Genomic DNA, 230,686 nt, shown 5'->3' on the forward strand with positions numbered 1-230,686 from the left:
TTCGAGTACGGCTACTCCGTCGAGCGGGCGGACTCGCTCGTGCTGTGGGAGGCGCAGTTCGGCGACTTCGCCAACGGCGCCCAGTCCGTCGTGGACGAGTTCATCACCTCGGCCGATCAGAAGTGGGGCCAGCAGTCGAGCGTCGTCCTGCTGCTTCCCCACGGCTACGAGGGACAGGGGCCCGACCACTCGTCCGCCCGCATCGAGCGCTATCTCCAAATGTGCGCGCAGGACAACATGACCGTCGCGCGGCCCTCCACCCCGGCGTCGTACTTCCACCTGCTGCGGCGTCAGGCGTACGCACGCCCGCGTCGCCCGCTGGTGGTCTTCACGCCCAAGGCGATGCTGCGTCTGCGCGGCGCCACGAGCCCGGTCGACGACTTCCTGTCGGGCAAGTTCGAGCCGGTCCTCGACGACGACCGCGGTCTCGACAAGGGCGCGGTCAAGCGCGTGCTGCTTCACGCGGGCAAGATCCACTGGGACCTCCGCGCCGAGCTCGAGAAGAACCCGAACCCCGAGATCGCCCTCGTCCGCCTCGAGCAGTACTACCCGTCACCGGTTGCCGAGCTCAATGCGGTGATCGACGCGTACCCGAACGCCGAGCTGGTGTGGGTGCAGGACGAGCCCGAGAACCAGGGCGCCTGGCCGTTCATCGCGCTCGAGATCAGCAAGCACCTCCACGGCCGCACGGTGCGCCGCATCTCGCGCGCCTCGGCCGCGTCGACGGCGACCGGGTCGCCGAAGGTGCATGCCGCCGAGCAGGCCGAGATCATGAAGAAGGCGCTGACGCTCTAGACGTCGCACCGCCGCATCGGCCCTGGGAGCACCTGCTCCCGGGGCCGATGCGCTGCGGCGAGGCCCCTCAGATCCGCACGGAGTCCCGCGCCACCTCGGCCGCCGGTGCCACCTCGGCCGCCCGTGCCACCTCGGCCGCCGGTGCCACCTCGCTCGCCGGTGCCACCTCGCCCGCCGGTGCCACCTCGGCCGCCGGTGCCGGCTCACCTGCCGGTGCCGGCTCACCGCGGCTCTCACGGGTCGCACCCATGCGCCGACGGCCACGACGCACGAGCGTGACGGCCAGCGCCGCGACCGCGAGAGCTGCCGCCGGCAGCAGCGAGCCGATCGCGAGCACGAGCATGCCTGCGCACAGCACGGCCGCCACCACCGCCATCCACCAGCCGAAGGTGCCGCGGCGGAGCAGGCGAACGGCCGCCACCATGCCGACGGCGTAGATCGCGACCATGCTGCTCGTGTGCACGAGGATGAAGGGCGTCAGTTCGAGCCCGCCCCACAGCATGAGCGAGAAGTAGACGAGCACGACCACGCCGGTCAGGGCGAGGGCGCGACGGGGCACGCCGCCGGACTCGGCGCCGGCGGAGAACCAGGCGGGCAGGTCGCGATTGGCGGCGAGGGATGCCCCGAGCTTCGCGAACGCCGCGAGATATGCGTTCATCACGCCGAGCGCCACGATGGCGGCGATCGTTCCGACCGCGACCGCGCCGAATCCCGTCGAGCCGAGCCGCGCGAGCTCGAGAAGCGGAACCGTGCCGTCGCCCGCGGTACCACCGAGAGCCCCCACGGTCACGATCTGGAGGATGAGATAGCAGGCGCCCGTCACCACGAGCGCGATCGCGGTGCCGACGGGGATGGCGCGACGCGGATCGCGGAACTCGCCGGAGATGTGGGTGCCGACCTCCCAGCCGGCGAATGCCCACACGAAGAGGCTGATCGCGGTGCCCACTCCACCCCATCCGTTCGGAAGGAACGGGGCGAAGTTCGCGGGCTGGACCGCGGGGGCCGCGAGAGCGACCACACCCACGACGACCGTCAGCAGCAGCGCCGTCAGCACGAACTGCACCCATCCCGCGACGCGGACGCCGAAGACGTTGGCGGCGAACGGCGGCACGAGGATCGCGAGCGCGATGACGGGGACCATGCTCCGATCGATCCCGGCCACCGCGGTGACGTACTCCGCACCGAGCACGGCGACCACCGGTGCGCCGGCGCACACGCCGAACATGAACCAGTAGCCGGTCATGCGCGCCGCCGTGCCGCCGAGAGCGCGCCGGACGTAGCTCGCCACGCCACCGGGGTCGGGGTAGCGCGCCGCGAGGACCGCGAAGGTGCCCGCGAGCGGGACCGACAGGCCGATGACGGCCAGCACCGCCACGATGCTCGCCGGCCCGGCGGCCTCGGCCGCGAGTCCGGGAAGCACGAGCAGCCCGGTCCCGAGCACGGAGGCGATGTAGAGGGCGGTGCCCTGGATGACGCCCAAGCCTGGCGTGCGGGAGCGCGGTCGAGCGGCGGGCGAGGTCATGATCCCAGTCTCGCGCGGGGGTCGGACGCGACGCTCGCGGCTATCGGACGTCGTACCGAGGATTCCTGCCAACACTCAGATCGGGTCGACACCCGCCCGCTCGAACGCGGCGGTGGCGGCATCCGTCGACTGCTCCGCGTCGGCCGGGACGAGTCCCAGACGCGCGCGGCGGTCCAGGAGATCGTCGACGCTGAGTGCGCCCTCGACGCGTACGCCCCACTCCAGCTCCTGAGCCGTCACCCCGCGCGCCGCACCCGGACCCGCGGGCAGACCGGCCGCGAACGGCGCCTCGGCTCCGTAGCGGCGCACCAGCCGCGCGGGCGCCGCGATCTCGCCCGTGCGATCTCGCGGCCACGCTCCGACGAGCGGGATCGACCGCGTGCGCGAGGCGAGGGGGGCACCGACGACGCGCCGCGAGATCACGGCATCGACGGCGTCCTCCGCCATACGACGGTAGGTCGTGAGCTTGCCTCCGACCACGCTGAGCACTCCCGACGGCGACTCGATGATCGCGTGGCGCCGCGACAGATCGCTCGTCTCGTCGTCGTCCGATCCCGCCAGGAGCGGACGCAGCCCTGCGAACGTCGCCAGCACGTCCTCACGGCCGAGCGGGCGCGCCAGCACGGTGTTCATCGTCGCGAGCAGCGTCTCGATCTCCGGGTCCGTCGCCTGCGCCACCTCGGGCAGCGGCCCGTCGGCCGGCACATCGGTCAGCCCGATGTACGCACGGCCGTGCGGGGCCGGGACGGTGAAGACGAATCTGCTCGACGAACCCGGGACCGGCACCGTCAGGGACGCGTCCGATCCGCCCAGCCGGTCGGCGGAGACGACCAGGTGCGTGCCGCGGCTCGGCCGCAGCCTCACCTCCGGGTCGATCTCTCCCGCCCAGACGCCGGTCGCGTTCACGACGGCGCGTGCGCGAACGGTGAACTCCGTTCCGGTCAGCCGGTCGCGCAGGACGGCGATGTCGCCGGTTGCCGATACGGCTTCGACACGCGTGAGGACGGATGCCCCGTACCCGGCGGCCGTCCGCGCGATCGCCACGACGAGACGGGCGTCATCGAAGAGCTGCCCGTCCCACCCGCGCACGCCGCCGCGGAGCCCTTCGGGCGCGACGGCCGGCACGAGCCGCAGCGTCTCGGCCGGGCCGATCGGGGAGGGGCGTGCCAGCACCGCGCCAGGCGTGCCGACCACCCGGCGCAGGCCGTCGCCCAGACCGTACCCGAGCCCGACGAACGCTCCGCGCGCCACGTGCCCGGGCTCGTAGAGCGGCACCACCTGCGCGAGCGCCCGCGTGAGGTGCGGCGCGATGCGCGTCATCAGCAGGTGCCGCTCGGCGGCGCTCTCGTGCGCGATCCCCAGCTGTCCGGTCGCGAGGTAGCGCAGCCCGCCGTGCACGAGCTTGGAGCTCCAGCGGCTCGTGCCGTGCGCGAGGTCGTGGCGCTCGACGAGCACCGTGCGCATGCCCCGGCTCGCCGCATCGAGCGCGATCCCGGCTCCGGTGACGCCGCCTCCGATGACGAGCACGTCGACCGGGCGGCCGTCGGCGAGCGCCTCGAGCTCGCGAACCCGCCGGGCGGCGCTCAGGGCGGACGAGTGCGGGGTCGCCCCCACGACGCGCGCCGTCATGACGGATCCGGTCGGAGGTAGCCGTGCAGCGCCGCGCGAAGCTCTGCACGCCATGCCGGCGCCGGGAGCCACTCGGCGACCAGCGGCGCCGACTGCACCGCCGACTGCGTGATCAGGAGTACCATCGCGGCGAGCTGAGCGGGGTCGCCGCCGCGAACGACGCCAGCGCTCTGGCCGCCTTCGAGACGCCGTGCGGTCTCGGCATGGATCGCACGCTGGCTCGTGCCGAGCCGGTCGAGGATGTAGCGGGCGAAGAGCTCCGGGTCGGTGTCACGCAGGCGGTCGACCAGAGGCATGCGGCGGACCCGGTCGGCCGTCTCCACGAGCAGCTCCACGAGGTCGCCCAGCGAGACCGGCTGCGGAGCCGCCGCCGGGAGCACGGCCAGCAGCTCACGAGTGACGAGGGCGGCGAAGATGGACTGCGCGTCGGGCCAGTAGCGGTACAGCGTCTGCCGCGCCATGCCGCCGCGCCGGGCGATGTCGGAGGCGGTCGTTCGCCGGATGCCGTGGTCGAGCACCTCGGCGAGCGCCGCGTCGAGGATCGCGGACTCCGTGTCGGACACCCCGTCAGCCATGTGACAACCATACAGAATGTGTCATACTGTCGCCATGACGGCGACGGCGCATGCGAACGATCCCCGGCGACCGCTCGCCGTTCCCGCGCCTCGAGCCCGCTCCGACTGGGACGCCTGGGGCACCACCGCCGCCTCGCTGCCACCCGGGGCGAAGGCGATCCTGGCCGCCGTGCTGCCCGGCAAGGCCCATCCCATCCCCCGCCGTCCGGCTCCCGTCCTCACCGCATCGCGGCTCGCCGACGACGACATCGCAGCCCTCGCCGCGGTGGTCGGCGCCGGCCAGGTGACGCGCGACGACGCCGTCCGCATGCTGCACCTCGGCGGCAAGAGCACACCCGACCTTCTGCGCCGACGGCTCGACGAGCCGCAAGCCGCGCCCGACGCGGTCGTCTCGCCCGGGAACCACGACGACGTCGCCGCCCTGCTCGGCGTGTGCGCGGCTCGCGGCATCGCCGTCGTGCCGTTCGGCGGCGGCACATCGGTGGTCGGCGGTGTCGACCCGGAGCCGGGCGACCACCGATGCGTGATCGCCCTGGATCTCGCCCGTACCGCTGCGCTCCTCGATCTCGACGAGGTGTCGCTCCTGGCGACCCTTGGCGCTGGAACCACCGGACCGCAGGCGGAGGAGCTGCTGGGGGCACGCGGCTACACGATCGGCCACTTCCCGCAGAGCTTCGAGCACGCCTCGATCGGCGGGTACGCCGCAACCCGATCGAGCGGCCAGGCGTCGCGGGGGTACGGGCGGTTCGACGACCTGGTCCACAGCGTGCGCGCCGCGACGCCGATCGGCGAGCTGGCGACCGGGCGCGCGCCGGCGAGCGCCGCCGGGCCCGACCTGCGCCAGCTCCTGCTCGGATCTGAGGGGGCGTTCGGCGTCCTCACCGAGGTGACCGTGCGGATCCGCCCCCGCCCCGCGGCGACCGCGTACGGATCGTGGTCGTTCGCGGACTTCGCCGCCGGCGCGGCGGCCGTCCGGGAGGCGACGCAGCGAGGCATCCGTCCCACCGTCCTGCGGCTGAGCGACGAGACCGAGACGCGCGTCAACGCGGCGATGGGAGGCCACCTCGCACGCCTGCGCGGGTGCCTGGCGATCGCGACGTTCGAGGGTGCCGACATGGCGGAAGCCGAGGGCGTTCGCGCCGCACTCGACGCGGTGTTCAGGCGGCACGGCGCGAAGTCGCGGGGCGAGGACCCCGCCCGGTCGTGGGAGCGCGGCCGCTTCGCCTCCCCCGCCCTGCGCGACACGCTGATGGGCGCGGGCGTCCTGGCCGAGACGCTCGAGACCGCCACGACGTGGTCGAACCTGGCAGCGCTCAAGGCTGCGGTGACCGGCGCGCTGACACGCACCCTGGGAGCCGGCGGCACGAGGCCCATCGTGATGTGCCACATCTCCCACGTGTACCCCGCGGGCGCCTCGCTGTACTTCACCGTGGTCGCCGCGCTCACCGACGCGCCGCTGCCGCAGTGGGAGGGGGCGAAGGATGCCGCGTCCCGGGCGATCCTCGAAGCCGGCGGCACGATCACCCACCACCACGCCGTCGGACGCGATCACCGCCCCTACCTCGAACGCGAGATCGGCCCGGTCGGGGTGACGGTGCTGCGCGCGGTCAAGGCGGCCCTCGACCCCACCGGAATCATGAACCCCGGCGCCCTCATCGCGATCGCGGATGCCGAGGACCGCGCGTGAGGGTCGCGCTCCTCATCAACCCGGCCGCACGGGCGGGCGTGCACACGGGCGCCGCGACGCACGCGGCGGAGCGCCTGCGATCGCATGGCGTCCAGACGGCGCTCATCAGCGGCGGGAGCGCCGCGGAGTCCGGCGAGCTCCTGCGCGCCGCGATCGCCGCGGGCGTCGATGCGGTGGCGGTGGCCGGGGGCGACGGCACCGTCCGCCTCGCCGTCCAGGAGGTCGCGGGCACGGGCATCCCCCTCGGCATCATCCCCGGTGGCACCGGCAACGACTTCGCGGCGACCCTCGGACTTCGGGAACTGGATGCCTCGGCAGCCGCCGACGCGATCGCGGCGGGGTTCACCCGGCGCGTCGACCTGGCGCGCGTGACCCGCGACGACGGATCCCGCGAATTCTTCACCACGGTGCTCGCGAGCGGCTTCGACTCCAAGGTCAACGACCGCGCCAACGCGATGACGTGGCCGCGGGGAGGGTCGCGCTACAACATCGCGATCCTGCTCGAGTTCCTCACCCTCGCGGGAACGCCCTACGACGTCGAGTACGAGAAGGCCGACGGGTCGGTGGAACGGCGGAGCGGCGAGCTCGTGATGGCCACCGTCGGCAACGGCCGGACGTATGGCGGCGGCATCCCGATCTGCCCGGAGGCCGACCCGGCTGACGGCCTGCTCGACCTCGTCCTCGTGACACCCGCAGGTCGAGCGCGCCTCCTGCGTCTCCTGCCGCGCGTCTACGCCGGCACGCACGGCACCGTGCCCGAGGTGTCGATGCATCGGATTCGCCGGGTACGACTGGTGGCTCCCGGCGTCACGGGTTACGCCGACGGCGACCCCATCGGCGCCCTGCCTCTGGAGATCGACGTCGCGCCGGGCGCTCTGACGGTGTTCGCGCCGGCGGGCTGACCCGTCGGGTCAGTGCGTCGCCTGCACGGCGCGCAGCTTGGCCAGGACCTGGTCGCGCAGCTCCTCGGGAGCGGTCTCCTTGCACGCGCGCGCGACCACCTCGGTGAGGGTCCGCGCGACGAGCGCCTCGTCACGGCAGCCGGCGCAGTTCTCGAGGTGCTCGGCGATGTCGGTGTGCTGCGTCTTGCACACCTCGTTGCGCAAGTACTCCTCGAGGTCGCGTCGCGCCTTCTCACAGCCGCAATCGGTCATTTCGTGCTCCTCGTGGCGGCAGTCTCGATGCCGCGTTCCTTCGCGTAGTCGGCCAGCAGTTCACGAAGCATTCGCCTGCCACGGTGCAGACGGCTCATGACCGTGCCGATGGGGGTCTTCATGATGTCGGCGATCTCCTGGTAGGCGAATCCCTCGACGTCGGCGAGGTACACCGCCAGCCGGAAGTCCTCGGGAATGGACTGCAGGGCGTCCTTCACCGCGGACGCCGGCATGTGGTCGATCGCCTCGGCCTCAGCCGACCGCGTACTCGTCGCTGTCGTCGACTCCGCACCACCGAGCTGCCAGTCCTCGAGGTCGTCGATCGTGCCCTGATAGGGCTCGCGCTGCTTCTTCCGGTACGTGTTGATGTACGTGTTCGTCAGGATGCGGTAGAGCCATGCCTTCAGGTTGGTGCCCTGCGTGAAGGTCTTCCACGACGCGAAGGCCTTCACGAAGGTCTCCTGCACGAGGTCGGCCGCGTCTGCGGGGTTGCGGGTCATGCGCATCGCGGCGGCGTACAGCTGGTCCATGAAGGGCAGCGCCTGCTCTTCGAACTGCGTGCGCGCGTCTTGGACCTGGTCGATCGAGTCGCTCATCACGCGCCAGTCTACGGCGGGCGCCTCTGCTTCATCCGAGAGGTCGTCCAGCGCCGCTTCGTTGTCGATGCGGTCAAGGGTGGCGATCATCCGGCTCCGCTTCCGTGTCAAGTCGCCCGGCCCGTGGGGGCGGGGTTCAGTAGGGTAGAACCCGATGACAGGCAGCGGCTATTCCCTCAGCCCCGCGCCGGACGAGCGCGGCCCCTGGCGCGCGCCCGTCGCCGACGCTCCGTTGCACGCGACCGTGACCGTCCCGGGTTCCAAGTCGCTCACCAACCGCGAGCTCGTCCTCGCCGCCCTGGCAGATGGGCCGAGCCGCCTCATCTCGCCCCTGCACTCCGACGACTCCGCCCGCATGGTCGATGCGCTGCGCACCCTCGGGGTCAAGATCGAGTTCGAGCCGGGGGCCGGAAGGTTCGGCGACGACATCGTCGTCACGCCGGTGTGGCCCCTTCGCGGCGACACCGAGGTCGACTGCGGTCAGGCCGGAACGGTCATGCGCTTCATCGCCGCCCTCGCAGGCTTCGCGCGCGGCGACGTCACCCTCACGGCGCACGAGAGCGCGCTGCACCGCCCGATGGGTGCCATGATCACGGCGCTGCGCGACGTCGGCGTCGACATCGACGACGGCGGCCACTGGTCGCTCCCCTTCATCGTGCGAGGCCACGGTCATGCCCGCGGTGGCGAAGTCACGATCGACGCGAGCGCCTCGAGCCAGTTCGTCTCCGGACTCCTCTTGGCGGCACCGCGCCTCGACGTCGGCCTGCATCTCCACCATGCCGGCGAGCGTCTGCCGAGCATCCCGCACATCGACATGACGATCGAGGCCCTCGCACACCGCGGCGTCCACGTGGAGAGGCCCGGGACGGGCGAGTGGATCGTGCCGGCGGGTCCCCTGCGCGGCAAAGACGTCGCGATCGAGCCCGACCTCTCCAACGCCGCCCCGTTCCTCGCCGCGGCGATGGTCGCCGGCGGCTCCGTCTCGGTCACCGGGTGGCCGGCTCACTCCACTCAGCCGGGCGCCATGCTCACCGACATCCTCGCGCTGATGGGCGCCAAGGTGCAGCGACGCGGTGGGGCGCTGACCGTCACCGCAGGTCCTGGCATCCAGGGCGTCGATCTCGACCTCTCCGCTGCCGGTGAGCTCACCCCCACGATCTTCGCCCTGGCGGCGTTCGCCGACTCGCCGTCGACACTCCACGGCATCGGGCACATCCGCGGGCACGAGACCGATCGCATCGCGGCCCTCGTCGGCGAACTGCGCGCGCTCGGCGGCGAAGCCGACGAGCTCCCCGACGGCATCCGCATCGTGCCCCGCCCGCTTCACGGTGGCACATGGCACGCCCACCACGATCACCGCATGGCAACGACCGGCGCGCTGATCGGCCTCGCGGTTCCGGGGGTCGAGGTGGACGACATCGGCACCACAGCCAAGACCATGCCGCAGTTCCCCGAGCTCTGGCAGGCGATGCTCGAAGACGGCGAGAACCCCGCCGCCCGGCCCGCGGAGACGATGCGGGCATCGTGAGCTGGCTCGACGATCTCGACGAGGACGACGAACCCGAGTTCGACGAGGCCGACGTTCGCGTCCGTCCCAACCCGAAGGCGAATCGGCCCCGCACGAAGCGGCGCCCGGCGCACTCCGACGCCCGAATCGCCCGCGTTCTCGGCGTGGACCGGGGTCGATACACCGTCCTCGTCGACGAAGACGGTGCCGACGAGCGCACGATCCTCGCCGTCCGCGCCCGCGAGCTGCGCAAGACCCCGATCGTCACGGGCGACCGCGCTCGCGTCGTCGGCGACACGACCGGCACGGATGGCACCCTGTCGCGGATCGTGGGCATCGAGGAGCGCACCTCGCTGCTGCGCCGCAGCGCAGATGACACCGATCAGGTGGAGCGCGTCATCGTGGCGAACGCCGACCAGATGCTCGTCGTCGTCGCCGCTGCCGACCCCGAGCCGCGTGCGCGGTTGGTGGACCGATACCTCGTGGCGGCGCTGGATGCGGGCATCCGTCCCCTGCTGGTCGTGACGAAGACCGACCTCGCCGACCCTGCGGAGTTCCTCTCGCACTTCGACGGACTCGACCTCGACGTGTTCACCAGCGGACGCGAGGAGATGCCGCTCGAGCGCATCGGAGCCGCGCTCGTCGGCCACTCGACCGTCTTCGTCGGTCACTCCGGCGTCGGCAAGTCCACCCTCGTCAATGCGCTCGTGCCCGAGGCGAAGCGCGCGACGGGGCACGTCAACGTCGTGACCGGGCGCGGCAGGCACACGTCGAGCTCGACCGTCTCGCTGCGCTATGCGGGAGCGGAGGGCAACGGGTGGGTCATCGACACCCCCGGAGTGCGGTCGTTCGGCCTGGGACACGTCGACCCGGCCAATATCCTGCGGGCCTTCACCGACCTCGATGAGCTCGCGCAGAACTGCCCGCGCGGCTGCACGCACCTGCCCGACGCCCCGGACTGCGCGATCGCGGAAGCGGTCGGCGAGGGCCGGCTCGGACCCGGCGGTGCGGCACGACTCGACTCGCTGCAGCGCCTCCTCGAGACGTTCGCGAAGCGTGATCCGAGTGCGGGCTCCCGAGAGGGCGCCTAGGCTGAGGGAGTGACCACGCGCCTCGAACCCGGAAGCCCCGCCCCCGATTTCACGCTCGTCGACCAGGACGAGCGGACCGTCTCCCTGGCCTCTCTACGCGGCGGCAGGGTCATCCTCTTCTTCTATCCCGAGGCGATGACGCCGGGCTGCACGACCGAGGCGTGCGACTTCCGCGACAGCCTCGCGCCGCTTCAGGCGGCCGGTTACATGGTGCTCGGCATCTCGCGGGACGAGCCCGAGAAGCTGCGCCGATTCCGCGAGCGGGACGCCCTGACCTATGACCTGCTGAGCGATCCCGATCACGCCGTCCATGACGCGTACGGTGCGTGGGGCGAGAAGATGAACTACGGGAAGACGGTGATGGGTGTCATCCGCTCCACATTCGTCATCGACCCCGAAGGACGCATCGAGCACGCGCTGTACAACGTGAAGGCGACCGGCCACGTCGCCCGCGTGCGCGCGCTCGTGGGCCTCGCCGCGTAGCCCTCAGCGGCTCGGAGAGGGGATCAGGCGGATGCCTCGTCCCGCGAGTCGCGTCCGGCTTCGCGCACCGCGAGCACGAGCAGCACCAGGACGACGATCGCGGGCACCGCGAGGATGAGCGCGAGGGAAGGGGCGGCGTAGGATCCGGTCGCCGCGCCGAGCGCCACCGCGAGGATCAGCAGCTGTGCCACGATCGCCCCGGAGCGACCCCACGACCGGCCGCGCCAGATCGCGACCGCGAAGGCGATCACCGCCGCCGCGCCCACCGCCGTCAGCACGATCAACGCGATCGCGCTGTCGATCGAGGCCGTGTCGCCTCCGACGACAGCGAGGACCTGCCACACCGCCAGTGCGACGAGACCGGCGCCCTCGACGCCCACGAGCGCCGACGCGACGCGGCCGACGGGGTTACTGCGCATGCCTGGTCATCTTTCCGGTCGGAGGGGGTCGGATTGTGCGAACCCTCTATGTCACAAAGGGAATACTCAGCAACTTGCACAGAAACCTGCGCCGCATCCCTTGATCTAGGTAAACCGCTATGGGACGATTGGTAAAGCCGTGTGCTCCCACAGCGACGTGGGGCGAGCATCGCTCGCACATCCCACAGGGTACCGGACCCGAATCCGCGTGCCCTTCGTCAACATCACCCCCGCTATCAAGGAGCACCCCCATGGACTGGCGCGACAAGGCCGCCTGCCTGACCGTCGACCCCGAACTGTTCTTCCCCGTGGGGAACACCGGACCGGCCGTCGATCAGATCGAGAAGGCGAAGTCGGTCTGCGCCCGGTGCACCGTCACCGAGATCTGTCTGCAGTACGCCCTCGAGACCGGCCAGGACTCCGGCGTCTGGGGCGGCCTGTCCGAAGACGAGCGTCGCGCCCTGAAGCGCCGCGCCGCTCGCGCCCGCCGCGCATCCTGAGGCGACCCGGGTCGATGCCGCGCAGCGGCGTTGACGCGACTGTCCTCTCCCCTATCCCTTCGTGCGCTCGATGTAGCGCAGCGGGATCTCGATGGTCACCTCGGTGCCACTGCCCATGATGGTGTGCCAGTCGATCGTGCCGCCGAGTTCGCCCTGAATAAGCGTGCGGACGATCTGGGTGCCGAGGCCGCGTCCGACCTGACCCTCCGGCAGACCTGAGCCGGTGTCGCGGACCCGCACGGCGAGTTGCTCATCGGTGCGCTCGGCGATGATCTCGACGTCCCCCTCCTGGCCCGCGAGCCCGTGCTCGACGGCGTTGGTGACCAGTTCGGTGAGCGCGAGGGCGAGGGGGGTGGCGTACTCGCTGGGGAGGGTCCCGAATCGTCCGGTCGAGTGGGTCTTGGCGCGGGTGTTCGGAGCGGCCGCGACTTCGGCGACGAGTTTGAGCACGCGCGCGAACACCTCGTCGAAGTCGACGTTCTGGGCCAGACCTTCCGACAGCGTGTCGTGCACCACGGCGATAGCCGAGACGCGGCGCATCGCCTGGGTCAGCGCCTCGCGGGCTTCCTCGGTGTGGGATCGCCGTGCCTGGATGCGCAGAAGCGACGCGACCGTCTGCAGGTTGTTCTTGACGCGATGGTGGATCTCGCGGATCGTCGCGTCCTTGGTGATGAGCTCCTGCTCCTGGTGACGGATCTCGGTCACGTCGCGGCAGAGGACGATGGCGCCGATGCGCTTCCCGTGGTCCCGCAGGGGGATCGTGCGCAGCGACACCGTCACGCCGCGCGCCTCGATGTCAGCGCGCCACGGCGCGCGCCCGGTGACGACGACCGGCAGGGACTCGTCGAACTGGCGCTTGGTCGGGAGGATCTGCGTCACCACCTCGACGAGCGACTCCCCCTCCAGTTCGTCGTCGAAACCGAGCCGGTTGAAGGCCGACAGCGCGTTCGGGCTCGCGAATGTCGTGATGCCGTCCACATCGAGCCGCACGAGGCCGTCGGATGCGCGGGGAGCCCCGCGTCTGGGCGAGGTGGGCGCCGACATGTCGGGGAAGTCACCGGTCGCGACCATTCCGAAGAGCTCGTCGGCGCAGTCGTTGAACGTGATCTGCTGGCGTGAGGGGGTGCGCGCCTCGCCGAGGTTCGTGTGCCGGGTCAGCACTGCGATCGTCTGCGCCGGCTCGCCGGAGCGCGAGCGGACGACCGGTACCGCGCGCACGCGCGTGGGCGTCTCCTCGAACCAGTCCGGCGACGCCGAGTCCACGATCGTGCCGGCCTGGAAGGCGTCGCGGACCTGGGTTCGCCACTGGGGGCGGACGCGGTCGCCGACGATGTCGCGGTAGAAGAGCGTGGCAGCCCCGCTCGGGCGCGTGTGCGCGACGGCGACGAAGGAATCGTCGGACGTCGGCACCCACAGCACGATGTCGGCGAAAGCCAGGTCGGCGAGGAGCTGGCCGTCGCCCGCGAGGCGGTGGAGCCACTCCACGTCGTCTGCGCTCGAACGGCCCTGGGCGTACACGAGATCGCTGAGGGTCGACACGCTTTCAGCCTAGACGGAGGCCGAGACCGCCTCCGTGCGCGCGGCATGGCGCGACCGCCGTCGTGGGAGATCGGCGATCGGTGCACCGACGACCGCCTCGCCGACGAACCTCCGCAGTGCAGACGTCAGCGGAGACCTCGGCGCCACGGCGGCGATGGGCTGCGCCGCGAGGAGCGCGGCATCGACGGAGCGGGGGTCCTGCGGGAGGAACCACACGTCGCCGATACCGCCGAAGCGGTCGAGCGTGCGCCGCACCTGTCCGCGCGCATCGATACCGAGGGCGCCGGGTCGGAGCCGGTTGGCCAGCACGGCTATCGGCGTCGCGCCGATCGTCGCCCTCAGCTCGGAGTGCGCGCGCAGGAAGCGCGCGACGCCGACCGGGTCGGCGCCCGCGACCGCGACGACCAGATCGGCGGAGCGCAGTGCGCCGATCGTCGCGCCGTTGCGCCGAGGCGCGTCGAGGTCGCTCATGATCTCCTCGTCGCGTTCGAGCGAGGAGGCCACGTCCACCACGACGTAGTCCGCCCATTCCCGGCATGCCGCGAGCGCCCGGTGCACGCGCGTCTCGCTGAGCTCCGGCCATCGGGACGGACGATTCAGCCCGGTGAGCACGTCGACCCCTGTGTGGCCGAGCGGAACGCTCACGCGGGCCAGCTCTCGCGCATCGAGCCCGCCGAGCTCGGCCTGGCGGCACGCGGCCGCGAAGCCCGGTCCCTCATCGGGGAGCCCTAGTGCGAGTGCGATGGACGGCGCGTGCGAGTCGGCGTCGACCAAGCCCACGTGGCGCCCGCCCCGCGCGAGCTCCACCGCGAGCTCGATAGCCACCGTGGACCGTCCGGGGGCCCCGGCCGGTCCCCACACGGCGATGATCCGGGGATCCCGTCTTCCCGGGGAGTCAGCTCCCCTCCGTGGCGCGTGCGGGGGATCCGGCCGTAACGGTGCGGCGGCCAGGACGTCCGACAGCTGCCACGCGTCGACCTCGCCCACCAGGGGCTGTGCGAGGCCGAACGCGGCGGCGAGCCGCACCTCGGCGTCGCCCGAGCACACCGGAACGATGCGTGTTGCTGCGCGATCGCACAGTGCGACGACACCGGCAGTCAGGGTGTCGCGGCGAATGTCGAGGACGGCGGCGTCGGCGTCGGCGACGGCGCGCAGCACGGTCTCCGATTCGGGCAGCGGGAGCACGTCCGACGCCGCGGCGACGAGCGCACCGGCAGCGAACGCACCGACGACGTCGTGCCCCTCTCGGCGCAGGCCTTCGACGAGCTCGGATGCCTCGTCGACCGCGACGAGGATTCTCACGATCCGCCGCCCGCCGTCGGGACGACGGAGAGCGCAGACTCGTCGGCCATTGCGGCGAGCATCGCGGCGACATCGGCGCGCGGGATGACCAGCTCGAGCGAGGCCGCACCCCCGCCCATCATCGAGTCGTCGCGCGCCACCGAGACGACGGTCGCGTCAGGAACGAGGATCCGCGGTTCCCCGTGGTCCCCATCCTCGCCCAGCGGCGCCTCCCACACTTCCACCACCGTTCCCGCGCCGACCGAGGCCGGCACGTCGACGTGACTGTGGACGACCAGGCTCGTGGTCCTGGACGCGGATGCCTCGGCGACGGCGTCGGCGGGGACGAGCTCGCCCGCTTCGATCGTGCGGGTCGCGACGAGACCTTCCTCCCACGAGTCGGGGGCGAGATACGCGGCGCCGACCTGTGCGAGCCCGACCTCGACGGCGCGCAGGTCGTCGGCCGTGATGGCCTGCCCCGGGACGATCGTCTCGGCCGCGGTGAAGGTCGGAGTCGTCTGACGGGCGGATGCCACGACCAGCCAGACGCCGACGATGGATGCGACGATGAGCAGGATGCCGAGGAAGAATCGTGCGTCCCCCCAGAAGGCTCGTCGCGGGCTGCGGGCGGTCTCGACGGCTGTCATGCCACCATGGTGACGCAGGGACGCGAGTCCGCTGATTCTTTATCCACAGCCGGTTCGGCGCCGGTCCCCCCTTCCCGGGGCGGGTCCATAATGGGGGCATGCCCGAGATCCCGACTTCGGACGCGCGTCTGCTCGCGCCTGCCCAGGTGGGCGAGCTGCTCGGCGTGTCGGTCGACGAGGTCATGGCGCTGGTCCTGGAAGGCCGGCTGCGGGGCATGCGAGTCGGGTCGCCTGCGCGATGGCGTGTGGAGGAGTCCAGCGTGTCCACGTACCTCGACGACCAGGCAGAAGAGGCACGCCGCACGGCGTTGTGGCGTCAGGCGCAGAACGCGAGCTTCCCCGAACTGTGGGGAAGCGGACCCGTACGGCACGGCGACTGACTCACAGCACCGATCCGGCACCGTCGACCCGCACCCACGCGACCGCGGTGAAGGGCAGCACCCGGTAGCCGGTCACAGCATCGGTCCGCCGCGCGGCGCCCGCATCGTGCAGCGCGAGGTCGAGGTGATCAGAACCGGCCCGATCGATCGTGCCGGTGAGGGTGCGGCCGTTCAGCAGATGGACGGCGACACCGGCACGACGACGCACCAGATCGCGCAGCACATAGCCGAACGAGAGCCGGTCCGCGAGAGCAGAACGCTGCGCGGCCGGGCGCGCACTGCGGAGCATCTCCTCCGAGGCCAGCCCCAGCCCGGCGATCGCTGAGAACGGCACGACCAATGCCGCGGAAGGCCCCTCGACAGGCCGCACCGCCGCGCAGTCCGCACCGACTCCCGTGACGGCGCCGCGCACCGAGGAGCCATCGCCGAACTCGAGCGCGACGACCGGCCCGCCGTCCTCACGGCCGACGAGATGGATCAATCGCTCGCGGAGCGGCATGCGAGAAAGCCGAAGCCGCTCAGCCTCGGTGTCGAGCGCCGCGCGCTCCGCCTCCCACTCCGAGGCGAGCTGATCCTCGAGGTCATCGAAGAAACGGTCCCAGCGCACCCAGCGAGAGTAGGGCAACCATCACGAGAGCATCACAAGTTATCCACAACGCGCCACCACGGTTCGTTCTTCGCCCCCGTCGTGTGTTCTACTGACGACAAGACATCCCCCACTGTCGAGATAGGCACCCATGGCAACGACGCCCGCGGGCACTGCCCGCGCTTTCCGTGCGCCCGGCGGCGCCCTGGAGCTCTCCGAGTTCTTCGCGCCGCAGCGGACGCCGTCCACCGCACTCCCCGATCCCGAGCCGTTCCTGCGCAACATCACCCGCGGCGTGCTCGAGGTCCTGGCGGGCGTGCGCGAAGTCGACCAGCTCGCCCGCTGGCTGACGGAGGATCCCTACCGCAAGCTCGTGACCCGTTCGAACCTCGCGGCGCGGGCCAGGAGTGCACGCGGCGTGCCCGCACGGCGGCCCGTCCACTCGATCCTCTCGGTCCACCAGTCGTCGCCCGCCGACGGCGTGATCGAGTCCGTCGTCATCGTCAAGGGCCCGGCGCGCACGCGGGCCGTCGCTCTGCGGCTCGAAGGCATGGACGGACGCTGGCGGGCGACATCTCTCGCACTGCTCTGACCGAGTCGGCACACCTCGACCCCGGGCTCAGTTCCCCTCGTCATCGATGAGGTCGAGGAGCGCCTTGCATGCGTCCCGGATCTCGTCGTGGTCGAACTGACCGGCACGACTCTCTGCGGCGATGACGCCGGCGCGGTGGACTCTTCGGAAGTCGCCGATCGGGAACGACCACGCCTGTTTCGTCTCACGGTCGGCCGACCTGTCCACGCCCAGATGCCAATGGGCGTACTCCGTCCAGCCTTCCCGCTCGATGAATGCGTTCTCCTCATCGGCGGTGGGCGCGGCCTCCGACCACGCGTCGCGCTCATCGCGCACGACCTTGCCTTCGCGGATGAGCGCCCGCGCCTGTTGCAGCGCCGGGCGGTTCAGTTCGATCGCCATGCCGCGACGGTACGCCGACGTGCGCGCACATGCGACCCGGTTGACGGATGCCTCGGCATCCCTCTCACTGCGTGTAGGAAGCCAGGAAGTTCCCCAGTCGCTCGATCGCCTCGGTCAGGACGCGCGCCTCGGGCAGCGTCACGATCCTGAGGTGATCGGGGGTCGGCCAGTTGAAGCCGGTCCCCTGCACGAGCAGCACGTGCTCGGCCACGAGGAAGTCGTACACGAGCCTGCCGTCGTCATGGATCTCGTGGACCTCCGGGTCCAGGCGCGGGAAGGCGTAGAGCGCGCCCTGCGGCCGCACGCAGGTGACCCCGGGGATCGCTTCGAGACCCTCCCACGCGGCGTCCCGCTGCTCGTGGAGGCGCCCGGTGGGTGCGATGAGCGCGTCGATCGACTGGACGCCCGAGAGCGCCGCCTGCACCGCGTGCTGCGCGGGGACGTTGGGACACAGGCGCGTCGATGCGAGCAGTGTGATGCCCTCGAGGAAGCCGGAGGCGTGGCCCTTCGGCCCGGTGATGACGAGCCACCCCGACCGGTACCCGGCCACACGGTAGGTCTTCGACAGCCCGTTGAACGTGAGCACCAGCAGGTCGGGGGCGACGGACGCCATCGGGATGTGGGCGGCGTCGTCGAACAGGATGCGATCGTAGATCTCGTCGGAGAGGACGAGGAGGGAGTTCTCCCGGGCGATGTCGGCGATTCCCTCGAGGATCTCCCGCGAGTAGACCGCACCGGTGGGGTTGTTCGGATTGATCACGACGATCGCCTTGGTGCGAGGCGTGACCTTCGCGCGGATGTCGTCGAGATCAGGCTGCCAGCCGTTCTGCTCGTCAGCCAGATAGTGGACCGGGGTACCCCCGCCGAGGCTCGTCATCGCGGTCCACAGCGGGTAGTCCGGAGCCGGGATGAGCACTTCGTCGCCCTCATCGAGGAGCGCCTGCATCACCATCGTGATGAGCTCCGACACACCGTTGCCCAAGTAGACGTCTTCGGGGCCGAAGGAGGGAAAGGCGGGGTCCTCCTCGTAGCGGTACACCACCGCGCGGCGCGCGGACATGATGCCGCGGCTGTCGCTGTAGCCGTGGGCATGGGGCACGGCCTCGATCATGTCGCGCACGATCTGGAACGGCGCTTCGAACCCGAACACAGCGGGGTTGCCGGTGTTCAGCTTCAGGATCGTGTGGCCCTCGTTCTCGAGCCGATCGGCCTCGACCAGTGCCTGCCCGCGGATCTCGTAGAGGACATCCTTGAGCTTGCGGGACTGATCGAGGGGTCGGAGACTCATCGGGCCAGGATATCCGGGCCGGAGCGATGCCAATCGACCGCGCGTGGCCCGGGCGGCGCTGAGCCGCCCGGGGACGCGTCAGCGCTTCTTCTGGTCGGCGGCGCGGCGCTGCGCCCGGTTGAGCGGCGCCTGCTGCGGCGCGGCGGCCGGGGCATCCGTCCGCTGACCGAAGGCCCCGCGCTGGGACTCGGCCGCGGGAGCGGCGGCGGGCTGACCGGATGCTGCGGCCGCGGCAGCGGCCTGACGCAGGCGGTTCGTGGCGGCCTGCTGGACCTGGCCGCGATCGTTGCGCACCTCGACCTCGCCGGCGTCGTTGGCCGCCGAGTACTGGAGGCGCTGACCCTCGACCGGCTGCGCCCCGAGGCCCTTCGCCTCGACTTCGGCCTCGCCCTCGCCCTGACGGCGCACCTCGACCTCGAGGTTGTAGAGGTAGCCGACCGACTCCTCCTTGATCTGCCCCATCATCGCCTGGAACATCTGGTACCCCTCGCGCTGGTACTCGATGAGCGGGTCGCGCTGTGCCATCGCGCGGAGGCCGATGCCGTCCTTGAGGTAGTCCATCTCGTAGAGGTGGTCGCGCCAGCGGCGGTCGAGCACCTGGAGGACGACGCGCCGCTCCAGCTCGCGCGTGGCGGGAGTGCCGAGGGTCTCCTCGCGCTTGTCGTAGGCGATCCGGGCGTCGGAGAGGATCTCGCGCTTCAGGCCCTCGGCCGTGATGCCGCCCTTGCGACCGGCGCCTTCGGCGACGACCTCGTCGATCGTGACACCGACGGGGTAGAGGGTCTTGAGCTCGGTCCAGAGCGCGTCGAAGTCCCAGCTCTCGTTGTGGCCAGAACCGGTGTGGTCGTCGATGACGGCGTTGATGGCGTCCTCGATGAAGTGCTGCACGCGGTCGGCGATGTCGTCACCCTGGAGGATGTGACGGCGATCGGAGTAGATCGCCTCGCGCTGACGATTGAGCACGTCGTCGTACTTCAGGACGTTCTTGCGGATCTCGGCGTTGCGCGCCTCGACCTGGCTCTGAGCCGACTTGATCGCGCGCGTCACCATGCCGGACTCGATCGCGACGTCGTCGGGGAAGTTGGTCCGGGCGAGGATGGCCTCGGCGGCCCCCGACTGGAACAGTCGCATGAGGTCGTCGGTCAGCGAGAGGTAGAAGCGGCTCTCGCCGGGGTCGCCCTGACGGCCCGACCGACCGCGAAGCTGGTTGTCGATGCGGCGCGACTCGTGGCGCTCGGTGCCCAGCACGTAGAGCCCACCGGCCTCGATGACCTTGGAGGCCTCGCCGGCGACACGATCGCGGACGGCCTCGTAGACGGCGTCCCACTCGGCCTCGTACTCGTCCGGCGTCTCGACGGGGTCGAGACCCTTCGCCTTCATCTCCTGGACGGCGAGGAACTCGGCGTTGCCGCCGAGCATGATGTCGGTGCCTCGACCGGCCATGTTGGTCGCGACGGTGACGGCGCCGAGGCGACCGGCGCGGGCGACGATCTCGGCCTCGCGCGCGTGGTTCTTCGCGTTGAGGACCTCGTGCTTGATGCCCTTCTTGGCGAGCAGCCGCGAGAGGTACTCGCTCTTCTCCACGCTCACGGTTCCGACGAGCACCGGCTGGCCCGCCGCGTGCCGCTCGGCGATGTCTTCGACGACCTGCGCGAACTTCGCCTGCTCGTTCTTGTAGACGAGGTCGGGCTGATCCTTGCGGATCATCGGCTTGTTCGTCGGGATGGACACGACTCCCAGCTGGTACGTCGACATGAACTCGGCCGCCTCGGTCTCGGCGGTACCGGTCATGCCGGCGAGCTTCTCGTACAGGCGGAAGTAGTTCTGCAGCGTGACGGTCGCGAGGGTCTGGTTCTCGGCCTTGACCGGAACCGCCTCCTTGGCCTCGATGGCCTGGTGGATGCCCTCGTTGTAGCGACGGCCGACGAGGATTCGGCCCGTGTGCTCGTCGACGATCATGACCTCGTCGTTCATCACGACGTAGTCGGTGTCGCGCTTGAAGAGGGCGAGCGCCTTGATGGAGTTGTTGAGGAACGAGATGAGCGGAGTGTTCGCCGACTCGTAGAGGTTGTCGATGCCGAGGTAGTCCTCGACCTTCTCGATGCCCGGCTCGAGCACGCCGATGGTGCGCTTCTTCTCGTCGACCTCGTAGTCGACACCCGCTTCGAGCGTCTTGGCGATCTTGGCGAACTCGACGAACCAGCGGTTCGCCTCGCCCGACGAGGGGCCCGAGATGATGAGCGGCGTGCGCGCCTCGTCGATGAGGATCGAGTCGACCTCGTCGACGATGGCGAAGAAGTGACCGCGCTGGACGAGGTCCTCCTTGCGCCAGGCCATGTTGTCGCGCAGGTAGTCGAAGCCGAACTCGTTGTTCGTTCCGTAGGTGATGTCGGCGTTGTACTGCTCGCGGCGCACGTCCGGCGTCTGGCCGGCCACGATGATGCCGGTGGTCATCCCCAGGGCGCGGTAGATGCGTCCCATGAGCTCGGCCTGGTAGGACGCGAGGAAGTCGTTGACGGTGACGACGTGGACGCCCTTGCCCGCGATCGCGTTGAGGTAGACGGGGAACGCGGCGGTGAGCGTCTTGCCCTCACCGGTCTTCATCTCGGCGATGTTGCCGAGGTGCAGAGCAGCGCCACCCATGATCTGGACGTCATACGCCCGCTGGCCGAGCGTGCGCTTGCCCGCTTCGCGGACGGCGGCGAACGCCTCGGGCATCAGCTGGTCGAGCGTCGCTCCGGCCTCGAAGCGTGCGCGCAACTCGGCGGTCTCGCCTCGCAGTTCCTCGTCGGTGAGGTGGGCGTAGTCCTCTTCGAGCGCGTTGACGGCCTTGACGACCTGCTGCAGCCGCCGGAGGATGCGACCCTCGCCGGCGCGAAGCAGTTTCTCGAGGGGGTTGGCCACGGAGTGTCTCCATCTGTCGGGTGTGGCGCCAACGGCGCCGCTGCCGCCGGGCCGGAGCCCGGGCATACCTGCCTATGTTATCCACCCGTGACCTTGGTGTGCGCTGGGTGTGAGTGGCGGTGATGCCGGTTTTCCCGGTATCTATATACTCGGCAATCAGATACTCGGCAGAGGAACGACGGGAGATCGCATGTCGGTGCGGCAGGGCCTTCTCGCCATCCTCGACCAGGGCCCGTGCTACGGCTATCAGCTGCGCGCGGAGTTCGACCGCCGCACCGGCTCGACCTGGCCGCTCAACGTCGGGCAGATCTACAACACTCTCGACCGCCTGGAGCGCGACGGCCTGGTCACCAAGGGCGACGCCGACGAGCACGGCCACGTGTACTGGGAGATCACGGATGCCGGAGCCGCCGAGGTTCGCGACTGGCTGTCGTCTCCCGTCGAACGGACCGCGGGGACGCGTGACGAGCTCGCGATCAAGCTCGCCGTCGCGGCCACGCTCCCCGGTGTCGATGTCGGCCTGCTCGTCGAGACGGAGCGTCGCGCATCACGCGGGCGGCTGCAGGCGCTCGCGGCGCGGAAGGAGTCCGGCGCAGATCGCGCGTCCGCGCAGGGGCTCGCGCGTTCGCTCATCGTGGACTCGATGATCTTCGCCGCCGAGTCGGAGCTGCGCTGGCTCGACCACGCCGAGCAGCAGCTCGCGCTGCGTCCGGACCACGCCATGGCGCTCGAGCTCTCGACGGAGCGACCCAAGCGGGGCCGGCCCGCGCGGGCCGAGGCATCCGTCGCCTGAAAGCTGAGACGAACCGGCCCTCCCCCGACACCTACAGATGAACCGTCGGAGAGGACGACCCATGAGCACTGCAGTTCCCGCCATCGACCCCGCGGCCATCCACCTGCCGCCGACCGAGCCGATCGACATCACCGCGCTGATCAACCAGACCGCACCACCCTCCTGAGCGGTCGAGTCAGCGGCGGTGGGCGAGGCATCCTGTCGCCTCCCAGGCGCCGCGCACTACCCTGAAGCGTGACCGAAAGCGATTCCCCGATCGAGGCCGAGGCTCCGAGCGAGCCCACCGAGATGACGTTCTCCGACCTCGGATTGGGCGACGCGGTGCTCAAGGCCCTGCGCGACGTCGGCTACGAGACTCCGTCGGCGATCCAGGCCGCGACCATCCCGACCCTGCTGGCAGGGCGCGACGTCGTCGGACTGGCGCAGACCGGCACGGGCAAGACCGCCGCCTTCGCGTTGCCGATCATCGACCGTCTCGACCTGTCGCAGAAGAGCCCCCAGGCCCTGGTCCTCGCACCGACGCGCGAGCTGGCCCTGCAGGTGTGCGAGGCGTTCGAGAAGTACGCCGGGCATCTCAAGGGCGTCCATGTGCTGCCGGTCTACGGCGGCCAGGGTTACGGCGTGCAGCTGTCCGCGCTGCGCCGCGGCGTCCACATCATCGTGGGCACGCCGGGCCGCATCATGGACCACCTCGACAAGGGCACTCTCGACCTGTCGGAGCTCAAGTACCTCGTCCTGGACGAGGCCGACGAGATGCTCAAGATGGGCTTCGCCGAGGACGTCGAGACGATCCTCGCCGAGACTCCCGACACGAAGCAGGTCGCGCTGTTCTCGGCGACGATGCCCGCCACGATCCGCCGCATGTCGCAGCAGTACCTGCACGACCCCGAAGAGATCACCGTCAAGGGCAAGACGACGACGTCTGCCAACATCGCGCAGCGGTACCTCATCGTGTCGTTCCAGCAGAAGATGGACGCCCTCACCCGCATCCTCGAGGTCGAGAACTTCGACGGCATGATCGTGTTCGGCCGCACCAAGAGCGTCACCGAGGAGATCGCCGAGAAGCTTCGCGCCCGCGGCTATTCCGCCGCCGCGATCAACGGCGACATCGCGCAGGTGCAGCGTGAGCGCACCGTCAACCAGCTCAAGTCGGGCAAGCTCGACATCCTCGTCGCGACGGACGTGGCGGCGCGCGGACTCGACGTCGAGCGCATCTCGCACGTCGTGAACTTCGACATCCCGACCGACACCGAGTCCTACGTGCACCGCATCGGCCGCACCGGCCGGGCAGGTCGCTCCGGTGACGCCATCAGCTTCGTCACCCCGCGTGAGCGCGGGCTCGTGCGCGCGATCGAGCGCGCGACGCGCCAGGAGCTCACCGAGATGCAGCTGCCGAGCGTCGACGAGGTCAACGTCACGCGCCTCTCGCGCTTCGACGACCGCATCACGGCGGCGCTCGCCGAGACCGAGCGCATCGAAGGCTTCCGCGACATCGTGGCCCACTACGTGCGCAATCACGATGTGCCCGAGGTCGACGTGGCGGCGGCGCTCGCCGTCGTCGCGCAGGGCGAGTCGCCGCTGCTGCTCGAGCCCGACCCCGAGCCGTCCAGCCGGCCGTTCCGCGACCGCGACCGCGACGACCGCGGGGGCCGCTTCGACCGGGACGACCGGCCCGGACGCGCCGGCGACGACCGGCCGCCGCGCCGCGACCGCGCACCGCGCGAGGGCATGGCGACGTACCGCATCGCGGTCGGCAAGCGGCACCGGGTCGAACCGCGTCAGATCGTCGGCGCGCTCGCGAACGAGGGCGGCCTGCGCCGCGACGACTTCGGCGCGATCCAGATCCGGCCCGACTTCTCGCTCGTCGAGCTCCCCGCGGACCTTCCCCGCGGGACTCTCGAGAAGCTCTCGGACACGCGGATCTCCGGTCGCCTGATCGAGCTCCGGCTCGACACCGGCGGTCCGGGCCGTCGCCGCGAGGGCGGCCGCGACTTCGACCGCGCAGACAGGAAGCCCCGCCACAACACCCGCGACCGCTGAGGTCGCGCCGGTTGTCGAGGTTCCGGGACGCGAGCACGCGTCGTGACCGGATGCCCCGGCGCCCCGTCGCCGTCCACAGCAGCCGCACGCGCCCGCCGGGTCGGCGCGGCCGACCGTAGGATCGATGCATGGCCGGATTCTGGGGCAAGCGCAAACGCGAACAGGAAGAGCTCGAGGCGCAGGACGCCGACCTCGCCCGACGGGCGCGCTCCGCTCTGGTCTCGGCCGACGAGCGCGTCCGGGTGACGACGGACGAGCTCGCGTTCGCGGAGGCCGAGCTCGGGCCGGGTTCGACCAAGGACCTCCGCGAGGCGCTCGATGCCGTGCGCACGCACCTGGCGGAGGCGTTCCACCTGCACCAGCTGAACCACGACGAGATCCCCGACACACCCGAGGAGCTGCGCACCCGTAACGCCCGCATCGTGCAGCTGTGCGAGTGGGCGGAGGACCTGCTCGACGATCGCACCGAGGCCCTCGCGGCCCCGATCGAGCGCGCCCGCCGGGCACCCGAGATCATCGCCGGCGTGCGCGCGGACGCGCAGCGCCTCCTCGCCCGCGTGCCCCAGGCGCGCGAGACGGTGCAGCGCCTGGGGGCGCGGTACTCCGCCGACGCTCTCGCGCAGGTCGAGGCGAATCCCGCCGAAGCCGAGCAGCTCATCGGCTTCGCCGAGCACAGCGCCGGTGTCGCCGAGCGGCGGCGCGAGGCCGGGCAGCGTGAGCAGGCGAACCTCGCTCTCGAGGCGGCGACCGAGGCGGCGCGCCGCGCGGCGACGCTCATCGACGCCGTCGAGACCTTCGAGGTCGAGGCACTGCGCGCCGAGTCCACGCTCGCCGCGATCGTCGAGGACTCGCGCGAAGACATCGCCGTCGCCCTGCGCGAACCTCACACCCCCGCCGTCAGCACGGCGATCAGCGACCTTCAGGCCGCGCTCGCATCGCTCCCGGCGGCGGGCGTGAACACCGACCCGTTCACTCTCCTGTCCCGTCTGCGCACCGCCAACGCCGCTCTCGACGAGGCCATCGCCAAGGCCCGCGAGCGCGCGGCCCGGCCGATTCCGCCGCTCGAGCACGTGCGCCACGCGATCGACGACGGCGACCGCCAGCTCGCCGTGGCGCGCGATGTGATCGCCGGCCACCGCGGCTGGATCGGCGCCGACGCCCGTACCCGTCTGGCCGAGGCGGAGCGCATCCGCATCGACCTCGACCGCTATCTGGGCACCTCGGCGAGCGCCGCGACGAGCATCGACGAGGACCACCGCGAACAGTCCATGGCGATGGCGCGGCGCGTGGCCTTCCTCGCCGGCGAGGCGCTCCAGCTCGCGCAGCGCGACATCGACTCCTCGCGTCCGCAAGGCGGCCCGGGACAGTGGGGCGGTCCCCAGCAGGGCTGGGGAGGCGGCCGCCGTGGCGGCTCCGACCTCATGGGCGGCATCCTGGGCGGCCTTGTCATCGGGAGCATCCTCGACGGCTTCATCGACATGTGAAGCGCGAACGCACGGATGCCCCGGCCGCGCTGGCCGGGGCATCCGTCGTCCTGGTCTGCTACGAGGCGACCGCCTCGGGTGCGGCCTGCGTGGTCAGCGAGATCACGCCGTAGTCCCATCCCTTGCGGCGGTAGACGACGCTCGGGTGGTCGGTGCGGACGTCCACGAACAGGAAGAAGTCGTGTCCGACCAGCTCCATCCGGTCGACCGCTTCTTCGACCGACATCCACTCCGGCTCGAACTCCTTGGTGCGGATGACGACGGGCGTGTAGTCCTCTTCCTCCTCGTTGCCGGTGATGATGGGGATCTCGCCGGTCGCGACGGCGCGCAGCACGTCGACGGACGCGGGCTGCACGTCGATCCCCTGGATCGACCCGCTCCCCTTGTCGAGCTTGGCCCCGCGCGGATGGTTGCGGGAGTCCACGCGCTTGTCCTTGGCGCGGCGGAGCTGCTCGCACAGCTTGTCGACCGCGAGGTCGAGCGCGGTGAACTTGTCACCGTCAGTGGCCTCGGCCCGAACGATCGGGCCCTTTCCGGTGAGCGTCAGCTCGACGGTGTCGTCTTCCACGCGGCCGTTGTGATAGGCGCGATGTGTGACTTTGATGTCCACGCGCTGCGCGCGCGGAGCGAGGTGTTCGATGCGGGCGGCCTTGTCTTCGACGACCGAGCGGAAGCGATCTGTGATCCCCACTCCCACGCCGACGATGCTGGTTTCCATCCCTGACCTCCTTGTTCCGGTCCTCCCGGCCAAGGGCGGACCTTCAGTCGCCTTGTGCCCCCCACGGTAGCCCGGCGGGGTGCACATGTCACCTGTCAGTTTGGAAAGTGTCCGTCCCCCGCCACGACGTGTTCACCCGCAGCGGCGTGGCCGCCACGGTGGCCGCTCCCACGACCTCCGCACCGGCGTCCCGCAGCGCTCGCACGGCCTCGGCGAGGCTGGCGCCGGTGGTCACGACATCGTCGACGACGATGACGCGGCGGCCAGAGGCATCCGTCGCCCGAAGACTCCCCGCGACGTTCCGTCCGCGCTCCTCGCGGCCGAGGCCTCGCTGATCCCGCGTGCGCCGCGCCGGGCGCAGCAGTCGCGCAACAGGGAGGCCCGCGCGCGTCGCGAGGAGGTCCGGCACCCGGTACCCGCGCCGCCGATAGGACGCGCGCGACGTGGGCAGGGGCACCGAGACCGCGTCGGGTGCGTCGAGGCCTGCGGCCGCGGCGGCGAGCGCGGGAGCCAGAGAACGGGCGAGCGGAGTCCGCCCGTCCTCCTTGAGGGCACGGATGACCCGCGCCGGCACACCCTCGAACGACATGCCGCTCCACAGCTCGACCGGCGCGCCCGCCGTCTGAAGCACCTGCGCACGAGGGGCGGGTCGAAGGGCGGCGACACACTGCGCGCACAGGTCTATGTCGAGGGCGTCGCACCCGGCGCAGGTGATCGGCAGAAGCAGGGTGAGGGCATCGGCGAGCGCCGACCGCACGACGGACGATGCGCGAGGATCCATGGCCGCACTGTGCCAGGCGGAAGCGGTCCGCCCGTCGTCTCAACTGCATCCGGAGGGCTCGCGCACGACCGGCCCGGCTGGGGAGGAACCTACTCCGGGGAACCCTGCTGGGTCGCGAGCACCAGCACCCCGGTCGCGGTCGGCTGCCAGCTGGTGCCCCGCTTCACCGACAGCGTGCCGTCGTCTGCCCGCAGGCGTGCGCTCGACAGCGACGTGCCGCCGGCGATCGCGACCATCCCGGCCGGTGCGCTGCTGGTCGACGACGTCCCGCCCACCACCTGTTCGAGGACGGTGGTGCCTTCGGAGTCGCCCGACAGCACGCCCACGGAGAGGTCGTCGAGCCACGCCGCTCCGCGGCCGGTGCCCGCCACGGGGCTGAGCGCAATCGGGTCGCCCAGCCGGATCGGCACGAGATCCGCATCGCGGATGACGCCCGCCACCCACAGCGCGGTTCGTCCGCCTGCCGTGACCACGGCAGCGACCCGGGTCCCATCGCGCGAGACCGTCAGGGAGCTCACGCTCGTCGCGCCCGGAAAGGCGTTGACGACGTCGATCGGCGCAAGGCCGTCCACGAGGTGCACCTTGACCGCCGACGGCTGGTTCCGGGGCACGGTCCACACCATGCCGAACGGATCGATCGAGGGATCCACCAGGCCCGCCCGGGAGTCGATCACGTCGTAGGTCGCGTCATCCCGGATCCGGGCGACTTCGCCCCCGGCCAGTCGAGCGGCCGCCATCGTGCGATCGGCGCCGAGCTGCACAGCCACCGGCGCCAGCTCCTGAACGCCCTCGGAGATGCCCTGCACCGGCTCCAGCTCATCGCCCACCAGGAAGCCGAAGCCTTCCTCGGTGAGCACCAGAGGCGCCCCCTGGATGCGCGTGGAGCGCACAGCCACCGTGTCGACATCGATGGGCGCCGACTGGACGGTGAGTTCGACGTCCGAGACGCCCGCGGTCGCGAGACTGCTCCGCAGCTGCGTGTACATGCGGTCGAGGGTCGCGGCGTCGGCCGACAGCGCGGCCACCGAGAGGTCGATCTCGTAGCTGTTCCCCGCTTGCGGAACCACCGCGAGCACCTCGACTCCTTCGGGGAACGCGCTGACCACCGACTCGGCCAGCCACTCGCTGCGCGGGTCGTTCACCAGTCTGAACGCGACCTCGCGGACCGCATTGGTCGTCGGGAACCATCGCGTGTCGGGCACGAGGAACTGCCACGACGGATCGAAGTAGGTCAGGGAGTAGTTGTGGAACACGCGGGGGAACTGCTCCCGATCGAGCACCACGCCGTCGAACGCCGCGCTGATGCGCCATTCCCCGTCGACCTGCTCGAGCTCGAACGGCAGCGTCTGCGCAGCGAGCGCGCTCCGCTCGTACATGCCCTTCGCGTCGACGGTCGCCGCCGCGGTGAGCGACAGCGAGACGACGCCTTCACTCGGCTCGGTGTACACGCGATCCTCGAAGACATCGACCGTGACACCCGCGCCGGGATCCCAGACATCGGCGAAGTCGGGCGTGAGGAACTCGCGCGCGCGTTCCCAGCGCGCCCCCAGGCCCGGGCCTGAGCCCGCGCGGATGAATCCCTCGACGATCTGCTCGGGTGTCGCGCCCGGCTGCGGACTGTCCGGCAGCAGGAACGTCACGTCCTCCGAATCGGGCGTATCGGCCGTGCTCAGGCCGTAGTTGACCTTGCCGCTCGTCGGCAGACCCGCGCAGGCGGTGAGGGCGATCGCCAGGACGGCGACGATCAGGGACAGGATGCCGCGCCGCGCCGTCACGTCGCACCGCCGTTCGCCGAGGCATCCGTCGCCACCGCACCGCTCTCGCGCGGAACCGGCAGCGGCTGGGTCAGGCCGAGGGCGTCGACGGGCGCGACCGAGTCGTCGCCCGGATCGAGCGGGATCGGAGAGGGCCCCGTGAGCCGTTCGCCCTTGCGGGGCAGCGTGAGGACGAAGTTGGTGCCGCGACCGGGCGCCGACCAGACGGCCAGCTCGCCGCCGTGCAGTCGCGCGTCGCCGAGGGCGATGGACAGTCCCAGGCCCGTGCCGCCGATCGTGCGCGTCCGCGACGGGTCGGCGCGCCAGAACCGGTCGAACACCCGCTCGACGTCCTCGGGCTTCATGCCGAGGCCGTAGTCGCGTACGCCCAGCGCGACCGACTGCTGGTCGCTGTCGACGGTCACCACGATCGGCCTGCCCTCGCCGTGCTCGATCGCGTTGCCGAGCAGGTTGCGCACGATGCGGCGCACGCGCCGAGGGTCCATGTCCACCGGCGAGTATCCCCCGGGCGCGACGAGCCGAACATCGGTGGAGTGCTGCTCGGCGAGCTGCTCCATCGACGCGATGACGTCCTCGGCGAGGTGCGCCAGGCTCGTGGGCTCCAATTCCAGCTGCACCGACCCGGCGTCGTACCGGCTGATCTCGAGGAGGTCCGTCAGCAGCGTCTCGAAGCGCTGCACCTGGTTGTTGAGGAGCTCGGCGGCGCGCGCGGTGGCCGGATCGAAGTCCTCGCGCTGATCGTTGATCATGTCGGCGGCGAGGCGGATCGTCGTCAACGGCGTCCGGAGCTCATGCGAGACGTCGGAGACGAACCGCTGCTGGACGAGGGAGAGGTCGGCGAGCTCCTTGATCTGCGACTCGATGCTGTCGGCCATGGCATTGAAGGAGCGGCCGAGCGTCGCCAGCTCATCCTCGCCGCGCACCGGGAGCCGGACCCCGAGCTCGCCCGCCGCGAGCTTCGCGCTCGTGTCGGCCGCCTCGCCGATCGGGGTCGTCACCGAACGAAGCACGAACCACGCGATGCCGCTGATGAGCAGCACCAGCCCGATTCCCACGATCCACAGCGTCCCCTGAACGAAGCCGAGGGTCTGCGGCGCGTTCGCCAGGTCATAGGCGAGGTACAGCTCGTAGGGGCCTACGCCCGGGACCGTCAGCTGCTGACCGACGATGATCCCGGGAACCGTCGCGCCGTCGTCGGTCGGCAGTCCCACCGACTGCCACACCTGCCGGTCGTCGTTCGCCCGCACGCTCTCCCGCAGCCCGTCGCTCAGAAGCTCCTCGAAGCCGAGGTCGGACGTGAAGTCCTGCGGGGCGTTGGTCGAGGGCGGTCCGATCCGGAAGACCGCGTACGCGTCGCTCGCCGACTGCTGGCTCAGGGTGTTGTCGACCAGAACGCCCACGTTCTGCAGCTGCACCCCGTCGGACTGCGAGGTGGTGCTGTCGAGCGTCAGCTGGGTGGCCGCCGCGGCGCGCTGCGCGTCGAGGAGGACCTGGTCCTTGCGCGAGACGAACAGATCGTTCTGGATCGCGAGCGCCATCCACACGCACGCGACGATCACCGCGAGGGCCGTGAGGCCCAGGGTCACCATGATCGTGCGGAAGCGCAGCGAACGCCGCCACAGCGCGGCGAGGCTGCCCGGCCAGGCGCGCCAGTCACGCCATCCGGCCAGCGGCGTCCGGGTCGCCGTCACCCCCGTGGTCGGGGCTGCCATCGTGACCTCACACGACGGCACCGGCACGGTAGCCGACGCCGCGCACGGTGGTCACGATCTTGGGATTGTCGGGGTCGAGCTCGACCTTGGCGCGAAGCCGCTGCACGTGCACGTTCACCAGGCGGGTGTCGGCCTTGTAGTGGTAACCCCACACCTGCTCGAGCAGCATCTCGCGCGAGAACACCTGCTGCGGCTTGGACGCGAGCGCGACGAGCAGCTCGAACTCGAGCGGCGTCAGCGCGATCGGCGCGTCCCCGCGTCGGACCTCGTGGGCTGCGACGTCGACCGTCAGGTCACCGATGCGCAGGTGGTCGTTGGCGGGCTGGCTGGCGGGGCGCAGCCGGGTCTTGATGCGCGCCACCAGCTCCTTGGGGTTGAACGGCTTGACGATGTAGTCGTCGGCCCCGGACTCGAGGCCCTTCACCACGTCGGCGGTGTCGGTGCGGGCGGTCAGCATGATGATCGGGACGCCGGATTCGGCGCGCACCCGCGTGCAGATCTCGATCCCGTCCATGCCCGGGAGCATGAGGTCGAGGAGGATGAGGTCCGGGCGCTCGGTGCGCCACGCCTCGACCGCCTGCGCGCCGTCGGAGCAGAAGACGGTGTCGAATCCCTCAGTGCGCAGCACGATGCCGATCATCTCGGCGAGGGCGGTGTCGTCGTCGACCACCAGGATGCGTGAAGTCATCGCGCGGATTCGTCCTTCTCTGAGTTCGCGCGGGCAGGGCGCGGATGGCGCCTTCCCCTTGCGCTCCCCACAGAGTAGTCGACGACGCCTGAGCGCAGGCCTAACACGGGCCGTGATGCCGCCGAGCGGGCGATTCACGCCGTCGGCGCGCGCGTCCGATATGACACGATAGGGACCATCCGGGCATCGCCGTCCCCGAGCCCGCACAAGACCCACGAGGGGAACGCCCGTGACCGCGTATCCGGCCTGGACGCCCGCATCCCGCCCCGGGATCATCCCGCTGCACCCGCTGCCCTTCGGCACCATCCTCGGACGCTCGTTCTCGGCGCTGCGTCAGAACCCGCGCGTGCTCCTGGGGTTCGCGCTGATCGTGCAGACCCTCGCGTATGTGGTCGTGCTCGCCGCCGTCGCCGGGGTCGCGTTCCTGTCGTTCAGCCGGCTCGACACCCTGCGCCCCGGCACCGACGAGTTCGACGCGGTCTTCGCGGGGTCGACAGCCATCACGCTCGTCGTCGGGCTCGTGCTGGGCCTGGCCGCCGGTGCGCTGAGCGTCATCGTCCAGGGCATCGTCGTCACCGAGGTCGCGCACGCCGCGGTCGCCGAGAAGCTGACCCTCGGCGGCCTCTGGCGGCAGGTCAAGCCGGTCGTCTGGCGACTCATCGGCTACGCGCTCCTCGTCATCCTCGCCGTCGTCGCCGCTGTCGCCGTCGTCGCCGTCGCGATCTTCTCGGTCGCGGTGGCAGCGGGCCCCGCCGCGATCGCCCTCACGCTGCTCGTGATCCTCGCGGCGATCCCGCTGACCTGGTGGCTGATGGTGAAGCTCCTGCTCGTGCCGGCCGCCATCATCCTCGAGCACGCCACCATCGGCCGGGCGCTCGCGCGCTCGTGGACGCTCACCCGCCGTCGGTTCTGGCCCACGCTGGGCGTCATCTTCCTGATCTCGGTGGTCTTCGGGTTCGTCGCCCAGGTCATCAGCGTCCCCTTCAGCTTCCTGTCGGGCGGACTGTCCACGATCATCGCCCCGACGGGCGCGACGGAGCCGTCGGCGATCATCGCCTTGATCGTCGCGGGCCTCCTCACGCAGGTGGTGACGCTGCTCATCCAGTCCGTCGCGGTCGTCGTGCAGGCCACCGCGACCGCCATCATCTACATCGACTGCCGCATGCGGCACGAGGGTCTCGACCTCGACCTGCTCGCGTATGTCGAGAGGCGGGATGCCGGCGCCGCCGATCTGCCCGACCCCTACCGCCAGAACGTCGGAAGGGTCATGGCGCCCCGCTTCGTCGGCGGCTACCCGCCGGCGCAGGGATACGCACCCGGATACCCTGCGCCGGGGTACGCCGCACCCGCGTACGCCCCGATGGGAGCACCCGCGTATCCGATGTCGCCGACGTACGCGCAGCCCTCTGCGTACTCGCCGGCCGCCGTCCAGCCGCCGTACGGCCAGGCGCCCGCATATGCACAGCCCCCTTACGGGGCGCCGGCCGGTCAGCCGTCCTACGCGCAGACGCCCTCCGGTCCGCCGGCTCCGCAGCCGCCCTCCGCCGCGTCCGGATCGGGCGGGCCCGCGACGCCTCCCCTGTCGCCGGAGGCGGCAGAGGACGCGCCGGCGGCGACATCCTGGCGCGCACCCGGCGCGCCGGCCGACGGCGTCGACCGAGAGTCGCCGTGGGCCTGACCGTCCCGGGAGCGCTGACGGCCGCCCGTCTCCTGAGCTCCTGGCGCGCCGACGGCGTGCCACCGCTCACCCCGGACGGCGACGAGGCCCGCGAGTGGGCGGAAGAGGAGCTCTCCCGGCCGCAGTACGACATGGCCGAGCCGACCCCCATCGATCTCATCGCCCGCGCCATCGCGGAGTTCTTCGAGAACCTGTTCTCGGCCGAGCTCTCCGGCTCGTTGGGCCCGCTGGTCGCCGTCGTCGCGGCCGTCGTGGTCGTGCTCGTGATCCTCGTCGCGTTCGCCGTGTGGGGGATTCCCCGTTCGACCAGGCGCGCGCCCGCCCCGCGCGGGCATCTCTTCGGAGAGGCCGAGGACCGCTCCGCCGCCGAGCTGCGCTCGGCCGCGGCATCCCATGCCCGCCGCGAGGAATGGGAGGCGGCCATCGTCCTGCACTTCCGCGCGCTGGCACGCGGGTGCGTCGAGCGCGGCGTGGTCGACACTCCCCCGGGCGCCACGGTGCACGCCTTCGCACGGGCGGCCGGCCGCGTCTTCCCCGGCCTCGCGGAACGGCTCGAGGCCGCCGCGAGCGCGTTCGACGATGTGCGCTACCTGCGCCGCCCCGGCACGGCCGAGCTGTACCGACTCGTCGCCGACACCGACGCCGCCGTCGCCGGCGCCCGGCCCGCCGTCACCGCGGAGGCGCTCGCGTGAGCGCGCCGGCGGAGGCGCTGGCCCCGACATCCGCGACCAACGACGATCCGACGCCCCGCGGCCGGCAGGTCGGCGTGTGGGTGCTCATCGGCGTCGTGCTCGTCATCGCCGGCGCGGTCGGCGCCGTGATCACGGCGGCGTCGGCGTGGAGCCAGCGCGGCGCCCTCGATCCGGAGTCCACCGGCCCGGGCGGCACGCGCGCCCTCGTCCAGATCCTCCGTCAGCACGGCGTCGAGGTCGAAGTGGTGCGCGACCGAGACTCCGCCCTGGCCGCGCTGAGCGGGGAGCCGGCGACTCTCGTCCTGCCCGACACGCCCGCGCTCTCCGACGACGGGCTGCGCCTCCTTCTCGACACCGCAACCGATGTCGTCTCGATCGATCCACGATCGCGCACCCTCGACATGCTGATCCCCGGCGCCCGGTTCGCCGCCGGGGCTTCGGAGGGGTCGACCGATCCCGCGTGCGAGCTCGGCGACGCGGTCCGCTCGGGCCCGATCCGGCCGGGAACCCTCTTCTCGGTAGACGGCGAACCACCGGCGGCCGAGTGCTATCCCGTCGGCGACGGATTCGCCCTCCTCGTGGACGAGACGGGCGAGCGACGGCGCGCCGCCGTGGACGGCACGGTGCTGTTCACCAATGAGCACCTCGCCGACGACGGGAACGCCGCCCTCGCGGTGAACCTCATGGGGCGGCATCCGCTGGTCGTCTGGTACCAGCCGGGACCGGGGGACACCGACATCGCCGACGCCGACCCGACGCTCGGCGACCTGACGCCGCCGTGGGTGAGCCCCGTGATCGTGCTGCTCCTCGTCGCGGGCGTCGCCGCGGGCATCTGGCGCGGTCGCCGCTTCGGCCCGCTCGTCGCTGAGAGACTGCCCGTGACCGTCCGTGCCTCCGAGACGACCGAGGGCCGCGCCCGCCTCTACGCGCAGTCCCACGACAGCCTGCACGCCGCCGATCAGCTGCGACTCGGCGCGCTCGAGCGTCTGGGTCGCGCGCTCGCACTCGGCGCCGCCGCCTCCGCACCCGAGATCGCCGACGCCGCGGCCGCCCGCGCGGGCGTCGACGCCGGATACGCCCGCCGGCTCCTGCTCGACGACGTCCCGGGCGGCGACGCGGACCTCGTCGCGCTCAGCCTCCGCCTCCGACAGTTCGAGGACGCCGTCCACGCGGCGACCCGCCCCGAAAGGAAGTCCCGATGACCGACGCTCCCCCGCTCGTGCCGCCTGCCGACGACGCCGCGCTGCGCGAAGCGATGAACCGTGTGCGCCTCGAGGTCGGGAAGGCGGTCGTCGGCCAGGACGGCACCGTCACGGGCCTGCTCATCGCGCTCCTCGCCCGCGGCCACGTGCTGCTCGAGGGGGTTCCGGGCGTCGCGAAGACTCTCCTCGTGCGGGCCTTCAGCGCGGCGCTCGGCCTCGACACCAAGCGCATCCAGTTCACCCCGGACCTGATGCCCGGCGACGTCTCCGGCTCGCTCGTCTACGACGCCAAGACCGGCGAGTTCGAGTTCCGCGAGGGCCCGGTGTTCACCAATATCGTGCTGGCGGACGAGATCAACCGCACGCCGCCGAAGACGCAGGCCGCGCTCCTCGAAGCGATGGAGGAGCGGCAGGTCTCCTCCGACGGCGTGACGCGCGCACTCCCCGAGCCGTTCCTCGTCGCGGCGACGCAGAACCCCGTCGAGCACGAGGGAACATACACGCTCCCGGAGGCGCAGCTCGACCGGTTCCTGCTCAAGCTGGTCGTCGAGGTGCCGGCGCGGGATGCCGAGCTGGCGGTGCTGCGGCGGCACGCGAGCGGCTTCGATCCCCGCGATCTGGCGGCCGCCGGCCTGCGCCCCGCCGCGAGCGCCGACGAGATCCACGCGGCGCAGCGCGCCGCGGCATCCGTCACCGTCTCGGACGACGTGCTCGGCTATGTCGTCGACCTCGCTCAGGCCACCCGGCGGAGCCCGTCCGTCCAGCTGGGCGTCAGCCCCCGCGCGGCGACGGCGCTGCTGGCCGCCGCGAAAGCCTGGGCCTGGCTCGGCGGCTACCCCGCCATCACCCCCGACCACGTGCAGACGATGCTCGTCCCGACATGGCGTCACCGCATCCGGCTTCGCCCCGATGCCGAACTCGAGGGCGTCTCGGTCGACGCCGTCCTCGGCTCGGTCGTGCAGCAGACGCGCGTTCCCATCTGACGCATGTACCTCACCGGCCGCCTCGTCCTCCTCGTCGCCCTCGGCGCCGTGCCCGTCGTCCTGCTCTCGACGGCCGGTGTCGACGCCTGGCTGGCGACGGCGGGCTGGGTGCTCTTCTGCACGATCGCGGCGATCGGCGATGCGGCCGCTGCCCCCGACCCCCGGCGCCTGGAGGTGTCGCGTCGCGTCCCCGGGCGCGTCCTGCTCGGTGAGCACACGGCTGCGGACGTGCGTCTGCGCAACGACGGCAGCCGCACCGTGCACGGCCGGTTCCGGGATGCGTGGCAGCCGACCGCCGGCGCTCCGGATGCGCGCATTCCGCTCGCCGTTCCCCCGGGCGAGAGCCGCACGTTCACGATCCCCCTCCTTCCGCGACGGCGTGGCGAGCTGCGGTCGCGCTTCGTGGTGATCCGGTCGGACGGGCCGCTCCGGCTGGCCGGGCGCCAAGCGCGTCTCGACTCCCCCGGTGCCATCCGCGTGCTGCCGCCCTTCACCGCACGCCGGCACCTGCCCTCGAGGCTCGCGCGGCTGCGGGAGCTCGATGGCAACACCAGCGTTCAGATGCGCGGACAGGGCACCGAGTTCGACAGCCTCCGCGAGTACGTCCGCGGCGACGACGTGCGCTCCATCGACTGGCGCGCCACGGCGAGGGCGAGCACGACGATGCTCCGCACGTGGCGGCCCGAACGCGATCGGCACGTGGTCATCGTGATCGACACCGGGCGGACCTCCGCCGCACGTGTGGGCGACGGCGTGCGGATGGACGCGGCTATGGAGGCCGCGCTCCTGCTGGCGGCGCTCGCCACCCGCGCCGGCGACCACACCCACCTGCTGATGTTCGACAGGGTCACCCGCGCACGCGTCACGCGCGTCGACGGTCCCGCGCTGCTTCCCGCCCTCGTTGATGCGATGGCCCCGATCGAACCGCAGCTCATCGACACGGACTGGGACGCCGCGTTCGCGCAGGTGCGCCGGCTCACGTCGCGCCCATCGCTGGTCGTCCTGTTGACCGCGCAGGACTCCACCGACGCCGCTCGAGGTTTCCTCGGCTCTCTCCCTGCCTTGTCGCAGCGCACCCACGTCCTCGTGGGCACGGTGACCGACGAGCCCGCACCCCGCGAGCAGCGGCCGGACGCGGCATCCGTCTATCGCGAAGCGGCCGCCGAGAAGACGGCTCGGGATGCCGCGGTCGTCGCGGCCGCGATCGGACGCGCCGGAGCCGAGGCGATCGCGGACTCGCCCGACCGGCTTCCTCCGCGCATCGCGGACAGGTACCTCGCGCTCAAAGCCGCCGGAAGGCTCTGACCAGCGGGGTGCCGAGCAGATCCTGGCCCGGGCCCCGACCGGAGCCCGCACCCATCGGCGGACACTCGCGCCCGCTTCCTGGGAGTCCGCTGAAGGTGCCGCTACCCTCGCGTCGAGGAAAGGAGTCCGCCATGTCGGATGCCATCAGAAATCCCACCACCGCGAACAAGCTCGTCGCGGAGGCTCTCGGAACGTTCCTTCTCGTGTTCGGCGGCGTCGGCAGCGCCCTGTTCGCCGCGAACTTCCCCGCGGGATCCGAGACCAACCCGCTCGGCATCGCCTTCGTGGGGGTGTCTCTCGCCTTCGGCCTCACCGTCGTGGCGGGCGCGTACGCGTGGGGCCCGATCTCGGGCGGCCACTTCAACCCCGCCATCACCTTGGGCCTGGCAGCCGCGGGACGCTTCTCATGGCGCAACTCGGGCGGATACATCATCGCCCAGGTCATCGGCGGCGCGCTCGGCACGACCGCGATCTACCTCATCGGCCTGTTCGGTCCCGGTGACTGGCTGGTGTCCGCGCAGGACGCGGGCTTCGCGTCGAACGGCTTCGGCGAGCAGTCCCCCGGCGGGTTCGGGATCGGCGCGGCGATCATCGCGGAGGTGCTGCTGACAGCGATCTTCGTGCTGATCATCCTGGGCGTGACCCATACGACGCGCGGCACCGCCGCCCTGGCCCCGCTGGCGATCGGCCTCACGCTCACCCTCATCCACCTCATCTCCATTCCGATCGACAACACGTCGGTGAACCCGGCGCGATCGATCGCCTCGGCGATCTACGGCGGCGTCGATGCGCTGGCGCAGCTGTGGGTCTTCCTCGTGTTCCCGATCGTCGGCGGCCTGCTCGCAGGCCTGCTCCACCGCGCCCTGTTCGAGCCGAAGGGCTCGCTGCCGTCGGACCAGGCGGAGGCGCGCGTCCGCTGACCTGTCGACGCTCGCCGCGCCGCGTCTGCGCCGCACGGAAGCGGCCCGCCCCTCCGGGGGACGGGCCGCTTCTGCGTATGCGGGGGGATCAGGCCAGGTCGAACCGGTCCAGCTCGGTGACCTTGCCCCACGCCTTCACGAAGTCGCGCACGAACTTCTCCTTCGCGTCGTCCGAGGCGTAGACCTCGGCGACGGCGCGGAGCTCGGAGTTCGAGGCGAACAGCAGGTCGACGCGCGTGCCGACGCCGACGGGCTCGCCCGAGCCGTCCTTCGTGCCCGAGAAGGCGTGCGCACCGGGATCGAGCGGCTTCCACGTGGTGCCGAGGTCGAGCAGGTTCACGAAGAAGTCGTTCGTGAGGACGCCCTTGCGGTCGGTGAAGACGCCGTAGTCGGAGTCATCCCAGTTGGCGCCGAGCACGCGCAGACCGCCCACGAGCACGGTCAGCTCGGGCGCCGACAGCGTCAGCAGGTTGGCGCGATCGATGAGGTGGTGCTCCTCGGGCATGAACGCACGCGGGCCGTAGTAGTTGCGGAAGCCGTCGGTGATCGGCTCGAGGAAGGCGAACGACTCCACGTCGGTCTGCTCCTGCGTGGCGTCGGTGCGACCCGGGTGGAAGGCGACCTCGGCTTCGACACCGGCGTCTGCGGCCGCCTTCTCGACCGCCGCGTTGCCGGCGAGCACGATGAGGTCGGCGAGCGAGACCTGCTTGCCGTCGGTGCGCCCCTCGTTGAAGGAAGTCCGGATCTGCTCCAGCACGTCGAGCACCTTGGCGAGCTGCCCCGGCTTGTTGACCTCCCAGTCCTTCTGCGGAGCCAGGCGGATGCGGGCGCCGTTGACGCCGCCGCGCTTGTCGCTGCCGCGGAACGAGGATGCTGCGGCCCACGTCGTCTCGACGAGCTCCGACACCGTGAGGCCGGACGCGAGCACCCGGTCCTTCAGCGCTGCCGCATCGGCGGCATCGATCAGCTCGTGATCGACGGCCGGGACGCGGTCCTGCCACAGCAGCTCCTCGGCGGGGACCTCGGGTCCGAGGTAGCGCTCGATCGGCCCCATGTCTCGGTGAGTGAGCTTGAACCACGCGCGGGCGAAGGCGTCGGCGAACGCCTCGGGGTCGTCCTTGAAGCGACGCGAGATCTTGTCGTACTCGGGGTCGGTGCGCAGCGCGAGGTCGCTCGTGAGCATGCGGGGCTCGCGGCGGCCGTTGGAGTGCGCGAGCGGGACCATGTCGGCGCCGCCGCCGTTGATCGGACGCCACTGGTGCCCGCCGCCCGGGCTGCGCATGAGCTCCCACTCGTACGCGTAGAGGATGTGGAAGAACTCGTTGTCCCAGCGAGTGGGGTGGTAGGTCCACGTCACCTCGAGGCCTGAGGTGATGGTGTCATCGCCCTTGCCCGTTCCGTGGCCGTTCTTCCAGCCCAGACCCTGCTCCTCGAGGCCCGCGGCCTCGGGGTTGTCGCCGACATTGGTGTCGGGCGCGGCGCCGTGCGTCTTGCCGAACGTGTGACCGCCCGCGATGAGGGCGACGGTCTCCTCGTCGTTCATCGCCATCCGGCCGAACGTCTCGCGGATGTCGCGCGCGGAGGCCATCGGGTCGGGGTTGCCGTTCGGCCCCTCGGGGTTGACGTAGATGAGGCCCATCTGCACGGCGGCGAGGGGTCGCTCGAGGTCGCGGTCGCCCGAGTAGCGCTCGTCGGCGAGCCAGGTGGTCTCAGGGCCCCAGTAGACGTCGGCGTCGGGCTCCCACACGTCGGCACGACCGCCTGCGAAGCCGAACGTCTCGAAGCCCATCGACTCGAGCGCGACGTTACCGGCGAGGATCATCAGGTCGGCCCACGACAGAGCCTGGCCGTACTTCTTCTTGACCGGCCAGAGCAGGCGACGGGCCTTGTCGAGGTTGACGTTGTCGGGCCAGCTGTTGAGCGGGGCGAAGCGCTGCTGTCCCGCGCCGCCGCCGCCACGGCCGTCGGTGATGCGGTAGGTGCCGGCGCTGTGCCAGGCCATGCGGATCATGAGCGGCCCGTAGTTGCCGAAGTCGGCCGGCCACCAGTCCTGCGACGTCGTGAGGGTCTCGGCGATGTCGGCCTTGACGGCCGCGAGGTCGAGCGATTCGAAGGCCGCACGGTAGTCGAAGTCCTCGTCGAGGGGGTTCGCGACCGCCGGATTCTTGGCGAGGATCTTGAGGTTGAGCTGGTTGGGCCACCACACCGAGTTCGCGTTGCCGGTCGTCGGGTGGGGCTGGCCGCCGTGGATGACGGGGCAGCCTTCGGCCTCGTTCGGGCGGGGGCGGGTCTCGCCGTCCTCGCGCTCGTCGACGGGCGTGTCGATCGGGGTGACCGCCTGGTCGGCGTCGGTGGGGTTCTCGCCGATCTCGGGGATCACCGGATTGCTGTCGGTCATGGCCGTTCCTTCCTGCGGGGGCTTTCGGGATGAGATGGGTCTTCAGGCGCCGGCGGATGCCTCGGCGCAGGCGGGGCAGACGCCCCAGAACGTCACTTCGGCGGCGCGCAGGGTGAAACCGCGATTGTCGGCGGGCGTCAGACAGGGTGCGGGGCCGACGGCGCAGTCGACGTCCTCGATGGCGCCGCATTCGGAGCACACGAGGTGATGGTGGTTGTCGTCGACGCGAAGCTCGAAGAGCCCCGGGCGCCCCGCAGGCTCGATGCGGCGCACGATTCCGGCGTCGACGAAGTCGCCGAGCGCGTTGTACACCGACTGCAGACTGGTGTGGGGCACCGAGACCGCCACGAGCGTGTACAGCTCGTCGGCACTCGCATGCGGTCGCTGCTCGAGGGCCTCGACGACGGCGCGACGGGAGTCGGTCACGCGAAGCCCCGCGGCGCGAATGCGCTCGCTCGCGTCGGGCGCGGCGAGCGGGAGCGAGGTCATGCCCTCAGCCTAGTCTCTTTTGAACCGATCAAAAGACGAGCGGATGAATCACCCGGCGACCAGCGTCGGCGTGCCTGCTTCGTACTCTGTGAGATCGCCGGTCTCGCCCCGGCGGTACGCCCGTCCTCCGACGACGATCATGTAGGTGAGGAAGGCCGCCAGCGCCGCAGCGCCGATGCCGATCTTCACCGGCCACGGCCAGGGCTGGGCCGTGACGAACCCCTCGATGAGACCGGCGACCGCCAGCGCGAACACCAGACCGATGGCGATCGTGGCCAGCGAGCGCCCCGCCGAGGCGAGCGCCTCACCGCGGGTGCGGCGACCCGGCGCCACCCACGCCCAGAAGATGCCCAGGCCCGCGGCGGCCGCCACGAAGAGCGATGTCATCTCGAGCAGGCCATGGGGTGCGATGTAGAGCAGGAAGATGTCCCCGCGACCGAACGAGAGCATGACGGCCGCGGCCATGCCGACCCCGACGGCGTTCTGCACGAGCACGAAGATGGGCCAGATGCCCGTGATTCCGAACAGGACGCACTGCATGGCGATCCACGCATTGTTTGTCCAGACAGTGCCCGCGAACGCGGCGGGATGGTTCTCGCTGTAGTAGTCGACGAAGTCGTTCTCGGCGTATTCCTCGAGCTGCATCCGACTGCCCAGCGTGGCGACCAGCGCCGCATCGCCCGACACCCAGAGCGCCACGACCACGCCGACGGCGACGAACCCGACGGCCACCGCGAGCGTCACCCAGCGCACGCGATAGAGCGCGGCCGGCAGCTGAAGCGCGAAGAAACGCGGGATCTGCTTCAGGACGTTCTCGGGAGCGCCGGTCAGGCGCAGCCGCGCTCGCGCCAGCATGGTCGAGATGTGATCGCCCTGCGCACTGCGCCCGACGGAGGTCTTGGCATCGGCGAGGTCGGCCGACGCCGCACGGTATCGGTCGACGAGCTCGTCGACCTCCGGCCCGGTGAGCCGCCGCCGGCGGCTGAGCTCGTCGAGCCGCGCCCATTCCGCGCGCCTGGCCGCGGTGAGCGCATCGAGGTCCATGCGGTTTACTGTACCCATGCCCGAAGCCCGCCCCGTGCTGATCGACATCCATCAGGACGAGGTGCTCACCGGCGAGGCGGTGGCCCTCGACGTTCAGCCCGTCGGATACTTCCTCCGCGCCCTCGGCGTGCTCATCGACATGCTCATCGGCATCGCCCTGCTGTTCATGTTCGTGCTCCTGACGGCGTGGCTGATGAGCATCGGCGCCGTGGACGAGTCCACCGTGACGATCCTCACCATCGGGGTGATCGTCTTGGTGCTCGTGGTGATCCCCACCGTCGTAGAGACCATGTCGCGGGGGCGCAGCGTCGGCAAGCTCGTCGTCGGCGGGCGGATCGTCCGCAGCGACGGCGGTGCGACCGGCTTCCGCCACGCGTTCATCCGCGCGCTCGTGGGGGTCTTCGAGCTGTGGTTCACCTTCGGGGCCGTCGCCGCGCTGGTCGGAGCGTTCACTCCGCGCTCTCAGCGACTCGGGGATCTCCTCGCGGGAACCTACTCCGAGCGCACCCGCACCCCGTCCCTCGAGACCACGGGCTTCGGCGTGCCCCTACCCCTGGTCGAGTGGGCGGCGATCGTCGACATCGCGCGACTGCCCGAGCGGCTGGCGCGGCGGCTGGCGCAGTTCGGCGCCTCCGCGCGCAACATGCAGCCGGCGGCGCGGGCGCGGGTCGCCGCCTCCCTCGCCGCCGAAGCGGCCGAACACGTCGCGCCCGTCCCCGCCGTCGACCCCGAGACCTTCATCATGGGTGTCGTGGCGGTACGTCGCGGTCGCGAACTGCGTGCGCTCCAGCTCGAGACCGCCCGCGTCTCGGCTCTCACCTCGGCGGTCGCCGCAGCTCCGCGGGGTTTCCCCCAGCACTGACCGGCTTCGGCTGCGAAACGTCCCTCGCCGGCGTTCAGTACCGGTAGTGGTCGAGCTTGTAGGGTCCCTCCACCGGCACGCCGATATACGCCGCCTGCTCCTGCGTCAGCGTCGTGAGCTCGACGCCGAGAGCCGCGAGGTGCAGTCGTGCGACCTTCTCGTCGAGGGTCTTGGGCAGCGTGTACACGCCGACGCGATAGTGCTCCCGCTTCGTGTAGAGCTCGATCTGTGCGAGCACCTGGTTGGTGAAGGACGCGCTCATGACGAACGACGGGTGACCCGTGGCATTGCCGAGGTTCATCAGGCGTCCCTCGCTGAGAACCAGCACGCTGCGCCCGTTGGGCAGGCGCCACTCGTGCACCTGAGGCTTGATCTCGACCCGCTCCGCCCCCGGAATCGCCGCGAGGCCGGCCATGTCGATCTCGTCGTCGAAGTGCCCGACGTTCGCCACGATCGCGAGGTGCTTGAGCGCGAGAAGGTGCTCGGCGGTGACGACGCGCGTGTTGCCAGTCCCGGTCACCACGATGTCGACCTGATCGATCACCGACTCGAGTCGCGCGACCTGGAAGCCGTCCATCGCGGCCTGCAGCGCGCAGATGGGATCGACCTCGCCGACGATCACACGGGCCCCCTGCCCGCGGAGCGCCTCCGCGGACCCCTTCCCGACGTCGCCATAGCCGGCGACGAACGCCACCTTGCCGCCGATGAGCACATCCGTGGCGCGGTTGAGCCCGTCGGGCAGGGAGTGACGGATCCCGTAGGTGTTGTCGAACTTCGACTTGGTGACCGAGTCGTTGACGTTGATCGCGGGGAAGAGGAGGCGATCCGCAGCCGCGAGTTCGTACAGTCGGTGAACGCCGGTCGTGGTCTCCTCGGTGACCCCGATGAGCTCGGCGGCCATCCGCGTGAAGCGCTGCGGATCGCGTGCCAGGCTCTCCCGCAGCGTGGCGAGCACGATCCGGTATTCGGCGGAGTCGGCGGGCGAGGCATCCGGAACCGCCCCGGCCTTCTCGAACTCGACGCCCTTGTGGACGAGGAGTGTCGCATCCCCACCGTCATCGAGGATGAGGTTCGGGCCGTCCGCGCCCTCTGCCGACCAGTCGAAGATGCGGTCAGCGAGTCGCCAGTACTCCTCGAGCGTCTCGCCCTTCCAGGCGAAGACCGGCACGCCCGCGGGAGCATCGACGGTGCCGGCGGGCCCGACCACGACAGCGGCAGCCGCTTCGTCCTGCGTGGAGAAGATGTTGCAGCTCGCCCAGCGCACCTGGGCCCCGAGGGCGACCAGCGTCTCGATGAGCACGGCAGTCTGCACCGTCATGTGAAGCGAGCCCGCGATCCGGGCGCCCCGCAGCGGCTGCAGCGGACCGAACTCCTCGCGCAGCGCCATGAGTCCGGGCATCTCGTTCTCGGCAAGGCGGAGCTGATGCCGGCCGGCCTCGGCGAGGGCGAGATCGGCGACCTCGTACTCGAGCGTGCGGACGACGGCGGCGGCGGGCGATTCGGTCGGCATCCGCCCATTCTCGCACTCGTCGGCGAGGGGATGCCTGGCCGCCGACGCGAAAGGTCAGACGCGGAGCGTCTCGTGGCGCACGACCACCCAGCCCTTGGGAACCGAGAGCCGGTCGGTGTGGATCGCGCACAGGTCGTGGGCGTGCGGGTCGCCGCCGCCGCCGAGCGGGCCGAGCGCGGCCATCTGGTCGCCGTAGTCGAAGGTCAGCGTCGTCACGGCCTCGCGGGCGCATCCCACTTTGGAGCAGAGTCTCTCGCGCATCAGTAGGACCCTATCCGCGAGATGAGCCGGGGGCGGGATGCCGCGCCCACCGCCGCGGATCCACCGCGCCGCCTCGGACCGCCGCCGCGAACGCGAGGCGACGTGAGGCCCACCGGCGCCCGCCTTGGCGGACCTAGGATGGACGCATGGCGTGGCGGCGGACCCGGAGCACTGAACAGCCGACGCGGCGCCGGTCCCGGCACGGCCGCCACGGCCGCGAGGACCGCAGCCCGGTCGTGCGACCGCCGCTGCCGCCGCTCGACACGAGGATCGACCGCTTCGACCTCGCCGTCGGGACCGCCGCGGAGTTCCTGCGCTCGGCGTGGTCGGATCTCCGCGACGTGAGCTTCGAGATCGGCGACATGCCGCCGGCCACCGACGAGGACGGCATCCCGCGCTGGACGGTGCTGCGGGAGGCGAAGCGCATCATCCTCTACCGCGTGCCGATCGAGCGCCTCAGCCACCTCCACCGCAACGACGACCTGCACCGCCGGATGATGATCGAGAGCTGCGTGTTCCGCGCGGCTGCCGAGTACCTCGAGCGCGACCCGTGGGATCTCGGTCCGGAGCGCTTCCGCTTCTTCTGACCGCCGGGGCTACGGGTACACGACGATCGCGGGGGACGCGGCATCCGCCGGCCACACCGGAATGCCGGCGAGCGCACCGTCACCCGTCAGCGCCAGCCCCGCGCGGATCTGCCCCTCGCCCGGATCGAGGACATAGACGGTCCGAGGCGAGAGGCGCGCGGTCATGCTGCCGCCCGCGGGCACCGTGACGTCCAGGCGATACGACCCGTCGTCGGAGCTGACCGACACGTCCACGGGCTCGTCAGCCGGGTTGACCAGCGTGACCGCGGGGGGCGGGCCGCTCGGAGTGGCGAACAGGCTCGGCAGGGTGACCAGCGGCGACGGCGTGTACCAGGCGAAGTCGTCGCCCTCGTCGAAGCCCGTCGTCTGCCACACCGCCGCCACCACCGGCGTCTCGCCCTCGACCGTGACGGTGTAGGTGCCCACCCCGAGGCCGCCCAGCGCGATCTCGACGGGTTCACCGGCCACGAGCGGGACCGTCTCCGGGTCCCGGGCCGGCTCCTCGCGTCCGACCGGGGTGACCGTGACCGTCGCGTCGCCGTCTGCGGACGGTGACAGCAGCCGCAGCACGGTGGCAGCGTCCGACGCGCCCTCCTCCCCCGGGGCCCGCGTCACCGCGACGCCGGTGATCGTCAGGGCGGTCTCCGGCTCCGGGATCGCACCGACCTGCTCCACACCGCCCGGCGTGAGCACGCGCGTGATGCTCGCCTGCAGCGACGCGTGAACCGGCGCACCCACCGCCGAGACCCGCACGACGGGGCTCTGCTCTCCGAGGACGAGTCCGGCCAGCGGCACGACCCGCTGCGTCCCCGGGGGGACGACGAGGTCGGATCCGCCGGGCGGCGTCTGCTCGCCCGCGGCACCGTACACCGTCAGCTGAACCGTTGCCGGCACGGAACCGGGATTGGAGATCAGGATGAGATCGGACGCTCCTGTCTCGCCGGAGCCGCCGACGAGCCACGACTCCAGCAGCGGAGGCCGGCAGGCGGACGCGGCGAACCCCGCGAGGTCCGGGTCGCCGGCGATCGAGGATCCCGCAGCGGCGACATCGACCCGCTCCCGGCCCGCCGGAGGCGAGGTGAAGACGGCGGGCCCCTCGCCGGAGGTCAGGCCCGCCACCTCGAGGACCGCCTCCTGCGGCGGCTCGGCGCCGTCGGTCACGCCGGAGGTGAGGCGCTGGGGGGTCGCGACGGCGAACGACTCCGCGTTGGTCAGGTCCCGCCCGACGGACAGCAGTCCCCCGTCACACGCGACGACCGCCGGCGCGGGGGCGGGAACCGCCGAGATGCTCGCCGGCTCCCGCTCGATCGTCGGCCACGGCAGGGCGACGGCGGCGACCACGCCCACGACGGCGGCTGCCGACACCACCGATCCGACCAGAAGCCGCGTGCTGGTCGTCGCCCACCTGAAGACGCGCCGGTCGCTCATCGGCCCTCCTGCCAGTGCGGGCCGACGACGCGCGGCGTCCGCCGCGCCTCCCGCCGCGATGCCGCGGTCGGCAGGGCGAGGAGGAGCCCCGCGATGAGGACCGCGGTCTGGATCGCTCCGAGCGCGGCGGCGGTGGCGTGGACGGATGCCGCGACCGCCGGCCGCTCACCGAGTTCGGTGGTGACCCGCCACAGCGAGCCCTTGGTCGTCTCACCCACGGCGTCGAGGGAATCACGCTGATCGAGCGAGGTGGTCGCCGAGAGGCGCATGGTTCGCGCAGCATCGGACTCGGGCGCAAGCGCCGGGGCGAGCAGCACGAAGGCGACGCCGCGGTCGGCGAGATCAGCGACGACGTTCTCGGCGGAGGACGTCACGAGGTCGGCGGCCAGCTCGGCCATTCCCTGGTCCTCGGGTGCCGGCTCCGTCCTCGTCGACAGGAGGGTCGTCTGGCCGCCCAGCGTCTCGCTTCCGCCCCACACGACCTGCGCGGACACCCCGCCGTTGTTCTGGGGCGTGAGCACGATGGTGCCGACGTCGGGGTCATCCCGGCCCTCGGCGGCGACGTAGGCCGGGAGTGTGCTCTCGGGTCCGTTCGCCAACGGGGTCACGCCGCGAGCCATGGCCGTGAGGGACGGGTAGGCCAGCACGATCGCGGCGGCGATCATGACCGTGGCCAGCAGTCCCCGCAGGACCTGCACCCGTGGCGCGAGTCCCGCATCGAGGGTCACGACGGCGCCTCCGACGGCACCCAGCCACGCGAGGCTGAGACCGGTGCCGGGCCAGATCGAGACCGGCAGCGACTGATCGAACGACACCGCGATACCCACGGCCGCGAAGGCCGTCCCCATTCCGAGCGCGGTGATGCCGAGCAGCACCACCCCGGCGGCCCACCGCTGCGTGAGCGGGGCGGCCAGCGCCAGCACGGCGATCGGGGCCGCCAGCAACGGCACCCACCAGACCGGCCCTTCGGGAAGGATGCCGGTCCACCCGGCCAGGTCGGCGGTCGGGATGCCCGCGGCAAGGAGCGCGCGGCCCGCGGCATCCGCACCCACTTGCGGTCCCGCCCAGGGAACCCCGGGATCCGACAGCAGCCCCCACAGCTCGCCACGACGGATCGCGCTCCAGATCAGCGGCCCGAAGAGGGCCACGGTCGGAATGACCGTCCACACGATTCGGGCGACCCCGCGCCCGCCGCGCAGAACCACCGCCAGCACGATCGAGGCCGCCCACAGCACCACGAGCGCCGGCGCGAGCACCGGGGCTGCAGCGAGGACGGCGGCCAGGAGGAGCGAAGTGGTGCCGGCGCCCGCCCACGAGCGGTGCGCGACCGAGCCGGCCAGGAACAGCCACGGAAGGAGAAGGTGAGCGAGGACCGCCGCAGGGCGTCCGTGCGTCAGGGCGATGAGGAGCGCGGGCGATAGCGTCCACAGGGCGCCGACGGTCAGGCGGAGCACCGACCGCTCGGTCACCCTCGACGCGGCGAACCACCCGCCCAAGGCGGCGAGCGGAAGGGCGAGCACCCACAGCACGACGATCGCGCGCGACGGCTCCCACGGAGACAGCGACCCGAGCACCGCCATCACGGCCGCGAACGGGTCCGCCGGGCCGATCGTGTCCAGTCCGAGCGCGCGCTGTCCGAACACCGCGTCCGCCCACAGCAGCGCGACGGTCGAGCGCAGCGGCTGCAGCGCGCCGCCACCGAGAACCGGCCATGCGAGAAGGGCCGTGAACGCGGCGATCGACAGGAGGAGCGCGGCGAGAACGAGCCATGCTCCCCCACCGGCGAAGAAGCGCAGGTCACCCCGCCGGGACGCGCCGGCGATCGGCTCGACCGGATCCTCCCCGAAGCGTTCCCGGATCTCCGACGACGACACCCGCAGGGGGGCCAGTTGCGCCCAGCCCGTCCGCCTGGTCGCGGCAAGGCGACGGCGGCTGCGCGCGACGGCAGCCGGACGCACCATCGCGACCGCCGCGGCGCCCCACTCGGGAAGGATGCTCCCCGGCTCCTTGCGAACCAGGTCCACCACGGTGCGCCAGAGCGCGAGGGGAAGGATCGCAAGCCAATGCAGCGCCACGGCGATCGCGGGCGCATAGACGAGTCGCCGATGCAGCTGGGCGACCCGCTGCGCGTACGCGATCCGGCGGCGACGCTGCCCGGTGAGGGGGGTGGGGAGCCCGGCGACGCCGTCGCCGGCCGTCGCCACCAGTGCGGACGGCGCCAGTGCGACCCGAGCGCCGGCCAGATGTGCGCGAACGCCGAGATCCAGCCCCTCGTCCGCACCGTGGAGCGCTTCGTCGAGACCGCCGAGCTCGCGCCACGCGTCCGTGCGTACGAGCAGGCCCCTCACGTCCGCGCCGAGCACATCGTCCCGTCCGTCGTGCTGACCCTGATCCAGTTCCCCGTCCGCGAGTCCGACACTGCGACCCAGAGCGGTCATGGTCACGCCCAGCGACACGATCTCGGACCGGTCGTCCCACCGCACGAGCTTGGGGGCGGCCATGGCGGCAGACGGAGACAGTTCGAGCGCCCCCGCCAGGCGCGTCAGCGCCTCGCGCTCCGGCGCGGTGTCCTGGGCCAGCAGCCACACAGCGTCCCCGTCCACACGCGGCGTGACGAGCGACGCCGCGGTCGCGAACCCCGTGGAGGCCGGCGCGGTCACCACCGATTCCGCGGCGGACGATCGGGCCACCTCCGCGAGGGTGTCGTCGCCGCCGCACAGCACGATCGTGAGCACGTCGACCCTCCGGGTCTGCTCCGAAAGCGCCGCCAGGGTGCGCCGCAGGTGGTACGCGGCGGGCGTGCGCCCGTCTGGACGCACGACGAGGATGGCGTGAACTCGGGCGGGCATGACGTCCTCAGCCTAGGCACCGATGCGCGCCTGTCGCGGCGCACGCGCCGGGCGTGGCGGATCGAACGCCCTCAGCCCGTCGGCCCGTCCTCAGCCGGCGCGACGCTTGAGCTTGCGGCGCTCGCGCTCGCTGAGGCCGCCCCAGATGCCGAATCGCTCGTCGTTCTGCAGCGCGTACTCGAGGCACTCGGAACGCACGTCGCACGTGGTGCAGATGCGCTTGGCATCCCGCGTCGAACCGCCCTTCTCAGGGAAGAACGCCTCCGGATCGGTCTGCGAGCACAGGGCATCGGTCTGCCACGCCAGCGGGTTGTCGTCCTCGACATCCGCAGGGCGCCGGACACCCGGAACGCCGAGCTGGACTGGATCGACGAACCAGTTGTCGGGAACGCCAGAACGGTAGTGCGAAGCAGTCATCTCGTTCTCCCCCCGGGGATCCCCCTCCACGCGGTGATGCGTGTACGAGTAATTACACTCGTGTAGTTCCCTGAGGTCAAGTCGCAGATATTAAAGGCTCAAGTCCGTCTTGAACGTTCGCGACGCGCCGGGGCACCGGCGTCGTCCGATAACGGTCCGATGAGAGTTCCGTCAGCGCACAGGATCGGGCTCGGCGCTTTCCCCTCGGGCGGCGACGAAGACCTCCCCGGGCCCCGTCACGCGCACCGTCGTCTCGTCGGCAGCGAGAAGCGCAGCACCCGGTCGCAGGGTCTCCGGTTCGCCCTCGGTCGCGGAGACCGACGGCGAGCCGGAGGTCGCCAGCAGGATCGCCGGGCCGCCGCCGACCGCGATCTCGGCGACGTCGCCCTCCTCGAGAACCACGCGCCGGAGAGAGAAGTCCGGCACCGGGACGTCGTACTGCGCGACGTTCGCCGCCACCCGGCGCGGCTCGGCCGGGGACAGCGAACCGGTCGCGTCGACCAGCACGTCCACCAGCTCGCCGACATCGATGTGCTTGGGAGTCAGACCCCCACGGAGCACGTTGTCGCTGGCCGCCATGATCTCGACACCGAGTCCCTCGAGGTAGGCGTGCAGCACGCCGGCCGGGACGAACAGGCCCTGGCCGCGACGGAGCGTCACCAGGTTCATCAGCAGGGCGACGACGATCCCCGGGTCACCGGGGAAGCCCGCGTGGAGGGTGCGCGCCAGCTCCAGCTCCTGCGCGAACTCCTCCGACCTCGCGGTGAGAGCCGCGGCGATCACTGCGCCCACCTCGTCGCAGGCCTCGGCAGACAGAGCCCAGGCGACGAGAGCGCGAGGCGAGGCATCCGACGCCTCCAGCCGCTCGACGAGCGGGCGCCCACCCGGGCCGAGCGCCGCCGCGAGCCGGCGGCTGTCTGCGAGGTCGCGCATCCCGGCGAGGGCACGGAACTCGTCGCTCACCGCGACGATCAGCTCGGGCTTGTGGTTGGCGTCCCGGTACGTTCGGTCGGCGGCGTCGCGCGCGAGCCCGGATGCCTCCTCCCGGGCGAAGCCCGCCGCCGCCTGACTCTTGGACGGGTGCGCCTGAATCGACAGAGCGGATGCCGCAGCCAGCAGCTTCAGCAGATACGGCAGCGGCTCGTGCCCGGCCTCGGCGAGCCACTCATCGAGCCTCGCGCCCGCCGGGGTCCTCGCCGGCGCAGCGGGGTGGTCGCCGAACCACACCTCCGCCTCGGGGCGATCGGAAGGCACCCGCCCCTCGAGGGCCGGGATCAGGGTCGTCGACCCCCACGAATAGTCGCGTGGCTCATTGGTCAGAGGCACCAGCATGAGTTCAGCCTACGGTTCCCGCGACAGCGCTCCTGGCGCAGAGGACCCGCAGGATGCCGGGGGTAACCTGTGAGCGATGGCCCTCCACTCGAAGCACCCGGCGTCGGCACCGCCGACGCCCCCCGTCCGGGAGAAGACAGGGCACCTCATGCTGCGCGGGTGGTGCATCTTCGTCATGTTCATGGCGCTCTCGGGGACCGCGTGGGTGCACGCCTTCGGCGAGCTGCCCGCCGCCGTCATCACGATCGGCGGCGGCGTGCTGTCGGTCGTCCTGTGGTTCCTCATCCGTCCGCCGGTGCAGTGGCGGCGACTCCCCTGGTTCGTCGTGGCCTTCGTGGCGTGGGCGACCCTGTCGCTGCTGTGGTCGGCGTGGCCCCAGACGACGGCACTGACCCTCCTCCTGCTGTGGATCACCACGATCCAGGCGCTCTTCATCGGGAGCGTGCTCACGTGGCGGGAGCTCGTGCGCGCCGCCGCCTCCGCCCTCAAGTGGGTGCTGGCGCTCTCGATCCTGTTCGAGCTGTGGGTCGCCGTGTTCGTGCAGGCACCGATCCTGCCCGGCTTCATCGTCGGCGAGGCCGACGACCCGATCGAGTACTGGTCTCGAAACAACCTCTTCGACTGGGGCGGACGCCTGCAGGGCATCATGGGCAACGCCAACCTGCTCGCACCGGTCGCGCTGCTGGCCATCGTCGTCTTCGGCATCCGCATCGCCCTCGGCGCACCGCGGCGGGGGCTGCTGTGGGCGTGGATCGGACTCTCGGCCTTCCTCTTCGTGCGCGCGTCGTCGGCGACGGCCTACGTCGCCGCCGCCGGTGTCGGCATCGTCCTGGTGACCGTGCTGCTGATGCGCCGCGCCACGCGGCCCGGTGAGCGGACACGCTACTACCTCGCCTACGCCGTCGTGGGGATCGGCGGCCTCACCGCCCTCTCCCTGCTGCGCGACACCATCTTCACGGCGCTGGGTCGAAGCGCCGACCTCACCGGACGCGAGCGCATCTGGGAGGCAGTACTCGGACGATGGTCGGAACGACCCTGGCTGGGGTGGGGCTACGCGACACCGTGGGCGCCGTGGGACCCGGCTTTCGACGGCTGGATCATCGACCACGGCCAGACGGTCCTGCAGGCGCACAACATGTGGGTCGACATCCTCATGCAGCTGGGCATCGTGGGCGTCGTGCTGCTCGGGCTCCTCTACCTCGCCTTCGTGTGGCGATCGTGGTTCTTCGCGGTCGACCGCCCTCGATGGGACCTGCGCGACGATCGGCCGTACTCCGCGGTGACGCTGCTCCCGACGCTCGTGGGCGCGATCGTGCTCGTCCAGGGGCTCGCCGAGTCCAGCCCGCTCCTGCTGTGGGGCTGGCTGTTCGTCGTCATGCTCGGCGCCAAGATCAAGCAGTCGCCGCACGTCGGCGAGGGACCGGCGGAGCAGAGTGCCGCCATCGAGCGGGGCGAGCCCGCGAAGCAGGCGTCATGACATCGCACGCCTCGCACGCGGCGTCGGGGTGGTTGAAGACGCTGCTGGCCTCGGCAGGGTTCGCGCGCGCCTACACGGTCGCCGTGCTGGGCGCCGTGTTCGGCTCCTTCGCGATCGAGCGGATGAGCGGACGCGTGACCTACGTGACGGTCATCGCCGGCTTGTGCGTGATCGGCGTCGCCGTGCTCGTGGCGCGCCGGGACGAGATCTCGCTGGTCCGACTGGTGCCCACGACGCTCGTCCTGTTCCTCGGGTGGGCGCTGGCCAGCGTCTTCTGGAGCACCGATGCCGCCACATCGTTCTGGAGCTGGGTGACGACGCTCGCACTGGCGTTCCTCGCCGTCGTGATCGGGCACGTCCGCGACACCCTCCAGACCGCGAGGGCGCTGGGCGACGTGCTTCGCGTGCTGCTGGCGGCGTCGCTCGTCGTGGAAGTGCTGTCGGGTGTCCTCCTCGACACCCCCCTGCGCTTTCTGGGGGTTCAGGGGAACCTCGCCCTGCTCGGACCGGTGCAGGGGATCTTCGGCACGCGCAACATGCTCGGGTTCGTCGCGGTCCTCGCGCTGATCACGTTCCTGATCGAGTACCGGACCCAGTCCGTGCGCCCCGGCGTCTCGTTCGCGTCGGTGGTCCTGGCCGGCGGGCTCGCAGCGCTGAGCGACTCCCCCACCGTTCTCGTCCTGGCGGTCGGCGTCGGATTGTCCGTCGCCGTCCTGGCCCTCGTGCGGCACACGAAGCCTCAGCATCGCGGCGCGCTGCAGCTGGGGCTGGGAGCCCTCGTCGTCGTCGGGCTGGTCGTCGGCTATTTCGCCCGCCACCCGATCATCGCGTGGCTCGGCGCGGGCACCGACTTCTCCATGAGGGTCAACCTCTGGAACATGATGGTCGACTTCGTGCGTTTCGAGCCGGTGCAGGGCTGGGGATGGTACGGGGCGTGGAGTCCTCGCGAGCAGCCCTTCAACATCATCAACTACCTGCTCGACTCGACCCATGCCACGGGGCTCAACGCCTACTTCGACGTTCTCCTCCAGCTCGGATGGATCGGGCTGCTCCTGTTCGCAGCGATGGCCGCCATCGCTCTCGTGCGCGCGTGGCTCGCAGCGAGTGAGCGTCGCTCCGTGATCTACGCCTGGACGCCGCTCATCCTGATCGCCCTCCTCATCGACTCGATGTTCGAGAGCTTCACGCTGGTCGGCATCGGCTGGATGATGCTCGTCCTGTGCGCCGTCCGCGCCGGGTTGTCGCGGTCCTGGCGCGAGCGCATCGACGCCCCGGGAACCGACGGCGGCTTGCCGCACGACTTCGAAGACGCCGCACCCCGCGGCTGAGCGCGGTCAGAGCGACGCGACAGTGCGGGCGATGACATCGTCCACGGGCGTCGGCCTGAACCCCGTCGCCTCGATCTTCGCGAGGTCGAGCACGCTGCGAGCCGGCCGGGGCGCCGACGGATGCGACGCTCGCGCCGAGTACTCAGCCGTCGACGTCGCCTCCACACGCCCGGGATCGAATCCTGCGGCCGCGAAGACGGACCGCGCGATCGCGGCCCATGACATCGGCTCGCCCTCGCCCGTGAGGTTGTAGGTACCGAAGGGCGCCTGCACGTCGATCAGGTGGCGGATGCCTCTCGCGATGTCCTCGGCGGAGGTGAGCCGACCGACCTGGTCGTCGACGACGGCCGGATCGACTCCTCGCGCGGCGAGCGATGCCATGGTGCGCACGAAGTTCTTCCCGTCGCCGATGACCCAGGACGTGCGGAGGATGTAATGGCGGGGAACCGCGGCCACCACGGCGTCGCCCGCGGCCTTCGTCTGCCCATAGACGCCGAGGGGCGCGACGGGATCGTCCTCGGTGTACGCCCGCCCGAGCGTGCCGTCGAAGACATAGTCGCTCGACACGTGGATGAGGGTGATGCCGTTCTCGGCGGCGATGCGCGCCACGGCGGCGACGCCGGAGACGTTCGTCCTCCACGCGTCGGCGCGGCCCGCCGGCGTCTCGGCGGCATCCACTGCCGTGAATGCTGCGGCGTTCACGATGACGCCGTAGTCGCGCCAGCGGCGGCGCGTGCCGAGCTGCGGGTCGCTCAGATCGAGATCCTCGCGGGTCGTGTGCTCGATGTGATCCCCCTCCCCCCAGACTCCACGCAGCGCGCGGCCGAGCTGCCCACCGGCCCCGAGCACGAGGATCTTGCGCGGTGGCATCGGGGCGACTTCCTGAAGGCGAGGGTGCGCCCTGTCCTTGGCGGAGATCTCCGCGCGGTCCAGAGGGACGGGCCACGGGATGCGGGCGCTCTCGTCTGCGAGGTTGAGGAAGGTGTACGTCGCCTGCGGCGACCAGTGATCGTTGACCAGGTAGGTGTAGGCGGTTCCGGGCTCGAGCGTCTGGTACGCGTTGCCGACTCCGCGGGGGACGAACACCGCGCGCGACGGATCGAGCTCCGCTGTGTGCACGGCGCCGAAGGTCGGCCCCCGACGCAGATCCACCCAGGCGCCGAAGATGCGTCCGGTGGCCACCGAGACCCACTTGTCCCACGGCTCGGCATGAATGCCCCGCGTCGTTCCCACCGCGCCGTTGAAGGACACGTTGTTCTGCACCGGTCCGAAGTCGGGCAAGCCCGCGGCGGTCATCTTCTCGCGTTGCCAGTTCTCCTTGAACCAGCCCCGGCTGTCGCCGTGGACGGGCAGTTCCCACACCGTCAGGCCCGGGATCTCCGTAGCGGCTGCTTTCAGAGCCTTCTCGAAGACGGGCGAGGCGCTCGCCGCGTCGCCGGCCATCATTGCCCCCGCAGTGCGTACGACGCCTCCGTGGCGTCCTTCGCGGGAGCCCACCACTGCTCGTTCGCGCGGTACCACTCGATGGTCGCCGCCAGCCCGGCTTCGAAGTCCGAGAACTGCGGCTTCCATCCGAGCTCGGCACGCAATCGGGTGGAATCGATCGCGTATCGCAGGTCGTGTCCTGCGCGATCGGTGACGTGATCGTAGGCGTCGGTCGGCCGCCCCATGAGGCGGAGGATCAGCTCCACGACGTCCTTGTTGCTCCGCTCCCCGTCGGCTCCGATGAGATACGTCTCCCCGAGGGCCCCGTCCTCCAGGATGGCGAGCACCGCAGAGGAGTGGTCGTCCGTGTGGATCCAGTCGCGCACATTCGCTCCCGCTCCGTACAGCTTGGGACGGATGCCCCGCAGGATGTTCGTGATCTGACGGGGGATGAACTTCTCCACGTGCTGGCGGGGGCCGTAGTTGTTGGAGCAGTTCGAGATGGTCGCGCGCACTCCGAAGGAGCGCACCCACGCACGCACGAGAAGGTCCGACCCCGCTTTGGTCGCCGAGTACGGCGACGAGGGGTTGTAGGGGGTCGTCTCGGTGAATCGCTGAGGGTCGTCGAGCTCGAGGTCGCCGTACACTTCGTCGGTGGAGATGTGATGGAACCGGAGGTCATGCCGGCGAGCCGCCTCGAGCAGGGTGTACGTGCCGACGATGTTCGTGTCGAGGAAGGGCCGTGGATCGGCCAGCGAGTTGTCGTTGTGGGACTCCGCCGCGAAATGCACGACGGCGTCCGAACCCGCGAACAGCTCATCGACGAGCGCGGCATCGGCGATGTCCCCGCGCACGAATCTCACCCGGCGATCGGGGAGCCCCTCCAGTGACGTCAGATGGCCGGCGTAGGTCAGCTTGTCGAGAACGGTGACGCGGTGGTCGGTGTGCTCGATCACATGATGGACGAAGTTCGACCCGATGAACCCGGCACCGCCGGTCACGAGCAGATGCGCCATCAGCGCCCCCTCTCCAGGGTCTCCAGCAGGTACCGGCCGTACCCGGATTTCACGAGCGTCTCCGCGCAGGAGCGGAGCTGGTCGTCGGTGATGAGGCCCTCGCGCCAGGCGACCTCCTCCGGGACGCCGATCGACAGGCCGGTCCTTCGCTGGATCGTGCGCACGTAATCAGCGGCATCCGTCATCTGATCGAATGTTCCGGTGTCCAGCCACGCGGTTCCGCGCGCGAGGATCTCCACGTGCAGGCTGCCGCGCTCGAGATACGCCCGGTTGATGTCGGTGATCTCGTATTCTCCCCGAGCACTCGGCGCCAGACCCCGGGCGATCTCGACGACGTCGTTGTCGTAGAAGTAGAGACCCGGCACCGCATAGTTGCTGGTCGGATGGGCGGGCTTCTCTTCGAGCGCGACGACGCGACCTTCCGCATCGAACTCGACCACGCCGTAGGCGCTGGGTTCCGCGACCCAGTAGGCGAAGATGGCGCCGCCGATGACATCCCGGAATCGCTTGAGCTTGGTCCCGAGGCCGGGCCCGTAGAGCAGGTTGTCGCCCAGGATCAGGGCGACCTTGTCATCACCGATGAAGTCGGCGCCGATGGTGAATGCCTGCGCGAGTCCGTCTGGGGTCGGCTGCTGCGCGAAGGAGAGGGCCACGCCGAACTGCGAGCCGTCGCCGAGAAGCCGCTCGAAGAACGGCGCGTCATGTGGGGTCGTGATCACGAGGATGTCGCGGATCCCCGCCAGCATCAGCGTCGTGAGCGGGTAGTAGATCATCGGCTTGTCGTAGACCGGGATGAGCTGCTTGGAGACGCCGCGCGTGATCGGATGAAGGCGCGTTCCGGCACCACCGGCGAGAATGATTCCCTTCACGGGTTCAGCGTCCCACACCGCTCGTGCGCCCGCACCAGCCGGGGTCTTCACAGTCAGACCCTGAGCAGGGACGGTAGGCTTCTCTCTCGGCCCGACGCCCCGCGCCCTGCCCGCTCATGGAAGCCCCCACGTGACACACATTCTTCAGAACGTCGTCTTCCCGACCGACCGCGATCCCGATCTTCTTCCCCTCTATGTGGACCCCGAGACGTGGTCGGTCATCGACGAGGAGCCGGTGCGCGTCTCCAGCCGCGCCCAGCTCGGGAACATCCTCGGGCGCACGTCGGCGCGGATCGTCGCCGGGCGGCGCGTGTCCTTCGGCACCTACTTCAACGCCTTCCCCGCCGCCTACTGGCAGCATTGGACGACCGCGCGCGAGGTCCGCCTCACCGTCCGGACCGTGGGCCCTGCGACCATCCTCGTCTACCGTTCGAACGGCTCCGGTGTGCGCCAGCGCATCGAGACTCGCGAGGTCGAGGGTGCGGCGGCGACGACCTTCGATCTCGTCCTCGACCAGTACAGCGACGGCGGCTTCATCTGGTTCGACATCGTCGCGGACGAGAAGAACGCCTTGTTCGAGGGTGCCGAGTGGACGACGGAACAAGACCCGGCCCGCGAGGGCAAGGCGTCGATCGGCATCACGACCTACAACAAGCCGGACTACTGCATCTGGACGCTGATGAATCTCGCCGAGTCCGAGGATGTCCTCGAACTCGTCGACCGGATCTTCCTCATCGATCAGGGCGACCGGCGAGTCGACGCGCAGGCTGAGTTCGCCGAGGTGTCCGCTTCGCTCGGGGACACCCTGCAGATCGTCACTCAGCCGAATCTCGGCGGCTCGGGAGGCTTCGCACGTGTCATGGCCGAAAGTCTCGCGCGACCGGAGACGGAGTTCGTCCAGCTCATGGACGACGATGTGCGACTCGAGCCGGAGTCGGTGCGTCGATCCATCGTGTTCGCGCGCTACGCGAGCGTACCGACGATCGTCGGTGCGCATATGTTCGACCTCCTCGATCGCCCCAAGCTGCACGCCTGGGCCGAGGTCGTGGACGAGGTGCCCTTCATGTGGCGCGCGCTCTACCAGGAGAAGCTCCCCCACGACTTCAGCGTGGCGAACCTCCGCCAGACGCCGATGCTGCACATGCGCCTGGACGCCGATTACAACGGCTGGTGGATGTGCCTCATCCCCATCGCGGCGATCCGCGAGGTCGGATTGCCCCTTCCCGCCTTCATCAAGTGGGATGACGCCGAGTACTGTCTCCGCGCCCGGGAAGCGGGTTATCCCACGGTGTCCCTTCCGGGGGTCGCGCTATGGCACGTGTCGTGGGTCGGCAAGGACGACAGCATCGACTGGCAGGCCTATTTCCATGCCCGCAACCGCATCGTCGCAGGACTCCTTCACTCGCCCATCTCCGGCGGCGGCACACTTCTCCGCCACAGCCGCCGTATGGACCTGAAGCATCTGATGATGATGCAGTACTACCCCGTCGCGCTCCGCCACCGTGCCCTTCGCGACGTCCTGTCCGGCCCCGAGCACATGCGCCGGAACCTGGCGACCGCCATGCCCGAGGCGCGCGCGCTCGCTGCAGACTTCCCCGAAACGGTCATTCACAAGGACTCCGGCGTCCCGCTGCGTTCTCGCCGCGGCCGCGTGGTGTTCAAGCGCCTTTCCGTGCATAAGCTCGACAACCCGACCGGTCTCCGCCTTCGGTGGTTCACACTGAGCACGCTCGTCTCGCATTGGTTCCACGCACCGAGACCGGAGAACATCGCCCAGCCCGAGGTCGAGTTCGGCAAGGGTGACGCCCACTGGTGGCGGCTTCCGATGTACGACAGCGCCCTGGTCAGCGCGGCCGACGGTTCCGGCAAGAACATCTACACACGCGACCGGCGCCAGTTCCGCCGCATGCTTCTCGAAAGCGTCCGGCTTCACCGACGGCTGCGGCAGGAGTGGCCGAAACTCGCCGCGCGCTACCGCGAATCGGCGCCAGAGCTGACCTCGCTCGAAGCGTGGCGGAGTACCTTCGGGAGCGACCGGTGACCGCCGCATCCGGATCCCCCGGGTTCGACCCCGCGACGGCGACCATCGCGATCGTCACCTACAACCGCTCCGGCCTGCTGACGCGGCTGCTGGAGAGCATCGCCGTGATGGACCCGAAGCCCGGGCACGTCGTCGTGATCGACAACGCGTCGTCCGATGACACCGCTGACGTCGTCGAAGGATTCCGAGCTCGGCTGGGTTCCGAGCTCGTGTACCGCCGGATGGAGACCAACACCGGCGGATCCGGCGGCTTCAGCGAAGGCATGCGCGTCGCGCACGAACTCGGTTCCGAGTGGATCTGGCTCATGGACGACGACGTCGAGGTTCTCCCCGACGGCCTCGCGAAGATGGGCGCCTGGGCGCCCCGGTTCAAGAGCATCCAGGGCCGTCGCTACGACTACGACGGCAGCGAGTTCTACTGGCAGTACCGACTGTCGATCCCCTTCGGAATCCCGATCCCCTTCGCCCCCGCCGGTTTCGACGCATCCGGCTATCGCGACATGAATTCCGGATGCTTCGAGGGCATGTTCATCCACCGCGACATCGTCTCCGAGATCGGCCTGCCCGACCCGCGCTTCTTCATCTACTGGGATGACTCGATCTACGGCTGGCTCGCCTCCCGCAAGACGGCCGCGGTGATCGTGGACGAGTTCGTGCTGCGCCGGACACGCGAGATCAGGCAGTGGGACATGGGGATCCGTCACCTCAACGCGTCGAGCGACGCGTACCGCTACTACATCATGCGCAATCGCGGGTACATGAAGCACTACTTCAAGGCTCACGGCGCGTACCGGCCCGTCCGATTCTGGCTCGGGTCCGGATTGACGTTCCTCAAAGAGCTCATCCGGCTGGTTTTCGTCGAGCGCAAGATCCGCGGGACGAGCAACCTCTTCCGAGGCATCCGTGACGGTCGCAAGATCGCGAAGGACAAGACGTGGTCGCCGATGCCGCCGCTGAAGGCGGCCTCGGAGGGTCAGCCCGCCGTGTAGTCGGCGTTGTAGCGATCGAGAACGTCGCCGATCGGTGCGTCCAGCTGCAACCTGCCCTTGTCGAGATACAGACCGCGGGTGCAGAACCGGCGCAGATCGCGCTCGTTGTGACTGACGAAGAACAGCGTGCGTCCGTCGGCGAGAAGCTCGTCGATACGGCGGTAGCACTTCTCACGGAAGGCCTTGTCGCCGACTGCAAGCACTTCGTCGACGAGCAGGATGGGCTCTTCCAACTGGGACACGACAGAGAACGCCAGGCGCACCTTCATTCCGTTGGAGAGGTGTTTGTACGGCGTGTCGATGAACTCCTCGAGCTCGGCGAAATCGATGATCCCGTCGAAGCGTCGTGACACCTCGGCTCGCGGCATCCCGTGCAGACCCGCCGTCAGGCGCACGTTCTCGCGGACCGTGAGATCCCCGACGAACCCGCCCGTGATCTCGATCAGCGGCGCGACCCCGCCGTGGACGGCGACGTCGCCCTCGTCGGGCAGGAGCACCCCGGCCACCAGCTTGAGCAGTGTGCTCTTGCCTTGACCGTTGCGCCCGACCACGCCGATCGACTCTCCGGGCCGGACGGTGAAGGAGACGTCGCGCAGCGCCCAGAACTCCCCCGGCTTGGAGCGGCGGCTGGAGTCTGCGAAGAGATCCTTGATGCTGCGACGGCCGCGGCGATTGCGGCGGAACCGCACCCCCAGGCCGCGCACGTCGATGGCGTGATCGGATGCCGGCATCACAGCTCCTTCAGCAGCGGGCGCTCGAGACGGCGGAACACGTACAGGCCGAGGGCGAGGAAGCCGAAGCTCATGACCGCGCCGATGCCGACGACCCACGGATCCCACTCCTCGGCGAAGAAGCCGACGCGATAGAGCGCGAAGATGCCGGACAGAGGGTTGAACGCGGCGAGGGTCTCGAAGATGCCGGGAAGGTCGGACACGCCGTAGATGATGGGCGAGGCATAGAACAACGCCCGCAGGATCAGCTTGGTCGTCCGCTCGAGGTCCGTCCAGATCACGCAGAGCGGCGCGACGAGGAGACCCAGTCCGACCAGGAGAACGGTCTGCAGCAGCACGGCGACCGGGAACAGCAACAGACCCCAGTTGAGCTGCACGGGGGTGTCTCCGAACGCCGCGATCACGACGAACAGAGCCAGCACCGGGAGCGAGCAGAGGAACTCGATGCCCTTCGAGAGAACGATGCGATTCACCCAGATCGAGCGGGGGATCGCCGTGGAGCGCACCAGGCGCGCGTCCTTGTTGAACGCGCGGGTGAAGTCCGAGACGGACGCGTTGAACCACACCCAGGGCAGCAGCGCCGTGATGAGGAAGACGATGTACGGGTCGTGACCCACAGACCTCTGGAACACCTGGGTGAAGACGAACCAGTAGATCGCGCTCATCACGAGCGGATCGAGGATCGACCACAGGTACCCCAGCGCGCTCGTCGAGTAGCGCACCTTGAGATCGCGGGCCGAGAGCAGCCACAGCGAGTGCGCGTACCGCCTCGGCGATCCGGGCGCGCCGACAGCTGCGGTGGTCACGATGCGAGTCTAGATGCCCGCGCTCAGGCGAGCTGGTTGTTCCACATCGACAGCGCCGAGCCGATGGCCATGTGCATGTCGAGGTACTGGTAGGTGCCCAGTCGGCCCCCGAACAGCACCTCGGGCTCGCCCTTCGCGAGCTCGCGGTATGCCACGAGACCCGTGCGATCCTCGGGGGTGTTGACCGGGTAGTACGGCTCATCCTCGCGCGACGCGAACCGCGAGTACTCGCGCATGATGACGGTCTTGTCACTCGGATAGCGGTCGGCACGCTCCGGGTGGAAGTGCTTGAATTCGTGGATGCGCGTGTACGGCACCTCCGCGTCCGCGTAGTTCATCACCGAGGTGCCCTGGAAGTCGCCGACCTCGAGCACCTCCTCCTCGAAGTCGAGGGTGCGCCACGACAGCGCACCCTCGGCGTAGTCGAAGTAGCGATCCACCGGGCCGGTGTAGACGATCGGAAGCTGACCGACGGTGGCTCTCTTGTTGAGCGGCTGCGCCTCGTCGAAGAAGTCCGTGTCGAGCTTCACCTCGATGTTGGGGTGATCAGCCATCCGCTCCAGCCATGCGGTGTAGCCGTCGGTGGGCAGCCCCTCCCACGTGTCGTTGAAGTACCGGTTGTCGTAGGTGTAGCGCACCGGGAGGCGGCTGATGACCTCAGCCGGGAGGTCCTTGGGGTCGGTCTGCCACTGCTTGGCGGTGTAGTCGCGGATGAACGCCTCGTAGAGCGGGCGGCCGATCAGCGCGATGCCCTTCTCCTCGAGGTTCGCGGCATCCTTCGCATCGAACTCGCCCGCGAGCTCGTGAACGAGCGCCTTCGCCTCATCCGGGCTGTAGGCGGCCTGGAAGAACTGATTGATCGTGCCGAGGTTGATCGGCAGGGGGAAGACGACCCCCTTGTGGTTGGTGTAGACCCGGTGGACGTAGTTCGTGAACGTCGTGAACCGGTTGACGTACTCCCAGACCCCCGGGTTCGACGTGTGGAAGAGGTGGGCCCCATACCGGTGCACCTCGATCCCGGTCGTCGGCTCATTCTCGCTGAACGCATTGCCGCCGATGTGGCGGCGGCGGTCGATGACGGTGACCTTGCGACCGGATGCCGCGGCGCGTTCCGCGATCGTGAGGCCGAAGAAGCCGGAGCCGACGACGAGCAAGTCCATGCGGTGCTGTTCCTTTGCCGAACGGAACGCCGTCGGAAACGGCGATGCGGCGGGCAGAAGGCACCGCCGCACCCACAAGCTTACCGGCCGCACGTGAGCAGATCCTGAGGGAAAGCTCGGGTCGCAGGGCGGTTAACGTAGCTCCTTCATCTGCTAGTCGCATCGCGACACGCCCAAAAAAGTCGAATTCGTCCCCCAAAAAGGGGACACGGGTGGACTTCTTTCACACTAGTCACTCGGCTACCGTGATCCACAAGTGCTTTCCCGAGCGCCCGGGCGTCCCCAAGCCCTTGTCCGTTGTACGAACCCAGCGTGCAAAGGAGGGCCGCCATGCGCGCCCGCATCCTCTCCATCGTCCTGCCCGTCATCCTGATCGTCGGCGCGAGCATCGTCTCCGCCGCACCCGCGCAAGCCGCCACCGGCGACGCTGCCTCCGTGTTCACACAGACGAATGCACAACGAACGAAGGCCGGCCTGCGGCCGCTCATCTCCGATCCGGCTCTCGACAGAGCCGCCCAGGCATGGGCTCAGCAGCTCGCGAGCACCTGCACTTTCGCGCACAGCACGTCGGCGTGGCGGACGGGGCGGGTAGCCAGCTCTGGCTGGTCGGCCACGGGCGAGAACATCGCCGCCGGTTACGCGGCGAACGCTGTGGTGTCGGCGTGGATGGCATCATCCGGGCACCGCGCCAACATCCTGAACTCGCGATACACCGGCGTAGGCATCGGCTTCGCGAAGGGAACGTGCTACTCGTCGTACTGGGTGCAGATCTTCGGGCTCAGCAAGACGGCGACGACTGCCGGGGCGGGTGACCTGAACGGTGATCTCGCCGGTGATGTCGTAGCCACCGACTCGGACGGCCAGCTCGTCGTGTACCGGGGCAGCGGCTCTGCAGGGTGGAAGGGCACGGCGGTCGCCGGCACAGGATGGCAACCGGATGACAAGCTCGTCACGCTCGGTGACTTCAGCGGGGACGGGATCGCCGACGTCGGCCGGATTCGAGCGGACGGGACGCTGGAGCTCCTGCGTGGAACCGGCGGTGGCGGCTTCGCCACTCCGACCGCTATCGGGAGCGGGTGGTCAGCCTTCAGCAAGGTCATCGGCGGAATGGACTTCAATGGTGACCGTCGGACCGATGTGCTGGCCGTGAAGCCATCGGGTGCGCTGATGCTCTATCGGGGATCCGGTTCGGGCTGGTGGTCGGGCGGTCCGACGCAGATCGGAAACGGCTGGCACGTCATGACGTCGATCATGTACGGCGGCGACTTCGACGGCGACACCCACGGGGACCTCATCGCGAGGCGCAGCGACGGCACGCTCTGGCTCTACCGCACGACCGGGGGCGGGGCGTGGAATGGGACGAAGCAAATCGGCAATGGCTGGAACGTCATGACGTCGGTCTTCTCGCCGGGAGACTTCGACGGAAACGGCAAGCCGGACGTCCTCGCGCGCAAGAGCGACGGCTCCCTCCTCCTCTACCGCGGGAACGGCAAGGGCGGATGGGGCACCATCTCAGTGGTAGGCAATGGCTGGAACGTCATGACCCAGATCGGCTGAGTAGCGCGCCTCTGTCAAGATGGACGTGATGTCCATCAGCCCGCGTTCGTCGCGACCACCTCTCGTTCGACGACTTTGGTCGCGCAGCGCCGTCCGATACCTCGTGATGGGTGGCGTCGCGTTCGCGGCCGACTTCGCGCTCCTCTGGCTGCTCCACGAGGTGCTTGGCCTGAATGTGGCGATCGCGGCTCCCATCGGCTTCGTCGCGTCCTTCGCCGTGACCTACACATTGCAGCGCACTGTGGCGTTCGCTTCGGACGCGCGCGTAGTTCCCAGCGTCGCGCGCTACACCGCGCTGGTGGTCGCCAACACGGTGGCGACGGGGGTCATCGTGTGGGGGATCGATACGGCCGGTGGCGGGTGGGTGCTGGGAAAGATCGTCGCGGTCGCCGCCACGACGGTATGGAACTACTTCGCATATCGTTACTGGGTGTTCGCCCGCTCGCCGAAGGATGGTCCCGTCGATGTATAAGGACGCGATCATCGCCGCCGTCGTGCCGGCGTACAAAGAGGAGAAGATGATCGCGCGGGTCATCGAAACCATGCCCGCCTTCGTGGACCACGTGGTGATCGTGGACGACTGCAGTCCCGACGGCACCAGTGACGTGGTCACGTCCCTCGCCGACCCGCGCGTGACGCTGATCCGGCACGAGGTCAATCAGGGTGTCGGCGGTGCGATCATCACCGCGCACCGGGCCGCCATGGCGCTGGGCGCGGACGTCAACGTGGTCATGGCGGGCGACGCGCAGATGGACCCCGCGTATCTCCCCGATCTGCTCGACCGCGTCACCGATGACGGATACGGCTTCGCCAAGGCGAACCGCTTCTATGCCCCGGAGTCGTTCCACGGTATGCCGGGATACCGGGTCTTCGGCAACATCGCGCTGTCATTCCTGACCAAGCTGGCGTCGGGGTACTGGAACCTCTTCGACCCGCAGAACGGCTACACGGCAGTCCGCACCGAGGTCCTGCGCCGAGTGCCGCTGGACCGCGTCGCCAAACGGTACAGCTTCGAGAACGACCTGCTCATCCACCTCAACATCCTGCAAGTGCCCGCCGTCGACGTCCCGATCCCCGCGGTCTACGGCGACGAGGTGTCGAGCATCCGGTTGAGCAGGGTGGTCCCCGAACTGATCGGGCGCCTCACCCGCGGGTTCTGGACCCGCGTGTGGTACCGCTACGTCCTGTGGTCGTTCTCGCCCATCGCGCTCTTGGGCTTCCTCGGACTCGGGCTGTTCGTCTTCGGACTGGCGGTCAGCATCTGGATGGTCTTCCAGATCGCCGCCTCGGTCGTGGCGACCGCCGCCACCGTGATGCTCGCCGCTCTTCCGCTGATGATCGGGACGCAGCTCCTCATCAGCGCGCTCCAACTGGACATTCAGGCGACGCCGTCGACTCCCACGTACCCCGCGTTCCGCGAGCGCGATGCCGCGTCGTGACAACCATCGCGCGTGGCCGAACGGCGACGCCGGGTCGTAACGACCCCTCCGGATTGGGCGCGGTCGCTCGTCAGCCCGCGCCGACGACGATCCGAGGGGTGCCCGCCCAGGCTGCCGCATCCGTCGCGTTTCGGCCGTCGACCATGAGCCGGATGCCGGGAAGCTCCGATGGGGTCAGCGAGCGGTAGTCGGCGTGATCGGTCTGCAGGATCGCCAGGTCGACGTCATCGCCCAGCGCGAACGGCTCGAATCCGAGCGCGCGGAGCTCGTCGTCGGAATACAGCGGATCGTGCACCCGAACCTCGGCGCCACGCGCCTTGAGCGCCGCGACTGTGGGGAAGACCCCCGAGAAGGCGGTCTCCTTGACGCTCCCGCGGTAAGCGGCCCCCAGAACCACGGCACGCGTGCCCTCCAGCGAGCCGAGAATGCCCGCCGCCTGCGCGACCATCCGCTCCGGCATCGAGGCGTTCAGGACGCGCGCGGTGCGGACGATGTCGGCGTCGGGGTCGGTCGAGAGGTAGAGGCGGGGATAGACGGGGATGCAGTGACCGCCGACGGCGATGCCGGGGCGGTGGATGTGGCTGTAGGGCTGCGAGTTGCAGGCCTCGATGACCTGATAGACGTCGATGCCGTGGTCGGCGGCGAACAGCGCGAACTGGTTGGCCAAGCCGATGTTCACGTCGCGGTAGGTGGTCTCGGCGAGCTTCGCCATCTCAGCGGCCTCGGCCGACCCGAGGTCCCAGACACCGTTCTCGCGCGGCAGATCGTCACGCGCGTCGAACTGGAGCACGGCCTCGTAGAACTCCCGAGCGCGCTCGGCGCCGGCGGTGGAGAGTCCGCCGACGAGCTTGGGATACTTGCGCAGGTCCGCGAACACGCGACCGGTCAGAACCCGCTCGGGCGAGAAGACGAGGTGGAAGTCTGTGCCTTCGGTGAGACCCGAGCCCGCCTCGAGCATCGGCTTCCAGCGACCGCGGGTGGTACCGACCGGCAGGGTCGTCTCGTACGAGACCAGGGTGCCGGGGGTCAGGTGCTCGGCGAGCGACCGGGTCGCGGCATCCATCCAGGCGAAGTCGGGCTCCCACGTGGTGTCGTTCACGAACAGCGGCACCACGAGCACCACGGCGTCGGCGCCGGGAATCGCCTCGGCGTAGTCGGTCGTCGCGCGCAGTCGCCCCGTCGGGACCAGGCTGGAGAGCTTCTCCTGAAGGTGCGCCTCGCCGGGGAACGGCTCCACGCCGGAGTTCACGGCGTCGACCGTCCTCTGACTGACGTCGACACCGATCACGTCGTGACCGGAGTCGGCGAACTGGACGGCGAGAGGAAGGCCGATCTTTCCGAGGGCCACGACGGCGATACGCATGACCTCCAGTCTATGGGGCCTCGCGCGCGGTCAGTTCAGGCCGGGCGCGCGAGCGTGACGTGTTAGCGTGAGTCGCCATGCCTGACTCGCGCATCTCCTCCTGGGTCCGCCGACGCTCGGGCGACCTGCTCATGTGGTCCATCGTGGCCGTGACCTTCGCGGTGACGTGCGTCACCTTCGTCCGCGGATACCGACTGTTCTTCCCCGACTCGCGCTACTACCTCGCGATGGCGTACCTCTTCGGCGGCCACGACCCCGAAACCGCGCGCGAACTCACCGTGGCGTTCGCACGGCCATTCGACATCGACATCCCGCCTACCGACGAGCTCTTCGGGTGGGGCCTCGTACAGCCGCGTGTGGTCTACCCGCTCCTCAGCGTCCCGTTCGTGTGGATGTTCGGCCCGTACGGAATGGTTGTGGTCCCGCTGCTCGCGACGATCGCAGTGACCATCCTCCTCACGATCATCGTCGCCCGTCGTTATGGGAACGTCGCCGCGACCGGAACGATGCTGCTCGTGAACGCGAGCATCTTCCTCATGTCCTTCCACGCAGGCATGCTCACGGAGTCGCTGTCTTCGCTGTTCACGATCATCGCCCTGCTGGCGGCTTGGCGCTGGCTCGATCGACCGCAGCCGTGGCTCCTGGTGACGATGGCCGCCGTCACGGCTCTTTCTGCCTTCACGCGGCAGGCGACCCTCATCATGGCAGGCGCGTTCGTGATGGCCTGGGCGCTGGGCTCACTCATCGAACGACGCAACAGTCGCTGGATGCTGCCCGCGATCGCCGTCGCGGCCACGAGTATCGGCTGCCAGGTGCTGCAGAGCCTGGTGTTCCCGTCCTTCTCGCAGCTCGATCAGTTTCTGAAGCAGGCGGGGGTCGACTCGCTCGGGGAGGCGATTCTCCGCATCCCCGCCATGGTCGCGCACATCCTCATCAGCGACGCCGCAGCCATGGCGCGGGCGGACCGCACGCTGCTGTTCGTCATCCTCCTCGCCGTCGCGGGCGCGGTGATCTTCTGGCGTCGCGTCGAAGCGCACCTGCTCGTCGGCGCGATCCTCGCCACCGCGCTCTACAACGTCACCAACGGAACGCCGACACAGTTCCGCTACGCGACTCCCGGCTTGGTGTTCTTCGTCCTCGTCGCCGCTCTGGTCATCCGTTGGACGGCCGTCGCGGGTCGTGCCCGCCTCTCCCGGAGCGCACCCGACGGAGTCCGTCCGCAAGCGCCCGCGACCGCGATCAGAGCAGGCGACGCAGGTACGGCACCCGGCGTGCTCCCAGACTGATCGCGAACGACAGCACCACCACGACGACCCAGATCGCCGTCGTGACGGCCAGCGAGCCCGTCACGGGTGCATCCGCTTGCGCGAACGCCGCGCGCACGACCAGCATGATCACGAAGTGCACCAGGAAGACGCCGAATGCGGCATCCGACAGCATCGCGAGGACGCGCTGCGCGCGCGGACGCAGCACTCGACGGGCGAAGAGCCCGTGGAACGTCGCGAAGACCCCGAGCGCCGCCAGTGCAGGGGCGAGCCCGAGATAGCCCAGCGGCATCACCGTGTTCAGCACGGGGTGATCGGCGCGGGTGCCCGACTGCCACACGATCTCGGCGATCACGGCCGCAGTGACGGCGATCGTTCCGACGAGCCAGATCGCGCGAGGGGCGAAGTCGCGGAGGGCCCAGCCTGCGAGGAAGTAGCCGACGTACGGGATCCACTGAGTGAGCGCGCTCAGGACGATCGAATGCTCCTGGCCTACCGCCGACAGCAGCGAGGCGATCGTGTACGTGAGGACGGTACCGCCGAGCACGCAGGCGGCGAAGATCACGGCGCGGCGCTGGCCGCCTCTGCGGAGGAACGCCTCGAGCACAGGAGCGACGGCGTAGAGACCGACGATGAGGTACAGGAAGTAGAGGTGCGTGTACGGAGTACCCGCAGCGATCGACGCGAGGATCTGTCCCGGGGCGAGGTCGTCACGGCTGATGACGAGACGCACCACGAGGATGTAGAAAAGCTGCCAGAAGACGAACGCCGGCCCGAGTCGGAGCAGCCGCTTCCGGTAGAACGCGCCGGGGCCGTCGCGGTGCGGTCCCGGCGCGAGCAGCAGGGCGCCGCTCACCATGACGAAGACGGGCACGACCCAGATGCTGCCGGCGTTCACGGCGACGGCGACCCACCACGACGCAGTCCCCTGGATGCCGGGATCGACGACCATGGCCGCGTACACGTGGATGGCGACCACCCCCAGGACGGCGACAACCCGCAGCGCGTCCAGGGCGATGACGCGCGTGGGACGCGCGGGCGCCGTGCCGTCGGGCGCGGAGGGGAAGGCGGCGACCACCCGGCGCCCTAGGCAGCCGGGCCCGGGCGCGTGGTCGCGCCCAGATGCGACGCGAGCACCTCGACCACCCGCTCGGCAGCGTGTCCGTCGCCGTACGGCGCAGCATCCGTCGTCGCCGGACGCGGACGGGTCACGCCGGCGGCGATCTCGGCGGCCGTGTTGGCCAGCACGTTCCATCCCAGCTGGACGGTCTCGACCCATTCGGTCTCGGTGCGCACGGTCGTGCAGGGCACGCCGAGCAGGAACGCCTCCTTCTGGAGCCCTCCCGAGTCGGTCACCACACCGGCGCTCGACAGGACCGCCGCGATGAGGTCGGGGTACGCCAGCGGCGCGTGCGCCACGAGCGCACCCTGCGTGAGGCTGATGCCGTGCGCGGCCGCCTTCGCGACCACGCGGGGGTGCGCGAGCAGGACCACCGGCCGATCGAGGCTCGCCAACGCGGCGGCGATCTCGGCGAGCCGGTCGGGGTCGTCGGTGTTCTCCGCGCGGTGGATGGTCGCGACGTAGTAGCCGCCGGCCTGGACCCCAAGACCGGCGATCAGCGGCGAGGGGCGACCAGCGAGCGAGTCGCGCACGTCGAAGAGGACGTCGGTCATCACGTCACCCACGAGAACGGTCCGCTCGGCGAGCCCCTCTCCCGCGAGATGGTCGACGGCGACCTGGGTCGGCGCGAGGAGGAGGTCGGCGGCGTGGTCGGTGAGCACACGATTGTGCTCCTCCGGCATGCGGCGGTTGAAGCTGCGAAGTCCCGCCTCGAGGTGCGCGACCGGAAGATGGAGCTTCACCGCGCTGAGAGCGGCCGCGACCGTCGAGTTGGTGTCGCCGTATACCAGAACCCAATCCGGCTGCTGCGCGTCGAACACGGCGTCGAGCGCGGCGAGCATCGCGCCTGTCTGCACACCGTGCGACCCGCTGCCCACACCCAGATGCACGTCGGGCGCGGCAATGCCCAGGTCCTCGAAGAAGACGTCCGACAGCATCGGGTCGTAGTGCTGGCCGGTGTGCACGATCACGTGATCCACGTCGGCTCCGGCCGCCGCTCGGGCGATGGGGGCGAGCTTGACGAACTGGGGGCGGGCGCCGACGACGCTGACGATCTTCACGGGGACCAAGTCTACGGGCCGACTCTCGGCCTTCATCGCGGGCTTGATAGCCTGGAACAGTGCGCATCCTCGTGGTCACGCCCTGGTTCCCCACCGCGGATGCCCCGGAATCCGGGCTGTTCGTCGCTCGGGAGGCCGCCGCGCTCGGGGACGCGCACGACGTGCGTGTGCTCCACCTCGACTGGTCCGGTCGGAGGGATCGCGAGAGCCGAGCCGCCGGGTCCGCGGCGGTGCGACGCCTGGCGCTGACCCGCGCGAACCCGTTGGACTACCTTCGTGCGCGGCGGGCGGTGCGCCTCGCCGCCGCAGACGCGGATATTCTCCACACCCATGCCCTGACCGGCCTGCTGCCGTGGCTGCGCGGTCGTCCCGCCCCCGTGCCCTGGGTGCATTCCGAGCACTGGTCCGCCCTCACCGCTCCCGACACCCTCGGTCCGTTCGGGCGCCTCGCGCTCGCCGTCCTCGCACCGGCGCTGCGCGGCCCCGACGTGGCCGTCGCAGAGTGCGAGCGGCTCGCCGCAGCGCTGCGCACCAGGCGCAGCGGACCGGTGGCCATCGTCCCGTGCATCGTCCCCCCGCCCGGCACCCTCACCCCCCGACCGCCCGGCGCTCCCGCGCTGATCGGAATCGGCGGTCTCATCGACCGCAAGGATCCGCTTCTCGCCGTTGAGACGCTTGCGGTCTTGCGCGAGCGGGGCCTCGACGCCCGACTGACGTGGGTCGGCGAAGGACCGCTCAGGGCCGCCGTGGCCACGCGCGCACAGGCGCTCGGCCTGAGCGATCTCGTCACGCTGCGCGGCAGCCTGACCTCCGAGGAGGTGGCGCGGGCCATCGACGAGTCGAGCATGCTCGTGCTGCCGACTCGCGCGGACAACTTCTGCGTCGTCGCCGCCGAGTCCCTCACACGTGGTCGACCGATTGTGAGCGGCGACCAGACGGGGGCGGTGGACTACGCGCACCCGAGCGTGAGCCGATTCGTCTCCGAACGCTCCGCGTCGGCCTTCGCCGACGCGGTCGAGTCGGTCCTGCGGGAGTCCTCGAAGCTCACGGCTGAGGAGATCTCGGAGACCGTCCGCGACCGCTTCTCGCCTGCGTCGGTCAGCACCGCGCTCACCGGGATCTACGCACAGGTCCACGCGTGAGTGCCGCCAGGGTCGATCTCGTCATCCCGATCCACGACACCGCCCGTCCGATCCGTCGCGCCGTGGCGTCGGTCCTCGAGGGGACGATCGCCCCGGTGCGCGTGACCGTGGTGGCCCACAACGTCTCGCAGGCCGAGATCGCCCGCGGCCTCGGCGCCTACGCGACCCACCCGCAGGTGCGGCTGCGAGAGCTCCACGACGGCATCCGCAGTCCCGCGGGGCCCTTCAATCTCGGTCTGGACGCGGCGACGGCGCCCTTCACCTCGGTGATGGGGTCCGACGACACGCTGGAGCGAGGCGCCGTCGACGCCTGGCTCCGCGTCGCCGACCGCGAGCGCGCCTCGGTGGTGATCGCACGGCTGCGGCACGCGTCCGGCCGTCCGGTGCCGACGCCGCCCGCGCGGCCACTGCGCACGACGGCCCTCGACGGCGTACGTGACCGGTTGTCCTACCGGTCCGCGCCCCTCGGGCTGGTCTCTACGGCCGCCTTCGGATCTCTCCGGTTCAGCGTCGGAAGATCGGTCGGCGAGGACGTCTCCTATGTCACGCGCCTGTGGTTCTCGCCGGAGCGAATCGCGTACGCCCGCCGCTCCCCCGCCTACCTCCTCCACGACGACGGACCGGGCCGGACGACAGTGACGTCACGACCGATCCGCGACGAGCTCGCCTACTTCGACGATGTCCTCGGCACGGAGTGGTTCGGTCTCCTTTCGGCCGCCCAACGCAGCGCGTTCTGCGTCAAGGCGATCCGGATCCACCTGTTCGGAGCCGTCGCGAATCGTCCTGACCCGACGACATGGACCGCCGGGGAGCGCGCCGACCTGCGCGAACGCGCCACGCTCGTCCTCGCCGCCGGCGGAGGGACCGAGCGCGTGCTCTCACGATCCGACCGCCACCTGCTGGACGCGATCCTGGATCCCGGCGTCCCTGCGGCAATCCTCGTCGAGGCGGCACGGCTTCGCCGGCGGCGCACAGCGCCCTCAGCCCTCGTGCCTCGCCGCCTGAGGTATGTCCTCGACCGGGAGGCGCCGCTGCGCCTCTCGGCGGCGTCCGCGCTTCAGCTGATCTGAGCCGACGCCGCCAGCCGGTCGATCGCGCGCTCCCAGATCAGCACCTGGCTCTCACTCGAGAGCTCCTTCGCATGGGAGTGGGCCGAACGTTTGAACGCCTCCACACCGGTCGGCGTCAAGGCGTCGACAGCCGCCGTGAGCGACTCGGCCCCGAAGTCCTCGGTCACCGTTCCGAGGCCGAAACGCCGCACGTAGTCGGCCATCTCGGGAGATGGCCCCACGATGATGCCCAGGCGCGCCTGGACGTAGTCGAAGACCTTATTGGGCAGCGCCCACCGGTTGTTGAAGTTCACCGGAGGGAGGATATGCACGCCGACGTCGTATCCGCGAAGGGTCGCGGCGAGCTGGTCGTACGGAACAGGATCGTGGACGCGGATCCGGCCTCCCGAAACCGACGCCGCCCGCGCGAGCTCGTCGAGGTAGGCGGCGTCGTTCTTCGTGAGATAGAGGTCCAGTGTGGCGCTGCGCGAAGCGCGGACTCCGGCCAACAGCGTGTCGAGATGACGGTTGCGCAGCGCAGCGCCGGAGTGGACCAGGCGCAGCGGCTCGTGGACGGGGGTCGGCGCGACATCGGCGAACGGCGCGGCGTTCGTCACGACATCCGGCGCGAACCCGAATCGCCGCTCGTACTCGCGGGCGAGACCACCGCTGACGGTAGACCACGACGTCGCGCGTGCGACGAACTTCCGGCACATCCACTCGATGAACGGCTTCACGAAGAGCCGGAACCGCAGCATCTCTTCATGCTGGCGTGGAGAGTACTCGTGCAGGTCCGCATGGACTCCGCCACGCGGCCGGAGCGAGAGCGCGAGGCCGACGGCGTCGACGTCGTCCGCGAGGACGATGTCGAACCGCCTCCCGGCGAGCCCCTCCCGCGCGAAGGCGACGGCGCCATTGCCCCAGTAGGCACGACGGTACTGCCGGGCGATGACGAGAGGCCTCGAGTAGCGCCACACCGCCAGCTCCGAGGGCACTTCGACGTGGGATGCCACTCCCTGCGGGGCGGGGCCGTAGCCGCACGTGGTGACGTCGTACCGATCACGGAACGCGGCGACCTGCTTGAGGACCCGCGCGTCGGACGCGATCGGGGAGAACGACAGGATGAGCAGCTGCTGCTTGGTCATGAGGGCGATCCCACTTCCGCGACGATTTCGGCTGTGAGCCGGGCGTTGGCCTCGGCATCGCAGAGCCGCTCCCACACCGCCATCGGTGTGTAGCGGGGGCGCTGCGCGACGACCTGTGCGATCGCGGCCGCGAGCTGATCGGCAGTGACGTCCGGTGCGACGAGCCGGCCGGAGCCGAGTTCCTCCCCGACGATCTCGCCGGTGCCGCCGACATCCGTGGCGACGACGGGGATGTCGAAGGAGAGTGCCTCCATGATGCTCACCGGCACACCTTCGGACGAACTGGCATTCACGAAGACATGCACCCCCTCGGTCCGGTAGAACTCCATGAGACTCTCGTGATCCGCCTGGCCCTTCAGCTGCACCTCAAGCGATCCCGGAGCACGCTCCGCCGCCGCCGCGACTTGGGCCAGCCGGGGCCCGTCGCCGAAATGCACCCAGCGGACGCGCCGCCCGCTCGCAGCCAGGCTCGCCGCGGCATCCAGGATCAGGTCCACCCGCTTGATGACGGTGACCGACGAGCAGCTGACCAGAACGAGAGGGTCGGACTCTCCGGGTGCCGCACCCCGGCCGCGGCGCGTCGTCCCCAGCCGGGCGATGCGGACACGATCGGACGCGAGCGCCGGATACCGGGAGCGGACGTATTCGGCGCCGTCGTCCGAGATGGCGAGGACGGCATCCGCGCTGCCGTAGACGGCACGACGGATGGGGAGCCCGGGCCCGGGTGGCTCGTAGAGGTCGTAGCGATGCACGCGAACGACCGCGGCCTCGGCGTCCGGACGAAGCCACGGGACGGCAAGACCGGCCCCCATCGCCCAGAAGGCGTAGACCCGCGTCGAGCCTTCCGGGTGCCGGAGCAGCCCGCGCACGCGCCGATCGCCGGCGATCGTCATCCCCACGACGGACGCCTTGACGTCGAGCATGAGGGCCGCGCGTCCACTCCTCCAGCGGATCGCCTTCAGCGCCCGGACGAGCCGCGGCCACGAGAGGAGAGCGCGCAGCTTCGCCGTGCGGGACGCCCCATAGGCGTTGCCGAGATGATGGACGCCCGGCGGCAAGGGCAGGGGCGACTCGGCCCGCGGGCTGAAGTTCAGCACGTGGACCTCGTCGAACTCGGCTCGGAGCGCGTCGATCTCCGACGCGACGAAGACCGCGTCCCCTGCCGGGATCGGGTACTGGTTCGTGATCAGCAGCAGCCGCCGTGGCCCTGCACCTCTGGCGTCGTCACCGCGCATCGCCACCCGCCTCGGCGGCGAGGGCGTCGATCGCCCGCTCCCACACAGGCAGCTGCGACTCGGCGGAGAGCTCGTATGCGTGCGCGTGCGCCGCGGCCTTCCACCCGGCCACCGACTCCGCGTCCAGGGCGTCGAGAGCGGCCGAGAGGTCGTCGGCCGCGAAGCCGTCGGTGACGACGCCGAAGCCCAGCGACTCCACGTAGGCCGCCATCTCGGGGGACGGCCCGACGACGACTCCGAGCCGGGCCTGCGCGTACTCGAACAGTTTGTTCGGCAGCGCCCACGCGTTGTTGAAGTTCGTGGGCGGCAAGACGTGCACGCCCACATCGTAGGTGTTGAGCCGGCCGATCAGCTCCTCATAAGGCACCGGGTCGAGGACGCGCGCGCCGGGAATCTCGGCGGCGCGCTCCTTCAGCTCCGCGAGGAAGTCCGGGTGATTCGGCGTGAGGATGAGGTCGAGGGTGGCATCGGCCGTCGAAGCGGCGAACGCATCCAGCAGGACGTCGAGCCGTCGGTTCCGCAGGCACGCGCCGCTGTGCACAAGCCGGATCGGCGTATCCACGGGAGACGGCGACAGATCGGTGAGCGGCGCGGCGTTGGTCACGAGCTCGGGGACGAACCCGAACTCCTCCTGATATGCCCGGACGATCCCTGGGCTGACCGTGGTCCACGAGGAAGCGCGACGGACGTAGCGACGGCACACCCAGCGATGGAACGGTGCGATCCGGCGCTTCCACGCCGGGAGCTCTTCGTTCAGCCGCGGGGTGAACTCGTGGAGGTCGGCGTGAACCCCGCCGCGCGGCCGCAGCCACAGCGCAACCGGCACGGCCTCCGTCTCGTTCGCCAGGGCGACGTCGTAGGAATCCCGCGGAACGTGCCGCCTGACCCAGGCGACCGCCGAGATCCGCCAGTACGCCGCCTGGTACCAGCGCAACGTGATCAGACGGCCGTTGAGGTCCTGGTAGTCCGCCGAGCGCGGCATCTCGAAGTGCGCCGCCACTCCGTCCGGGGCCGGGCCGTAACCGCAGGTGGTCACCTCGTACCGGTCCGAGAACAGCGCGATCTGCTTCAGCACCCGTGCATCAGTCCGCAATGGGGAGAACGAGAGGATCAGCAGTCGCGGGCGGGTCAGCACCTCACGAGTCTACGAGGCCTCCCGCCCTCAGACGGGCAGGAGGTAGCGAGCGTAGCGCCGCAGGGTCGACTCCCGGTCAAGGGTGCCGCGCATCGATGGAGCGAGCAGAGTGTCGACGCGCCGAGGAGGAGCGGATGCTGCCTCCCGCGCCGCTTCAGGATCGCCGTGGCGGAGCAGTTCCAGGATGCGGGAGTCGTACCGGTTGAACGGGCGCCGCCAGCTCGCCGACGCGCGGTCGAACTCGTCCAGGAGGGTCGTGAACGACGTGCGGTCGGCGTCGTCGAAGCCCGCGCCGGCAATTCGGTTCCGCAGCGCACCGAGGACATGGATGCGCGCGAGCTTGATGACCACAGCCCGCCGCGCCGCGGCATCCAGCTCGTGGAACCACGCCAGGCGCACCAGCCGCCGCGAGGCAGCGAGTTCGCTCTCGACGGGGCGCACGACCAGGGTGGTGCGCTGGACCGCATCGTCGTGGACGACGTACGCCGGCCGGCCGGCGGCGAAGTCGATCCGCCCGCCGCCGAACCACAGCCGGATTCCCAGCTCGAGATCCTCGCCGACCTCGAGCCCAGGCGTGTAAGGGGCCGCGGGGTCCGGGAGTGCGTCACGCCGGATGAGGCCGAAGGGGGCTGTGCGATAGCTCAGCCGATCGCGGACCCCGTCGAGGCGACGGTGGCGGAAGGGCCGGGTGAGTGGCGCGTGGATCGGGCGCCCGTCCTCGGGGCGGAGGGGTGCGACGAGTACGTCGGAGCGGTTCCGGCGGGCCTGCGCGTGCCAGGCGTCGAGCGCCCCCGCTTCGAACGTGTCGTCCGAGTCCAGCCGGGAGACGTACTCTGCCGTCGCCGCGGCGAAGCCGACGTTGGCCGGACCGGCAGCGCTCGGCCGCGGGTCCGCGCACTCCAGGATCCGCACTTCCTGCCGTCCTTCGACGAGAGGGGCGATCGCCGACGCCGGGATGCCGTGGCACACAACCGTGACTCGCACGGTGGCGCTCCGCGCACCGGACAGCGCCGACTCGACGGCGCGCCCCAGCGGCCGGTCCGCCCGGTGCACCGGCACCACGACGTCGATGTCGGGACGCCGGCCAGAAGCGGTCTCGCTCACGCCAATCCCGCGAGTCGCGCCTGTTCCGCGAACTCGGGATGCTCGCCGATCACGCTGTCGAAGGTCCCGCGACCCGCGATCCTGCCGTCTCTCATGAACCAGACCTCGTCGTTGTCGCGAATGGTCGAGAGGCGGTGCGCCACCGAGATGACGGTCACCTCGTCGTGGAGCTCGCGGATTGCCGCACTCACGCCTGCCTCCGTGGCCGTGTCGAGCGAGCTGGTCGCCTCGTCCAGCACCAGCACCAGCGGGTCCGCGTAGAGAGCGCGCGCGATGCCCAGACGCTGACGCTGCCCGCCAGAGAGCTTCATCCCTCGGTCGCCGATGTGACCGTGGATACCGCCGACGCGCGTTTCGACGACGTCGAGGACATGCGCGCGGCGCAGGGCGTCACGGACCTTCTCCTCATCGATCTCGGCATCCCAGGTCAGCGCCACGTTCTGGGCGACTGTCCCGTCGAACAGAGCGACGTCCTGCGGGACGTATCCGACCCGGCCGCGCCACGCGCCGAGCACGTCGGCGAGGCTCTGATCGTCCAGCCGGATCTCCCCATCCGTTGGCTCCAGGAGTCCGAGGAGCAGGTCTATCAGCGTCGACTTGCCCGCGCCCGAGGAGCCGACGATTCCGAGGGACGAGCCCAGCACCACCGTCCCCGACAGTCCGCGCACGGCCGGAGTATCGGACCCGGGGTAGACGAACGACACGTCGTCGAAGACGAGAGCGCGGGGCGTGCCGACGATGGGGTCGTGGCCGACCTGCTCCGCGTGGGCGAGGTACCGTTCGGCGTCGTTGATGTCGCGGATGACCGCGTTCACGTGCGGGATGTTGGCGGTCATCTGGTTGATGAGGGACTGGAAGCCGGTGATCGAGGGAACGAGCCGGAAGCCCGCGACGCCGAAGAGTGCGACCGCCGAGATGGCCCCCGCCATGCCGCCGAAGATGTAGGCGGACCCGCCGACGAGGATGAACCCCCCGACGAGCGACACGTCCAGGACGAAGCGGGGAACCCCGGAGAGGAAGCTGATGTTCGCGCGTGCGCGCGAGGTGAGCACGCGATTGCGATGCACGACCGCCGCCACTTCGCTCGACTTCCCGCGGAGCGTGATCTCCTTCAGCGCGCCGACCATGTCCGTGATGAGCGATGCGACGCGCAGCGAGTAGTCGCGGTTGATCACGCCCGCCTTGATCGTGCGCTGCGACAGCACGACATAGAGGAGCAGGGCGACCAGCCCGAGGTAGACGACCGTGACGACGGCGGTAACGGGCTGCACGAACGCGATCACCACGACGACGCAGACCGCGGTCGTCACGAGTGCCGGCATCGACATGAAGGGATTGAGAAATCCGCTCGTCACGTTCCCGATGCCGACGTCCGCGAGGCGCACGAGGTGCGACGTGTTCCGCTTGAGCCGCTCGGTCCAGGGGGCGCGGATGTATGCGTCGAACAGGCGATCACCGATCTCCAGCTCGAAGACCGACATCCGGCGGGTGGCGCGCCACTGCAGGAGCACGGCGAGCACCGACTTGATCAGGATGAGGCCGCACACGATGAGCAGGATCCACACATAACCCGAGGGCGGGATCGTTCCGATGAACGGCAGCCGGATCGGAGCCGACTGCACCATCGCCGTGAGCGAGACGGCAAGCAGCATCAGCGCGGCGACATCGAGCAGGGCGAGGGCCGACGTGACGACCGAGTACGTGCGGATGTAGCGCCGCGCATTGCCCGGAAGGTACGGGACGATGCTGCGGTAGGCCGCGAAGATCTGCTTCAGCTGTCCGTCCACCTTCCCGTGCCCGTGGGCGCCGATATCGGTCCGGCGCTGATCACCGGGTTCCGACGGACGATTGTCCCATAGCCAGCCGGGAGAACCCTCCACCAGGGGTGCGCTCAGCTGTGGTCCGAGTCCGTCCCGACCCGGCGGGCGCCGTCGACGATGATGCGGGCGGGAACCCCGACGAGAAGGCTGTACGGCGGCGCGACCGTGCCCTGCTTGACCACCGCGCCGGCACCGACGATCGAGTGCGCGCCGATGTCGCAGCCCATGAGGACGACCGCGTTCGCACCGACGTGCACGTTGCGCCCGAGCCGCGTCGCGGCGCGCTCGATCGGAAGGGCGCGATCGGTCACGCACCGCGCGACCGTCGAGTGGGTGTAGATCTGTGCCCCGGAGGAGATGTCGCACCCGTGCTCGATGGTCAGGCCACCGCTGCCGTCCACGACGGTGAAGGCCCCGATCCACACGTCGTCCTCGATGACCGGCTGGCCGACGATCCACGCCAGCGGATTGTACGGATTCGGCGGGAGCGTGCCGGCGGCAGGCGTCGGGGCGTCAGTGCTCACGACGGGTCCTCGATTCAGGCTACGGCGGCCGCGATGTTATGGTGCCTTGGGCAGTGGAAGTCTACTGTCCCGACGATTCTCCGGGGTTTGCATCCATGTCTCTCACGTCCAAGTCCGTGCTCGTGACCGGCGGCGCCGGCTTCATCGGCAGCCACCTCGTCGATCGTCTCATCCGCGAGTCGCCGTCGCGGGTGACCGTGGTCGACAGCTTCTTCCTCGGGAGCATGGAGAACCTGGATGCTGCGCGCGCGGCCTTCCCCGACCTCGAGGTCATCCGGCACGACGCCTCCGACCTGGCAGCGATGCAGGACATCGTCACGGCTCGTCAGGTCGACACGCTCTTCGACCTGGCCGTGATCCCCCTCCCCACCTCCTTGACGTACCCCGCGTGGACGGTTCAGACCAATGTCGGGATCGCGACGACGGTGTGCGAGCTCGCGCGCCGCGACCTCATCGGTCGCCTGTTCCACCTGTCGAGCTCGGAGGCCTACGGCTCGGCTCGGTACATCCCGATGGACGAGGACCACCCCCATGACTCGATCACCCCGTACGCGGCGAGCAAGAGCGCCGCGGATCGCATCATCGAGTCCTACGTCCAGACTTTCGAGATCGACGCGACGGTCGTGCGCCCCTTCAACAACATCGGGCCCCGGCAGAATCCCGGGTCGTACGCGGGCATCGTCCCGATCGTGATCCAACGGGTGCTCGCGGGCCAGCCGATCGAGATTTTCGGCGACGGCGAACAGACCCGCGACTTCATCTTCGCCCCTCAGACGGCCGACCTCATCGTCGCCGTCCACGACGCACCCGAGTGCCGCGGTCAGGTCCTCAATGTCGCCAGCGGGACCGAGACCTCCGTCAACGACCTGGTCCGCCGCATCCTCGCCCTCATGGACGCACCCGATCACCCCGTGGTCTACGGGCCGGACCGCCCGGGCGACGTGCGCCGCCATCTCGCCGACGTCAGCAAGATGCGTCAGCTGCTGGACCGCGAGCCACCCACGCTGGACGACGAGGCGCTCGCACAGACGATCGAGTGGTACCGCGGAGTCCTCGCGTGAGACTGAACGTCCCGCTCCTGGACGAGGACGAGCTCGACGAGATCCGCTCCGTCCTGTCCTCGGGGATGCTCACCCAGGGCGCCCGCGCGAAGGACCTGGAACAGGCGGTACGCGCTGTCGCCGGAACCCCGCATGCCTCGGCCGTCAGCTCGGCGACGACCGGCCTGCATCTGGCCCTCGTGGCTCTCGGCGTCGGCCCGGGCGACGAGGTCGTGATGCCCGCGTTCAGCTTCCCCGCGACGGCCAACGTCGTCGTGCAGCTGGGCGCAACTCCGCGGTTCGTCGACATCGACCCGGCCACCTTCAACCTCGACCCGGGCCTGCTGGAGGCCGCGATCGGCGAGCGCACCGCGGCCGTGATGCCCGTGCACGCCTTCGGACTGTGCGCCGACATGAACCCGATCGTCGAGATCGCCGATCGGCACGGACTCCCGGTCCTGGAGGATGCCGCATGCGCGCTCGGCGGTGTCTACCACGGGCGCCCGGCCGGATCGCTCGCCACCGCGGGAGTCTTCTCCTTCCATCCCCGCAAGATCATCACCACGGCGGAAGGCGGGATGATCACCACCGCCGATCACTCGCTCGCCGAGCGGATCGATGTGCTGCGCGCCCACGGCGCCGTCCGCGGCGAGCTCTTCATGGAGTTCGTCGACGCCGGGTTCAACTACCGTCTGAGTGACGTCCATGCCGCCATCGGCGTCGCGCAGATGCGCAAGTTCGACAGCATCCTCGCTGGTCGCCGCGCAAATGCCGCCGCGCTGTCCGAACTCCTCGCGAACATCCCCGGCGTGCAGACTCCCGTCGTGCCGGACGGCGTCGAGCACACGTACCAGTCGTACGTCGTGATGCTCGACGACGTCATCGACCGCGACCAGGTCATCCGCTCGATGCGCGCCCACGAGATCGAGACCACACTGGGAACCTACGGCATGCATCTGCAGCCCTACTTCGTCTCGCGGTTCGGCGACACGAGCGCGGTCCTCCCCCACGCGACCCGGGCACACCGGCAGGCACTCACGCTCCCGCTCTATCCCCAGCTGGACGCATCCGACCTCACCGCGATCGCCGCTGCCCTTCGCGCCTCCACGGCGGCCAGCAGCCGATAGTGGCCAGCGTCTCGCATACCGTCGTCCGGCGCCAGCGCCTCCTCCGCGGGCTGGCCTACGGTGCCGGCCGGCTCTTCGCCCGTGTCGGGCGTCGTGTCAGCTGGATCGTGGGGGCCGAGGAGATCGCGGGCATGGTCTCGCACATCGGAGAGGCGATCCCCGACTCCCTGACGGTGATCAGGCGCGCCCACGCGTTCTACCAGGACCGCTACGACGTCATCATCCAGCGCGACGACGCGCGCCTCGAGGTCTGGCGCCGGCTGTATCTCGGTCCCCTGGTCCTCGGCTGGTGGCTCGCGCGCGCCGACGGGGTGATCTACGTCGGTGCGGCGGGGTTCCTGGACGCCGACGACGAGCGTGAGGAGGAATTCTCGTTCGTCCGGGGTCGCGGAAGGGCCGTCGTGTGCTGCTTCACCGGGACCGACATCCGATCACCGGCGCTGATGACTGCCGAGGCGGCTCGCACCGGGGTCGCGAACATCGGTTCGATCCAGTTGGCCCAGGGAGCCCCTTACGACGACCCCGGTTACGAGGAGCAACGGCGACGGCGTGCTGAGGTCGCCGATCGCCTCGCATCGGCCGTGCTGACCGCCAGGATCGACCAGCTGTCGTATCTGACGACTCCGACCGAGCCGTTCCTGTATTTCTACCCCGACGCGAAGTTCGTCCCCGGCACCGACAAGTTCGACGACCTCACCCCGGTGCGGGTGCTCCACGCGCCGTCCAACCCGGAGCTCAAGGGGACGGCGATCGTCCGGGCGGTGATGGAGCGCATCGCCCTCAGCCATCCGGGCGTGGAGTATCGGGAACTCTCGGGGGTGGGCAACGACGAGGTCGTCGCCGCTCTCGACCAGGCACACATCGTCATCAACCAGCTGCACGCGCAGATGCCGGGAGTGTTCGGGATCGAGGCGATGGCGCGCGCCTGCGTCATGGTCTGCAGCGCCGACCCCGCGATCGAGACAGACCTCCAGGACGCCGCCGGCGCGTGGGTCGTCGCCGGCCCGGATGATCTGGAGGCGCGCCTGCGCGACCTGCTCGCCAGCCCGGAGAACTGGAAGGAACAGGCGATGCGCGGGCTCGCCTGGTCCCGCGATCACGCGTCGGCGTCGGCGTCGGCGCGGTCGCTGAGCACGATCCTCGCCCGCGCGTCGGCGTCCGCTCGACGCTGACCTACGTCGCTCAGACCGGCGCGGTGCCGCGGGCGCTGCGCAACGCCGCTTCGACGACCTCGAGGGTCCGCTGACCCTGCTCCATGGTGACGACGTCGCTCTCCTTGCCGAGCACCGCGTCACGGAACGCCTCGTGCTCGACGCGCAGCGGTTCGCGCTTGACGAAGGCGTACCGCGTGACATCGCCTTCGGACACCCCGCGGAAGACCGTCATGGACTCCCACTCGAGAGGAATGGTGCCGTTCGCGAAGAAGGTGAGGTCGCCGGCGGACGTGTCCGCGACGAACGAGCCCTTCTCGCCGGTGACGATCGTGACGCGCTCCTTCATCGGGCTGAGCCAGTTCACGAGGTGATTCACGATGACCCCGTTGCGCAGGCGGCCCGTCATCGCGATCATGTCCTCGTACTCGCGGCCGCTCTTGAAGGTCGTCTGCGCCCACACGGACTCGTACTCACTCTGCGCCACCCACGACGTGAGATCGACGTCATGGGAGGCGAGATCCTTCGCAACGCCGACGTCAGCGATGCGCGCCGGAAACGGGCCCTGGCGGCGAGTAGCGATCTGGTAGACCTCGCCGAGATCTCCCGCGGCAATCCGTCGGCGAAGTTCCTGAAGCGCGGGATTGAACCGCTCAATATGTCCTACCGCCCCCACCAGGCCGGCTTCGCGGAAGGCGTCCACCATCCGCTGGCCGGCTTCGAGCGTGTGTGCGATCGGCTTCTCCACCAGTGTGTGCACTCCGGCTGCAGCGAGCTTGAGCGCTGCATCCTCGTGAAAGCGGGTCGGGACGGCAACCACGGCGATATCGATGCCAGCCGCGATCAGCGCATCGATGTCAGGGAGGATCTCGAGTCTTCCGGCGACACCGTGCGGGTCTCCCCCGGGGTCGGCGATCGCAACGAGCTCGACCCCGTCGAGCTCACGGAGGACGCGGGCGTGATGGCGGCCCATCATGCCGACGCCGAGCAGTCCGGCCCGCAGCGCGGCCATCAGGAACCCGCCCCCGCCACGGCGTTCACGGCCGACACGACGCGCTCGAGGTCGGCCTGCGAGAGCGAGGGGTGCACCGGAAGCGACACGGCTTCGCGGGCGGCCCTCTCGGTCTCGGGCAGGTCGAGGCCCGGCGCGAAGTGGGCCAGCGAAGGGAGGCGGTGGTTCGGGATCGGGTAGTAGACGCCACTGCCCACCGCGTGCTCCTCTTTGAGCGCGCGAACGAAGCCGTCGCGGTCATCGGACACACGGATCGTGTACTGGTGGTACACGTGGGTCGCGCCCGGCAGCACCGGCGGCACGACGACGCCCGCCAGGTTCGCATCGAGGAACGCCGCGTTGGTCTGGCGCGTCGCAGTCCAGGCATCCACCTTGGTCAGCTGCACACGACCGATCGCCGCGTGGATGTCGGTCATGCGGGCATTGAAGCCGATGACCTCGTTCTCGTACTGGCGCTCCATGCCCTGGTTTCTGAGCAGACGGGCGTTGCGGGCGATCTCAGCGTTGGCCGCCGAGATCATGCCGCCCTCGCCGCTGGTCATGTTCTTCGTCGGATACAGCGAGAACATGGCGAAGGCGCCGAAGGTGCCGACGGGGCGCCCGTCCAGGGCTGCCCCGTGTGCCTGAGCAGCGTCTTCGTAGAGGGCTACGCCGTGCTTGTCCGCGATCGCCTGCAGTTCGCGCATGTGCGCGGGGTGCCCATAGAGGTGCACCGGCATGATGCCCTTGGTCTTGGAGGTGATGGATGCCTCGACGGATGCGGGGTCGAGCGTGAACGTGTCCGGCTCGATGTCGGCGAAAACCGGTGTCGCGCCCGTGAGCGCGACCGAGTTCCCGGTGGCCGCGAACGTGAAGGACGGCACGATGACCTCGTCACCCGCACCGACGCCTGAGGCGAGGAGACCGAGGTGAAGGCCGGCCGTGCCCGAGTTCACGGCGACGACGGCACGACCCTGAACGAAGTGCTGCGAGAACTCCGCCTCGAATGCCGCGACCTCGGGGCCCTGAGCGACCATGCCGCTGCGCAGGACGCGATCGACGGCTTCGCGCTCGTCGTCGCCGATGATCGGCTTTGCCGGGGGGATGAACTCGCTCACGCGTTCTCCTCAGTCAGGAGTCCGTCGGACTCGATGTAGCGGGCGCCCGTGGTCGGGCAGATCCAGGGACCGTCGGGCGTCTCGCGGGTGAGTGGGACGCCCGCCTTGCCCACCCAGCCCAGCCGCTTGGCAGGTACGCCGGCGACGAGGGCGAAGGGCGGGACGTCTTTGACGACGACCGCGCCGGCGGCCACGGTCGCCCATGCACCGATCGTCACGGGCGCGACGCACGTGGCGCGCGCGCCGATCGAGGCACCCGTCTCGATCGTGACACCCACCGGCTCCCAGTCGTGGGCGCTCTTGAGTGAGCCGTCGGGGTTGATCGCGCGGGGGTAGGTGTCGTTGGTGAGTACCACCGCGGGACCGATGAAGACGCCGTCACCCAGTCGCGCCGGCTCGTAGACGAGGGCGTAATTCTGGACCTTGCAGTTGTCGCCCAGGTGGACGCCGGTGCCGACATAGGCGCCACGGCCGATGATGCAGTTGCGGCCGAGCACGGCCTTTTCACGGACCTGCGCCAGATGCCAGATCGACGAGCCGTCGCCGACGGTCGCGTCGGGTGAGACATCTGCGGAATCGACGATGCGCACGGCGGAAGAGGTGGTCACGATGGGGGCTCCTTGCATCGGGCGGTCAGGCGGACTGCGATGCGTCCTTCAGTCTACCTGGGGCGTGTCGGGCCCCGGGAAACCGGCGGTTGTCGCTGCAGCAGCGGCGGCGGCGGCACGATCGCCGACGGCGGCCAGCGAGACGTTCTCGCGCGCCCATCCCGCTCGGCGTGCCCGGAGTCGGTCAGTCTCGCCGGATGCGTGGGAGTCCAGCAGCGCCCTCATGCCCTCGGCCACCGCTTCCGGCGTGAAGTCGACCGCGAGCCCCAGACCGGCGTCTCGCACAAGCGCCCCACCCACGTCGGCGCCGGCGAAGAGGACCGGCGTCCCGCAGGCAGCCGCGGCATAGGTCTTCGTCGGGCGCGCGAAGTCGTAGCCGATGCCTGGCGCGATGGAAACGAGGGCCGCGCAGGCGCCGCGGATCCAGGAGGCCGAGTGTGCAGGATCGACGACACCGCCGAACTGGACGCGGCCGGGGACGAGTTCATCGGCCAGCGCACGCAGCTGGGATTCGACGGCTCCCTGGCCGAAGAACCGCAGACGGAGCTCGGGGAACTCGTGCGCGAGCGACGCGAAACCCCTGATGAACACATCAGGCTGCTGCCATTCCGACATGGTGCCGGTGTAGACGAAGTACGACTCTCCGGATGGGGCGATGGTGTGGACATCGGGACGGAACACGGTCGTGTCGATCCCGTTGCCGACCGTGACGATCCTGTTCGGGTTCGCACCGAGCTGGACCAATCGCTCGCTGACCTCGTCCGACACCGAGAGTACGACCGCCGCGCTGCGGAGCACCGCGCGCTCCATCCATCGCATGAGGCCGACGACGGGCCTCGGCGCACCCATGGAGATGACGCCGTCCGTCCAGACGTCGGCCGCGTAATAGACGAACGGGCGCCGCCGCAGCGCCGCCGCCAGGCGCACCATCATTCCCGTCGTCGGGGGGGACTCGGCGACGGCGAGATCCCACGACCGTGCGAGCAGGCGGAGAAGCAGGGGGCCGTCGAAGCTCGCGTACTGGAGGTAGCCGCGAACGTTGCCGCCGCGATCGCGCAGGACGGGCCAGCGCAGCACGCGGAGATCGGCGTCGTCCGCCGCCGGCGCGTGCGCCGGCGGACGGCTTGTGATCACCGTCACCTCCGCCCCGAGACGGACGAGTCCGCGGGCGAGAGCGTTCAGCCGGAAGGCCCCGGCGCTCACCTCAGGCGTGAACAGCCTCGAGGCGAGAACGATGCGCGGACCCCCCACCGCGTCAGGCATCTTCACCATCGCCGTCAGCATCCTCGTGCGTCGGCGGCGAGGACGGTGCACGTAGCGGCGAGTCCTGTCGGTGCGGCTCCTCGATGCGGCGGATCCTCTCGTCGTGCACGGCAGCGCGCTCGGCCAGGACCCGGAGCTTCTCTTCGATGCGCGTGAGTTCGGCGCCGTACTGAAGACTCACCAGGAAGAGGAGGCCGATGGCGATGAAGAAGACGAGGTTCGTGGGGATGGCGATACCGAGGACGCCTGCGACCCAGGTCAGCGTCTGAGGGAACACGGCGACAATCAGCGCCAGCACGCCTCCGACAAGCCACCACACCGCATGACGCTCGCGGAGCGTGGAGCGCCGCATGAGCTCGACGATCGCGAGGACGGCCAGGAGCGCCGCGACGATGCCGAACGCGTACGTGACGGGATTCATCGGTCGCCTCCGTCGGGGACAGCGACCCTCGGACGGATCAGTGCGAGCAGGAAGGCGAGTCCCGCGCGCAGAAGATAGACGGTCGCCCGTGCAGCGTTGTGCGAGGGTTCGCCCGCTTGCCGAGCCCGCATCGCCACCGGCACCTGAGTGATCCGCAGCCCCGCTCGCGCCGCGATGACCAGAGCCTCGACCGTGTCGCCCAGATACTCCGCCGGGTACGTGTGTGCGAAGAGGCGCACGGCCGCGGGCCCCGTGGCCTTGAACCCGCTGGTCACATCGCTCAGCCGGTGACGCGCGACCCGGCTCACCGCCCACGCGAGCAAGCGCATGGCCCAGCGACGTGGTCCTCGCGCGCTGTAGTCCCCCACGCCGGCGAAGCGCGCGCCGATCACGATGTCGTGTTCGGCCAGACCGGCGATGAGCGCGGGCAGATACCGGACGTCGTGCTGGCCGTCAGCGTCGACCTGCACCACGACGGTGTGGCCGCGGTCGCGCGCGTAGCGGAAGCCGGCCCGCATCGCGCCGCCCACACCGAGATTGAACGGAAGCTCGAGAACGGTCGCACCCGCCTCTCGAGCGATGCTCGCCGTCGCGTCCGACGAGCCATCGTCGACGACGAGGCACTCGGCCTCGGGCACGGCGGCACGGATGTCGCGCACGACGATGCCGACGGACTGCTGCTCGTTGAGCGCGGGCACCACGACGAGGAGTCGCTGCTCTTGGGGTGGCATGTCACGCGATCCTATCCTCGGTGCCGTCACGGCCGTCATGAGCACGCCGTGATTCGCCACAGCGACGCCTCCCCTTCACGGTCTACGAGCTCGAAGCCCGGCTGACCCGCGAAATCGCTCATGCCCGGCAACTCGTAGCGTCCCGGCAAAGGGTCACCATCGCCGAAATCGAGGACGAAGTCGGGCGAGCCGTAGGCTTCGAGAGCCGCGCAGACCTCCGCGTCGCGCGCGGCATCGCGCAAGCCGTCTTGGATCGTCCTCCATTCGGCCGACGCTGGATGAGACCACGTCCGTGGAAAGACGTCCCGACCCGACAGCGTGTACCCGAAGCCCGTTCCGGTCGACGGATTGCCGATGACGCGCTCGTCCTGGCCCACGGACTCATCCAATCGTTCCAGCAGGGCGCGCTCATCGTCGGACAGATACTCTTCGGTCGCGTAACGCGACTCCGCATCGAACGTCCCTTGGGTGATGGCACCCATCTGAATCACGGGCGCGACCGCGAACCATACCGCCATGAGCACGCCGACGACGACCAGAGCCCACCGGGTGGCGAAACGCTCTGCATCCCTGCCTTCGCGCCCCGAGATCGCAGTCGTCGCCCATATCGCCACGGCCGTGAGTCCGATCGCGGCGAGCGGAAGCGCCGTGACCGGCAGGAGCGCGGCGATCCGATAGGGGTCGGCGTACCAGGCACCGAGCAGCCATCTGCGAACGAAAGGCTGTCCCACAGCGGCGACGACGAAGTAGAGGAAGGTGAGGATGACCCAGGCCGTCGCGAGCCAGCGGAGCGATCGGCGGCGCGCCGAGACGATAAGTCCGATGAAGGTGAGAATGCCCACCCCGACGGCCGGAGGCAGCAGGACATGCCCGTTCAGCAGGATGTCTGCCACGACCTGCAGCTTGCCGCGGAACGGCGGCCAGTGAGAACCGGTCGTGCTGCGGGCGAGCGCGAACCACAGTCCGACGAAGATGCCGCCAGCCAGCGCGATGAGGACGGTGACCCGCAAGCGATGGCGGCGATCACCTTTGCGATGGTGGACCGCCCACCAGATGAGTGAGCTCATGCCGATGATCGCCCATGCCAGGAGAGTGGAGGGTTGAGACAGAGCCAGGGCTGCGGCGCTCGCCAGCAGCAGGATCCCGACGAGGACGGCCGCGGGGCGGCCGTCCTCGAGCGGTCCCTCGCCGCGGATCCAGCGTGGCGCGGCGACGACGACCCCGGCGGCAGCCGGAAGGAGCGCCACGGAGAGCGCGTACGGATACAGGACGCCCCATTGCACCATCAGCATGGGGAAGACATGCATCGACCCGGCCAGCGCCGCCGCGATGGCTGCGGGTGCGACCCACGGATGTGCGGCCTGATGCGTGAACCAGGCGATCCCCAGCGGCCACACGAGGGCCACGATCACGAGCGTCACCATGTTGGCAGCGACGGGGATGGCAGCACCCGAAGTCATCGCCGCCATCGAAGCGAGTGCGTGCCAGGCAGACGGATAGAAGCCTCGACCACCGACGACTCCGCTCATCTGCAGAGACGAGGCGCTGCCCGTGTCGAGGATGTATCGGATGCCATTCAGGTGGAAGACCGCGTCGTTCGTCTGCGAAATAGCCTGCGGGTCCTGGACGTAGACGATGAATCGGGCCGCGGTGAAGGTCACGCCGATGGCGATGCCTGCTGCAAGGAGCCACCTCGCACGAACATCGTGCGGATGGGCGGGCGGACGCCGGCCGAGCCATCGGCCCGCAAACCACGCGACCACGGCGACGACGAGGACACCGAGGCCGACCGCCCACGGAGTCCACGGAATCCCGACCGCGCCGTAGGCGATGGCAAGACCGCCCAGGAGGGCGGTGCTGCCGAGCGGCGCGAGCGCCCACAGCGCAAGACCTCGCAGCCGTAGACCTGCGCCAACGACCAGGCCGGGAACGAGAACGACGCCGAGTGCCGCGAGAAGCGACGGCGCCGCATCGAGCCACGCACCCGGCGTCACGATCCCACCAGAGAGATCGCCCCTTCGACGGGGCCGTCGTAGACGACCTCGCCCTTGCTGATGACGACGCCGCGGGTGCAGAGCTCGCGCACCATCTCCATGTCGTGGCTCACAACGACGAGGGTCTTTCGCGCCTGAATGAGCTCCTGGAACTTCAGGCGACACTTCTCTCGGAAGGGAGCGTCGCCGACGGACAAGATCTCATCCACGAGGAGAACGTCGAGCTCGACGTGAATGGCCACCGAGAACGCCAGTCGCATGAACATGCCGGAGGAGTAATGCTTGACCTCCTGATCGATGAACTCCTCGATCTCACTGAACGCGACGATCGCGTCGTAGCGCGCTTCGATCTCCTTGCGGCTCATCCCGAGGATGGCGGCGTTGAGGAACACGTTCTCACGACCCGACAGCTCGGGATGGAAGCCGGCTCCCACCTCGATGAGCCCGGCGACGCGCCCGCGAGTGAGGACCTCTCCGCCGTCGGGCTGCATGACGCCGGAGATGAGCTTGAGAAGCGTCGACTTGCCCGACCCGTTGAGTCCGAGGATGGCGACCGACTCGCCTTCGTCGATGGTCAGGTCGACGCCCTTCAGCGCGTCGAACGAGCTGGTGAGCTTGCGCCCGCGGATCCAGCTCACGACGGTGTCCTTCAGGGAGAACGCGTGGTTGAGCGTGAACGTCTTGCGGGCGTCACGGACGATGACGCTCGGGCGAGGAGCAAGGGTCTCGGTCATAGGTCCTGAGCGAACCTTCCTTCGAGGCGTCGGAAGACCTGCTGACCGACGGCGATCGTGGCGACCACGATGAGGAACGTCCACAGCGTGTTGATGCCGAGCATCGGCGGTACGGGCAGCTCGGTGTCGGTGATGGGGTACCAGAAGGCGTAATGGAACAACTCGACCGCCTGTGTGATCGGGTTGAGCATGTAGACCTCGAGAAGCCAGGGCGGCAGCACCTGGGCGACCATCGTCCACGAGTACAGGACGGGCGATGCCCACGTCGCCAGCAGGAGCAGGAGCTCCACGATGTTCTCGGCGTCGCGGAAACGGACGTTGAGCGCTCCGAAGAACAGGCCCAGTCCGAGCGAGAAGAGCATCACGAGGAGCATTCCGACAAGGATGGCGAGGATGCCGAGCACGCTCAGCTTCACGAGCCAGCCGAAGAACAGGCAGACGATGAGGAGCAACGCGACCTGGGGCAGGAAGTGGATGAACGCCACGAACACCGCCGACACCGCGAACAGCTGGCGCGGGAGATAGACTTTGCGCACGAGCGCGGCGTTGCCCACGATCGAGGTGGTCGCGTTCTTGAAGCCCTCACTGAAGAGGTTGATGACCACGATCCCCGAGAACAGGTAGATCGCGTAGTTCTCGATTCCGCGGTTCAGGTCGAGGAAGACCCCGAGCACGACGAAGAACACGAGGAACTGAGCGGCCGGGCGAACGTAGGACCACGTCCATCCCAGGATGCTGTTCCGGTACCGGGTGGTGACCCCGGTGCGGACAAGCAGTCGCAACAGGTAGTGCCACCGGAAGACATCGAGCAGTCCGCGGCTCTGTCCGGGGACGTCGAAGCTCGCGCGGGGCACCGCGGCAAAATGGTCTCGGGTCTCGGACACTGGCCTACTCACTCTGCGGCGATGATCACCGTCTGCTCAAACTCCCCCATCCTATGCCAGGGCCACTGGTCGTCACCTGACAGTCGTACGTCCCGTGGCCGAGTCGTACGTGACGGTGCCCGACTGGAAGACCTGACTGATCAGCGTGCCGGTCGTCGTCGCTGCGGCGGTCGGGTAACCGAGTCGCACAGCTCCGAGCCGGTTCCACTCCTTTGCGATCGGAGCCGGGATCAGCCTCGCACCCGTAGCAGGCGAGTAGCCGATCGTTCCGAGTTGCGAGACCATCAGGCATCCGTCGCGCACCATCCCGCACCGAGGATCGCTTGCAGGCCAGCCCAGAGCTCCGCCGCCGCCCCCGGCGGCGCGATACGCCTCGAGGAATGCGCCCGACCGCAAAGCCACTGCACCGGACGGCGAAGTCACGACCGCACCCGCCGTGAAGTCCTGGGTCACTCCTCCGCCGTTACCCGCAGAGGCTGTTGCTGCCGACTTGGGATACCCGAGCGCCTGAGCGCCGACGCGGTTCCAGACTGCGGCCCCCGCGGCGGGCACCAGCACCGCTCCGGAGGCGGGTGAGTAGCCGACTGTTCCGTGCTGGAACACCATCAGACATCCGTCCCCCACCATCCCGCATCGAGGGGAACCGGCCGGCCATCCCCAAGCGCCCGCAGGACCGCCGGCGGTGGCGTATTGGGAGGCCATGACGCCGGGCGCCATGTGTACGGCGCCGACCGGGGACGCCCACAGCGTGCCACGGGTGAACTCCTGCATCGATCCGCCGCCATTCGCATCGACGAAGGTCGCCGGTGCGACAGGGTATCCGACGATCGTCGCACCCAGCCGGTTCCAGGCTTGGGCGAGATCGGGAGTGATGGTCATCGCGCCGGAGGCGGGTGAGTAGCCGACCGTCCCGCGCTGGAACGGCATGAGGCATCCGCCGTCCACCATCCCGCATCGCGCAGCCTGCGTCGGATAGCCGACGGCCGCGGCACCTACCCGATTCCACTCGACGGCAAGGGCGGGCGGAATGAGGACCGATCCGGTCGCCGTGGAGTGCCCGACGGTCCCATGCTGAGCTATGAGAAGGCATCCGTCGTCGATGAGGCCGCACCGCGGCTCCGATGTGAGCCATCCCCACGGACCCGCAGGACCCCCGGAGTTGAAGTAGTCCACCCGCAGAGCGCTCGTGGCGATGCCAACGGCCCTCGCAGCGCCGTCCTTCCACCAGATCGTCCCCTTCTGGAACGCCTGCAGGTACCCACCGCCGTTGGCCGCGATCCGGACCTCGCGGGCGCTGGGGCTGCCGAGAACACCGTCAGAGCCGCCGAGGCGCTCCCACTCAGCGTCAACAGCAGGGCGGAGGTTGTAACGCGTGGACCCGAACCAGTCGGTGAAGTAATTGTAGAAGTTGCGGTTGCCATAGGACGAGCAGCTGTCGCCGGTGCCGTAGCCCGCGCGCAGGGCCGCCGCATTCGGCTGATAGGGCGTGTAGTAGTAGAGGTTCGCGGTCGCCTGGTTCTGGATCGTGACCTTCGAGGTGCCACACCCGGAGTTCGGGTGGTACAGCACGTTCCAGGTCTTGCCCGGCGCGTACCAGGTGAAGAACTGGCTGGTGCCAGGCGGGTTGGCATATCGCTTCAGTTGCCACGCCCCACCGAAGACTTGGTTGAAGAAGCCGTAGTACCGCGTGTCGCACGCTGCCGTGTCTGGGCACCCCTGCCCCATCGCCGCGCGATAGGCATAGGACGAGGGAGCGGTCGAGGTAACCAAGCCCTGCTCTTTCTGCAGCATGACCACCAGCACCTGCGGATTGATGCCGCACGCCTGCGCGACCTTGTAGATGATTCGAGAAGCACGCTCACGCGTGCCGCCGGCGTACGCTCCGCACATTGCGTCACCGGCGATGGATCGGGTGGTGTCGTAATAGTCCTTCAGGCAGGTGTAACCGGCTCGGCACGACGTGACCTTCGCCTGGAGGAAGCTCTGAATCTGTGCTTCGGTCATCGTGCCGCGGTTGAAGAAAACGTCGTCTTCGATGATGCTGCCCGCGGCGAATCCACTCAGGTCTGCGGCGGTCTGGACGGCAGCTGCCGCCCCGCCCTGCTCAACGGATAGCCCCGCTGTGGTTGGCTGCGACGCTCCCGCAGAAGCCGGAACCGACACACCAACGACGATCGCCGCCACGATCATCAACACCGACAGCTTCACCCTTGAGGGCGCACGCACGCCACTCCACATAGCCCCCACCATGTGACCAGTGTGACGGAAGTGGCCAATGATGACAACACTCGCGCGATATCCGATCACCGACACGCGCTTCGCGGCGAGTTCCCGGCTTACAGTTCCGCGTGCAGGTGCCAGACTTTGTCGGCTGCCTCGCGCCACGAGAACGCCCGACCCCGGTCCCCTGCCATCACTCCCAGCCGCTCGGCCGCCGCGGTGGTGGCCAGCGCGTCCGAGAGGGCGGCTGCCAGTCCGTCGACGAGCGCCGAGGCATCCGTCCCCTCCACCAGCACGCCGCCGTCCACCACGATCTCGGAATGGACATCGGATGCCGCGGCGATCACCGGCACGCCGAGCGTCAGTGCGTCGACCACCCGCCAGGGGAATGCCGCCCGCTGGGCCGGAGCGACCAGCGCGAGCGTCGCGCCGAAGACCGCCGCGCGATCGGCGCTGTCCAGCCGCCCGCGCACGTGGAGGCTGCGCTCGGGAAGGCCCGCCGCGGCGGCGAGCTCGGCGATGACGGGCTCCTGACCCTCTTCTGCGTCGATGACGACGACGGGAAGGTCGCGTCCGGAGGCGGCGACGGCCGAGAAGCCCGTCGCAAGAGCGTCGGTGGGCGCCGGCCCGCCCGCGAGAAGAAGGTAGCCGTGCGGAAGGTCCAGCTCGCGCCGCCGGCCGACCTCGTCGGTGGGCACGGCGAAGTCGAGGGGCGATGCGCCCGCGATCACCCGGATCCGGTCCCCGAGCCGCGCGATCTCGGCGAGCCGCCGCGCGATCGAGTGCGTGGGGACCACGACGGCATCGGCGTGCTTCACGGCCCGCTTGAGCATGGCGCGGTGCCAGGCGGCGGTCGAACGGGGCAGCTCCGACGGCGCCTCCCACGGCCGCAGGTCCCACACGGTGACGACCGTCTGATCGTGATCGTGCACGCGATCGTGTTTCACGAGCGGGGCGAGCAGCGTCGGCGAGTGGATCATCCCCCCGCCGATGCCGGTGCCCACACCCATTTGGAGAGCGGCTGCCAGCTCGCGCCGCGGGAGCGCCGTGCGCCGCAGCCCCGCGAGTCCCGGAAGCTCTGCGTCCCCGACCCCGCCCGCCGGCATGATCCCCTCGACGACGCATCCCGCGGGCGCACCGGCGATGAGGGCACGAGTCAGGTCGCGGGATGCCTCCGCCAGCGAAGCCTCGGTGGGTGACGCGACCTGGTCGAGCATCACGCGCAGCGTTGCCACCACCGGTCAGCTCTCCGGGCTCGGAGTGGGCGTGGGGGGATGCAGAGCGGTCCGAACGAGCTCCTGGACGTAGGCATAGTCCGGCTCGTACTCGTCGATCCCGTTCTCGGGAGTGAGCTCGATCGTGGTGACCGGCTGCTCCTTCGCCTTCAGAGCGAGGTCCGCGAGGAAGGGGATGAGCGACTGCGGCAGATCGGTCTCGACGATGTCGGCGCCGGCGGCCGCGACATCCTGGAACCTCGTCAGAACCGTCTGCGGGGTGAACTGGGCCAGAATCGCCTGCTGCAGGATGCGCTGACGCTCCATCCGGTCGAAGTCGCTCGTCGTGTACCGCGAGCGCGCGTACCACTGAGCGGTGTCACCGTTCATCCGCTGGGGTCCGGCCTCGATCCACCCCGTCGCCCACTCGTCGACGGGCTGGCCCTCATAGGCGGGTCCGCCGCCCTTCGGCAGGCGCTCCACGACATCGATCTCGACACCGCCGAGCGCGTCGATCAGGGACGCGAAGCCGTGCATGTCGACGAACACGTAATACGGGATCTCGATCCCGAGGATTCCTTCCGCCGCGTCCTTGGTCGCCTCGATACCGGGAGCGGAGGAGTTGGCCACCGCGTCGGGATAGAGCGCGTCGCCGTCCTGACACACCTCGACCTCGGTCCGGAGCTGGTTGATGCCGCTCCCCCATCCGCAGTTCGGATCCGCGTGACCCTCGTGCCCGCTGGGGTAGCGGTCCTGCATCGGCCCTGCCGAGAACGGGAAGTTCGGCATGTCGCGCGGAATGCCTGTGATCGTCGTGGCGCCCGTCTCCGCATTGACCGAGACCACCGAGATGCTGTCGAAGCGCATCGAGTCGCGCCCCTCCCCGCTGTCGGCTCCGAGCAGCAGGATGTTGTAGTACCCGTCAGAAGGGGGCACCGCCGGCCCTGTCGCCTCGAAGATCGCGCCGAGCGTCTCGCGCGTCGTGCCGACGGCGGATGCCGCGTATGCCGCCGTGCCGCTCGCCACCGTGAGAAGGACGACCGCGAGCGCCGCGATCCCGAACCGGGCCACGGGCCCCGCCTTGACCAGCCGGACGAGGCGGAGGGTGTCGATCGTGAGCACGATCCACAGCACCGCGTAGGCGATGAGCGCGCCCTGGATCAGCAGGAGCGGGAGAGGACGCAGCAGACTCAGCCACGCGGGCAGCCACGCGCCGGTCGCAAGGCTCAGCCCCGTCGTCGGCGCCAGCAGCGCGAAGAGGACCGTGACGACGAGTCCCGCCCACAGCAGGAACGTCGAGACGATGCCGACGCGAGCGAGGCGACGGCTTCCCGCGACCGCCTGGGCCGAGCCCGGCATGAGGAAGTTGAGCACGACGAGCCACCATCCCCGCGCCGTCATCTGCGCACGGGACGCGGTGTCAGGGTGGCGCAGCGGGCGCTCCTCGACCACGCGCGGCGAGCGGCCACCCGCGCCGATGCGCTGCGGGGTCATGACGGTCACAGGGACTCCTTGAGCCGCCGGTTCTTGTCCTCGACCTGCGCCTCCAGCTCGCGGGCGTATTGCTCGATGCGCTCGGCGAGAGCGGGATCCGAGGCGCCGAGGATGCGGGCGGCGAGCAGCCCGGCGTTCTTGGCGCCGTTGATCGACACGGTGGCGACGGGGATCCCGGCCGGCATCTGCACGATGCTCAGCAGAGAGTCCAAGCCGTCCAGCGTCGACAGCTGCACCGGCACGCCGATGACGGGGACCGCGGTCACCGATGCGAGCATTCCGGGGAGGTGGGCGGCGCCGCCTGCGCCGGCGACGATCGCCTTGAGTCCGCGCGAACGAGCCTCACGGCCGTAGCGCATGAGCTTGTCGGGCGTGCGGTGGGCGGAGACGACCTCGACCTCGTGGGCCACGCCGAAGTCGGTCAGCACCTGCGAGGCGTCGCTCATGACGCGCCAGTCGGAGTCGGAACCCATCACGACGCCGACGAGCGGCATGTCCGAGGAATGCAGGGGGCGAGTCACCCGTCAAGGCTAGGGGCCCAGGCTGGAAGATCCCCGCAACGGCGCGGCCGGGCATCCGATCCCGGCCCGTCGGAATCAGTCCAGGAAGACGGATGCCGCCGCTCTGGCCCGGTAGGTGACGTCATCCAGGTCGTCGCCCGCGACGTTGACGTGGCCTACCTTGCGACCGGGGCGAGGCGCCTTGCCGTACGTGTGCACCTTGGCGTCCGGATGCTCCGCCATCGCGGCGGCGAATCGGGCATCGAGGGAACCCTGTGCAGGCCCGCCGAGGATGTTCACCATGACCGACCACGGCGCGCGCGCCGTCGTGTCCCCGAGCGGAAGATCGAGCACGGCACGCAGGTGCTGCTCGAACTGGCCGGTGACCGCGCCGTCCTGGCTCCAGTGGCCGCTGTTGTGCGGCCGCATCGCCAGCTCGTTGACGAGCAGTCGCTCGTCGGTCGTCTCGAACAGCTCGACGGCGAGCATGCCCGTCACGTCGAGCCCCTCGGCGATGCGCACGCCGATCTCAGCCGCGACCTGCCGCAGTCGCTCGCCGGCGTGCGGGGCCGGGGCGAGCACTTCGGCGCACACCCCGTCTCGCTGCACGGTCTCGACGACGGGGTAGACGGCAGTGTCGCCGGAGGGGCGCCGGGCGACCTGCTGGGCGAGCTCGCGCGAGAAATCGACGAGCTCCTCCACGAGCAGCGCTCCCCCGCGTGCGTCCTCGGCGAGCGTGGCGAACCAGTCGTCTGCCTCGGTCGCGGCTCCGACGACGCGAACACCCTTGCCGTCGTACCCACCGCGCGGCGTCTTCACGACGGCTCGGCCGCCGTGATCATCCAGGAACGCCTGCAGTTGGTCGGCGTCGGTCACCGCGGCCCAGTCCGGCTGAGGCATCCCGAGTTCGGCGAGGCGGGCGCGCATGACCAGTTTGTCCTGCGCGTGCTTCAGCGCCTCGGGACCGGGGCGCACCGCGACACCGGCATCGACCAGTGCGGCGAGGACGTCCTGCGGAACATGCTCGTGGTCGAAGGTCACGACGTCCACCTCCCGCGCGAAGGCGAGGACGCGCCCGACGTCGCGGTAGTCGCCGACCGCCGAGGCGGCGAGTGAGGCCGCCATGTTCGCTTCCTCTGCGAGAACCCGCAGCTCGACTCCGAGCTCGACCGCAGGGGCGATCATCATGCGGGCGAGTTGACCGCCTCCGACCACTCCGACACGCAGCGCCATTCCGTCACCTTTCTCCCGACACTCCATCATCCCGCACGCCCGCGCGGCGTAACGGCGTCATCTCGTGCCGGGAAGCGGAGGAGGTGGAGGCAGCGGCGGCTGCGCGTCGCGGTGCGCAAGGATCTGGTTCACCTCGACCTGGTCGACGAGCGCCTCGTGCACGAGCTCGACGCTGGGCACGTTCGCCAACCGCAGCGGCGGCTCCACGCCGTTGGAAAGCGTGAGCGTCCCCGTCCGCCACAGGCGTTGCAGGACTCCACGGCGAATCTGGATCGAGTAGCCGCGCACGTGCGACATCTCGCGGTGGCGACTCGCGAGGATCCCCGAACGCTCGATCACGCGGCGGGTGGTGATCGTGTAGACGTGCGCCCACCAGGAGAGGAAGGGGAGGAGGACGAGCACGAAGACCACGACACCGGCGGCCACGACCAGCATCCAGTCCTCGAAGGGGGCGGGCAGGTTCCCGTAGAAGTACCCGCACGCGCCGGCGACGAGGATGAGGACGACCGCCGACCAGGTCAGTCGACGCGCGTGACTGCGGAACCGGGCGACGCGCAGCTCGGGCGTCGGAGCGCCCGGAGCGGGGGCGTAGGGCCTCCCGCCGTAGCTGATCGGCTGCGTCATGCTCCCATTGTGCGGCTCACGCTGCCCACAGCGCCCACGCACCGCCGTTCGGCGTCATGGAGGGGCGGGATCAGCGGACGTGGACGACGTCGCCCGCCGAGACCACGCTCTCGAACTCGGAGTCCCGCACCACGACGAGCCTGCCGTCCGGGTCGATCCGCTGCGCCCGCCCCCGAAGAGTCTCGCCATCGGGGAGGGACACGACGACCTCGCTTCCGAGTGTCGAGCAGAGGACCTCCACCTCGGCGAGGACTCCGGCTGCCGCCGCGTTTCCTCGCGCGGCCACGAGCGCGTCGAGCTGCTCGTCGAGCGCGGTGAGGTAATCCGCGATCAGGCGGTCATCATCAGCCTCCTGGCCGATCGCCTGGAAGGACGTCGCCGTCTCGACCGGGAGATCCGTGCGAGGCATCCGCGTGTTGACGCCCGAGCCGATCACGATGACATCGGGGTGCCCCGGCACCACTTCCGCGAGGATGCCGCACACCTTCGCCCCGTCGAGCAGAACGTCGTTCGGCCACTTGAGCCGCGCCTCGTGGGCGGTGCCGATCAGCTGGGCGCCGATGGCGCGCGTCATGGCGGCGCCGGCTACGAGGGGGATCCATCCGCGGCTCGCGGGCGGGATCGCCGACACGCGCACCACCATCGAGATGGCGAGGGCTGTGCCGGGGGGCGTGACCCATGACCGATCCAGCCGCCCCCGCCCCGCGCGCTGATCCGTGGTCAGGAGCACCGAGAGGTGAGGCCACTCGTCCGGGGCCTCCGTCACGTGACGGATGACGTCGGCATTCGTCGACTCGGTCGTCTCCACGACCTGCACGCGCGGACTCACGTGCGCCGCCAGGGGGTATCCGTGCTCGGGGATCGCCATGCCGCTCACGCTACCGGGAGGTCACCTGTTGCGCAGGCCGGTGTAGTACGTCCAGAGCCGCCGGGAGCCGTACCTGACCTCATACCAGACCCGCTGACTCTCGAGTTGCTCGAGGATCACTCCCGCGGGGATCGTGACGACGGCAGGTCCTCCGGGCGATGATCGCAGGACGGATGCCGTACGCGTGACCATCTGTTCGACAGGGTAGCTCGCCGCGGTTCCGAAGCTCCCGTTGAAGTGGGAGTACACCGCGCGTGAGATCGCTCGGAATGCCGCTGTCGGCGGCGCATTGTCGCCGACGATAGACAGGATGTACGAGTGCCTTGCGCCGTTGACGATCGCCGTGTCCCCCTGGAGGAGCCCGGACGCCACCCAGAGCGCGCCGGGCTTGCTCGCCTGAGGTACTCCCGGTGGTATGCCTGATGCGATCCGCGACCGCCCGATCTGAGACCGCATGTGGTTGATCAGCAGGTCGGAGTACGGCTTGACCAGGATGGATCGATTCGCGAGCCGCTCCATCAGCCATGCCAGGTCGTTCGTGGTCGTGCGATTTCCGGCATAGAGGACACTCGTCCCAGGCGGCACCGATCCGTACACGGTGTTGGTGAATCCGGCCGCCCGGATCATCCGGTTCAGCTCTGCGATCCCGATCCAGTGGACGATGTCGGTGTGGCAGAAGTTGTCGGAAACGTGGATCATCACCTGGATGCATGTGCCGAGTGACACCCCGGAGCGAAGCGTCGAGTTCAGCGATACGCGACCTTGCTCGACTCGCTCGAGAACCGCCCAGGCGGCGAAGATCTTCATCATGCTCGCCGGCTCGCGGCGGATTCCGCCACCGATACTCACGGCCTCTGAGAGACCGCCGATCTGGCGGACCGTCACGCTGTAGACGCCCTGATACGACGAGAGCGTCGACTGGATTGCGGACGACAGCGCGTTCTGTCGCCTGGTCTTCTCGGCTGAGCAGTACGTGTTCGAGGCGACGGCCGCACTGAGACTGTTGGCGTCGCCCACGAGAGTCACACGTGCGCGTGACGCGGTGAGGTCCTTCGCCACGACATCGTGCACGCATTCGTAGAGGGAGTAATAGAGGGGCTGCCGGGTGACGGATGCCACACCTGCCGCCACCGCGACGTCCCACGCACGCCACGGATTCACGAGGAACGACGTCGTGCGTCCGACACCCGCGATGCGCGCTATCACCGTGGCCAGGTTGAAGCGGTCCGCGTTCACGTGGCTGCTCACCGCAAACCCCGCCCCCCGCAGGCCCGCCTCGTACGCGCTGGACATTGCGCTGCCCCGTACGAGGACGACAGATGTCGTGCCGGCGGCGCGAAGCGCGGCGATGACCTCGGGAGTGGGTGCGACGTTCCCGTTGACCGCGAGCATCTTCTTGCCAGCCGTCGCGGCGAGCGTGGCAGCGAGCGGGAGGTCGAAGATCGTTCCGGCTCCGGCCAGATAGACCGTGTCAGCTCCTGCGGTGCCGGCTGCGAACATAGACTGCGCGGTCTCGTACACGGACGCACCGCCGAACCGGCGGACGTCACTGGTCACCGTTCGGGCAATGGACACGACGGCGTCGGTGACGAACGCCGTCCCTCCGACAACCAGGATCGTGGTCGGCGCGAGGCGCTGCAACTCCGTACGGACCGCCGCAGGAATCCCTGCCGGCTGGACATACAACATGGCGGCGTCGAGCTCTGCGGCCAGGCCGGCCGCCGCTGCGGCGAACACGGGATACGCGGCGGATGTCAGGATGACGTGGTCGGCGCCGTTGGGAAAAGTCGCCTTGGACGCGTTGATCGCTGAGATATAGGCGTCTGGACTCGTGATGATCCGTGACGCCGCCGGGACAGGCGCCGCAAGTGCCTCAGCCGTCAGCGCATCGTCACGGGCGACGTCCTGCTCCTGCTCGGACTGCTCTTGTGTCTGCTCGGGCTCCCGCGCGGCGCCCGGGGAGGGTGTCGGTGTCGGAGTCGGTGTCGGTGTCGGAGTCGGAGTCGGCTGAGCTCCCGCACCGGCGCCCTCGCCGCTTGGAATCGGCGTAACCGTGGGCGTCGGCGACTGTCCGCCGGACTCGTCCGTTGCCGATGAAGCGATGCCGTCAGACGCCTGCGCGATCGAGTACTCGGTCGCCAGAGGCATCAGCAACCCGAAGACGGCCGCGAACGCGGCTACACGCACAATTCGACTCTTCACAACATCCTTCACACCAGTATCGTCCTGTCCCCGACGCCGACGATAGCCCGAGGGTCCGCCGCGCGGCATGAGAGCGACATGAGATTTCGGCTTCTGCACACCACGCTTCGTTTCGTGGATCGCGGATGCCGCGGCATCCCCCGACTCCCACCGACAGTCGATGCCGCTTCCCCTTGTGCAAACCCTCCAACCCGTCGCGAGAGCCCGCCGATAGGGTGGAACGCGTGACCGATCAGCCCGACCTCTTCACGACCGCCGGCAAGATCGCCGACCTCCGCGCGCGCTATCAGGAGGCCGTCCTCGACGCCGAGGCCGTCGCCAAGCAGAAGCAGCACGCGAAGGGGAAGGGCACGGCCCGCGAGCGCATCGAACTGCTCGTCGACCCCGGCAGCTTCGTCGAACTCGACGAGTACGTGCGACACCGCACGACCGCGTTCGGCATGGACAAGTCGCGCCCCTACGGCGACTCGGTCGTCACGGGTGTCGGCACCATCCACGGTCGCACCGTGGCGGTGTACTCGCAGGACTTCTCCACGTTCGGCGGCTCGCTCGGCGAGGTCGCCGGCGAGAAGATCATCAAGGTCATGGAGTTCGCGCTGCGCAGCGGCATCCCGATCGTGGGAATCCTCGACTCCGGCGGCGCGCGCATCCAGGAGGGCGTCGTCGCGCTGGGCAAGTACGGCGAGATCTTCCGCCTGAACACCCAGGCCTCGGGCGTGATCCCCCAGATCTCGATCATCATGGGCCCCGCAGCGGGCGGCGCCGTCTACTCGCCCGCCCTGACCGACTTCGTCGTGATGGTCGACAAGACGAGCCAGATGTTCGTCACCGGACCCGACGTCATCAAGACCGTGACCGGCGAGGACGTCGGCATGGAGGAGCTCGGCGGCGCTCACACCCACAACACCCGGTCGGGCGTCGCCCATTACCTCGCGGAGGACGAGGACGACGCGATCGACTACGTCCGAACCATGCTGGGGTTCCTGCCCGACAACAACATGGCCGAACTCCCGGTCTACGAGAGCGGGTTCGAGTTCGAGACGACGGATGCCGATCGCGCCCTCAACGCCATCATCCCCGACTCCGCCAACCAGCCCTACGACATCCACCAGGTCATCCGCGGCATCGTCGACGCCGAGGACTTCCTCGAGGTCCAGCCGCTGTTCGCCCCCAACATCGTGATCGGCTTCGGCCGCATCGAAGGTCGCTCGGTCGGCATCATCGCCAACCAGCCCTCGCAGATGGCCGGAACGCTCAACATCGAGGCCGGCGAGAAGGCCAGCCGCTTCGTGCGATTCTGCGACGCCTTCTCCATCCCCATCGTGACCCTGGTCGACGTGCCCGGCTACCTTCCCGGCACCGACCAGGAGTGGACCGGGGTCATCCGCCGCGGCGCCAAGCTTCTCTACGCGTACGCCGAGGCCACCGTGCCGCTCGTCACCGTCATCCTTCGCAAGGCATATGGCGGCGCGTACATCGTGATGGGCTCGAAGCAGCTCGGCGCCGACATCAACCTCGCGTGGCCGACCGCCGAGATCGCGGTCATGGGCGGACAGGGTGCGGTCAACATCCTCTACCGCGGCGAGATCCAGCGTGCCGAGCAGGCTGGTGAGGATGTCGCGGCGGTCCGCACGCGGCTCGCCAACGAGTACACGTACAACGTCGCCTCGCCGTTCCTCGCGGCCGAGCGCGGCGAGCTGGACGGGATCATCGAACCGGCGCAGACTCGCGTGTCGATCGCGAAGGCCCTGCGCGCGCTGCGAGGCAAGCGTGCGAGCCTCCCGCCCAAGAAGCACGGGAACATCCCGCTGTGACGATCGCGGGAGACGACGCCGCGGGCGTCCGGATCGACGTCCTGCGCGGCACGCCGAACGAGGAGGAGTTGGCGGCCCTCCTCGCGGTCGTCACCGAGGCGTACACCGGCGAGGCCGCCGAGGCCGTCGCCGATGACAACACGTCTCGCACCGCCTGGTCGCTGAGCCAGCGCGATCTCCGTCAGCCCCTCCGCCGAGAGCTCGGCTGGGGTCGCTACGGCGGTTGAGCGGTTCCGTCCGCTCAGCCGGCGCAGCCGGTCGTCGAGTGCCGCCGCAGGCGGTGTATCGAGACGCGGCGGTTGAGCGGTTCCGTCCGCTCAGCCGGCGCAGCCGGTCGTCGAGTGCCGCCGCAGGCGGTGTATCGAGACGCGGCGGTTGAGCGGTTCCGTCCGCTCAGCCGGCGCAGCCGGTCGTCGAGTGCCGCCGCAGGCGGTGTATCGAGACGCGGCGGTTGAGCGGTTCCGTCCGCTCAGCCGGCGCAGCCGGTCGTCGAGTGCCGCCGCAGGCGGTGTATCGAGACGCGGGCGAGGGGATTCGCAAGATGTCCCCCGAAATACCTACAGACGCATGTCTTGCAGCGCGGCGATACTTGAATCGCTGGAACGCTTCTGCGTTCGGCTGACTCGCTCTCCGCCCTGCGGTAGATCCGAGCTCAGCCACGCGGACTGTTTTCGGGTAACAGTCCGCCAGGCGAGGGGCGGGCGGCTTCGCCGCCCCTCGCCTCCTCCCGACCACCGCTCCCCGTTTCGGTTCCCCTCCCCCACCGACACGGGGAGCGACTGCGTTTCGGGACGACACCACCAGGGCGAGCGGATGCCTCACCCGGCGCTCGTCCGAGGGTTCAGGTCACGCGACCCCGGGGTGCGGGATCTCACGCCACAGATCGACGCCGTCTTCTTCGGATGGTCCGCCGACGGACGGTGAGCGCCCGACGACCGTGACGGCGATGCGCGCGTCCGGCGATGTGCGGATATACAGCCGGTCCGAACTGGCCGAGCGCAGTGCCTCGGCGAGCTGCGCGCGGATGATGGAGAGTGTGGCGTCGTCGAGGCCCTCGAGCCCGCCCTCGTCCAGAACCGTGACGTTCGCTCCGCGTCGGCGCGCACGCTCGAGCTCGGCGCGCACGTCGTCGTCGAGGAGCCGGGGGCCGCGCATCTCGTCGCGGAGGCGCCCTTCCGCCAGGCGCGCTTCGAGCCGGTCGGCGTCGGTGAGGGCGCCGCCTGTGGCCACCGTCCGGGTGAGGACGGGGCCCGCGACCGCAAGCGCCTCCTGGACCTGCACGCGCCGCTCGCGCTGGCGCATGGCCTGCGATGCCTGCCACGCCGAGGCAGCGCGCTGAAGCTGCGCGAGACGGCCGGTGTCGCGGGCCGCACGGTCCATCGACAGCACGAGGAGTTGCGCGCACGTGACCCACACGATCGAGCCGACCAGTCCCAGGGCGAGGGCGGAAGCGACGCCCATCCACGCCATCGATGCGACCGCGAGCGCGGCGATCCCCGTCCACGCCGTCCACGGCCGACGACGGACCATCACGATCGTCATGAGCGCGCCGATGCCGCCGAGGTACCAGGTGGCGAAGGGTGCCGTCCGCGATTCCGGACCGACCGCGAACGAGATGGCGCTGGGCACGACGGCGGCACAGGTGAGTGCGAGCATCTGAGCGAGCACCGGGAGGCGCGGCTGCGTGCGTCCCGTCGGCAGGTTGACCTGTGTGACCGGGGGTGCGACGGACGTGCGCGGCGGCTCCCAGAAGATGCAGAGCCAGGTCGTGCCGAGGTAGAGCCCGAGCGCGCCGACGACGAGGAGCGGATACGGGACGGGAGAGGTCCACCACAGCCCTCGAGCGGCGAGGTAGGCGGTGAAGGCGACGCCGAGTGCGACGAGGACGTTCTTGACGCTGATCACGCTGCGCCCTCCCGCCATCCGAGGTGCACGACGGTTCCGTGGTGCCCGGTGTCGATGTGCGCGGTGCCGCCGACAGCAGCCACCCGCGCGAAGATCGACGCGCGGATGCCGAGGCGGTCGTCGGGCACGCCGTCGAGGTCGAAACCCTCGCCGGCGTCACGCACTTCGATGTCGATGCGTCCGCCGCCGGACGTGACGGCGACGGCGAGCCCCTTCCCGCCGGCGTGCTGGAGGGCGTTGGCGATCGCCTGGGTGGCGGCCAGGGTGAGCGCCCGCGCGACGCGTCCGGGAACGGCCGGGCTCTCCGGTCCGACGTCGCGCGCCGCGGAGACCTTCACGCCGACCTCCCGTGCTCCGGCCTCGATGTCGTCGGCCACGGTGTCCGCATCCCTCGGCTCATCCGGTCCTTCGTGCGCGTCCTGCTCGGTGTTGGCCAGTCGCGTGAGCGCCTCGCGGGCCATCGCGGCGGCGAGGGTCTGAGCTCTCGGAGAGTCGGCGCGCTCGGCGGCGATGAGGGCGGCGAGGACGCTGTCGTGCATGAGCGCCGCCACGGCGACGCGTTCCTGCTCAGCGGCGTCGGCAGCGGCCGCCGTGGCATACGACGAAACGGCGCGTGCGCGGGTCTCGTCGACGTTCGCGGCCACCGATCGGAACATCCAGCCGAGGGTGAGGATCACGCCGCCGAGAATGAGGGCGAACGACACGTCCAGGCCGAGCGGGGGCAGGAAGACGCCGGCGAACTCCGCCTGGATGAGCCGGACGAACCCGAACAGAAGGGGGCAGACAGCGGTCCAGGCGATCTGCACCGGAAGGGGGAAGGCGAGCACCGCGGCCAGCGTGGCGATGTTGACGAGGTACCAGATCCAGGGCTGCCCCGCGGGATCGGGATCGGAGCCGGCCGACGCCACCGGCCACGCGATGAGAGCGAGGATGTAGGCGAACGCGAAGACTCCGGCGCAGACGCGCACCGCCCGCCCGACGAAGCACGCCAGGATCATGACGGCCAGCGGCGCGAAGACGAAGATCATCAGCGGGAAATGCCAGCCGGGCCGCTCCTCGGCCGGACCGAGAGCGGTGAGGAACGCCTGAGCGCCGAGCACGAGGGAGCCGAAGCCCGCGACGATCGAGATGATGCGCTCGACGCGCGTGCGCGTGAAGGATCCGATGCCCGCCGTGGCCTCACGGGACTGCGGGATCTGCCCCCACGCGCTGTCGAGCTGGGAGACCGGCGCCTCAGCCGTCACCGGCGCCTCCCTCGGCCGCGGATTCGGCGAGGATGCCGTCCTCCATGGCCCGTCGGAGCAGGTCGACCTTGGTGGGCGCCGGGCGGCCGACCTCGACGTACTTCACGCGAACGCGCGTGATGTTCTCCTTCGCGGTGGAGTACGCCACGCCGAGACGGTCGGCGACCACCTTGAGCGGGAGTCCGGCAGCGTAGAGCCTGAGCACCTCGCGCTCCCGCGCGGACAGCTGGGCATCCGCGAACTCCCGGTCGCCTTCGACCGCACTGGCCCATTCGACGTTGTTGAGGGGCTCGCCGCGTGCGACCGTGCGCACAGCGGCGATGACATCGTCGATGCGGGAGGACTTGCTCACGACGCCCGCGGCGCCGGCGGCGAGCGCCTCGCGCACGGCGGCAGGGCGGTCGGCCACGCTGTGGATGATGACGCTCGACCCGTCGAGCACGAGCCGCCTCACGTTCTCCGTCACCGTCGTGCCGTCGCCCAGGGTGAGGTCGAGCACGACGACGTCGGCCGGAGCGGCCCCGGTCGACGACCGCCAGGTCAGGTATTCGGTCACGGTGCTCCCGGAGAAGACCACGTCCTTGCTGCCGTCGCGCTCGCACGCTGCGGCGAGTCCCAGCCGGACGGACTCGTGATCGTCGATGAGAGCAACCCGCGTCATGCCGTCAGCCTATCGCCGGGGGCCCGCCGGCATGAGGGTCGCCACGGCCTCGACGTGGTGGGAGTTCGGAAAGAGGTCCAGGCCCGCCACTTCCCGGAGCTCGTAGCCCGCGGCACGGAACGTGGCGATGTCTCGCGCCAGGGCGACCGGATCGCATGCGACGTACACGACCGCGGCCGGGGCGAGCGCGGTCACCCCTTCCACCACCTCGCGTCCGGCGCCGGCGCGGGGCGGGTCCAGCAGCACGACTCCCCTCGAGAGTCGATCGCGTTCGGTGACGGATGCCTCGGCCCCCAATTTCGCCAGCCAACGGTCCACGCGGCCGGTCTCGGCCCGGGCCCCCACCCACTCGGCGAGGTTCTCGCCCGCGTGATCGGTCGCGCGACTGTCGGACTCGACCGTGGTGATGCGCGTGGAGGGACCGCCCTCCTGGGCGATCGCCGCCGCGAAGAGCCCGACCCCGCCGTACAGGTCGAGGTGCCACGCGTCGGGGTCGACTCCGCCGGCGGATCGGATCGCGGTCCGAACCGCCGCGGTGAGCGTCGTCGCAGCCGACCGGTGCACCTGCCAGAACCCGTCGACGTCGACGAGGAACCGGCGCCCGTCGACCTCCTCGCTCACGACCTCGGAGGCGCGCGCGGGCTGCGGTCGGCGGCCGCCCCGGCGCGGAGCCTCGGGCCGGGGAAGGACCCGCACGCGTCCGTCCGCGGGCTGGACGAGGTCGATCCGCCCGGCCTCGCCTCCGCGGAGTGACATCGCCGCGCGCTCGACGGCGGCGGTCGCGAGCGGGTGGTCGTCTACGGCGATGACGCGGTGACTGCGCGCGGCATACGGCCCGATGCTTCCCTCGCCGTCGACGTGGAGACTCACGCGGGTCCGCCAGCCGGTACCGTCGGGCGTCTCGTCACCGACGGGCGAGACGTCGGGCGAGGCATCCGCCGTCCCACCGAATCGACGAAGCGCGTCGGTCAGGACGCGCCTCTTGAGTTCGCGCTGGTGCGCGAGCTCGATGTGCCCGAAGTCCGCGCCGCCGGGTCTGCGCTCGGGTGCGACGTCGAGGTCGGCCTGTCGCCAGACGTGCGGGCGACGGTGGGGCGAGGCATCCGTCACCTCCAGAGCCTCGGCGCGCCAGAAGGAGCTCTTGCGCGTGTCCGTGAGCCGCGCGCGCACCCTCTCGCCCGGGAGGACGTCGGGCACGAACACGACGCGCCCTTCATGGCGGGCGACGAAGATACCGCCGTGAGCGACGTCTCCGATCTCGAGGTCGAGGATCTGTCCTGCGTCTGCTGTCGAACCGGCCACGCACAGAGCCTACGGTGGTGGCATGCGCGTGTGCCTCGCCTCGACTTCTCCCGCCCGGCTGATGCTCCTGCAGCAGTTCGGGATCCGCCCGCTCACGGTGGCGCCGGACGTCGATGAGGAAGCGGTGGTCGCGGCCGTGGAGGCGGCCGAGCGCCGCGTGCTGTCACCCGACGAGCACGTCCTCCTGCTTGCGCGCCGCAAGGCCGCCGACGTCGCCGCGCGGCTGGCCGACGACCACCCGGCCTTCGACGGTGTGGTGATCGGCGGCGACTCGATGTTCGAGCTCGACGGGGCGGTGCTCGGGAAGCCCTACACGGCGGAGAACGCGATCGCGCGCTGGCACGAGATGCGCGGCCGCACGGGCGTGCTCCACTCCGGCCACGCCGTCGTGCGGGTTCAGCCGCACGCGCCCGCACGGGAGGTCCACGCCGTCGCCGAGGCATCCGTCACCTTCGCCGATGACGTGACGGACGCCGAGATCGCGACCTACGTGGCCTCGGGCGAGCCGTTGCACGTGGCGGGCGCGTTCACGGTGGACAGCCTCGGGGGCGCCTTCATCACGAGGGTGGATGGCGACCCGTCCACGGTAGTGGGCATGTCCGTCTCCACCCTGCGCCGCCTCGTGCGCGAGGTGGGCGTCGAGTGGACCGCCCTGTGGCACAGCACGGACCCGTCTCTGCACCCCACCGCGCCCGGTGACGGCTTTCCTGGCGATCCGACGTTGTAGCAGGAAGCCCACGTTTCTCGCCGGTTCTTGTACGAACCGGTCAAATGGGTCGCGAGGGCCGTGGGTAGGCTGGCCTTCATGCCTCAGATCGCCAAGGTTCTCGTTGCCAACCGCGGCGAGATCGCCGTCCGCGTCATCCGTGCCGCCCGCGACGCCGGGAAGTCGTCCGTCGCCGTCTACGCCGACCAGGACCGCGACGCCATGCACGCGCGACTGGCCGATGAGGCCTACGCCCTCGACGGCGCGACGAGTGCCGAGACCTACCTCTCGATCGAGAAGATCCTCTCGGTCGCGCGCCGCTCCGGCGCCGACGCGGTGCATCCGGGCTACGGCTTCCTGGCCGAGAACGCCGACTTCGCGCGAGCCGTCATCGGCGCCGGCCTGATCTGGATCGGCCCGTCCCCCGAGGCGATCGAGGCGCTGGGCGACAAGGTCACCGCACGCGCCGTCGCCGAGAAGGTGGGCGCGCCCCTCGCGCCGGGAACGCCCGGGCCGGTGTCCGGGGCCGACGAGGTCGTCGCCTTCGCGGAGCAGGTCGGTCTGCCGATCGCGATCAAGGCCGCGTACGGCGGTGGGGGCCGCGGCCTGAAGGTCGCCCGCACGATCGACGAGGTGCCCGAGCTGTTCGAATCGGCGACCCGCGAGGCGATCACCGCCTTCGGCCGGGGTGAGTGCTTCGTCGAGAAGTACCTCGACAAGCCGCGTCACGTCGAGACCCAGTGCTTGGCGGATGCCGCAGGAAACGTCGTCGTCGTCTCCACGCGCGACTGCTCGCTGCAGCGCCGCCACCAGAAGCTCGTCGAGGAGGCACCGGCTCCGTTCCTGACCGACGCGCAGAACAAGACCCTCTACGACGCGTCGAAGGCCATCCTCAAGGAGGTCGGCTACGTCGGCGCGGGAACCTGCGAGTTCCTCATCGGTGCCGACGGCACGATCTCGTTCCTCGAGGTCAACACGCGCCTCCAGGTGGAGCACCCGGTGTCCGAAGAGGTGACCGGCCTCGACCTCGTTCGGGAGCAGTTCCGCCTCGCGGAGGGTCAGGAGCTCGGTTATGACGACCCGAAGCCCGAGGGCCACTCCATCGAGTTCCGCATCAACGGCGAAGACCCGGGCCGCGGCTTCCTCCCCCAGCCGGGTCCGATCCACGTCTTCAAGACGTTCGGCGGCCCCGGCATCCGCCTCGACTCCGGCGTCACCGCCGGCGACAGCGTCTCGGGCGCGTTCGACTCCCTGCTCGCCAAGATCATCGTGACCGGCCGCGACCGCGCCGAGGCCCTCGAGCGCTCGCGTCGCGCCCTCGACGAGTTCGAGGTGGCCGGCATGCCGACGGTCCTGCCGTTCCACCGCAAGGTGGTGCGCGACCCCGCGTTCACGGCGGAGGACGGCGCGTTCGGCGTGTACACCCGCTGGATCGAGACCGAGTTCGTCAATGACATCACCCCCTGGGACGGCGAGCTCGAGGCTCCCAAGCCGAGCGAGAACCGCCACACCGTCGTCGTCGAGGTCGCCGGCAAGCGCCTCGAAGTGAGCCTGCCCGACCGTGTCGTCGCCGCTCCCGGCGTTGCGGGACGCCCGGCCGCCGTGCCGCCCTCGCGCCGCTCGCACGCTCCGAGCGTCGTCGCAGGAGCGTCGGGCGACGCCGTGAAGTCTCCGATGCAGGCCACGGTCGTCAAGGTGGCCGTCGAGGAGGGCCAGCAGGTCGTGAAGGGCGACCTCGTGGTCGTGCTCGAGGCGATGAAGATGGAGCAGCCCATCCAGGCCCACAAGGACGGCACCATCGGCGCGATCAACGCCGACCCCGGCGCCACCGTGGCGGCCGGTCACCAGCTCCTGACCATCAGCTGACGCGCGCGGGCCGGCCGGCCGGTCATTCGCCCGAACGCGCGAACTTCGCAGAATCGCTCGAACTTCGCAGATTCGCGCGTGATCACCGCGATCCTTGCGCGAATCTGCGAAGTCGGTGCGAGCGGCGGGCAGCGATGAGGCGAGCGGATGCCGCGGCATCCGGCCCCCGGATCAGCCGCCGTAGACCTTGTGGTCGACGACGTGCATCGCGCGCGCCGCGTCGGTGATGCTGCCCGAGAGCGACGGGTACACCGCGAACACGCGCGACACCTGGTCGACGGTGAGTCGCCGCTCGACGGCGATCGCGATGGGGTAGATCAGCTCGGACGCGCGCGGCCCGACGATGACGCCGCCGATGACGGTGCCGCTCCCCTCGCGGGCGATGAGCTTCACGAAGCCGTCCTTGATGCCCATCATCTTGGCGCGCGGGTTCGAGGCGAGGGGCAGCTTGTGCACCACGCCGTTGATCGCGCCGTCGGTGATGTCCTTCTCCTGCCAGCCGATCGTGGCGATCTCGGGCGCCGTGAAGATGTTCGAGGTGATCCGGCGTCGCTCGAGCGGGATCACCACGTCGCCGAGCGCGTGGAAGATGGCGGTGCGACCCTGCATCGAGGCGACGGACGCCAGCGGCACGAACGTCGTGCAGTCGCCGGCCGCGTAGATGTTGGGCACCGAGGTGCGGGCGACGCGGTTGACCTGGATGTGGCCGGACTCGGTCATCTGCACGCCTGCTTGTTCGAGCCCGATGCCGGCGGTGTTGGGGATCGAGCCGACGGCGACGAGGCAGTGGCTCCCCTCGACCGTGCGCCCGTCGCTGAGGGTCGCGACCACCCGGTCGCCCAGATTCTCGACCTTGTCGGCGCGGGACTTCGAGAGCAGCGTCATGCCACCGCGCTTGAACACCTTCTCGAGAACGGCCGCAGCGTCGGGGTCCTCACCGGGCAGCACCTGGTCGCGGCTGGAGATCAGCGTCACCTTGGCGCCCAGGTTCATATAGGCGCCGGCGAACTCGGCGCCGGTCACGCCCGAGCCGACGACGATCAGATGCTCGGGGATGGCCTTCATGTCGTAGAGCTGAGTCCACGTGAGGATGCGCTGGCCGTCGGGCTTCGCCGTCGGCAGCTCGCGCGGCGACGATCCGGTCGAGACGAGCAGGGTGTCGGCCTCGATGCGGTCGAAGTCGGTGCCGCCGTGGCCGGTCGACACGACGACCGCGTTCTCCCCGTCGATGCGGCCATGCCCGGAGATGATCCGCACGCCGGCCTCCGCGAGCGAGGCGCGCATGTCGTCGGACTGCTGGCGCGCCAGGGCGAGGAGCCGCCGGTTGACCGCGGCGAGGTTGATGGCGATCTCGGGCTTGAGCGGCTTGCCGTCCTTCCCCTTCGCGAACAGCTGCACACCGAGGTCGCTCGCACCGGCGATGGCGACCGCCGCGTCGGCCGTCGCGATCAGCGTCTTCGACGGGACGACATCGGTGATCACCGCCGACCCTCCGATGCCCGCGCGTTCGACGACCGTCACCTCCGCCCCGAGCTGTGCGGCGGCGAGCGCCGCCTCGTAACCGCCGGGGCCGCCGCCGATGATGGCGACGCTCTGGGTGCGCTCGAAGCTCACGGACATGTGCTCCATTCTCTCCCGGTTATGCCGCACGCGACGACATCGGGAGCGGCGGCTGGCCCTGACCGGCCCGCGTTCCTAGAGTGGGGGCATGTCAGACAGCACCGGCAACCCCCTCGACGACCCCGCGACCGATCCGTTCGAGATCGCCGCCGCGGCCGCGGACGACATCGCCCGCCTCACCGGCGTCGAGCGCCACGACATCGCACTCACCCTCGGCAGCGGCTGGGGCAAGGCGGCGGACCTCATCGGCGAGACCACCGTCACGATCCCCGCCACCGAGGTGACGGGGTTCTCGAAGCCGGCCCTGGAGGGCCACGTCGGCACCCTGAGAAGCGTTCTGACCCCGAAGGGCCGGCACGTGCTCGTCATCGGAGCACGTACGCACTACTACGAGGGCCACGGACCGCGTCGGGTGGTCCACAGCGTGCGCACCGCCGCCGCGACCGGCGCCCGCACCATGGTGCTCACGAACGGCGCCGGCGGCATCAAGACCACGTGGAAGCCGGGTCAGCCGGTGCTGATCAGCGATCACATCAACCTCACGGGCGATTCTCCGCTGGAGGGCGCGACGTTCATCGACCTCACCGATCTCTACTCGATGCGGCTGCGCGACCTCGCGCGCACGATCGATCCCTCGCTCGATGAGGGCGTCTACTGCCAGTTCCGCGGCCCGCAGTACGAGACGCCCGCCGAGGTCCGCATGGCCAAGGCGATCGGCGGCCACATCGTCGGCATGTCGACGGCCCTCGAGGCGATCGCGGCGCGCCAGGCGGGCATGGAGGTGCTGGGCTTCTCGCTCATCACGAACATGGCGGCCGGCATCCAGACCACTCCGCTCAGCCACCAGGAGGTCATCGACGCCGGCCGGGAGGCCGAGCCCGTCATCTCGTCGCTCCTCGCCCGCGTGATCGGCGCGCTGTGAACGGCGGGGAGATCCCGGCTGCCGCACCCGACCGCCAGGAGCCGGCGCCCGATCGGGTTCCCGCAGGGCGCGCGGACGAGGCATCCGTTCTCGATCGCGCCCGCGCTTGGCTGGCGCAGGATCCCGACGGCGAGACCCGCGCCGAGCTCCAGGCCCTCGTCGAGTCCGCCGAGAACGGCGACGCGGCGGCGATCGCAGGCCTCGAGGACCGGTTCGCGACCCGCCTCGCCTTCGGCACGGCGGGCCTGCGCGGCGAACTGGGCGCGGGCAGCAACCGGATGAATCGTGTGCTCGTGGCGCAGGCGGCCGCCGGCCTGGCGGCCTACGTCGTCGAGCGGGCGCACGGAGGGGCGGATGCCTCGCCTCCGACCGTCGTCGTGGGCTATGACGGGCGGCGCAACTCCGATGTGTTCGCGCGCGACTCCGCGGAGATCTTCGCCGGAGCGGGGCTGCGGGCGATCCTGCTGCCTCGGCTCCTTCCGACGCCCGTGCTCGCGTACGCGGTGCGCCACCTCGGCGCCGCTGCGGGCGTCATGGTGACGGCGAGCCACAACCCCCCGAACGACAACGGCTACAAGGTGTATCTCGGCGGCCCCGACGACGGGTCGCAGATCGTCGCACCCGCCGACGCCGACATCGCGGCGCACATCGAGCGCATCGCCGAGGAGGGCGACATCTCGGTGCTCCCCCGCTCACTCGGCTACGAGACCGCATCAGAGGCGATCGTCGACGGCTACATCACGGCGACCGCTGCCGTCGCGCCCGCTCCGGCCGGCGCCGACGGCCTGACCTGGGTCTACACCGCCATGCACGGCGTCGGCTGGGAGACCTTCTCGCGCATCCTCGAGACTGCCGGCTATCCCGAACCGGTCCCCGTCACCGCGCAGCTGGATCCCGACGGCGGGTTCCCGACGGTCGCCTTCCCCAATCCCGAGGAACCCGGGGCGATGGACCTCGCGTTCGAGACGGCCCGCGAGGCAGGTGCGGAGCTCATCATCGCGAACGATCCCGACGCCGACCGGCTGGCGGTCGCGATTCCGGATGGCTCGGCCGACGGCGGCTGGCGACGTCTGACGGGCAATCAGATCGGGCTCCTGCTCGGCTGGCGGGCAGCGCAGCGCGCCGCCGACGCGGGGCGAACGGCGGGGGCATCCCTCGCGTGCTCGCTCGTGTCGTCTCCCGGGCTGCAGGCGGTGGCCGAGCACTACGGACTGGACTTCCACGCGACCCTCACGGGCTTCAAGTGGATCTCGCGGGCGCCCGGAATGATCTTCGGGTTCGAGGAGGCGCTGGGCTACCTCGTGAACCCGGAGACCGTCCGCGACAAGGACGGCATCTCGGCCGCCGTCGCGATGCTCGGGATGGTGAGCGAAGCGCGCGGGCGTGGTGCGTCGCTCGCCGACCTGCTGACCGAGTTCGATGAGACGTTCGGCTCGTTCGCGAGCGACCAGATCTCGGTCCGGGTCGACGATGTGTCGGCGATCGGCCGGATCATGGCGGCGCTTCGGGCGGAGCATCCGTCCACCATCGGCGATACCGCCGTGGAGCGCGTCGACGATCTGCTCGAGGGGGCGGACGACCTTCCTCCCGGCGACGTGCTGCGCGTGTGGCTCGTGGACGGGTCGCGCGTGATCGTGCGCCCGAGCGGTACGGAGCCGAAGCTGAAGCTGTACCTCGATGTCCGCGGCGACTCGCCGAGCGACGCGGCCGAGCGGATCGCTCGGCTCAGCGCCGGTGCGCAGGCGCTGCTGGAGCAGGTCGGCGGCTGAAGTCGAGCATCCGACGACCGCCGGCCACCCGAGCGTCGGCGGCCCGTGCTAGCGTCGCCCCCGCGGTGCGTGTCGGCGTGAAGCCCACGCGTCGCCGGGGGGCGCGGGACACGATGAGGAGCGGACGATGACCGGCGCACAGCGCGACGACGAACGAGAAGCGGCAGCCGAGGCATCCGCTCCCCCGGCCGAAGGTCCCCTGGCGGCAGCCGCCCTCGCGGGGGCGGTCGATGCGACCCCGGGCGACGCAGCGCCGGGCGGGGGCGACCCGGCGGAGCCACCGGCGGACCCGCCGCATTGGCTGCGCAACGTCGTGCTGTTCCTCAGCGGTCAGACCGTCACCCTCTTCGGGACGATGCTCGTGCAGTACGCCGTGTTCTGGTACCTCACGATCGAGTACCGGTCGGGCATCTACATGATGCTCGCGGCGCTGTTCGGATTCCTGCCGCAGGCCGTCGTGTCGATCTTCGGCGGCGTCTGGGCCGACCGTCACAACCGCAAGTACCTCATCATGGGAGCCGACGCGGCGATCGCGGTTTCGACACTCGTTCTCGCCCTCATCATGATGACCGGCTTCGATGCCGTCTGGCTGCTGTTCGCGGTGATGGCGATCCGGTCCGCCGGCGCCGGGATCCAGATGCCCGCCGTGTCGGCGCTGATTCCGCAGATCGTGCCCATGCGCCACCTGATCCGTGTGAACGGCGTCAACGGCTCGATCCAGTCCGCGATGGCGCTGCTGGCTCCCGCCGCGGCGGGTGCGATCTACGCGTGGTCTTCGGCCACGACAGGCGGCACGGCGGCCTCGCTCATCCCCATCTTCTTCATCGATGTGGTCACCGCGGTGATCGGGGTCGGCATCCTCGCCTTCATCCCGGTGCAGGCGGTCCGCAAGGCATCCGACGTCGAAACCGGCTACTTCGCCGACCTCGTCGACGGGGTGCGGTACATCGTGCACCACGCCTTCGTGCGGTGGCTGCTCGTCGTGTTCGCGATCATCTTCGTGCTGACGGTCGCGCCGTCGAACCTCACCCCGCTGATGCTCGTGCGCTCCTTCCCCGCGGGCGAGACCCAGAACGTCGTCAACCTCGCCGTGCTCGAGATCGCGTTCAGCATCGGGATGATGCTCGGCGGCATCCTCGTGGCATCGCTGTTCGCCAAGCGCAGCCGCATCGGGCTGATCGTCGTCTCGTCGCTCGTGTTCGGCGCCCTCTCGATCGGCCTCGGGCTCTCGCCGAACGTCTGGGTCTTCTTCGGCTTCATGTTCCTCGTCGGTCTCGCGGTGCCGTTCTTCTCCACGCCGTCGATGACGCTCCTGCAGGAGACCGTCGAGCCGGAGCGGCAGGGACGCGTCTTCGGTTTCGTCGGCATCGTCATGGCGGTCGCGATGCCGCTCGGCATGGTGGTGTTCGGTCCGCTCGCCGATGTGATCCCGATCGAGTTCCTCCTCGTCGCCGCGGGCATGCTCACGTTCGTCGTCATCGGCCTGGCGGTGTGGCTTCCGGCAGGACAGCGCGCGATCACCGCCGCGCGCGCGGCGTCGCAGGCACAGGACCCGACGTCGGGTGCCGAGGCCGCCGAGAAGGCGATGCACCGCGACGTGTAGCCCGTTCGTCGGCGGGCGCGCGCCGGCTGACGCCGGCGCGGCACAACTCCCTGCGGGGTGGACGCCCGCGCGACGGCGGCCCGCGGGCGTCCTGCCCGCGGGCGCACCCCTCCCTGCAGGGTGGACGCCCGCGCGTGCACAACTCCACCTGCGGCGGGGCGGGCGGCGGCGCGACGGTGGCCCGTGCACAACTCCTCCCGCGGTGGGCCGGACGCCTGTGCGACGAGCGCCCCGGGCCCATCCGCGAGGAGTTGTGCACGGGGCCGCTCTAGGCTCGGAGGATGCTCCTCGCGCAGCCGATCACCCTCGAGAACGATGTCGTCCGACTGGAGCCGCTGCGCGCGGATCACTCCGATGACCTCGCGGCGGCCGCTGCGGGCCTCGAGCACGCGTGGTACACGTCGGTCCCCTCGCCTGACGGCGTCGCCGCGGACATCTCGCAGCGGCTTACGTGGCAGACCGAGGGGCACATGAACGCGTGGGCGATCCGGCGTCTCGACACCGGCCGAGTGGTCGGCGAGACCACGTTCTGCAACATCGATCAGCCGAATCGGCACGTCGAGATCGGACACACGTGGCTCGGGCTGGAGGCGCAGCGCACAGCGGTCAACACCGCGGCGAAGCTCCTGCTCCTCGCCCACGCCTTCGAGGCCTGCGACGCGATCGCGGTCGAGTTCCGCACGCACTGGCACAACCGCCAGTCGCGCGCCGCGATCGCCCGGCTCGGCGCAAAGCAGGACGGCGTGCTCCGCAATCACCGCCTCGGTCCCGATGGCACCCTGCGCGACACCGTGGTGTTCTCGATCCTGCCGACGGAGTGGCCCGCCGTCCGGCTGGGCCTGCAGGAGCGACTCCGTCGCGGGTGACGGATGCCGCGGCATCCGACCCCTCACCCGCTCTTCCCGGGTTTGGGGCGTCCTGTCGAGTTCGGGGCGTGTTGGGAGACGCCCCGAACTCGATAGCCCGCCCCAAAGTGGCGAGACGGGCGGACGCACGCGCCCCGCCCCAAAGTGGCGAGACGGGCGGACGCACGCGCCCCTCCCCAGAGTGGCGAGGCGGGCGGACGCACGCGCTCCTCCCCAGAGTGGCGGGGAGGAGCGCAGCCGACAGTGCGATGCGGTCAGGCCGCGGGGTGATGCCGCGCGGAGGCAGCATCGACAGATGAGTATTCGCCTCTTCCGGCATGAGGCGCTGGTGATGGCCTCCCGGTCCGCTGACGCCGTGCGGCAGCGTGTGCGCGCGGGAGAGCTCATCCGCGTCCGCCGTGGCGTTTATGCGGACGCCGACAGCTGGCGGACCGCGCGACCGGAAGACGTGGTCGTCGCACGGGCGCGAGCCGTTCATCTGACCAGCAGCCGCGCGCCCGTCTTCTCGCACGAGACCGCAGCTGCGCTGCACGGTCTGCCTCTGTTTCGTCCCGACCTGGTGAGATCGCACGTGATCTTGGGCGAGGCACGTCCCGGCGGCCCGGCGGGCACGGTGCGGCACCGAGGCGTGGTGACGGCTGACGAGGTCGTCGAGATCGACGGGCTGCGGTGCACGAGCCTCGCCAGGACCGTCGCTGACCTATCGCGTTGCGCCAGTTTCGATCAGGCGGTCGTCGTCGCGGACGCGGCGTTGCGCGTCGTCGGCGGTCACGCCCGGGGGTCCTACGACCGGCAACGGGCGGAGGCGTTCGTCGACGAGGTGTCGACGTGCGCACGAGATTCAGCTCACGGGCGGGGTCAGAGTGATCGCGTGATGCGTTTCGCGGACGGGCGAGCAGAATTACCGGGCGAGTCGATCAGCAGGATCCGTCTGCGTGAGATGGGATTCCGGGAGATCCAGCTGCAGGTGGCCGTGCCGGGTCCTGGAACCACATACTTCGTGGACTTCGGGCTCGCCGAGGCGAAGGCGTTCGGCGAGTTCGATGGGCGGCTCAAGTACGTCGACGGCCGCCTGACCCGCGGGCTGTCTTCCGATGAGGTCTTCGACCGCGAGAAGCGGCGCGAGGACTGGATCCGCGGCACCACTCAGCGACGTCTCGTCCGCTGGGGGTGGGGAGACCTCGCCTCCGCTGAGACGCTCGCTCGCAGGCTGGCGGCCTTCGGCATCGAACCTCCGCGGCGCGCATGACTCCGTCGCGCTCCAGGCGACGCTCGGGGCGTCCTGTCGGGTTCGGGGCGCGTACGTGCCCGCCCCGAACCCGAGAACACGCCCCACGCCCGCGGGGAGGGAACGGGTGACGGATGCCACGGCATCCGTCACCCGTCGATGACCGCCACGAGTTCGTCGAGGAAGCCGCTGAAGTTTGTGGACCGGCGGACGATCCGCTGCACGCTGTCGCGCTCGGAGAACACCTCGACGAACTGCTCGAACACCGTCTGGAACGCTTCGCGGTCGGTCTCGGAGAACGCCACGAGGGCGACGACCTGCACACGCGCCTCCGCCCACGGGATGGACGGGTCGGCGATGCCGATCGCGATCGAGGTGCGGGTCGCCGTCATCCCGAGGGCGTGCGGCACCGCGAGGGCATCGGTGAAGGCCGTCGAGGAGAGCCGCTCCCGCTCGATCGTGCGATCGACGTACCCCTCATCGATCACCCCCTGGGCGATGAGCCGCGCACCGAGCGCGCGGATGACGCCCTCCTCGCCCGCTGACGCATCGAGCCCGCGCACGAAGGCCGACGGCGCGAAGTAGCGTTCGAGCTCGGTGCGCAGGCGCGCCAGGCGCCGGGTACGCCGGATGCGGCCGGCGGCCGCCTGCACGCGGTCGATGTCGGCGTCGGTGAGGAACGGCTGGATCTTCACGATGCGCTCGGACGGGGCATCCGGATCGATCGTCGTGAGCACGAGGTCGGTGTCGATCGACGCCCAGTCGGGGTCGACCCGGGTCTCGACCCCCACGACCTCGACGGCCTGACCCAGCGAGCGATCCACGCTCGAGCGGAGCAGTTCGTGCAAGTCGTAGTACCCCGGGCAGACGATCGTCGCCGTCAGCAGCTGGTCGGCGCGACGGCTGCGCTCGAGCCGGCCGCCGACGTGCATCGCGATGTAGGCGATCTCGTCGTCGGGCAGCGGGATGCCGAGGCGCTCCTGCAGCCGGCTGGCGATGAACACCGCCACCTCGAAGATCATCGGGTACGTCGTCTTGAGCGAGCGCGTCAGGGGATTGCGTGACCACGCCTGCTCCCGTGCGCGATGCTGCAGGTTCTGCACGTGCAGCGCGAGCCGCAGGATGAAGTCCTCGTGGGCGATGTCGACGAGGAACTCGGCCGACGCCGTGCCGACCACGTCGCGGACCGCGGTCTCGATCTCGGGATCGAGCCGTGCCCGGGCGTGATCGACCGGGGCCTCGTCGCCCGGGGCCACCACGCGCGTGAGCACCAAGGTCGCCAGATGCTGCAGGTCGCCGGCGCCGAGCTCGACGCCGAGGTGCTTGCGCGCGAGACGAGCCAGCAGCTCGGCGATCTCCTCCTGCGCGGGGGCCGGATCGCGGTGCACCTGCTCGAGGCCGCGGTCCTGAGCGACCCGGTCGGCCGCGATGGCGATGTGCATGACCACGTCGGCGATGCCGAACTCGTTGACGAAGTACCCGAGCGCGCCGAGCTCGGCGACGAGATCCGACTTGAACGGACCGAAGGCCGCCGCTCCCACCGACCCTTCGCCGAGCGTCCGCCGAAGGGCCGCCAGGTCGAAGGATCCGGCGTCCATCTCGTCGTGGGCGAGGCGGCTGAGCAGACGGCGCTGGGCCATCTCGGTTCCCCGCAGCCGCGCGCGGGAGGCGGAGCGCTCGAGCGTGAGCTCGGTGCCGCCGAGCAGTCCGCGCACACGCGAGAGGTCGGCGTCCAGCGTCGCAGACGACACGTGGAGGCCGTCGGCCGTCTCGTAGACATCGATCCCGTCGGGCGAGTCGAGGAGCGCGCGCACGAGGGTGTGAAGCCGGTCGCGCGGCGTGCCGGCGTCGGGGCCCGACGCGCGGACGGCGGCGGAGGCATCCGGTCCCGCACGATAACCCTGCGGACCCGACTCGATCGCGACACCGGGTGCCACCCGGGCGTTGACGGCCGTCACGTAGGAGCGGATGCTGCGCGGAGTCACGCCGAGAGCGTCGGCGAGCGTCGCCGCCGTCGCCCAATCGCCGTCGCGGACCAGCAGGCCGAGCAGCCGGTCCTGTCGCGCTCTCGTCACGGGCTTCCTTCGCGTGCGGGCCTTTCGGCCGGGGTCGTGCCAGTCAATCACGCCGGGCCGCGACCGGGATCGATGCGGGGGTGAACCGAGAACGCGTTTCCGCCCCCGCGGAAGAAGGACTGGTTGTCGGCTCTCAGCCGTTTCACAAGAATGGCCATCAGGAGGCGGGTCGATGAGGATCCTGGTTGTCTGCGGAGCGGGTGCGTCGAGCACCTTCGTCGCGCAGCGCGTGCGCCACGCGGCACACGGTCAGGGTCTCGCCTACACCGCCTTCGCTGGCACCGAGCAGTCGCTCCCGATCGATCTCGATGCCGCCGACGTCGTCCTCGTGGGACCTCACCTCGCTCACGCTCTCGAGCGGATCGAGCGGGATGCGGCCGCGCGAGGCACGACGGTGGTGCTGCTGCCGCCCGACGTCTTCGCGGACACGGACGGCACACGGACGCTCGCCCTCGTCCGAGACGCGGTCGGAGCCTCCGGGGGGCCGGCTCCGACCGCAAGCGCCACCCCCGCCGACACCCCCGCCGACTCGATCCCGCGAAACGACTGACGACAGAGAGGTCATGCCATGCCACCCATCTCCCGCACCGTCCGGATCGGCTCCTCCCACGGGCTGCACGCGCGGCCCGCGAAGCTGTTCGCGCAGGCGGCCAAGGACGCCGGCATCCCGATCACCGTCGCGAAGGACTCGGGCGCGCCGGTGAACGCGGCGAGCATCCTCGGGGTCATCGCGCTGGGTGTGGAGCAGGGCGACTACGTCACCCTCACCGCCGACGGCGACAACGCGGAGGCGGCGCTCGACACGCTCGCCGAGCTGCTGACCACCGATCACGACGCGGAGTGAGCCGATGACCGAGCTACGTGGAGTGGGAATCGGCCTCGGGGTCGCGCAGGGACCGGTGGCACGCATGTCGGAGCCGCTGCCGGCGCCGAGCGATGCGCCGAGCACTGTGAGCGCCGACGAGGAGAAGGCGCGGGTCGCGGACGCCGTCGCGGCGGTCGCGCGCGAGCTGGAGGAGCGCGGCGCGCAGGCCGGCGGCGCGGCGCAGGACGTGCTCGAGGCCCAGGCGATGATGGCCGAGGATCCGAGCCTGGCCGACGAGGTGAACGCCCGCATCGGCGAGGGCAAGACCGGCGAGTTCGCCGTGTTCGACGCGTTCGCCTCGTTCCGCGATCAGCTGACCGCGCTCGGCGGGTACCTCGGTGAGCGCGCGGCCGACCTCGACGATGTGGCGCAGCGCGTGATCGCGCGGCTGCGAGGTGTGCCGGCGCCGGGGGTGCCCGATCCGGGGCATCCGTTCGTGCTCGTCGCCAAGGATCTCGCGCCGGCCGACACCGCTCTGCTCGACCTCGACAAGGTGCTCGCGCTCGTCACGACCGAGGGAGGGCCGACGTCGCACACGGCGATCCTCGCGCGGGAGAAGTCGATCGTCGCCGTCGTCGGCGCCGTGGACGCCAAGGGGCTCCGCGAGGGCGAGACGGTGATCGTGGATGCCGCGGCCGGCGTGGTGATCACCGACCCGACCGCCGACGAGCTCGAACGCGCCCGCAACCGCGCCGCCGATCGCGCCGCCGCCGCGTCCGCGCCGATCACCGACGGCGCCCTGGCCGACGGCACGCCCATCCCGCTGCTGGCGAACCTGGGCAACCCCGACGGCGCCGCCGACGCCGTCGCACTCGGAGCCGAAGGCGTGGGTCTGTTCCGCACCGAGTTCCTGTTCCTCAGCTCCGCCCAGGCGCCGACGGTGGAGCAGCAGCGCGAGGCGTACACGAAGCTGCTGGCGGCGTTCCCGGGCAAGAAGGTCGTGGCGCGCGTGCTCGATGCCGGCGCCGACAAGCCGCTGGCGTTCCTCAACGACGCGCACGAGGAGAACCCCGCGCTCGGCTTGCGCGGCATCCGTGCGCTCCGGGCGAGCGAGGACATCCTGCGTGAGCAGCTCACAGCGCTGGCAGAGGCGGATGCCGCGACCGACGCCGACCTGTGGGTCATGGCCCCGATGGTGGCGACGGTCGAAGAGGCGGCGTACTTCACCGACATGGCGCGCGACTACGGCATCAAGACCGCCGGCGTCATGGTCGAGGTGCCCTCGTCCGCGCTCCTCGCCGACCGGATTCTCGGATCGGCCGACTTCGCGTCGATCGGCACGAACGACCTGACGCAGTACACGATGGCCGCCGACCGCCTGCTCGGCTCGGTGGCGGCGTTCCAGGATCCGTGGCACCCCGCGGTGCTGCGACTGATCCGCGAGGTCGGCGACGCCGGCCGCACCCACCGCAAGCCCGTGGGCATCTGCGGTGAGGCGGCGGCCGACCCGCTCCTCGCGGTCGTGCTCGTGGGCCTCGGCGCCACGAGTCTCTCGATGGCTCCCACGGCACTCGCCGATGTGAGGGCCGCCCTTCTCCAGCACAGCCTCGACGACGCGCGAGAGATCGCTCAGGCTGCCCTCGCCGCGAACGACGCGGCATCCGCCCGAACCGCGGCGCAGGCCGCGGCACACCAGAAGGAGACACACCAATGACAACGGCGTCAGTGCCCGCATCGGGCACCAGCAGGGCGCGAGTCGGAGTCCAGCGCTTCGGCACGTTCCTGTCCGGCATGATCATGCCGAACATCCCCGCGCTCATCGCGTGGGGCATCATCACGATGTTCTTCATCCCGAAGGGCTTCACACCGAACGCCGACCTGGTGACGATCGTCTTCCCGTTCATCCACTACGCGCTGCCGCTCCTCATCGCCTATACGGGCGGGAGCATCGTCTACGGGATTCGCGGCGGGGTCGTCGCGACGATCGGGACGATGGGTGCCATCGTCGGTTCGGACGTTCTCGTCGACAAGTTCAATGCGACGCTGCCGGAAGGCTCCGACCCTCTCGGTTACGTGCACATGTTCATCGGTGCGATGATCATGGCGCCGCTCGCGGCCTACACGATGAAGTGGCTCGACAGCCTGTGGGAAGGCAAGATCAGGGCCGGTTTCGAGATGCTCGTGAACATGTTCTCGGCCGGCATCTGGGGCTTCGTGCTGGCGATCGTCGGCTTCTACCCGATCGCCTGGCTGGTCAACGGCATCATGCAGGTGCTCGGGAATGCCGTGAACTGGCTCGTCGAGATGAACCTTCTGCCGCTGACGAGCGTCATCATCGAGCCGGCGAAGGTGTTCTTCCTCAACAACGCGATCAACCACGGTGTCCTGACGCCGCTCGGTCTGCAGCAGGCCGCGGACGAAGGCTCGTCGATCCTGTTCCTTCTCGAAGCCAACCCCGGCCCCGGTGTCGGGCTGCTGCTCGCGTTCACGTTCTTCGGGATCGGCGCCGCACGGGCATCGGCTCCCGGCGCGGCTCTCATCCAGTTCGTCGGCGGCATCCACGAGGTGTACTTCCCGTACGCCCTCATGAAGCCGATGCTGATCCTCGCCCTCATCGCGGGCGGCGCGACGGGTGTCACCACGAACATGCTGTTCGGCGGCTCGCTGGCCGGACCTGCCGCTCCGGGAAGCATCATCGCGGTGACGGGGCAGGCGATCAGCCCTGCAGCCGGCGGAGTGCCGAACCTGCTGGTGGTGTGGCTGTCGGTGGTGCTCTCCGCGGCCGTGACGATGGTCCTCTCGTGGGTGATCCTGCGAGCGTCGCGCAAGCGTGACCTGGCCGCGATGGCAGCGACCGATGACGCGTTCGGCGCCGCGATCACGCAGACCGAGGCGGCCAAGGGCAAGTCGTCGGACGCGCTCAGCGGTCTCCGTGGCGGCGCGGCAACGGCAGTCGGCGGCGGAATCGACCCGGCCACGATGACCGAGCGCCAGATCAAGAACATCGTGTTCGCGTGCGACGCGGGCATGGGTTCGTCGGCGATGGGCGCGAGCGTGCTGCGCAACAAGATCAAGAAGGCGGGCATCGAGGACGTCACGGTCGTCAACAAGGCGATCGCGAGCCTGGATGCCTCGGCCGACCTGGTCATCACGCAGAACCAGCTCACCGACCGGGCGCGCCAGCGCACGCCAGACGCGGTGCACGTCTCGGTGGACAACTTCATGAACTCGCCGAAGTACGACGAGGTTGTGGAACTGGTCCGCGACCAGCACCAGGATGGGGTCTAGGGCGCGGCGCAAGCCGAGCCAGCACTGAGCAGCTGCGGGGTCGGGCGGCGAGAGGCCCCCGACCCCGTGGCCTTCTCACGAAGGCCGCCACAGCGCGATCGCCGCAGCCGCGGCATCCGACAACCGGGAAAGGCAATCGAAATGGCACGTGACGTCCTGAGCATCGGTCAGGTCCGGATCCACAGCGGGAGCGCGACGCGCGAGGAGGCGATGAAGGAGGCCGCCGACATCCTCGAGGCGGCGGGCGCCGTGACCAGCGCCTACTTCGACGCCATGCAGCAGCGCGAGCAGACGGTCTCCACCTATATGGGCAACGAGCTCGCCATCCCGCACGGAACGAACGAGACCAAGGCGGCCATCCTGGCATCCGCGCTGTCGGTCGTGCGCTACGACGGCGGCGTCGACTGGGGCGGCGAGCCCGTGACATTCGTCATCGGCATCGCCGGCAAGGGCGACGAGCACCTCGAGATCCTGTCTCAGATCGCCCTCGTCTTCTCGGATGAGGACGAGGTCGAGCGCCTGAAGCAGGCCCAGTCGCCTGAGGAGCTGTTCCAGCTGATTTCGGCGGCGGGCGTCTGATGAAGGCCGTCCACTTCGGCGCCGGCAACATCGGACGCGGCTTCGTGGGGCTGCTGCTCCACGAGGGCGGGTACGAGCTGGTGTTCTCGGATGTCGCCGCACCCCTCGTCGATGCGATCAACGCGGTGGAGAGCTACACCGTGCACGAGGTCGGCGAGGGCGGGCGCGACACCGTCGTGACCGGCTTCCGCGCCATCAACAGCGCCGAGAATCCGCAGCAGGTCGTGGATGAGATAGCGACGGCGAACGTCGTCACGACGGCGGTCGGCCCCACGATCCTGAAGTTCGTGGCGCCGCACATCGTGGCCGGGCTCGGGCACCGAGACCCCTCCGCGCCGCCGTTGCAGATCATGGCCTGCGAGAACGCCATCAACGCCACCGACCTGCTGCGCGAGGAGATGGTCGCGGTGGCCGGAGACGGATGGGAGGCGGTCAGCGCATACGCGGTGTTCGCGAACACCGCGGTGGACCGCATCGTGCCCGCTCAGCCGGAGGGGTCCGGCGTCGACGTCACCGTCGAACCCTTCTTCGAGTGGGCCATCGAGCGCCCGCCGTTCGGCGAGGAACCGCCGCACATTCCGGGCGCCCACTTCGTCGACGACCTCGCGCCGTACATCGAGCGGAAGCTGTTCACCGTGAACACGGGCCACGCGACGACCGCGTACTACGGCGCCCGCGCGGGCATCGACACGATCGCCGACGCCCTCGCCGATCCCACGATCGCGGCGAACGTCTCGGCGACCCTCGAGGAGACGTCCGCGCTGCTCGAGGCCAAGCACGGGCTCGACGCCGCAGAGCTCGCCGCGTACCGGGCGACGATCCTGGCTCGCTTCCGCAACGCAGCCCTGCCCGACACCGTCTGGCGCGTCGGCCGGCAGCCGCTGCGCAAGCTCTCCCGCCACGAGCGCTTCGTCGGCCCCGCCGCCGAAGCCGCCGAGCACGGCCTGAAGGTGGACGCCCTCGTCGCGGCCATGCGGGCGGCGCTCGCGTTCGACGACAGCGAGGACCCGCAGTCGGTGGACATGCAGCGGATGCTGCGCGAACAGGATGCCGCGTCCTTCACCGCGGCGGTGACGGGACTCGAGCCGGGGCATCCGCTCTACGCTCGGTTCGTGCAGATCGTCGAGGACCAGCAGGCTGAGATCGGGCTCTGAGCGCGATTACGCTCGTGGGGTGACCTCGCCTTCGTCGCCCGACTCCCCCGACTCGCCCGATTCCCCCGACCCGGCGGCCTCGGCCGCAGCCGGGTCGACACGGAGGCGACGTCGACGCGCGCTGTGGTGGGTCCTCGGTTCGATCGGGGCCGTCGTGCTGATCGGGATCGTCGGCATCCTCGTCTGGAGCCAGGTCGGGGTGATGTCGGCCGAGCCGGAGCCGCTCGCGGAGGTCACGGGTGACCCGGCGATCACGATCACCGACACGGCCGGAGCGATCGTCCTCACGCCCGCGGACGCCGAGCCGGAAGCCGGCCTGGTGTTCATCCCGGGCGCCAAAGTCGATCCGTGGGCGTACGCCAACAACCTGGCCGCGCTCGTCACCGAGGCCGACGCCGCAGTCGTGATCACCAAGCCGTGGCTCAATCTCGCCTTCTTCGATCCGCGACCGCTCTCGGCCTTCACCGACCTGGTCCCCGGCGTGGACGCGTGGGCCGTCGGCGGCCACTCGCTCGGAGGCGTCCGCGCCTGCCAGCTGGCACCGGACGCCGACGCTCTCGTGCTCTTCGCGTCCTACTGCGCGAACGACCTCTCGGATTCGGGTCTGGCTGTTCTGAGCATCGCCGGCAGCGAAGACGGGCTCTCGACGCCCGACAAGATCGCCGACGCTCGCCCGCTGCTGCCGGCCGACGCGCGACTCGAAGTGATCGACGGCGCGAGTCACGCCTCCTTCGGCGATTACGGACCGCAGGCAGGCGACGGCACCCCGACGATCGACGACGACGAGATGGACGAGGCGCTCAGCGCACTCCTCCTCCCCTTCGTCGCCGGCCTCGCGGGATCGTGATCGTTCTCTTCGCCGCGATCGCCGCTTTCGTCGCCGCCGTGATCCAGCGCATCACGGGCCTGGGCTTCGTGCTCGTGCTGGTCGGCCCGATCGTGCTGCTGTACGGCCCGGTCGAGGGCGTCACGCTCGGCATCCTGCTGGCGCTCGTCGCCTCGCTGTCGGCGATTCCGCTGGTGTGGCGCCACATCGATCGGGCTCGCACGTGGTGGTTGATCTGGCCCGGACTCGTCGCCGCCCCGTTCGGTGCGCTTCTCGTCACCCTGCTCCCCGAGCCCGCGCTGCTGCTGCTGATCGCCGCCATGGCCTACTTCGCGCTGGTCGCCGGGTGGATCCCGGCGCTGTCGGCGTCGCTTCGCGGCCGCCCCGGTGCGGTGGTGGCGGGCTCGGCGGCCGGATTCATGCACGTGGCGAGCGGGCTCTCGGGCCCGCCGCTGGCCGCCTACGCCGTCGGCGACTCCTGGCCGCAGCGGCGCTTCGCCGCGAGCGTGCAGGTGATCTTCGCGACGTTCAGTGTGGTCTCGGTCGCGTTGCGCGGCCTCCCGGCGTCGCCTGTCGCAGATGTCGGCGTCCTCGTCGGTGCGACGGTCGCCGGCATCGCGATCGGCACCCTCCTCTCGCGCCACGTTCCCCCGCGGGTCGCGCGCACCGCGATGCTCGCCATTGCGTGGGCAGGCGCGACCGTGGTGCTCCTCCGGGGCATCCTGGCACTCTTGTCCTGACGCGCTCGTGCGAATTTCGGTTAGCGACCCGTAACGTCTAGGGTTTCTTCGCTGGGGTCGGCGTCGTCACGCCGCTACGAAGACGTGGGAGACGAATGAGCGAGCTTCGCTACGCCATCATCGGCGCGGGTCCGTCCGGACTGTCGGCGGCACGCGCGCTGCAGAAGGCCGGCATCGCCTTCGACGGGTACGAGGCTTCCCGGGGCGTCGGCGGGCTGTGGGACATCGAGAATCCGCGCTCCACGATGTACGAGTCGGCGCACCTGATCTCGTCCCGCACGACGACCGAGTTCGCCGAGTTCCCGATGGACACCGCAGCCGACTACCCGAGCCATCGCACACTGATCCGGTACTTCCGCGACTTCGCCGAACGGTTCAGGCTCACCGAGCGGTACCGCTTCGACACCAAGGTGACGGCGCTCACGCGTCAGGACGACGGCTCATGGCTGCTGCGCGCCGAGTCCCCCGAGGGCGAGATCGAAGAGCACTACGCCGGCGTCGTCCTCGCGAACGGCACGCTCGCCGAGCCGAACGTGCCCTCGTTCCGCGGCGCGTTCACCGGAGAGCTGCTCCACACGAGCGCCTACAAGAGTGCGACGCAGCTCACCGGCAAGCGCGTCCTCATCATCGGCGCCGGCAATTCGGGCTGCGATATCGCCGTCGATGCAGTTCACCACGCGGCATCCGTCGACATGAGCGTGCGCCGCGGCTACTACTTCGTGCCTCGATATCTCTTCGGACGCCCCAGCGACACGCTCAACCAGGGTCGTCCGCTCCCGGCGCGCATCAAGCAGTTCGTCGACAGGCGGGTGCTGCAGGCGTTCACCGGCGACCCGGTGCGGTTCGGCTTCCCCAAGCCCGACTACAAGCTGTACGAGTCGCACCCGATCGTGAACACCCTGATCCTCAATCACCTCGGGCAGGGCGATCTCGCGATCCGCGCCGACGTCGACCGGTTCGACGACCGCACCGTCCACTTCCGCGACGGGTCGAGCGGCGAGTACGACATGGTGCTGCTGGCCACCGGCTACACGCTCGACTACCCGTTCGTCGCGCGAGAGGCCCTCAACTGGACCGGCTGGTCGCCGAAGCTCTTCCTGAACATCTTCCCGCCGTCCTTCAACGGGCTCTACGTGATGGGAATGATCGAGGCATCCGGAATCGGATGGCAGGGCCGGTACGAGCAGGCCGAGCTCATCGCGGAGTACCTCTCGGCGCTCGCACACCACCCCGAGCGCGCTGCGGCCTTCCGCCGTCGCGCGGCCGAGGAGCCGTGGCCCGACCTGACCGGCGGCTATCGCTACCTCGGGCTGGAGCGCATGTCGTACTACGTCAACAAGGACGCGTATCGCCGCGCGGTCCGTCACGCGTCGGCGGGCCTGCGCACGGACGCCCCCGATGTCACGGCTGAACGAGGCATCCGTCGCCGCCTGCCCTCGATGAAGAAGGTGTCCGCATGAATCCCGACGACATCGTCCTGAACTTCAACCCCGGCACACTGGTGATCCTCAACGTCGTGCTCGGGCTCATCATGTTCGGGATCGCCCTCGACACGACGGTCGACGACTTCAAGGTGGTGGCGCGCAAGCCCAAGCCGTTCGTCATCGCCATCCTCGCCCAGCTCCTGGTTCTGCCGGCGGTCACGTTCGGGCTCACGCTGATCCTGCCCGTGACGCCGTCGATGGCACTCGGGATGATCCTCGTCGCCTGCTGCCCGCCGGGGAACATCTCGCAGGTCCTCACGCACCGATCAGGCGGGAACGTCGCCCTCTCGGTGTCGATGACCGCCGTGTCCAACGTCATCTACATCTTCGCGCTGCCGCTCAGCGTGGCGTTCTGGGGTTCGCTCCACCCGACAGCGTCGACGCTGCTCGAGGCGGTAGAGCTCGACGCCGGCCAGATGCTGCTCGACATCTTCCTCATCATCGGACTGCCGTTCGCCGCCGGCCTCTTCCTGCGCAACCGGTTCCCCCGCTTCGCCGGTCGCGTGCAGCCGTTCGTGAAGTGGTTCTCGCTCCTCGCCCTCGTGGGCTTCATCGTCGCGGCGCTGATCGGCAACTGGGCGTACTTCGTCGCCTTCCTCGGCATCATCGTCCTCGTCGTGACGATCCACGACGCCGTCGCTCTCGCCATCGGATACAGCACCGCCGTGGTCGGCGGCCTCGGCACCCGCGAGCGCAAGTCGATGACCTTCGAGGTCGGCATCCGCAACGCCGGTCTCGGCCTCGGGCTCGTGTTCGCCTTCTTCGGCGGACTGGGCGGCATGGCGATCGTCGCGGGCTGGTGGGGCATCTGGGACATCATCGCCGGGCTCATCGTGGCCGCGCTGTGGGCGCGCCACACCAGACGTCGCACCGGATCGCCCAAGCGGGACGCCTCGCGCCACGCGAGCCACGCGCAGGACGGGACGGATGCCTCGCCCGCCGCCGCCGAGGACACGACGCTGTGAGCGCCCGCGTGCTCGTCACGGGCGGCGCCGGGTTCCTGGGCTCGCACGTCGTTGCGGCGCTCGTCGCCCGGCCCGACGTCGATCTCGTCGTCGCCGGCGATGTGCGGCCGCCGGAGCATCCGATCGAAGGCGTCGTCTACGACGAGTGCGACGTCACCCGGCCGGCGGGCCTGGTCCCGCTGCTGGAGCGGCACGCGATCGACGTGGTCGTGCACCTCGCCGCGATCGTGAATCCCGGCCGCGACCATGAGCTCGAGTACCGTGTCGACGTCGAGGGGTCGCGAAACGTGCTGGACGCCTGCCTCGCCGCCGGCGTGCGCCGCATCGTGGTGTCGTCGTCGGGCGCGGCGTACGGTTACCACGCCGATAACCCGGAGTGGCTTCGCGAGACGGATGCGGTGCGCGGCAACGACGAGTTCCCCTACTCGCGGCACAAGCGCCTCGTCGAGGAGATGCTCGCCGACGAGCGCCGCACGCACCCCGAGCTCGAACAGGTCGTGTTCCGCATCGGCACGATCCTCGGGCCGACGGTGCACAACCAGATCACCGCACTGTGGGACGCCCGGCGCATCCTCGCCATCCGCGGGTCGGATTCGCCGTTCGTGTTCGTGTGGGTCGACGATGTCGCCGAGGCGATGGCGCGCGCGGCCACCGACGGCCCGCCCGGCATCTACAACGTGGCCGGCGATGGCCGCCTCACCGTCTACGAGATCGCCGATCGGCTGGGCAAGCCGGTGATGGTCGTCCCGGCGGGACTGCTCGCCTTCGCGGTCCGGATGGGACGGATGCTGCGGCTCACCGTCCACGGCCCCGAGCAGGTCGGCTTCCTCCGCTACCGCCCGGTGCTCGCCAACGACGCCCTCACGCGCGACTTCGGGTTCACTCCTTCCAAGACCTCGGCGCAGGCCTTCGAGGCGTACCTCGAGACGCACCCCGGCGTCGCGCGGCGCTGAGCCGGGGCATCCGCCGCTCCGCTGCATGCGCGCGCCGGGTCATCCGCCCTGCGTGCGTCGCTGCCGTGCGTCGCCGCCGTGCGTCGCCGCCGTGCGTCGCTGACGTGCGTCGCTGGCGTGCGTCGCCGCCGTGCGTCGCTGGCGTGCGTCGCCGCCGTGCGTCGCTGGCGTGCGTGTCCCGAAGTTTGCGGCAGATGTCCCGAAGTTGACCGCCTGGCCCCGGCCCAGGCGGCAAAGAATGGGACATGACCCCGCACGCGACACCCCGGGCCCCGGCCCAGGCGGCAAAGAATGGGACACGACCCCGCACGCGACACGACTTCCCCGGCCCAGGCGATCAAGAGAGGGACATGATCATCCCGGCACGCCCCTGAGAGGTATGCCGGCAGCGCCGTACATCGAGCGTCGAGGGTCGGGCGCCGTACATCGAGCGTCGAGGGTCGGGCGCCGCATATCGAGCGTCGAGGGTCGGGCGCCGCATATCGAGCGTCGGGGTCAGGCGTCGAAGCCCTCCGCGATGAGCTCGATCAGCTCCTCGCGCTCCTCCACCGCGAGGAAGGCGCCCGCCGCAGCATTGAGCTGGAACGACTCGAGGTCGTCGAGACCGTAGTCGAACGTCTCGGCGAGGAGCGCCAGCTCGCGTGTGAGCGAGGTGCGGCTCATCGTGCGGTTGTCGACGTTCACCGTCACCGCGAAGCCGAGCTGGTACAGCAGGTCGAACGGGTGATCCTCGAGCGTCGTGCCCCAGGCCTCGATCGCGCCGGTCTGCAGGTTGGACGACGGCGACAGCTCGAGCGGGATCTCGCGGTCGCGCACCCACCGCGCGAGGTCGCCGAACTGCACGAGCACTTCCTCGCCCGCCCGCGACACGACTTCGAGGTCTTCGGCGATGCGAACGCCGTGGCCGAGACGCAGGGCGCGGCCGTCGATCAGCGCCGAGCGGATCGAGTCCAGCCCTGCCGCTTCGCCGGCGTGGACCGTCGCGGGGAAGAACTCCGACGCGAGATAGTCGAACGCCTCGCGGTGGTTCGACGGCGGGAAGCCGTCCTCGGGGCCGGCGATGTCGAAACCGACCGCTCCGCGCCCGCGCCAGTCGACCGCGAGCCGCGCGATCTCGAGTGAGCGGTCGGTGTGCCGCATGGCCGTGATGAGCTGACCGACCCGGATGTCGCGACCGGCGCGCTCGGCGGCGTCCTCGCCTTCTTCGATGCCCGCCTGCACCGCCTCCACAACCTCGTCGAGCGACAGTCCGCGCGCGAGGTGCTGCTCGGGAGCCCAGCGCACCTCGCCGTAGATCACTCCGTCGGCCGCGAGGTCCTCGACGAACTCCCGGGCGACGCGCGTGAGCCCCTCACGGGTCTGCATGACCGCGGTCGTCAGGTCGAAGGTCTTGAGGTACTCCACGAGCGAACCGGAGTCGCTCTTCTCGGCGAACCAGTCCGCGAGGTCGTCGGCGTCGCTCTCGGGCACGTCGAGCCCGATGGCGTCCGCGAGCTCGATGATCGTCGCCGGTCGCACGCCTCCGTCGAGGTGATCGTGCAGCGACACCTTCGGCAGGCTCCGGATCGAGACTCCGTCGAGAAGGGCGTCGCCGTGCTGATCGATGGGCATGTGGTTCTCCTCGAAGGATTCTGTCGTGGGGAGGGCGGGACGGGACGGATGCCTGAGCCTAGGCCGTGATGCGCTCCAGGACGAGCGGGGTCGAGGCCGGGGCATCCGTCCCGATCTCCCACGCGCCGTCGAGCGCCTCGAGGGCCCGGTCGAATCGGGAGTCGTCCTCGCCCAGAAGGGTGAACAGCGGCTGTCCGGCCTCGACGCGGTCGCCCGGCTTGGCGTGCAGGTCGATGCCCGCGGCGTGCAGCACCGGATCCTCGGCGCGCGCGCGGCCGGCGCCGAGACGCCACGCTGCGATGCCGAAAGGCAGCGCCTCGATGCGCGACACGAAGCCCGAGGTCGGCGCGGTCACCGTGTGCGTCTCGCGGGGAGTGGGGAGCGGGGCATCCGGATCCCCGTCCTGTGCGCGGATCATCTCCCGCCACGCGTCCATCGCACGCCCATCGGCGAGGGCGGCCTCCACGTCGGCGTCGGGCTGCCCGGCCAGCGCGAGCATCTCGCGCGCGAGGGCGAGGGTCAGCTCGACGACGTCGGCGGGGCCGCCGCCGGCGAGCACCTCGACCGACTCCCGCACCTCGTTGGCATTGCCGATCGCCAGTCCGAGGGGGGTGTTCATGTCGGTGAGGAGCGCGGTCGTCGCGACGCCGGAGTCGGTTCCCAGCGCGACCATCGTGCGAGCGAGCTCTCGCGCGCGGTCGACGTCGCGCATGAAGGCGCCGGACCCGAACTTCACATCGAGCACGAGCGAGTCGGTGCCCTCGGCGATCTTCTTGGACATGATGCTCGAGGCGATCAGCGGAATCGCCTCGACCGTGCCGGTGACGTCGCGCAGCGCGTAGAGCTTCTTGTCGGCGGGAGCCAGTCCGGAACCGGCGGCGCAGATGACCGCCCCCACCTCGCGCAGCTGTGCGAACATCTCGTCGTTCGACAGCGCCGCCCGCCAGCCCGGGATCGACTCGAGCTTGTCGAGCGTGCCGCCCGTGTGCCCCAGCCCGCGGCCGGAGAGCTGCGGCACCGCAACGCCGAACGAGGCGACCAGGGGTGCGAGCGGCAGCGTGATCTTGTCTCCGACGCCACCCGTCGAGTGCTTGTCGACCGTGGGCTTGCCGAGCCCTGCGAAGCTCATCCGCTCCCCCGAGGCGATCATCGCGTCGGTCATCACGCGGATCTCCTCACGCGTCATCCCGTTGAGCAGCACCGCCATCGCGAACGCCGCCATCTGAGAGTCGGCGACATAGCCGCGCGTGTACGCGTCGACCATCCAGCGCAGGGCGTCCTCGGGGACGGCTCCGCCGTCGCGCTTGGCGCGGATGACGTCGACCGCGTCGTGCGGTTCCACCGCGCTCATCGCGCCGCCTCCTCGAGATCGCGCGGACCGAACGCGTCGGGCAGCACCTCGTCGATCGTGCGAATGCCCGACACCGTCTCCAGGAGCATCCCGGGGATCGCGAATTCGTAGAGCAGCTGCCGGCAGCGGCCGCAGGGCATGATCGTGTCGCCGTGCCCGTTGACGCACACGAAGGCGACGAGGCTTCCACCGCCCGACATGTGCAGCTCGCTCACCAGCCCGCACTCGGCGCAGAGTCCCACGCCGTACGACGCGTTCTCGACGTTGCAGCCGGTGACGATGCGCCCGTCGGTGACCAGCGCCGCCGCCCCCACCTTGTAGCGCGAGTACGGCGCGTACGCGCGCTGCATCGCGTCCGTCGCGGCCGCACGCAGCTCATCCCAGTCGATGTCGGTCACGGACGGCCTTTCTCTACAGCGGTATCAGGAGGGTCGGATGCCTCGGCACGCCCAGCCGCGTCACGCACGCGGCCGGTGCCGGGGCATCCGCTCATGTCGTTCTCCACCCGGGATCAGCCCTTGATGTAGGGCTTGCCCGCCGCGGCGGGGCCGCGGATCTGACCGGCGAACCCGGCCACGGCGACGATGGTGACCAGGTAGGGCAGCATCAGCATGAACTCACTCGGGATGGGCGTCTTGAGCACCGTGAGCAGGTTCTGCAGATTCGTGGCGAAGCCGAACAGCAGCGCGGCGAGGGTGGCGCGGATCGGGTCCCAGCGGCCGAAGATCACCGCGGCCAGGGCGATGAAGCCGAGGCCCGCCGTCATCTCCTTGGTGAACTGCCCCACCGAGACGAGCGTGAAGTAGGCGCCGCCGATGCCGGCGATCGCGCCCGCGAGCGACACGTTCCAGAAGCGGCTCGTGTTCACCTTGATGCCGACGGTGTCGGCGGCCTGAGGGTGCTCGCCGACGGCGCGCAGGCGCAGGCCCCAGCGCGTGCGGTAGAGACCCCACGCCACGACGGCGACAGTGAAGTACATCAGGTAGACGATGAACGTCTGGTTGAAGAGCACGGGACCGATGATCGGGATGTCGCCCAGGAGCGGGATCTCCCAGCGGGTGAATCGGATCGGCCGGTTCAGCACCGCCTCGTTGGGCACGAGCAGCGCGCCGTAGAGGAATCCGGTGAGGCCCGTCACGAGCACATTCAGGACGACACCGACGATGACCTGGTCGACGAGGTACTTGATCGAGAACGCCGCGAGCACGAATGCCACCAGGACGCCTCCGATCATCGCGCCGATCAGACCGACGAACGGGTTGCCCGTGATGCTCGCCAGCATCGCGGCGCTGAACGCCCCGAGCAGGAACTGGCCTTCGATCGCCACGTTGACCACGCCGACGCGTTCGCCGATGACACCGCCGAGCGCGCCGAAGATCAGCGGGACCGACAGCGACACGGCACCGAAGAGCAGACCGGTCACCGGCACGAGCCCGCCGGCAGCCGCCCAGGTGAGGAACGCGAACATCGCGAGAACGCCGTAGACGATCGGCAGCCAGATGCCGGTGCGACGGTACGACCAGGCATCCCACACCGCCCACAGCGTGAGCAGCACGAGGACAACCAGCACACCCCACACAGTGGGGGCCGTGGGCACGCTGACGTTGGGCAGATCGAACGACGACGAGGGGTCTCCCAGGCGGAAGGTGCTCACGCCGTCGCGCGGGACGAGCAGGAACAGGAGGAAGAGCAGCACCGAGACGACCCCGAGGCTGATAGCGAGCTTCCAGCGACGCACCTTCACGGTGGCGAGCTGGATCGTGCCGTCGGCGGCGGTGGTGGGGGCGAGCGTGGTCATGCGGACACCGCCTTCTTCGCGGCCTTGGCTCTCGCCTTGGCTGCCTTCTCGGCCTCCGTCTTGGGAAGGAAGAAGATCGTGCGGATGAGCGGCGGCGCCGCGATGAACAGCACGATCAGGGACTGCACGACGAGGACGATGTCGACCGGGATGCCCTGCGAGGCCTGCATGGTGAACGAACCCGCCTTCAGCGCGCCGAAGAGGATGCCCGCCGCGAAGACTCCCCACGCCCGGCTGCGTCCGAGGAGGGCCACGGTGATCGCGTCGAATCCGATCCCGGCGTCGATGTAGCCGTCGAAACCTGTGGTGACCGATCCCTGGATCTGGTTCATCGCGGCCAGGCCCGCCAGTCCACCCGCGAAGAGCATCGCGTAGATGTACATGCGCTGCACCGAGATGCCCGCGGCACGAGCAGCGTGAGGGTTCTCCCCGACCGCCCGGAGCCGGAACCCGAGGCTCGAGCGCTCGACGAGCCACCACACGAAGACGGTCGCGCCGATGACGATCACGAATCCCCAGTCCAGCAGCGGGAACCGCGGCCCGAGCAGTTCGGGGAACTGCGCGCTCGGGGGCGTCGGATCAGAGATGGGCTGGTCTTCGGCGGCCCGCTGGAGAAGACCGGGGGTGCGCACCATCCACGCCACGAGGTAGAACGCGACGTAGTTGAGCATGATCGTGAGGATGACCTCGTGCGCGCCCGTGCGGGCCTTCAGCACACCCACGATGCCACCCCAGATCGCACCGCCGGCGATACCGGCGGCGAGCGTGAGCGGGAGGTGGATGAACATCGGCAGGTCGAGGTTGAAGGTCACCAGCGCGGCGACGGCGGCGCCGATGAGCATCTGGCCGCGGCCGCCGATGTTGAACAGGCCGACGCGGAAGGCCAGCGCGACGCCGAGGCCGGCGGCGATCAGCGGCGCGGCGAAGCCGAGCGTGTTCGTCAGCGGTCGGATCTGCGTGAGGAAGTCGGGCGCGCGCGGGTTGTAGATCGCTCCGCGGAACAGCGCCTCGTACCCTCCGTAGACCGAGTTCCAGATCGCGACGAAGGTGTCCTGCGGACGCGCGAAGAAGTAGACGGATGCCTCGCGCACGTCCTCATCGGTGATCGCCATCAGGATGCCGCCGACGACCATCGCCACGACGATCGCGAGGATCGTCGTCACCCAGTTGCTGCGGAGCATCTCCTTGATGACGACGTTCTGCCGCGGAGCCGGCGGGACCTCGTCTCCGGACGCCGGTGCGGGGGCAGCGGCGACCTCGGGCGTGCCGGTGAGGGGCCCCGACACGGGGGGAAGCTGCTGAGGCGGGAGGCCCTTGGTCGGCTCCGCCGCGCCCGGCGTCGTGCTCTTGCCGTCGTCGCTCACGCGGCCACCCCGCTCCCCGGCGTCTCGCCCGCCATCATCAGCCCCAGTACGTCACGCGGGGTGTCTCCCGGCACGATCCCCACGATCGCGCCCCGGTACATCACGGCGACGCGGTCGGCCAGCGCCGCAACCTCGTCGAGTTCGGTCGAGACGACGAGCACCGGCACGCCGGCATCGCGGGTCTCGACGATGCGCGTGTGGATGAACTCGATCGACCCGACGTCGACACCGCGGGTCGGCTGTGCGGCGACGAGGAGCTTGAGGTCACGGCTCATCTCACGCGCGATGACCACCTTCTGCTGGTTTCCGCCCGACAGGGTGCCGGCCGGCACGTCGGGGCCCTGCGTGCGGATGTCGTACTCGGCGATGCGGGCCTTGGCGAACTCCTCGAGCGCGGCGCGACGAATGGTGCCGCGGCGGACGAACTCACCGTCGCCGGAGCGGTCGAGGATGAGGTTCTCGGCCACCGAGAAGGCGCCGACGAGGCCGTCCTCGGTGCGGTCCTCCGGCACGAACCCGACGCCTTCGTCGAGGATGCTGCGGACGCTCCTGCCGACGAGCTCCTCGCCGTCGAGCGTGATCGAGCCCGATACACGGTCGGCGAGGCCGACGATGGCCTCGACGAGCTCGGTCTGCCCGTTGCCCTGGACGCCCGCGAGCGCGAGCACCTCGCCGGGGCGCACGTCGAAGCTGACGCCGTCCACCACGACGGCGCCCGTCGGGGTCACCACGCGCAGGTCCTTCACCGAGAGTCCGGCGCCCTCCCCGATCTTGGGGGCGTCCTTGTGGACGGTGAGCTCGACGGCACGGCCGACCATGAGCGACGCGAGCTCGGCGTTCGTGGCGGTCGGGGATGCCTCGCCCACGACCTTGCCGAGCCGGATGACGGTGATGCGGTCGGCGACCGCGCGCACTTCGCGCAGCTTGTGGGTGATGAAGACGATGGAGGTGCCTTCGTCCCGGAGCTGGCGCATGATGGCCATGAGCTCATCGGTCTCCTGCGGCGTGAGCACGGCTGTGGGCTCGTCGAACACGAGCACCTTCGCGTCGCGCGACAGGGCCTTGATGATCTCGACGCGCTGCTGCACGCCCACGGGCAGGTCGCCCACCACGGCATCCGGGTCGACCTCGAAGCCGAACCGCTGCGCCACATCGCGCACGTGCTGCCGCGCCTTGTTGAGGTCCAGCGCGCCGAGGGCCTTCGTGGCCTCGTGACCGAGCATGACGTTCTCGGCGACGGTGAAGACCGGGATGAGCATGAAGTGCTGGTGCACCATGCCGATGCCCGCGGCCATGGCGTCGCCCGGGCCGCGGAAATGCTGCACGACGTCGTCGAGGAGGATCTCCCCGTCGTCGGCCTGGTAGAGGCCGTACAGGACGTTCATCAGCGTTGACTTGCCTGCGCCGTTCTCGCCCAGCAGGGCGTGGATCTCTCCCGGCTGGACCACGAGATCGATGTGGTCGTTCGCGACGAGGGACCCGAAGCGCTTCGTGATGCCACGGAGCTCGAGCTTCATATCTGCACCTTATCCAGTGTCTCCATCGGGCTGGAAGAACCGCGGCCGGGTGGAGGCATCCACCCGGCCGCGGTCAGCAGCGGTTCGACGACGTCGAGGTCACTGCGCGGGCGAGCTGGGCGAGGTCACCTCGAGCTCACCGGAGATGATCGCCTCCTGCAGGGCGGCGAGCTCGTCGGTCAGACCCTCGGGCAGCTCGGCCTCGAACGCGCCGAAGCCGGACAGGCCGACTCCCTCGTTCTCGAGCGTGCCGACGTAGGGCGTGACGTCGAAGTCACCGGTCGCAGCCTGCATGGTCGCGTCGTGGACGGCCACGTCGATGCGCTTCATGATCGAGAAGAGCACCAGGTCGGCGACCGACGGGTCGACGACGGCGAGGTCGGAGTCGACGCCGATCAGCAGGGCCTCGGAGCCGGCGTCGTCGATCGCGGCAGCAGCGCTCTGGTAGATCGGGCCACCGACGGGGAGGACGACGTCCACACCCTGGTCGAGGATGCCCTGCGCGGTCTGCTTGGCGGTGTCGTTCGCGGCGAAGCCGCCGGTGAACGAGCCCTCCTGGGCCTCGACGTCCCAGCCGACGGTCTCGACCGAAGCGCCCTTGTCCTCGTTGAACTTGGCGACGCCGTCGACGAAGCCGTCCATGAAGATCGTCACCGGCGGGATCTGGATGCCGCCGAAGGTGCCGACCTTGTTCACGCCGGCCGCGTCGGACCAGGCCGCAGCGGCGTAGCCGCCGAGGTAGGCCGCCTGCACCGTGTCGAAGAGGAGCGGCTTGATGTTCGGGGCGTCGCTCTCACCGTTGAAGTCGGCGTCGGCCGAGTCGTCGATGATCGCGTAGTCGATGTCGGGGTTCGCGGTCGCCGAGGCGATCGTGTCGGCGGAGAGCTTGAAGCCCACGGCGACGATGAACGTGCAGCCCTCGGCCACGAGGTTCTCGAGGTTCGGCGCGTAGTCGTTGGCGGAGGCCGACTCGACCTCGATGAAGTCGACGCCGAGCTCGTCGGCCGCCATCTCCATACCCGTCAGAGCGGACTGGTTGAACGACTTGTCGTTGAAGCCGCCGTCGTCCGACACGAGGCAGGGCTTGAAGCCCTCGACAGCCTCGGGGGCGGACTCGCCGCCATCGGTCGGCGTGGCCTCGGGAGCGGCGCCGCAGCCCGCGAGGGCGACGAGAAGGCCCGCAGCGGCGACAACACCGGCGAGCTTCTTGGTGCGTGAGATGGTCAACTCAGCCTCCACTTTTACGGCCCCGCGTCCTTCACGGGGACTGCACAAAGTTACCCACTGTGACGCGCGGGTTGCAGTCGCGGCGACCCGTCGGTGCCGAATGGTTACAAAGACGCAATGTCCCGATACGCCTCCGTCACCTTTCGGAGACGCTCGACCGCGAATCCGACCACGCCGGGCCGGCGACGGCCGACGTCAGAGCACGTCCCCCCGGCCGTTGAGCTTGAGCGCGTCCACGACGCCCTTCACGCGCTGAGCGTGCTCGCTCGTCGTGACGAGCAGGGCGTCTTCGGTATCGACGACGACGATGTCCCGCACGCCGATGAGGCTGATGACCCGCGAGGTCTGGCTCACCACGATGCCGCTGGCGGCATCCGAGAGGACGCGCGCGTTCTCGCCCAGGATCGCCAGGTCGTTCTTCCGGCCGCCGGAGTTGAGCTTGGCCAGACTGGCGAAGTCGCCGACGTCGTCCCAGTCGAAATGACCGGGGATGACGGCGAGGCGGCCCCGCGCCGCGGCGGGTTCGGCGACGGCATAGTCGATCGCGATCTTGTTCAGCGTGGGCCACACGCGGTCGACGACGGGACCCCGCCTGTCGCGGTCGTCCCACGCCTCCGCCAGCTCCAGCAGACCGGCGTGGAGCACGGGCTGGTTCGCGGCGATCTCGGCCAGCAGCACGTCCGCCCTGCTGATGAACATGCCGGCGTTCCACAGGTACGAGCGGTCGGCGAAGTAGGTCTTGGCCGTCTCGAGGTCGGGCTTCTCGACGAAGCTCTCCACCAGTGCCGCTTCGGGCGCGCCGTCGATGACCAGCTCGGCCCCCTTGCGGATGTAGCCGAAGCCGACGGATGCCTCGGACGGCTGGATCCCGATCGTGCAGATGTATCCCGCGCGCGCGGTCGCCACGGCCTGCCGGACCGCCCAGTCGAAGAGGTGCGAGACCCGGATCACGTGATCGGCGGCGAAGGACCCGATGATGACGTCCGGCTCGCGCCGGGCGAGGATCGCCGCCGCGAGTCCGATCGCCGCTGTCGAGTCGCGGGGCTCCGATTCCAGGAAGACGTTCTTGTCGGGGATTCCCGGCAGCTCCCGCTCCACGGCGGCGCGATGCGCGCGGCCGGTCACGACCGCGATGCGTTCGGGCCCCGCCAGCGGCTCGAGGCGGTCCCAGGTGTCGCGCAGCAGCGTCTGCCCCGATCCGGTCAGGTCGTGCAGGAACTTCGGTGCGTCCGCACGCGAGAGCGGCCACAGACGGCTCCCGATGCCCCCCGCGGGGATCACGGCGTAGAAGTCCTCGATGGGCTCAGGCATGTCGACAGGGTATCCGGCCCAGCTCCCGGGACCCCCAGGACCGCGGATGCCTCGGCCGGGGCATCCGTCAAGAATCCGCGTTCTTCACCGGGGCGAACATCCCCCCGGAAGGAGGGGCACTAAGGCTCGCCTTCGTCGCCCGCCGCCGAAATGCGGGAATAGGATGGTTGCAGCGCCCGCGTGACGCCGATGGCCTGAGCCTTGTGAGCCGGGCCACCTCAGGGGCATCGTTTCCGCCCCGCCATGTTCGATCCAGGGAGGACGGCCGTGTCTGCACCAGCACGCGTCACACCGTCGGTATCCGAAACCACTTCTCGAGTCCCTCGCGGCACCCTTTACCGCGGGAACGAGGGAATGTGGTCGTGGGTGCTGCATCGCATCACCGGCGTCGGCATCTTCTTCTTCTTGCTGGTTCACGTGCTCGACACGGCACTGATCCGCGTTGCGCCGGATGCCTACGACGTCGTGATGAGCTCGTACAAGAACCCGATCATGGGTCTCGGCGAGGTCGTGCTCGTGGGCGCCGTCGTCTACCACGCCTACAACGGGCTGCGGATCATCCTGGTGGACCTGTGGCCGTGGGCGACCCGCCACCAGCGCCAGCTGTGGTGGGGCGTCATCGCCCTCTTCGTCGTGACGATGGTTCCCTTCGCGGTGCGCCACCTGTCGATCGTCTTCGCGTACGGCTGGGGAGGAGAGCACTGATGACCGCCATCGCCGACCCGCGCACGCCGCGCTCCGCCGTCCGTCGCACGGGCCCCAATCTCGAGAAGTGGGGCTGGATCTACATGCGCGTCTCGGGCGTGCTGCTGCTGGTCCTGATCTTCGGGCACCTCTTCGTCAACCTGATGCTCGGCGAGGGCATCCACGGCATCGACTTCGCGTTCGTCGCCGGCAAGCTGGCGTCGCCGTTCTGGCAGTGGTGGGACGTGCTGATGCTCTGGCTCGCCCTCATCCACGGCGCCAACGGCATGCGCACGATCGTCAACGACTACGTGACCCACGAGCGCACACGCACCGTGCTCGTGTGGGCACTGTGGCTGACCGCCGGCTTCCTGATCCTGCTCGGCACGCTCGTCGTCTTCACCTTCGACCCCTGCGTGCCCAACCTGACCGACGGCAGCGTCCTGCAAGAGATCTGCAACGCCCAGGGCTGAGCGCACATCACCAGGCGAGAGACAACAGAGGCATTCCACACGTGACCACTCAGACCGCGGACTCCTACGTCAAGGACGGCGTCCACTATCACCAGTTCGACATCGTCATCGTGGGCGCCGGCGGCGCCGGCATGCGAGCCGCCATCGAAGCGGGCCCCGGCGCGAAGACGGCCGTCATCTCCAAGCTCTACCCCACCCGCTCGCACACCGGGGCGGCGCAGGGCGGCATGGCGGCGGCGCTCGCCAACGTCGAAGAGGACTCGTGGGAGTGGCACACCTTCGACACCGTGAAGGGCGGCGACTACCTGGTCGACCAGGATGCCGCCGAGATCCTCGCGAAGGAAGCGATCGACGCGGTCATCGACCTCGAGAACATGGGGCTGCCGTTCAACCGCACGCCCGAAGGCAAGATCGACCAGCGGCGCTTCGGCGGCCACACGGCCGATCACGGCAAGACGCCCGTGCGTCGCGCGTGCTACGCCGCCGACCGCACCGGTCACATGATCCTCCAGACGCTGTTCCAGAACTGCGTCAAGCTGGGCATCAACTTCTTCAACGAGTTCTACGTGCTCGACCTGATCACGGTGAAGAACGCCGACGGCGGCACCGAGATCGCGGGTGTCGTCGCCTACGAGCTGGCCACCGGCGACCTGCACGTCTTCCACTCCAAGGCCGTCATCTTCGCCACCGGCGGCTTCGGCAAGATCTTCAAGACGACCTCGAACGCCCACACCCTCACCGGTGACGGCGTCGGCATCATCTGGCGCAAGGGCCTGCCGCTGGAGGACATGGAGTTCTTCCAGTTCCATCCGACCGGCCTGGCCGGGCTCGGCATCCTGCTCACCGAGGGCGCCCGCGGCGAAGGTGCGATCCTGCGCAACGCCTCGGGCGAGCGGTTCATGGAGCGCTACGCGCCGACCATCAAGGACCTGGCGCCGCGCGACATCGTCAGCCGCTGCATGGTCCAGGAAGTCGCCGAGGGACGCGGCGCAGGACCCCACCGCGACTACGTGCTGCTGGACTGCACCCATCTCGGCGCCGAGGTGCTCGAGACCAAGCTCCCCGACATCACCGAGTTCGCCCGCACCTACCTGGGCGTGGACCCGGTCGTCGAGCCGGTTCCCGTGATGCCGACCGCGCACTACGCGATGGGCGGCATCCCGACCAACAACGACGCCCAGGTGCTCAGCGACAACACCACCGTCGTGCCCGGCCTCTACGCCGCCGGCGAGTGCGCGTGCGTCTCGGTCCACGGCTCGAACCGCCTGGGCACCAACTCCCTTCTCGACATCAACGTCTTCGGAAAGCGCGCCGGCCGCAACGCGGTCGCGTACGTGCAGACCGCCGATTTCGTCCCGCTCCCGGAGGACCCGGCCGCCGAGGTGCGCGGGCTGATCGAGGGCCTGCGCGCCAACCAGGGCACCGAGCGCATCGCTGTGCTGCGCAAGAAGCTGCAGGACGAGATGGACCGCAAGGCCCAGGTGTTCCGCACCGAGGAGTCGCTCGGCGAGGTGCTCGAAGTGATCGAGGAGCTCCGCGAGCGCTACAAGAACATCCACGTCGACGACAAGGGCAAGCGATACAACACCGACCTCCTCGAGGCGGTCGAGCTCGGCTTCCTGCTCGACATCGCCGAGGTCGTGGTGGTGACCGCGCGCAACCGCCAGGAGAGCCGCGGCGGTCACATGCGCGACGACTTCCCCAAGCGCGACGACGAGAACTACATGCAGCACACGATGGCGTACCTGTCGGGCGATGCCGGATCCTCGCACTCCGAGGACCACATCCGGCTCGATTGGAAGCCCGTCGTCATCACCCGCTACCAGCCGATGGAGAGGAAGTACTGATGGCCAGTCTCGTCGCAGCGGATGCGCCCGCACAGGCGACCACCGAGGCGGAGACGCCCGGCGACACCGGCATCCAGTCGTTCCTGGTGACGTTCATCATCCGCCGGTTCGACCCGGAGGTCGATGAGGAGCCGCGCTGGGTCGACTACGACGTGGAGCTCTACTCCACCGACCGTGTCCTCGACGCGCTGCACAAGATCAAGTGGGAGGTCGACGGCTCGCTGGCGTTCCGCCGCTCGTGCGCGCACGGCATCTGCGGCTCCGACGCGATGCGCATCAACGGCCGCAACCGTCTCGCGTGCAAGACCCTCATCAAGGACCTCGACATCTCGCAGCCCATCTATGTCGAGGCCATAAAGGGACTGCCGCTCGAGAAGGACCTCATCGTCGACATGGAGCCGTTCTTCGCGTCGTACCGCGAGGTTCAGCCGTTCCTGATCGCGAGTTCGAAGCCCGAGCCCGGCAAGGAGCGCATCCAGTCGATCGTCGACCGGGAGGTCTTCGACGACACCACGAAGTGCATCCTGTGCGCCGCGTGCACCTCCTCGTGCCCGGTCTTCTGGACGGACGGCCAGTACTTCGGCCCGGCCGCCATCGTCAATGCGCACCGGTTCATCTTCGACTCGCGCGACGACGCGGGCGACGTGCGCCTCGACATCCTCAACGACAAGGAGGGCGTCTGGCGCTGCCGCACGACCTTCAACTGCACCGAGGCGTGCCCTCGGGGCATCGAGGTGACGAAGGCGATCGCCGAGGTGAAGCAGGCGGTGCTGCGCGGGCGCCCCTAAGCTTCCCCGTGTGACCGAGTCTCTGCGCAACGACGCGCTCTCCGCTTCGGCAGATCCCGCCCTGCGCTCCTCGCGCGCCGCGGTGACGGCCGCATATGCGGCGCAGGGTCTGGGGTACGCCGTCATCGTGACCTCGCTGCCCGCGCTCAAGGCGCGGCAGGACGTGGAAGACGACGTCGTCACGATCATCGTGCTGGGCGTCGCACTGATGGCCGCACTCGGCTCGGTGATCGCCAACGCGATCGCGGTACGATTCGGCAGCCGCACGGCGCTCGCGCTCGGACTCCTGATCCAGGCGTCCGCGCTTCCGGTGATCGCGTTGCCGACGCCGTTCCCGGTGTTCGGCGCGGCCTTCGCGGTGTTCGGCGTCGGGCTCGGGTGCGTCGACGCCGCGGCTGCCATGCAGGGCGTCGCCGTCCAACGATCGTACGGTCGCCACCTGCTGGGCGGCTTCTTCGCGGCCGCGACGGCCGCAGCGATCGCCGGTGCGCTCCTGGTGTCGGGCGTGGCTCTCTCGGCGATCGGCGCAGGCGTCGCGCTGGTGTGCGCGGCGAGCATCGCCCTCGGAGTCGCGCTGACGGGTCTGCGGTTCTTCGCCCGCGAGGTGCCGATCGACGTCGCGCTCCCGCCCGCGGAGCGGACACGTCTCCCGCGCGCGGGCATCTGGGTGTTCGGCCTCGTGATCCTCGCCGTGTTCGTCGCCGATTCGTCGGTGAGCACCTGGAGCGCCGTCTACCTGCAGGACGACCTCGCCACTCCCCTCTGGATCGCACCGATCGGCTACGCCGCCTACCAGGCGGTCGTGCTGGTGACGCGCCTGGCGACCGATCGACTCATCCCCGTCGTCGGTCGCGCGCGTCTGGTCGCGATCGCGGCATCCGTCTCCGCCCTCGGCTGCTTCGTCGTCGCGTTGCTGCCGTTCCCCGCCGCGGCGATCATCGGATTCGCCGTGACCGGGGTGAGTGCCGGGGTGCTGATCCCCGTCACGTTCGGCGCGGCGGGCGAGCTCGCCCCGGCGCACAGCGACCAGGTCATCGCACGCGTCAACCTCTTCAACTACGCCGGCGCCATCGTGGGAGCCGTCGCCCTCGGGGTGCTCGCGGGCGGCCCCGGCCTCGGGCCGGCCTTCCTCCTTCCGGCGATCGCGCTCGCCGCGATCCTCTTCGCCGTGCCGAGATTCCGGATGCCGCGTCGGCCGGTCCCCGCCGTCGCCGATCCCACGCCCGGCGAGGGCAGTCGCTAATCTGACAACGTGACGCAGACGCCCTCGCCGGACGCCCGCGCGACGGCTGACGCCGCCCAGCGCGAGGAGGAGTCGCTGCGCGAGCGGTGGGAGCAGACCGAGCACAATCTGCGCGAGCGCTTCGACACCCCGATCTCACGGGCCACGCACCTGACCGAGGTGACGATGGCCTGGTTTCCGGTGCGGGTGTGGCGGAACTTCCTCGTCGAGAACGGGTTCCTGCTCTCGGCCGGAGTGAGCTACGTCGCGCTGTTCGCCTGCTTCGCCGCCGTGTACCTCGTGTTCGCCATCATCGGACTGTGGCTCGGCGGCAGCCCGGAGGCTGTCAACGGCATCATCGATCTCATCAACAGCTACATCCCCGGGCTGATCTCCCCCGAGAGCAGCTTCGCCACCCCCGAGCAGGTTCAGGAGATCGCGTCGACGAGCGCGGGGGTGCTGGGCTGGACCGGTGTGATCGCCCTCGGCGCCCTGATCTGGACGGCGATCGACTGGGTCACCTATACGCGTCGGGCGGTCCGCGAGCTGTTCGCGATCCCCCCGGACCGGCGCAGCTACTTCCTGCTCAAGGCCCGCGACCTCCTCGCCGCCCTCATCTTCGGCGCGGCGCTCATCCTCGGTGCCGCGCTCAGCTCGGTCGGCGACCTCACCGTCAACTGGGTGTTCTCGCTTCTCGGGTGGCAGAACGCCAGCGCCCTGATGGACGTGACGGTCCGGATCGGCTCCCTCTTCATCGGCTTCGTCGTCACGTCCACCGCTCTGGTGGGTCTCTTCCGGTTCCTGACAGGCACGAAGCTGCCGTGGCGCCGGATCTGGCCGGGTGCGATCATCGGCGGCATCGGCCTGTCGATCCTCCAGCTCGCGGCCGGACTGCTGCTGAGCTACACCCCGTCCAACCCGCTGCTGGCCGGATTCGCCTTCTTCATCGGGATGCTGCTGTGGTTCCGGCTCATGGGGATCGTGCTTCTGGTGGCGGCGTCATGGGTCGCGGTGGCCGCCCGCGACCGCAACCTCGCCCTGCTCCCGCAGACCGAGGCCGAGCGGCTCGCCGCCGAGCACGCCGCGCTCCTCCTGGCCGCGCAGGTGCGCCTGCGCACGGCGAAGGACGCGCGCGTGCAGGCGAAATGGTGGCGGGTCCCGTTCGCGGACCGGGCGGTCAAGGAGGCCGAGGAGGAGCTGCGTCAGGTGGAAGCGGCCACCCCGCCTGCTCCGCCGCCGCGGCGTACGCCGCTCGGCTCTGCGAGGAATGGCGCGGTCCCGGCGGGGAAGAACGGCGCGGTCCCGGCGGGGAAGAACGGCGCGGTCCCGGCGGCGAAGAACGGGGCGTCGGGCGCGTCTGCGGCGACCGGCGCCGCGCCGGCGGAGACACGACGCCGCCGGAAGCCTGCGAAGACGGCGGCGCCGGGGCATCCGGCACCGCCTGCGGGCCTCCACGAGGGCGGTTCGGACGACAGCGGCGGGGGCTCCTGAAACCCCTCGACTGCTGTCCTCCCCGCGGAGCGTGTCGGGGGCCGACGTTAGGCTGAAGGGCGTGCCACGCCGCGTCCGCATCGCTTCCGTCAACGTCAACGGCATCCGTGCTGCCACGCGGAAGGGCATGATCGAGTGGCTCGACGAGGCCGATGTCGACGTCATGGCGCTGCAGGAGGTGCGCGCCACCCTCGAGGAGCTCGGCAGCGCACTCCCGGGTTGGGAGCTCGTCAACGACGAGGCGCTCGCGAAGGGCCGCGCCGGGGTCGCCATCGCCACGCGGATGCCGGCGGTCGAGGTCCGCAGAGTCCTCGGTCCGGAGCCGCTCGACTCGGCGGGCCGGTGGATCGAGGCCGACCTCGACATCGACGGCGAGCGCCTCACGGTCGTGAGTGCGTACGTGCACACGGGCGAGGCAGACACGCCGCGCCAGGACGCCAAGTGGGCCTTCCTCGACGCGATGGAGAGGCGGATGCCCGAGATCGAGCTGTCTTCGCCGCTCGCTGTCGTCATGGGCGACCTCAACGTCGGGCATCGCGAGCTCGACATCCGCAACTGGAAGGGCAACGTCAAGAAAGCGGGCTTCCTCCCGCGCGAGCGCGCCTACTTCGACCGCTTCCTCGGAGCGGCCGGCGAAGAAGTCGCCTGCGTCGACGGAACGACCGGCACCGGGCTCGGCTGGGTCGACATCGGCCGCGCTGCGCACGGCGAGATCGACGGCCCGTACACGTGGTGGTCCATGCGCGGTCGCGCGTTCGACAACGACAGCGGGTGGCGGATCGACTACCACCTCGCCACCCCGGCCCTTGCCGAACGGGTGTCGAACTACCGCGTCGTGCGGGCCCCTTCCTGGGACACCCGCTGGAGCGACCACTCCCCCGTCGTCGCGGATTACGCCATCGGCGCGTGACGCCCAGGCATCCGCTCCCCCGGCATCGGGCGCGGGAGGGTGAGCTGTGGCGGGACCCTAGGATTGACGGGTGAGCAAACCGCGCCTGTACTCCGGAATGCAGCCCTCCGCCGACTCCCTCCAGATCGGCAACTACATCGGGGCGCTGCTGCAGTGGCGTGATCTGCAGGAGTCGTACAACGCGTTCTTCTCGGTGGTCGACCTCCACGCGCTCACCCAGCCGAACGACCCCGCCGAGCTTCGCGAGAAGACCCGCCGCACCGCGGCTCAGTACATCGCGGCGGGGATCGAGCCGTCGAAGTCGACGCTGTATGTGCAGTCGCACGTCCGCGCGCACGCGGAGCTGGCGTGGATCCTGTCGACCATCACCGGCTTCGGTGAGGCCGGGCGCATGACCCAGTTCAAGGACAAGTCGCAGCGCTACGGGTCGGAGGCGACCTCTGTCGGCCTCTTCACCTACCCGGTGCTCATGGCCGCCGACATCCTGCTCTACCAAACCGACGTCGTGCCGGTCGGCGACGACCAGAAGCAGCACGTCGAACTGACCCGTGACCTGGCCGAGCGGTTCAACAGCCGCTACGGCACGACGTTCACGGTGCCGACGCCGGTGATCCAGAAGGAGACGGCGCGCATCTTCGATCTGCAGAATCCGACGGCCAAGATGTCGAAGTCGGCCGAATCGGATGCCGGTGTGCTGTGGCTGCTCGACGAGCCATCGGTGAGCGCGAAGAAGATCATGCGCGCCGTGACCGACAGCGAGGGCTCGGTCCGCTACGACCGCGAGGACAAGCCCGGCGTCTCGAACCTGCTGGTCATCTATGCCGCGTTGACCGGCCGGCAGATCGCGGCGATCGAGGACGAGTACGCGGGACGCGGCTACGGCGACTTCAAGAAGGGGCTCGCCGAGGTGGTCGTGGAGGAGTTCGGTCCCGTTCGCCAGCGCGCGCTCGACCTGCTCGCCGACCCGGCGGAGCTCGACCGGGTCCTCGCCGCGAACGCCGCGAAGGCCGATGCCGTGGCCGACGCGACGCTCGCCGACGTGTACGACAAGGTCGGCCTGCTCCGCCGGGCCTGAGCCGGACGCGATCCCGGCGCCGCCGGGCCTGAGCCGGACGCGATCCCGGCGCTGCCGTCCAGGCCCCGGTTGTGGGACTGTACCCTCCGCTGAGGCGGGTGCGCGTGCACAACTCCTTCTCACCGCGCCAGCGAGAGGGCTCCGGTTCGCCGCACGCGTGCTGAAGGGGAGTTCTGCACGCGTCGGATGACCCCGCGTGCCGAGATCGCTCCCCGCAGCGCCAGCAAGACGTCATCCGGACGGAACAGGATGTCTTCCGCGGTGATCCGCAAGATCACCAGACCCTGTCGTGCCGCGGCGAGATTGCGCGTGTAGTCCGCCCGCTGGGTGACCCAATCGGAGTGGAACTCCCTGCTGTCGCATTCGATGACGAGCCAGCCGTCGACGAGGAAGTCGACCCGCCCGACTCCCGGGATCTGCGCCTGCGGCGTGAACCGGCACCCGAGCCGTCGGAGCATGAGCCGGACGAGCGACTCGGGGCCGGACTCGCATCGCCGATCGAGAAGCGGGCGGAGTGCCCGGTATCGACCAGGCAGAAGCTCGAAGACGTCGTCCAGGTCGTCTTCGCCGATGAGACCGCGATGCCACGCACTGTCGAGCGTCGCGATGGCAGCGGGCACCGACTGACAACGACACGCCTGCGCGAGAGCCTCGATGAGGATCGCGCGCGCCGTCTCGGACGGCCGACGCCAGTGGCGCACCGATCCGGCCGGCGGCGGGCAGAGCCTGCTCGACCCGGCCGGGACCACGAAGTGGAGATCGTCATGCGCGTGGACGAAGACTCCGAGTCCTCGAAGCAGGGTGAGGCAATCGAGCCGGCCGCCAGCCCTTGCCGCCTCGACGGCCTTGGGGTCTGCGGGTGCGGCCAGATACCTGCCCTTCCGCACGCGAAGCAGTCGACCGTCGGCGAGGGCGCGGCCGATCTGCCTTCTGCTCAGACCCCTGCGGCGAAGCTCGGCGTAAGTGAGCAGCGGGGGCACCAAGTCTGCGAGTGTCATGCTGCCACCGTGGCGAAGCCCCGGAGCCCGACGGCGCGCGGCCGCTGCCACCTGGGAGAAACTGCCGGGGGCGGCGGCTGAGGAGGAACCGGTGCACAACTCCTCCTCGAGTGACCGCGCGCGTTCGTCGAGGGCCGCAGCCACCCTTCCGGCAGGACTTGTGCACACCCCGTCCGCGGGCGCGCGCCGCCGACGGACGCCCGCCCGGCGATAGCCTGGGCCGATGGAACCGGTGACCCTGCGCAGTGCGCGGCTGGAGCTCTCCCTCCCCCGCGAAGAGGACGTCGACGCGATCTTCGCCGCGTGCCAGGACCCCGGCATCCAGCGCTACACGCCCGTCCCGTACCCCTACGAGCGCACGCACGCCGAGGCCTTCGTCGCGCAGGTACCCAAGGACTGGGAGGCAGGGCGCCACCTGACGTGGGGCATCCGCGAGGACGACGAGCTCATCGGCACGATCGGCCTGTACCGCCTGGAGGGCGACGGCAATGGTGAGATCGGCTTCTGGATGGCGCCGGACTCTCGTGGCGGTGGTCGGCTGCGCGAAGCGGCCGACACCGTGATCGACTGGGCTTTCTCGGCCGAGGGCGCGAGCCTCACCCGCATCGAGTGGCGAGCCGTCGTCGGCAACGTCGCGTCGGCACGTGTCGCGAGTGCGCTGGGGTTCCGCTACGAGGGGCTCCTTCGCCAGGCGCTGGCGAACGCGAAGCATCGCGACGACGGCTGGATCGCGGGACTCGTGAAGGGCGATGAGCGGATGCCGCAGCCCTGGCCGGTCCTCGAGAACTGATCCCGCGTCGCCACCGCGTGGCAGGATGGCCCCATGCCGGAGATGCCTGAGGTGCAAGGGCTGGTCGAGTTCCTCGGCGGACGCGTGACAGGCCTCGAGGTGACGCGTGTGTCGGTCGCCAACATCGCCGCCCTCAAGACGTACGACCCTCCCGTCGACGCTCTCAAGGGTGCCCGCATCACCGCCGTCGCGCGTCACGGCAAGTTCGTCGACATGGCGACGTCTGGACCATCCGGCGAGCCGCACCTGGTGTTCCATCTCGCCAAGGCGGGATGGCTGCGTTTCTACGACGAGCTGCCGACGACTCTCATCCGCCCCGGGAAGACGCCGATCGCGCTGCGCGTCGCGCTGTCGGACGGCTCGGGCTTCGACCTCACCGAGGCCGGCACGAAGAAGTCGCTCGCCGTCTACGTCGTGCGAGAGCCGGCCGACGTGCCCGGCATCGCACGTCTGGGTCCCGATCCGCTCGATCCGGCCTTCACGCGGGAGACGCTCGCCGGCCTGCTCGAAGGCCGTCGCACGCAGATCAAGGGCGTCCTGCGGGATCAGGCCACGATCGCGGGCGTGGGCAACGCGTACTCCGACGAGATCCTCCACGCGGCCAAGATGTCGCCGTACGCCCTGGCCTCGAGCCTCGACGACGCCGACGTCGATCGCCTTTTCGCGGCGATGACCGACACCCTCACCGAGGCGGTGGCCGAGGCATCCGGAAAGCCGCCCGCCGAACTCAAGGATGCGAAGCGACGCGGCATGAAGGTCCACGGCCGCCGGGGCGAGAAGTGCCCGGTGTGCGGCGACGAGGTGCGCAGCGTGTTCTTCGCCGACAACTCCCTCGAGTACTGCCCGACGTGCCAGACGGGCGGCAAGATCCTGGCCGACCGGCGGCTGTCGCGGTTGCTGAAGTAGGGCCCCGCCACCGGGGGCGTTTCGTCTCACCTCCGGCTCGCTCGACGACCGCGAGCGCGCCCCGCCACCGGCGGTGGCTAATGCCCCGTCGTGCCCATGAGCGTCCGCGCGTCGTCGTCCACCCAATCGAGCGACTTCGAGACAGCCTTCTTCCAGAGCCGGTACCGGCGCTCGCGCTCCTCTTCGGGCATGCGCGGCTCGAACCGGACGTCCTCCTGCCAGTGGGCGCGCAGGGCGTCGCGTCCCGTCCAGACACCGGTCGCCAGTCCGGCCGCATAGGCCGCTCCCAGAGCGGTCGTCTCGACGACCTTCGGGCGGACGACCGGGATGCCGAGGATGTCCGCCTGGAACTGCATGAGGGCGTCGTTGCGGGTCATGCCGCCGTCGACCCGCAGCTCAGCGAGGTCGCGTCCGGTGTCGGCCGTGACGGCCTCGATGACGTCGCGTGTCTGGAACGCCGTCGATTCGAGGGCGGCGCGGGCGATGTGCGCCTTGTTGACGTAGCGCGTCATGCCGACGAGCGCGCCACGGGCGTCGGGCCGCCAGTACGGCGCATACAGGCCCGAGAACGCGGGCACGAAGTACGCCCCGCCGTTGTCGTCGACGGTGGCGGCGAGGGTCTCGACGTCCTCCGAGCGCTGGATGATGCCGAGGTTGTCGCGCAGCCACTGCACCAGGGAGCCCGTCACGGCGATCGATCCCTCGAGGGCGTAGCGGGCCGGCTCACCTTCGCACCGGTATGCGACGGTCGTGATGAGTCCGCTGTCGGACCGCACGATCTCGGTGCCGGTGTTCACCAGCAGGAAGTTGCCGGTTCCGTAGGTGTTCTTCGACTCCCCCGCGTCGAAGGCGGCCTGGCCGAACGTGGCGGCCTGCTGGTCGCCGAGGATGCCCGCGATCGGCGTGCCGTGCAGGACGTCCGGCAGCGCCGTGGTGCCGACGACTTCGGACGACGACCGGATCTCGGGCATCATCGACCGCGGGATCCCCCACACCGCGAGCAGCTCGTCGGACCAGTCGAGGGTGCGCAGATCCATGAGGAGCGTGCGCGACGCGTTGGTGACGTCGGTGACGTGGATGCCTCCGCGTGCGCCGCCGGTGAGGTTCCAGATCACCCAGGTGTCGGGTGTTCCGAACACCAGGTGACCTGCCTCGGCGGCATCCCTCGCCCCCGCCACGTTCTCGAGGATCCAGGCGACCTTCGAGGCGGAGAAGTAGGTCGCGAGGGGCAAGCCGGTCGATTCGGCGAATCGGTTCACCCCGCCGTCCCGGGCGAGCTCGTCGATGCGAGGCTGAGTGCGGGTGTCCTGCCACACGATCGCATTGTGGACGGGGCGTCCGGTGCGGCGATCCCACACGATCGCGGTCTCTCGCTGGTTCGTGACGCCGACGGCGGCGATCTCGGATGCCCCGACCCCCGCCCGCGAGAGGCACGACGCGATCACCCACTCGGTGTTGGTCCAGATCTCGACCGGATCATGCTCGACCCATCCCGCCTTGGGGAAGACCTGCTCGTGCTCGCGCTGCGAGACGGACACGACCGCCCCGCCGGAGTCGAAGACGATCGCCCGCGTCGACGTGGTGCCCTGATCGATCGCCAGAACGTGATCGGCCAACGCCGTCTCCTTCCTCGCGGGCTTCGCCGCCCGCACGGGTGCTCCGGGGCGCCGGCGCGCCCGGTGGGGGTCAGGTTATCGCGAGGAAGCGGATGCCTCGGCCCACGTCGGGTCGGCGGCATGGACCTGTTCGAGCCCGCGCCGCGCCTCGGCGGCGACCCGTCGGGCGTCCCAGCCGAGCACGGGTGCGACGGCTTCGGCGATCTCGCGCACCGCGGCGTCGGTCGCTTCACCCACGAATCCGATGCTGGTGCGGCGGAGTAGCAGGTCGTCGAGATGCACCACGTCCTCGCCCGCCGCGAGGTGGCGGAGCTCAGCCGTGCTGTAGGCGGGAGCGTGCGTCAGCGCGGCGTCGTCCGCGTCGTCGACGATGGCCTCGATCACCGCCGCGGCGACGGTTCCGTAGCGGTCGAGGAGCGTCGCCACGCGTGCGTGCGGCAGCCCGTCCGCGTGCCGGCTGATCCACTGCTGGCGGGCGCGCTCGGTCGTCGGGTATCCGTTCCCGCCGCCGATGGGGACGTTCTTCGTCGACCGGTGACGCGGCCGCGCGAGCAGGTCGAGCACGCGGTCGGCGAGGTGCTCCGCCGACGCCCGGAACGTGGTCCACTTGCCGCCGACGAGACTGAGGACCGTGGCATCCCCACCCTCGAGCGGTGCGGACTCGACGCGATAGTCGCGCGACACGAAGCCCGGTGCGAGGTCGCCATGCCCGGGCAGGGGCCGCACGCCCGAGAAGCGATAGACGATCTGCGAGCGGTCGACGCTGATGCGGGGCAGCACCTGGCCGATGAGGTCGATGAAGTAGTCCACCTCGGCCTCGGTGCACACGATGGGGTCGCCCATGTCGTGCTCGAGGTCGGTGGTGCCGACGAGCACGCGCCCCTTGAGCGGGTAGATGAGCACGATGCGGCCGTCGGCGTTCTCGAAGAAGAGCTCACGCCCGCCGGTGGCTGCGAACAGCTCCGGGTTGTCGAGCACGATGTGCGAGCCCTTGGTCCCGCCCATGTAGCGGGTGGGGTCGCCGAGGGCCGAGTTGGTGAGGTCGGTCCACGGGCCCGAGGCGTTCACGACGACGGATGCCGCGAACGGCACCTCTTCGCCGGTCACGGTGTCGCGCAGCACGACACGGCCGTCCTGCGCCCCGACGGCCGCGGTGTAGTTCGCCGCCCGGGCGCGGTCGCCTCCCGCGGCGCGGCCGTCACGGAGCACGTCGATTGCGAGCCGCTCGGGATCGTGCAGCGACGCATCCCAGTAGGTGGCCGTGTACTTGACGTCGGGGTTGAGTGCGGGCAGTTCCGTCAGCGAGCGCTTGCGGCCGCGGAACGTGTGGCGGGGAACCCGGCCACCGCCGCGCGAGAACGAGTCGTAGATGACGAGGCCGATCTTGATGAGCGCGGCGCCGCGCTCGCGGTGCTTGCCGCCGCCGTGGCGCAGGAATCGCAGCGGTGCGCTCAGGACGCCCGAGAACGTCGAGAAGATCGGGATGGTGGTCTGGAGCGGCCGCACGTAGTGCGGCGCGATGCGCAGGAGCGCGTTGCGCTCGGTGACCGCTTCGTGGACGAGCCGGAACTCGCCGTTCTCGAGGTACCGGATGCCGCCGTGGATCATGTGGGAGGATGCCGCGGAGGCGCCGCTCACGAAATCCGACTGGTCGACCAGCGCGACATCCACTCCCTGCATCGCGAGGTCGCGGAAGGTCGCGAGGCCGTTGATGCCGCCGCCGATGACCAGGACGTCGGCGTACGGCCGATCCTTCAGTGCGCTGAATGCTCGTGTGGTGCCCGCGGCCATGATTCCCCGTTCGTGCTCTCGATGCCCGTGACACCATGATGGCACCGCTGGACGTCCTTGCAGGCCGTATGCACATATGTGCAAGACTGGGAGGATGGACGATCTCTCCGGCGATCGCGCCGTGCAGCGCGCGCTCACAGCCGCGCACCTCTACTACGTGCAGGACCGCACGATGGAGGCCATCGCCCGCGAGCTCGGCACCTCCCGCTCGACGGTGTCCCGGCTCCTCACGCACGCTCGCGCCACCGGCATCGTCGACATCCGCATCCGCTCTCCGTTCGAGGCTCCGCAGCTCCTCGAAGAGCGGCTCGCCGAGCATTTCGGGGTCACCGCGCACGTCGTCCCGGTGCCCGACGACGCGACCGACGTCGAGCGGCTCGAGCGCGTGGCGGTGGCCGCCGCGCATCTCCTCCACGAACTGGTCCAGCCCGACATGACCGTGGGCGTCGCGTGGGGATCGACGACGGCGGCCGTCAGCCGTCGACTGCTCCCCAAGCCGGTTCACGGCACGGCGTTCGTCCAGCTGAACGGATCGGGCAACACCTACACGACCGGGCTCCTCTATGCGAGCGAGATCCTGAGCCGCTTCGCCGCCGCCTACGGCGGCAGCGCCCAGCAGTTCCCGGTCCCGGCATTCTTCGACGATCCCCGCACGAAACATGCGATGTGGCGGGAGCGGAGCACACGCCGCATCCTCGCGATGCAGGGCGCGATGGATCTCGTCGTCTTCAGCACCGGCTCCGCAGACTCCCGCGTGCCCAGTCACGTGTACTCTGGCGGTTACCTCGAGGCCAAGGAGCTCGCCGCGCTCGATGCCGAGGGCGTGGTGGGAGACGTCGCGACGGTCTTCTTCCGTGCCGACGGGTCGAGCGACCGCATCGCGCTGAACGAGCGGGCCACCGGTCCGCACTTCGACGTGCTGCGGCGCGTCCCCCGGCGACTGTGCATCGTGTCCGGCGTATCCAAGGTCGCCAGCCTGCGCGGGGCACTGGCGGCGGGACTGGCCACCGACCTCGTCGTCGACGAGGCGGTCGCCAGAGCGCTCACCGACTGACGCCGATCTTCATTCGTCGACATGGAATGATCTCGCGTCCGGGGCGTTGACTACACTCGAGAGCATCAACGTGCTCCGGGGTCGGTGAGAATCCGAACCGGCGGTGACAGTCCGCGAGCCAAGGCATCAGCATCCGATCGGATGCCGCCGCGGCCGATCCGGTGGAATTCCGGAACCGACGGTGATGCGACGTTCCACGTCGCTAGTCCGGATGGGAGGCAGCACGGGCGACGCCATACGCGTCGTCGGCTTCCCGTGCCCCGGAACACCGCGAGGTGAAGACAGGGGAACACACGGATGACGGCCACCACGGCAGAGCACGACGCGATGCGTCGCGCCCTGGCACTGGCGCTGAAAGGCCCGCGCGGGGTGAACCCGCAGGTCGGGGCCGTGCTCATCTCACCGGCCGGCGAGATCGTCGCCGAGGGCTGGCACCGTGGCGCGGGCACGCCGCACGCCGAAGTCGCGGCCCTGGCGCAGCTCGCGCCCGGCGACGCGCGCGGAACGACCGCGGTCGTGACGCTCGAGCCGTGCAACCACACCGGCCGCACCGGTCCGTGCTCCGAGGCTCTCATCGCCGCCGGCGTCGCCCGGGTGGTCTTCGCGATCCCCGACCCCAACCCCGGCTCGAGCGGCGGTGGGGACCGCCTGCGTCAGGCGGGCGTGGAGGTCGAGTCCGGCGTCCTCGCCGACGAGGCGCACGCGCTCCTCGATTCCTGGCTCACCGTGCAGCGGCTCGGCCGCCCGCACGTCACCGTCAAGTGGGCGCAGAGCCTCGATGGCCGCGCCGCCGCCGCCGATGGCACCAGCCAGTGGATCACCGGCCCGTCGGCCCGCGCAGACGTCCACCGCCGGCGCGCGAGCGCAGACGCGATCGTGGTGGGCACCGGCACACTGCTCGCCGATGACCCCGCCCTCACGGCTCGCGCCGAGGACGGCGTCCTCTACCCCCAGCAGCCGATGCCCGTGGTGCTCGGGCAGCGGGACGTTCCTGCCGACGCCGCTGTGCGGAGGCATCCGCTCCCCCTCGTCCAGTACCCGGGCGACCTCACCGCCGCGCTCGACGATCTGCGTGACCGCGGCGTGCATCGTGTCTTCGTCGAGGGCGGACCCGCCGTCGCGGCGTCCTTCATTCGTGAGGGACTCGCCGACGAGTACCTCGTCTACGTCGCGCCCGTGCTGCTCGGTGGCGATCGTCTCGCGCTGCGCGATGTCGGCGTCACGACCATCGACGAGGCTCTCCGCCTGTCGACCACGCGCGTGGAGCGCCTCGGCGACGACCTGCTGATCGTCGCCTCCCCCGCCACCGAAGGAGTCAGCTGATGTTCACCGGAATCGTCGAAGAGATCGGCGAGGTCACGGCCGTCGAGCCCTCGGGCGACGGCGTGCGCCTCACCGTCCGGGCACCCAAGGCGGTATCGGATGCCTCGCACGGCGACTCGATCTCGGTGAACGGCGTGTGCCTCACGGTCGTCGACCAGGGCGACGAGTGGTTCACCGCCGATGTCATGCGACAGACCCTCGACATGTCCACGCTGCGGGGCGTCGAGGCCGGACGCGTCGTCAACCTCGAGCGCGCCACCGCGGTGCACGGCCGCCTCGGCGGGCACATCGTCCAGGGCCACATCGACGGCACGGGCGAGGTGCTCGAGGTGCGCCCCGGCGCCGAATGGCGGGTGCTGCGCGTCGGCCTGCCTGCCGAGCTCGCGCCGCTGGTCGTCGACAAGGGCTCCATCGCCGTGGACGGCGTCTCGCTGACCGTGAGCGCCGCGAGCCCGGCCCGCCCTTCGGACGGCGTCCACTGGTTCGAGGTCTCGCTGATCCCCGAGACCCTCGCCGCCACGACCCTCGGGGACCGCGTCGCCGGCGACCGCGTCAACCTCGAGACCGATATCCTCGCCCGCCATGTCCAGCGGCTGTTGGCCTTCGCGCCGGCCGCGACCCCCGAACTCCCCGCGGCTGCGGCCGCATCGACGGAAGGAGGCTCCGAATGAGCCTTGCCACCATCCCCGAGGCCCTGGACGCGATCCGCGCCGGCCGGCCCGTGATCGTCGCCGACGATGAGAACCGTGAGAACGAGGGCGATGTCGTGCTCTCGGCTCAGCTCGCGACCCCGGAGTGGCTCGCGTGGACGGTCCGCTGGTCGAGCGGCTTCATCTGCGCGCCCATGCCCGCGGACTGGGCAGACCGCCTCGATCTGCCGCCCATGGTCGAGAACAACCAGGACGCCCGCGCCACCGCCTACACGGTGAGCGTCGACGCGGCTGACCGCGAGTCCACCGGCATCAGCGCCTCCGACCGCTCGCACACGCTCAATGTGCTCGCCAACCCCGACTCCGTCCCGACGAGCCTCATCCGTCCCGGCCACATCCTCCCCCTCCGAGCGGTGGACGGCGGCGTCCGCGAGCGCGGCGGTCACACCGAGGCCGCTGTCGAGCTGATGCGGCTCGCGGGCGTTCAGCCCGTCGGCGCGATCGCCGAGGTCGTGGCCGAGGACGGGTCGATGATGCGTCTGCCCGGTCTCATCGAACTGGGCGAGCGCGACAACGTCCCGGTCATCACGATCGAGCAGCTCATCGCCTACCTCGACGAGCACGAGCCTGTCGACGCGGAGCAGCACACGCACAAGCGCCGCGTGAGCCTTCGTGCCGAGGCGCTCGTCCCGACCGCGCACGGCGAGTTCCGCTTCCTCGCGTACAAGGACCGCGTCACCGGCACCGACCATCTCGCGGTGATCTCGGGCGAGATCGGCGACGCTCCGCTCGTCCGGGTGCACTCCGAGTGCCTGACGGGTGAGGCCTTCGACTCGCTCAAGTGCGAGTGCGGCCCGCAGCTCGATGCCGCCCTCGACGCGATCGAGCAGGACGGCGGCGTGGTCATCTACATGCGCGGCCACGAGGGCCGGGGCATCGGGCTCATCAACAAGCTGCGCGCGTACTCCCTTCAGGAGCGCGGCCTCGACACGGTCGACGCGAACCTCGCGCTGGGCCTTCCCGCCGACGCGCGGGACTACGCCGCCGCGGCGGGCATCCTCGCCGACCTCGGCGTCGACAAGGTGCGCCTCCTGACGAACAACTCCGACAAGGTCAAGCAGCTGCGCGAGTTCGGTCTCGACATCGTCGAGCAGGTGCCGCTCCTCGTCGGCGTGGGCCCGAACAACCACCAGTACCTGGCCACCAAGCGCGACCGCATGGGTCACATCATCGACGAGGACGACCTCGCCGATGCCCTCGCCCAGATGCACGAAGGAGCCGAGCGTTGAGCGGCAAGGGCGCACCCCGGCAGGTGGCGTCGGTCGACGGGACCGGCCTCGAGGTCGTGGTCATCGCGGGCACCTGGCATGACGAGATCTCGGACGGACTCATCGCGGGAGCCCAGCGCACCCTCGACGCGGCAGGTGCTTCCTGGCGCCTCGTGCGCGTGCCGGGCTCGTTCGAGCTTCCCGTGGCGGCGAAAGCGGCTCTCGAGTCCGGCGCGGACGCGGTCGTCGCCCTGGGCGTGATCATCCGCGGTGGAACGCCCCACTTCGAGTTCGTCTCGTCGGCGGCGACCGACGGCCTCACCCGCGTCGCACTCGACACCGGCAAGCCGGTCGGATTCGGAGTCCTGACACTGGATGACGAGGCCCAGGGCATCGCCCGTGCCGGTCTTCCCGGCTCAGAGGAGGACAAGGGCGCCGAGGCGGCGGACGCCGCCATCCGCACGGCGCTCGTGCTGCGCGACCTGCGCGGCGTGTGAGGCCGTCCTTGCTGGCGCGAGAGCGCCGGCGGGCTTAGCCTCACGAGCATGGAGTTCCTTCGCCACCTCGTCCTGTTGTTCCACCTCGTCGGATTCGCGATCCTGTTCGGAGCGTGGGTCGTCGAGCTCGTCAACGGCCACCGCGGCATCACGCGACTGATGAGCTGGGGCCTCGCGATCGCGGGCCTCGCGGGCCTCATCCTCGCCGCTCCGTGGGGCATCGAGTACGAGCTCAACTATGTCAAGATCGGCGTGAAGCTGGTGATCCTCGTGGTCATCGGCGCCCTGCTGGGCATCGGCGCCGGCCGCCAGCGCAAGACCGGGAAGGTGCCGCCGGCTCTCTTCTGGTCGATCGGCGTGCTGACGCTCGCGAACGCCGCGATCGCTGTGCTCTGGCGCTGACACACGACACGAAGACACACGACACGAAGAGCGGATGCCTCGGCCCACGCCGGGTCGGGGCATCCGCTCCTCTGCGTTCCGGACCTTCGGCGCGAACGCGCGGATAGACTCGATGACTGTGCCCGCGTGAACTCGCTCGGGCCGCGGTGACCCAGCGCAGTGCCGCCTGATGCGTCACCCTGCGTCGGCGGCCGCCCACCGCACGTCCCACGAGGACGCTCCGTCACGTGTTCGACAGGTTGTTCATGTCTTCCCCCACCACCTCCGCCTCTTCGGCGACCGTCCCCGCGAACCCCCGGTCCCGCGTCATCACCGCGAGCCTCGTGGGGACGACGATCGAGTTCTACGACTTCTACGTGTACGCGACCGCCGCGGTGCTCGTCTTCCCGATCCTGTTCTTCCCCACCGGCAACGACACGACGGCCCTGCTCGCCTCGTTCGGCGTCTTCGGCGCCGCCATGATCGCCCGCCCGCTCGGCGCGATCGTCTTCGGTCACTTCGGCGACCGCTTCGGCCGCAAGGCGACGCTCGTCGCGTCCCTGCTCACGATGGGCATCGCGACGTTCCTCATCGGCTGCCTTCCGACCTTCAACGACATCGGGTGGTGGGCGGCGCTGCTGCTGCTCGTCCTCCGCCTCGCGCAGGGCTTCGCGCTCGGCGGCGAGTGGTCGGGCGCCGCGCTGGTCGCGACCGAGAACGCTCCGAAGGGCAAGCGCGCCTGGTACGGGACGTTCCCGCAGCTGGGCGCACCGCTCGGCTTCATCATCGCCAACTCGGTGTTCCTCGCGATCAACTTCCTGCTGCCGCACCCCGACGGCGCCGGCCAGCGCTCGGAGGCGTTCCTCGCGTGGGGCTGGCGCGTCCCGTTCCTCTTCTCGGCCGTCATGGTCGTCATCGGGCTGTGGGTGCGCCTGCGCCTGGTCGAGTCCGAGACGTTCGTCAAGGCGGAGGAGAAGGGCGCGATCCGCAGGTTCCCCCTCGGCACGGTGGTGCGCCGGCACTGGTGGCACCTGATCCTCGGCACGTTCATCATGCTGGCGACGTACGTGCTGTTCTATCTGATGACCAACTTCACGCTGTCGTACGGCACGAAGGCTGCTGACCTCCAAACCGCCTCTGCAGCGGCACAGGCGGCCGCCGAGGCGGCGGGCAAGCCGTTCGACGCAGCCGAGTTCGCCGCGCAGTTCTACCCCGGGCTCGGCTTCGGCTACACGGACTTCGTGATCATGCAGATCATCGGCGTCGTCTTCTTCGGGATCTTCACGCTCCTGTCGGGCCCGATCGCCGACGCCATCGGGCGTCGCAAGCTCCTGCTCTGGGTGACCGGTCTGATCATCGTCTTCGGTCTGACGTTCAACCTGTTCCTGGTGCCGCAGGCCGATCCGAAGTTCACGGGAGCACTCGCGCAGGCCTTCCTCATCTTCGGCTTCATGCTCATGGGGTCGACCTTCGGTCCGATGGGCGCGGTGCTGCCCGAGCTCTTCCCGACGAACGTTCGGTACACGGGCTCGGCGGTGTCGTACAACCTCTCGTCGATCCTGGGCGCCGCGCTCGCCCCGATCGTCGCGGTGGCCCTGTGGGCGGGTGCCGGTGGCAGCCCGTGGCTGGTGGGCATCTACCTCTCCGCCATGGGCGTGCTGACCTTCATCGCCCTGCTCCTCGCACCGGAGACCAAGGACGTCGACTACGACGCCGACCTGGGCGTCGGAACGACCGGATCGCTCTGACCTCGGTCGACGACCACCGGATGCCGCGGCCCACACCCGGTCGCGGCATCCGTCGTCATTCGCGTCGTTCGTGCCGGATGGGTCGCACATGGCGCGGTGCGTCGACCGCCACCGGGAAGTCGCAGCGGAAGTCGCCCTCGTAGCCGAACAGAAAGCCGAACGCGCGGTTGCGGACCTCGAGTCGGATGCGGAACACGCCTGCGTCGTCATCGAAGCTCTCGCGAAGCTCCGCTGTGCCGCTGAACAGCATCGGGAACCGGAACGCGAGCGGACCCTCGAAGAACCGCTGCGCACCCGAGCGCAGCAGCAGGCTGCCGTCCGGCTCGGCCGTCAGCTCGAGGTCGACGGCGAGGTGCTGGTGGCTGCCCAGGTAGTCGATGATGCGGCCGTCGGAGCCGAGGATCATCGTCGCATCGAAACGGCGCACGGCACTCGGCATCCGGAAGTGCCGCACGAAGGTGACGGTCTCGCGGCCGAACGGGTCCCGGTACGGGAAGTTCTCGATCGTGAAAGGCACGTCCTCGCCGGATTCGGGAACGAGGATGTTCCGGAATCGTCCGAGCTGGAGGAAGGGGACCGTCCACGACGGCCCCCGGCGGATGCGGAACATCGTGCCGTGACCGACGCACGCGTACCCGGCATCCAGGCCGACGCCGAACCGGCGCTGCAACATCGGGTGCAGGCGCGCGAAGTCCGCGCCCATCGCTCGGGCGAACACCGACGTGTCGACTCGCGTCATGGTCGAGGTCAGCGCGCTCACGGGTACACCAGCTCGCTCAGTGTGGCGGGCGCGTCGTCCATGACCCGTCGATGCTGCGGCCGCCGGGTGCAGCGAGAGGCGCGCGGACGGTCCCGTCGCCACACGGAGAGTGCAGACCGCAACGGCCACCGCTCCGGCGGCGTCCCGGACTCTGCCCAGATGCGCAGCCGATCGAAACTCCAGGCGGTCGCCCATCCGATGAGCGGGCGGACGACCAGATCGGCCCACCGGCCCCAGCTCGGCACGTAGTCGTATCCGGTCGTGAACACGACGTGGTCGCCGTCCCGGCGGTAGCGCCAGTAACCGCGCCCGGGCCCCAGTGGCGACAAGAGGCTGTCGGCGTCGAAGCGCAGGGCCGACGTGCGTGTGCCGTCCGGCCTGTCGCGTTCGCCGATCGTCGTGCCGGTGCCGGTGATTCGAAGCGGCCCCAGCCGGCGCCCATAGCGGAATCGGATGCCGCCTCCCTCGAGCGATTCGATCGGTGTGATGCTGCTGAACCGGGCATCCCACCGGGCGTGCGGGGTCGGGTCCTGGGTGAGCTCCCACACCCGTTCGAGCGATGCACGGATCCGGATCTCGACGAAGATCGGCGCGAGACGCCGAGCGGCACTCACGTCGGCGACCCGAGCGATGCGAGCAGGAACCAGATCGCAGCGAGGAGTGACGGGCCGATCAGGGCGATGGTCCCCCACACCGTGAACGCACGGAGGAAGCGCACCCGCTTCTGCCGGTGAACGATCACTCCGAGCGAGGAGAACGCGGCAGCCGCCAGGACGATCGCCACCGAGGCCATCGGCGCCACGACGGTCACTGGGACGACAGGGAAGAGAAAGCCCAGCCACGCCAGCGGTCCGTCGAGCAGGCGCGTCTGGAAACCGACGGCCACGAACGCGGAGGCCACGACCAGGCTGATGTTGAGGATCGTGAGCACGCGGAACCAGCGCTCGCGCCACAGTCCCACGTCCGGCGCCGCCTGGAGCGGCGCGCCGCCGGCGACAGCGACCTCGTCGGCGCTCATGCCCGCACCTCGGCGATCAGGTCGAGCAGTTCGCGAAGAGGCTTGCGCAGCACCCGCAGGCGCACGAGCGGGAGAGAGAGCTTCAGCAGGCGGAGCCCGCGATCGAGCAGCAGGTGGGTGCGCTCACGGCCCGGCGACGTGTCGTAGACCCAGAACAGAGCGAGGAGGAGGTGTCCGAGCATGAGCGCCGCCGGCAGGTCCGCGTCGAACTCGGCGGGGAGCTTATCCTTGGCCTCGCTGACCGCGTCCCGGAAGAGCCCGACGACGATGTCGCGGGACTCCGCGGATTCTCCCGCCAGCGGGTTGATCGACGAGCGCGGCGAGACGGCCGCCGACAGGAACTCCGGCGCGAAGCGGTGGTAGGGCTCGAGTTGGTCGAGGCCGGTCCGGTACACGATCCCGAGGCGCTCGATCAGATCATCGGTCTGGGCCAGGAGCGGCTCAGCCGCCGCGCGGTGAGCCTCCTGCACCTCGAGGTACAGCTCCTGCACGAGGTCGTTCTTGGAGGCGAAGTGGTAGTTCGTGGTGCCGACCGAGACGCCCGTCTCCTGAGCGATGAGCCGGATCGTCGTGTCGTCGTAGCCGCGCTCTCGGAACGACCGGAGCGCGGTATCCCGGATCAGCCCACGCGTGCGGGCGCTCTTCTTGGTGGTGCGACCCTCAGAACTGGACATGTTCAGAAACTAGCGTACGATCTGAACATGTTCAACATCGACTCGCAGAGATCTCATCGCATCGCGATCACGGGCGGCACCGGCTTCGTGGGTCGCCACGTTGCCGAGCGGCTGGGTGACGAGCGCACCACCGTGATCTCGCGCCGCACCGGCGTCTCGGTCGACGACCTCGACGTCCTCGCTGCGGCGATGGGCGGCTGCGGCGTCGTCGTCCACTGCGCCGGCATCAACCGCGAGATCGGAGACCAGACGTTCGACCGCGTGCACGTGCGGGGGACGGCCGCCGTCGTTGAGGCCGCGCGAAGAGCAGGGGTTCGCAAGATCGTGATGCTGAGCTTCCTGCGCGCGCGGCCATCCTGTGGGTCGGCGTACCACGAGTCGAAGTGGGAGGCCGAGCAGATCATCCGCTCATCCGGCCTCGACTACACGATCCTCAAGGCCGGGATGATCTACGGCCGCGGCGACCACATGATCGACCACCTGAGCCGCCTGGCTCGCACGATCCCCTTCGCCGCGACGGTCGGAATGCGCGAACGCGAGATCAGTCCCGTCCCGATCGCCGAGATGGTCGACGTGATCATCGCCGCCACGAATGGCCGGCTCTCACGGGAGACCGTCGCCGTCACCGGCGGCGAAACACTGCTCCTCAGCGACGCCGTCCGGCGCGTCGCCGATGTCGTGGGCCGGCCCATGCTCGTCTTTCCCGCTCCGCTCGCCTTCCATCGGGTGTTCGCCCAGGTGTGCGAGTGGACGATGAAAGTACCGCTGGTGGCGAAGGCCCAGATGCGGATGCTCGCGGAGGGCGTCACGACGGCGACGGGCCCGGCCGGCGAATTGCCCGCCGACCTCCGCCCCCGCGCGCCCTTCGACGCGCCCGGCATCCGCGCGGCCCTGCCCGATGCCGGACGTTTCGGCTGCGCAGACCTCCGGCATCCCCGGTTCCGGATTCAGGCGACACGCCGCGACGCGGCCGCCCGGGGCGACGCGTCGGTGCGGGTTGCCTGATTCTGGCACGCACGCCTCAGGGCACGGGCGGGCGGGGTTGACACGGGCTCAGTCGAGGAAGAGTGCGCGCAGCCGCTTCGTCGTGAAGACGAGCCCCACGGCGATCATGACGACGAAGTACAGCACGTGCCACCACATGTCGGGAGAGAGGACGCCCGTCGTCAGCCCGCGCACCAACTCGACGCCGTGCCACAGCGGGAAGGCCATGATGATGTGCTGGATCCACTCGGGATAGACCGTGATCGGGTAGAGCGTCGCCGAGAACAGGAACATCGGCAGCAGCACGAAGTTGATCCAGTCCATGTGCTGGAACGTCTTCATGTAGCTCGTGACGGCCATGCCGACGCTCGCGAAGCCGAACGCGATCAGGAGCACCGCCGGGATGGCGAGAATCGCTGTCCACGCCAGGTTCAGCCCGAGGATCTGCATGATGATCATGAACCCGGTCGCATACAGCAACCCGCGCAGCAGCGCGTAGAGGATCTCGCCGAGGGCGACATCCAGCGGTCCGAGCGACGTCGCGAGCATGCCCTCGTAGAGCTTGCCGTAGTTCAGCTTGAAGAAGACGTTCCAGGTGGAGTCGTAGATCGCACCGTTCATCGCCGACACCGCCAGGAGCGCCGGCGCGATGAACGCGGCATACGACACCTCGGCACCGCCCGTGGTCTCGACGTCGCCGATCAGGGCACCGAGCCCGACACCCATCGACACCAGGTAGAACACCGGCTCGAAGAACCCCGACAGCACCACGATCCAGCTCGATGAGCGGGCCGCGATGAGTCCGCGCTGCACGACCGCCTGGGGGTTGCCGGCCCACAGGGCTCGCACACCGCCGCGGCGGGTCGGGGCATCCGTCCTCATGCTCACCGCGGTCACTTGGCCAGCCTCCTCTCGAACAGGCGCCGGCCGACGACCAGTCCTCCGACCGCGAGGACGAGCAGGTACACGATGTGCACGACGATCAGGATCGGCGGCGTCGGCTGACCGTAGGTGACGACGCGGCCGAGCTCGGTGGCATGCCAGAGGGGCGAGACCCAGCCGATCCATTGGAGCCAGTCGGGCAGGGCGCTCAGGGGATAGAACGTGCCCGAGAAGAGGAACATCGGCATGAAGACGAAGCGCTGCACGAGGGCGAACTGCCCTTTGTCGTCTTCGATCGACGCGGCGTAGGCCATCAGCGGGGTGCCGAAGGCCAGTCCGCCGAGGAGGGCGACGAAGATCGCCATCCAGGCCGTGCCAGGTCGGGTGGCGTCGGGCTGCAGCCACGCGAAGAACAGCACGATGAACAGGAAGTACAGCACGACCGTCACACCCATGCGGGCCCCGGCGCCGGCGACGACGCCGTTCGCGATCTGCCCGGACGCGATCGGCGAGGCGTTGAAGCCGTAGAAGTACCGGCGCCACTTGAAGCCCGCCATCACGGGGTAGGTGAATTCCTCGGATGCCACGGCGACCGCCGACGTCATGAGCAGCGCCGGCGCGACGAACACGAGGTACGGCACCTGCTCGCCCGCCACGTCGATGGGCGCGTCGATGAGCGCGGCCAGTCCGACGGCCAGACCGAGGAGGTACAGGACAGGCTGGCCGAGCGCACCGACGATGATCGTCCAGCCGTACGCACGCATGGCGCGCACCATGTGCTCGGTGACGTAGAGCGAGCTGAACGCGCGAGGCTTGCGTCCCCATTCGAGCGCCTCGGCCCTGAGCTCGTCGAGCTCGGCGTCGATGATGACGGATGCCTCGGCCCGAGGCATCCGCTCGTCTGCGGGGCCCGGCGAAGAGACGTCGCTCATTCGATCAGCGTCCTTCCGGTCAGGCGCAGGAACACGTCCTCGAGGCTCGAGCGCCGCACGAGACTCGTCACCGGGTGGAGTCCGCGCTGAGCGACCTGCTCGAGAGCCGCCTCGCCGTCGTTCGCATACACCAGCACGCGATCGGGCAGCACCTCGACGCGATCGCCGATGCCCTGCAGCTGCGGGGCGACCTGCTCGTTGCGGTCGGACCCGAAGCGCACCTCGAGCACTTCGCGGCTCGAGTGCTCCCGGATGAGCGACGCGGGCGTGCCCTCGGCCATGATGCGGCCCTTGTCGACGACGATCAGGCGGTCGCACAGCTGCTCGGCCTCGTCCATGTAGTGCGTCGTCAGCACGAGCGTCGTGCCGCGCTCTTTGAGACGGAACAGGCGGTCCCACAGCACGTGCCGCGCCTGCGGGTCGAGACCGGTGGTCGGCTCGTCGAGAAGCAGGATGCGCGGATCGTTGATGAGTCCGCGGGCGATCGTGAGGCGGCGCTTCATGCCTCCCGAGAGCTGGTCGACCTTGCTCTTGGCCTTGTCTTCGAGCGCGGCGAACGCGAGGAGCTCGTCGGCCTTCTGCGCGCACACCTTGCCCGGCAGCCCGAAGTAGCGGCCGTAGATGTAGAGGTTCTCGCGCGCGTTGAGTTCGCCGTCGAGGTTGTCCTGCTGCGGCACGACGCCGAGGCGCGAGCGGATCTCAGGACCGTAGCGGTCGGGGTCGAGGCCGAGGATCGACAGGTCGCCGGCGGTGCGAGTCGACACCGCGCCGATCATCTTCATGGTGGTCGACTTGCCGGCGCCGTTCGGCCCGAGCAGCCCGAACGACTCCCCCGGCGCGACCTCGAACGAGAGACCGTCGACGGCGAGGAAGTCGGGCTTCCCCTTCACCGGATAGGACTTGACCAGGTTCTTCGCATCGATCACGGGCGCGGGCACCGGACAACCCTAACCCCGCCCGACGACACGCGAACTCGCCGAGACGACGTCAACAAGAGTTGACGAGCGCGGAGGTGTCAACTATGGTTGACGCCGGAGCCGCAGCCGGCGGCATCCGCACTCTGAAGGAGAGACGTGAGCGGCGACGACCTTCGCACCCTCATCGGCTCGGCACCGGAACATGAGCCGCTCGCCGAGCTGCACCGGCTCGCCGCCGCACGCGCCGAGCTCGCACGCGCCGAGGAGGTCGCCGTCCGCCGGGCGCGCAACCTCGGCTTCTCGTGGCAGGCGATCGCCTTCTCGCTCGGAGTGACCAGACAGGCCGTCCACAAGAAGTACGGTCGAAGGTAAGCCCCCATCCCCACGAGGTACATCCATGCCCTCCACCGATACCGCCGAGGCCCCTGCCGGCCCCGCCGCGCCCGACCGGCGCCGCGGTCGACGCGACCGCCCGCAGGACACCGGCCCCCGCGCGACCTTCGGCCAGCTGCTCCCCTTCCTCTTCGAGCACAAGCGCACGCTCGTCATCGTCGCCGGACTGAGCGTCCTCAGCGCGGCCACGATGCTCGTGCAGCCGCTGCTCGTCGGACAGGTGATCGACCGCGTGCAGAAGGAGCTGCCCCTGGGCATGCTCCTGTGGGCGCTCGTCGGCTTCGTGATCGCCGCGTCCCTCATCTCGGGATGGCAGCACTACCTTCTCCAGCGCACCGGCACGGCGGTCGTGTACTCCAGCCGACGCAAACTGATCGCGCGCATCCTCCACCTGCCGATCAGCGAGTTCGACGCGCGCCGCACCGGCGACCTCGTGTCCCGGGTCGGCAGCGATACGACGCTGCTGTACGCGGTGCTCACCCAGGGGCTGGCCGACGCCATCGGCAACGGTCTGCTGTTCGTCGGCGCGATCATCGCGATGGCCGTGATCGACCCGGTGCTCCTGGGGATCATCGTGGTCGTCATCGGCATCTCGGTGGTCGGCGTCGTCGCGCTGAGCGGCCGCATCCGCACCGCCTCGACCGAGCAGCAGGAACGCGTCGGCGAGCTCGCCTCCGGCGTCGAGCGCGCCGTGGGTTCGATCCGCACCGTGCGCGCGTCCGGCGCGACCGACCGCGAGGTGGAGGCGGTCACCGAGCGCGCCACGGAGGCCTACCGCGTGGGCGTGCGCATCGCGAAGGTGTCGGCGCTGGTCGTGCCGATCGCCGGCATCGCGCTGCAGGTGTCGCTGCTCGTCGTGATCGGGCTCGGCGGCTTCCGCGTCGCGACCGGCGCGATCACGATCGCGAGCCTCGTGACCTTCATCATGTTCCTCTTCATGCTGATCGCGCCGCTCGGCTCGTTCTTCGGAGCCATCACCTCGGTGAACCAGGCGCTCGGCGCACTCGGACGCATCCAGGAGGTGCTCGACCTGCCGACCGAGTCGCAGAACGACCCCGAGCTCGCCGCTGCCGTCGTCGCCGCGCCGGAGCCGGCAGGCCCCGGCACGCCGGCCGTGGAGTTCCGCGACGTTCGCTTCGGCTACCCCGAGGCAGTCGTCGCCGCACGCCGCAAGGCCGAGACCGAAGCGATCGCCGTGCTCGAGAACGCCCACGTCGGCGCCTCCGCGATCGTGCGGGAAGAGGCATCCGGCGATGCCCTTTCCGACCTCCCTTCCGAGGGCGAGGTCCTGCGCGGCGTCTCGTTCCGCGTGCCGCGGGGTGCCCGGGTCGCGCTCGTCGGACCGTCGGGCGCCGGAAAGAGCACGACCCTGGCGCTCATCGAGCGGTTCTACGATCCGACCGGGGGCGCGATCCTGCTCGACGGCACGGACGTGCGGGCCCTCGACCGCGACGACCTGCGTGCGAAGCTCGGCTACGTCGAGCAGGACGCACCGACGCTCGCGGGGACGATCGGCGACAACCTGCGCCTCGCCTCCCCCGAAGCGACGGATGCCGAGTGCGAGGCCGTGCTGCGCGCCGTGAACCTCGGCGATGTGCTCGACCGCAGCGACCTCGGACTCGAGGCGCCGGTGGGTGAGAGCGGCGTCATGCTGTCGGGCGGCGAGCGTCAGCGGCTCGCGATCGCCCGCGCGCTCCTGGCGGCGCCGCCGATCCTGCTGCTGGACGAGTCGACGTCATCGCTCGACGGCCTCAACGAGCAGCGGATGCGCGAGGCGATCGACGCCGTCGCCGCAGGGCGCACGCTGATCGTCATCGCGCACCGGCTCTCGACGGTGGTCGACAGCGATCACATCGTCGTGATGGACCGCGGCCGCGTTGTCGGCCAGGGCACGCACTCCGAGCTCGTCGCCTCGACCCCGCTCTACCGCGATCTCGCGAAGCACCAGCTCCTCGTCTGACGCCGGCCTGCGCGGGTCGCTCGGGTGCCGCGCGCCGCGGCAGGACCGCCTCCCCGGGCCCCGGACAGACGGATGCCCCGACCCGCGGCACAGCGCCGGGTCGGGGCATCCTTCCCCTCTCGGGGATCAGGCGCGCTGCAGTCGGTAGCGCAGCGCGGCAAGCTCGGCCCACAGCGGGGCGGGCACACGGCCGTCGAACTCGCGGAAGAACTCCTCCGTGAGGTCGGCCTCACGGAGCCAGGACCCGGCATCGACCGCGAACAGCTCGTCGAGATCCGCCTGGGGCACGTCGATGCCGTCGAGGTCGAGGTCGTCGGTGCGCGGCAGGCGGCCGATCGGGCTGTCGACCGCGCCCACCTCGCCGTCCAGGCGCCGGATGATCCAGTCGATGACGCGGGCGTTGTCGCCGAAGCCGGGCCAGAGGAACCGTCCATCCGATCCCTTGCGGAACCAGTTCACCTGGAAGATGCGCGGCGCCCGGTCGAAGCGCAGGCTCTGGCCGACCTTCAGCCAGTGGCCGAAGTAGTCGGCCATGTTGTATCCGCAGAAGGGGAGCATGGCGAACGGGTCGCGGCGCAGCTCGCCGACGGTGCCCTCGGCCGCCGCCGTGCGCTCGGACGAGATGTTCGCTCCCATGAAGACGCCGTGGGTCCAGTCGGTCGCCTCGACGACCAGCGGAACGTTGGTGGCGCGACGTCCGCCGAACAGGATCGCGTCGAGCGGGACGCCCTCGGGGGCATCCCAGTCCGCCGCGATCTGCGGGCACTGCTCGGCACGCACCGTGAAGCGCGAGTTGGGGTGGGCGGCGGGACGACCGGATGCCGGAGTCCAGGGGTTGCCCTCCCAGTCGGTGAGCTCGGCCGGCGGCTCGTCGGTGAGGCCCTCCCACCACACGTCGCCGTCCGGGCGCAGCGCGACGTTCGTGAAGATCGTGTTGCCCCACAGGGTCTCCACGGCCGTGACGTTGGTGGACTCGCCGGTGCCGGGAGCGACGCCGAAGAAGCCCGCCTCGGGGTTGATCGCCCAGAGCCGGCCGTCGTCTCCGGGACGCAGCCACGCGATGTCGTCGCCGAGAGTCTCGACGCGCCAGCCGGGGATCGTGGGGCGCAGCATCGCGAGGTTGGTCTTGCCGCACGCCGACGGGAACGCCGCGGCCAGGTGGTACGCCCGCCCGGCCGGGTCGATCACGCGGATCAGCAGCATGTGCTCGGCGAGCCAGCCCTCGTTGCGCCCGATGACGGACGCGATGCGCAGGGCGAAGCACTTCTTCGCGAGAATGGCGTTGCCGCCGTAGCCCGAGCCGTACGACCAGACCTCGAGGGTGTCGGGGAAGTGCACGATGTACTTCTCGTCATTGCACGGCCACGGCTCGTCCTGCTGGCCGGCCTCGAGGGGGGCGCCGACGGAGTGGACCGTCTTCACCCACGGTGCTCCGCCGGCGATCTCGCGCAGCACGTCCGTGCCCACCCGGGTCATGATCTCGATCGAGGCGACCGCGTACGCACTGTCGGTGACCTGGACGCCGATGTGCGAGAGCGGACCGCCCACGGCCCCCATCGAGAACGGCACGACGTACATCGTGCGGCCCTTCATCGACCCGTCGAACAGGGGCGTGATGGTGGTGCGGATCTCGTCCGGCGCGACCCAGTTGTTCGTCGGGCCGGCATCCTCTTCGCGCTCGGAGGCGATGAACGTGCGACCCTCGGTGCGAGCGACGTCGCTCGGGTGCGACCGGGCGAGGTACGAACCCGGACGCCACTCGGGGTTGAGCTTGATGAGCTTGCCCTCGTCGACCATCTGCCGCAGGAGCGCATCGTTCTCTGCACGCGAGCCGTCCACCCAGTGAACGCGATCTGGCTTCGTGAGCGCCGCGATCTCGTCGACCCACGCGACCAGGTCGGCCATCCCCGCCCCCCGGATCGCCGGCACATCGCCGTGGGTCCGGGTGACAGCCGGGCGCGCGGCGCCGGAGGCTTCCGTGCGGGTGAAGATGTCGGCCAGGGCCATGGGTCGCTCCTCTTCGATTCGACGTTCAGATCGGTGGACTTGTTCCACTTTCTCTCGATTGCGGTGCGTCTTCGCGCCGTAACAGCCGTCAAGAGTTGCAATTCTTTCGTTATGATCAAGGAATGCCGACGTCGCTCGAATTGTCGACCCTGGGTCACCGCATCCGCCACCAGCGCATCTCGCACGGGTTCACCCTGGATGAACTCGGCGAGCGCGTGGGCGTGGCGGGCAGCCAGCTGAGTCTCATCGAGAACGGCAAGCGCGAGCCGAAGCTGTCACTGCTGCAGGCGATCGCCTCGGCGACCGGGGTCGAGGTGGCAGAGCTCCTCTCCAACGAGCCGCCCAACCGGCGGGCCGCACTCGAGATCGAGCTCGAGCGCGCCCAGGCGGGCTCGGTGTTCCGTCAGCTGGGCATCGCGCCCGTGAAGGTGACCAAGGGCATGACCGACGAGACGCTGGAGTCGATCCTCGGACTTCACCGAGAGCTGCAGCGCCGCGAGCGCGAGGCGATCGCCACCCCTGAGGAGGCACGGCGCGCCAACACCGAGCTGCGACTCGAGATGCGCGCGCACGACAACTATCTGCCCGACATCGAGAAGCTCGCCGAGAAGCAGCTCAAGGCGGCGGGGCACGTCTCCGGCGCCCTGACCCACCGCACCGTAAGCATCATGGCCGAGCGGCTGGGCTTCGAGCTGATCTACGTCAGCGACCTCCCCCATTCGACCCGGTCGATCACGGATCTCGAGAATGGGCGCATCTACCTGCCGCCGGCTTCGATCCCCGGTGGCCACGGTCTGCGATCCATGGCGCTGCAGGCGATGGCGCATCGGCTTCTCGGGCACCGGCGGCCCACCGACTACGCCGACTTCCTCAAGCAGCGCCTCGAGATCAACTACTACGCGGCGTGCTGCCTCATGCCCGAGACCGCCTCCGTCGCCTTCCTCCAGCAGGCGAAGAAGGATCGCAACCTCGCCGTCGAGGACTTCCGCGATGCGTTCGGCGTCACCCACGAGGCCGCCGGCATGCGGCTCACGAACCTCGCCACGACGCACCTGGGCATCCGGCTGCACTTCCTGCGCGTCGACGGCTCGGGAGCCATCACGAGGGTCTACGAGAATGACGACCTGCCGCTGCCGATGGACGTCACCGGCGCTGTCGACGGACAGATCGCGTGCCGCAGGTTCTCGGCGCGGGCGGCCTTCGGCGAGCAGAACCGCACGACCGAGCACTACCAGTACACCGACACTCCGGCCGGCACCTACTGGTGCTCGACCCAGACGGGGACGACGAGCGAGGGGGAGTTCTCGATCACCGTCGGCGTGCCCTTCGACGACGCGCGGTGGTTCCGCGGCCGCGAGACGCAGAAGCGGGCGACGTCCACCTGCCCCGACGAGTCCTGCTGCCGGCGCGCGCCCGCCGAGGTGACCTCGCGGTGGGAGGGCAAGGCGTGGCCGAGCGCCCGCGTGCACATGCAGATGTTCTCACCGCTCCCCCGCGGCGCCTTTCCAGGCGTCGACGACAACGAGGTCTACGCCTTCCTCGACCGACACGCCTGAGCCCCGCGATCCCCCGGCCCGTCTTCCCCGGTGTCCGTGTCCCGATCTTTTCGCCGCGTGTCCCGAAGTTCGCCGCCCGGCGGATGCCGAGGCGGCGAACTTCGGGACACGCACGGAGGGCGGGAGCTGGTGAGCGGGGGCCGCAGACGGGGAGAGAGCGCGCGAGCGGGCGCCACAGCGGCGGGGCGCGCACGGCGCCGGCACTCACGCGCGGGTCGCGTCGGCGGATGTCGCGCGAGCGGCGTAGCCTCGAAGGGTGACTCCCGAACTCGCCGCCCGCATCGTCGCGGACTCTCGCGACCGGGTGGCCTGGGTGCGTGCACGCTCCCGGGGAATCACGGCGACGGATGTCGCGACCCTGACCTCCGACAAGGCCATCTCTCGCGCCGCTGACGCGAAGCTCATGGGCTCGGGCTTCTCCGGGAACGCCTACACGGCCCACGGACGGGCGCGCGAGCCGGAGATCGCAGCATGGGTGGCCGCGACCCACGGAGTGCAGCCGTCGTCGGCGCTCTTCCACGCCGTCGTCGAGAAGCGCCATCTGGCAACGCCCGACGGGATCGCGGTCGACACCGCGGGACGCATCGTGCTCGCCGAGATCAAGACCACCAACAAGCCGTGGCGCAGCATCCCCCGGTCCTACCTCCGGCAGGTCTGGTGGCAGCAGCACGTGCTCGGCGCCGAGCGCACGCTCGTCGCGTGGGAGCAGCACGACGGCTTCGTGCCGGTCGGCGACGAGCCCCGCTGCGCGTGGGTCGATCGCGACGACGCCGAGATCGCCAAGCTCGTGCGCCTGGCGACCGCTCTCATCGACGAGCTCTACCATCGCACCACCAAGGCGAGGACTCCCCTCGAGCGGATGCCTCATCCCGCGGCTCCCCGGCAGCCGTTCCGCGCCCTCGCCCTCGCCGACTGAGCAGGTCACCGCAGCGTGGTGATCGCCTTCGCCGAGGCATCCCACACCCGCAGTCCCGTCGCGTGGCCCACGATGTGCGGGGCCGCGATCGCATCGAGCACCCGCGGCAGCAGCTCCGGCGTGACGGATCGCACGAGGGTGACGTGCGGCGTCCACCGATCGGGGCCGGTGTTCGCGTACCGCGGCTCGGGCGGCCCGAGCCGATCGGCGATCGCCCGGTGCAGCGCGAGGAGCTTCGTCGTCACCACCACCTGACGCGCGACGACGACGGTCCGTGAGTGGCGGAACAGCAGCAGGCCGCCCAGTTCGAGCGGGACGGGCAGGAGGTCCTCGACTCCCGCGAGCGCAGTGGTGTCGAGGTGCTCTCGGACGGCCATCGTCACATGCGGGCGGTTGCTGGGCGAGGGATTGCGACCGGAGCTCGGCAGCCCGGCCGCCTGAAGGGCCCCCCAGTCGTCGCGCACGGCGCGCTCGGTCGAGGCATCCGGAACCAGCTCGACGCTGAACACGCCTTCATCCTCCCACCCGGGAATAGTTGACGCACATCAACGATTACCCATATAGTTGACTTCTCTCAACTGTTGACCCAGATCAAGTACAGCCCGCCACCGTCGCCGCGGCTCCCCCATCAGAAGGATCACCATGGCCGCCATCTCCGCCGCGACCGATGCCGTCGCGCCCACGACCGACGACAAGCGCCGCCACCGTCGCGTGCTGCAGGCGCTCACGGGTCTCCTCTTGGGCATGTTCGTGTCGATGCTCGCCTCGACCGTCGTGTCGACATCGCTGCCGGTCATCGTCCATGACCTCGGCGGCGACCAGGCCGCCTTCACGTGGGTCGTCACCGCGACGCTGCTGACGACCGCCATCTCCACGCCGATCTGGGGCAAGCTCGCCGACCTCTTCAACCGCAAGCTGCTCATCCAGCTCGCGATCGTGATCTTCGTGCTCGCCACCGCCGCCGCCGGCTTCTCGCAGGATCCGGGCACGCTCATCGCCTTCCGCGCAGTGCAGGGCATCGGCGCCGGCGGCCTGGCCGCCCTCAGCCAGGTGATCATGGCCGACATCATCAGCCCCCGTGAGCGCGGCCGCTACATGGGCCTGTTCGGCGCCGTCATGGCCGTCGCAACCGTCGGAGGGCCGCTGCTCGGCGGCTTCATCACCGACACGATCGACTGGCGCTGGAACTTCTTCATCGCCCTGCCGTTCGCCGTCGCCGCGCTCGTCATGATGCAGCGCACGCTCCATCTGCCAGCACGGCCCAAGGCGAAGGTCCGCATCGACTACCTCGGCATCGTGCTGCTGTCGACCGCGGTCTCGCTGCTCCTGCTGTGGGTCACCAACGCCGGCAAGGAGTACGCCTGGTGGAGCCTCGAGACGATCCTCATGGTCGGCGGGGCCCTGCTCGCCGCGGGGCTGTTCGTCCTGGTCGAGCTTCGCTCGAAGGAGCCGCTCGTGCCGCTCACGCTGTTCCGCGATCGCACCTTCACGCTGGCTGTGATCGCATCGATCTCGATCGGCGTCGCGATGTTCGGCACCTCGGTGTTCCTGAGCCAGTACATGCAGCTCGCGCGAGGCGCGACGCCGACCGAGGCGGGGCTCATGACGATCCCCATGATCGGCGGCCTGCTCCTCGCCTCGATCGTCGTCGGCGGTCTCGTCACCCGCCACGGCCACTGGAAGCCGTACCTCGTCGCGGGGGGCATCCTGCTCATCGCCGGCTCGTACCTGCTCTCGACCATCCACTACGACACGAACTTCGCGCTGGTCTCGGTGTACATGTTCCTGCTCGGCGCGGGCGTCGGCATGACGATGCAGAACCTCGTGCTGATCGTGCAGAACACCGCCCGGCCGAGCGAGATCGGCGTCGCCAGCTCGGGCGTCACCTTCTTCCGCAGCCTCGGCGGCACGATCGGCGTCTCGGTGATGGGCGCCGCACTGGCGACCTCGGCGACCGGCCTGTTCTCCGATCGCAAGGACGACATCGCGGCCGCGCTCATGAAGCTCGGCGAGAAGGGTGCGGCGATCGGCCAGCAGCTGCAGTCGGGCACCATCCCGCAGGTGTCCCAACTGCCCGAGTCGATCCGCCTGATCGTCGAGGACATCTACGCCCAGGCGATCGCGCACTCCTTCCTCATCGCGGTGCCGCTTGCCGTCGTCAGCCTCATCGCGATCGTCTTCCTGCCGAATGTGCCCCTCACCCGCATGACCACCAGCGAGCGCGCGTCCGCGAGCGAGGCCGACCTGGCAACGGTCTCGACCGCCGAGGGGATGGCGGCGCTCACGGCGACGGCGGACGAGCAGGTTCCGGATGCCCCGGCAGCCGCGCGGGCCGCGGCCACGGCCGACGAGGCATCCGCTCGCCGCTAGTGTCGAACACGATGACCGCCGACGAGACCCGCGAGGCGCGCACCGAGGCGGTGCGCGCCCTCGAGGCGGAGTTCGGTGAGCTGATCAACCGGTTCCGCCGCGTCATCGCGGACAACGCCCAACGCGTGAGCCCGGGCATGCTGCCCGGCGCCTACAAGGTGTTCACGACGATCGTCCGGCGGGAGTCGGTCACGCTGTCCGCGCTGGCCGACAGCCTCATGGCCGACAAGGGTCAGATCAGCCGCACGGTGCGAGAGCTCGAGCAGCTCGGTCTCATCGCGCGCACCCCCGATCCCGACGATGGCCGGTCGAGCCTGCTCTCGCCGACCGCGCACGGGCTGGAGCGCCTGGCCGCGGCGCGGGCGCCGCAGGAGCGCGCTCTCGTCGACGCGCTGGAGGACTGGCCCATCGACGACATCCGGAATCTCTCGCGCCTGCTGCACGCGCTGACCGCGGGCGAGTCTCCGGAGGGTTTCTCCGCCCGGTAGCACCCGCGTAACACGGGCGAGACACGTGCGCGGTTGACTGTGTTCACGGGGGCAGGCGATGCCCGCCGACGACGACGTGCACGCGGAAGGAGCGCCCGATGAGATTCCGGCCGCTGCGATCAGCCCCCTCCCTGGACGCCGACCTCGTGGCGGTGTCCACGCCGCCGACGTCGATGCGCGCGGTCGTGTTCGATGCGCCCGGCGGCGCGGACACGCTGCGCGAGGCATCCGTTCCCGTGCCGTCGCCCGTGATCAGCGAACTCCTCGTGCGCGTGGTCGCCGCCGGGATCAACCCGATCGATGCGAAGACGCGATCGGGCGCCGGCGTGTCGGCGCAGATCCCTTCGTTCCCGTCCGGCCTCGGCTTCGACTTCAGCGGGATCGTCGTGAAGAGCCCGTACGACGCGCACCCCCTCGCGCCGGGGACACCCGTGTTCGGCATGGCGGCCTTTCCGCGCACGGGCGGCACGTACGCCGAGTACGCCGTCGTGCCGTCCCTCTCTGTCGCGCGCAAGCCCACCTCCCTGTCGCACGTGGAGGCGGCAGGCGTGCCGCTCGCGGCCCTCACGGCGTGGGGACTCATCGTCGAGACCGCGCACGCGCACGAGGGGCAGCGGATCCTCATCCACGCCGGCAGCGGCGGTGTCGGCCACTTCGCCGTGCAGTTGGCGGCGTACTTCGGCGCGCACGTGACCGCCACGGCGTCGGGGCGGAACGCCTCCTGGCTGCGCGAGCTCGGCGCGGCGGTCGTCATCGACCACACCACGACGCGCTTCGAGGAGGTCGCCGGCGAGGTGGACGTCGTGGTCGACCTCGTGGGGGGCGAGATCGGAGCACGCTCCCTCGGCATCCTGCGGCCCGGCGGCCTCTACGTCGTCGTGCCGACGGGTTCGTGGCCCGGCTATGCCGACGCGGCGGCGGAGGCCGGCGTACGTGCGACGAATTACAAGGTCATTCCCGACGGGGGCGCGCTCGCGACCGTCGGACGGCTGCTCGACTCCGGCGCCGTGCAGGTCTACATCGACCGGGTCTTCGACCTCGCGGAGGCCGCCGCGGCCCATCGCTTGCTCGAGGAGGGGCACACGCGCGGCAAGCTCGTGCTCCGCGTGAGCGACGACTGAGGCTCGCCGAAGGGGCACCTGTGACCCGCCGCGCTCAGGCGACGGACATGAGCACGCGCCGCGCTTCGGCGACGATCTCCTCGGCGATGGCGTCGAGGAGCGCTGAGCGCAGGTTCCACTGCTGCCAGTACAGCGGAACGTCGACGGGCGGGCCGCCCAGGCGCACGAGCTCCCCGCCGGCGAGGGGCGCCTCCGACTGAAAGGTCGGCAGCAGCGCCCACCCGAGTCCGAGCCGCACGGCGGTGGCGAAGTCGTTCGATGCGGGCACGAAGTGCCGCGGCGGCCGACCGCCGACGCCCGCGGCCTGCAGCCATTGGTTCTGCAGGTCGTCGCGCCGGTCGAAGTCCACGACGGGCGCCGATGCGAGGGCCTCGGGCGTTGCGCCCTCGGGCAGCCAGCGTTCGACGAACCGCGGGGTGGCGACGGCCTCGTATCTCATCGCGCCGAGCGTGCTGACGCGGCATCCGGCCACCGGCGTCGCCCGCGACGTGACGGCGCCCATGACGGTGCCCGTCTCGAGGAGCCCGGCGGTGAAGTCCTGGTCGTCGCGGTGGAGGTCGAACACGACCGGATGCCGCTGCGACAGCCGCGCGAGGGGCTCGAGGAACCACGTGCCGAGGGAGTCGGCGTTGACCGCCAGCGGCACCGAGGTGCGCGCCTTCTCGTCGGGGTCGGCGCCCAGTTCGGTCAGGGTGTCGTGCTCGAGGAGCGCCAGCTGACGCGCGAGGCGCACCACGGCGACGCCGGCATCGGTCGGGCGCGCGGGCTTCGAGCGCACCAGCACGACCCTGCCGAGCTGCTCCTCGAGAGCCTTGATGCGCTGGCTCACCGCCGACGGCGTGACGTGAAGACGCCGCGCGGCCGCGTCGAGGGTTCCCTCGTCGACGACGGCGGCGACGGTCTCGGCCAGTTCCAGCGGAATCCTCATCGTAAGCCAGGCTAATGCACCTGAAGAATCATCAGCTGGACTGAAAGGCCGGCCGCGCCTAGCGTCGAAGGGTGCTCACGCCCGTCATCGCCGGACTCGGTCTCGGATTCTCGCTCATCATCGCCATCGGCGCGCAGAACCTCTTCGTGCTGCGGCAGGGTCTGCGCCGCGAGCACGTCTTCGTCGTGGCCGCGATCTGCGCGGCATCCGATGCCCTGCTCATCGCCCTGGGCGTGTCGGGCGTCGGACTCGTGCTGCAGGCCGTGCCGTGGCTCGTCGAGGCGGTGCGGTGGGCCGGTGCCGCCTTCCTCGTGACCTACGGCGTGCTCGCGGCGCGGCGCGCGTGGCGGCCGTCCGACCGATCGTTCGCGGTGGCCGAGGAGCCGGATGCCTCGCCCGCCGCCGGCACGGGTGGTGCGACGACCACGGCGACGCGCACGCGCCTGCTTCCGGTCGTGCTCACGTGTCTCGCCCTCACGTGGCTCAACCCCCACGTCTACCTCGACACGGTGTTCCTGCTCGGCACCGTCGCGAACACGCACGGGGACCAGCGATGGCTGTTCGCCGCCGGGGCGATGGCGGCGAGCGTCATCTGGTTCTTCGGCCTCGCCTTCGGCGCGCGTTACCTCGGGCGCTGGCTCTCGACCCCGCGCGCGTGGCGGATCCTCGACGCCGTCATCGCCGTCGTCATGATCGCCCTCGGGGTGAGCCTCGTGCTCCCCCACTGAGTCAGCCCTCGATCTGCTCCTTGCGGGCGCGCACGAGCGCGCGCACCGCGTCGTCCGGCAGCGGATGCTCCGGCTGGAAGCGGATCGTGCCCTTGTCGATCCCGATGCCCGGGTGCGCGCCGAGGGACTCCGCGACGGCGCTCACCGCCGCCGGGCTGAAGGGGTACACCCCGATGTGCTTCTTCGCGCGCATCACCGAGATGAGCGGCTTGCCCCGGTAGACGAGAGCAGGCATTCCATACCCTGTCCCCTGCTCAGCCTCGGGCACGACCTCCCGCGCCACGTCGTACAGCCGCTCCACCGCCGCGCGATCGGCGGGATCGAGCTGCGTCAGCAGGTCGTCGACGGTTCCCATGCAGGCATCCTGTCATTCCGCCTCGCGGCGCGACACCCGCAGCGGGCACGATGGAGACATGAGACGGGTCCACGTGATCGTTCGCGGCGACGTGCAGGGGGTCGGCTACCGCTACACGATGCGCATGGTCGCGCGTGAGGCCGGCGTCGCGGGCTGGGTCCGCAACCGGCGCGACGGCGCCGTCGAGGCCGAGGTCGAGGGCACCGACGCGCAGGTGGACGAGGTGCTCGCGTGGATGGCCGGCGGCCCGCCCGGTTCGCGGGTCGAGTCGGCGACGGTGACGGATGCCCCGCCGACCGGCCAGCGCGGCTTCGAGGTGCACCCCTCAGCGTGACGCCCGCTCGCGCCCCAGCTCCCTCAGTCTTCGAACGGGCGGAGCAGGCGGTCGACGAAGCGCCGGGTGCGGTCGTGCCGGGGGTTCGTGAAGAGCTCCTTCGGCGCCCCGCGCTCGACGATGACTCCGTCGTCGAAGAAGAGCACCTCGTCCGCCACCTGCCGGGCGAACGCGAGCTCATGGGTCACGATGAGCATCGTCCAGCCCTCGTCGGCGAGCTCCTTGAGCACGAGCAGAACCTCGCCGACGAGCTCGGAGTCGAGGGCGCTCGTGGGCTCGTCGAACAGCAGGAGCTTCGGCTGCAGGGCGAGCGCTCGCACGATCCCCACACGCTGCTGCTGGCCGCCGGACAGCTGGAACGGGTACGCATCGCGCTTCTCGCTCAGGCCGACTCGCTCGAGCAGCGCCTCGGCCCGCGCGATCGCCTCGGCCTTCGGCACGCCGTGCGCGTACACCGGACCCTCGATGACGTTCTGGATCACCGTTCGGTGGGGGAACAGATTGTGGTGCTGGAAGACCATCGCCGACTGGTCACGCAGCGAGATGCGGTCGGCCTTCGACACGGGCGCGGCGAAGTCGACGCGCGGCCCGTCGGCGAACGCGACCGATCCCGCCTCGGGCGTCTCGAGGCCGTTGAGCGAGCGCAGCACCGTGGTCTTGCCCGATCCGCTGGGGCCGATCAGCACGACGACCTCGCCGCGACGGACCTCGAGGTCGACTCCGTCCAGCACGCGATGGGCGCCGAAGCTCTTCGTGAGCCCCGACACCCGCAGCAGCGGCTGGTCGTCGGCAGGAGCGGGCGGAGCGAGCGCGTCGTCGTGGGGGTCAGTGGGCGACATAGCGGTCGAGCCTCCGTTCGATGGCGTTCTGGCCGGCCGAGAGCGCGAGGCAGATGATCCAGTAGATGAGTGCCGCCTCGAGGTAGATGGGCAGGACCTCGAACGAGAACGCCGCGATCTGCTGCGCTCGGCGGAACATCTCGGTCACGAGGATGGTCGACGCGAGCGAGGTGTCCTTCACGAGCGAGATGAAGGTGTTCGACAGCGGCGGCACCGACACGCGTGCAGCCTGCGGGAGGACGATGCGCGTCAGGGTCCTGGTCTGCGAGAAGCCGACGGTGTGGGCCGCCTCCCATTGCCCCTTGGGCACCGAGAGGATGGCGGCACGGACGATCTCGGCCGCGTACCCGCCGACGTTCAGTGAGAACGCGATGATCGCCGCCGGCCACGGGTCGATCACGATCCCGACCGACGGCATGCCGTAGAAGATCACGAACAGCTGCACGAGCAGAGGCGTGCCGCGGATGGCCGAGATGTAGACGCGCGCAGCGCCCGACACCACGCGGTTGCGCGACAGTCGCATGAGCGCGATGAGGATCGCGATGATCAGGCCGAACGCGAACGACGCCAGCGCGAGCGGGATCGTCCCGGTGATCGCGGCCAGCAGCAGGGGCCAGAACGAGTCGACCAGCAGTTGCCAGGTGCTGCCGTCCATGGGCGCTCCTCCCTTCCGGGCAGACGAAACCGCCGCCCGCCCACGCTAGGGCGAGCGGCGGTCCAGGGTCTACTGGGTGACGTCGTCTCCGAAGTACTTCTCGCTGATCTCGGCGAGCACGCCCTCCTCGCGGAGCTCGGCGAGGGCTTCGTCGATCGCCTCGACGAGAGCCTCCTTGTCCTTTGTGAGGGCGAAGGCGCTCAGGCTCGGCTCGTCGGTCTCGGCGGCGATCTTCAGGCCGGTCGGGCCCTCGGTGTTCTCGTAGTCGAGGTAGGTCAGGCTGTCGTTGACGGTGGCATCGACGCGACCCTGCTCGAGCAGGGCGACGGCCTGCGCCCAGCCTTCGACGGCTTCGACGGTCGCGCCGCTCGCCTCGGCGAGCTCGTACCAGTTGCTCGTGAGCGACTGCGCGGTGGTCTTGCCGGCGAGGTCGTCGAAGCTCGAGATCGAGTCGTCGTCCTCGCGCACGACGATGACGCCGGGCGAGACGGTGTACGGCTCGCTGAAGAGGTACTTCTCCTCGCGCTCGGGGTTGATCGAGACCTGGTTGCCGATGACGTCGAAGCGGCCGGCATCCAGTCCCGCGAAGATCGCGTCCCACTGCGTCTCGGCGAACTCGATCTCGAGGCCGAGCTTCTCGGCGACGGCCTCGGCGATCTCGACGTCGAAGCCGACGAGGGCGCCGCTCTCGTCGTGGTAGCTGAAGGGGCGGTACGTGCCCTCCGTCGCGACGGTGAGAGTGCCCTCGGTGACGAGGCCGAGGTCGGCTGCGCCGGCGGCGGAACCGGACGGCTCAGGTGCGGCGGAGCTGCATGCCGAGAGGGCGAGCGCTGCGGCGGCGGCGAGGACGAGTGCGGTGAGAGGGCGACGTGACATAGTGCTGTGCTGTTCCTGATGGGGTGAGTGCGGGGGAAGCGCCTCGCGGGTTCGCGGGCGTCCCGGGACTTTCAAGTAGAACATGCCGTGATGGAATCCATTCCATCCGGTTACGCTTCGTTGCCCGATCGTCGCGGGAGAAGTCCGGCGGCGAGCTCGGCGAAGACGTCGGCGGCACGCTCACGGGTGGCAAGCCCCGCCGCCTGCCCCGCCCACAGCGAGACGAGGTCTGCGTCGCCGCGCGCGGCGGCCGCCGCGCGGAACCCTCCGGTCGCCCAGTTCTGTGCGGGGAACGGTGCGAGGACGCCGGCGGTCTCGAGCGCCCGCATCGCCCGGTTGGGGAGGCCTCGCGCCAGCCTCCCGCTCATCGCCCGCGTCAGCACGGTGTCGGTCTCGGCGGCGCCGGCGATGGCGGCGCGGTGGCCGTCGGTCGCCGCCGACTCCCGCGTTCGCAGGAAGGCCGTCCCCACCTGCACACCGGCGGCGCCGAGAGCGATCGCTGCGGCCACGCCCCTCCGGTCGGCGATCCCGCCCGCGGCGATCACGGGCAGGCCCACGGCGTCGACGACCTGCGGCACGAGTGCGAGCGTTCCCACGAGCGACTCCTCGGGCCGCCGCAGGAATGCCACGCGATGACCGCCCGCCTCGAATCCCGTCGCGACGATGGCGTCGACGCCGCCCTCTTCGAGCGCGACCGCCTCTGCGACGCTGGTGGCGGTGCCGATGATCCGGATGCCTCGTTCCCCTGCGGCCTCGACGACGGCCGCGCTCGGCACTCCGAAGACGACGCTGAGCGCCGCCGGACGGGCCTCGAGCACGGCCGCCAGCTGTGCCTCGACGTCGGGAAGGAATCGCTCGGGCGGAGTCGGCACCGCGGCATCGGCGGCTTCGTACAGGGGCGCCATGGCGGCGAGGGTCGGACCGAGGTCGACATCGGCGGGGGTCGCCTCGTCACCGACCGGAAGCCACAGGTTCACCGCGAAGGGGCGATCCGTCGCCGCCCGCAGCTGTCCGACGGTGTCGAGGATCCGCTCGGGCGAGTATCCGTACAGCCCGTACGACCCGAGCCCGCCGAGATTGCTGACTTCCGCCGTGAGCCCGACCGACGACAGCCCGCCGAACGGCCCGAGCACGATCGGCCCTTCGATGCCGAGGAGATCTTGCAGGGAGTTCGCCACCCTCCGACGCTACCCGTCGCCCGGACGCGAGTCTCTCCACTCGGAGATCCTCGCCGACACGCCGTGCCGAGGCATCCGTTCCCGGCAGATCGATCCCGATCTCCGCCGTTGAGACGCGCCCGCGACGACGAAGACGGGGCCCCACCCGAAGGTGGAGCCCCGTACGTTCCGATCCGGGGATCAGAGGGAGTTGACGTCCAGCGGGATGCCGGGGCCGAACGTGGTCGACACGGCGCCCTTCTGGATGTAACGGCCCTTCGAGCTCGAGGGCTTGAGGCGGATGATCTCCTCGAGAGCCGCCTTGAGGTTCTCGTCGAGCTGGTCGGCCGAGAACGACGCCTTGCCCACGACGAAGTGCACGTTGGCGTGCTTGTCGACGCGGAACTCGATCTTGCCGCCCTTGATCTCCTCCACGGCCTTGGCCGGGTTGGGGGTCACGGTGCCGGTCTTGGGGTTGGGCATGAGGCCGCGGGGACCCAGCACCTTACCCAGACGACCGACCTGGCCCATGAGCTCGGGCGTCGAGACGGCCGCGTCGAACGCGGTCCAGCCGCCGGCGACCTTCTCGATGAGCTCGGCGCCGCCGACCTCGTCCGCACCCGCGGCGATCGCGGCCTCAGCGGCCGGACCCGTCGCGAACACGATGACGCGGGCGGTCTTGCCCGTGCCGTGCGGGAGGATGACGGTGCCGCGCACCATCTGGTCGGCCTTGCGGGGGTCGACGGCGAGCTTGAGTGCGACCTCGACGGTCGAGTCGAACTTCGCCGAACCCGTCTGCTTCGCGAGCGCGACGGCCTCTGTCGGCGTGTAGAACTTGTCCGCCTCGATCTTGGCGGCAGCGGCCTGGAAGGCCTTGGACTTGGTAGCCATGTTTCCTATCCCCCTCAGTCCTCGACCGTGATGCCCATGGAACGGGCGGTGCCGGCGATGATCTTCGAGGCGGCCTCGATGTCATTCGCGTTCAGGTCGGGCTGCTTCGTCTCAGCGATCTGACGCACCTGCTCCTTGGTGAGCTTGCCCACCTTGGTCGTGTGCGGGGTCGACGAGCCCTTCTGCAGGCCGGCGGCCTTCTTGATGAGCTCGGCGGCCGGAGGGGTCTTCAGAACGAACGTGAAGCTGCGGTCCTCGTAGACGGTGATCTCCACGGGGATGACGTTGCCGCGCTGCGACTCGGTCGCGGCGTTGTACGCCTTGCAGAACTCCATGATGTTGACGCCATGCTGACCGAGCGCGGGGCCGATCGGCGGCGCCGGGTTGGCTGCACCGGCGTTGATCTGAAGCTTGATCAGGCCGGTCACCTTCTTCTTCGGTGCCATTCGTGTTTCCTTTCCTTCGAACGGATGCCTCGGCATCCCGTTCTCCCGCACACCCGGCATTTCCGGGCAGCGGTTCCCCCGAGGACTCGGCCTCGGGAAGTCTTAGAGCTTCGTGACCTGGTCGAAGCTGAGCTCGACCGGGGTCTCGCGCTCGAACAGCGAGACGAGGACCGTGAGCTTGCCGCTCTCGGGCTTGATCTCGCTGATCGTGCCGGGAAGGCCCGCGAAAGAGCCCTCCTTGATCGTGATGGTCTCGCCGACCTCGAAGTCGACCTCGGCCGGGATGACGCGCGCGGCTGCGGCGGCGCCCTTCTTGGCGGCGCCGGCCTTGGCCGGTGCGGTCTCCTTGATCTCGACGAGGCTCTTCAGCATGTTGAAGGCCTCTTCGAAGCGCAGCGGCGTCGGGTTGTGGGCGTTGCCCACGAAGCCCGTGACGCCAGGCGTGTGACGCACGACCGACCAGGTGTCCTCGTTGAGCTCCATGCGCACGAGCACGTAGCCGGGGATCCGGACGCGCGTGACCATCTTGCGCTGACCGTTCTTGATCTCGACGACGTCCTCCATCGGGACCTCGATCTGGTAGATGTCGTCCTCGACCTCGAGCGTCGACTTGCGCTGCTCGATGTTGGCCTTCACCTTGCGCTCGAAGCCTGCGTAGGAGTGGATGACGTACCACTTGCCCGGGAGGGCGCGCAGCTCGGCGCGGAACGCCTCGTAGGGGTCCTCGTCGGAGTCCTCGTCGTCGTCGGAGTCCGACTCGACGTCGTCCTCGTCGCCGTTCACGTCGGGACCGTCGTAGGGGGTCACCTCGTCAGCGGCCTCGGCTTCGAGCTCGGCCACCTCCTCGGCGATCGAGTCGTTGATGACCTCGGCGGCGGCCTCGGTCTCGGCCGCCTCGTCAAGGTTCAGAGCGTCGTTCACGATGGCGTCCGCCTCCGGGTCGTCGATGTCGATGTCGTCCAGGTCGGCGTCGTCCTCGACGGCGTCCTCCACGATGTGGATCGCGGCGTGCTCGGCCGCGGTGTTGGCGCGGTCCTCCTCGGCGAGGATGTTGCCCTCCTGGGCCTCGTCATCCTCGGATGACTGCTCCGCCGCCGTCGCCCAGTCGGCGTCGTCGATGAATCTTTCAGACACTGCGTTCTCTTCCGTTCTGTCCGCTGCGGGATCTCATCCCACGCGCGTGGCCCCGTAGCTCATGTGCACCAGGACCCGGTCAAGCGGCTCAGGCCGCGCCCGGCACTCCGAAGACGTACGCCGTGATCCACACGAACAGCACGTCGAGGCCGTAGACGATCCCCATCATGACGACGACGAAGCCGAGCACCACCGCCGTGTACTTCAGCAGCTCCTGACGGGTCGGGGTGACGACCTTGCGGAGCTCGGCGAAGACCTGACGGATGAAAATGGCGATCCGCGCGAAGACGTTGGGCCGCTTCTCGCGCGATGCGCCGCCCGCGGGGACGACCTCGCCCGTCGGCTCGTCCTGAACCATCGATGCCACCTGATTACCTTCCGTGCGCCGGCGTGGGCCGGCTCACTGTTTTGTCAACCGCCGGCCACGTGGTGCCGACGTTGCGCTGACGCGCAGGGCGGACAGGAATCGAACCTGCAACCTGCGGTTTTGGAGACCGCTGCTCTGCCAATTGAGCTACCGCCCTAGAGGCCCGGGGGCCTCTGAAGCCCGCGCTCTTCCCCCGGCACCTGATCAAGAGGAGCCTGCCCGGACGACGGGCACGGCGAAAGAATGCAGACTTCAACTGCACGCTCCAGTGTACGGCATGCCTCGGGGCCCCGCGAATCGTCAGTACTGCTGGACGCCGTAGCGGTCGGGTTCGGGGGCGCGCTCGAAGGCGCGGCCCGTGACCGACGTCGCCTCCACCCGCACGTAGGTGTACTTGAGCGTCGGAATCCACGGCTTCAGCCCCAATCCGTCCGCCCGCTCGACCTCGGCCGAGGTCTCGAGCGGGTGGGCGCGTCCTCGCACGATCACGCTCCACGCGTCCGTCTCGGTGTGATCATCGACCTCGAAGAGAACCTCGTCGTTGACCGTCAGTTCGAACAGCTTGCTGCCCTGCGCCGTGCGGAAGAGCACGCCCTCGCCGTCGACGACGTAGTTCACCGGGAAGATGTCGAGCACGTCGCGCACACGCGTGACGAGGCGCCCGAGCTCCTGCGTGCGCAGCCGCTCCCAGCACTGCTCGTCGGTCAGGTTCACCACGGGTTCCGGTGTGTCCGCCATGCCCCTATCCTTCCCCTCCCCGACGCCGAGCGGTACCCCCGCGAGAGGTCTAGCATGCGGGCATGGACCTCTCGCAGGCGGTGCTCGACGAACTGTGGGACTTCGGCGACCCGGCCGGGTCCGAAGCGCGCCTGCGGGCCGCCGTGGAGGCGGAGTCGGATGCCTCGGCCCGCGCGGAACTCGAGACGCAGGTCGCCCGTGCTCTCGGCCTGCAGGAGCGCTTCGCCGAGGCGGACGACGTGCTCAGCACGGTGCCCGTCACCGCGCCCGCTGTGATGGTGCGCGTCGCTCTCGAGCGGGGACGGCTGCGGAACTCGGCCGGCGAACCGGACGCTGCTCGTTCCCTCTTCGAGCTGGCCGCGGAGGCCGCGGCATCCGCCGACCTCACCTTCCTGCGGGTCGACGCGCTGCACATGCTCGCGATCGTCGACCCGGAGCATTCGCCCGAGTGGACCGACCGCGCGCTGGAGGTGCTCGACCCGACGACGGACCCGCGCACGCGGCGGTGGCTGGTCTCGCTGCACAACAACGCCGGATGGTCGCACTTCGATGCCGGCCGCACGACGGACGCACTCGCGGAGTTCGAGAAGGCGCTCGACGCGGCGGCGCGCTGGGGGACGCCGCAGCAGGTGCAGTGGGCCGAGGAAGCGATCGCCGAGATCCGCGCCGCGCTCTGACCCGGGCGCGTCTCGGCTCGTCGCCGCGCTCCTCGCTCAACGACCGGGGATCGCACACCCGGTTGTCGAGCGGGCGACCCGCCCGGTCGTCGAGCGAGCGAAGCGAGACGAGACGCGACGCCTCAGGCGCCGACGCGGATGAGCTTCTTGTTGACGAACTCGTCTGCGGCCAGCAGACCCATCTCACGCGAGGTGCCGGAGCGCTTGACGCCGCCGAAAGGCAGCCCGGGCTCGTCGGCGAGCACGACGTTGACGTAGACCATGCCGGCGTCGATCTTGTCGGCGATGCGGGCGGCCTGCTCCTCGTCGGTCGTGAACACGTACGAGCCGAGACCGAAGCTCGTGTCGTTCGCGATCTTGACCGCCTCGTCCTCGTCGGCGACCTTGTACACGACGCCGACCGGACCGAAGAACTCCTCGCGGTACGCATCCATCTCGCTCGTCACCCCGGTGAGCACCGTTCCCGGGTAGTACGCGCCGTCGCGCGTGCCGCCGGCGACCAGCGTCGCGCCCTGCGCGACGGCCTTGTCGACCTGCTCGGCCAGACGCTCGGCCGCCGCCAGCGACGAGAGCGGTCCGAGCACGGTGTCTTCGGCGAACGGGTCGCCGACCTTGGCCCCCGTCATCTTCGCCGTGAACTTCTCGAGGAACGCGTCGTAGAGCCCCTCGACGACGATGAACCGCTTCGCGGCGTTGCAGGACTGGCCGGTGTTGTCGAGGCGGGCATCGACGGCGGCCTGCACGGCGGCGTCGAGGTCGTCGGTCGACAGCAGGATGAAGGGGTCGGATCCGCCGAGTTCGAGCGCGACCTTCTTGAGGTTGCGGCCGGCGACCTCGGCGACGGCCGCACCGGCCCGCTCCGAGCCGGTGACCGACACGCCCTGCACGCGCGGGTCGGCGATGATCGCCGCCGCCTGCTCGTTGGACGCGTAGACGTTCGTGTAGACGCCGTCGCCGAGTCCGGCATCCGCGTACATCTTCTCGATCGCCGCGGCAGACTCAGGACACTGGCCCGCGTGCTTGAGGATGATCGTGTTGCCGATCACGATGTTCGGCGCCGCGAAGCGGGCGACCTGGTAGTACGGGAAGTTCCACGGCATGATGCCCAGCAGCGGCCCGAGCGCCGACCGGCGGATGACCGCCGTGCCCTCGCCGTCGATGTCGATCGGCTGGTCTCCGGTGATCTTGTCGGCGTGGTCGGCGTAGTACTCGGTGATGTCCGCGGCGAAGTCGACCTCGCCGAGCGCCGCCTCGAGGGGCTTGCCCATCTCTCGGACGATGATCGCGGCGAGCTCGTCGCGGCGCTCGCGGTGAAGTTCGGCGACCTTCCGGATCCGCGCGGCGCGCTCGGCCACGGGCGTGGTCCGCCACGTGCGGAACGCGGCATCCGCTCCGGCGACGACCGCCTCGAGGGCGTCGTCGGTGATCGTCGGGTACGTGGCCAGGGTCTCGCCCGTGGCGGGGTTGACGACGGCGTACTCACTCATGGTGTTCTCTCCGATCGGGTGGGTGGTCACAGTCTGCCGCTCAGCGGCGCGAACGTCGAAGGCTTGCCGGGGCATCCAGACCGAGTGTCTCACCGCGGAAGAACGCCGGACGCTTGATCGCCTGCCAGACCATGATCACCACGCCGACGACGATGATGAGCATGCCGAGGATGAAGACGATCCCGACGCCGCCGATCTGCGACCCGCTGCCGTAGGCCGGGTCCATCGAGTCGATGAGCGTGGTGAAGAACAGGACAGCCAGGATGACGCCACCGACCAGCGGGAACAGGAACGTGAAGAACACGTTGCGCACCGAGTCGAACCACTGCTTGCGGAAGTACCACACGCAGGCGAACGCGGTGATGCCGTAGTAGAAGCAGATCATCATGCCGAGCGTGAGGATCGTGTCCCACAGGGTGTCCTCGCTCACGACCCGCATCACCGCGTAGAACGCCGACGCCACCACCGCCGACACGATCGTCGCGAAGCCGGGGGTGAAGAAGCGCGGGCTGACCTTCGCGAACGCGGGCGGCAGCGCCCCGTAGTGCCCCATCGACAGGAGGGTGCGTGCCGGGCCGACGAACGTCGACTGGAGCGACGACGCCGAGCTGGTGAGCACGGCGAGCGACACCAGGAACGCCAGCGGTCCGAGAATGGGGCCGGACAGGTAGAAGAACACGTTCTCCTGGATGTCCTCGTTGCCGAGGCCGAGCTCCCCCGTGCCCACGCCGGCGAACATGATCATCGCGATCGCGAGCAGCAGGTACAGCGACACGATGGTGACGACGGTGAGCGTCGCAGCCCGACCGGGCGTGCGCTCGGGATCCTTCGTCTCCTCGTTCATGGTGAGGGTGACATCCCATCCCCAGAAGATGAAGATCGACAGCGAGAGTCCCGCGGCGACCGCCCCGAAGGACGACACCGCGAAGGGGTTGAACCACGACCAGTCGAACGGCATGAAGTCGAACGCCTGCCCGTTCAGCGCCTGCACGATCGCCGCGATCGCGAAGAAGAGCAGCACCACGACCTGGAACGTCACCAGCACGTACTGCAGCTTCTGGGTCGTCTGCATGTCGCGGTACGAGATGTACGTCGCGCCGAGCATGAACAGGAGGCACACGGCGATGTTGATCCAGGTGACGCCCGCGAGGTCGGCGATGCCCTCGTTGCCGGTGATCTGCGCGATGAGCAGGAAGAGGAAGTCGACGGCGACGCCCGCGAGGTTCGACAGCACGAGGATCGTCGCGACGATGAGCCCCCAGCCGGCCATCCAGCCGACCCACGGGCCGAACGCGCGGGTCGCCCACGTGAAGGACGTGCCGGCATCCGGCATCCGGTTGTTGAGCTCGCGATAGCCGAAGGCGACGAGCAGCATCGGGATGAACCCGATGAGGATGATCGCCGGGATCTGCTGCCCGACCACCGAGGCGGTGGGGCCGATCGCCGCGGTGAAGGTGTACGCGGGGGCGATGCACGAGATGCCGATGACCACCGCGCCGATGAGGCCGATGGTGCCCGCGCTCAGGCCCTTCTTGGACAGGCCGCCGGTGAGGGGCTCACCGGTCATGACATCGGCGTCACGATTCCGATCGCTCATGCTCCTGCCCCCTTCTTCTTCTTGCGCGTGCGGGGCACGACGATCATCGGGACCGGAAGGACGTGCAGCATCTTCGCCGCCGTCGATCCGAGGAACAGGCGCCGCGGGCGTGCCAGGCGGCTGGAGCCCACCACGGCGATCTCGCCGGGCTCCCAGGACAGGTGGGCCGCGGCATCCTCGATGCTGTCGCCGAGACCGACGACCGCGTCCGCATCGATGCCCTTGGGGAGCGCGGACCGCGCGTGGACGAACACCTCGTCGGCGTGGTCGGCGGCGGACTCGGTCGCCGCGACGCCGGCGGGCAGGTCCACCGCGACGAGCGATACGAGCCTCAGCTCGGCACCCGTCGCCGCGGCGAGCGCGAGGCTCTCGTCGAGCAGCACGTCGGCGCCGGGGCGCAGTCCGATCGCCGCCGTGATGCGGGTGATGCCGCTGAGCGGATCGACGCGTCGCGCGCCCTCCGGTGCCAGTGCCACCGGCACATCGGCGGAGTGCAGCAGCTCGGTGGCGACGGTGCCGAGACGGTGACGCCCGCGCAGCCCGCCGTTGGCCGCACCGACGACGATGAGCGAGGCGTCCGCATCATGTGCGGCGTCGATGAGGCCTTCGGCGAACGACTCGCCGAACCGGACCTCGGTGTCGAGCGGGATCTGCGCGGGCACGCGTGCCGAGGCATCCGCCAACCACACCTCCGCCTGCTCCTGCAGATAGCGGTCGTACGCGGCGTCGGGCGGGGTGATGACGCTGCGGTCCTCGCCCGGGAGCACCACCACGAGGGTCAGGGAGGAGCCGGATGCCGCGGCCAGCCGCGCACCCAGCGCGACGGCGTCGGCGCCGGCATCCGTCGCGGTGTAGCCCACGATGATGCGACCGGTCATGCGCGCGCTCCTTCGACGATGTTGGCCGCGACGAGACGACCCATGCGGATCGCACCGTCGACGTGCTGGTAACCGGCGCCGGCCATGTCGCTGCACGCGAAGTGGATCGGGCCCACCGGGGTGCGCAGATCCGCACCGTAACGTGCCAGGCCGCCCAGGTCGAAGCTCGCCGCGTAGGCGCCGCGCGTCCACTCCTCGGCGCCCCAGTCGCTCTCGAAGTAGACGATCGGGTCCAGGGCCTCGGGGCCGTAGTAGTGCGAGAGCGACTCGAGGATGCGGGCCTTGCGCTCGTCGGCGGAGACACGGAAGAGGTCGTCCGCGTTGCGGTCGGACACGAAGCCGACCAAGGTGCCGCGCTCATCGCCGTGGTTGGTGTTGTCGTAGGCCTCGTGCGAGAGCTCGTACGGGCTGAAGGCAGTGCCCGACAGCCCCTGCTCGCGCCAGAACGGACGGTCGTAGACGGCGTGCACCTTGATGACGAAGCCCATCGAGATGTGCTGGTGCATCTGCTGCTTGAGGCGCGGCAGCGCCGGCTGGAACTCGATCCAGGGGTACAGGATCGGCGCGTGCGCGAGAACGACGAAGCGGGCGCGCACCTCCAGGCCGGCGTCCGTCACGACGCGCACCCCCTCGTCCGACCAGTGCACCTCGTTGACCGCCTGTCCGAGCAGGACGTCATCGCCGAGGCGCTCCGCCAGCAGCAGCGGGACCTGCTGGAGTCCGCCGACGACCCGCTCGTCGAGGATGTAGTCGGCGTCCACCAGGTGCGTGAAGCTGCCGGCGCTCGCCGCCATGAGGAGCGCCTGCAGAGCGGAGAACGCGTAGGCGGGCTTCGTGAGCATCGCGCCGGCGATGAACAGCGCGATGTTGTCGCGTGCCTCCTGATCGGGCGTCTGCTGCTCGAGCCAGGCCTCGAAGGAGATGCGGTCGAGTTCCTCGGCGTCGGGGTGCTCCCAGGGCCGGTCGGGGTCGATCTGCGCGACCATCTCATCGAGCTTGTCGATGAGGCGGACGATCTCCTTCTCGGTCTCGGGGGCGACGGGGAAGATCTCGCCGGTGAAGCGGCGGAGTGCGCCGTCGCGGCCGATGTAGACGGAATCGCCTTCACGGTAGCGGCTGTAGGTCTCGAGGCCGAGCTCGGCGATGGTCTCCTTGAGCGCCTCCTGATCGGGCGAGACCCACTGGCCGCCGATCTCGAGCATCGCCCCGTCGATGACATCGGTCCACAGGCGACCGCCGACGCGGTCGCGGGCTTCGAGGACCACGACCGACAGGCCCGCCTTCTTGAGCTCGTTGGCGGCGGTCAGGCCGGCAGCGCCCGCCCCGACGATGACGACGTCACGGGTCAGCTGTTGCATGAGACTCCTCTGTCTATGGCACGTGAAGGCGTGCGCGCGGGTCACGGCGGGTCACCGTGTCCCCATGTTTGCCGCCTGGAGATGCCCCAGGCGGTGAATTTCGGGACATGCCCCGAGAACTTCGGGACATGCAGGCGGTCAGGATGCCGCGAGTGCGGCGGCGACGACGTCGATGCCCTCGTGGAGCAGGCCGTCGGTGATGGACAGCGGCGGCAGGAAGCGGATCACGTTCCCGTAGGTGCCGCAGGTGAGGACGATGACGCCCTCGGCGATGCAGGCCTTCGCGACCGCGGCGGTGAGCGCGGGGTCCGGCTCCCCCGTCTCGGGGTCGACGAACTCGGCCGCGATCATCGCACCGTGGCCGCGCACCTCGCCGATCCGCGGGTCCGCCGCCTGGATGCCGCCCAGGCGCTCGGTGAGGATCGCCCCGATCTCGCGGGCCCGCTGGATCATGCCGTCGTTCTCGAACACGTCGATCGCGGCGAGCGCGGCGGCGCACGCGATGGGGTTGCCACCGTAGGTGCCGCCGAGTCCGCCGGCGTGCGATGCGTCCATGATCTCGGCCCGGCCCGTCACGGCCGCCAAGGGCAGTCCCCCAGCGATGCCCTTCGCGGTCGTGATGAGGTCCGGCACGATGCCGAACACCTCGCTCGCGAACATCTCCCCCGTGCGAGCGAAGCCGGTCTGGATCTCGTCGGCGATGAACACCACGCCGTTGGCGCGGCACCACTCCACGAGCGCGGGCAGGAACGCGTCCGCGGGGACGATGAAGCCGCCCTCCCCCTGGATCGGCTCGATGATGACGGCAGCGAGGTTGTCGGCGCCGACCTGCTTCTCGATGATCGAGATCGCCTTCTTCGCGGCATCCGCTCCGCTCAGCCCGTCTCGGAACGGGTACGACAGCGGCGCGCGGTAGATCTCCGACGCGAACGGCCCGAAGCCGCTCTTGTAGGGCATCGACTTCGCCGTGAGCGCCATCGTCAGGTTGGTGCGGCCGTGATAGCCGTGGTCGAACGCGACGACGGCCTGCTTGCCGGTGAACTTTCGGGCGATCTTCACCGCGTTCTCGACGGCCTCGGCACCGGAGTTGAACAGGGCGCTCTTCTTGGCGTGATCGCCCGGCGTGATGCGGTTGAGGGCCTCGGCCACCGACACGTAGCCGTCGTACGGCGCGATCATGAAGCACGTGTGCGTGAACTGCGCCACCTGCGCCTGCACGGCCTCGACGACCTTCGGGTGCGCGTTGCCGATCGTCGTGACCGCGATGCCCGACCCGAGGTCGATGAGCGAGTTGCCGTCGGCGTCGACGATCACGCCGCCGCCCGCCGCGACCGCGTGCACGGGCGCTGTGTGACCCACGCCCGCGGCGACGGCGCCGGACTTGCGGTCGAGGAGCTCCTGCGAGCGGGGACCCGGGATGCTGGTCACCAGACGCCGCTCCTGCGGAAGGGACGGACCGCCCAGGGGCGTTTCGGTGACGGTGTCGACGGCACTCATGAGGGCGAGCGTAAGCGGGCGGCTCACCGACCTGCACCTTCCTCGCTGTACATTCTCCATAGACCGCTGTACAGGTCGTACATTCTGCGGAGGATCATGGTCGCCGTCTCCGACTCCCCGACGCTCCGGGCGCTGCTCACCCGGGCCGATCTGCGGCTCACCCTCGCCGGGGAGGACCACCTCGAGCCGGGGGTGCTCGACCGCGCTGTGCGGTGGGTGCACAGCTCCGACCTCGAGGATCCCACGCCCTTCCTGTCGGAGGGCCTCGTGCTCCTCACGACGGGGACGCAGTTCGTAGGCTCGGCGGACGACCCTCACGTGTATCGCGCGTACGTGCATCGCCTCGCCGAACGCGGCGTCGTCGGCCTCGGCTTCGGCACGGAAGTCGTGCGCGCCGGCCTTCCGCCCGCGCTCGTGGACGCGTGCCACCAAGAGCGGATGCCGCTGTTCGAAGTGCCCTATCGCACGCCGTTCATCGCCGTGGCGCGCGCCAACGCCGAGGCGATCGCGGCCCAGGCGTACGCGCGGCGGAGCTGGGCCCTCGCCGCGCAGCGGGCCATAGCGCTCGCCGCGCTGCGTCCCGACGGCCTGGGCGCGACGGTCGCCGAGCTCGCCCGTCAGCTCGACACGTGGGTGGGGATGTTCGACGCGGCGGGCGAGCTGTCGCGCGAGCATCCGGCCGGCGGGCTCGACGCCGACACGGCCGAAGGACTGCGCCGCGAGGTCACCGGCGTACTCAACCGCGGCGCGCGGGCGGGGTCGGCGCTGCGCATCGGTGAGACACCGTTCAGCCTGCAGACCCTCGGTCGCGGCGGGCACCTGCGGGGCGTGATCGCGATCGCCTCGGGCGACCTCGACCAGGAGGGCCGGGGCGTGGTCACCTCGGTCATCGCCATGGCGGGCCTCGCCCTCGAGCAGCAGCAGGGCCTCAGCCGCGCGCGCGGAGCGCTGCGGGCCGGTCTGGTGCAGACGCTTCTCACGGACGACCCGTCGCTGGCCCGGCGCATCGCGCGCGAGCTGTGGGGTCCGCTGCCGCCGGCACCCGTCGAGGTGGCGGTGACGGATGCCTCGGCATCCCGCGTCGACGCGATCGCCGAACTGCTCGAGCTGCGCGTCGACGAGCGCCGCGGCACGCTCTTCTTCGGTCGCGGCGACGACGGCATGGTCATCGTGACCTCGGCCGGCGAGCACGCAGCGGTCGACGAGATCGCCGAGCGCTTCGGCCTGCGGATCGGCGTGTCGGAGCCGACGGGCTACGACGAGTTCGCGGCGGCCCTCGCGCAGGCACGGGTCGCCCGGGACCGCGGGGGCGACGGCGTGACCGCGTTCGCGGCGGTCTCCCGCTCGGGGGTGCTGTCCGCCCTGTCGGACGAGGCCCGGGCGCTGGCCAGCGCCGAGCTCGCCCCGTTGCGCGAGCACGACGCCGCGGAGGGCACGCAGCTCGTCGCCACGCTCCGAGCGTGGCTCGACAACGACTGCTCGCACGAGGCATCCGCTCGCGCGCTCGGCGTGCACCGGCACACCGTCCGCACCCGGCTGGCGCTCATCGAGCGCGTGCTGGGCACCGACCTGACGTCGTTCGCGACCCGGGCCGAGCTGTGGGCGGCCCTGCGCGCCCTCGACTCCTGACGACGAAGCGCGTTTGCCTCACCGGTGGCTCAGGTCCGGACACATCGCTCGCCCCGCTTCGAGCGGGCCGCCACCAGGATGGACGCATGGCGGATGCGCGCGTGCCCAACGGAGACGTCTCGTGGTGGTGGCGCCAGCTCGGCGGTCCGCCGGCACCGCGGCCCGCGCTCCCCGGGCCGGTCGACGTCGATGTCGCCATCGTGGGAGGCGGGTACACGGGCCTGTGGGCGGCCTACTACCTCAAGACCCGGCAGCCCGACCTGCGCGTCGCCGTTCTCGAGCAGCGCTTCGCCGGCTTCGGCGCGTCGGGTCGCAACGGGGGGTGGCTCACGAACACCGTCACCGGCGGGCGGGCGCGATACGAGGCATCCCACGGCCGTGACGCGGCGATCGCGCAGCAGCGCGCGCTCAACGAGACGGTCGATGAGGTGATCGCCGTCGCTGCGCGCGAGGGGATCGAGGCCGACATCGTCAAGGGCGGCGAGCTCGGGGTGGCGCGTACGCCGTCGCAGCTCGCCCGGCTCCGCGCCGCCGTCGCCGACGAGCGCTCGTGGCCGCACACCGATGTCGAGGAACTGGATGCCGCGGCCACTGCCGCGCGGATCGGGGTGCGCGGCGCGCTCGGCGGGGCGTGGCACCCGCACTGCGCCCGCGTGCATCCGGCGAAGCTCGCCGCGGGGCTGGCGAAGGCGGTCGAGCGCGTGGGAGTGACGATCTACGAGCAGACCGCGGTGCGCGAGATCGCCCCCGGACGGGCCGTCACCGACCGGGGCGTCGTCACGGCGGCGCACGTGTTGCGGGCGACCGAGGGCTTCACCGCCGACCTGCGCGGGGAGCACCGCACGTGGCTTCCGATGAACTCGTCGATGATCGTGACCGAGCCGCTGCCGGCATCGGCATGGTCGGCGATCGGCTGGGACGACCGCGACACCCTGGGCGACTTCGCCCATGTGTACATGTACGCGCAGCGCACGGCCGACGACCGCATCGCGTTCGGCGGTCGCGGCGTGCCCTACCGCTACGGCTCTCGCGTCGACACCGACGGGACGACGCAGCAGCGCACGATCGCCTCGCTGACTCGGCTGCTCCGGGAGTTCTTCCCGGATGCCTCGGACGTGCCGATCGCGCACGCGTGGGCCGGGGTGCTCGGGGTCTCGCGGGACTGGGCGGCGACCGTCGGCCACGACCGTTCGACGGGCCTCGGCTGGGCGGGCGGCTACGTCGGCACCGGCGTCACCGCCACGAACCTCGCCGGCCGCACACTCGCCGACCTCGTCCTCGGCCGCGACACCGACCTGGTTCGCCTCCCGTGGGTGGGGCACCGCGTCAGGAAGTGGGAGCCCGAGCCGCTGCGGTGGATCGCCGTCAACGCGATCTACACCGCGTACCGGATGGCGGACCGTGCCGAGGCATCCGGATCCGGCGACCGCACCGCCTGGCCCGCCCACGTCGCCGACTTCGTCGCCGGACGCCACTGACCGACGGCGGCGCCGCCGCCTTTCGTCCGGCCCGACCCGGGCGCGCTAGCACGTGGGCGCGGGCCGCGCCAGAGCATGCCGTGATGCCCTGACGCGGAGGCATCCTGGCGATGAGGCGATTCTCATTCGCTAATACCTTTCATGTGTCAGGTTTTTAGCGTAGAGTCGGGCGGGCGGCGCGACATGCGCCGGGACACACAGCCGAGGCAGAGCCGCCGCGGAGCGGCGACGACCGATGGAGGCGTCAGACCGATGACCAGGACAACAATCACACGCAGGACTTCCCGCTGGGCGGGTGCCGGAGCGGTAGCGCTCGTGGGAGCGCTCGTGCTCGCAGGCTGCGGACGCAGCGACGCACCGACCGGCGGCGGCGAAGGCGGCGGCGGCGACGCCATCGACGACTCCCCCGCGACCGGCACCGTCGAGGTGTGGGCGATGGGCAACGAGGGCGAAGTGCTCGACGAACTCGCCGCGCAGTTCATGGAGGACAACCCCGACGTCACGATCGAAGTGACGGCCGTTCCGTGGGAGAGCGCGCACGACCGCATCGCCACCGCGATCGCCGGCGGCGAGACGCCCGACATCACGATGCTCGGCACCACATGGGTCGGCGAGTTCGCCGCGACCGGCGCGTTCGAGCCGACCCCCGAGGGTCTCGTCGACGAATCGTCGTTCTTCGAGGGATCGTGGGAGACCGCCGTCGTGGACGATGTCGCGTACGGCGTGCCGTGGTACGTCGACACCCGCGTCCTCTACTACCGCACCGACCTCGCGGAGAAGGCCGGCCTCGAGCCGCCGGAGACGTGGGAGGAGTACACGGCCTTCACGAAGGGTCTCCAGGAGGCCGGCGCCGAGTGGGGCGTCTCCCTGCCGCCGGGCGGCTTCGACTCGTGGCAGTACGTCACTCCGCTGGCGTGGCAGCAGGGCGGTGACATCCTGAACGAGGACGGCACCGAGTTCACGTTCGACACCCCGGAGTGGGAGGAGGCGTTCGCCTTCTACACGAGCTTCTTCGAGGACGGCATCGCCGAGCCGCGGCGTCTCGAGGGCGGCGAGATCGAGCAGGCCTTCATCAGCGGCGAGGTCGGCGCCTTCTACAGCGGCCCGTTCCACGTCGGCCTGCTGCTCGACCAGGGCGGCGAGGAGTTCGCCGACAAGTTCGGCGTCGCGATGGTCCCCGGAGCCGACAGCCGCACGAGCTTCACCGGCGGCGGCAACCTCGCGGTCTTCGAAGACACCGAGAACCGCGACGCTTCGTGGAAGTTCGTGCGCTGGCTGAGCCAGCCCGAGACGCAGATCGAGTGGTATGACATCTCGACCGACCTCCCCAGCGTGCAGTCGGCGTGGGAGGACTCGACCTTCACCGACGACCCGTACCTGAGCGTCTTCGGCGAGCAGCTGCAGGACTCCAAGGCCCCGCCCGCCATCCCCACGTGGGCGCAGGTCTCGGCCGTGATCGATCAGGAGCTCGAGAAGGCGACCCGTGGTGACACGACGCCGGCCGAGGCGATCGCGACCATCCAGCAGCAGGCGACGTCGATCGGCACCGGCCAGTAGGCATCCGATGACCGCCATCGCCTCCGCGGCACCGCCGCGACGTCCCGCACCCCGTGCGCGGGCGTCGCGGCGGGAGAACCGCATGACGCGAACCGCGTGGCTGTTCGCCGCGCCGTTCATGATCCTGTTCCTGGTGTTCATGGCCGGCCCGATCGTCGGGTCGCTCGTCATGAGCTTCACCGACATGACCACGCGCGACCTGCAGACACCGTTCCAGGTGAACTTCGTCGGGCTCGAGAACTACATCCGCCTCTTCCAGGACCCGCGTTTCCTGCGGTCGCTGCTCAACACCTTCACGTTCGTGATCGTCGCCGTGCCGCTGACCATCGCGCTCGCCCTGGCGGTCGCGCTCGCTCTGGACAAGGGCATCCGCCGGTTCCGCACGGTGTACCGGGTGGGCTTCTACGCGCCGGTCGTGACGAGCATCGTCGCGATCGCGCTCGTCTGGCGGTTCATCCTGCAGCCCGACGGCCTGCTGAACGGGTTCCTCGCCATCTTCGGCATCCAGGGCCCCGACTGGCTGCAGTCGACGACGTGGGCGCTGCCGTCGCTGATCATGATGGCCGTGTGGCGCAACATCGGCACGATCATGGTGATCTTCCTCGCTGCGCTGCAGGGCGTGCCGCGCGAGCACCACGAGGCCGCGATGGTCGACGGCGCGAACGCGTGGCAGCGGTTCTGGAACATCACCATCCCGGCGATGCGCCCCGCGATCCTGTTCGCGACCGTCATCACCGGCATCGGCTTCCTGCAGTTCTTCGAGGAGCCGTATGTGATGACGCAGGGCGGCCCGCTCGACGCGACACTGTCGACGGCGATGTACACGTACGACCAGTTCGGCTTCGGAAACTACGCCTACGCGTCCGCCGCGAGCTACGTGCTGTTCCTCGCGATCGTGGTGCTGTCCCTCGTGCAGTTCCGCCTCATCGGACGGAAGGACTGACATGATCCCCACGCCGACCACTCCCCCCGCCGCGGACGAGCCGCGCGATGACGTCCGCTTCGGTCCCGTCGCCGCCTCGGCACGGGTGACCGACACCGACATCGTCGGGCCCGAGCCTCACCCTGCCGGTCGCCGCCGCCGCGGCGAGCGCCCCCGCTGGTGGCTCTACATCGTGCTGACGCTGGGCCTGATCGCGATGATCATGCCGTTCGTCTGGATGATCCTCGGCTCCTTCAAGACGGATGCCGAGATCCGCGCCAATCCGACGGGATTCCTGCCCGACAACGCGACGCTGGAGAACTACGAGACCCTCTTCGGCCGCCTCGACTTCGCGACGTTCTTCATGAACAGCGTGATCGTCGCGGTGTTCGTGACGCTCGGCAACATCGTCTTCTGCTCGATGGTCGGCTACGCCCTGGCGAAGCTGCAGTTCCGGGGCAAGAAGCTGCTGTTCGCACTTGTCCTCGGAACGCTGATGGTGCCGGGCGTCGTCACCTTCGTCCCGCTTTTCGTGCTCACCGCCAATCTGGGCCTGGTCAACTCGTACCCCGGCCTGATCCTGCCGTTCCTCATCTCGCCGCTGGGCGTCTTCCTGATGCGCCAGTTCATGCTGAGCCTTCCGGATGAGCTCATCGAAGCGGCGCGCATCGACGGCGCGAGCGAGTGGCGCATCTTCCTGCGGGTGATCATGCCGATGTGCGGCCCCGCGGTCGCGACGCTCACGATCCTCACGTTCCTCGCCAGCTGGAACAACTTCCTGTGGCCGCTCGTGGTCGCGACGAAGGAGGACATGTACACCCTGCCGGTCGCGCTGGCTCTCTACTCGGTCGGGCAGAACGCCGCACGGTACGGGCTGATGATGGCGGGCGCCGTCGTGGTCGTCGTGCCGATCCTGACCGTGTTCGTGTTCCTGCAGCGCTACTTCGTGCAGGGCATCGCCCTCACCGGCATCAAGTGACATCGAGCGGATGCCGCGGCATCCGCTTCCCGAGCGAAAGGACCATCTGACCGATGGACTTCCCCGAAGGCTTCCTGTGGGGCGCGTCGACCGCGGCGCACCAGATCGAGGGCGGCAACGTCAACTCCGACTGGTGGCAGCGGGAATGGGGCCACCTTCCCGGGGCGCCCGTCGAGACGCCGTCCGGCGACGCCGCCGACAGCTACCACCGCTACGGCGAGGACATGGCGCTCCTGGCGGAGGCCGGGCTGGACACGTACCGCTTCAGCATCGAGTGGGCGCGCATCGAGCCCGAGGACGGCTGGGTCTCGAACGCGGCGATCGACCACTACCGCCGCATGGTCGACACGGCGCATTCGCTCGGCCTGCAGCCGATGATCACGCTGCACCACTTCACGAACCCGGTCTGGTTCGCGAAGCAGGGAGGGTGGCACGCGGATGCCGCAGCCGACCGCTTCGCCCGCTACGTCGAGGCCGCGCTGCCGGTGCTCGAGGGCGTCGACCTGGTCTGCACGATCAACGAGCCGAACATGGTCTCGGTGCTGGCCGACCCCGAGGTCGGCTTCCCGTCGGTCGGTCTGCCGCCGGGTGTGCCCGCCGTGACGGACCGGCTCGTCGACGCGCACAAGCGGGCGGTCGAGATCGTGAGAGGCGACGGATGCCTCGCCGGCTGGTCCGTCGCAACCCAGGCGTACCAGCCGGTCGAGGGCGGCGAGGCGGTCGCCGCCGAGTACGGCTCCTCGCGGGAGGACGTCTTCCTCGACGCGGCACGCGGTGACGACTGGGTCGGCGTGCAGGCCTACACGCGCACCAGGATCGGGCGGGAGGGTCCGCTGCCGATCCCCGAGGACGCGGAGCGCACGCTCACCGGGTGGGAGTACTACCCGCCCGCGGTGGGCGATGGCATCCGGAACGCGTGGGCACGCGCGGGCGTGCCGATCTACGTCACCGAGAACGGCATGGCCACCGCCGACGACGCGCGCCGCATCGACTACACCCGCGGCGCGCTCGAAGCCGTGCACGCGTGCATCAGCGACGGCGCCGACGTGCGCGGGTACCTGCACTGGAGCCTTCTGGACAACTACGAGTGGGGCAGCTATCGGCCCACGTTCGGCCTCATCGCGTGGGATCGGGAGACGTTCGAGCGCACGCCCAAGCCGAGTCTCGGCTGGCTCGGCGAGGTCGCCCGCGCGAACGCCATCGTCGGGTGAGCGAGGGAGCGCAGCGACCGAGACGAAACGCGCCCGCACGAGACGACGCGTTTCGTCTCGCTGCGCTCGCTCAACGACCGGGCAGCGGCGGATTCGTCAGCGACCGGGCGGGGGCACCAGGTAGCCGCGCACGAACTCGGCGAACAGCGCGTTCATGTCGACGCTGTCGTCGAGCAGCCACTGCTGCTGGATGCCGTCCATGACGGCGCTGATCAGGCGTGCCGCGAGGGCGGGATCGATGTCTGAGCGCACCTCCCCGTCGGCCTGCGCGGCGATGAGGATCGGGGTGGCGTTCTCGGCACTCTCGCGGTAGCGGCGCGCGAAGTGCTCGTGCGCGGGATGCTCGGAGTCGGTCGCCTCGGCCGAGACCGTGGCGTACAGCGAGGTGAGACCGCGCGACTCCTGGTTGTACGCGACCACTTTCGTCGCCTGCTGGATGAGCGTGTGCTCCGCCGGGTCTCCGGCGGCCTCGCGGATGGCCTCGTCGCGCTGCCGGAGAACCTCGGTGAAGAGCTCCTCCTTGTTGGCGAAGTGGTGCATGAGCCCGGTCGGGGTGAGCCCGACGCGCTTGGCGATCTCCCGCAGGGACCCCGCATGGAACCCGCCTCGCGCGAACACGACGAGCGCTTCGTCGACGATCTGCTGGCGCCGGGCCTGCCCCTTGGCATAGCTGCCGCGCGGGGCGCGCGCACGGCGGACCGGGGCATCCGTCTCGGACACCCCGGCCTCGCTGCCGTGCTGCTCTGCCGTCACTCGCGCGCTTTCCACTCCGAGCTGAAGTCCTGCGCGGCCATCGCCGGCCGCAGACGCTTCTCCATCTCCTTGTCGACGAAGTAGCGCTTCAGCGTATCGCCGGTGAGCTCGTTTCCGATTGCGGCCATGATCATCGACTGGTCGAGCGACAGGTAGCGCTCGGCGACCGTGCCGCTGCCGACGGCGACGGAGTCGTAGAACCCGCCGGGACCGTAGGCGCCGAGGTCCCGCTCGAGGTGGGCGAGATTCTCGAGCACGCCCTCACGGTCGTAGGGCAGCGCGAGGAACGCGGCATGCGGGGTGACGACGCCGTCACCGAACTCAGGATCGGGGTTGGTTCCCTCCGTGCAGCCCGGGCGGTCGATGTCGACGTCGGTCTTCTCCGCGTCCGACATGTAGCCGTCGGAGCGCATCCCCGCCAGGTCGACACCGTACTCGGCGTACCCGCCGAACGGGTTGCTCGCCGGCGAGAAGCCCCACGCGCCGTACTCGGCGTCCTCCAGACCGTGGTGCTTCTGCACCGCAACCGTGATCGGGTGGTTCAGCTTCCACGAGCGCGGACCCCACTTGGTCTCCGGCACCAGCAGATCGGGCATCAGCGCCTCGAACATGCTGCCGCCCCAGCTGGGAACGAACGACATGCCCGCGTAGGTGTAGACGCCCTCCCAGACCTCGAAGCCGTCGTAGGTCCGGTACTCGCCGGTCGGGAGCTGCTCCTGCCAGGCCCAGTCGCAGCCGGGGGGCATCGTGCGATGCGTGCCGTAGAGGGCCGTCGCAGGGATGTCGCCGTTCGCGATGCCCAGGTAGGTCGCGATGCGGCTCTCGCTCACCGTCGTGTCGTAGTGGTGGCACGTGTAGTAGGCCGTCTCGCTTGAGCCGTTGTACATCGGCGCGGCCACGCTGCAGCCGGGAGGCGCGACCTCCCAGAAGCCGCCGCGGTTCGTTCCGGCGGGCAGTCCGGGCGCGCCCTCGGGGTTGAAGTACGCCGCGAAGTCCATCGAGTCGTAGAGCGCGTCCGCCTGCGCGGCCAGCGCCGGGTCCGCTTCGCGGACGATGCGGAGGGATGCCGCGAGCCACCCGTTGTCGACCGTGCTGAGGAACGGGTGGACGGGGTCGCCGGAGTCCGGCCACGTGGTGAGCTTCGCGCCGGTCGCGGGGTCGTACCAGTTGTAGTACATGCCGCTGGCCTCGTTGCGCTCGAGCCCTTCGAGCGTCTCGAGCGTGGTGGCCATGCGGTCGTGAGCCTCGGCTGCGTCGATGATGCCGAGGTCGCGCGCCGTGACGGTCGACCAGAGGTATCCGCCGATGTTCGTCGGCGACGTGTAGGCGCCCACCGTGGTGAGGTCTCCGGTGACGTTGTCAGACGGAAGGCCCGTCGACTCGTCGGTCATGGCGTCCAGAGACGCCCAGGTGTCTTCGGCCCACCGCAGGAGATCGTCGTCGCCGGGTCTGCCGCCGGCTGCGGCGGGACCGCCGAGGGCCAGACCGCTCGCCACGAGACCGGCCACGGCTGCGGTCGTCAGGAACTGCTTCATCGCGCTCTCCTCATCGAAAGCGGCTCCGTCGGGCGGAACCGTCGGTCCGGAAAACCTAACACTTGCCAGGTATTAGCGGAACCGAGGCATCCGCTCTCTCACGGATCTCTCAGACGGCGCGACGGCGGTTCGGGGTCAGCGGGGGGCGTGCGCCTCGAGGAACTCGTAGACGTCGGTCGAGTCGACGCCCGGGAAGGCGCCTGTGGGCAAGGTGGCGAGCAGGGTGCGCGGCGTGCGCACGTTGGGCCACGAGTGATCGCGCCAGGATGCCTCGAGCTCGGCGGGCGCACGCCGGCAGCACGCCTCGACCGAGTGCTTCGACACGCCCCGGTTGGGGGTGTCGCGCCCGAGGAACCACCGGGTGTCGTCGAAGCGGACTCCCACGCTGACCGAATGCGCGCCCTCGCTGGACTGCTCCACCCGCGCCGTGCACCAGTAGGTGCCGTTGCCGGTGTCGGTGTACTGGTAGTACGGGTTGAACTGGTCGTCGACGTCGAAGACGACGCGGGACGTCCATCGGCGACAGCACATCTGCCCCTCGATCGAGCCGAGCCGATCGGTCGGGAAGTTGACGTCGTCGTTCTCATAGGCCTTCGTGATGGTGCCCGACTCGTGCACTTTCAGGAAGTGGACCGGGATGCCGAGGTGCACCGTCGCGAGGTTCGTGAAGCGGTGCGCCGCCGTCTCGTACGAGACCGAGTACGCGTCGCGCAGGTCCTCGATCGAGATCGCGCGGTCCTTCTTGGCCTCCTGCAGGAACGGCACGGCGTGGGCCTCGGGGATCAGCAGAGCCCCGGTCAGGTAGTTCGTCTCGACGCGCTGGCGAAGGAACTCCGCGTACGACGTGGGCTCGCGGTGACCGAGGATGCGGCTCGACAGCGCCTGCAGCACCGCCGTCCTCGGGTCGCCCTTCGCCGCCAGCCGGCTGGACAGATACAGCCGGCCGTTCTTGATGTCGGCCACGCTCCGCGTCGTCTGCGGCAGGTCGGGGACGTAGTGGAGCGTGAACCCGAGGTGCGCCGCGATGTCCGAGGCGGTCCGCTGCGTGAGCGGTCCGCCCGGGTGGTCGACGGCGTCGAGGATCGCGCGTGCGTGATCCTCGAGCTCGGCGAAGTAGTTGTTCTGCGTGCGCATGAGCCGCCGCAGCGCGACATTCGCCCGGCGCGCCTCCTCCGGGGTCGCGGCCCGCTCGTCGCGGAGCCGTTCGATCTCCCCCTGCAAGGCGAGCATCGCCCGGAGCGCATCGTCGGGAACCGTCTTCGCGATCCGGAACGGCGGGATGCCGAGCGCCTGGAATGTCTGCCCCCGCATCGCACGCTCGAGCTGGATCTCGAGGGTCGCGCGCTCGTCGAGCGGCTCGGACTCGAGCAGCGCGTCCAGCGATGTGCCGAGGGCGCGAGCGATCGCCTGGAGGAGCGTCAGTTTGGGCTCTCGGCGCCCATTCTCGATCATCGACAGCTGGCTCGGCGCGCGATCCACCGCGGTCGCGAGCTCCTCGAGCCTCATGCCGCGCTCGGTTCGCAGTTGCCGGATGCGGCGGCCGATCGTCAGGGAGTCCACCTCCTCATCGTCGGCGAGTTCTGCGAGCGGATCTCGGTCGAACGTCGAGGTCATACGTCGATTCTGTCACGAAAGCAGAAATTTCTAAGAAGTTCTCTCCCGGATTGGTCAGTTGGTGCACTGATCTTCACTCGATAGTGGACTCACACGGCCCCCATCGACCCGGAACGCGGATCGCGGGGCTCCTCCTCCGGCCGACACCGCCGGACGCGGGGAGTCCTCACCCACTCGAGACACAGGAAGACAGGGACATGACACCTGCAACCGCCACTCCGATGCGCACGCGCACCGGCCCCATCCCCACCCAGACCCACGAGCCCGCCATCGAGATCGCGGGGCGGCTGGGCCCGCGCTACGACGAGATCCTCACGCCCGAGGCCCTCGCATTCCTCACCGAGCTGCACCACCGCTTCGGAGCGCGCCGTCACGACCGCCTCGCCGACCGCATGCGCCGCCGGTTCGAGATCGGCAACGGCCACGATCCCCAGTTCCGCGACGACACGGCGCACATCCGCAACGACCCCGACTGGCGGGTCGCCGGCGCAGGCCCCGGACTCGAAGACCGCCGCGTCGAGATCACCGGGCCGACCGACCCGAAGATGACGATCAACGCTCTGAACTCGGGGGCGAAGGTGTGGCTGGCCGATCAGGAGGACGCCACCAGCCCGACGTGGAAGAACGTGATCGAGGGGCAGCTGTCGCTGCGCGACGCCATCCGCGGCGAGCTGAGGTACACGAGCCCCGACGGCAAGCGATACGAGGTCACCGCGACCGAGACCCCCACGATCGTGATGCGCCCGCGCGGGTGGCACCTGCCGGAGGAGCACATCCGCTTCACCGACCGGACCGGCCGCACGATGGCCGCCTCAGGCTCGCTCGTGGACTTCGGGCTCTACTTCTTCCACAACGCCGAGGCACTGATCGCGAACGGCCGCGGACCGTACTTCTACATCGCCAAGCTCGAGTCGAGCGAGGAGGCGAAGCTGTGGGACGACGTCTTCAGCTTCAGCGAGCAGTATCTCGGCATCCCGCACGGCACTGTTCGCGCCACCGTGCTGATCGAGACCCTGCCTGCCGCGTTCGAGATGGAGGAGATCCTCTTCGAGCTGCGCGACCACTGCGCGGGTCTCAACGCGGGTCGCTGGGACTACATCTTCTCGATCATCAAGAACTACCGCGGCCGCGGAGCGCGGTTCGTCCTGCCCGACCGCAGCGAGGTCACGATGACCGTGCCGTTCATGCGGGCCTACACCGAGCTGCTGGTGCAGACGTGCCACAAGCGCGGCGCCTTCGCGATCGGCGGAATGAGCGCCTTCATCCCCAACCGGCGCGACCCCGAGGTCACCCAGCGCGCGTTCGAGAAGGTGGCCGCCGACAAGAAGCGCGAGGCGGGCGACGGATTCGACGGAACGTGGGTGGCGCACCCCGACCTCATCCCGGTGGCGCGTGCCGAGTTCGACGCGGTGCTCGGCGACCGGCCCAACCAGCTCGATCGCCAGCGCCCCGAGGTCGAGGTCGACGCGGCACAGCTCATCGACGTGCACATCGGGCGCCCGATCACGGCGGCAGGCGTGCACGGGAACGTGTCCGTCGCCATCCGGTACATCGAGGCATGGCTGCGGGGCCTGGGCGCGGTCGCGATCGACAACCTCATGGAGGATGCCGCGACCGCCGAGATCAGCCGCTCCCAGGTGTGGCAGTGGATCCACCAGGACCGCACCACCGACGACGGCATCGCCATCACCCGCGACTACGTCGAGAGCCTCATCGCACAGGTGCTGGGAGAGGTCGACCGTCGCGACGACGACCGCTTCGACGACGCCGCCGAGGTGTTCCGCGAGGTTGCGCTGGGAGCGGGCTTCCCCGCCTTCCTCACGCTCCCCGCATACTCCCGCTTCCTGATCGAAACCCCCTGACGAGGCATCCGTGTCCCGAACTCTGCCTGCTGGCGACCGCCCGAGCGACAGAGTTCGGGACACGAGGGCCAAATTTCGGGACACGACCGCACCGCTACCGCTCAAGGACATGAAATGACTGCGTACCAAGACGACATCCACGCCATCCGGGCGCTCAAGGAGCAGCACGGCTCCACCTGGGACGCCATCGACCCTGAATCCGTGGCCCGCATGCGGGCGCAGAACCGGTTCCGCACCGGACTCGAGATCGCCCAGTACACCGCCGACATCATGCGGCGCGACATGGCCGAGTACGACGCCGACTCGTCGGCATACACCCAGTCGCTCGGCGTCTGGCACGGCTTCATCGGGCAGCAGAAGGTGATCTCGATCAAGAAGCACCTGAAGAGCACGAACAAGCGCTACCTGTACCTGTCGGGGTGGATGGTCGCCGCGCTCCGCTCGGAGTTCGGCCCGCTCCCCGACCAGTCGATGCACGAGAAGACCTCCGTGCCCGCGCTCATCGAGGAGCTCTACACGTTCCTCCGCCAGGCCGATGCCCGCGAGCTGGACCTGCTGTTCACGCAGCTCGACACGGCGCGCGCCGCCGGCGACGAGACGGCGGTGGAGTTCATCCAGTCGCAGATCGACAACCACGAGACCCACGTGGTGCCGATCATCGCCGACATCGACGCCGGCTTCGGCAATCCCGAGGCCACCTACCTGCTCGCCAAGAAGATGATCGAAGCCGGCGCGTGCGCCATCCAGATCGAGAACCAGGTCTCGGACGAGAAGCAGTGCGGACACCAGGACGGCAAGGTCACGGTGCCGCACGCGGACTTCCTGGCCAAGATCAACGCGGTCCGCTACGCCTTCCTCGAACTCGGCATCGACAACGGCGTCATCGTCGCCCGCACCGACTCGCTCGGCGCGGGCCTCACCCAGAAGCTCGCCGTCTCGACCCTGCCCGGCGATCTCGGCGACCAGTACAACGCGTTCCTCGACGTCGACGAGGTCACCGCGTCCTCGCTCGGCGACGGGGATGTGATCATCCGGCGCGACGGCAGGCTGCTCCGCCCGAAGCGCCTGGCGAGCAACCTGTATCAGTTCCGTCCCGGCACGGGCGAGGACCGCGTGGTCCTCGACTGCATCACCTCGCTGCGCAACGGCGCCGACCTGCTGTGGATCGAGACCGAGAAGCCCCACGTCGAGCAGATCGCGGGCATGGTCGACCGCATCCGCGAGGAGGTCCCCGACGCGAAGCTCGTCTACAACAACAGCCCGTCGTTCAACTGGACCCTCAAATTCCGCCAGCAGGCCTACGACCTGCTGCGGGAACAGGGCGAGGACGTCTCGGCCTACGACCGCGACAACCTGATGAGCGTCGAGTACGACGACTCCGCGCTGGCGAGACTGGCCGACGAGAAGATCCGCTCGTTCCAGCGGGACGGCTCGGCCCGCGCCGGCATCTTCCACCACCTCATCACGCTGCCCACGTACCACACGGCCGCACTGTCGACCGATGACCTGGCCAAGGGCTACTTCGGCGACGAGGGGATGCTCGCCTACGTGAAGGGCGTCCAGCGCCGCGAGATCCGCGAGGGCATCGCGACGGTGAAGCACCAGAACATGGCCGGAAGCGACATCGGCGACAACCACAAGGAGTACTTCGCGGGTGAGGCGGCGCTCAAGGCGGGGGGACAGCACAACACGATGAACCAGTTCGGCTGAGATCACGTCGACGGATGCCGCGGACCGCTCGGTTCGCGGCATCCGTCGTCTGCCCGACTTTCTTTCGTCGTTTCGTCCATCCGCTGCCGGGTCGTTCGACGCCCTGCACGTAACGTCATTCGAAGAGAGAGGGACAGACGATGCGATTCCTGATGCTGGTGTTGGCCGATGCGGGGGTGGACGGCACCGAGGAGCCCGTCCTCACGATCGAGGAGTGGGCGACCGAGACGTCGGAGAGCGGGGTGCACCTCGACGGCGACCGGCTGCAGCCGCCGGAGCGCGCCAAGACGGTCCGGCGCCGGGGCGGCAAGGTGTTCGTGACGGACGGTCCGTTCGCGGAGACCCGGGAGGTCATCGCGGGCTTCGACATCCTGGAGTGCCGCGACATGGATCACGCCGTCGAGGTCGCGACGAGGCATCCGATGGCCACCCACGGCACCATCGAGGTGCGCGAGCTCTGGCCGCTCGACCTCTGAGGGCCGCGGCTCTCGCCGGCGTCGGACGCGGATCAGTCCGAGGCGTCGGCCACTGCTTCGGCGCGCAGCAGACGCTGACCGCGGATGCCGCCGGCGAGGGCCCACCCGAGCAGCCATGCCCCCGAGACGATGGTGAGTGCGCCAGCGGTGCGGAGCGAGGCGTCGGTGTCGAGCACGGCAGCCACGGCGACGAGGGACACGACGCCGCCCAGCATCGCCCCCGCGGCGCCGATCCTCGTCAGCCGGCAGCCGCGAGCCAGCCACCACGCGATGGCGCCGGCCGCGACGATCACGAGTGCAAGCACGGCCGCACCCCACACCCAGACACCCACGCGGCAACCGTACTCCTCGGCGAGCCCCGCCGACAGTGCACGGGTCTGCCACGGAGTGTCACGCGGCATCCGCAATCCGGACAGTGCGCCGCCGCGCCGCCGACTACGCTCGAAGCGTGACAGAACGCGCCCCGCTCTCCCGCAAGCTCTCCGCCATCGCCGAGTCCGCGACGCTGAAGGTCGATGCCAAGGCGAAGTCCCTCCAGGCCGCCGGTCGCCCGGTCATCTCGTACGCGGCGGGCGAGCCGGACTTCGCGACGCCGCAGTTCATCGTCGACGCGGCCGCCGCGGCGCTCACCGACCCGGCGAACTTCCGCTACACCCCCGCCGTCGGGCTCCCCGTGCTGCGCGAGGCGATCGCGGCCAAGACGCTGCGCGACTCCGGGCTCGAGGTCGACCCGTCGCAGATCATCGTCACCAACGGCGGCAAGCAGGCGGTGTACCAGGCGTTCCAGGCCGTCGTGAACCCCGGCGACGAGGTCCTGCTCCCGGCTCCGTACTGGACGACCTACCCCGAGGCGATCCGTCTGGCCGACGGCGTGCCGGTGGAGGTGTTCGCGGGCGCCGACCAGGACTACAAGGTCACGGTCGAGCAGCTCGAGGCGGCGCGGACCGAGCGGACCACCGCGCTCGTGTTCGTCTCGCCGTCCAACCCGACGGGCTCGGTCTACACGGCGGAGGAGACGGCGGCCATCGGCCAGTGGGCCGTCGAGCACGGCATCTGGATCGTGTCGGACGAGATCTACCAGAACCTCGTCTACGAAGGCGTGCGGGCGGTCTCGATCGTGGAGGCGGTTCCGGATGCCGCGGCGCAGACGATCCTGGTGAACGGCGTCGCCAAGACCTACGCGATGACCGGATGGCGCCTGGGCTGGATGGTCGGACCGAAGGACGCCATCAAGATCGCCGCGAACCTTCAGTCGCACCTGTGCTCGAACGTCAACAACATCGCGCAGCGTGCCGCTCTGGCAGCGCTGTCGGGTCCGCAGCACGAGGCCGAGGAGATGCGCCTCGCCTTCGACCGGCGCCGGCGCCTCATCGTGTCGGAGCTGTCGAAGATCGACGGCGTCGCAGTGCCGAACCCGCTCGGAGCGTTCTACGCCTATCCGGACGTGCGCGGCCTGCTCGGGCGCGAATGGCGCGGCAAGACTCCCACGACGACGCTGGAGCTCGCCGACCTGATCCTCGAGGAAGCTGAGGTCGCCGTCGTGCCGGGCGAGGCGTTCGGACCGAGCGGATACCTGCGTCTGTCCTACGCGCTCGGCGATGACGCTCTGCTCGAGGGCGTGCAGCGCCTGCAGGAGCTCTTCGCGTCCTGACGCCTCCGCGCACAGTTCCTGCGGTCACGCGCGGATGCACCTGCGCACCATCGCAGCAGGTGCGCCACGCAGCCTCGTCCGGCCGGCCTACAGCTCGACGTTGACGAGCACGGGCTCGGGCTGGAGCACCAGCCCGAACTCGGCCTGGACCCTGCCCTGGATGTAGCGCGCGAGTTCGGCGAGCTCGGCCGCGGTCGCGTTGCCCCGGTTCGTCAGCGCCAGCGCGTGCTTCGTCGACAGCGCGGCGCGGGAGCGCGGCAGCTTGAAGCCCTTGCGCAGACCGGAGTGCTCGATGAGCCACGCGGCGCTCACCTTGACGTCGGACTCGACGGCGGCGGGCGGCGGCACATACCCGTCGTAGGCCGCGAGCGGGATCACCACGACGGGATCGAGGTCGGGCGTGATCGGCCAGCGAGGGCAGGCTGGCGGGAGCGTCCTCGCGAAGGCGGCCGACACGATCGCGTTCTGGAAGAACGAGCCGGCGCTCCACGTGTCGGGGTCGCGATCGTCGAGCACCATTCCCTTGCGCGCGCGGGTGGCCAGCACGTGGTCACGGACCCACGCGAGGCTGACGGTGTCATCCGCGCCGAGACCGAGCGCGGTCCGCAGCTGCTCCCCCGCGATCGGGCGCTGATCGTGACCGACCTCCGCGAGCTCGAGAGTCACCGTCAGGATGACCGCGCGACGCTGCGGTGCCGAACCGTAGTGGTGCTTGAGAGCGGACGTGCGGAATCCGAGCCCGAGCTCGGTCGCGGGGACGGCCGACACCTCGCCGGTGGACTCGTCGATCAGCTCGACCTCGACGAGCGTCTGCACGATCTCCTGGCCGTAGGCGCCGACGTTCTGCACGGGCGCCGCACCGACGGTACCGGGGATGCCCGACATCGCCTCGATGCCGGCCAGTCCCTCGCCGACGGCATAGGACACCAGCGCGTCCCAGTCGTGACCCGCCTGCACACGCAGGCGCGTGAAGCCTTCGCGCGGCGAGGACACCCGCTCGATACCCTGCGTCAGGATTCGCACGACGGTGCCGTCGTAGGGCTCGTCGCCGACGAACAGGTTCGAGCCGCCGCCGAGCACGAACCAGTCGTCGCCGTCGGACCACACCTCGCGGAGCGTGGCCACGAGCTCGTCGGCCGTGGTCGCCTCGTACATGCGAGCGGGGGTTCCGCCGACTCGCAGCGTCGTCAGACGCGACAGCGGGATGGGGGTGACCGGGGTCATGCGAGACGGACGCGCACCTGCGCCTTGCCGAGCACGGTGGTGTCGGCGTGCGAGACCGTGAGGTCGACGCGCGCGACCCCGTCCTCCACCGCGCCGATCTTCGCGACCACCGACACTTCGGCCCCGGCCTGGGGGTCGACCACGACCGGTCGGGTGAACCGGACGCCGTACTCGACGATGCGGCCGGAATCGCCGAGCCACGGCACGATCGTCTCGACGGCGAGGCCCATCGTCAGCATGCCGTGCGCCAGCACGCCGGGAAGGCCGACCGACGCGGCGACATCGTCGCGATAGTGGATGGGATTGAAGTCTCCGGATGCCCCGGCATACCGCACGAGGGATTCCCGGGTGAGATGCACGGTGCGCTCGGCGACGACATCACCGACCGAGAGGATCTGGGGCGCGCTCACTTGTCGCCCTCCCCCACGAGGAGGACCGACGTGGCCGTGACGACGTGCGAGCCCGCGGCATCCGTGATCTCAGCGTCGCTCGTGACCATCGCGTTGCCGCCCAGCGTGCGGATGCCCGTGACGGACAGCCGCGCGGTCAGCTCGTCGCCGGCGACGATGGGGCGCGTGTAGCGGAAGCGCTGCTCGGCGTGGAGCACGTTCTGCAGGACGATGCCGGAGTCGGGCTCGGACAGCAGCTGCTGCAGTGTCAGGTCCTGCACGACCATCGCGAACGTCGGGGGCGCGACGACATCGGCGTAGCCGAGCGCTTGCGCGGCCGCCGGATCGGTGTGCTGGGGGTCGGTCGCGAAGACGGCACGCGCGAACTCGCGCACCTTCTCGCGACCCACGAGGTAGGGGGCCGTCGGGGCGAATTCGCGGCCGACGAGCTCGGGGTTCACTGGCACCGTGCCATCCTACCGACCGGGCCTGGCGGGCCGACGGCTCAGCGACGACGTCCGCGCGCGGCGCGCACGGCCATCTGCATCGCGATGAACACGAGGAAGATCGCGAAAAGGACATTCCCGACGAGCGGGTCGACGAGCGTGGCGATCCACGCACCGAGGGCGGTCGTCGTGCAGGCCGCGACTCCGATCGTGGCCGCCGCGACCAGGTCGACGTTCCCGCGCCGCAGATTGCCGATCGTGCCCGACACCGCCGTGGGGATCATCATGAGCAGGGACGTCCCCTTGGCCACGAGGTCGCTGGTGCCGAAGAGCAGCATGAGTGCCGGCACCACGATGATCCCGCCGCCGACCCCGATGAGTCCCGCGACGATCCCCGTGATCACGCCGAGCACGATGAGTCCCGTACCGATCAGCCACGTGAGCTCCAGCTCGGCGTCGCGGGAAGGGATGATGAGGAAGAGGCTCACGATGACCGCCACGAGGAAGCCGACGAACGCCCACCGCAGGAACGTGATGGGCAGCCGAGGCAGCAGCCACGTGCCGACCTGGGCGCCGACGACGGCGCCCGCCGCGAGCAGGAGCGCGGGGATCCAGGCGACCGCGTCGTGGAGCGCGTACGACACGACGCCGACCGTCGCAGTGGGAACGATCGCCGCCAACGATGTGCCCGCCGCCAGCCGCTGATCGAAGGCGAGCAGAAGCACGAGGAGCGGAACGATCACCGTGCCGCCGCCCACCCCGAAGAGCCCGGACAGCAGCCCGGCGAGCAGCCCGGTGCCGATGCACGTGAGGAAGAAGCGCGCATCGCGTTCGCGCGCTGTGGTATCAGTCACGATCAGTCGTAGAACCAGTCGTCGACGCGCCACTCGCCGTCGACATCGACGACCAGGTACTCGTAGCGGTCGGTGTACGGGTGAAGGTCCTCGGTGGGCTCACCGTCCTGATCCCAGTACGCCTCGTAGTCTTCCGTCGTCTTCACCGACACGGCGGCACCGATGGCCTCGACATCGCCGATCGTCGTCGTGTAATCGGCGACGGACGACATGAAGCCCCGCGACTGGGAGTAGAACTCCTCGCACGTCTCGGTCTCGGTGAACACGCGGTAGTTCTCCGTGGTCGCGGCGAAGTACTCCTCGCAGTCCGATGACCGCCACGCGTGGTCGAGCAGCTCGACCGCCGCGACGGCGCCCTTCTCGTCCTCGGGGCTGAGTTCGCCGACCCCCTCGGACTGTCCAGGAGGACGGGGCTCGGACCCGCCTCCGCCCGCCGAAGAGCTGACCGAGTCGACCAGGATCGGGATGAGCAGCGCGGCGCCGACGACGATGGCGACGAGCACCGCCGCGAGCCCGGTCCACACCATCCACATGCGTGACGGCGGCGGCGTCGCCCCGCTCGGGTCAGCGGCGATTCCCGGCGCGGCGGGGCCGGAGACATGCTCGGTCCACTGACCGCCGTCCCACCATCTCACCGCACCGTGGCCGTCGTCATACCAGCCCGGAGGCGTCGTCGTCATGCGCCGATCCTACGCCGGAGACGGGGCCCCGCCGGGAAGGCGTGGACAGCGCTCTCACGAGCGCGTCGCTCCGGCGCGGCACAGCGTCACTGCAGGATGTCGATCACCCATTCGCCGCTCTCGCGCACGATCGTGTACTCGTAGTCGATCTCTTCCGCGGACGGCGGGTCTGCCGGCTCGCCGCTCTCGTCGAAGAGGGCGTTGTAGGTCTCCGTTGTCGTGATCACGATCGTGTCGTCCACGGTTTCGATGGCGGTCACGATGACGTTGTAATCGGTGACGCTCGCCGAGAACTCGGCCGCCCGCTCGTTGAACGCCTCGCACTCCGAAAGCTGGGACTCCTGGCGGAACTCTTCGGTCGTCGACGCGACGAACGCGTCGCAGTCGGCGTTCTGCCATGCGTCGTCGTAGAGCTCGACTGCCGCGACCGCAGCCTCCTCGTCTGCGCCCGACGGCTGGGCGGCGCCGGGACCGCCCATGCCCCCGCCCGCGAGGTTGAGGAAGATGAGGGGGATGACGATGGCAGCGGCCACCACGATGCCGAGCATGAGCACGCCGAGGACCACCCACAGGATCCACAGCTTGGAGGTGCGGCGCTCCGTGGCCGCCGTGAACGCGCCGGCCGGGGCATCCCCACCCGGATAACCCCCGGGGTACGCGCCCTGCGGATGATCGCTCGCGTACTGCTCGTACGCGGGCGTCCCGGCTGTCGGGGGGATGCCGAGTCCGAGCGACGCAGCCGCATCGACCTCGCCGGAGGGAGCCGCGGCCGCAGCCGGCGCGGGTGCGGGCGCCGCGGTGTCGTTCTCATTGGCGGCGACGATCTCGGCCTCCGTCGGAGCGGTCTCCCCCTCGGACTCGGGATCGGGAGCTGCGACGTGCTCCGTCCACTGCGCGCCGTCCCACCAGCGCAGCGCGCCGTGTCCGTCGTCGTACCAGCCGGGAGGTGTCGTCGCCATGCTTGAACACTATCCCCCGTGCCGAGGTCGCGCCCGGACGACGGAGACGGGATGCCCCGGCCGAGGCATCCCGTCTCCCGATCTGTTCTCAGCGGCTGCTGAAGGCGGCGTCGAAGGCGGCGCCGGGCGGGGTGATGTCGTTGAGCGTGCGGACGAAGGCGAGAGCTTCCGGGGCGCCGGCCAGGCGGTCCATGCCGGCGTCCTCCCACTCCACCGACGTGGGGCCGTCGTAGCCGATCGCGTTGAGCGCACGGAACAGCGGCTCCCACGGCACCTGACCGTGCCCGGTGGACACGAACGTCCACCCCCGCCGCGGGTTGGCCCACGGCAGGTGCGAGCCGAGCACGCCGTTGCGGCCGTCCAGGTTCGTCACCGACTCCTTCACATGCACGTGGAAGATGCGGTCGGAAAAGTCCAGCACGAACGCCACCGGGTCCAGCTGCTGCCACATGAAATGCGACGGGTCGAAGTTCAACCCGAACGACTCCCGGTGCCCGATGGCCTCCAGCGTCCGCTTGGCGGTCCAGTAGTCGTACGCGATCTCACTGGGATGCACCTCCAGCCCGAACCGCACCCCGACCTCCTCGAACACGTCCAGAATCGGATGCCACCGGTCGGCGAAGTCCCGGTACCCGGCGTCGATCCACTCGTCCGACGCCGGCGGGAACATCGCCACCGCCTTCCAGATCGACGACCCGGTGAACCCGTTCACCTGGGACACCCCCAGCTTCGCGGCGAACCGGGCGGTGTCCTTCATGTCCTGCGCCGCCCGCTGCCGCACCCCCTCCGGATCCCCATCGCCCCACACCCGGTCCGACAGGATGTCCCGGTGACGCGCATCGATCGGGTCGTCGCACACCGCCTGCCCGGTCAGGTGATTCGAGATCGCCCACACCCTCAGACCGTTGGCCTCCAGGATGTCTATCCGGGACTGCACATACGCCTCGTCATCCCACCGCGACACATCCAGATGATCGCCCCAGCAGGCGATCTCCAAGCCGTCATACCCCCACTCGCCCGCCAGCCGCGCCACCTCCTCGAACGGCAGATCGGCCCACTGGCCGGTGAACAGAGTGATCGGTCGCGCCATCGCGTCGTCCTTCCGATTGATGAGGATGTCAGTCGGCGGTCGAGACCCACGAGCCGCCGCTCGCAGAGCTGCGTTCGACCGCCTCGAGAACGCGCTGCACATGCAGGCCGTCCTCGAACGAAGGCAGCGGCTGCGTGCCCTCGTCGATCGCCGTGACCAGGTCGTAGACCTGGTGGGAGAACCCGTGCTCGTAGCCGAGCATATGACCGGTCGGCCACCACGGGGCGAGGTACGGGTGGTCGCTCTCGGTGACGAGGATCCGCTGGAAGCCCAGCTGCGTCGCGGGGAGCGTCGCGTCATAGAACTCGAGCTCGTTGAGGCGCTCCAGGTCGAAGGCGATCGATCCCTTCGAGCCCGAGACCTCGATGCGCAGCGCGTTCTTGCGGCCCGTGCGGAAGCGCGTCGCCTCGAACGACGCGAGCGCACCCGACTCCAGGCGCCCGGTGAAGAGCGCGATGTCGTCCACCGTCACCGGGCCGCGCTCGCTCGTGGCCGTGCCCGACAGTCCGGAGCCCTCGCCCAGCAGGGGACGTTCGGCGACGATCGTCTCGATGATGCCGGAGACGCCCGTGACCCGCTGGCCGGTGATGTACTCGGTGAGATCGACCGCGTGCGCGCCGATGTCGCCGAGCGCTCCCGAGCCCGCGCGCTCCTTCTGCATGCGCCAGGTCAGCGGCGCCTCGGCGTCCATGAGCCAGTCCTGCAGATACTCGGCGCGCACCTGACGGATCTCGCCGATACGGCCGGCGGCGACGAGGTCGCGCGCGAACGTCGTCGCAGGCACGCGACGGTACGTGAAGCCCACCATGGAACGGATGCCGCGCTCCGCCGCGCGCGCGGCGGCGGCCGCCATCTGTTCGGCCTCGGCGACGGTGTTGGCGAGAGGCTTCTCGCACAGCACGTGCTTACCGGCGTCGAGCGCGGCGATCGCGATCTCGGCGTGGGTGTCGCCCGGGGTGACGATGTCGACGAGGTCGATGTCGTCGCGCGCGATGACCTCGCGCCAGTCGGTCGCCACCTCGGCCCAGCCCCACTTGCGGGCGGATGCCTCGGCGGTCGTCCGGTTGCGTCCGACGAGCACCGACATCTCGGGCTCGAGGGGAAGGTCGAAGAAGCGCGGCGCGACGCGCCAGCCCTGCGAGTGTGCGGCGCCCATGAAGCCGTGGCCGATCATGGCGACGCGAAGCGTCTCGGTCAACGCGGTGTCCTCTCTCTCGGGAGGTTGGCGCGGGGCGCCCGCCATCAGGCGGACGCCCCGCGAAGTGTGTCGTCTGGCTTACTCGAAGGAGAGGTCGATGAACTCTTCGACGTTGTCCTTCGTGACGACGGGCGCGTCGAGCACGATGCGGTTCGGAACGCTAGGCGTCACGATATCGCCGAGCGTCTTCTGCTGAGCGATGAGACGTGCGAGCGCGACGCCGTCGGCGGCCTGCGTCGACGGGTAGATGACCGTCGCCTTGAGCACGGTGTCGTCGGCCTGGATCGCCTCCATGGCCGAGCGGCTTCCCGCGCCGCCCATCATGAAGAACTCGTCGCGACCGGCGGCGTCGATCGCCGCGAGCACGCCGATGCCCTGGTCGTCATCGTGGTTCCAGATGGCGTCGATCTGCGGGTTGGCCGCGAGGAGCTGGGACGCAGCCGCCTCACCGCCGGCGACCGTGAAGTCCGCCGCCACGCGGGCGTTGACCTCCAGGCCGCAGTCCTCGAGCGCGTCGGCGAAGCCCTCCGAGCGGTCCTGCGTGAGCGGCAGGGAGTCGATGCCCGCGATCTCGGCGACGAAGCCCTCACCGCCGAGCTGCTCGCAGATGTAGGTGCCGGCGGAGACGCCCATGCCGTAGTTGTCGCCGAGGATCGTCGTGCGCGCCGCAAAGGGGCTCGAGAACTCGCGGTCGACGTTGATCACCGGGATGCCCGCCTCCATGGCGGCGATGGCGGCCTCGGTGAGCGCTGCGCCGTCGGTGGGGAGAAGCACGATGGCGTCGACCCCGTCGTTGACGAACGTCTCGACGGCGGCGATCTGGGCGATCGGGTCGTTCGTACCCTCGGCGACGCGCAGTTCGACGTCGTCGAAGCTGTCTGCTGCTGCCTGGGCGCCGGAGTTGATCGCACCCAGCCAACCGTGGTCGGCGGCGGGGCCGGAGAAGCCGATGACGACCGTGTCGCCGGACTCGGCGTTCTCCTCGGTCGACGTGCCCTGGTCGACGACGTTGTCCTCGTCGGCGCCGGAGCCGGTGCATCCGGCGAGAAGACCGATTGCCGCGACGACCGCGGTGCCCGTGAGCACGAGCCGTGTGCGCGCCTTCAGGTGTGAGCGCATTGTTTTCCTCCTTGAATGTGATGCAGCCTCGACAGCGCGTCTCCGAGAGGGAAGCTGCCCGCACTCGAGGGGTCCACGCTGACGGAACTCACCGTAGCAGAAGTGTGCGCACGTTTGACATCTTTTGTTTTTCATCCGTCAGAAGTCTCGAATTCCTCCCTGACGTGCGAAAGATCCGCGACTGGCAGCGCGCGACCCTCCACTCGGCAGAGGGAGCGACGTCGGGATTGGGTCTCGGCAAGGGGCCGCTTCCCGTGTTATGTTCACCGAGTGATCAAAGTTGACCATGAATCGGCATTACTCGACGTCCGAGGGGTGACGAAGTCCTTCGCAGGCGTGAGAGCGCTCCGCGGTGTGGACCTTCAGGTCCTCCCCGGCGAGGTGCATTGCGTGCTCGGCCAGAACGGTGCCGGCAAGTCCACGCTCATCAAGACGCTGGCCGGGGTCCACCGCCCCGACGACGGCGAGATCTCCTGGCTCGGCGAGACGGTCGAGATCCCGACGCCTCAGGCCGCGATCGAACTCGGCATCGCGACCATGTACCAGGAGCTCGACGTCGTCGACGGCCTCACGATCGCCGAGAACATCTTCCTCGGCCACGAGCTGGCCAGGGGCGGCTTCACCAAGCGGTCGGAAGCGGCCAAGCAGACGCGCGAGCTGCTGCGACGCCTCGGCCACCCCGGGCTGTCACCCCACACCGAAGTCGGCAGCCTGAGCGCCGCCAACAAGCAGATCGTGAGCATGGCACGCGCCCTCTCGCACGACATCAAGCTCATCATCATGGACGAGCCCTCCGCGGTCCTCGACACAGAGGAGGTCAAGAACCTCTTCCACGTCGTCAAGGAGCTCACCTCCGAAGGCATCGCGGTCGTCTACATCACCCATCGCCTCGAGGAGATCCGGCAGATCGGCGATCGCATCACCGTGCTCAAGGACGGCCGCACCACCGCGGTCGGCCTGCCGGTGGCCGACACACCGACAGCCGAGCTCATCCGCCTGATGACGGGCCGCGATGTCGCGAACGTCTTCCCGCCGGCGGTGCCGATCCCCGCAGACGCCCCCACCGTGCTCGAAGTGAAGGGGCTCGGTCTGGCCGGGCTCTTCCAGGACGTCTCGTTCACCGTTCGCGCCGGCGAGATCGTCGGTCTCGCCGGCCTCGTCGGGTCCGGGCGTTCCGAGATCCTCGAGACGGTCTACGGCGCACGCCGAGCCACCGCGGGAACGGTCAGCGTGTCCGGCAAGCCGCTTCGGCGAGGGTCCGTCGTGCACGCGGTGCGGGCGGGTGTCGGCCTCTCGCCAGAGGAGCGCAAGAGCCAGGGTCTCGTGCTCGACGAGCCGATCTACGTGAACGTCACAATGTCGTCCATGTCGCGGTTCGCCAAGGCGGGCTTCCTCGACGAGCGGGCGGAACGCAAGATCACCGGCGAGCAGATCGAGGCTCTCGAGCTGCGGCCCGCCGACCCGGACCGTCCCGCCATGACGCTCTCGGGCGGCAATCAGCAGAAGATCCTGCTCGCCCGCTGGCTCGTGCACGGCACGCGCGTACTGCTGCTCGACGAGCCCACCCGCGGCGTCGATGTCGGCGCCCGCGCCGAGATCTACGCCCTCATCCGCCGGCTCGCCGCGGCCGGCAACGCGGTCGTGATCGTCTCCAGCGAGATCGAAGAGGTGCTCGGCCTCGCCGACACCGTGCTCGTCGTCGCCGACGGGCGTGTCCTCGAAACCCTTCCCGCCTCCCAGATCGACGAGCACGGAGTGCTCGATCTCGTCATGAAAGGAACCGCCGCGTGAGCGAGTCCAACACCCTCGGCACCGACGCCGTCCCCACCTCCAGCGAGGCGCCGCCGCCCGCCGGGACTCCCGACGGGCCCGAGCGCAAGACGGCGTTCCAGCGCATCATGTCGGGTTCGGTCGGTCGCAATCTCGGCCTCGTCGCCGCGCTGCTCGTGCTGATCATCGTGGGCGCGGTCACCGCCCCCGACACCTTCCTGACCGTGAGCAACACCCTGACCATCCTGCGGGCGGCGTCGATCATCGGCGTCGTCAGCATCGGAATGACGCTCGTCATCATCTCGGGCGGCATCGACCTGTCGGTCGGATCGGTGATCGGCCTCGCCTCGGTCGTCGCGACGCTCGCCGCCGTGCAGGACCTGGCCGATCAGATCCACTGGGTCTTCATGGTCCTGCTCGCGCTCCTCGTGGGCCTGGGAGCGGGCCTCATCAACGGCATCATCATCGCCTACGGCAAAGTCGTCGCCTTCATGGCGACCCTCGCGATGCTCGTCGCCGCGCGAGGCCTCGCCGAGATCCTCGCCGAACGCCGCACGCTGCAGGTCGGCGACCGCGACCTCATCAACTTCCTCAACGCCGATCTCGTCGGCGTCGACGTGCTGATCTGGATCTTCGTGCTCGTGGCCGCGGTCGGCTGGGTGATCCTCAACCGCACCACGTTCGGTCGTCGCACGGTCGCCATCGGCGGCAACCGCGAGGCCGCCCGCCTCGCCGGTATCAACGTCAAGCGTCACACCATGTGGCTGTACGCGATCACCGGCCTGTGCGCCGGCATCGCCGCCGTCATGTATCTCGGGCGCACGACCGCGGGAACCTCCACGCACGGCACGCTCCTCGAGCTCGACGCGATCGCGGCCGTCGTCGTGGGCGGCACGCTGCTCGCCGGCGGACGCGGCACGATCACCGGCACCGTGTTCGGCGTGCTGATCTTCGCGACGCTCACGAACGTGTTCGTGCAGAACAACCTCAACTCCTCGGCGCAGGCCGTCGTGAAGGGCGTCATCATCGTGGTCGCCGTGCTGCTGCAGCAGCGTTTCGCGAAGCCCACCGGCCGAGCGACGTGACCGGACGGCCCGGCGCGCGACTAATGCACGGTGTTGCGCGCCGGGCCGAGGCATCCCGTCCGAAGTCGTCGACCTTCGGCGCTCCCGCTGCGCCGATAAACTGAAATGTGGCGAGAATGACGAGCGATACGCAGACCAATGTGTCGGGAGTGAGCCAGCTCTTCCAGCTTCTGCGCGACGGTGTGCCGCGCACCCGCGCCGAGCTGGCGAAATCGACGGGCCTGGCTCGATCGACGATCGCCGCGCGGGTCGACGAGCTCATGCGCATGGGTCTCATCACTCCTATCGCCGAGATGGTGTCGACCGGCGGGCGCCCGCCGTCGCAGTTCGCCCTCAACCCGAGCGCGCGACTGGTGCTGGGGGCAGACATCGGTGCGTCGCACGCCACTCTGGCCGTCACCGATCTCGCCGGCGGCATCGTGGCCCAGCACAGCGAGCCTCTGGACGTGACGCTCGGACCGGAGCCCGTGCTGACGTGGCTCGTCGAGCACGCGCACTCGCTCCTCGATCAGATCGGCCGGTCCACGAGCGACCTCGCGGCGATCGGCATGGGCATCCCCGGACCCGTCGAGCACTCCACGGGGCAGCCGGTCAACCCGCCGATCATGCCGGGATGGGACCGCTTCGACGTGCCCGGGTGGGTGCAGCAGCACCTCGACGTGCCCGTCCTGGTCGACAACGACGTGAACATCATGGCTCTGGGCGAGCGCGCCGTCGCCTATCCGGGTGTGGACCACCTGATGTTCGTGAAGGTCGCCACCGGCATCGGCGCCGGCGTCATCTCCGGCGGCGCGCTGCAGCGCGGCGCCCAGGGCATCGCCGGCGACATCGGACATGTCCGGGTGGCGCGAGGCGCCGGCGTGCCCTGTCACTGCGGCAACCAGGGATGCCTCGAAGCGCTCGCCTCCGGTCCCGCCATCGCGCGTGCGCTGCGAACCCAGGGGGTCCCCGCCGAGAACGGCAACGACGTGGTCGACCTCGTCAAGCGCGGCAACATCGACGCCATCCAGGCCGTACGGCAGGCGGGCCGCGACATCGGCGAGGTGCTCACGACCTGCGTGAGCCTCATCAACCCGTCGGTCATCGCGATCGGCGGCTCGATGGCGCGCGTCGGCGAGCACCTCATCGCGGGCGTGCGCGAGGTGGTCTACACCCGCTCCATCCCGCTGGCGACCGAGCACCTGTCGATCGCGCAGTCCGCCGCTGCCTCGAACGCCGCTGTGCTCGGGGCCAGCATGCTCGCGATCGAGCACGCGCTCTCACCCGAGACGCTCACGTCGCTCGTTTCGGCGTAGTCCCGGCAGCCGTCTTCGCGTTCGCCTCACCGGCATCGCCGCGCGAGGCTGCGTCGGGCAGATCCGCGACGCGGCGTGCGGGTCCCGGGGCACGGACGCAGATCACAGAGGCTTGCCCCCCGTGACCGGCAGCACGGCGCCGGAAACGTACGAGGCGGCTTCGGACGCGAGATAGACGTAGGCGCCCGCGAGCTCGGCCGGCTGCCCGGGACGCCCCAGGGGCGTATCCGTGCCGAACTGCGCGATGCGCTCGGCATCCCATCCCGTCGCCGGGATGAGCGGCGTCCAGATCGGCCCGGGCGCGACGGCGTTCACCCGGATGCCCTTCTCTCCGAGCTGTTCGGCCAGCGCCTTCACGAACGCGACCTGCGCCGCCTTGGTCATCGCGTAGTCGATGAGGCCGGGCGAGGGGTTGAAGGCCTGCACGGATGAGGTGACGATGATCGAGCTGCCGGGAGCGAGCTCGGCGACCGCGCGGCGGGCCGTCCAGATCATGCCGTACAGGTTGGTGCGGAACACGCGGTCGAACTCTTCGGTCTCGAGCGACTCCAGCGACTCCCGGTCCTTCTGGTAAGCGGCGTTGAGCACGACGATGTCGAGTCCTCCGAGCGCGTCGACCGCACTCTCCACGACCGAGGTGGCGAACTCCTCGTCGCGCACGTCCCCGGCGAAGGAGATGCCGGTGCGTCCCGCGTCCGCCACGAGGGCCACCGTGTCATCGGCATCCTTCTGCTCCTCCGGGAGATGCACGATCGCCACATCCGCGCCTTCCCGGGCGAACGCGATCGCGACCGCCCGCCCGATGCCCGAGTCGCCGCCGGTGATCAGGGCGCGACGCCCGGTGAGACGGCCGGCCCCGACGTAGGAGTCCTCCCCGTGGTCGGGCGCGGGGCGGGTCTTGCCGGTGAGCCCGGGCTGCTCCTGTTCCTGCGGCGGGAAGCCGCCTTCGGGGTATTTGTCGCGCGGGTCGGTCTGGGTATCGGTCATGCGGCTCTCCTTCTCGATCTGCTCCGACGGTAGAAAAGCGGACGCGGTGCTCCTAGGGGGTTGACGTGCGTGGGAATCGCGTCGACGCAACGGCCTAAGCCGAGCGGGAGCGGATGTCAAGGGCCTCGGTCGCACGCTCGCCGGGACGCATGCTGAGTCTGTCGCCGAGGAGGAGTGGATGGAACACAGTGATTCGACGGCGCTGGAACTGCGCCGCGTGGCCGCCCACGAATGGATCGTGTACGACACGTCCTACCCGCTGGACGACTCCCGGAGCATCGTCGCCTGCGTGACCGAGACGGAGGATGACGTCGTCGAGGTCGTCTGGCTCCAGCGGACCCCCCTTCCCACGCTGTACCTGTGCGCGACCGACGTCCTCGAGGACGTCATGCGCCACCGTGCGGTGGGACGGCGACCGACGCGTCCCGAGGAGATCCCCCACCTGCCGCCGCTGACGCAGCGCGCGCATCGCCGGCAGGCCGTGTGACCGGGTCGCGATCGGCCTGATGGCGTACCGGATCGGCACGTCCGGCTGGAGCTACGACCACTGGAAAGGCGTCCTGTACCGGCCCGGGCTGCCGGTCGGGCAGCGGCTGGCTCGCTACCTGGAGGAGTTCGACACCGTCGAGCTGAACGCCAGCTTCTACCGCTGGCCCGGCGCGGCGCGCTTCCGCTCGTGGCACGACCGGCTGCCGCCCGGCTTCGCGATGGCGGTCAAGGCTCCCCGCGGATTGACGCACGCGAAGCGCCTCTACGCCCCCGAGGCGTGGGTGGAGCGCATCGCCGAGGGCTGGCGGGCTCTCGGGGATCGCCAATCGGCTCTCCTCGTGCAGCTGCCACCGACCCTGCAGCGCGATGACGAGCGCCTCGGCTACTTCCTGAGCGCCCTGCCCGCCGCACTGCGCGTGGCGATCGAGTTCCGCCACCCCACGTGGCATGACGACGCCGTTTTCGACCTGCTCGAACGGCACCGCGCGGCGTACGTCGTCATGAGCGGAGCCGGTCTCGACTGCATCCTCCGCGCGACCACCGACTTCGTATACGTCAGATTGCATGGTCCCAGCTCGGAGCACCTCTACGCCGGTTCGTACTCGGACGACGACCTCGCGTGGTGGGCAGATCGCTGCCGGGAGTGGGATGCACAGGGCCGGAACGTCTTCGCCTACTTCAACAACGACGGCGAGGGCCACGCGGTCCGCAACGCCTGGACCCTCCGGCGCCTGCTGGGGCTCTGAGTCCGGGGATCACGCGACCACGGTCGAAGGACGGTGACGGATTCCGGATGCCTCGGCCGAGGCATCCGCTCACTCTTCCGGCTGTTCGGCGGGAGCCTCGGTCGAGAATCGCGTGAGCTTGTGGGTGCCGTCGCACCACGGCTTGATGCCCGAGGCGCCGCAGCGGCACAGCGCGACCGTGCGCCGGCGAGGGCGGAGCAGTTCGCCGTCGGCGCCCCGGATCTCGATCGGCCCCCTCACCAGCAGAGGCCCATCCGGGCAGGCGGTCAC

General features: G+C 69.9%; 212 protein-coding genes and 1 tRNA gene (2 of these 213 running past the window's edge). 96 read left to right on the forward strand and 117 right to left on the reverse strand.

From position 1 onward, the window contains the following. Positions 1–795 carry the final stretch of a multifunctional oxoglutarate decarboxylase/oxoglutarate dehydrogenase thiamine pyrophosphate-binding subunit/dihydrolipoyllysine-residue succinyltransferase subunit gene (locus HF323_RS05695; protein WP_169581618.1) on the forward strand. It extends 2,934 nt beyond the left edge of the window, so the window shows 795 of its 3,729 coding nt (coding positions 2,935–3,729); its start codon lies off the left edge, out of view; the stop codon is at positions 793–795. Positions 796–862: 67 nt separating this feature from the next. On the opposite strand, the gene HF323_RS05700 is transcribed toward HF323_RS05695, so the two are convergent. The 3 genes from HF323_RS05700 to HF323_RS05710 form a co-directional block, all read right to left on the reverse strand. After that, positions 863–2,317 carry an amino acid permease gene (locus tag HF323_RS05700; protein WP_169581619.1) on the reverse strand — a complete coding sequence of 485 codons (1,455 nt, stop codon included), beginning with the start codon at positions 2,315–2,317 and terminating at the stop codon, positions 863–865. Positions 2,318–2,392: 75 nt separating this feature from the next. Further along, entirely contained in the window at positions 2,393–3,946 is a 1,554-nt protein-coding gene (locus HF323_RS05705; RefSeq protein WP_169581620.1) for a glycerol-3-phosphate dehydrogenase/oxidase, read from the reverse strand. Then, positions 3,943–4,521 (reverse strand): TetR/AcrR family transcriptional regulator, encoded by a 579-nt coding sequence (locus HF323_RS05710; protein WP_169581621.1) that lies wholly within the window; start codon positions 4,519–4,521, stop codon positions 3,943–3,945. Before HF323_RS05710 ends, HF323_RS05705 begins: the two co-directional genes overlap by 4 nt. Positions 4,522–4,555: 34 nt before the next feature. On the opposite strand from HF323_RS05710, the gene HF323_RS05715 reads away from it, so the two are divergent. Beyond that, complete coding sequence (locus HF323_RS05715) at positions 4,556–6,208, forward strand: FAD-binding oxidoreductase (protein WP_169581622.1); 1,653 nt, start codon at positions 4,556–4,558, stop codon at positions 6,206–6,208. Next, complete coding sequence (locus tag HF323_RS05720; RefSeq protein WP_169581623.1) at positions 6,205–7,110, forward strand: diacylglycerol kinase; 906 nt, start codon at positions 6,205–6,207, stop codon at positions 7,108–7,110. The genes HF323_RS05715 and HF323_RS05720 overlap by 4 nt, the downstream gene beginning before the upstream one ends. A gap of 9 nt (positions 7,111–7,119) precedes the next feature. On the opposite strand, the gene HF323_RS05725 is transcribed toward HF323_RS05720, so the two are convergent. Beyond that, positions 7,120–7,362 (reverse strand): zf-HC2 domain-containing protein, encoded by a 243-nt coding sequence (locus HF323_RS05725; RefSeq protein ID WP_169581624.1) that lies wholly within the window; start codon positions 7,360–7,362, stop codon positions 7,120–7,122. Next, positions 7,359–7,958: a sigma-70 family RNA polymerase sigma factor gene (locus HF323_RS05730; RefSeq protein WP_223169241.1), complete on the reverse strand. Its 600-nt coding sequence runs from the start codon at positions 7,956–7,958 to the stop codon at positions 7,359–7,361. The genes HF323_RS05725 and HF323_RS05730 overlap by 4 nt, the downstream gene beginning before the upstream one ends. Positions 7,959–8,112: 154 nt before the next feature. On the opposite strand from HF323_RS05730, the gene aroA reads away from it, so the two are divergent. From aroA to bcp, 3 genes are read left to right on the forward strand one after another with little or no spacing between them, the layout of a single operon-like run. Continuing rightward, a complete protein-coding gene (gene aroA, locus HF323_RS05735; protein WP_169581626.1) occupies positions 8,113–9,486 on the forward strand; it encodes a 3-phosphoshikimate 1-carboxyvinyltransferase in 1,374 nt (457 codons plus the stop codon). Next, positions 9,483–10,556 carry a ribosome small subunit-dependent GTPase A gene (gene rsgA / locus HF323_RS05740; protein ID WP_169581627.1) on the forward strand — a complete coding sequence of 358 codons (1,074 nt, stop codon included), beginning with the start codon at positions 9,483–9,485 and terminating at the stop codon, positions 10,554–10,556. Before aroA ends, rsgA begins: the two co-directional genes overlap by 4 nt. Positions 10,557–10,565: 9 nt before the next feature. After that, a complete protein-coding gene (gene bcp / locus HF323_RS05745) occupies positions 10,566–11,039 on the forward strand; it encodes a thioredoxin-dependent thiol peroxidase (RefSeq protein WP_169581628.1) in 474 nt (157 codons plus the stop codon). A 23-nt stretch (positions 11,040–11,062) separates the two neighbouring features. Here the strand turns inward: bcp and HF323_RS05750 are convergent, their stop codons facing one another. After that, positions 11,063–11,458 carry a histidine kinase gene (locus HF323_RS05750; RefSeq protein WP_169581629.1) on the reverse strand — a complete coding sequence of 132 codons (396 nt, stop codon included), beginning with the start codon at positions 11,456–11,458 and terminating at the stop codon, positions 11,063–11,065. A gap of 251 nt (positions 11,459–11,709) precedes the next feature. Here HF323_RS05750 and HF323_RS05755 point away from each other — a divergent pair, with 251 nt between their 5' ends. Then, complete coding sequence (locus HF323_RS05755; RefSeq protein ID WP_018171995.1) at positions 11,710–11,958, forward strand: WhiB family transcriptional regulator; 249 nt, start codon at positions 11,710–11,712, stop codon at positions 11,956–11,958. Positions 11,959–12,009: 51 nt separating this feature from the next. Here the strand turns inward: HF323_RS05755 and HF323_RS05760 are convergent, their stop codons facing one another. From HF323_RS05760 to HF323_RS05770, 3 genes are read right to left on the reverse strand one after another with little or no spacing between them, the layout of a single operon-like run. After that, on the reverse strand, positions 12,010–13,497 hold the full coding sequence (locus HF323_RS05760) for a PAS domain-containing sensor histidine kinase (protein WP_169581630.1): 1,488 nt from the start codon (positions 13,495–13,497) through the stop codon (positions 12,010–12,012). 9 nt (positions 13,498–13,506) lie between these two features. Beyond that, on the reverse strand, positions 13,507–14,799 hold the full coding sequence (locus HF323_RS05765; protein WP_169581631.1) for a P-loop NTPase: 1,293 nt from the start codon (positions 14,797–14,799) through the stop codon (positions 13,507–13,509). Beyond that, positions 14,796–15,425 carry an SAF domain-containing protein gene (locus HF323_RS05770; protein ID WP_169581632.1) on the reverse strand — a complete coding sequence of 210 codons (630 nt, stop codon included), beginning with the start codon at positions 15,423–15,425 and terminating at the stop codon, positions 14,796–14,798. The genes HF323_RS05765 and HF323_RS05770 overlap by 4 nt, the downstream gene beginning before the upstream one ends. Positions 15,426–15,523: 98 nt before the next feature. Between HF323_RS05770 and HF323_RS05775 the strand changes: the two genes are divergently transcribed. Next, positions 15,524–15,805 carry a helix-turn-helix domain-containing protein gene (locus tag HF323_RS05775; RefSeq protein WP_169581633.1) on the forward strand — a complete coding sequence of 94 codons (282 nt, stop codon included), beginning with the start codon at positions 15,524–15,526 and terminating at the stop codon, positions 15,803–15,805. Position 15,806: 1 nt separating this feature from the next. On the opposite strand, the gene HF323_RS05780 is transcribed toward HF323_RS05775, so the two are convergent. Next, on the reverse strand, positions 15,807–16,412 hold the full coding sequence (locus HF323_RS05780) for a hypothetical protein (protein ID WP_169581634.1): 606 nt from the start codon (positions 16,410–16,412) through the stop codon (positions 15,807–15,809). Between the two features lie 130 nt (positions 16,413–16,542). Here HF323_RS05780 and HF323_RS05785 point away from each other — a divergent pair, with 130 nt between their 5' ends. Beyond that, a complete protein-coding gene (locus HF323_RS05785; protein ID WP_169581635.1) occupies positions 16,543–16,983 on the forward strand; it encodes an Rv3235 family protein in 441 nt (146 codons plus the stop codon). Between the two features lie 27 nt (positions 16,984–17,010). Here HF323_RS05785 and HF323_RS05790 read toward each other — a convergent pair whose 3' ends face one another. The 3 genes from HF323_RS05790 to secA form a co-directional block, all read right to left on the reverse strand. Further along, a complete protein-coding gene (locus HF323_RS05790) occupies positions 17,011–17,364 on the reverse strand; it encodes a hypothetical protein (protein ID WP_169581636.1) in 354 nt (117 codons plus the stop codon). 64 nt (positions 17,365–17,428) lie between these two features. Next, on the reverse strand, positions 17,429–18,652 hold the full coding sequence (locus HF323_RS05795) for a pyridoxal phosphate-dependent aminotransferase (protein WP_169581637.1): 1,224 nt from the start codon (positions 18,650–18,652) through the stop codon (positions 17,429–17,431). 78 nt (positions 18,653–18,730) lie between these two features. Beyond that, entirely contained in the window at positions 18,731–21,556 is a 2,826-nt protein-coding gene (gene secA / locus HF323_RS05800; protein ID WP_169581638.1) for a preprotein translocase subunit SecA, read from the reverse strand. A gap of 190 nt (positions 21,557–21,746) precedes the next feature. Here secA and HF323_RS05805 point away from each other — a divergent pair, with 190 nt between their 5' ends. From HF323_RS05805 to HF323_RS05815, 3 genes are all read left to right on the forward strand, one after another. Next, complete coding sequence (locus HF323_RS05805; protein ID WP_169581639.1) at positions 21,747–22,349, forward strand: PadR family transcriptional regulator; 603 nt, start codon at positions 21,747–21,749, stop codon at positions 22,347–22,349. A gap of 288 nt (positions 22,350–22,637) precedes the next feature. After that, positions 22,638–24,389, forward strand: coding sequence for a DEAD/DEAH box helicase (locus HF323_RS05810; protein ID WP_169582120.1), 1,752 nt, complete (start codon positions 22,638–22,640; stop codon positions 24,387–24,389). A 128-nt stretch (positions 24,390–24,517) separates the two neighbouring features. Continuing rightward, positions 24,518–25,873: a hypothetical protein gene (locus HF323_RS05815; RefSeq protein ID WP_169581640.1), complete on the forward strand. Its 1,356-nt coding sequence runs from the start codon at positions 24,518–24,520 to the stop codon at positions 25,871–25,873. A gap of 58 nt (positions 25,874–25,931) precedes the next feature. On the opposite strand, the gene raiA is transcribed toward HF323_RS05815, so the two are convergent. From raiA to mtrA, 5 genes are all read right to left on the reverse strand, one after another. Then, entirely contained in the window at positions 25,932–26,591 is a 660-nt protein-coding gene (gene raiA / locus HF323_RS05820; RefSeq protein WP_169581641.1) for a ribosome-associated translation inhibitor RaiA, read from the reverse strand. A gap of 88 nt (positions 26,592–26,679) precedes the next feature. Beyond that, entirely contained in the window at positions 26,680–27,372 is a 693-nt protein-coding gene (locus tag HF323_RS05825; protein ID WP_169581642.1) for a phosphoribosyltransferase family protein, read from the reverse strand. A gap of 89 nt (positions 27,373–27,461) precedes the next feature. Continuing rightward, the gene (locus tag HF323_RS05830; RefSeq protein WP_169581643.1) at positions 27,462–29,147 is read right to left on the reverse strand and encodes an LpqB family beta-propeller domain-containing protein; all 1,686 of its coding nucleotides are present in this window, start codon (positions 29,145–29,147) and stop codon (positions 27,462–27,464) included. Then, complete coding sequence (mtrB, locus tag HF323_RS05835) at positions 29,144–30,859, reverse strand: MtrAB system histidine kinase MtrB (RefSeq protein ID WP_169581644.1); 1,716 nt, start codon at positions 30,857–30,859, stop codon at positions 29,144–29,146. Before mtrB ends, HF323_RS05830 begins: the two co-directional genes overlap by 4 nt. Positions 30,860–30,866: 7 nt before the next feature. Further along, complete coding sequence (gene mtrA, locus HF323_RS05840) at positions 30,867–31,547, reverse strand: MtrAB system response regulator MtrA (RefSeq protein ID WP_169581645.1); 681 nt, start codon at positions 31,545–31,547, stop codon at positions 30,867–30,869. Positions 31,548–31,776: 229 nt separating this feature from the next. On the opposite strand from mtrA, the gene HF323_RS05845 reads away from it, so the two are divergent. From HF323_RS05845 to aqpZ, 6 genes are all read left to right on the forward strand, one after another. After that, entirely contained in the window at positions 31,777–33,225 is a 1,449-nt protein-coding gene (locus HF323_RS05845) for a glycerophosphoryl diester phosphodiesterase membrane domain-containing protein (protein WP_169581646.1), read from the forward strand. Next, entirely contained in the window at positions 33,216–33,917 is a 702-nt protein-coding gene (locus tag HF323_RS15395; RefSeq protein ID WP_223169294.1) for a DUF4129 domain-containing protein, read from the forward strand. The genes HF323_RS05845 and HF323_RS15395 overlap by 10 nt, the downstream gene beginning before the upstream one ends. After that, a complete protein-coding gene (locus tag HF323_RS05850) occupies positions 33,914–35,119 on the forward strand; it encodes a DUF4350 domain-containing protein (protein ID WP_317451005.1) in 1,206 nt (401 codons plus the stop codon). The genes HF323_RS15395 and HF323_RS05850 overlap by 4 nt, the downstream gene beginning before the upstream one ends. Continuing rightward, on the forward strand, positions 35,116–36,102 hold the full coding sequence (locus tag HF323_RS05855) for a MoxR family ATPase (protein ID WP_169581648.1): 987 nt from the start codon (positions 35,116–35,118) through the stop codon (positions 36,100–36,102). The genes HF323_RS05850 and HF323_RS05855 overlap by 4 nt, the downstream gene beginning before the upstream one ends. A gap of 3 nt (positions 36,103–36,105) precedes the next feature. Beyond that, the gene (locus HF323_RS05860; protein ID WP_169581649.1) at positions 36,106–37,407 is read left to right on the forward strand and encodes a DUF58 domain-containing protein; all 1,302 of its coding nucleotides are present in this window, start codon (positions 36,106–36,108) and stop codon (positions 37,405–37,407) included. Between the two features lie 131 nt (positions 37,408–37,538). Then, positions 37,539–38,327: an aquaporin Z gene (aqpZ, locus tag HF323_RS05865; protein WP_169581650.1), complete on the forward strand. Its 789-nt coding sequence runs from the start codon at positions 37,539–37,541 to the stop codon at positions 38,325–38,327. 88 nt (positions 38,328–38,415) lie between these two features. On the opposite strand, the gene katG is transcribed toward aqpZ, so the two are convergent. The 3 genes from katG to HF323_RS05880 are packed head-to-tail and all read right to left on the reverse strand — an operon-like array spanning position 38,416 to position 42,258. Then, entirely contained in the window at positions 38,416–40,725 is a 2,310-nt protein-coding gene (katG, locus tag HF323_RS05870; RefSeq protein WP_169581651.1) for a catalase/peroxidase HPI, read from the reverse strand. A 42-nt stretch (positions 40,726–40,767) separates the two neighbouring features. Further along, complete coding sequence (locus HF323_RS05875) at positions 40,768–41,214, reverse strand: Fur family transcriptional regulator (protein WP_169581652.1); 447 nt, start codon at positions 41,212–41,214, stop codon at positions 40,768–40,770. Positions 41,215–41,262: 48 nt separating this feature from the next. Next, positions 41,263–42,258 (reverse strand): stage II sporulation protein M, encoded by a 996-nt coding sequence (locus HF323_RS05880; RefSeq protein WP_169581653.1) that lies wholly within the window; start codon positions 42,256–42,258, stop codon positions 41,263–41,265. A 16-nt stretch (positions 42,259–42,274) separates the two neighbouring features. On the opposite strand from HF323_RS05880, the gene HF323_RS05885 reads away from it, so the two are divergent. Further along, a complete protein-coding gene (locus HF323_RS05885; protein WP_169581654.1) occupies positions 42,275–43,120 on the forward strand; it encodes an RDD family protein in 846 nt (281 codons plus the stop codon). A gap of 34 nt (positions 43,121–43,154) precedes the next feature. Here the strand turns inward: HF323_RS05885 and ahcY are convergent, their stop codons facing one another. Beyond that, the gene (gene ahcY, locus HF323_RS05890) at positions 43,155–44,630 is read right to left on the reverse strand and encodes an adenosylhomocysteinase (protein ID WP_169581655.1); all 1,476 of its coding nucleotides are present in this window, start codon (positions 44,628–44,630) and stop codon (positions 43,155–43,157) included. 54 nt (positions 44,631–44,684) lie between these two features. Further along, positions 44,685–44,891 (reverse strand): DUF3499 family protein, encoded by a 207-nt coding sequence (locus HF323_RS05895; RefSeq protein WP_169581656.1) that lies wholly within the window; start codon positions 44,889–44,891, stop codon positions 44,685–44,687. A gap of 146 nt (positions 44,892–45,037) precedes the next feature. On the opposite strand from HF323_RS05895, the gene HF323_RS05900 reads away from it, so the two are divergent. Beyond that, a complete protein-coding gene (locus HF323_RS05900; protein ID WP_188241651.1) occupies positions 45,038–45,478 on the forward strand; it encodes a metallopeptidase family protein in 441 nt (146 codons plus the stop codon). Between the two features lie 9 nt (positions 45,479–45,487). On the opposite strand, the gene HF323_RS05905 is transcribed toward HF323_RS05900, so the two are convergent. The 4 genes from HF323_RS05905 to manA all read right to left on the reverse strand — a co-directional run bounded on the left by HF323_RS05905 (position 45,488) and on the right by manA (position 51,504). Next, positions 45,488–46,906, reverse strand: coding sequence for a DUF5719 family protein (locus tag HF323_RS05905; RefSeq protein ID WP_169581657.1), 1,419 nt, complete (start codon positions 46,904–46,906; stop codon positions 45,488–45,490). Beyond that, complete coding sequence (locus HF323_RS05910; RefSeq protein WP_169581658.1) at positions 46,903–49,755, reverse strand: glycosyltransferase; 2,853 nt, start codon at positions 49,753–49,755, stop codon at positions 46,903–46,905. Before HF323_RS05910 ends, HF323_RS05905 begins: the two co-directional genes overlap by 4 nt. Positions 49,756–49,845: 90 nt before the next feature. Then, positions 49,846–50,172 carry a WhiB family transcriptional regulator gene (locus HF323_RS05915; protein ID WP_169581659.1) on the reverse strand — a complete coding sequence of 109 codons (327 nt, stop codon included), beginning with the start codon at positions 50,170–50,172 and terminating at the stop codon, positions 49,846–49,848. A gap of 171 nt (positions 50,173–50,343) precedes the next feature. Further along, entirely contained in the window at positions 50,344–51,504 is a 1,161-nt protein-coding gene (gene manA, locus HF323_RS05920) for a mannose-6-phosphate isomerase, class I (RefSeq protein WP_169581660.1), read from the reverse strand. 76 nt (positions 51,505–51,580) lie between these two features. Between manA and HF323_RS05925 the strand changes: the two genes are divergently transcribed. Both HF323_RS05925 and HF323_RS05930 read left to right on the forward strand, forming a co-directional pair. Further along, positions 51,581–52,981 carry an O-antigen ligase family protein gene (locus HF323_RS05925; protein WP_169581661.1) on the forward strand — a complete coding sequence of 467 codons (1,401 nt, stop codon included), beginning with the start codon at positions 51,581–51,583 and terminating at the stop codon, positions 52,979–52,981. After that, positions 52,978–54,309: an O-antigen ligase family protein gene (locus HF323_RS05930; protein WP_169581662.1), complete on the forward strand. Its 1,332-nt coding sequence runs from the start codon at positions 52,978–52,980 to the stop codon at positions 54,307–54,309. The genes HF323_RS05925 and HF323_RS05930 overlap by 4 nt, the downstream gene beginning before the upstream one ends. Before the next feature lie 6 nt (positions 54,310–54,315). Here HF323_RS05930 and HF323_RS05935 read toward each other — a convergent pair whose 3' ends face one another. Genes HF323_RS05935 through rfbA form a run of 3 tightly spaced genes read right to left on the reverse strand, consistent with a single transcriptional unit; the run spans position 54,316 to position 57,619 of the window. Further along, on the reverse strand, positions 54,316–55,752 hold the full coding sequence (locus HF323_RS05935) for a bifunctional dTDP-4-dehydrorhamnose 3,5-epimerase family protein/NAD(P)-dependent oxidoreductase (RefSeq protein ID WP_169581663.1): 1,437 nt from the start codon (positions 55,750–55,752) through the stop codon (positions 54,316–54,318). Beyond that, entirely contained in the window at positions 55,752–56,750 is a 999-nt protein-coding gene (gene rfbB, locus HF323_RS05940) for a dTDP-glucose 4,6-dehydratase (RefSeq protein WP_169581664.1), read from the reverse strand. The genes HF323_RS05935 and rfbB overlap by 1 nt, the downstream gene beginning before the upstream one ends. After that, complete coding sequence (rfbA, locus tag HF323_RS05945) at positions 56,750–57,619, reverse strand: glucose-1-phosphate thymidylyltransferase RfbA (RefSeq protein WP_169581665.1); 870 nt, start codon at positions 57,617–57,619, stop codon at positions 56,750–56,752. Before rfbA ends, rfbB begins: the two co-directional genes overlap by 1 nt. Positions 57,620–57,749: 130 nt before the next feature. Here rfbA and HF323_RS05950 point away from each other — a divergent pair, with 130 nt between their 5' ends. Both HF323_RS05950 and HF323_RS05955 read left to right on the forward strand, forming a co-directional pair. Then, a complete protein-coding gene (locus tag HF323_RS05950) occupies positions 57,750–59,660 on the forward strand; it encodes a glycosyltransferase (RefSeq protein ID WP_169581666.1) in 1,911 nt (636 codons plus the stop codon). Then, positions 59,657–60,649, forward strand: coding sequence for a glycosyltransferase family 2 protein (locus HF323_RS05955; protein WP_169581667.1), 993 nt, complete (start codon positions 59,657–59,659; stop codon positions 60,647–60,649). Before HF323_RS05950 ends, HF323_RS05955 begins: the two co-directional genes overlap by 4 nt. On the opposite strand, the gene HF323_RS05960 is transcribed toward HF323_RS05955, so the two are convergent. From HF323_RS05960 to glf, 3 genes are read right to left on the reverse strand one after another with little or no spacing between them, the layout of a single operon-like run. Then, entirely contained in the window at positions 60,634–61,380 is a 747-nt protein-coding gene (locus HF323_RS05960; protein WP_169581668.1) for an ABC transporter ATP-binding protein, read from the reverse strand. The two genes, HF323_RS05955 and HF323_RS05960, sit on opposite strands and share 16 nt — an antisense overlap. Next, positions 61,380–62,186: an ABC transporter permease gene (locus HF323_RS05965; protein ID WP_169581669.1), complete on the reverse strand. Its 807-nt coding sequence runs from the start codon at positions 62,184–62,186 to the stop codon at positions 61,380–61,382. Before HF323_RS05965 ends, HF323_RS05960 begins: the two co-directional genes overlap by 1 nt. A gap of 23 nt (positions 62,187–62,209) precedes the next feature. Beyond that, positions 62,210–63,346 (reverse strand): UDP-galactopyranose mutase, encoded by a 1,137-nt coding sequence (gene glf / locus HF323_RS05970; RefSeq protein ID WP_169581670.1) that lies wholly within the window; start codon positions 63,344–63,346, stop codon positions 62,210–62,212. Positions 63,347–63,676: 330 nt separating this feature from the next. On the opposite strand from glf, the gene HF323_RS05975 reads away from it, so the two are divergent. From HF323_RS05975 to HF323_RS05985, 3 genes are read left to right on the forward strand one after another with little or no spacing between them, the layout of a single operon-like run. Further along, positions 63,677–64,903 (forward strand): FG-GAP-like repeat-containing protein, encoded by a 1,227-nt coding sequence (locus HF323_RS05975; protein WP_169581671.1) that lies wholly within the window; start codon positions 63,677–63,679, stop codon positions 64,901–64,903. Between the two features lie 28 nt (positions 64,904–64,931). Then, positions 64,932–65,375 carry a GtrA family protein gene (locus HF323_RS05980; protein ID WP_169581672.1) on the forward strand — a complete coding sequence of 148 codons (444 nt, stop codon included), beginning with the start codon at positions 64,932–64,934 and terminating at the stop codon, positions 65,373–65,375. Continuing rightward, positions 65,368–66,342, forward strand: coding sequence for a glycosyltransferase family 2 protein (locus tag HF323_RS05985; RefSeq protein WP_169581673.1), 975 nt, complete (start codon positions 65,368–65,370; stop codon positions 66,340–66,342). Before HF323_RS05980 ends, HF323_RS05985 begins: the two co-directional genes overlap by 8 nt. Before the next feature lie 70 nt (positions 66,343–66,412). Here HF323_RS05985 and HF323_RS05990 read toward each other — a convergent pair whose 3' ends face one another. Beyond that, positions 66,413–67,705 (reverse strand): nucleotide sugar dehydrogenase, encoded by a 1,293-nt coding sequence (locus HF323_RS05990; protein WP_169581674.1) that lies wholly within the window; start codon positions 67,703–67,705, stop codon positions 66,413–66,415. 77 nt (positions 67,706–67,782) lie between these two features. Between HF323_RS05990 and HF323_RS05995 the strand changes: the two genes are divergently transcribed. Then, a complete protein-coding gene (locus HF323_RS05995) occupies positions 67,783–68,991 on the forward strand; it encodes a hypothetical protein (RefSeq protein WP_169581675.1) in 1,209 nt (402 codons plus the stop codon). Here the strand turns inward: HF323_RS05995 and HF323_RS06000 are convergent. Both HF323_RS06000 and wecB read right to left on the reverse strand, forming a co-directional pair. After that, a complete protein-coding gene (locus HF323_RS06000; RefSeq protein WP_169581676.1) occupies positions 68,945–70,048 on the reverse strand; it encodes an acyltransferase family protein in 1,104 nt (367 codons plus the stop codon). The two genes, HF323_RS05995 and HF323_RS06000, sit on opposite strands and share 47 nt — an antisense overlap. Positions 70,049–70,056: 8 nt before the next feature. Beyond that, positions 70,057–71,151 (reverse strand): UDP-N-acetylglucosamine 2-epimerase (non-hydrolyzing), encoded by a 1,095-nt coding sequence (gene wecB / locus HF323_RS06005; protein WP_169581677.1) that lies wholly within the window; start codon positions 71,149–71,151, stop codon positions 70,057–70,059. A 59-nt stretch (positions 71,152–71,210) separates the two neighbouring features. On the opposite strand from wecB, the gene HF323_RS06010 reads away from it, so the two are divergent. Continuing rightward, positions 71,211–72,293: a glycosyltransferase family 4 protein gene (locus HF323_RS06010; RefSeq protein ID WP_169581678.1), complete on the forward strand. Its 1,083-nt coding sequence runs from the start codon at positions 71,211–71,213 to the stop codon at positions 72,291–72,293. After that, positions 72,290–73,363, forward strand: coding sequence for a glycosyltransferase family A protein (locus HF323_RS06015; RefSeq protein ID WP_169581679.1), 1,074 nt, complete (start codon positions 72,290–72,292; stop codon positions 73,361–73,363). Before HF323_RS06010 ends, HF323_RS06015 begins: the two co-directional genes overlap by 4 nt. Here the strand turns inward: HF323_RS06015 and HF323_RS06020 are convergent. The 6 genes from HF323_RS06020 to HF323_RS06045 form a co-directional block, all read right to left on the reverse strand. Further along, positions 73,351–74,487: a glycosyltransferase family 1 protein gene (locus HF323_RS06020; protein WP_211160320.1), complete on the reverse strand. Its 1,137-nt coding sequence runs from the start codon at positions 74,485–74,487 to the stop codon at positions 73,351–73,353. The genes HF323_RS06015 and HF323_RS06020 overlap by 13 nt on opposite strands. Further along, positions 74,484–75,722, reverse strand: coding sequence for a glycosyltransferase (locus HF323_RS06025; protein ID WP_169581680.1), 1,239 nt, complete (start codon positions 75,720–75,722; stop codon positions 74,484–74,486). The genes HF323_RS06020 and HF323_RS06025 overlap by 4 nt, the downstream gene beginning before the upstream one ends. Continuing rightward, positions 75,712–76,857 (reverse strand): glycosyltransferase family 1 protein, encoded by a 1,146-nt coding sequence (locus HF323_RS06030; RefSeq protein WP_188241653.1) that lies wholly within the window; start codon positions 76,855–76,857, stop codon positions 75,712–75,714. Before HF323_RS06030 ends, HF323_RS06025 begins: the two co-directional genes overlap by 11 nt. Before the next feature lie 27 nt (positions 76,858–76,884). After that, entirely contained in the window at positions 76,885–77,961 is a 1,077-nt protein-coding gene (locus HF323_RS06035) for a glycosyltransferase family 2 protein (RefSeq protein ID WP_169581681.1), read from the reverse strand. Then, positions 77,958–79,748, reverse strand: coding sequence for an ABC transporter ATP-binding protein (locus HF323_RS06040; protein ID WP_317451006.1), 1,791 nt, complete (start codon positions 79,746–79,748; stop codon positions 77,958–77,960). The genes HF323_RS06035 and HF323_RS06040 overlap by 4 nt, the downstream gene beginning before the upstream one ends. Before the next feature lie 104 nt (positions 79,749–79,852). Beyond that, positions 79,853–80,305, reverse strand: coding sequence for an acyltransferase (locus HF323_RS06045; protein WP_169581682.1), 453 nt, complete (start codon positions 80,303–80,305; stop codon positions 79,853–79,855). Positions 80,306–80,400: 95 nt separating this feature from the next. Between HF323_RS06045 and HF323_RS06050 the strand changes: the two genes are divergently transcribed. Genes HF323_RS06050 through HF323_RS06060 form a run of 3 tightly spaced genes read left to right on the forward strand, consistent with a single transcriptional unit; the run spans position 80,401 to position 83,644 of the window. Then, the gene (locus tag HF323_RS06050) at positions 80,401–81,366 is read left to right on the forward strand and encodes an NAD-dependent epimerase/dehydratase family protein (protein WP_169581683.1); all 966 of its coding nucleotides are present in this window, start codon (positions 80,401–80,403) and stop codon (positions 81,364–81,366) included. Beyond that, positions 81,363–82,472, forward strand: a complete 1,110-nt coding sequence (locus HF323_RS06055) for a DegT/DnrJ/EryC1/StrS family aminotransferase (RefSeq protein WP_169581684.1) — start codon at positions 81,363–81,365, stop codon at positions 82,470–82,472. Before HF323_RS06050 ends, HF323_RS06055 begins: the two co-directional genes overlap by 4 nt. Beyond that, positions 82,472–83,644, forward strand: a complete 1,173-nt coding sequence (locus HF323_RS06060) for a glycosyltransferase (RefSeq protein ID WP_169581685.1) — start codon at positions 82,472–82,474, stop codon at positions 83,642–83,644. The genes HF323_RS06055 and HF323_RS06060 overlap by 1 nt, the downstream gene beginning before the upstream one ends. Positions 83,645–83,654: 10 nt before the next feature. Here the strand turns inward: HF323_RS06060 and HF323_RS06065 are convergent, their stop codons facing one another. The 17 genes from HF323_RS06065 to HF323_RS06145 form a co-directional block, all read right to left on the reverse strand. After that, positions 83,655–84,635, reverse strand: coding sequence for a Gfo/Idh/MocA family oxidoreductase (locus tag HF323_RS06065; protein ID WP_169581686.1), 981 nt, complete (start codon positions 84,633–84,635; stop codon positions 83,655–83,657). Then, positions 84,635–85,732 carry a DegT/DnrJ/EryC1/StrS family aminotransferase gene (locus HF323_RS06070; protein WP_169581687.1) on the reverse strand — a complete coding sequence of 366 codons (1,098 nt, stop codon included), beginning with the start codon at positions 85,730–85,732 and terminating at the stop codon, positions 84,635–84,637. Before HF323_RS06070 ends, HF323_RS06065 begins: the two co-directional genes overlap by 1 nt. After that, positions 85,729–86,340: an acyltransferase gene (locus HF323_RS06075; protein WP_317451007.1), complete on the reverse strand. Its 612-nt coding sequence runs from the start codon at positions 86,338–86,340 to the stop codon at positions 85,729–85,731. The genes HF323_RS06070 and HF323_RS06075 overlap by 4 nt, the downstream gene beginning before the upstream one ends. 48 nt (positions 86,341–86,388) lie before the next feature. Further along, positions 86,389–87,612: a glycosyltransferase family 4 protein gene (locus HF323_RS06080; protein ID WP_223169211.1), complete on the reverse strand. Its 1,224-nt coding sequence runs from the start codon at positions 87,610–87,612 to the stop codon at positions 86,389–86,391. Beyond that, positions 87,596–88,024, reverse strand: coding sequence for a DUF2304 domain-containing protein (locus HF323_RS06085; RefSeq protein ID WP_169581689.1), 429 nt, complete (start codon positions 88,022–88,024; stop codon positions 87,596–87,598). Before HF323_RS06085 ends, HF323_RS06080 begins: the two co-directional genes overlap by 17 nt. Further along, positions 88,021–88,755, reverse strand: a complete 735-nt coding sequence (locus HF323_RS06090; RefSeq protein ID WP_169581690.1) for a glycosyltransferase family 2 protein — start codon at positions 88,753–88,755, stop codon at positions 88,021–88,023. The genes HF323_RS06085 and HF323_RS06090 overlap by 4 nt, the downstream gene beginning before the upstream one ends. Before the next feature lie 35 nt (positions 88,756–88,790). Next, on the reverse strand, positions 88,791–90,749 hold the full coding sequence (locus tag HF323_RS06095) for a DUF6541 family protein (RefSeq protein ID WP_169581691.1): 1,959 nt from the start codon (positions 90,747–90,749) through the stop codon (positions 88,791–88,793). Further along, entirely contained in the window at positions 90,746–91,483 is a 738-nt protein-coding gene (locus tag HF323_RS06100) for an ABC transporter ATP-binding protein (protein WP_169581692.1), read from the reverse strand. The genes HF323_RS06095 and HF323_RS06100 overlap by 4 nt, the downstream gene beginning before the upstream one ends. Further along, positions 91,480–92,367, reverse strand: coding sequence for an ABC transporter permease (locus tag HF323_RS06105; protein WP_317451008.1), 888 nt, complete (start codon positions 92,365–92,367; stop codon positions 91,480–91,482). The genes HF323_RS06100 and HF323_RS06105 overlap by 4 nt, the downstream gene beginning before the upstream one ends. Before the next feature lie 72 nt (positions 92,368–92,439). Beyond that, a complete protein-coding gene (locus HF323_RS06110) occupies positions 92,440–94,680 on the reverse strand; it encodes a hypothetical protein (protein WP_169581693.1) in 2,241 nt (746 codons plus the stop codon). 23 nt (positions 94,681–94,703) lie between these two features. Then, positions 94,704–95,825 carry a glycosyltransferase gene (locus tag HF323_RS06115; protein WP_188241654.1) on the reverse strand — a complete coding sequence of 374 codons (1,122 nt, stop codon included), beginning with the start codon at positions 95,823–95,825 and terminating at the stop codon, positions 94,704–94,706. 3 nt (positions 95,826–95,828) lie between these two features. Further along, positions 95,829–97,295, reverse strand: coding sequence for an LCP family protein (locus tag HF323_RS06120; protein WP_169582127.1), 1,467 nt, complete (start codon positions 97,293–97,295; stop codon positions 95,829–95,831). Between the two features lie 5 nt (positions 97,296–97,300). Then, entirely contained in the window at positions 97,301–97,768 is a 468-nt protein-coding gene (gene purE / locus HF323_RS06125) for a 5-(carboxyamino)imidazole ribonucleotide mutase (RefSeq protein WP_169582128.1), read from the reverse strand. Between the two features lie 123 nt (positions 97,769–97,891). Next, the gene (locus HF323_RS06130) at positions 97,892–99,028 is read right to left on the reverse strand and encodes a 5-(carboxyamino)imidazole ribonucleotide synthase (protein WP_169581694.1); all 1,137 of its coding nucleotides are present in this window, start codon (positions 99,026–99,028) and stop codon (positions 97,892–97,894) included. Positions 99,029–99,085: 57 nt separating this feature from the next. Then, positions 99,086–99,652, reverse strand: a complete 567-nt coding sequence (locus tag HF323_RS06135) for a PH domain-containing protein (protein WP_169581695.1) — start codon at positions 99,650–99,652, stop codon at positions 99,086–99,088. Positions 99,653–99,722: 70 nt separating this feature from the next. Next, entirely contained in the window at positions 99,723–100,520 is a 798-nt protein-coding gene (locus tag HF323_RS06140) for a biotin--[acetyl-CoA-carboxylase] ligase (RefSeq protein ID WP_169581696.1), read from the reverse strand. Positions 100,521–100,541: 21 nt separating this feature from the next. Further along, entirely contained in the window at positions 100,542–102,668 is a 2,127-nt protein-coding gene (locus tag HF323_RS06145; RefSeq protein WP_169581697.1) for a serine hydrolase, read from the reverse strand. A gap of 278 nt (positions 102,669–102,946) precedes the next feature. Here HF323_RS06145 and HF323_RS06150 point away from each other — a divergent pair, with 278 nt between their 5' ends. Then, entirely contained in the window at positions 102,947–104,536 is a 1,590-nt protein-coding gene (locus HF323_RS06150) for an acyl-CoA carboxylase subunit beta (protein WP_317451009.1), read from the forward strand. Beyond that, on the forward strand, positions 104,533–104,763 hold the full coding sequence (locus HF323_RS06155; RefSeq protein WP_169581699.1) for an acyl-CoA carboxylase subunit epsilon: 231 nt from the start codon (positions 104,533–104,535) through the stop codon (positions 104,761–104,763). The genes HF323_RS06150 and HF323_RS06155 overlap by 4 nt, the downstream gene beginning before the upstream one ends. Before the next feature lie 619 nt (positions 104,764–105,382). Here HF323_RS06155 and HF323_RS06160 read toward each other — a convergent pair. From HF323_RS06160 to HF323_RS06175, 4 genes are read right to left on the reverse strand one after another with little or no spacing between them, the layout of a single operon-like run. Further along, positions 105,383–106,441 (reverse strand): hypothetical protein, encoded by a 1,059-nt coding sequence (locus tag HF323_RS06160; protein WP_188241655.1) that lies wholly within the window; start codon positions 106,439–106,441, stop codon positions 105,383–105,385. Further along, complete coding sequence (locus HF323_RS06165; RefSeq protein WP_188241656.1) at positions 106,438–107,685, reverse strand: ATP-binding protein; 1,248 nt, start codon at positions 107,683–107,685, stop codon at positions 106,438–106,440. The genes HF323_RS06160 and HF323_RS06165 overlap by 4 nt, the downstream gene beginning before the upstream one ends. Further along, on the reverse strand, positions 107,675–108,346 hold the full coding sequence (locus HF323_RS06170; RefSeq protein WP_169581701.1) for a response regulator transcription factor: 672 nt from the start codon (positions 108,344–108,346) through the stop codon (positions 107,675–107,677). Before HF323_RS06170 ends, HF323_RS06165 begins: the two co-directional genes overlap by 11 nt. A gap of 9 nt (positions 108,347–108,355) precedes the next feature. Beyond that, the gene (locus HF323_RS06175) at positions 108,356–109,648 is read right to left on the reverse strand and encodes a TRAM domain-containing protein (protein WP_317451010.1); all 1,293 of its coding nucleotides are present in this window, start codon (positions 109,646–109,648) and stop codon (positions 108,356–108,358) included. Between the two features lie 22 nt (positions 109,649–109,670). On the opposite strand from HF323_RS06175, the gene HF323_RS06180 reads away from it, so the two are divergent. After that, entirely contained in the window at positions 109,671–110,375 is a 705-nt protein-coding gene (locus HF323_RS06180; RefSeq protein WP_169581702.1) for a Maf family protein, read from the forward strand. A 78-nt stretch (positions 110,376–110,453) separates the two neighbouring features. Then, positions 110,454–112,220, forward strand: coding sequence for a biotin carboxylase N-terminal domain-containing protein (locus tag HF323_RS06185; RefSeq protein WP_169581703.1), 1,767 nt, complete (start codon positions 110,454–110,456; stop codon positions 112,218–112,220). A gap of 171 nt (positions 112,221–112,391) precedes the next feature. Here HF323_RS06185 and HF323_RS06190 read toward each other — a convergent pair whose 3' ends face one another. Further along, positions 112,392–113,849, reverse strand: a complete 1,458-nt coding sequence (locus HF323_RS06190; protein WP_169581704.1) for an NAD(P)H-quinone dehydrogenase — start codon at positions 113,847–113,849, stop codon at positions 112,392–112,394. Positions 113,850–113,928: 79 nt separating this feature from the next. On the opposite strand from HF323_RS06190, the gene HF323_RS06195 reads away from it, so the two are divergent. From HF323_RS06195 to HF323_RS06215, 5 genes are all read left to right on the forward strand, one after another. After that, entirely contained in the window at positions 113,929–114,762 is an 834-nt protein-coding gene (locus HF323_RS06195) for a purine-nucleoside phosphorylase (RefSeq protein WP_169581705.1), read from the forward strand. A gap of 110 nt (positions 114,763–114,872) precedes the next feature. Further along, entirely contained in the window at positions 114,873–116,531 is a 1,659-nt protein-coding gene (locus HF323_RS06200; RefSeq protein ID WP_211160384.1) for a phospho-sugar mutase, read from the forward strand. Positions 116,532–116,658: 127 nt separating this feature from the next. Beyond that, complete coding sequence (locus HF323_RS06205) at positions 116,659–118,134, forward strand: MFS transporter (protein WP_169581706.1); 1,476 nt, start codon at positions 116,659–116,661, stop codon at positions 118,132–118,134. A gap of 281 nt (positions 118,135–118,415) precedes the next feature. Beyond that, complete coding sequence (locus HF323_RS06210) at positions 118,416–119,000, forward strand: GNAT family protein (RefSeq protein ID WP_169581707.1); 585 nt, start codon at positions 118,416–118,418, stop codon at positions 118,998–119,000. A gap of 295 nt (positions 119,001–119,295) precedes the next feature. Further along, positions 119,296–120,249 carry a hypothetical protein gene (locus tag HF323_RS06215; RefSeq protein ID WP_169581708.1) on the forward strand — a complete coding sequence of 318 codons (954 nt, stop codon included), beginning with the start codon at positions 119,296–119,298 and terminating at the stop codon, positions 120,247–120,249. A gap of 128 nt (positions 120,250–120,377) precedes the next feature. Here HF323_RS06215 and HF323_RS06220 read toward each other — a convergent pair whose 3' ends face one another. Next, positions 120,378–122,303, reverse strand: coding sequence for a PRD domain-containing protein (locus HF323_RS06220; protein WP_169581709.1), 1,926 nt, complete (start codon positions 122,301–122,303; stop codon positions 120,378–120,380). Positions 122,304–122,475: 172 nt separating this feature from the next. Here HF323_RS06220 and HF323_RS06225 point away from each other — a divergent pair, with 172 nt between their 5' ends. From HF323_RS06225 to HF323_RS06275, 11 genes are all read left to right on the forward strand, one after another. Continuing rightward, the gene (locus HF323_RS06225) at positions 122,476–122,853 is read left to right on the forward strand and encodes a PTS sugar transporter (protein WP_169581710.1); all 378 of its coding nucleotides are present in this window, start codon (positions 122,476–122,478) and stop codon (positions 122,851–122,853) included. Positions 122,854–122,871: 18 nt separating this feature from the next. Next, positions 122,872–123,147 (forward strand): HPr family phosphocarrier protein, encoded by a 276-nt coding sequence (locus HF323_RS06230; protein ID WP_169581711.1) that lies wholly within the window; start codon positions 122,872–122,874, stop codon positions 123,145–123,147. Between the two features lie 4 nt (positions 123,148–123,151). After that, positions 123,152–124,822: a phosphoenolpyruvate--protein phosphotransferase gene (gene ptsP / locus HF323_RS06235; protein ID WP_169581712.1), complete on the forward strand. Its 1,671-nt coding sequence runs from the start codon at positions 123,152–123,154 to the stop codon at positions 124,820–124,822. Then, a complete protein-coding gene (locus tag HF323_RS06240) occupies positions 124,819–126,396 on the forward strand; it encodes a PTS mannitol transporter subunit IICB (RefSeq protein ID WP_169581713.1) in 1,578 nt (525 codons plus the stop codon). Before ptsP ends, HF323_RS06240 begins: the two co-directional genes overlap by 4 nt. A 141-nt stretch (positions 126,397–126,537) precedes the next feature. After that, positions 126,538–126,975, forward strand: coding sequence for a PTS sugar transporter subunit IIA (locus HF323_RS06245; protein WP_169581714.1), 438 nt, complete (start codon positions 126,538–126,540; stop codon positions 126,973–126,975). Next, a complete protein-coding gene (locus tag HF323_RS06250) occupies positions 126,975–128,129 on the forward strand; it encodes a mannitol-1-phosphate 5-dehydrogenase (protein ID WP_169581715.1) in 1,155 nt (384 codons plus the stop codon). Before HF323_RS06245 ends, HF323_RS06250 begins: the two co-directional genes overlap by 1 nt. 19 nt (positions 128,130–128,148) lie before the next feature. Further along, complete coding sequence (locus HF323_RS06255) at positions 128,149–128,976, forward strand: alpha/beta hydrolase (protein WP_169581716.1); 828 nt, start codon at positions 128,149–128,151, stop codon at positions 128,974–128,976. Then, positions 128,973–129,695: a TSUP family transporter gene (locus HF323_RS06260; protein ID WP_169581717.1), complete on the forward strand. Its 723-nt coding sequence runs from the start codon at positions 128,973–128,975 to the stop codon at positions 129,693–129,695. Before HF323_RS06255 ends, HF323_RS06260 begins: the two co-directional genes overlap by 4 nt. A 95-nt stretch (positions 129,696–129,790) precedes the next feature. After that, positions 129,791–131,155 carry an NAD(P)/FAD-dependent oxidoreductase gene (locus HF323_RS06265; RefSeq protein ID WP_169581718.1) on the forward strand — a complete coding sequence of 455 codons (1,365 nt, stop codon included), beginning with the start codon at positions 129,791–129,793 and terminating at the stop codon, positions 131,153–131,155. Beyond that, positions 131,152–132,144 carry a bile acid:sodium symporter family protein gene (locus tag HF323_RS06270; protein WP_169581719.1) on the forward strand — a complete coding sequence of 331 codons (993 nt, stop codon included), beginning with the start codon at positions 131,152–131,154 and terminating at the stop codon, positions 132,142–132,144. Before HF323_RS06265 ends, HF323_RS06270 begins: the two co-directional genes overlap by 4 nt. Then, complete coding sequence (locus HF323_RS06275) at positions 132,141–133,097, forward strand: SDR family oxidoreductase (protein ID WP_169581720.1); 957 nt, start codon at positions 132,141–132,143, stop codon at positions 133,095–133,097. The genes HF323_RS06270 and HF323_RS06275 overlap by 4 nt, the downstream gene beginning before the upstream one ends. A gap of 495 nt (positions 133,098–133,592) precedes the next feature. Here HF323_RS06275 and HF323_RS06280 read toward each other — a convergent pair whose 3' ends face one another. The 8 genes from HF323_RS06280 to HF323_RS06315 all read right to left on the reverse strand — a co-directional run bounded on the left by HF323_RS06280 (position 133,593) and on the right by HF323_RS06315 (position 143,276). Then, complete coding sequence (locus tag HF323_RS06280) at positions 133,593–134,708, reverse strand: adenosine deaminase (protein ID WP_169581721.1); 1,116 nt, start codon at positions 134,706–134,708, stop codon at positions 133,593–133,595. A 58-nt stretch (positions 134,709–134,766) separates the two neighbouring features. Continuing rightward, a complete protein-coding gene (locus HF323_RS06285) occupies positions 134,767–136,059 on the reverse strand; it encodes a thymidine phosphorylase (protein WP_169581722.1) in 1,293 nt (430 codons plus the stop codon). Next, a complete protein-coding gene (locus HF323_RS06290) occupies positions 136,056–136,457 on the reverse strand; it encodes a cytidine deaminase (protein WP_169581723.1) in 402 nt (133 codons plus the stop codon). Before HF323_RS06290 ends, HF323_RS06285 begins: the two co-directional genes overlap by 4 nt. Positions 136,458–136,570: 113 nt before the next feature. Beyond that, positions 136,571–137,857 (reverse strand): ABC transporter permease, encoded by a 1,287-nt coding sequence (locus tag HF323_RS06295; RefSeq protein WP_169581724.1) that lies wholly within the window; start codon positions 137,855–137,857, stop codon positions 136,571–136,573. Beyond that, positions 137,854–139,221 (reverse strand): ABC transporter permease, encoded by a 1,368-nt coding sequence (locus HF323_RS06300; RefSeq protein ID WP_169581725.1) that lies wholly within the window; start codon positions 139,219–139,221, stop codon positions 137,854–137,856. Before HF323_RS06300 ends, HF323_RS06295 begins: the two co-directional genes overlap by 4 nt. Next, positions 139,218–140,738 (reverse strand): ABC transporter ATP-binding protein, encoded by a 1,521-nt coding sequence (locus tag HF323_RS06305; RefSeq protein WP_169581726.1) that lies wholly within the window; start codon positions 140,736–140,738, stop codon positions 139,218–139,220. The genes HF323_RS06300 and HF323_RS06305 overlap by 4 nt, the downstream gene beginning before the upstream one ends. A 99-nt stretch (positions 140,739–140,837) precedes the next feature. Continuing rightward, on the reverse strand, positions 140,838–141,965 hold the full coding sequence (locus HF323_RS06310; RefSeq protein ID WP_169581727.1) for a BMP family ABC transporter substrate-binding protein: 1,128 nt from the start codon (positions 141,963–141,965) through the stop codon (positions 140,838–140,840). Positions 141,966–142,160: 195 nt separating this feature from the next. Continuing rightward, positions 142,161–143,276 (reverse strand): mannose-1-phosphate guanylyltransferase, encoded by a 1,116-nt coding sequence (locus HF323_RS06315; RefSeq protein WP_169581728.1) that lies wholly within the window; start codon positions 143,274–143,276, stop codon positions 142,161–142,163. A 267-nt stretch (positions 143,277–143,543) separates the two neighbouring features. Between HF323_RS06315 and sdhC the strand changes: the two genes are divergently transcribed. The 8 genes from sdhC to trpS all read left to right on the forward strand — a co-directional run bounded on the left by sdhC (position 143,544) and on the right by trpS (position 151,766). Next, the gene (gene sdhC / locus HF323_RS06320; RefSeq protein WP_317451011.1) at positions 143,544–143,981 is read left to right on the forward strand and encodes a succinate dehydrogenase, cytochrome b556 subunit; all 438 of its coding nucleotides are present in this window, start codon (positions 143,544–143,546) and stop codon (positions 143,979–143,981) included. Further along, positions 143,981–144,433: a succinate dehydrogenase hydrophobic membrane anchor subunit gene (locus HF323_RS06325; protein ID WP_169581730.1), complete on the forward strand. Its 453-nt coding sequence runs from the start codon at positions 143,981–143,983 to the stop codon at positions 144,431–144,433. Before sdhC ends, HF323_RS06325 begins: the two co-directional genes overlap by 1 nt. 41 nt (positions 144,434–144,474) lie before the next feature. Then, positions 144,475–146,280: a succinate dehydrogenase flavoprotein subunit gene (gene sdhA / locus HF323_RS06330; protein WP_169581731.1), complete on the forward strand. Its 1,806-nt coding sequence runs from the start codon at positions 144,475–144,477 to the stop codon at positions 146,278–146,280. Beyond that, the gene (locus tag HF323_RS06335; RefSeq protein WP_223169212.1) at positions 146,280–147,068 is read left to right on the forward strand and encodes a succinate dehydrogenase iron-sulfur subunit; all 789 of its coding nucleotides are present in this window, start codon (positions 146,280–146,282) and stop codon (positions 147,066–147,068) included. The genes sdhA and HF323_RS06335 overlap by 1 nt, the downstream gene beginning before the upstream one ends. A gap of 10 nt (positions 147,069–147,078) precedes the next feature. Then, positions 147,079–148,311: an MFS transporter gene (locus HF323_RS06340; RefSeq protein ID WP_169581732.1), complete on the forward strand. Its 1,233-nt coding sequence runs from the start codon at positions 147,079–147,081 to the stop codon at positions 148,309–148,311. Positions 148,312–148,320: 9 nt separating this feature from the next. Continuing rightward, positions 148,321–149,781, forward strand: coding sequence for a YihY/virulence factor BrkB family protein (locus HF323_RS06345; protein WP_188241657.1), 1,461 nt, complete (start codon positions 148,321–148,323; stop codon positions 149,779–149,781). Positions 149,782–149,842: 61 nt separating this feature from the next. Further along, on the forward strand, positions 149,843–150,691 hold the full coding sequence (locus HF323_RS06350) for an exodeoxyribonuclease III (RefSeq protein WP_169581733.1): 849 nt from the start codon (positions 149,843–149,845) through the stop codon (positions 150,689–150,691). 70 nt (positions 150,692–150,761) lie between these two features. Next, on the forward strand, positions 150,762–151,766 hold the full coding sequence (gene trpS, locus HF323_RS06355; RefSeq protein WP_169581734.1) for a tryptophan--tRNA ligase: 1,005 nt from the start codon (positions 150,762–150,764) through the stop codon (positions 151,764–151,766). A 119-nt stretch (positions 151,767–151,885) separates the two neighbouring features. Here the strand turns inward: trpS and HF323_RS06360 are convergent, their stop codons facing one another. Beyond that, positions 151,886–152,764 (reverse strand): type IV toxin-antitoxin system AbiEi family antitoxin domain-containing protein, encoded by an 879-nt coding sequence (locus HF323_RS06360; protein WP_169581735.1) that lies wholly within the window; start codon positions 152,762–152,764, stop codon positions 151,886–151,888. Between the two features lie 223 nt (positions 152,765–152,987). Between HF323_RS06360 and HF323_RS06365 the strand changes: the two genes are divergently transcribed. Both HF323_RS06365 and HF323_RS06370 read left to right on the forward strand, forming a co-directional pair. Then, a complete protein-coding gene (locus HF323_RS06365) occupies positions 152,988–153,554 on the forward strand; it encodes a GNAT family N-acetyltransferase (protein ID WP_169581736.1) in 567 nt (188 codons plus the stop codon). Positions 153,555–153,587: 33 nt separating this feature from the next. Next, positions 153,588–154,460 carry an Fpg/Nei family DNA glycosylase gene (locus HF323_RS06370; RefSeq protein WP_169581737.1) on the forward strand — a complete coding sequence of 291 codons (873 nt, stop codon included), beginning with the start codon at positions 153,588–153,590 and terminating at the stop codon, positions 154,458–154,460. Positions 154,461–154,537: 77 nt separating this feature from the next. On the opposite strand, the gene glpK is transcribed toward HF323_RS06370, so the two are convergent. Together glpK and HF323_RS06380 are read right to left on the reverse strand one after the other, a co-directional pair. After that, positions 154,538–156,076 carry a glycerol kinase GlpK gene (glpK, locus tag HF323_RS06375; RefSeq protein WP_169581738.1) on the reverse strand — a complete coding sequence of 513 codons (1,539 nt, stop codon included), beginning with the start codon at positions 156,074–156,076 and terminating at the stop codon, positions 154,538–154,540. Between the two features lie 75 nt (positions 156,077–156,151). Beyond that, positions 156,152–157,867 carry a glycerol-3-phosphate dehydrogenase/oxidase gene (locus HF323_RS06380; protein ID WP_169581739.1) on the reverse strand — a complete coding sequence of 572 codons (1,716 nt, stop codon included), beginning with the start codon at positions 157,865–157,867 and terminating at the stop codon, positions 156,152–156,154. 94 nt (positions 157,868–157,961) lie between these two features. Here HF323_RS06380 and HF323_RS06385 point away from each other — a divergent pair, with 94 nt between their 5' ends. The 7 genes from HF323_RS06385 (at position 157,962) to HF323_RS06415 (ending at position 164,788) form a co-directional block, all read left to right on the forward strand. Beyond that, on the forward strand, positions 157,962–158,921 hold the full coding sequence (locus tag HF323_RS06385) for a sugar-binding domain-containing protein (RefSeq protein ID WP_169581740.1): 960 nt from the start codon (positions 157,962–157,964) through the stop codon (positions 158,919–158,921). Positions 158,922–159,218: 297 nt separating this feature from the next. Beyond that, on the forward strand, positions 159,219–160,244 hold the full coding sequence (gene ribD / locus HF323_RS06390) for a bifunctional diaminohydroxyphosphoribosylaminopyrimidine deaminase/5-amino-6-(5-phosphoribosylamino)uracil reductase RibD (protein ID WP_169581741.1): 1,026 nt from the start codon (positions 159,219–159,221) through the stop codon (positions 160,242–160,244). Next, on the forward strand, positions 160,244–160,915 hold the full coding sequence (locus HF323_RS06395; protein ID WP_169581742.1) for a riboflavin synthase: 672 nt from the start codon (positions 160,244–160,246) through the stop codon (positions 160,913–160,915). Before ribD ends, HF323_RS06395 begins: the two co-directional genes overlap by 1 nt. Beyond that, positions 160,912–162,183: a GTP cyclohydrolase II gene (gene ribA, locus HF323_RS06400; protein ID WP_169581743.1), complete on the forward strand. Its 1,272-nt coding sequence runs from the start codon at positions 160,912–160,914 to the stop codon at positions 162,181–162,183. The genes HF323_RS06395 and ribA overlap by 4 nt, the downstream gene beginning before the upstream one ends. Further along, a complete protein-coding gene (gene ribH, locus HF323_RS06405; RefSeq protein WP_169581744.1) occupies positions 162,180–162,659 on the forward strand; it encodes a 6,7-dimethyl-8-ribityllumazine synthase in 480 nt (159 codons plus the stop codon). The genes ribA and ribH overlap by 4 nt, the downstream gene beginning before the upstream one ends. A gap of 48 nt (positions 162,660–162,707) precedes the next feature. Continuing rightward, complete coding sequence (locus HF323_RS06410) at positions 162,708–163,061, forward strand: Fe-S protein (RefSeq protein ID WP_169581745.1); 354 nt, start codon at positions 162,708–162,710, stop codon at positions 163,059–163,061. A 245-nt stretch (positions 163,062–163,306) separates the two neighbouring features. Next, a complete protein-coding gene (locus HF323_RS06415; protein WP_169581746.1) occupies positions 163,307–164,788 on the forward strand; it encodes an MFS transporter in 1,482 nt (493 codons plus the stop codon). Between the two features lie 55 nt (positions 164,789–164,843). Here HF323_RS06415 and HF323_RS06420 read toward each other — a convergent pair whose 3' ends face one another. The 4 genes from HF323_RS06420 to HF323_RS06435 are packed head-to-tail and all read right to left on the reverse strand — an operon-like array spanning position 164,844 to position 167,240. Beyond that, complete coding sequence (locus HF323_RS06420; RefSeq protein ID WP_317451012.1) at positions 164,844–165,548, reverse strand: DUF4166 domain-containing protein; 705 nt, start codon at positions 165,546–165,548, stop codon at positions 164,844–164,846. Further along, positions 165,545–166,162 (reverse strand): SRPBCC family protein, encoded by a 618-nt coding sequence (locus HF323_RS06425; RefSeq protein ID WP_223169213.1) that lies wholly within the window; start codon positions 166,160–166,162, stop codon positions 165,545–165,547. Before HF323_RS06425 ends, HF323_RS06420 begins: the two co-directional genes overlap by 4 nt. Next, positions 166,159–166,566 carry a hypothetical protein gene (locus HF323_RS06430; RefSeq protein WP_169581747.1) on the reverse strand — a complete coding sequence of 136 codons (408 nt, stop codon included), beginning with the start codon at positions 166,564–166,566 and terminating at the stop codon, positions 166,159–166,161. The genes HF323_RS06425 and HF323_RS06430 overlap by 4 nt, the downstream gene beginning before the upstream one ends. Next, the gene (locus HF323_RS06435) at positions 166,563–167,240 is read right to left on the reverse strand and encodes a TetR family transcriptional regulator (RefSeq protein WP_169581748.1); all 678 of its coding nucleotides are present in this window, start codon (positions 167,238–167,240) and stop codon (positions 166,563–166,565) included. Before HF323_RS06435 ends, HF323_RS06430 begins: the two co-directional genes overlap by 4 nt. A gap of 27 nt (positions 167,241–167,267) precedes the next feature. Here HF323_RS06435 and HF323_RS06440 point away from each other — a divergent pair, with 27 nt between their 5' ends. Next, a complete protein-coding gene (locus HF323_RS06440) occupies positions 167,268–168,245 on the forward strand; it encodes an NAD(P)H-binding protein (protein ID WP_169581749.1) in 978 nt (325 codons plus the stop codon). A 48-nt stretch (positions 168,246–168,293) separates the two neighbouring features. On the opposite strand, the gene HF323_RS06445 is transcribed toward HF323_RS06440, so the two are convergent. Genes HF323_RS06445 through HF323_RS06455 form a run of 3 tightly spaced genes read right to left on the reverse strand, consistent with a single transcriptional unit; the run spans position 168,294 to position 170,976 of the window. After that, the gene (locus HF323_RS06445) at positions 168,294–169,106 is read right to left on the reverse strand and encodes an ABC transporter permease (RefSeq protein WP_169582135.1); all 813 of its coding nucleotides are present in this window, start codon (positions 169,104–169,106) and stop codon (positions 168,294–168,296) included. Between the two features lie 11 nt (positions 169,107–169,117). Beyond that, the gene (locus tag HF323_RS06450) at positions 169,118–169,999 is read right to left on the reverse strand and encodes an ABC transporter permease (protein ID WP_169582136.1); all 882 of its coding nucleotides are present in this window, start codon (positions 169,997–169,999) and stop codon (positions 169,118–169,120) included. Between the two features lie 35 nt (positions 170,000–170,034). Next, positions 170,035–170,976, reverse strand: coding sequence for an ABC transporter ATP-binding protein (locus tag HF323_RS06455; RefSeq protein WP_169581750.1), 942 nt, complete (start codon positions 170,974–170,976; stop codon positions 170,035–170,037). Between the two features lie 135 nt (positions 170,977–171,111). Between HF323_RS06455 and HF323_RS06460 the strand changes: the two genes are divergently transcribed. Continuing rightward, positions 171,112–171,327: an AsnC family protein gene (locus HF323_RS06460; RefSeq protein ID WP_169581751.1), complete on the forward strand. Its 216-nt coding sequence runs from the start codon at positions 171,112–171,114 to the stop codon at positions 171,325–171,327. Between the two features lie 25 nt (positions 171,328–171,352). Then, positions 171,353–173,308: an ABC transporter ATP-binding protein gene (locus HF323_RS06465; RefSeq protein WP_169581752.1), complete on the forward strand. Its 1,956-nt coding sequence runs from the start codon at positions 171,353–171,355 to the stop codon at positions 173,306–173,308. Positions 173,309–173,434: 126 nt separating this feature from the next. On the opposite strand, the gene HF323_RS06470 is transcribed toward HF323_RS06465, so the two are convergent. Next, positions 173,435–175,315 (reverse strand): phosphoenolpyruvate carboxykinase (GTP), encoded by a 1,881-nt coding sequence (locus HF323_RS06470; protein ID WP_169581753.1) that lies wholly within the window; start codon positions 175,313–175,315, stop codon positions 173,435–173,437. A 122-nt stretch (positions 175,316–175,437) separates the two neighbouring features. Between HF323_RS06470 and HF323_RS06475 the strand changes: the two genes are divergently transcribed. Together HF323_RS06475 and HF323_RS06480 are read left to right on the forward strand one after the other, a co-directional pair. Further along, a complete protein-coding gene (locus HF323_RS06475) occupies positions 175,438–176,871 on the forward strand; it encodes an XRE family transcriptional regulator (protein WP_169581754.1) in 1,434 nt (477 codons plus the stop codon). 256 nt (positions 176,872–177,127) lie between these two features. Beyond that, on the forward strand, positions 177,128–177,787 hold the full coding sequence (locus tag HF323_RS06480) for a YqaJ viral recombinase family protein (RefSeq protein WP_169581755.1): 660 nt from the start codon (positions 177,128–177,130) through the stop codon (positions 177,785–177,787). Between the two features lie 5 nt (positions 177,788–177,792). Here HF323_RS06480 and HF323_RS06485 read toward each other — a convergent pair whose 3' ends face one another. Continuing rightward, the gene (locus tag HF323_RS06485) at positions 177,793–178,296 is read right to left on the reverse strand and encodes a 2'-5' RNA ligase family protein (RefSeq protein ID WP_169581756.1); all 504 of its coding nucleotides are present in this window, start codon (positions 178,294–178,296) and stop codon (positions 177,793–177,795) included. Positions 178,297–178,429: 133 nt separating this feature from the next. On the opposite strand from HF323_RS06485, the gene HF323_RS06490 reads away from it, so the two are divergent. From HF323_RS06490 to HF323_RS06500, 3 genes are all read left to right on the forward strand, one after another. After that, entirely contained in the window at positions 178,430–180,157 is a 1,728-nt protein-coding gene (locus tag HF323_RS06490; RefSeq protein WP_169581757.1) for an MDR family MFS transporter, read from the forward strand. Between the two features lie 11 nt (positions 180,158–180,168). After that, positions 180,169–180,645: a MarR family transcriptional regulator gene (locus tag HF323_RS06495; protein ID WP_169581758.1), complete on the forward strand. Its 477-nt coding sequence runs from the start codon at positions 180,169–180,171 to the stop codon at positions 180,643–180,645. Between the two features lie 98 nt (positions 180,646–180,743). Continuing rightward, positions 180,744–181,766 (forward strand): NADP-dependent oxidoreductase, encoded by a 1,023-nt coding sequence (locus HF323_RS06500; RefSeq protein WP_169581759.1) that lies wholly within the window; start codon positions 180,744–180,746, stop codon positions 181,764–181,766. 34 nt (positions 181,767–181,800) lie between these two features. Here HF323_RS06500 and HF323_RS06505 read toward each other — a convergent pair whose 3' ends face one another. After that, entirely contained in the window at positions 181,801–182,694 is an 894-nt protein-coding gene (locus HF323_RS06505; RefSeq protein WP_169581760.1) for a LysR family transcriptional regulator ArgP, read from the reverse strand. Positions 182,695–182,765: 71 nt separating this feature from the next. Between HF323_RS06505 and lysE the strand changes: the two genes are divergently transcribed. After that, positions 182,766–183,422: an L-lysine exporter gene (gene lysE / locus HF323_RS06510; protein WP_169581761.1), complete on the forward strand. Its 657-nt coding sequence runs from the start codon at positions 182,766–182,768 to the stop codon at positions 183,420–183,422. A gap of 1 nt (position 183,423) precedes the next feature. On the opposite strand, the gene HF323_RS06515 is transcribed toward lysE, so the two are convergent. Beyond that, positions 183,424–183,777: a DUF1801 domain-containing protein gene (locus HF323_RS06515; RefSeq protein WP_169581762.1), complete on the reverse strand. Its 354-nt coding sequence runs from the start codon at positions 183,775–183,777 to the stop codon at positions 183,424–183,426. Between the two features lie 58 nt (positions 183,778–183,835). Between HF323_RS06515 and HF323_RS06520 the strand changes: the two genes are divergently transcribed. Beyond that, the gene (locus HF323_RS06520) at positions 183,836–184,111 is read left to right on the forward strand and encodes an acylphosphatase (RefSeq protein ID WP_169581763.1); all 276 of its coding nucleotides are present in this window, start codon (positions 183,836–183,838) and stop codon (positions 184,109–184,111) included. Positions 184,112–184,134: 23 nt separating this feature from the next. On the opposite strand, the gene HF323_RS06525 is transcribed toward HF323_RS06520, so the two are convergent. The 10 genes from HF323_RS06525 to HF323_RS06570 all read right to left on the reverse strand — a co-directional run bounded on the left by HF323_RS06525 (position 184,135) and on the right by HF323_RS06570 (position 191,214). After that, positions 184,135–184,950 carry an amino acid ABC transporter ATP-binding protein gene (locus HF323_RS06525; RefSeq protein ID WP_169581764.1) on the reverse strand — a complete coding sequence of 272 codons (816 nt, stop codon included), beginning with the start codon at positions 184,948–184,950 and terminating at the stop codon, positions 184,135–184,137. After that, a complete protein-coding gene (locus tag HF323_RS06530) occupies positions 184,937–185,605 on the reverse strand; it encodes an amino acid ABC transporter permease (RefSeq protein WP_169581765.1) in 669 nt (222 codons plus the stop codon). The genes HF323_RS06525 and HF323_RS06530 overlap by 14 nt, the downstream gene beginning before the upstream one ends. A gap of 69 nt (positions 185,606–185,674) precedes the next feature. Continuing rightward, a complete protein-coding gene (locus tag HF323_RS06535; protein WP_169581766.1) occupies positions 185,675–186,481 on the reverse strand; it encodes an amino acid ABC transporter substrate-binding protein in 807 nt (268 codons plus the stop codon). Positions 186,482–186,591: 110 nt separating this feature from the next. After that, entirely contained in the window at positions 186,592–187,659 is a 1,068-nt protein-coding gene (locus HF323_RS06540) for a nitronate monooxygenase (protein WP_317451013.1), read from the reverse strand. 180 nt (positions 187,660–187,839) lie between these two features. Then, positions 187,840–188,529 (reverse strand): 50S ribosomal protein L1, encoded by a 690-nt coding sequence (rplA, locus tag HF323_RS06545; protein ID WP_169581767.1) that lies wholly within the window; start codon positions 188,527–188,529, stop codon positions 187,840–187,842. A gap of 14 nt (positions 188,530–188,543) precedes the next feature. Then, positions 188,544–188,975: a 50S ribosomal protein L11 gene (gene rplK / locus HF323_RS06550; RefSeq protein WP_169581768.1), complete on the reverse strand. Its 432-nt coding sequence runs from the start codon at positions 188,973–188,975 to the stop codon at positions 188,544–188,546. Positions 188,976–189,077: 102 nt separating this feature from the next. Further along, the gene (gene nusG, locus HF323_RS06555) at positions 189,078–190,109 is read right to left on the reverse strand and encodes a transcription termination/antitermination protein NusG (RefSeq protein WP_169581769.1); all 1,032 of its coding nucleotides are present in this window, start codon (positions 190,107–190,109) and stop codon (positions 189,078–189,080) included. 88 nt (positions 190,110–190,197) lie between these two features. Next, positions 190,198–190,467, reverse strand: coding sequence for a preprotein translocase subunit SecE (gene secE / locus HF323_RS06560; RefSeq protein WP_169581770.1), 270 nt, complete (start codon positions 190,465–190,467; stop codon positions 190,198–190,200). A gap of 93 nt (positions 190,468–190,560) precedes the next feature. Beyond that, positions 190,561–190,633 (reverse strand) — tRNA-Trp (locus HF323_RS06565). A 143-nt stretch (positions 190,634–190,776) separates the two neighbouring features. Beyond that, positions 190,777–191,214, reverse strand: coding sequence for a pyridoxamine 5'-phosphate oxidase family protein (locus HF323_RS06570; protein WP_169581771.1), 438 nt, complete (start codon positions 191,212–191,214; stop codon positions 190,777–190,779). Between the two features lie 62 nt (positions 191,215–191,276). On the opposite strand from HF323_RS06570, the gene HF323_RS06575 reads away from it, so the two are divergent. After that, complete coding sequence (locus tag HF323_RS06575) at positions 191,277–191,891, forward strand: hypothetical protein (RefSeq protein ID WP_169581772.1); 615 nt, start codon at positions 191,277–191,279, stop codon at positions 191,889–191,891. A 122-nt stretch (positions 191,892–192,013) separates the two neighbouring features. Here HF323_RS06575 and HF323_RS06580 read toward each other — a convergent pair whose 3' ends face one another. The 5 genes from HF323_RS06580 to gabT form a co-directional block, all read right to left on the reverse strand. Further along, complete coding sequence (locus tag HF323_RS06580; protein ID WP_169581773.1) at positions 192,014–193,378, reverse strand: NAD-dependent succinate-semialdehyde dehydrogenase; 1,365 nt, start codon at positions 193,376–193,378, stop codon at positions 192,014–192,016. A 40-nt stretch (positions 193,379–193,418) separates the two neighbouring features. Further along, a complete protein-coding gene (locus HF323_RS06585; protein WP_188241659.1) occupies positions 193,419–194,975 on the reverse strand; it encodes an APC family permease in 1,557 nt (518 codons plus the stop codon). Continuing rightward, the gene (locus HF323_RS06590) at positions 194,972–195,853 is read right to left on the reverse strand and encodes a universal stress protein (RefSeq protein WP_169581774.1); all 882 of its coding nucleotides are present in this window, start codon (positions 195,851–195,853) and stop codon (positions 194,972–194,974) included. Before HF323_RS06590 ends, HF323_RS06585 begins: the two co-directional genes overlap by 4 nt. Then, on the reverse strand, positions 195,850–197,256 hold the full coding sequence (locus HF323_RS06595) for an NAD(P)/FAD-dependent oxidoreductase (RefSeq protein WP_317451014.1): 1,407 nt from the start codon (positions 197,254–197,256) through the stop codon (positions 195,850–195,852). The genes HF323_RS06590 and HF323_RS06595 overlap by 4 nt, the downstream gene beginning before the upstream one ends. 93 nt (positions 197,257–197,349) lie before the next feature. Continuing rightward, complete coding sequence (gene gabT, locus HF323_RS06600; RefSeq protein WP_169581776.1) at positions 197,350–198,708, reverse strand: 4-aminobutyrate--2-oxoglutarate transaminase; 1,359 nt, start codon at positions 198,706–198,708, stop codon at positions 197,350–197,352. A 96-nt stretch (positions 198,709–198,804) separates the two neighbouring features. Here gabT and HF323_RS06605 point away from each other — a divergent pair, with 96 nt between their 5' ends. The 6 genes from HF323_RS06605 to HF323_RS06630 all read left to right on the forward strand — a co-directional run bounded on the left by HF323_RS06605 (position 198,805) and on the right by HF323_RS06630 (position 206,484). Continuing rightward, positions 198,805–200,337: a PucR family transcriptional regulator gene (locus HF323_RS06605; RefSeq protein ID WP_169581777.1), complete on the forward strand. Its 1,533-nt coding sequence runs from the start codon at positions 198,805–198,807 to the stop codon at positions 200,335–200,337. Between the two features lie 86 nt (positions 200,338–200,423). Continuing rightward, on the forward strand, positions 200,424–201,815 hold the full coding sequence (locus HF323_RS06610; RefSeq protein WP_188241660.1) for an FAD-binding oxidoreductase: 1,392 nt from the start codon (positions 200,424–200,426) through the stop codon (positions 201,813–201,815). Between the two features lie 252 nt (positions 201,816–202,067). After that, positions 202,068–203,372 carry a sugar ABC transporter substrate-binding protein gene (locus tag HF323_RS06615; protein ID WP_169581778.1) on the forward strand — a complete coding sequence of 435 codons (1,305 nt, stop codon included), beginning with the start codon at positions 202,068–202,070 and terminating at the stop codon, positions 203,370–203,372. Positions 203,373–203,454: 82 nt separating this feature from the next. Further along, complete coding sequence (locus HF323_RS06620) at positions 203,455–204,315, forward strand: sugar ABC transporter permease (RefSeq protein ID WP_223169214.1); 861 nt, start codon at positions 203,455–203,457, stop codon at positions 204,313–204,315. Position 204,316: 1 nt separating this feature from the next. Next, on the forward strand, positions 204,317–205,273 hold the full coding sequence (locus tag HF323_RS06625) for a carbohydrate ABC transporter permease (protein WP_169581780.1): 957 nt from the start codon (positions 204,317–204,319) through the stop codon (positions 205,271–205,273). Between the two features lie 53 nt (positions 205,274–205,326). Next, positions 205,327–206,484: a family 1 glycosylhydrolase gene (locus HF323_RS06630; RefSeq protein WP_169581781.1), complete on the forward strand. Its 1,158-nt coding sequence runs from the start codon at positions 205,327–205,329 to the stop codon at positions 206,482–206,484. 96 nt (positions 206,485–206,580) lie between these two features. On the opposite strand, the gene HF323_RS06635 is transcribed toward HF323_RS06630, so the two are convergent. The 3 genes from HF323_RS06635 to HF323_RS06645 all read right to left on the reverse strand — a co-directional run bounded on the left by HF323_RS06635 (position 206,581) and on the right by HF323_RS06645 (position 210,386). After that, positions 206,581–207,237, reverse strand: a complete 657-nt coding sequence (locus HF323_RS06635; RefSeq protein WP_317451016.1) for a TetR/AcrR family transcriptional regulator — start codon at positions 207,235–207,237, stop codon at positions 206,581–206,583. After that, positions 207,234–208,772 carry a glucoamylase family protein gene (locus tag HF323_RS06640; protein ID WP_169581782.1) on the reverse strand — a complete coding sequence of 513 codons (1,539 nt, stop codon included), beginning with the start codon at positions 208,770–208,772 and terminating at the stop codon, positions 207,234–207,236. Before HF323_RS06640 ends, HF323_RS06635 begins: the two co-directional genes overlap by 4 nt. Positions 208,773–208,907: 135 nt before the next feature. Then, positions 208,908–210,386 (reverse strand): helix-turn-helix transcriptional regulator, encoded by a 1,479-nt coding sequence (locus tag HF323_RS06645; RefSeq protein ID WP_169581783.1) that lies wholly within the window; start codon positions 210,384–210,386, stop codon positions 208,908–208,910. 221 nt (positions 210,387–210,607) lie between these two features. On the opposite strand from HF323_RS06645, the gene aceB reads away from it, so the two are divergent. From aceB to HF323_RS06660, 3 genes are all read left to right on the forward strand, one after another. After that, positions 210,608–212,248 carry a malate synthase A gene (aceB, locus tag HF323_RS06650; RefSeq protein WP_169582141.1) on the forward strand — a complete coding sequence of 547 codons (1,641 nt, stop codon included), beginning with the start codon at positions 210,608–210,610 and terminating at the stop codon, positions 212,246–212,248. 114 nt (positions 212,249–212,362) lie between these two features. Then, complete coding sequence (locus HF323_RS06655) at positions 212,363–213,958, forward strand: isocitrate lyase (RefSeq protein WP_169581784.1); 1,596 nt, start codon at positions 212,363–212,365, stop codon at positions 213,956–213,958. A 140-nt stretch (positions 213,959–214,098) separates the two neighbouring features. Continuing rightward, positions 214,099–214,434 carry a YciI family protein gene (locus HF323_RS06660; RefSeq protein WP_169581785.1) on the forward strand — a complete coding sequence of 112 codons (336 nt, stop codon included), beginning with the start codon at positions 214,099–214,101 and terminating at the stop codon, positions 214,432–214,434. Positions 214,435–214,466: 32 nt separating this feature from the next. On the opposite strand, the gene HF323_RS06665 is transcribed toward HF323_RS06660, so the two are convergent. Continuing rightward, entirely contained in the window at positions 214,467–214,835 is a 369-nt protein-coding gene (locus tag HF323_RS06665; protein WP_169581378.1) for a hypothetical protein, read from the reverse strand. A 47-nt stretch (positions 214,836–214,882) separates the two neighbouring features. Here HF323_RS06665 and HF323_RS06670 point away from each other — a divergent pair, with 47 nt between their 5' ends. Then, a complete protein-coding gene (locus HF323_RS06670) occupies positions 214,883–216,085 on the forward strand; it encodes a pyridoxal phosphate-dependent aminotransferase (protein ID WP_169581786.1) in 1,203 nt (400 codons plus the stop codon). Between the two features lie 87 nt (positions 216,086–216,172). Here HF323_RS06670 and HF323_RS06675 read toward each other — a convergent pair whose 3' ends face one another. The 9 genes from HF323_RS06675 to HF323_RS06715 form a co-directional block, all read right to left on the reverse strand. Then, entirely contained in the window at positions 216,173–217,309 is a 1,137-nt protein-coding gene (locus HF323_RS06675; RefSeq protein WP_169581787.1) for a UDP-N-acetylmuramate dehydrogenase, read from the reverse strand. Continuing rightward, entirely contained in the window at positions 217,306–217,719 is a 414-nt protein-coding gene (locus HF323_RS06680; protein WP_317451017.1) for a MaoC/PaaZ C-terminal domain-containing protein, read from the reverse strand. Before HF323_RS06680 ends, HF323_RS06675 begins: the two co-directional genes overlap by 4 nt. Further along, complete coding sequence (locus HF323_RS06685; RefSeq protein ID WP_169581788.1) at positions 217,716–218,165, reverse strand: MaoC family dehydratase N-terminal domain-containing protein; 450 nt, start codon at positions 218,163–218,165, stop codon at positions 217,716–217,718. Before HF323_RS06685 ends, HF323_RS06680 begins: the two co-directional genes overlap by 4 nt. A 38-nt stretch (positions 218,166–218,203) precedes the next feature. Beyond that, complete coding sequence (locus HF323_RS06690; protein WP_169581789.1) at positions 218,204–218,998, reverse strand: sulfite exporter TauE/SafE family protein; 795 nt, start codon at positions 218,996–218,998, stop codon at positions 218,204–218,206. 2 nt (positions 218,999–219,000) lie between these two features. Next, positions 219,001–219,678 carry a DUF2510 domain-containing protein gene (locus HF323_RS06695; RefSeq protein WP_169581790.1) on the reverse strand — a complete coding sequence of 226 codons (678 nt, stop codon included), beginning with the start codon at positions 219,676–219,678 and terminating at the stop codon, positions 219,001–219,003. An 86-nt stretch (positions 219,679–219,764) separates the two neighbouring features. Then, a complete protein-coding gene (locus tag HF323_RS06700; RefSeq protein ID WP_169581791.1) occupies positions 219,765–220,637 on the reverse strand; it encodes a DUF2510 domain-containing protein in 873 nt (290 codons plus the stop codon). Positions 220,638–220,725: 88 nt separating this feature from the next. Further along, positions 220,726–221,727, reverse strand: a complete 1,002-nt coding sequence (locus HF323_RS06705; RefSeq protein WP_169581792.1) for a sugar phosphate isomerase/epimerase family protein — start codon at positions 221,725–221,727, stop codon at positions 220,726–220,728. Between the two features lie 28 nt (positions 221,728–221,755). Further along, positions 221,756–222,901, reverse strand: coding sequence for a Gfo/Idh/MocA family oxidoreductase (locus HF323_RS06710; RefSeq protein ID WP_169582143.1), 1,146 nt, complete (start codon positions 222,899–222,901; stop codon positions 221,756–221,758). Between the two features lie 102 nt (positions 222,902–223,003). After that, positions 223,004–224,044 (reverse strand): substrate-binding domain-containing protein, encoded by a 1,041-nt coding sequence (locus tag HF323_RS06715; RefSeq protein WP_169581793.1) that lies wholly within the window; start codon positions 224,042–224,044, stop codon positions 223,004–223,006. Between the two features lie 315 nt (positions 224,045–224,359). Here HF323_RS06715 and HF323_RS06720 point away from each other — a divergent pair, with 315 nt between their 5' ends. From HF323_RS06720 to HF323_RS06730, 3 genes are all read left to right on the forward strand, one after another. Then, a complete protein-coding gene (locus tag HF323_RS06720) occupies positions 224,360–225,835 on the forward strand; it encodes a sugar ABC transporter ATP-binding protein (RefSeq protein WP_169581794.1) in 1,476 nt (491 codons plus the stop codon). A 107-nt stretch (positions 225,836–225,942) separates the two neighbouring features. Next, positions 225,943–226,899, forward strand: coding sequence for an ABC transporter permease (locus HF323_RS06725; protein ID WP_169582144.1), 957 nt, complete (start codon positions 225,943–225,945; stop codon positions 226,897–226,899). A gap of 116 nt (positions 226,900–227,015) precedes the next feature. Next, positions 227,016–228,194 (forward strand): ROK family transcriptional regulator, encoded by a 1,179-nt coding sequence (locus tag HF323_RS06730; RefSeq protein ID WP_169581795.1) that lies wholly within the window; start codon positions 227,016–227,018, stop codon positions 228,192–228,194. Between the two features lie 102 nt (positions 228,195–228,296). On the opposite strand, the gene HF323_RS06735 is transcribed toward HF323_RS06730, so the two are convergent. After that, the gene (locus HF323_RS06735) at positions 228,297–229,181 is read right to left on the reverse strand and encodes an SDR family oxidoreductase (protein WP_169581796.1); all 885 of its coding nucleotides are present in this window, start codon (positions 229,179–229,181) and stop codon (positions 228,297–228,299) included. A 178-nt stretch (positions 229,182–229,359) separates the two neighbouring features. Here HF323_RS06735 and HF323_RS06740 point away from each other — a divergent pair, with 178 nt between their 5' ends. Continuing rightward, complete coding sequence (locus HF323_RS06740; protein WP_169581797.1) at positions 229,360–229,668, forward strand: hypothetical protein; 309 nt, start codon at positions 229,360–229,362, stop codon at positions 229,666–229,668. A gap of 19 nt (positions 229,669–229,687) precedes the next feature. Further along, positions 229,688–230,416 (forward strand): DUF72 domain-containing protein, encoded by a 729-nt coding sequence (locus tag HF323_RS06745; protein WP_169581798.1) that lies wholly within the window; start codon positions 229,688–229,690, stop codon positions 230,414–230,416. Between the two features lie 69 nt (positions 230,417–230,485). On the opposite strand, the gene HF323_RS06750 is transcribed toward HF323_RS06745, so the two are convergent. Further along, a protein-coding gene (locus tag HF323_RS06750; RefSeq protein WP_169581799.1) for a CDGSH iron-sulfur domain-containing protein crosses the window boundary here: on the reverse strand, positions 230,486–230,686 show its 3' portion. The gene runs 24 nt beyond the window's last position; 201 of the gene's 225 nt are visible here — the last part of the coding sequence; the start codon falls outside the window, past its right edge — the gene reads right to left on this strand; the stop codon is at positions 230,486–230,488.

The sequence above is a fragment of the Microbacterium sp. MF43 genome, assembly GCF_012847295.1.
Lineage (GTDB): Bacteria > Actinomycetota > Actinomycetes > Actinomycetales > Microbacteriaceae > Microbacterium.

Bases quoted from the DNA above. Each gene is read 5' to 3' on its own strand.
- HF323_RS06050 (WP_169581683.1), top strand. From the start codon at position 80,401: ATGTCTCTCACGTCCAAGTCCGTGCTCGTGACCGGCGGCGCCGGCTTC.
- HF323_RS06360 (WP_169581735.1), bottom strand. From the start codon at position 152,764: ATGACACTCGCAGACTTGGTGCCCCCGCTGCTCACTTACGCCGAGCTT.
- aceB (WP_169582141.1), top strand. From the start codon at position 210,608: ATGCGCACGCGCACCGGCCCCATCCCCACCCAGACCCACGAGCCCGCC.
- HF323_RS06675 (WP_169581787.1), bottom strand. From the start codon at position 217,309: ATGACCCCGGTCACCCCCATCCCGCTGTCGCGTCTGACGACGCTGCGA.
- HF323_RS06465 (WP_169581752.1), top strand. From the start codon at position 171,353: ATGCCCTCCACCGATACCGCCGAGGCCCCTGCCGGCCCCGCCGCGCCC.
- ptsP (WP_169581712.1), top strand. From the start codon at position 123,152: ATGACCGAGCTACGTGGAGTGGGAATCGGCCTCGGGGTCGCGCAGGGA.
- HF323_RS06535 (WP_169581766.1), bottom strand. From the start codon at position 186,481: ATGTCACGTCGCCCTCTCACCGCACTCGTCCTCGCCGCCGCCGCAGCG.
- HF323_RS05810 (WP_169582120.1), top strand. From the start codon at position 22,638: ATGACGTTCTCCGACCTCGGATTGGGCGACGCGGTGCTCAAGGCCCTG.
- HF323_RS05885 (WP_169581654.1), top strand. From the start codon at position 42,275: ATGCCCGAAGCCCGCCCCGTGCTGATCGACATCCATCAGGACGAGGTG.
- HF323_RS06745 (WP_169581798.1), top strand. From the start codon at position 229,688: ATGGCGTACCGGATCGGCACGTCCGGCTGGAGCTACGACCACTGGAAA.
- HF323_RS06240 (WP_169581713.1), top strand. From the start codon at position 124,819: ATGACAACGGCGTCAGTGCCCGCATCGGGCACCAGCAGGGCGCGAGTC.
- HF323_RS06025 (WP_169581680.1), bottom strand. From the start codon at position 75,722: ATGCGCGGTGACGACGCCAGAGGTGCAGGGCCACGGCGGCTGCTGCTG.
- HF323_RS06315 (WP_169581728.1), bottom strand. From the start codon at position 143,276: ATGCCTGAGCCCATCGAGGACTTCTACGCCGTGATCCCCGCGGGGGGC.
- HF323_RS06515 (WP_169581762.1), bottom strand. From the start codon at position 183,777: ATGGGAACCGTCGACGACCTGCTGACGCAGCTCGATCCCGCCGATCGC.
- HF323_RS06205 (WP_169581706.1), top strand. From the start codon at position 116,659: ATGACCGGCGCACAGCGCGACGACGAACGAGAAGCGGCAGCCGAGGCA.
- HF323_RS06090 (WP_169581690.1), bottom strand. From the start codon at position 88,755: ATGCCACCCCAAGAGCAGCGACTCCTCGTCGTGGTGCCCGCGCTCAAC.
- HF323_RS06620 (WP_223169214.1), top strand. From the start codon at position 203,455: ATGACGCGAACCGCGTGGCTGTTCGCCGCGCCGTTCATGATCCTGTTC.
- HF323_RS06585 (WP_188241659.1), bottom strand. From the start codon at position 194,975: ATGAGCGATCGGAATCGTGACGCCGATGTCATGACCGGTGAGCCCCTC.
- HF323_RS05730 (WP_223169241.1), bottom strand. From the start codon at position 7,958: ATGAGCGACTCGATCGACCAGGTCCAAGACGCGCGCACGCAGTTCGAA.
- HF323_RS05775 (WP_169581633.1), top strand. From the start codon at position 15,524: ATGCCCGAGATCCCGACTTCGGACGCGCGTCTGCTCGCGCCTGCCCAG.
- HF323_RS06190 (WP_169581704.1), bottom strand. From the start codon at position 113,849: ATGGAGCACATGTCCGTGAGCTTCGAGCGCACCCAGAGCGTCGCCATC.
- HF323_RS05905 (WP_169581657.1), bottom strand. From the start codon at position 46,906: ATGAGCGACCGGCGCGTCTTCAGGTGGGCGACGACCAGCACGCGGCTT.
- HF323_RS06520 (WP_169581763.1), top strand. From the start codon at position 183,836: ATGAGACGGGTCCACGTGATCGTTCGCGGCGACGTGCAGGGGGTCGGC.
- HF323_RS06475 (WP_169581754.1), top strand. From the start codon at position 175,438: ATGCCGACGTCGCTCGAATTGTCGACCCTGGGTCACCGCATCCGCCAC.
- HF323_RS05875 (WP_169581652.1), bottom strand. From the start codon at position 41,214: ATGACCTCGCTCCCGCTCGCCGCGCCCGACGCGAGCGAGCGCATTCGC.
- HF323_RS06270 (WP_169581719.1), top strand. From the start codon at position 131,152: ATGAATCCCGACGACATCGTCCTGAACTTCAACCCCGGCACACTGGTG.
- HF323_RS06660 (WP_169581785.1), top strand. From the start codon at position 214,099: ATGCGATTCCTGATGCTGGTGTTGGCCGATGCGGGGGTGGACGGCACC.
- HF323_RS05975 (WP_169581671.1), top strand. From the start codon at position 63,677: ATGCGCGCCCGCATCCTCTCCATCGTCCTGCCCGTCATCCTGATCGTC.
- manA (WP_169581660.1), bottom strand. From the start codon at position 51,504: ATGCTGGTGCCTCTGACCAATGAGCCACGCGACTATTCGTGGGGGTCG.
- HF323_RS06435 (WP_169581748.1), bottom strand. From the start codon at position 167,240: ATGTCCAGTTCTGAGGGTCGCACCACCAAGAAGAGCGCCCGCACGCGT.
- HF323_RS06525 (WP_169581764.1), bottom strand. From the start codon at position 184,950: ATGTCGCCCACTGACCCCCACGACGACGCGCTCGCTCCGCCCGCTCCT.
- HF323_RS06120 (WP_169582127.1), bottom strand. From the start codon at position 97,295: ATGACCCCGCAGCGCATCGGCGCGGGTGGCCGCTCGCCGCGCGTGGTC.
- HF323_RS06185 (WP_169581703.1), top strand. From the start codon at position 110,454: ATGCCTCAGATCGCCAAGGTTCTCGTTGCCAACCGCGGCGAGATCGCC.
- aqpZ (WP_169581650.1), top strand. From the start codon at position 37,539: ATGTCGGATGCCATCAGAAATCCCACCACCGCGAACAAGCTCGTCGCG.
- HF323_RS05755 (WP_018171995.1), top strand. From the start codon at position 11,710: ATGGACTGGCGCGACAAGGCCGCCTGCCTGACCGTCGACCCCGAACTG.
- HF323_RS06655 (WP_169581784.1), top strand. From the start codon at position 212,363: ATGACTGCGTACCAAGACGACATCCACGCCATCCGGGCGCTCAAGGAG.
- rfbB (WP_169581664.1), bottom strand. From the start codon at position 56,750: ATGGCGCATCTGCTCGTGACCGGCGGTGCCGGGTTCATCGGGTCGAAC.
- HF323_RS06410 (WP_169581745.1), top strand. From the start codon at position 162,708: ATGGAGTTCCTTCGCCACCTCGTCCTGTTGTTCCACCTCGTCGGATTC.
- HF323_RS05980 (WP_169581672.1), top strand. From the start codon at position 64,932: ATGTCCATCAGCCCGCGTTCGTCGCGACCACCTCTCGTTCGACGACTT.
- HF323_RS06100 (WP_169581692.1), bottom strand. From the start codon at position 91,483: ATGACCGAGACCCTTGCTCCTCGCCCGAGCGTCATCGTCCGTGACGCC.
- HF323_RS06295 (WP_169581724.1), bottom strand. From the start codon at position 137,857: ATGACCACGCTCGCCCCCACCACCGCCGCCGACGGCACGATCCAGCTC.
- HF323_RS06020 (WP_211160320.1), bottom strand. From the start codon at position 74,487: ATGACCAAGCAGCAGCTGCTCATCCTGTCGTTCTCCCCGATCGCGTCC.
- HF323_RS05935 (WP_169581663.1), bottom strand. From the start codon at position 55,752: ATGGCCGGCGACGCGGCGAGCGCCTCGCCCGTCTTCGAGAAGGCTCTG.
- HF323_RS05895 (WP_169581656.1), bottom strand. From the start codon at position 44,891: ATGCGCGAGAGACTCTGCTCCAAAGTGGGATGCGCCCGCGAGGCCGTG.
- HF323_RS05860 (WP_169581649.1), top strand. From the start codon at position 36,106: ATGTACCTCACCGGCCGCCTCGTCCTCCTCGTCGCCCTCGGCGCCGTG.
- HF323_RS06415 (WP_169581746.1), top strand. From the start codon at position 163,307: ATGTCTTCCCCCACCACCTCCGCCTCTTCGGCGACCGTCCCCGCGAAC.
- HF323_RS06285 (WP_169581722.1), bottom strand. From the start codon at position 136,059: ATGAGCGCGGTGGAACCGCACGACGCGGTCGACGTCATCCGCGCCAAG.
- HF323_RS06325 (WP_169581730.1), top strand. From the start codon at position 143,981: ATGACCGCCATCGCCGACCCGCGCACGCCGCGCTCCGCCGTCCGTCGC.
- HF323_RS06245 (WP_169581714.1), top strand. From the start codon at position 126,538: ATGGCACGTGACGTCCTGAGCATCGGTCAGGTCCGGATCCACAGCGGG.
- HF323_RS06195 (WP_169581705.1), top strand. From the start codon at position 113,929: ATGTCAGACAGCACCGGCAACCCCCTCGACGACCCCGCGACCGATCCG.
- glf (WP_169581670.1), bottom strand. From the start codon at position 63,346: ATGGACTTGCTCGTCGTCGGCTCCGGCTTCTTCGGCCTCACGATCGCG.
- HF323_RS05705 (WP_169581620.1), bottom strand. From the start codon at position 3,946: ATGACGGCGCGCGTCGTGGGGGCGACCCCGCACTCGTCCGCCCTGAGC.
- HF323_RS05985 (WP_169581673.1), top strand. From the start codon at position 65,368: ATGTATAAGGACGCGATCATCGCCGCCGTCGTGCCGGCGTACAAAGAG.
- HF323_RS06570 (WP_169581771.1), bottom strand. From the start codon at position 191,214: ATGGCGGACACACCGGAACCCGTGGTGAACCTGACCGACGAGCAGTGC.
- HF323_RS06305 (WP_169581726.1), bottom strand. From the start codon at position 140,738: ATGAAGCTCGAGCTCCGTGGCATCACGAAGCGCTTCGGGTCCCTCGTC.
- HF323_RS05910 (WP_169581658.1), bottom strand. From the start codon at position 49,755: ATGCCCGCCCGAGTTCACGCCATCCTCGTCGTGCGTCCAGACGGGCGC.
- HF323_RS06725 (WP_169582144.1), top strand. From the start codon at position 225,943: ATGTCGGGTTCGGTCGGTCGCAATCTCGGCCTCGTCGCCGCGCTGCTC.
- HF323_RS06740 (WP_169581797.1), top strand. From the start codon at position 229,360: ATGGAACACAGTGATTCGACGGCGCTGGAACTGCGCCGCGTGGCCGCC.
- ahcY (WP_169581655.1), bottom strand. From the start codon at position 44,630: ATGCCGACCGAATCGCCCGCCGCCGCCGTCGTCCGCACGCTCGAGTAC.
- HF323_RS06495 (WP_169581758.1), top strand. From the start codon at position 180,169: ATGACCGCCGACGAGACCCGCGAGGCGCGCACCGAGGCGGTGCGCGCC.
- HF323_RS06210 (WP_169581707.1), top strand. From the start codon at position 118,416: ATGCTCCTCGCGCAGCCGATCACCCTCGAGAACGATGTCGTCCGACTG.
- HF323_RS06280 (WP_169581721.1), bottom strand. From the start codon at position 134,708: ATGCCCATCGATCAGCACGGCGACGCCCTTCTCGACGGAGTCTCGATC.
- HF323_RS06625 (WP_169581780.1), top strand. From the start codon at position 204,317: ATGATCCCCACGCCGACCACTCCCCCCGCCGCGGACGAGCCGCGCGAT.
- HF323_RS06610 (WP_188241660.1), top strand. From the start codon at position 200,424: ATGGCGGATGCGCGCGTGCCCAACGGAGACGTCTCGTGGTGGTGGCGC.
- HF323_RS06370 (WP_169581737.1), top strand. From the start codon at position 153,588: ATGCCGGAGATGCCTGAGGTGCAAGGGCTGGTCGAGTTCCTCGGCGGA.
- HF323_RS06085 (WP_169581689.1), bottom strand. From the start codon at position 88,024: ATGAATCCCGTCACGTACGCGTTCGGCATCGTCGCGGCGCTCCTGGCC.
- HF323_RS06500 (WP_169581759.1), top strand. From the start codon at position 180,744: ATGAGATTCCGGCCGCTGCGATCAGCCCCCTCCCTGGACGCCGACCTC.
- HF323_RS06705 (WP_169581792.1), bottom strand. From the start codon at position 221,727: ATGGCGCGACCGATCACTCTGTTCACCGGCCAGTGGGCCGATCTGCCG.
- HF323_RS05880 (WP_169581653.1), bottom strand. From the start codon at position 42,258: ATGGACCTCGATGCGCTCACCGCGGCCAGGCGCGCGGAATGGGCGCGG.
- HF323_RS06225 (WP_169581710.1), top strand. From the start codon at position 122,476: ATGAGGATCCTGGTTGTCTGCGGAGCGGGTGCGTCGAGCACCTTCGTC.
- HF323_RS06695 (WP_169581790.1), bottom strand. From the start codon at position 219,678: ATGACGACGACGCCTCCGGGCTGGTATGACGACGGCCACGGTGCGGTG.
- HF323_RS05990 (WP_169581674.1), bottom strand. From the start codon at position 67,705: ATGCGTATCGCCGTCGTGGCCCTCGGAAAGATCGGCCTTCCTCTCGCC.
- HF323_RS06710 (WP_169582143.1), bottom strand. From the start codon at position 222,901: ATGATCGGCCACGGCTTCATGGGCGCCGCACACTCGCAGGGCTGGCGC.
- HF323_RS05725 (WP_169581624.1), bottom strand. From the start codon at position 7,362: ATGACCGATTGCGGCTGTGAGAAGGCGCGACGCGACCTCGAGGAGTAC.
- HF323_RS05925 (WP_169581661.1), top strand. From the start codon at position 51,581: ATGGCCCTCCACTCGAAGCACCCGGCGTCGGCACCGCCGACGCCCCCC.
- HF323_RS06180 (WP_169581702.1), top strand. From the start codon at position 109,671: ATGCGCGTGTGCCTCGCCTCGACTTCTCCCGCCCGGCTGATGCTCCTG.
- ribA (WP_169581743.1), top strand. From the start codon at position 160,912: ATGAGCCTTGCCACCATCCCCGAGGCCCTGGACGCGATCCGCGCCGGC.
- HF323_RS06445 (WP_169582135.1), bottom strand. From the start codon at position 169,106: ATGAGGACGGATGCCCCGACCCGCCGCGGCGGTGTGCGAGCCCTGTGG.
- HF323_RS05710 (WP_169581621.1), bottom strand. From the start codon at position 4,521: ATGGCTGACGGGGTGTCCGACACGGAGTCCGCGATCCTCGACGCGGCG.
- HF323_RS06335 (WP_223169212.1), top strand. From the start codon at position 146,280: ATGGCCAGTCTCGTCGCAGCGGATGCGCCCGCACAGGCGACCACCGAG.
- gabT (WP_169581776.1), bottom strand. From the start codon at position 198,708: ATGAGTGCCGTCGACACCGTCACCGAAACGCCCCTGGGCGGTCCGTCC.
- HF323_RS06430 (WP_169581747.1), bottom strand. From the start codon at position 166,566: ATGAGCGCCGACGAGGTCGCTGTCGCCGGCGGCGCGCCGCTCCAGGCG.
- HF323_RS06135 (WP_169581695.1), bottom strand. From the start codon at position 99,652: ATGACGCAGCCGATCAGCTACGGCGGGAGGCCCTACGCCCCCGCTCCG.
- HF323_RS05790 (WP_169581636.1), bottom strand. From the start codon at position 17,364: ATGGCGATCGAACTGAACCGCCCGGCGCTGCAACAGGCGCGGGCGCTC.
- HF323_RS06230 (WP_169581711.1), top strand. From the start codon at position 122,872: ATGCCACCCATCTCCCGCACCGTCCGGATCGGCTCCTCCCACGGGCTG.
- HF323_RS05915 (WP_169581659.1), bottom strand. From the start codon at position 50,172: ATGACTGCTTCGCACTACCGTTCTGGCGTTCCCGACAACTGGTTCGTC.
- HF323_RS06080 (WP_223169211.1), bottom strand. From the start codon at position 87,612: ATGGTGAAGATGCCTGACGCGGTGGGGGGTCCGCGCATCGTTCTCGCC.
- HF323_RS06530 (WP_169581765.1), bottom strand. From the start codon at position 185,605: ATGGACGGCAGCACCTGGCAACTGCTGGTCGACTCGTTCTGGCCCCTG.
- HF323_RS06505 (WP_169581760.1), bottom strand. From the start codon at position 182,694: ATGAGGATTCCGCTGGAACTGGCCGAGACCGTCGCCGCCGTCGTCGAC.
- HF323_RS06715 (WP_169581793.1), bottom strand. From the start codon at position 224,044: ATGCGCTCACACCTGAAGGCGCGCACACGGCTCGTGCTCACGGGCACC.
- HF323_RS06665 (WP_169581378.1), bottom strand. From the start codon at position 214,835: ATGCCGCGTGACACTCCGTGGCAGACCCGTGCACTGTCGGCGGGGCTC.
- HF323_RS06630 (WP_169581781.1), top strand. From the start codon at position 205,327: ATGGACTTCCCCGAAGGCTTCCTGTGGGGCGCGTCGACCGCGGCGCAC.
- HF323_RS06440 (WP_169581749.1), top strand. From the start codon at position 167,268: ATGTTCAACATCGACTCGCAGAGATCTCATCGCATCGCGATCACGGGC.
- aroA (WP_169581626.1), top strand. From the start codon at position 8,113: ATGACAGGCAGCGGCTATTCCCTCAGCCCCGCGCCGGACGAGCGCGGC.
- HF323_RS06730 (WP_169581795.1), top strand. From the start codon at position 227,016: ATGACGAGCGATACGCAGACCAATGTGTCGGGAGTGAGCCAGCTCTTC.
- HF323_RS06365 (WP_169581736.1), top strand. From the start codon at position 152,988: ATGGAACCGGTGACCCTGCGCAGTGCGCGGCTGGAGCTCTCCCTCCCC.
- raiA (WP_169581641.1), bottom strand. From the start codon at position 26,591: ATGGAAACCAGCATCGTCGGCGTGGGAGTGGGGATCACAGATCGCTTC.
- HF323_RS06380 (WP_169581739.1), bottom strand. From the start codon at position 157,867: ATGGCCGCGGGCACCACACGAGCATTCAGCGCACTGAAGGATCGGCCG.
- HF323_RS05855 (WP_169581648.1), top strand. From the start codon at position 35,116: ATGACCGACGCTCCCCCGCTCGTGCCGCCTGCCGACGACGCCGCGCTG.
- HF323_RS05700 (WP_169581619.1), bottom strand. From the start codon at position 2,317: ATGACCTCGCCCGCCGCTCGACCGCGCTCCCGCACGCCAGGCTTGGGC.
- HF323_RS06265 (WP_169581718.1), top strand. From the start codon at position 129,791: ATGAGCGAGCTTCGCTACGCCATCATCGGCGCGGGTCCGTCCGGACTG.
- HF323_RS06145 (WP_169581697.1), bottom strand. From the start codon at position 102,668: ATGCCTCTGGCGACCGAGTACTCGATCGCGCAGGCGTCTGACGGCATC.
- ribD (WP_169581741.1), top strand. From the start codon at position 159,219: ATGACGGCCACCACGGCAGAGCACGACGCGATGCGTCGCGCCCTGGCA.
- HF323_RS06140 (WP_169581696.1), bottom strand. From the start codon at position 100,520: ATGGCGATCCCCGAGCACGGATACCCCCTGGCGGCGCACGTGAGTCCG.
- HF323_RS06385 (WP_169581740.1), top strand. From the start codon at position 157,962: ATGGACGATCTCTCCGGCGATCGCGCCGTGCAGCGCGCGCTCACAGCC.
- HF323_RS05750 (WP_169581629.1), bottom strand. From the start codon at position 11,458: ATGCGCAGTAACCCCGTCGGCCGCGTCGCGTCGGCGCTCGTGGGCGTC.
- HF323_RS06605 (WP_169581777.1), top strand. From the start codon at position 198,805: ATGGTCGCCGTCTCCGACTCCCCGACGCTCCGGGCGCTGCTCACCCGG.
- HF323_RS05825 (WP_169581642.1), bottom strand. From the start codon at position 27,372: ATGGATCCTCGCGCATCGTCCGTCGTGCGGTCGGCGCTCGCCGATGCC.
- HF323_RS06490 (WP_169581757.1), top strand. From the start codon at position 178,430: ATGGCCGCCATCTCCGCCGCGACCGATGCCGTCGCGCCCACGACCGAC.
- HF323_RS05815 (WP_169581640.1), top strand. From the start codon at position 24,518: ATGGCCGGATTCTGGGGCAAGCGCAAACGCGAACAGGAAGAGCTCGAG.
- HF323_RS06615 (WP_169581778.1), top strand. From the start codon at position 202,068: ATGACCAGGACAACAATCACACGCAGGACTTCCCGCTGGGCGGGTGCC.
- mtrB (WP_169581644.1), bottom strand. From the start codon at position 30,859: ATGGCAGCCCCGACCACGGGGGTGACGGCGACCCGGACGCCGCTGGCC.
- HF323_RS05960 (WP_169581668.1), bottom strand. From the start codon at position 61,380: ATGCCGGCATCCGATCACGCCATCGACGTGCGCGGCCTGGGGGTGCGG.
- HF323_RS06640 (WP_169581782.1), bottom strand. From the start codon at position 208,772: ATGAAGCAGTTCCTGACGACCGCAGCCGTGGCCGGTCTCGTGGCGAGC.
- HF323_RS05900 (WP_188241651.1), top strand. From the start codon at position 45,038: ATGGCGTGGCGGCGGACCCGGAGCACTGAACAGCCGACGCGGCGCCGG.
- HF323_RS06395 (WP_169581742.1), top strand. From the start codon at position 160,244: ATGTTCACCGGAATCGTCGAAGAGATCGGCGAGGTCACGGCCGTCGAG.
- katG (WP_169581651.1), bottom strand. From the start codon at position 40,725: ATGACCGACAGCAATCCGGTGATCCCCGAGATCGGCGAGAACCCCACC.
- HF323_RS06450 (WP_169582136.1), bottom strand. From the start codon at position 169,999: ATGCCTCGGGCCGAGGCATCCGTCATCATCGACGCCGAGCTCGACGAG.
- HF323_RS06590 (WP_169581774.1), bottom strand. From the start codon at position 195,853: ATGACCGGTCGCATCATCGTGGGCTACACCGCGACGGATGCCGGCGCC.
- HF323_RS06065 (WP_169581686.1), bottom strand. From the start codon at position 84,635: ATGGCCGCGCTGCGGGCCGGACTGCTCGGCGTCGGCATGATGGGCCGC.
- rplK (WP_169581768.1), bottom strand. From the start codon at position 188,975: ATGGCACCGAAGAAGAAGGTGACCGGCCTGATCAAGCTTCAGATCAAC.
- purE (WP_169582128.1), bottom strand. From the start codon at position 97,768: ATGGGTTCCGACTCCGACTGGCGCGTCATGAGCGACGCCTCGCAGGTG.
- HF323_RS06700 (WP_169581791.1), bottom strand. From the start codon at position 220,637: ATGGCGACGACACCTCCCGGCTGGTACGACGACGGACACGGCGCGCTG.
- HF323_RS06575 (WP_169581772.1), top strand. From the start codon at position 191,277: ATGGACCTCTCGCAGGCGGTGCTCGACGAACTGTGGGACTTCGGCGAC.
- HF323_RS05805 (WP_169581639.1), top strand. From the start codon at position 21,747: ATGTCGGTGCGGCAGGGCCTTCTCGCCATCCTCGACCAGGGCCCGTGC.
- HF323_RS05715 (WP_169581622.1), top strand. From the start codon at position 4,556: ATGACGGCGACGGCGCATGCGAACGATCCCCGGCGACCGCTCGCCGTT.
- HF323_RS06470 (WP_169581753.1), bottom strand. From the start codon at position 175,315: ATGGCCCTGGCCGACATCTTCACCCGCACGGAAGCCTCCGGCGCCGCG.
- HF323_RS05995 (WP_169581675.1), top strand. From the start codon at position 67,783: ATGCCTGACTCGCGCATCTCCTCCTGGGTCCGCCGACGCTCGGGCGAC.
- secE (WP_169581770.1), bottom strand. From the start codon at position 190,467: ATGGTTCAGGACGAGCCGACGGGCGAGGTCGTCCCCGCGGGCGGCGCA.
- HF323_RS06645 (WP_169581783.1), bottom strand. From the start codon at position 210,386: ATGACCTCGACGTTCGACCGAGATCCGCTCGCAGAACTCGCCGACGAT.
- HF323_RS05770 (WP_169581632.1), bottom strand. From the start codon at position 15,425: ATGACAGCCGTCGAGACCGCCCGCAGCCCGCGACGAGCCTTCTGGGGG.
- HF323_RS06130 (WP_169581694.1), bottom strand. From the start codon at position 99,028: ATGGCGCTGCGTGTCGGAGTGGTCGGAGGCGGTCAACTCGCCCGCATG.
- rplA (WP_169581767.1), bottom strand. From the start codon at position 188,529: ATGGCTACCAAGTCCAAGGCCTTCCAGGCCGCTGCCGCCAAGATCGAG.
- HF323_RS05785 (WP_169581635.1), top strand. From the start codon at position 16,543: ATGGCAACGACGCCCGCGGGCACTGCCCGCGCTTTCCGTGCGCCCGGC.
- HF323_RS06580 (WP_169581773.1), bottom strand. From the start codon at position 193,378: ATGAGTGAGTACGCCGTCGTCAACCCCGCCACGGGCGAGACCCTGGCC.
- HF323_RS06170 (WP_169581701.1), bottom strand. From the start codon at position 108,346: ATGACGCGGGTTGCTCTCATCGACGATCACGAGTCCGTCCGGCTGGGA.
- HF323_RS06215 (WP_169581708.1), top strand. From the start codon at position 119,296: ATGAGTATTCGCCTCTTCCGGCATGAGGCGCTGGTGATGGCCTCCCGG.
- HF323_RS05795 (WP_169581637.1), bottom strand. From the start codon at position 18,652: ATGAGTCTCCGACCCCTCGATCAGTCCCGCAAGCTCAAGGATGTCCTC.
- mtrA (WP_169581645.1), bottom strand. From the start codon at position 31,547: ATGACTTCACGCATCCTGGTGGTCGACGACGACACCGCCCTCGCCGAG.
- HF323_RS05930 (WP_169581662.1), top strand. From the start codon at position 52,978: ATGACATCGCACGCCTCGCACGCGGCGTCGGGGTGGTTGAAGACGCTG.
- HF323_RS06250 (WP_169581715.1), top strand. From the start codon at position 126,975: ATGAAGGCCGTCCACTTCGGCGCCGGCAACATCGGACGCGGCTTCGTG.
- HF323_RS06735 (WP_169581796.1), bottom strand. From the start codon at position 229,181: ATGACCGATACCCAGACCGACCCGCGCGACAAATACCCCGAAGGCGGC.